The 230,686-nt window shown below is 55.4% G+C and carries 199 protein-coding genes and 3 tRNA genes (1 of these 202 only partly in view); 106 read left to right on the forward strand and 96 right to left on the reverse strand.

The window, feature by feature from the left end:
* Window positions 1–619: the final stretch of a sensor domain-containing diguanylate cyclase gene (locus ABLQ08_RS01585; protein WP_352938686.1), read on the forward strand. It extends 917 nt beyond the left edge of the window; 619 of the gene's 1,536 nt are visible here — the last part of the coding sequence; the start codon falls outside the window, past its left edge; the stop codon is at window positions 617–619.
* A gap of 72 nt (window positions 620–691) precedes the next feature.
* Here the strand turns inward: ABLQ08_RS01585 and gor are convergent, their stop codons facing one another.
* From gor to rpiA, 3 genes are all read right to left on the reverse strand, one after another.
* Window positions 692–2,068 carry a glutathione-disulfide reductase gene (gor, locus tag ABLQ08_RS01590; protein WP_352938688.1) on the reverse strand — a complete coding sequence of 459 codons (1,377 nt, stop codon included), beginning with the start codon at window positions 2,066–2,068 and terminating at the stop codon, window positions 692–694.
* 244 nt (window positions 2,069–2,312) lie between these two features.
* Complete coding sequence (locus ABLQ08_RS01595) at window positions 2,313–2,825, reverse strand: DUF2059 domain-containing protein (protein WP_352938690.1); 513 nt, start codon at window positions 2,823–2,825, stop codon at window positions 2,313–2,315.
* Between the two features lie 54 nt (window positions 2,826–2,879).
* On the reverse strand, window positions 2,880–3,572 hold the full coding sequence (gene rpiA / locus ABLQ08_RS01600; RefSeq protein WP_352938692.1) for a ribose-5-phosphate isomerase RpiA: 693 nt from the start codon (window positions 3,570–3,572) through the stop codon (window positions 2,880–2,882).
* A 352-nt stretch (window positions 3,573–3,924) separates the two neighbouring features.
* On the opposite strand from rpiA, the gene ABLQ08_RS01605 reads away from it, so the two are divergent.
* The 3 genes from ABLQ08_RS01605 to ABLQ08_RS01615 all read left to right on the forward strand — a co-directional run bounded on the left by ABLQ08_RS01605 (window position 3,925) and on the right by ABLQ08_RS01615 (window position 6,562).
* Window positions 3,925–5,574 carry a methyl-accepting chemotaxis protein gene (locus ABLQ08_RS01605; protein WP_352938693.1) on the forward strand — a complete coding sequence of 550 codons (1,650 nt, stop codon included), beginning with the start codon at window positions 3,925–3,927 and terminating at the stop codon, window positions 5,572–5,574.
* 144 nt (window positions 5,575–5,718) lie between these two features.
* The gene (gene gph / locus ABLQ08_RS01610; protein ID WP_352938695.1) at window positions 5,719–6,405 is read left to right on the forward strand and encodes a phosphoglycolate phosphatase; all 687 of its coding nucleotides are present in this window, start codon (window positions 5,719–5,721) and stop codon (window positions 6,403–6,405) included.
* An 82-nt stretch (window positions 6,406–6,487) separates the two neighbouring features.
* Window positions 6,488–6,562, forward strand: a tRNA-Val gene (locus ABLQ08_RS01615).
* Between the two features lie 147 nt (window positions 6,563–6,709).
* Here the strand turns inward: ABLQ08_RS01615 and ABLQ08_RS01620 are convergent.
* Together ABLQ08_RS01620 and ABLQ08_RS01625 are read right to left on the reverse strand one after the other, a co-directional pair.
* The gene (locus tag ABLQ08_RS01620; protein ID WP_352938697.1) at window positions 6,710–7,036 is read right to left on the reverse strand and encodes a GYD domain-containing protein; all 327 of its coding nucleotides are present in this window, start codon (window positions 7,034–7,036) and stop codon (window positions 6,710–6,712) included.
* A gap of 198 nt (window positions 7,037–7,234) precedes the next feature.
* On the reverse strand, window positions 7,235–8,161 hold the full coding sequence (locus ABLQ08_RS01625) for a heparin lyase I family protein (RefSeq protein ID WP_352938699.1): 927 nt from the start codon (window positions 8,159–8,161) through the stop codon (window positions 7,235–7,237).
* A gap of 297 nt (window positions 8,162–8,458) precedes the next feature.
* Here ABLQ08_RS01625 and ABLQ08_RS01630 point away from each other — a divergent pair, with 297 nt between their 5' ends.
* Window positions 8,459–10,312, forward strand: coding sequence for a tetratricopeptide repeat protein (locus ABLQ08_RS01630; protein ID WP_352938702.1), 1,854 nt, complete (start codon window positions 8,459–8,461; stop codon window positions 10,310–10,312).
* Window positions 10,313–10,353: 41 nt separating this feature from the next.
* Here ABLQ08_RS01630 and ABLQ08_RS01635 read toward each other — a convergent pair whose 3' ends face one another.
* The 5 genes from ABLQ08_RS01635 to ABLQ08_RS01655 form a co-directional block, all read right to left on the reverse strand.
* Window positions 10,354–11,232, reverse strand: coding sequence for a class I SAM-dependent methyltransferase (locus tag ABLQ08_RS01635; protein ID WP_352938703.1), 879 nt, complete (start codon window positions 11,230–11,232; stop codon window positions 10,354–10,356).
* A gap of 48 nt (window positions 11,233–11,280) precedes the next feature.
* Window positions 11,281–11,976, reverse strand: coding sequence for an acylneuraminate cytidylyltransferase family protein (locus ABLQ08_RS01640; protein WP_352938705.1), 696 nt, complete (start codon window positions 11,974–11,976; stop codon window positions 11,281–11,283).
* A 20-nt stretch (window positions 11,977–11,996) separates the two neighbouring features.
* Window positions 11,997–13,028 carry a GDP-mannose 4,6-dehydratase gene (locus ABLQ08_RS01645; RefSeq protein ID WP_352938708.1) on the reverse strand — a complete coding sequence of 344 codons (1,032 nt, stop codon included), beginning with the start codon at window positions 13,026–13,028 and terminating at the stop codon, window positions 11,997–11,999.
* Window positions 13,021–14,844, reverse strand: coding sequence for an N-acetylneuraminate synthase family protein (locus tag ABLQ08_RS01650; RefSeq protein WP_352938711.1), 1,824 nt, complete (start codon window positions 14,842–14,844; stop codon window positions 13,021–13,023). Before ABLQ08_RS01650 ends, ABLQ08_RS01645 begins: the two co-directional genes overlap by 8 nt.
* Before the next feature lie 260 nt (window positions 14,845–15,104).
* Window positions 15,105–15,917 carry a ferredoxin--NADP reductase gene (locus tag ABLQ08_RS01655; RefSeq protein ID WP_352938714.1) on the reverse strand — a complete coding sequence of 271 codons (813 nt, stop codon included), beginning with the start codon at window positions 15,915–15,917 and terminating at the stop codon, window positions 15,105–15,107.
* 628 nt (window positions 15,918–16,545) lie between these two features.
* Here ABLQ08_RS01655 and ABLQ08_RS01660 point away from each other — a divergent pair.
* Complete coding sequence (locus tag ABLQ08_RS01660) at window positions 16,546–17,580, forward strand: GlxA family transcriptional regulator (protein WP_352938715.1); 1,035 nt, start codon at window positions 16,546–16,548, stop codon at window positions 17,578–17,580.
* A gap of 51 nt (window positions 17,581–17,631) precedes the next feature.
* On the opposite strand, the gene ABLQ08_RS01665 is transcribed toward ABLQ08_RS01660, so the two are convergent.
* Window positions 17,632–18,393, reverse strand: a complete 762-nt coding sequence (locus ABLQ08_RS01665; protein ID WP_352940496.1) for a sulfite exporter TauE/SafE family protein — start codon at window positions 18,391–18,393, stop codon at window positions 17,632–17,634.
* A 246-nt stretch (window positions 18,394–18,639) separates the two neighbouring features.
* Between ABLQ08_RS01665 and ABLQ08_RS01670 the strand changes: the two genes are divergently transcribed.
* A complete protein-coding gene (locus ABLQ08_RS01670) occupies window positions 18,640–19,854 on the forward strand; it encodes a winged helix-turn-helix domain-containing protein (protein ID WP_352938717.1) in 1,215 nt (404 codons plus the stop codon).
* Between the two features lie 25 nt (window positions 19,855–19,879).
* Here ABLQ08_RS01670 and ABLQ08_RS01675 read toward each other — a convergent pair whose 3' ends face one another.
* Together ABLQ08_RS01675 and ABLQ08_RS01680 are read right to left on the reverse strand one after the other, a co-directional pair.
* Window positions 19,880–21,286 (reverse strand): nicotinate phosphoribosyltransferase, encoded by a 1,407-nt coding sequence (locus ABLQ08_RS01675; protein WP_352938719.1) that lies wholly within the window; start codon window positions 21,284–21,286, stop codon window positions 19,880–19,882.
* A gap of 57 nt (window positions 21,287–21,343) precedes the next feature.
* Entirely contained in the window at window positions 21,344–22,408 is a 1,065-nt protein-coding gene (locus tag ABLQ08_RS01680; protein ID WP_352938721.1) for a bifunctional nicotinamide-nucleotide adenylyltransferase/Nudix hydroxylase, read from the reverse strand.
* 292 nt (window positions 22,409–22,700) lie between these two features.
* Between ABLQ08_RS01680 and ABLQ08_RS01685 the strand changes: the two genes are divergently transcribed.
* Entirely contained in the window at window positions 22,701–23,426 is a 726-nt protein-coding gene (locus ABLQ08_RS01685) for a hypothetical protein (RefSeq protein WP_352938723.1), read from the forward strand.
* Window positions 23,427–23,494: 68 nt separating this feature from the next.
* On the opposite strand, the gene ABLQ08_RS01690 is transcribed toward ABLQ08_RS01685, so the two are convergent.
* Together ABLQ08_RS01690 and ABLQ08_RS01695 are read right to left on the reverse strand one after the other, a co-directional pair.
* A complete protein-coding gene (locus ABLQ08_RS01690) occupies window positions 23,495–24,496 on the reverse strand; it encodes an AraC family transcriptional regulator (RefSeq protein WP_352938726.1) in 1,002 nt (333 codons plus the stop codon).
* Window positions 24,497–25,345 carry an oxidoreductase gene (locus ABLQ08_RS01695; RefSeq protein WP_352938729.1) on the reverse strand — a complete coding sequence of 283 codons (849 nt, stop codon included), beginning with the start codon at window positions 25,343–25,345 and terminating at the stop codon, window positions 24,497–24,499.
* A gap of 258 nt (window positions 25,346–25,603) precedes the next feature.
* Between ABLQ08_RS01695 and ABLQ08_RS01700 the strand changes: the two genes are divergently transcribed.
* The gene (locus ABLQ08_RS01700) at window positions 25,604–25,807 is read left to right on the forward strand and encodes a YgaP-like transmembrane domain (RefSeq protein WP_352938732.1); all 204 of its coding nucleotides are present in this window, start codon (window positions 25,604–25,606) and stop codon (window positions 25,805–25,807) included.
* A gap of 281 nt (window positions 25,808–26,088) precedes the next feature.
* Here the strand turns inward: ABLQ08_RS01700 and tdh are convergent, their stop codons facing one another.
* Together tdh and ABLQ08_RS01710 are read right to left on the reverse strand one after the other, a co-directional pair.
* On the reverse strand, window positions 26,089–27,129 hold the full coding sequence (tdh, locus tag ABLQ08_RS01705) for an L-threonine 3-dehydrogenase (protein WP_352938735.1): 1,041 nt from the start codon (window positions 27,127–27,129) through the stop codon (window positions 26,089–26,091).
* A complete protein-coding gene (locus ABLQ08_RS01710) occupies window positions 27,129–28,313 on the reverse strand; it encodes a glycine C-acetyltransferase (RefSeq protein ID WP_352938738.1) in 1,185 nt (394 codons plus the stop codon). The genes tdh and ABLQ08_RS01710 overlap by 1 nt, the downstream gene beginning before the upstream one ends.
* A 707-nt stretch (window positions 28,314–29,020) precedes the next feature.
* Between ABLQ08_RS01710 and ABLQ08_RS01715 the strand changes: the two genes are divergently transcribed.
* Window positions 29,021–29,725 (forward strand): Crp/Fnr family transcriptional regulator, encoded by a 705-nt coding sequence (locus tag ABLQ08_RS01715; RefSeq protein WP_352938739.1) that lies wholly within the window; start codon window positions 29,021–29,023, stop codon window positions 29,723–29,725.
* A gap of 7 nt (window positions 29,726–29,732) precedes the next feature.
* Here ABLQ08_RS01715 and ABLQ08_RS01720 read toward each other — a convergent pair whose 3' ends face one another.
* Window positions 29,733–30,293, reverse strand: coding sequence for a helix-turn-helix domain-containing protein (locus ABLQ08_RS01720; RefSeq protein ID WP_352938741.1), 561 nt, complete (start codon window positions 30,291–30,293; stop codon window positions 29,733–29,735).
* Window positions 30,294–30,578: 285 nt separating this feature from the next.
* On the opposite strand from ABLQ08_RS01720, the gene ABLQ08_RS01725 reads away from it, so the two are divergent.
* Window positions 30,579–32,249, forward strand: a complete 1,671-nt coding sequence (locus tag ABLQ08_RS01725; protein WP_352938742.1) for a formate--tetrahydrofolate ligase — start codon at window positions 30,579–30,581, stop codon at window positions 32,247–32,249.
* Between the two features lie 76 nt (window positions 32,250–32,325).
* Here ABLQ08_RS01725 and ABLQ08_RS01730 read toward each other — a convergent pair whose 3' ends face one another.
* Window positions 32,326–34,656: a hypothetical protein gene (locus ABLQ08_RS01730; protein WP_352938745.1), complete on the reverse strand. Its 2,331-nt coding sequence runs from the start codon at window positions 34,654–34,656 to the stop codon at window positions 32,326–32,328.
* 284 nt (window positions 34,657–34,940) lie between these two features.
* Window positions 34,941–35,429: a hypothetical protein gene (locus tag ABLQ08_RS01735; RefSeq protein WP_352938747.1), complete on the reverse strand. Its 489-nt coding sequence runs from the start codon at window positions 35,427–35,429 to the stop codon at window positions 34,941–34,943.
* A 205-nt stretch (window positions 35,430–35,634) separates the two neighbouring features.
* Here ABLQ08_RS01735 and ABLQ08_RS01740 point away from each other — a divergent pair, with 205 nt between their 5' ends.
* From ABLQ08_RS01740 to ABLQ08_RS01765, 6 genes are all read left to right on the forward strand, one after another.
* Window positions 35,635–36,339, forward strand: a complete 705-nt coding sequence (locus ABLQ08_RS01740; protein ID WP_352938749.1) for a corrinoid protein — start codon at window positions 35,635–35,637, stop codon at window positions 36,337–36,339.
* 26 nt (window positions 36,340–36,365) lie between these two features.
* On the forward strand, window positions 36,366–37,007 hold the full coding sequence (locus tag ABLQ08_RS01745) for a DUF1638 domain-containing protein (protein WP_352938751.1): 642 nt from the start codon (window positions 36,366–36,368) through the stop codon (window positions 37,005–37,007).
* A gap of 131 nt (window positions 37,008–37,138) precedes the next feature.
* Window positions 37,139–37,441, forward strand: a complete 303-nt coding sequence (locus ABLQ08_RS01750; RefSeq protein WP_352938753.1) for a virulence factor — start codon at window positions 37,139–37,141, stop codon at window positions 37,439–37,441.
* Window positions 37,434–38,324, forward strand: a complete 891-nt coding sequence (locus ABLQ08_RS01755) for a methylenetetrahydrofolate reductase (RefSeq protein ID WP_352938755.1) — start codon at window positions 37,434–37,436, stop codon at window positions 38,322–38,324. Before ABLQ08_RS01750 ends, ABLQ08_RS01755 begins: the two co-directional genes overlap by 8 nt.
* Complete coding sequence (locus ABLQ08_RS01760) at window positions 38,325–39,281, forward strand: methyltetrahydrofolate cobalamin methyltransferase (RefSeq protein ID WP_352938758.1); 957 nt, start codon at window positions 38,325–38,327, stop codon at window positions 39,279–39,281.
* Window positions 39,282–39,407: 126 nt separating this feature from the next.
* Window positions 39,408–41,441: an ASKHA domain-containing protein gene (locus tag ABLQ08_RS01765; RefSeq protein WP_352938761.1), complete on the forward strand. Its 2,034-nt coding sequence runs from the start codon at window positions 39,408–39,410 to the stop codon at window positions 41,439–41,441.
* Between the two features lie 111 nt (window positions 41,442–41,552).
* On the opposite strand, the gene ABLQ08_RS01770 is transcribed toward ABLQ08_RS01765, so the two are convergent.
* Window positions 41,553–42,770: a Zn-dependent hydrolase gene (locus ABLQ08_RS01770; protein WP_352938763.1), complete on the reverse strand. Its 1,218-nt coding sequence runs from the start codon at window positions 42,768–42,770 to the stop codon at window positions 41,553–41,555.
* 18 nt (window positions 42,771–42,788) lie between these two features.
* Window positions 42,789–43,838, reverse strand: coding sequence for a diaminopropionate ammonia-lyase (locus ABLQ08_RS01775; protein WP_352938766.1), 1,050 nt, complete (start codon window positions 43,836–43,838; stop codon window positions 42,789–42,791).
* Between the two features lie 91 nt (window positions 43,839–43,929).
* Between ABLQ08_RS01775 and ABLQ08_RS01780 the strand changes: the two genes are divergently transcribed.
* Both ABLQ08_RS01780 and ABLQ08_RS01785 read left to right on the forward strand, forming a co-directional pair.
* Entirely contained in the window at window positions 43,930–44,400 is a 471-nt protein-coding gene (locus tag ABLQ08_RS01780; protein WP_352938768.1) for an Lrp/AsnC family transcriptional regulator, read from the forward strand.
* Window positions 44,401–44,568: 168 nt separating this feature from the next.
* Window positions 44,569–45,969, forward strand: coding sequence for an amidase family protein (locus tag ABLQ08_RS01785; RefSeq protein ID WP_352938771.1), 1,401 nt, complete (start codon window positions 44,569–44,571; stop codon window positions 45,967–45,969).
* A 191-nt stretch (window positions 45,970–46,160) separates the two neighbouring features.
* Here ABLQ08_RS01785 and ABLQ08_RS01790 read toward each other — a convergent pair whose 3' ends face one another.
* Genes ABLQ08_RS01790 through ABLQ08_RS01800 form a run of 3 tightly spaced genes read right to left on the reverse strand, consistent with a single transcriptional unit; the run spans window position 46,161 to window position 47,348 of the window.
* Window positions 46,161–46,562, reverse strand: a complete 402-nt coding sequence (locus ABLQ08_RS01790; RefSeq protein ID WP_352938775.1) for a GFA family protein — start codon at window positions 46,560–46,562, stop codon at window positions 46,161–46,163.
* Window positions 46,559–47,023, reverse strand: a complete 465-nt coding sequence (locus ABLQ08_RS01795; RefSeq protein ID WP_352938778.1) for an SRPBCC family protein — start codon at window positions 47,021–47,023, stop codon at window positions 46,559–46,561. Before ABLQ08_RS01795 ends, ABLQ08_RS01790 begins: the two co-directional genes overlap by 4 nt.
* On the reverse strand, window positions 47,016–47,348 hold the full coding sequence (locus tag ABLQ08_RS01800; RefSeq protein WP_352938781.1) for an ArsR/SmtB family transcription factor: 333 nt from the start codon (window positions 47,346–47,348) through the stop codon (window positions 47,016–47,018). Before ABLQ08_RS01800 ends, ABLQ08_RS01795 begins: the two co-directional genes overlap by 8 nt.
* 400 nt (window positions 47,349–47,748) lie before the next feature.
* Here ABLQ08_RS01800 and ABLQ08_RS01805 point away from each other — a divergent pair, with 400 nt between their 5' ends.
* Window positions 47,749–48,174 (forward strand): hypothetical protein, encoded by a 426-nt coding sequence (locus tag ABLQ08_RS01805; RefSeq protein WP_352938783.1) that lies wholly within the window; start codon window positions 47,749–47,751, stop codon window positions 48,172–48,174.
* Window positions 48,175–48,234: 60 nt separating this feature from the next.
* Here ABLQ08_RS01805 and ABLQ08_RS01810 read toward each other — a convergent pair whose 3' ends face one another.
* Window positions 48,235–48,981, reverse strand: a complete 747-nt coding sequence (locus ABLQ08_RS01810) for a DUF1194 domain-containing protein (RefSeq protein WP_352938786.1) — start codon at window positions 48,979–48,981, stop codon at window positions 48,235–48,237.
* A gap of 244 nt (window positions 48,982–49,225) precedes the next feature.
* Between ABLQ08_RS01810 and ABLQ08_RS01815 the strand changes: the two genes are divergently transcribed.
* Together ABLQ08_RS01815 and ABLQ08_RS01820 are read left to right on the forward strand one after the other, a co-directional pair.
* Window positions 49,226–50,047: an enoyl-CoA hydratase gene (locus ABLQ08_RS01815; protein WP_352938789.1), complete on the forward strand. Its 822-nt coding sequence runs from the start codon at window positions 49,226–49,228 to the stop codon at window positions 50,045–50,047.
* Window positions 50,048–50,100: 53 nt separating this feature from the next.
* Window positions 50,101–50,565: a hypothetical protein gene (locus ABLQ08_RS01820; protein ID WP_417714883.1), complete on the forward strand. Its 465-nt coding sequence runs from the start codon at window positions 50,101–50,103 to the stop codon at window positions 50,563–50,565.
* A gap of 67 nt (window positions 50,566–50,632) precedes the next feature.
* On the opposite strand, the gene ABLQ08_RS01825 is transcribed toward ABLQ08_RS01820, so the two are convergent.
* A complete protein-coding gene (locus ABLQ08_RS01825; RefSeq protein WP_352938791.1) occupies window positions 50,633–51,505 on the reverse strand; it encodes an AraC family transcriptional regulator in 873 nt (290 codons plus the stop codon).
* Between the two features lie 177 nt (window positions 51,506–51,682).
* Here ABLQ08_RS01825 and ABLQ08_RS01830 point away from each other — a divergent pair, with 177 nt between their 5' ends.
* From ABLQ08_RS01830 to ABLQ08_RS01840, 3 genes are all read left to right on the forward strand, one after another.
* On the forward strand, window positions 51,683–52,219 hold the full coding sequence (locus tag ABLQ08_RS01830; protein ID WP_352938794.1) for a CoA-binding protein: 537 nt from the start codon (window positions 51,683–51,685) through the stop codon (window positions 52,217–52,219).
* Between the two features lie 119 nt (window positions 52,220–52,338).
* Window positions 52,339–52,524, forward strand: a complete 186-nt coding sequence (locus tag ABLQ08_RS01835) for a hypothetical protein (protein WP_352938797.1) — start codon at window positions 52,339–52,341, stop codon at window positions 52,522–52,524.
* Window positions 52,525–52,818: 294 nt separating this feature from the next.
* On the forward strand, window positions 52,819–54,099 hold the full coding sequence (locus ABLQ08_RS01840; RefSeq protein ID WP_352938800.1) for an O-acetylhomoserine aminocarboxypropyltransferase: 1,281 nt from the start codon (window positions 52,819–52,821) through the stop codon (window positions 54,097–54,099).
* Window positions 54,100–54,152: 53 nt separating this feature from the next.
* Here the strand turns inward: ABLQ08_RS01840 and ABLQ08_RS01845 are convergent, their stop codons facing one another.
* A complete protein-coding gene (locus ABLQ08_RS01845) occupies window positions 54,153–55,253 on the reverse strand; it encodes a COX15/CtaA family protein (RefSeq protein ID WP_352938802.1) in 1,101 nt (366 codons plus the stop codon).
* Window positions 55,254–55,446: 193 nt separating this feature from the next.
* Here ABLQ08_RS01845 and ABLQ08_RS01850 point away from each other — a divergent pair, with 193 nt between their 5' ends.
* Window positions 55,447–55,662 carry a DUF2842 domain-containing protein gene (locus ABLQ08_RS01850; RefSeq protein WP_352938804.1) on the forward strand — a complete coding sequence of 72 codons (216 nt, stop codon included), beginning with the start codon at window positions 55,447–55,449 and terminating at the stop codon, window positions 55,660–55,662.
* Here ABLQ08_RS01850 and ABLQ08_RS01855 read toward each other — a convergent pair.
* Window positions 55,622–56,722, reverse strand: coding sequence for a polysaccharide deacetylase family protein (locus tag ABLQ08_RS01855; RefSeq protein ID WP_352938807.1), 1,101 nt, complete (start codon window positions 56,720–56,722; stop codon window positions 55,622–55,624). The genes ABLQ08_RS01850 and ABLQ08_RS01855 overlap by 41 nt on opposite strands.
* A 117-nt stretch (window positions 56,723–56,839) precedes the next feature.
* Here ABLQ08_RS01855 and ABLQ08_RS01860 point away from each other — a divergent pair, with 117 nt between their 5' ends.
* Entirely contained in the window at window positions 56,840–58,084 is a 1,245-nt protein-coding gene (locus ABLQ08_RS01860; protein ID WP_352938810.1) for a GNAT family N-acetyltransferase, read from the forward strand.
* A gap of 43 nt (window positions 58,085–58,127) precedes the next feature.
* Here ABLQ08_RS01860 and ABLQ08_RS01865 read toward each other — a convergent pair whose 3' ends face one another.
* The gene (locus tag ABLQ08_RS01865) at window positions 58,128–60,536 is read right to left on the reverse strand and encodes an exopolysaccharide transport family protein (protein ID WP_352938812.1); all 2,409 of its coding nucleotides are present in this window, start codon (window positions 60,534–60,536) and stop codon (window positions 58,128–58,130) included.
* Window positions 60,537–60,731: 195 nt separating this feature from the next.
* On the opposite strand from ABLQ08_RS01865, the gene ABLQ08_RS01870 reads away from it, so the two are divergent.
* The 13 genes from ABLQ08_RS01870 to ABLQ08_RS01930 all read left to right on the forward strand — a co-directional run bounded on the left by ABLQ08_RS01870 (window position 60,732) and on the right by ABLQ08_RS01930 (window position 74,371).
* Complete coding sequence (locus tag ABLQ08_RS01870) at window positions 60,732–61,289, forward strand: polysaccharide biosynthesis/export family protein (RefSeq protein WP_352938815.1); 558 nt, start codon at window positions 60,732–60,734, stop codon at window positions 61,287–61,289.
* Window positions 61,290–61,396: 107 nt separating this feature from the next.
* Window positions 61,397–62,626, forward strand: a complete 1,230-nt coding sequence (locus ABLQ08_RS01875) for a glycosyltransferase family 4 protein (protein WP_352938818.1) — start codon at window positions 61,397–61,399, stop codon at window positions 62,624–62,626.
* Complete coding sequence (locus ABLQ08_RS01880; protein ID WP_352938821.1) at window positions 62,626–64,233, forward strand: undecaprenyl-phosphate glucose phosphotransferase; 1,608 nt, start codon at window positions 62,626–62,628, stop codon at window positions 64,231–64,233. The genes ABLQ08_RS01875 and ABLQ08_RS01880 overlap by 1 nt, the downstream gene beginning before the upstream one ends.
* Before the next feature lie 5 nt (window positions 64,234–64,238).
* Complete coding sequence (locus tag ABLQ08_RS01885) at window positions 64,239–65,495, forward strand: O-antigen ligase family protein (RefSeq protein WP_352940498.1); 1,257 nt, start codon at window positions 64,239–64,241, stop codon at window positions 65,493–65,495.
* An 83-nt stretch (window positions 65,496–65,578) separates the two neighbouring features.
* Window positions 65,579–65,655 (forward strand) — tRNA-Pro (locus ABLQ08_RS01890).
* Between the two features lie 497 nt (window positions 65,656–66,152).
* On the forward strand, window positions 66,153–67,391 hold the full coding sequence (locus ABLQ08_RS01895) for an oligosaccharide flippase family protein (protein ID WP_352938824.1): 1,239 nt from the start codon (window positions 66,153–66,155) through the stop codon (window positions 67,389–67,391).
* A complete protein-coding gene (locus ABLQ08_RS01900; protein ID WP_352938827.1) occupies window positions 67,388–68,200 on the forward strand; it encodes a glycosyltransferase family 2 protein in 813 nt (270 codons plus the stop codon). Before ABLQ08_RS01895 ends, ABLQ08_RS01900 begins: the two co-directional genes overlap by 4 nt.
* 220 nt (window positions 68,201–68,420) lie before the next feature.
* Window positions 68,421–69,311: a DMT family transporter gene (locus ABLQ08_RS01905; protein ID WP_352938830.1), complete on the forward strand. Its 891-nt coding sequence runs from the start codon at window positions 68,421–68,423 to the stop codon at window positions 69,309–69,311.
* A 99-nt stretch (window positions 69,312–69,410) separates the two neighbouring features.
* Window positions 69,411–69,668, forward strand: coding sequence for a hypothetical protein (locus tag ABLQ08_RS01910; RefSeq protein WP_352938832.1), 258 nt, complete (start codon window positions 69,411–69,413; stop codon window positions 69,666–69,668).
* On the forward strand, window positions 69,652–69,801 hold the full coding sequence (locus ABLQ08_RS01915) for a hypothetical protein (RefSeq protein WP_352938835.1): 150 nt from the start codon (window positions 69,652–69,654) through the stop codon (window positions 69,799–69,801). The genes ABLQ08_RS01910 and ABLQ08_RS01915 overlap by 17 nt, the downstream gene beginning before the upstream one ends.
* Window positions 69,802–70,014: 213 nt before the next feature.
* Complete coding sequence (locus ABLQ08_RS01920) at window positions 70,015–70,527, forward strand: hypothetical protein (RefSeq protein WP_352938838.1); 513 nt, start codon at window positions 70,015–70,017, stop codon at window positions 70,525–70,527.
* 1,333 nt (window positions 70,528–71,860) lie between these two features.
* Window positions 71,861–73,096: a cytochrome P450 gene (locus ABLQ08_RS01925; RefSeq protein WP_352938841.1), complete on the forward strand. Its 1,236-nt coding sequence runs from the start codon at window positions 71,861–71,863 to the stop codon at window positions 73,094–73,096.
* 81 nt (window positions 73,097–73,177) lie between these two features.
* Complete coding sequence (locus ABLQ08_RS01930) at window positions 73,178–74,371, forward strand: glycerophosphodiester phosphodiesterase family protein (RefSeq protein WP_352938844.1); 1,194 nt, start codon at window positions 73,178–73,180, stop codon at window positions 74,369–74,371.
* Window positions 74,372–74,448: 77 nt separating this feature from the next.
* Here the strand turns inward: ABLQ08_RS01930 and ABLQ08_RS01935 are convergent, their stop codons facing one another.
* The 6 genes from ABLQ08_RS01935 to ABLQ08_RS01960 all read right to left on the reverse strand — a co-directional run bounded on the left by ABLQ08_RS01935 (window position 74,449) and on the right by ABLQ08_RS01960 (window position 78,929).
* A complete protein-coding gene (locus tag ABLQ08_RS01935; protein WP_352938847.1) occupies window positions 74,449–75,054 on the reverse strand; it encodes a MerR family transcriptional regulator in 606 nt (201 codons plus the stop codon).
* 9 nt (window positions 75,055–75,063) lie between these two features.
* Window positions 75,064–75,378 carry an integration host factor subunit alpha gene (locus ABLQ08_RS01940; RefSeq protein WP_023003819.1) on the reverse strand — a complete coding sequence of 105 codons (315 nt, stop codon included), beginning with the start codon at window positions 75,376–75,378 and terminating at the stop codon, window positions 75,064–75,066.
* 144 nt (window positions 75,379–75,522) lie between these two features.
* Complete coding sequence (locus tag ABLQ08_RS01945; protein WP_352938852.1) at window positions 75,523–76,500, reverse strand: beta-ketoacyl-ACP synthase III; 978 nt, start codon at window positions 76,498–76,500, stop codon at window positions 75,523–75,525.
* Entirely contained in the window at window positions 76,497–77,561 is a 1,065-nt protein-coding gene (gene plsX, locus ABLQ08_RS01950; protein WP_352938854.1) for a phosphate acyltransferase PlsX, read from the reverse strand. Before plsX ends, ABLQ08_RS01945 begins: the two co-directional genes overlap by 4 nt.
* Before the next feature lie 213 nt (window positions 77,562–77,774).
* Entirely contained in the window at window positions 77,775–78,347 is a 573-nt protein-coding gene (locus ABLQ08_RS01955) for a YceD family protein (RefSeq protein ID WP_352938857.1), read from the reverse strand.
* A 33-nt stretch (window positions 78,348–78,380) separates the two neighbouring features.
* The gene (locus ABLQ08_RS01960) at window positions 78,381–78,929 is read right to left on the reverse strand and encodes a ubiquinol-cytochrome C chaperone family protein (protein ID WP_352938860.1); all 549 of its coding nucleotides are present in this window, start codon (window positions 78,927–78,929) and stop codon (window positions 78,381–78,383) included.
* Between the two features lie 125 nt (window positions 78,930–79,054).
* On the opposite strand from ABLQ08_RS01960, the gene ABLQ08_RS01965 reads away from it, so the two are divergent.
* Both ABLQ08_RS01965 and ABLQ08_RS01970 read left to right on the forward strand, forming a co-directional pair.
* On the forward strand, window positions 79,055–79,492 hold the full coding sequence (locus tag ABLQ08_RS01965; protein ID WP_352938863.1) for an outer membrane protein assembly factor BamE: 438 nt from the start codon (window positions 79,055–79,057) through the stop codon (window positions 79,490–79,492).
* Window positions 79,493–79,588: 96 nt separating this feature from the next.
* Window positions 79,589–80,461 (forward strand): CPBP family intramembrane glutamic endopeptidase, encoded by an 873-nt coding sequence (locus tag ABLQ08_RS01970; RefSeq protein ID WP_352938866.1) that lies wholly within the window; start codon window positions 79,589–79,591, stop codon window positions 80,459–80,461.
* A 152-nt stretch (window positions 80,462–80,613) separates the two neighbouring features.
* On the opposite strand, the gene ABLQ08_RS01975 is transcribed toward ABLQ08_RS01970, so the two are convergent.
* From ABLQ08_RS01975 to ABLQ08_RS02050, 16 genes are all read right to left on the reverse strand, one after another.
* Window positions 80,614–82,752, reverse strand: a complete 2,139-nt coding sequence (locus tag ABLQ08_RS01975; protein ID WP_352938869.1) for a sodium-translocating pyrophosphatase — start codon at window positions 82,750–82,752, stop codon at window positions 80,614–80,616.
* A gap of 219 nt (window positions 82,753–82,971) precedes the next feature.
* Entirely contained in the window at window positions 82,972–84,195 is a 1,224-nt protein-coding gene (locus ABLQ08_RS01980) for an MFS transporter (RefSeq protein WP_352938872.1), read from the reverse strand.
* Window positions 84,196–84,315: 120 nt separating this feature from the next.
* On the reverse strand, window positions 84,316–85,314 hold the full coding sequence (gene thiL, locus ABLQ08_RS01985) for a thiamine-phosphate kinase (RefSeq protein ID WP_352938875.1): 999 nt from the start codon (window positions 85,312–85,314) through the stop codon (window positions 84,316–84,318).
* Between the two features lie 2 nt (window positions 85,315–85,316).
* Complete coding sequence (nusB, locus tag ABLQ08_RS01990) at window positions 85,317–85,838, reverse strand: transcription antitermination factor NusB (protein WP_352938878.1); 522 nt, start codon at window positions 85,836–85,838, stop codon at window positions 85,317–85,319.
* A 5-nt stretch (window positions 85,839–85,843) separates the two neighbouring features.
* The gene (gene ribH / locus ABLQ08_RS01995) at window positions 85,844–86,293 is read right to left on the reverse strand and encodes a 6,7-dimethyl-8-ribityllumazine synthase (RefSeq protein ID WP_352938880.1); all 450 of its coding nucleotides are present in this window, start codon (window positions 86,291–86,293) and stop codon (window positions 85,844–85,846) included.
* A gap of 157 nt (window positions 86,294–86,450) precedes the next feature.
* Window positions 86,451–87,062, reverse strand: a complete 612-nt coding sequence (locus ABLQ08_RS02000; protein ID WP_352938883.1) for a riboflavin synthase — start codon at window positions 87,060–87,062, stop codon at window positions 86,451–86,453.
* Between the two features lies 1 nt (window position 87,063).
* The gene (gene ribD / locus ABLQ08_RS02005) at window positions 87,064–88,188 is read right to left on the reverse strand and encodes a bifunctional diaminohydroxyphosphoribosylaminopyrimidine deaminase/5-amino-6-(5-phosphoribosylamino)uracil reductase RibD (RefSeq protein WP_352938886.1); all 1,125 of its coding nucleotides are present in this window, start codon (window positions 88,186–88,188) and stop codon (window positions 87,064–87,066) included.
* A gap of 19 nt (window positions 88,189–88,207) precedes the next feature.
* Window positions 88,208–88,684, reverse strand: a complete 477-nt coding sequence (gene nrdR, locus ABLQ08_RS02010) for a transcriptional regulator NrdR (protein WP_352938889.1) — start codon at window positions 88,682–88,684, stop codon at window positions 88,208–88,210.
* Window positions 88,685–88,713: 29 nt separating this feature from the next.
* Window positions 88,714–90,015 (reverse strand): serine hydroxymethyltransferase, encoded by a 1,302-nt coding sequence (gene glyA / locus ABLQ08_RS02015; RefSeq protein WP_417714894.1) that lies wholly within the window; start codon window positions 90,013–90,015, stop codon window positions 88,714–88,716.
* A gap of 495 nt (window positions 90,016–90,510) precedes the next feature.
* Window positions 90,511–90,738 carry a DUF6898 family protein gene (locus tag ABLQ08_RS02020; protein ID WP_352938895.1) on the reverse strand — a complete coding sequence of 76 codons (228 nt, stop codon included), beginning with the start codon at window positions 90,736–90,738 and terminating at the stop codon, window positions 90,511–90,513.
* 106 nt (window positions 90,739–90,844) lie between these two features.
* Window positions 90,845–92,152, reverse strand: coding sequence for a L,D-transpeptidase family protein (locus tag ABLQ08_RS02025; RefSeq protein WP_352938897.1), 1,308 nt, complete (start codon window positions 92,150–92,152; stop codon window positions 90,845–90,847).
* Between the two features lie 343 nt (window positions 92,153–92,495).
* A complete protein-coding gene (gene ldtR / locus ABLQ08_RS02030; protein ID WP_352938899.1) occupies window positions 92,496–93,011 on the reverse strand; it encodes a transcriptional regulator LdtR in 516 nt (171 codons plus the stop codon).
* A gap of 156 nt (window positions 93,012–93,167) precedes the next feature.
* Entirely contained in the window at window positions 93,168–94,058 is an 891-nt protein-coding gene (mmsB, locus tag ABLQ08_RS02035; RefSeq protein ID WP_352938901.1) for a 3-hydroxyisobutyrate dehydrogenase, read from the reverse strand.
* A 99-nt stretch (window positions 94,059–94,157) separates the two neighbouring features.
* A complete protein-coding gene (locus tag ABLQ08_RS02040) occupies window positions 94,158–94,577 on the reverse strand; it encodes a DUF6163 family protein (RefSeq protein WP_352938904.1) in 420 nt (139 codons plus the stop codon).
* Window positions 94,578–94,612: 35 nt separating this feature from the next.
* The gene (locus ABLQ08_RS02045) at window positions 94,613–95,647 is read right to left on the reverse strand and encodes an enoyl-CoA hydratase/isomerase family protein (protein WP_352938906.1); all 1,035 of its coding nucleotides are present in this window, start codon (window positions 95,645–95,647) and stop codon (window positions 94,613–94,615) included.
* Between the two features lie 55 nt (window positions 95,648–95,702).
* Entirely contained in the window at window positions 95,703–96,842 is a 1,140-nt protein-coding gene (locus tag ABLQ08_RS02050) for an isobutyryl-CoA dehydrogenase (RefSeq protein WP_352938908.1), read from the reverse strand.
* Between the two features lie 273 nt (window positions 96,843–97,115).
* Between ABLQ08_RS02050 and hemB the strand changes: the two genes are divergently transcribed.
* From hemB to ABLQ08_RS02070, 4 genes are all read left to right on the forward strand, one after another.
* Window positions 97,116–98,111, forward strand: coding sequence for a porphobilinogen synthase (gene hemB, locus ABLQ08_RS02055; protein ID WP_352940499.1), 996 nt, complete (start codon window positions 97,116–97,118; stop codon window positions 98,109–98,111).
* Between the two features lie 254 nt (window positions 98,112–98,365).
* Entirely contained in the window at window positions 98,366–98,878 is a 513-nt protein-coding gene (locus ABLQ08_RS02060) for an RDD family protein (RefSeq protein WP_352938911.1), read from the forward strand.
* 162 nt (window positions 98,879–99,040) lie between these two features.
* Window positions 99,041–100,876 (forward strand): SLC13 family permease, encoded by a 1,836-nt coding sequence (locus ABLQ08_RS02065; protein WP_352938913.1) that lies wholly within the window; start codon window positions 99,041–99,043, stop codon window positions 100,874–100,876.
* 33 nt (window positions 100,877–100,909) lie between these two features.
* A complete protein-coding gene (locus ABLQ08_RS02070; protein ID WP_352938915.1) occupies window positions 100,910–101,680 on the forward strand; it encodes an arginyltransferase in 771 nt (256 codons plus the stop codon).
* A gap of 137 nt (window positions 101,681–101,817) precedes the next feature.
* On the opposite strand, the gene ABLQ08_RS02075 is transcribed toward ABLQ08_RS02070, so the two are convergent.
* The gene (locus ABLQ08_RS02075) at window positions 101,818–102,483 is read right to left on the reverse strand and encodes a uracil-DNA glycosylase (protein ID WP_352938917.1); all 666 of its coding nucleotides are present in this window, start codon (window positions 102,481–102,483) and stop codon (window positions 101,818–101,820) included.
* 8 nt (window positions 102,484–102,491) lie between these two features.
* Window positions 102,492–103,085 (reverse strand): NYN domain-containing protein, encoded by a 594-nt coding sequence (locus ABLQ08_RS02080; RefSeq protein ID WP_352938919.1) that lies wholly within the window; start codon window positions 103,083–103,085, stop codon window positions 102,492–102,494.
* 382 nt (window positions 103,086–103,467) lie between these two features.
* Here ABLQ08_RS02080 and rpoZ point away from each other — a divergent pair, with 382 nt between their 5' ends.
* From rpoZ to recO, 9 genes are all read left to right on the forward strand, one after another.
* Window positions 103,468–103,869, forward strand: coding sequence for a DNA-directed RNA polymerase subunit omega (gene rpoZ, locus ABLQ08_RS02085; protein ID WP_352938921.1), 402 nt, complete (start codon window positions 103,468–103,470; stop codon window positions 103,867–103,869).
* A gap of 108 nt (window positions 103,870–103,977) precedes the next feature.
* The gene (locus ABLQ08_RS02090) at window positions 103,978–106,221 is read left to right on the forward strand and encodes a RelA/SpoT family protein (protein ID WP_352938923.1); all 2,244 of its coding nucleotides are present in this window, start codon (window positions 103,978–103,980) and stop codon (window positions 106,219–106,221) included.
* 33 nt (window positions 106,222–106,254) lie between these two features.
* Window positions 106,255–106,836: an orotate phosphoribosyltransferase gene (pyrE, locus tag ABLQ08_RS02095; RefSeq protein WP_352938924.1), complete on the forward strand. Its 582-nt coding sequence runs from the start codon at window positions 106,255–106,257 to the stop codon at window positions 106,834–106,836.
* Window positions 106,837–106,862: 26 nt separating this feature from the next.
* Window positions 106,863–107,465 (forward strand): DUF2062 domain-containing protein, encoded by a 603-nt coding sequence (locus ABLQ08_RS02100; protein WP_352938926.1) that lies wholly within the window; start codon window positions 106,863–106,865, stop codon window positions 107,463–107,465.
* 79 nt (window positions 107,466–107,544) lie between these two features.
* Window positions 107,545–107,976 (forward strand): holo-ACP synthase, encoded by a 432-nt coding sequence (acpS, locus tag ABLQ08_RS02105; RefSeq protein ID WP_352938928.1) that lies wholly within the window; start codon window positions 107,545–107,547, stop codon window positions 107,974–107,976.
* A gap of 117 nt (window positions 107,977–108,093) precedes the next feature.
* Complete coding sequence (lepB, locus tag ABLQ08_RS02110; protein ID WP_352938930.1) at window positions 108,094–108,846, forward strand: signal peptidase I; 753 nt, start codon at window positions 108,094–108,096, stop codon at window positions 108,844–108,846.
* A gap of 42 nt (window positions 108,847–108,888) precedes the next feature.
* A complete protein-coding gene (gene rnc / locus ABLQ08_RS02115; RefSeq protein ID WP_352938931.1) occupies window positions 108,889–109,596 on the forward strand; it encodes a ribonuclease III in 708 nt (235 codons plus the stop codon).
* A gap of 108 nt (window positions 109,597–109,704) precedes the next feature.
* Window positions 109,705–110,604 (forward strand): GTPase Era, encoded by a 900-nt coding sequence (gene era, locus ABLQ08_RS02120; RefSeq protein WP_352940500.1) that lies wholly within the window; start codon window positions 109,705–109,707, stop codon window positions 110,602–110,604.
* A 59-nt stretch (window positions 110,605–110,663) separates the two neighbouring features.
* Entirely contained in the window at window positions 110,664–111,419 is a 756-nt protein-coding gene (gene recO / locus ABLQ08_RS02125) for a DNA repair protein RecO (RefSeq protein WP_352938933.1), read from the forward strand.
* Between the two features lie 17 nt (window positions 111,420–111,436).
* Here recO and lepB (ABLQ08_RS02130) read toward each other — a convergent pair whose 3' ends face one another.
* Window positions 111,437–112,138 (reverse strand): signal peptidase I, encoded by a 702-nt coding sequence (gene lepB, locus ABLQ08_RS02130; RefSeq protein ID WP_352938936.1) that lies wholly within the window; start codon window positions 112,136–112,138, stop codon window positions 111,437–111,439.
* A 293-nt stretch (window positions 112,139–112,431) separates the two neighbouring features.
* On the opposite strand from lepB (ABLQ08_RS02130), the gene parC reads away from it, so the two are divergent.
* On the forward strand, window positions 112,432–114,684 hold the full coding sequence (gene parC, locus ABLQ08_RS02135) for a DNA topoisomerase IV subunit A (RefSeq protein WP_352938939.1): 2,253 nt from the start codon (window positions 112,432–112,434) through the stop codon (window positions 114,682–114,684).
* Here the strand turns inward: parC and ABLQ08_RS02140 are convergent.
* Window positions 114,681–115,601 (reverse strand): AraC family transcriptional regulator, encoded by a 921-nt coding sequence (locus ABLQ08_RS02140; protein WP_352938941.1) that lies wholly within the window; start codon window positions 115,599–115,601, stop codon window positions 114,681–114,683. The genes parC and ABLQ08_RS02140 overlap by 4 nt on opposite strands.
* Between ABLQ08_RS02140 and ABLQ08_RS02145 the strand changes: the two genes are divergently transcribed.
* From ABLQ08_RS02145 to ABLQ08_RS02155, 3 genes are all read left to right on the forward strand, one after another.
* Entirely contained in the window at window positions 115,600–116,007 is a 408-nt protein-coding gene (locus tag ABLQ08_RS02145) for a DUF2000 family protein (protein WP_352938942.1), read from the forward strand. The two genes, ABLQ08_RS02140 and ABLQ08_RS02145, sit on opposite strands and share 2 nt — an antisense overlap.
* Window positions 116,008–116,098: 91 nt before the next feature.
* Window positions 116,099–117,262, forward strand: coding sequence for an iron-containing alcohol dehydrogenase (locus tag ABLQ08_RS02150; protein WP_352938944.1), 1,164 nt, complete (start codon window positions 116,099–116,101; stop codon window positions 117,260–117,262).
* The gene (locus ABLQ08_RS02155) at window positions 117,259–117,717 is read left to right on the forward strand and encodes an acyl-CoA thioesterase (RefSeq protein WP_352938946.1); all 459 of its coding nucleotides are present in this window, start codon (window positions 117,259–117,261) and stop codon (window positions 117,715–117,717) included. Before ABLQ08_RS02150 ends, ABLQ08_RS02155 begins: the two co-directional genes overlap by 4 nt.
* Window positions 117,718–117,886: 169 nt before the next feature.
* Here the strand turns inward: ABLQ08_RS02155 and smpB are convergent, their stop codons facing one another.
* Both smpB and dapA read right to left on the reverse strand, forming a co-directional pair.
* Window positions 117,887–118,366, reverse strand: a complete 480-nt coding sequence (smpB, locus tag ABLQ08_RS02160; protein ID WP_352938948.1) for an SsrA-binding protein SmpB — start codon at window positions 118,364–118,366, stop codon at window positions 117,887–117,889.
* 14 nt (window positions 118,367–118,380) lie between these two features.
* A complete protein-coding gene (gene dapA, locus ABLQ08_RS02165) occupies window positions 118,381–119,259 on the reverse strand; it encodes a 4-hydroxy-tetrahydrodipicolinate synthase (protein ID WP_352938950.1) in 879 nt (292 codons plus the stop codon).
* Window positions 119,260–119,533: 274 nt separating this feature from the next.
* On the opposite strand from dapA, the gene ABLQ08_RS02170 reads away from it, so the two are divergent.
* Complete coding sequence (locus tag ABLQ08_RS02170; protein ID WP_352938952.1) at window positions 119,534–120,478, forward strand: alpha/beta fold hydrolase; 945 nt, start codon at window positions 119,534–119,536, stop codon at window positions 120,476–120,478.
* Window positions 120,479–120,615: 137 nt separating this feature from the next.
* Here the strand turns inward: ABLQ08_RS02170 and ABLQ08_RS02175 are convergent, their stop codons facing one another.
* The 11 genes from ABLQ08_RS02175 to phnC form a co-directional block, all read right to left on the reverse strand.
* Window positions 120,616–121,773 carry a porin gene (locus ABLQ08_RS02175; RefSeq protein WP_352938954.1) on the reverse strand — a complete coding sequence of 386 codons (1,158 nt, stop codon included), beginning with the start codon at window positions 121,771–121,773 and terminating at the stop codon, window positions 120,616–120,618.
* Between the two features lie 450 nt (window positions 121,774–122,223).
* Window positions 122,224–123,348, reverse strand: a complete 1,125-nt coding sequence (locus ABLQ08_RS02180; protein ID WP_352938957.1) for a porin — start codon at window positions 123,346–123,348, stop codon at window positions 122,224–122,226.
* Window positions 123,349–124,298: 950 nt separating this feature from the next.
* Window positions 124,299–125,459 (reverse strand): porin, encoded by a 1,161-nt coding sequence (locus ABLQ08_RS02185; RefSeq protein WP_352938960.1) that lies wholly within the window; start codon window positions 125,457–125,459, stop codon window positions 124,299–124,301.
* A gap of 657 nt (window positions 125,460–126,116) precedes the next feature.
* Window positions 126,117–128,216, reverse strand: coding sequence for a penicillin-binding protein 1C (gene pbpC, locus ABLQ08_RS02190; RefSeq protein ID WP_352938963.1), 2,100 nt, complete (start codon window positions 128,214–128,216; stop codon window positions 126,117–126,119).
* Between the two features lie 42 nt (window positions 128,217–128,258).
* Complete coding sequence (locus ABLQ08_RS02195; RefSeq protein ID WP_352938966.1) at window positions 128,259–133,805, reverse strand: alpha-2-macroglobulin family protein; 5,547 nt, start codon at window positions 133,803–133,805, stop codon at window positions 128,259–128,261.
* A 99-nt stretch (window positions 133,806–133,904) separates the two neighbouring features.
* The gene (parA, locus tag ABLQ08_RS02200) at window positions 133,905–134,546 is read right to left on the reverse strand and encodes a ParA family partition ATPase (protein WP_352938969.1); all 642 of its coding nucleotides are present in this window, start codon (window positions 134,544–134,546) and stop codon (window positions 133,905–133,907) included.
* Between the two features lie 165 nt (window positions 134,547–134,711).
* Window positions 134,712–135,911 carry a lytic murein transglycosylase gene (locus ABLQ08_RS02205; protein ID WP_352938972.1) on the reverse strand — a complete coding sequence of 400 codons (1,200 nt, stop codon included), beginning with the start codon at window positions 135,909–135,911 and terminating at the stop codon, window positions 134,712–134,714.
* 159 nt (window positions 135,912–136,070) lie between these two features.
* Entirely contained in the window at window positions 136,071–137,408 is a 1,338-nt protein-coding gene (phnE, locus tag ABLQ08_RS02210; protein ID WP_352938975.1) for a phosphonate ABC transporter, permease protein PhnE, read from the reverse strand.
* Window positions 137,409–137,419: 11 nt separating this feature from the next.
* Entirely contained in the window at window positions 137,420–138,268 is an 849-nt protein-coding gene (gene phnE / locus ABLQ08_RS02215; RefSeq protein WP_352938978.1) for a phosphonate ABC transporter, permease protein PhnE, read from the reverse strand.
* Between the two features lie 76 nt (window positions 138,269–138,344).
* Window positions 138,345–139,262 (reverse strand): phosphonate ABC transporter substrate-binding protein, encoded by a 918-nt coding sequence (gene phnD / locus ABLQ08_RS02220; protein ID WP_352938980.1) that lies wholly within the window; start codon window positions 139,260–139,262, stop codon window positions 138,345–138,347.
* Window positions 139,263–139,318: 56 nt separating this feature from the next.
* Window positions 139,319–140,152 (reverse strand): phosphonate ABC transporter ATP-binding protein, encoded by an 834-nt coding sequence (gene phnC / locus ABLQ08_RS02225; RefSeq protein ID WP_352938983.1) that lies wholly within the window; start codon window positions 140,150–140,152, stop codon window positions 139,319–139,321.
* A gap of 396 nt (window positions 140,153–140,548) precedes the next feature.
* Between phnC and ABLQ08_RS02230 the strand changes: the two genes are divergently transcribed.
* On the forward strand, window positions 140,549–141,175 hold the full coding sequence (locus tag ABLQ08_RS02230) for a DapH/DapD/GlmU-related protein (protein WP_352938986.1): 627 nt from the start codon (window positions 140,549–140,551) through the stop codon (window positions 141,173–141,175).
* A gap of 59 nt (window positions 141,176–141,234) precedes the next feature.
* Here ABLQ08_RS02230 and ABLQ08_RS02235 read toward each other — a convergent pair whose 3' ends face one another.
* Window positions 141,235–141,357 (reverse strand): hypothetical protein, encoded by a 123-nt coding sequence (locus ABLQ08_RS02235; protein WP_352938989.1) that lies wholly within the window; start codon window positions 141,355–141,357, stop codon window positions 141,235–141,237.
* Between the two features lie 108 nt (window positions 141,358–141,465).
* Between ABLQ08_RS02235 and ABLQ08_RS02240 the strand changes: the two genes are divergently transcribed.
* The 4 genes from ABLQ08_RS02240 (at window position 141,466) to ABLQ08_RS02255 (ending at window position 145,144) form a co-directional block, all read left to right on the forward strand.
* Window positions 141,466–143,241 (forward strand): SLC13 family permease, encoded by a 1,776-nt coding sequence (locus ABLQ08_RS02240; RefSeq protein ID WP_352938992.1) that lies wholly within the window; start codon window positions 141,466–141,468, stop codon window positions 143,239–143,241.
* Window positions 143,242–143,382: 141 nt separating this feature from the next.
* On the forward strand, window positions 143,383–143,949 hold the full coding sequence (locus ABLQ08_RS02245; protein ID WP_352938995.1) for a helix-turn-helix domain-containing protein: 567 nt from the start codon (window positions 143,383–143,385) through the stop codon (window positions 143,947–143,949).
* A gap of 66 nt (window positions 143,950–144,015) precedes the next feature.
* Window positions 144,016–144,648: an HD domain-containing protein gene (locus ABLQ08_RS02250; RefSeq protein ID WP_352938997.1), complete on the forward strand. Its 633-nt coding sequence runs from the start codon at window positions 144,016–144,018 to the stop codon at window positions 144,646–144,648.
* 130 nt (window positions 144,649–144,778) lie between these two features.
* Window positions 144,779–145,144, forward strand: coding sequence for an STAS/SEC14 domain-containing protein (locus ABLQ08_RS02255; RefSeq protein WP_352939000.1), 366 nt, complete (start codon window positions 144,779–144,781; stop codon window positions 145,142–145,144).
* A 15-nt stretch (window positions 145,145–145,159) separates the two neighbouring features.
* Here ABLQ08_RS02255 and ABLQ08_RS02260 read toward each other — a convergent pair whose 3' ends face one another.
* Both ABLQ08_RS02260 and ABLQ08_RS02265 read right to left on the reverse strand, forming a co-directional pair.
* Window positions 145,160–145,948 (reverse strand): class II glutamine amidotransferase, encoded by a 789-nt coding sequence (locus tag ABLQ08_RS02260; RefSeq protein ID WP_352939003.1) that lies wholly within the window; start codon window positions 145,946–145,948, stop codon window positions 145,160–145,162.
* Window positions 145,949–145,964: 16 nt separating this feature from the next.
* Window positions 145,965–147,434, reverse strand: a complete 1,470-nt coding sequence (locus tag ABLQ08_RS02265) for an aminotransferase class V-fold PLP-dependent enzyme (RefSeq protein WP_352939006.1) — start codon at window positions 147,432–147,434, stop codon at window positions 145,965–145,967.
* Between the two features lie 104 nt (window positions 147,435–147,538).
* Here ABLQ08_RS02265 and ABLQ08_RS02270 point away from each other — a divergent pair, with 104 nt between their 5' ends.
* A complete protein-coding gene (locus ABLQ08_RS02270; protein WP_352939009.1) occupies window positions 147,539–148,000 on the forward strand; it encodes an Lrp/AsnC family transcriptional regulator in 462 nt (153 codons plus the stop codon).
* Window positions 148,001–148,009: 9 nt separating this feature from the next.
* On the opposite strand, the gene ABLQ08_RS02275 is transcribed toward ABLQ08_RS02270, so the two are convergent.
* The 3 genes from ABLQ08_RS02275 to ABLQ08_RS02285 all read right to left on the reverse strand — a co-directional run bounded on the left by ABLQ08_RS02275 (window position 148,010) and on the right by ABLQ08_RS02285 (window position 152,896).
* A complete protein-coding gene (locus tag ABLQ08_RS02275) occupies window positions 148,010–150,706 on the reverse strand; it encodes an SH3 domain-containing protein (protein ID WP_352939012.1) in 2,697 nt (898 codons plus the stop codon).
* A 319-nt stretch (window positions 150,707–151,025) separates the two neighbouring features.
* Window positions 151,026–152,150: a Gfo/Idh/MocA family protein gene (locus ABLQ08_RS02280; RefSeq protein ID WP_352939015.1), complete on the reverse strand. Its 1,125-nt coding sequence runs from the start codon at window positions 152,148–152,150 to the stop codon at window positions 151,026–151,028.
* 35 nt (window positions 152,151–152,185) lie between these two features.
* Window positions 152,186–152,896 (reverse strand): GntR family transcriptional regulator, encoded by a 711-nt coding sequence (locus ABLQ08_RS02285; RefSeq protein WP_352939018.1) that lies wholly within the window; start codon window positions 152,894–152,896, stop codon window positions 152,186–152,188.
* A 128-nt stretch (window positions 152,897–153,024) separates the two neighbouring features.
* Between ABLQ08_RS02285 and ABLQ08_RS02290 the strand changes: the two genes are divergently transcribed.
* The 6 genes from ABLQ08_RS02290 to dctP are packed head-to-tail and all read left to right on the forward strand — an operon-like array spanning window position 153,025 to window position 158,812.
* Window positions 153,025–154,179 (forward strand): LLM class flavin-dependent oxidoreductase, encoded by a 1,155-nt coding sequence (locus ABLQ08_RS02290; RefSeq protein WP_352939021.1) that lies wholly within the window; start codon window positions 153,025–153,027, stop codon window positions 154,177–154,179.
* Window positions 154,179–155,069, forward strand: coding sequence for an aldo/keto reductase (locus ABLQ08_RS02295; RefSeq protein WP_352939024.1), 891 nt, complete (start codon window positions 154,179–154,181; stop codon window positions 155,067–155,069). Before ABLQ08_RS02290 ends, ABLQ08_RS02295 begins: the two co-directional genes overlap by 1 nt.
* Window positions 155,069–155,584, forward strand: coding sequence for a flavin reductase family protein (locus ABLQ08_RS02300; protein ID WP_352939027.1), 516 nt, complete (start codon window positions 155,069–155,071; stop codon window positions 155,582–155,584). Before ABLQ08_RS02295 ends, ABLQ08_RS02300 begins: the two co-directional genes overlap by 1 nt.
* Before the next feature lie 58 nt (window positions 155,585–155,642).
* Window positions 155,643–156,233 (forward strand): TRAP transporter small permease, encoded by a 591-nt coding sequence (locus ABLQ08_RS02305; RefSeq protein WP_352939030.1) that lies wholly within the window; start codon window positions 155,643–155,645, stop codon window positions 156,231–156,233.
* A complete protein-coding gene (locus ABLQ08_RS02310) occupies window positions 156,233–157,726 on the forward strand; it encodes a TRAP transporter large permease (RefSeq protein ID WP_352939033.1) in 1,494 nt (497 codons plus the stop codon). Before ABLQ08_RS02305 ends, ABLQ08_RS02310 begins: the two co-directional genes overlap by 1 nt.
* Window positions 157,727–157,753: 27 nt before the next feature.
* Window positions 157,754–158,812, forward strand: a complete 1,059-nt coding sequence (dctP, locus tag ABLQ08_RS02315) for a TRAP transporter substrate-binding protein DctP (RefSeq protein ID WP_352939036.1) — start codon at window positions 157,754–157,756, stop codon at window positions 158,810–158,812.
* Window positions 158,813–158,941: 129 nt separating this feature from the next.
* On the opposite strand, the gene ABLQ08_RS02320 is transcribed toward dctP, so the two are convergent.
* Window positions 158,942–159,424 (reverse strand): tetratricopeptide repeat protein, encoded by a 483-nt coding sequence (locus tag ABLQ08_RS02320; protein ID WP_352939039.1) that lies wholly within the window; start codon window positions 159,422–159,424, stop codon window positions 158,942–158,944.
* A gap of 69 nt (window positions 159,425–159,493) precedes the next feature.
* Between ABLQ08_RS02320 and ABLQ08_RS02325 the strand changes: the two genes are divergently transcribed.
* The 4 genes from ABLQ08_RS02325 (at window position 159,494) to ABLQ08_RS02340 (ending at window position 163,996) form a co-directional block, all read left to right on the forward strand.
* Window positions 159,494–160,744, forward strand: coding sequence for a cytochrome-c peroxidase (locus tag ABLQ08_RS02325; RefSeq protein WP_352939042.1), 1,251 nt, complete (start codon window positions 159,494–159,496; stop codon window positions 160,742–160,744).
* A gap of 20 nt (window positions 160,745–160,764) precedes the next feature.
* Window positions 160,765–161,760 carry a YeiH family protein gene (locus ABLQ08_RS02330; protein WP_352939045.1) on the forward strand — a complete coding sequence of 332 codons (996 nt, stop codon included), beginning with the start codon at window positions 160,765–160,767 and terminating at the stop codon, window positions 161,758–161,760.
* On the forward strand, window positions 161,761–162,318 hold the full coding sequence (locus ABLQ08_RS02335; protein WP_352939048.1) for a hypothetical protein: 558 nt from the start codon (window positions 161,761–161,763) through the stop codon (window positions 162,316–162,318). It begins immediately after the preceding gene.
* 157 nt (window positions 162,319–162,475) lie between these two features.
* Window positions 162,476–163,996 (forward strand): methionine--tRNA ligase, encoded by a 1,521-nt coding sequence (locus tag ABLQ08_RS02340; RefSeq protein ID WP_352939051.1) that lies wholly within the window; start codon window positions 162,476–162,478, stop codon window positions 163,994–163,996.
* Between the two features lie 163 nt (window positions 163,997–164,159).
* Here ABLQ08_RS02340 and ABLQ08_RS02345 read toward each other — a convergent pair whose 3' ends face one another.
* Entirely contained in the window at window positions 164,160–164,447 is a 288-nt protein-coding gene (locus tag ABLQ08_RS02345; protein ID WP_352939054.1) for a YciI family protein, read from the reverse strand.
* 41 nt (window positions 164,448–164,488) lie between these two features.
* On the reverse strand, window positions 164,489–165,073 hold the full coding sequence (locus tag ABLQ08_RS02350; RefSeq protein WP_352939056.1) for a TetR/AcrR family transcriptional regulator: 585 nt from the start codon (window positions 165,071–165,073) through the stop codon (window positions 164,489–164,491).
* 551 nt (window positions 165,074–165,624) lie between these two features.
* On the opposite strand from ABLQ08_RS02350, the gene egtB reads away from it, so the two are divergent.
* The gene (gene egtB, locus ABLQ08_RS02355) at window positions 165,625–166,890 is read left to right on the forward strand and encodes an ergothioneine biosynthesis protein EgtB (protein WP_352939059.1); all 1,266 of its coding nucleotides are present in this window, start codon (window positions 165,625–165,627) and stop codon (window positions 166,888–166,890) included.
* On the forward strand, window positions 166,887–167,834 hold the full coding sequence (gene egtD, locus ABLQ08_RS02360) for an L-histidine N(alpha)-methyltransferase (protein WP_352939062.1): 948 nt from the start codon (window positions 166,887–166,889) through the stop codon (window positions 167,832–167,834). Before egtB ends, egtD begins: the two co-directional genes overlap by 4 nt.
* A gap of 76 nt (window positions 167,835–167,910) precedes the next feature.
* On the opposite strand, the gene ABLQ08_RS02365 is transcribed toward egtD, so the two are convergent.
* Both ABLQ08_RS02365 and ABLQ08_RS02370 read right to left on the reverse strand, forming a co-directional pair.
* Complete coding sequence (locus ABLQ08_RS02365; protein ID WP_352939065.1) at window positions 167,911–168,537, reverse strand: LysE family translocator; 627 nt, start codon at window positions 168,535–168,537, stop codon at window positions 167,911–167,913.
* A 115-nt stretch (window positions 168,538–168,652) separates the two neighbouring features.
* A complete protein-coding gene (locus ABLQ08_RS02370) occupies window positions 168,653–171,052 on the reverse strand; it encodes a GcvT family protein (protein WP_352939068.1) in 2,400 nt (799 codons plus the stop codon).
* Window positions 171,053–171,144: 92 nt separating this feature from the next.
* Here ABLQ08_RS02370 and ABLQ08_RS02375 point away from each other — a divergent pair, with 92 nt between their 5' ends.
* The 4 genes from ABLQ08_RS02375 to ABLQ08_RS02390 all read left to right on the forward strand — a co-directional run bounded on the left by ABLQ08_RS02375 (window position 171,145) and on the right by ABLQ08_RS02390 (window position 176,170).
* The gene (locus ABLQ08_RS02375) at window positions 171,145–172,014 is read left to right on the forward strand and encodes a MurR/RpiR family transcriptional regulator (protein ID WP_352939071.1); all 870 of its coding nucleotides are present in this window, start codon (window positions 171,145–171,147) and stop codon (window positions 172,012–172,014) included.
* A 60-nt stretch (window positions 172,015–172,074) separates the two neighbouring features.
* Complete coding sequence (locus tag ABLQ08_RS02380; RefSeq protein ID WP_352940501.1) at window positions 172,075–173,034, forward strand: TAXI family TRAP transporter solute-binding subunit; 960 nt, start codon at window positions 172,075–172,077, stop codon at window positions 173,032–173,034.
* Between the two features lie 77 nt (window positions 173,035–173,111).
* On the forward strand, window positions 173,112–175,727 hold the full coding sequence (locus ABLQ08_RS02385) for a TRAP transporter permease (protein WP_352939074.1): 2,616 nt from the start codon (window positions 173,112–173,114) through the stop codon (window positions 175,725–175,727).
* Window positions 175,728–175,741: 14 nt separating this feature from the next.
* Window positions 175,742–176,170 (forward strand): universal stress protein, encoded by a 429-nt coding sequence (locus ABLQ08_RS02390; protein ID WP_352939077.1) that lies wholly within the window; start codon window positions 175,742–175,744, stop codon window positions 176,168–176,170.
* 20 nt (window positions 176,171–176,190) lie between these two features.
* Here the strand turns inward: ABLQ08_RS02390 and ABLQ08_RS02395 are convergent, their stop codons facing one another.
* The gene (locus tag ABLQ08_RS02395) at window positions 176,191–177,084 is read right to left on the reverse strand and encodes a LysR family transcriptional regulator (RefSeq protein WP_352939080.1); all 894 of its coding nucleotides are present in this window, start codon (window positions 177,082–177,084) and stop codon (window positions 176,191–176,193) included.
* Window positions 177,085–177,180: 96 nt separating this feature from the next.
* Here ABLQ08_RS02395 and ABLQ08_RS02400 point away from each other — a divergent pair, with 96 nt between their 5' ends.
* A complete protein-coding gene (locus tag ABLQ08_RS02400) occupies window positions 177,181–178,440 on the forward strand; it encodes a M24 family metallopeptidase (RefSeq protein WP_352939083.1) in 1,260 nt (419 codons plus the stop codon).
* A gap of 66 nt (window positions 178,441–178,506) precedes the next feature.
* Here the strand turns inward: ABLQ08_RS02400 and ABLQ08_RS02405 are convergent, their stop codons facing one another.
* Window positions 178,507–179,091 (reverse strand): hypothetical protein, encoded by a 585-nt coding sequence (locus tag ABLQ08_RS02405; RefSeq protein WP_417714895.1) that lies wholly within the window; start codon window positions 179,089–179,091, stop codon window positions 178,507–178,509.
* Window positions 179,092–179,169: 78 nt separating this feature from the next.
* A complete protein-coding gene (locus tag ABLQ08_RS02410) occupies window positions 179,170–180,570 on the reverse strand; it encodes a selenium-binding protein SBP56-related protein (protein WP_352939089.1) in 1,401 nt (466 codons plus the stop codon).
* Window positions 180,571–181,014: 444 nt separating this feature from the next.
* Here ABLQ08_RS02410 and yghU point away from each other — a divergent pair, with 444 nt between their 5' ends.
* The 5 genes from yghU to ABLQ08_RS02435 all read left to right on the forward strand — a co-directional run bounded on the left by yghU (window position 181,015) and on the right by ABLQ08_RS02435 (window position 187,687).
* Window positions 181,015–181,887, forward strand: coding sequence for a glutathione-dependent disulfide-bond oxidoreductase (gene yghU / locus ABLQ08_RS02415; RefSeq protein ID WP_352939092.1), 873 nt, complete (start codon window positions 181,015–181,017; stop codon window positions 181,885–181,887).
* 257 nt (window positions 181,888–182,144) lie between these two features.
* The gene (locus tag ABLQ08_RS02420; protein WP_352939095.1) at window positions 182,145–183,413 is read left to right on the forward strand and encodes an MFS transporter; all 1,269 of its coding nucleotides are present in this window, start codon (window positions 182,145–182,147) and stop codon (window positions 183,411–183,413) included.
* A 429-nt stretch (window positions 183,414–183,842) separates the two neighbouring features.
* Entirely contained in the window at window positions 183,843–185,426 is a 1,584-nt protein-coding gene (locus ABLQ08_RS02425) for a Re/Si-specific NAD(P)(+) transhydrogenase subunit alpha (RefSeq protein ID WP_352939098.1), read from the forward strand.
* A 13-nt stretch (window positions 185,427–185,439) separates the two neighbouring features.
* A complete protein-coding gene (locus tag ABLQ08_RS02430) occupies window positions 185,440–186,873 on the forward strand; it encodes an NAD(P)(+) transhydrogenase (Re/Si-specific) subunit beta (protein ID WP_352939101.1) in 1,434 nt (477 codons plus the stop codon).
* Window positions 186,874–187,033: 160 nt separating this feature from the next.
* Window positions 187,034–187,687 carry an NADPH-dependent FMN reductase gene (locus ABLQ08_RS02435; RefSeq protein WP_352939104.1) on the forward strand — a complete coding sequence of 218 codons (654 nt, stop codon included), beginning with the start codon at window positions 187,034–187,036 and terminating at the stop codon, window positions 187,685–187,687.
* Window positions 187,688–187,797: 110 nt separating this feature from the next.
* Here ABLQ08_RS02435 and ABLQ08_RS02440 read toward each other — a convergent pair whose 3' ends face one another.
* Both ABLQ08_RS02440 and ABLQ08_RS02445 read right to left on the reverse strand, forming a co-directional pair.
* Complete coding sequence (locus ABLQ08_RS02440; protein WP_352939107.1) at window positions 187,798–192,240, reverse strand: Ig-like domain-containing protein; 4,443 nt, start codon at window positions 192,238–192,240, stop codon at window positions 187,798–187,800.
* Between the two features lie 889 nt (window positions 192,241–193,129).
* Window positions 193,130–193,507, reverse strand: coding sequence for a VOC family protein (locus ABLQ08_RS02445; RefSeq protein ID WP_352939110.1), 378 nt, complete (start codon window positions 193,505–193,507; stop codon window positions 193,130–193,132).
* Window positions 193,508–194,016: 509 nt separating this feature from the next.
* Here ABLQ08_RS02445 and ABLQ08_RS02450 point away from each other — a divergent pair.
* The 11 genes from ABLQ08_RS02450 (at window position 194,017) to fumC (ending at window position 209,667) form a co-directional block, all read left to right on the forward strand.
* Window positions 194,017–194,448, forward strand: a complete 432-nt coding sequence (locus ABLQ08_RS02450; protein WP_352939113.1) for a hypothetical protein — start codon at window positions 194,017–194,019, stop codon at window positions 194,446–194,448.
* Entirely contained in the window at window positions 194,445–195,440 is a 996-nt protein-coding gene (locus ABLQ08_RS02455; RefSeq protein WP_352939115.1) for an ABC transporter substrate-binding protein, read from the forward strand. The genes ABLQ08_RS02450 and ABLQ08_RS02455 overlap by 4 nt, the downstream gene beginning before the upstream one ends.
* Window positions 195,441–195,512: 72 nt before the next feature.
* Window positions 195,513–196,349: an ABC transporter permease gene (locus tag ABLQ08_RS02460; RefSeq protein ID WP_352939118.1), complete on the forward strand. Its 837-nt coding sequence runs from the start codon at window positions 195,513–195,515 to the stop codon at window positions 196,347–196,349.
* Entirely contained in the window at window positions 196,346–197,095 is a 750-nt protein-coding gene (locus ABLQ08_RS02465; protein WP_352939121.1) for an ABC transporter ATP-binding protein, read from the forward strand. Before ABLQ08_RS02460 ends, ABLQ08_RS02465 begins: the two co-directional genes overlap by 4 nt.
* Window positions 197,092–198,402 (forward strand): NnrS family protein, encoded by a 1,311-nt coding sequence (locus ABLQ08_RS02470; protein ID WP_352939124.1) that lies wholly within the window; start codon window positions 197,092–197,094, stop codon window positions 198,400–198,402. Before ABLQ08_RS02465 ends, ABLQ08_RS02470 begins: the two co-directional genes overlap by 4 nt.
* 392 nt (window positions 198,403–198,794) lie before the next feature.
* The gene (locus tag ABLQ08_RS02475; protein WP_352939127.1) at window positions 198,795–204,299 is read left to right on the forward strand and encodes a glutamate synthase-related protein; all 5,505 of its coding nucleotides are present in this window, start codon (window positions 198,795–198,797) and stop codon (window positions 204,297–204,299) included.
* A 43-nt stretch (window positions 204,300–204,342) separates the two neighbouring features.
* Window positions 204,343–206,118 (forward strand): sulfite reductase subunit alpha, encoded by a 1,776-nt coding sequence (locus tag ABLQ08_RS02480; RefSeq protein ID WP_352939130.1) that lies wholly within the window; start codon window positions 204,343–204,345, stop codon window positions 206,116–206,118.
* Between the two features lie 41 nt (window positions 206,119–206,159).
* Window positions 206,160–207,200, forward strand: a complete 1,041-nt coding sequence (locus tag ABLQ08_RS02485) for a hypothetical protein (protein WP_352939133.1) — start codon at window positions 206,160–206,162, stop codon at window positions 207,198–207,200.
* 62 nt (window positions 207,201–207,262) lie between these two features.
* The gene (locus ABLQ08_RS02490) at window positions 207,263–207,787 is read left to right on the forward strand and encodes a hypothetical protein (RefSeq protein ID WP_352939136.1); all 525 of its coding nucleotides are present in this window, start codon (window positions 207,263–207,265) and stop codon (window positions 207,785–207,787) included.
* A 71-nt stretch (window positions 207,788–207,858) separates the two neighbouring features.
* Window positions 207,859–208,221, forward strand: coding sequence for a VOC family protein (locus tag ABLQ08_RS02495; RefSeq protein WP_352939139.1), 363 nt, complete (start codon window positions 207,859–207,861; stop codon window positions 208,219–208,221).
* 48 nt (window positions 208,222–208,269) lie between these two features.
* Window positions 208,270–209,667 carry a class II fumarate hydratase gene (fumC, locus tag ABLQ08_RS02500; RefSeq protein WP_352939142.1) on the forward strand — a complete coding sequence of 466 codons (1,398 nt, stop codon included), beginning with the start codon at window positions 208,270–208,272 and terminating at the stop codon, window positions 209,665–209,667.
* 51 nt (window positions 209,668–209,718) lie between these two features.
* On the opposite strand, the gene ABLQ08_RS02505 is transcribed toward fumC, so the two are convergent.
* The 4 genes from ABLQ08_RS02505 to ABLQ08_RS02520 all read right to left on the reverse strand — a co-directional run bounded on the left by ABLQ08_RS02505 (window position 209,719) and on the right by ABLQ08_RS02520 (window position 218,203).
* The gene (locus tag ABLQ08_RS02505; protein ID WP_352939144.1) at window positions 209,719–210,216 is read right to left on the reverse strand and encodes a ferritin; all 498 of its coding nucleotides are present in this window, start codon (window positions 210,214–210,216) and stop codon (window positions 209,719–209,721) included.
* Window positions 210,217–210,527: 311 nt separating this feature from the next.
* A complete protein-coding gene (locus ABLQ08_RS02510) occupies window positions 210,528–211,850 on the reverse strand; it encodes an HlyD family type I secretion periplasmic adaptor subunit (RefSeq protein WP_352939147.1) in 1,323 nt (440 codons plus the stop codon).
* A complete protein-coding gene (locus ABLQ08_RS02515; RefSeq protein ID WP_352939149.1) occupies window positions 211,847–213,628 on the reverse strand; it encodes a type I secretion system permease/ATPase in 1,782 nt (593 codons plus the stop codon). Before ABLQ08_RS02515 ends, ABLQ08_RS02510 begins: the two co-directional genes overlap by 4 nt.
* 75 nt (window positions 213,629–213,703) lie before the next feature.
* Entirely contained in the window at window positions 213,704–218,203 is a 4,500-nt protein-coding gene (locus ABLQ08_RS02520; protein ID WP_352939152.1) for a VCBS domain-containing protein, read from the reverse strand.
* Between the two features lie 436 nt (window positions 218,204–218,639).
* Here ABLQ08_RS02520 and ABLQ08_RS02525 point away from each other — a divergent pair, with 436 nt between their 5' ends.
* On the forward strand, window positions 218,640–219,743 hold the full coding sequence (locus ABLQ08_RS02525; RefSeq protein ID WP_352939155.1) for a helix-turn-helix transcriptional regulator: 1,104 nt from the start codon (window positions 218,640–218,642) through the stop codon (window positions 219,741–219,743).
* 467 nt (window positions 219,744–220,210) lie between these two features.
* Here the strand turns inward: ABLQ08_RS02525 and ABLQ08_RS02530 are convergent.
* Window positions 220,211–220,300, reverse strand: a tRNA-Ser gene (locus ABLQ08_RS02530).
* A 345-nt stretch (window positions 220,301–220,645) separates the two neighbouring features.
* Window positions 220,646–221,371, reverse strand: a complete 726-nt coding sequence (locus ABLQ08_RS02535) for an FkbM family methyltransferase (RefSeq protein WP_352939158.1) — start codon at window positions 221,369–221,371, stop codon at window positions 220,646–220,648.
* Between the two features lie 534 nt (window positions 221,372–221,905).
* Here ABLQ08_RS02535 and ABLQ08_RS02540 point away from each other — a divergent pair.
* Window positions 221,906–222,646 carry a DUF930 domain-containing protein gene (locus tag ABLQ08_RS02540; RefSeq protein ID WP_352939161.1) on the forward strand — a complete coding sequence of 247 codons (741 nt, stop codon included), beginning with the start codon at window positions 221,906–221,908 and terminating at the stop codon, window positions 222,644–222,646.
* Window positions 222,647–222,765: 119 nt separating this feature from the next.
* Here the strand turns inward: ABLQ08_RS02540 and ABLQ08_RS02545 are convergent, their stop codons facing one another.
* Entirely contained in the window at window positions 222,766–223,005 is a 240-nt protein-coding gene (locus tag ABLQ08_RS02545) for a hypothetical protein (RefSeq protein WP_417714896.1), read from the reverse strand.
* Between the two features lie 366 nt (window positions 223,006–223,371).
* Here ABLQ08_RS02545 and ABLQ08_RS02550 point away from each other — a divergent pair, with 366 nt between their 5' ends.
* The 4 genes from ABLQ08_RS02550 to ABLQ08_RS02565 all read left to right on the forward strand — a co-directional run bounded on the left by ABLQ08_RS02550 (window position 223,372) and on the right by ABLQ08_RS02565 (window position 226,019).
* The gene (locus tag ABLQ08_RS02550) at window positions 223,372–224,139 is read left to right on the forward strand and encodes an alpha/beta hydrolase (RefSeq protein ID WP_352939166.1); all 768 of its coding nucleotides are present in this window, start codon (window positions 223,372–223,374) and stop codon (window positions 224,137–224,139) included.
* Window positions 224,140–224,419: 280 nt separating this feature from the next.
* A complete protein-coding gene (locus ABLQ08_RS02555; protein ID WP_352939169.1) occupies window positions 224,420–224,842 on the forward strand; it encodes a DUF2147 domain-containing protein in 423 nt (140 codons plus the stop codon).
* Window positions 224,843–224,957: 115 nt separating this feature from the next.
* Complete coding sequence (locus tag ABLQ08_RS02560) at window positions 224,958–225,422, forward strand: DUF2147 domain-containing protein (RefSeq protein WP_352939172.1); 465 nt, start codon at window positions 224,958–224,960, stop codon at window positions 225,420–225,422.
* Between the two features lie 111 nt (window positions 225,423–225,533).
* Entirely contained in the window at window positions 225,534–226,019 is a 486-nt protein-coding gene (locus ABLQ08_RS02565; protein WP_352939175.1) for a hypothetical protein, read from the forward strand.
* 290 nt (window positions 226,020–226,309) lie between these two features.
* Here the strand turns inward: ABLQ08_RS02565 and ABLQ08_RS02570 are convergent, their stop codons facing one another.
* Window positions 226,310–227,023 (reverse strand): glutathione S-transferase family protein, encoded by a 714-nt coding sequence (locus ABLQ08_RS02570; protein WP_352939178.1) that lies wholly within the window; start codon window positions 227,021–227,023, stop codon window positions 226,310–226,312.
* A gap of 62 nt (window positions 227,024–227,085) precedes the next feature.
* Complete coding sequence (locus ABLQ08_RS02575) at window positions 227,086–227,562, reverse strand: GNAT family N-acetyltransferase (protein WP_352939181.1); 477 nt, start codon at window positions 227,560–227,562, stop codon at window positions 227,086–227,088.
* Window positions 227,563–227,732: 170 nt separating this feature from the next.
* On the opposite strand from ABLQ08_RS02575, the gene ABLQ08_RS02580 reads away from it, so the two are divergent.
* Window positions 227,733–228,254 carry a hypothetical protein gene (locus ABLQ08_RS02580; RefSeq protein ID WP_352939184.1) on the forward strand — a complete coding sequence of 174 codons (522 nt, stop codon included), beginning with the start codon at window positions 227,733–227,735 and terminating at the stop codon, window positions 228,252–228,254.
* Between the two features lie 21 nt (window positions 228,255–228,275).
* On the opposite strand, the gene ABLQ08_RS02585 is transcribed toward ABLQ08_RS02580, so the two are convergent.
* The gene (locus ABLQ08_RS02585; protein ID WP_352939186.1) at window positions 228,276–229,817 is read right to left on the reverse strand and encodes a glycosyltransferase family 39 protein; all 1,542 of its coding nucleotides are present in this window, start codon (window positions 229,815–229,817) and stop codon (window positions 228,276–228,278) included.
* 244 nt (window positions 229,818–230,061) lie between these two features.
* Window positions 230,062–230,682, reverse strand: coding sequence for a LysE family translocator (locus tag ABLQ08_RS02590; protein WP_352939189.1), 621 nt, complete (start codon window positions 230,680–230,682; stop codon window positions 230,062–230,064).
* Between the last annotated feature and the right edge of the window lie 4 nt (window positions 230,683–230,686).

Genomic DNA, 230,686 nt, shown 5'->3' on the forward strand with positions numbered 1-230,686 from the left:
TGGCCAGCTGACGACTTCACTTCAAATGAGCGAACGGCAGAACCGCTACCTGGCACTTCACGACAGCCTGTCAGGACTTTCAAACAGGCTTCATTTCAATCGGATGCTCGAAGCGTCGGTGAGGTCATTGCCTGCAAGACCCTTCGCAGTTCTGCATTGCGATCTGGACAACTTCAAACCGGTGAACGACACCTTTGGTCATGCTACAGGCGACCTCGTGATCAAGACGGTTGCCACCCGTCTGAAGGACGCTGTCGGCGATCAGGGCCTTGTCTGCCGTGTGGGCGGTGACGAGTTCATGGTGATTTACCAGGGGCCCATCAACAAGGCGCACCTGACCAGATTGAGTAGAATGTTGGTTGCCAGCGTCAGCGACCCGATTTTCGTCTCGGAAAAGGACAGCGTAAATGTGGGGTTGAGTGTCGGCGTTGCCCGGGCGCCAAGCGACGGCTCAAACGCTGAAACCCTTGTTGGACGGTCAGATCAGGCGCTCTACCAGTCCAAGGTCAAGGGACGCGGACAAGTGTCCTTCTACTCGGACATCAGAGAGCCTCAAACCGCTTCGCAGATGCTCATTCGATTGCATGAAACCTCTCCGCGCCAAGCACTCGGCACCTGAGATCAGTCAGGAAAAAGCCGCCAAATGCATTGTTGCACTCGGCGGCTCGTTTTATCCCCATTAAAACAGCGGTTATCCGCGCAGCTGTTCGGTCGGTTCGCGCATCGTTACGAGTTCCTCGGCCGCGGTCGGGTGAACGGCAATCGTCCTGTCAAAGTCGGCCTTGGTCGCTCCCATCTGCAGCGTCACGCCGAGTATCTGCGCCAGCTCGCCCGCATCAGGTCCGACAACATGCACACCAAGTACTTTTTGCGTGTCTGCGTCCACGATCATCTTCATGAGCATCTTCTCATCCCGTCCGGACAAGGTGTGCTTCATGGGTCTGAAAGTGGATTTGTAGATGTCGAGATTGGGGGTTCTTTCCAGCGCCTGCTCCTGTGTCAGGCCAACTGTCCCCATCTCCGGCTGAGAGAATACCGCGGTCGCAATCAGGCTGTGGTCGACAGTCCACGGCTTGTTTCCGAACACGGTATCGGCAAATGCATGACCTTCACGGATCGCAACCGGTGTCAGGTTTGCGCGGTTGGTCACGTCGCCGACAGCGTAGATGGAGTCCACGCTGGTTCTGGAATCGGCACTGACCTTGATCGCACCTGAGCCGTCCATTTCGACGCCGGCGTTTTCCAGCCCGAGATCCTTTGTGTGCGGATTTCTGCCAATTGCGAACATGATCTGGTCGACAGCGAGCGCTTTGCCGCCCTTTGTATGACCCACCAGCGCACCGTCGGCCGTTTTCTCGATCTCCGTAAAAGTATCGCCAAGAATGACCTTGATACCCTTTTTCTCCATTTCCTGGCGCACGGTCGTTCGCAGGTCCATATCGAACCCGCGCAGGATCTCCTCACCGCGATAAATTAGCGTGGTGTCCACACCAAGTCCGTTGAAGATGCCGGCAAACTCGACCGCGATGTAGCCACCACCGGCAACTACGACACTTTGCGGCAGTTCTTCCATATGGAAGGCTTCATTGGAAGTGATGACGTGCTCGATCCCGGGGATGGAAGCGTCTACATTCGGTGACGCTCCAACGGCCACCAGGATGTATTTGGCGGTAATGGTCTGTCCTGTCGACAAGAGGCGTACCGTGTGAGCATCCTCGATCACGGCACGGCTGTCGAATGCCTCGACATCGGTCCGCTCAAGGTTCCGACGATACAGACCTTCAAGGCGGGTGATTTCCTGATCTTTTGCCGCGACAAGCTTCTGCCAGTTGAAGTTACGCTCGCCTACCGACCAGCCGAAGCCTTCTGCATCTTCGAATTCTTCCGAGAACTTGGAGGCATAGACAAAGAGTTTCTTGGGCACGCAACCCCGAATAACACAAGTGCCGCCGTATCTGTATTCCTCGGCAATCCCGACGCGTGCGCCGTGTGTCGCCGCAATGCGCGCTGCACGGACACCACCGGAGCCACCGCCAATCACAAAAAGATCGTAGTCAAAGTCCGCCATTGTCGCCTCTATCTCTGCCTCGTATTTGTCCGATGGTGATGTGAACCAGCCCCGACATAAGCTGTCCGGGGTTTCATGCAAGCCCATCAGCAACAAGAATGTGGCTGGCAGTCCCGACAGGAAGCCGCCTTCGCAAATGAATTGGGCCGCTGACGCGGCCCCGAAGCCGGTGGTTTACCGGCCTCAAATGTTTGTGTTCAGTTCGTGTTCCCAAGCACTTGCCCGCCTGCGAAACCGATCTAACTCACTGAGCGTCGTTTTTCTTGGCAAGTTCTTCCTGAACCATCGTCACCATTTCGGTGGAGATCTTGTCCTGCCATTCGCGCGCTGCACCAACAGAGAACTGGGTGATTGCCGGAATGGTGCTGGTCAGTTTCTGGCCGAGCTCCGTGTTGTAGAAATCCGCGAGCTGATTCAGCTCGGCTTCCGAGAAGCTCTGCGCCCAGGTATTGTACACCAGGTTGTTCAGCTCTGAGCGGCGTGGCGCCAGCTTCAACGCGACGTCCTGAGTGATTTCAATGATTTCTTCAGCACGGGTCGGATCAGATTGAATGAAGGCGGTTCGGGTTTGCTCGGCAAGGATCGGAAGAATATCGTCGAAGGGCTCAAGCACTTTCGTTGCCACCGCAACCTTCTTTGCCGCAGCAAGGTGGCTTTCAGAAATGTCCTGTGCCATCGCGGCCGTCGTCAGGAAACCTGCGGTAATAATGGCTGCGCCCAATACAGCTGCCCGCTGGAACGTTTTGATAAGTTTCATTTTTCTACTCCTAGGCGGCTTCCATTGATGCCTGGAAAGCCAAATTCACACCACTTAGATGGGCAAAACGGTCTTTACCCCATCTGCGCCGGCCACGTAAGCTTTTGTTGCGATTTCGATGAAAAGGCCATGCTCGACAACACCCGGAATTGCGACCAGTCGCGACCCAAGCGTTTTGACGTCGGCAATCGCCTCCAGATGCGCGTCCAATATGTAATGGCCGCCATCGGTGACGAACGGCGCCTCGGCGCCACCTCTCAAGACCAGTTTTTGAGGGAGACTCAGCTCACTCAGGACGTCCAGGATCGCAAGCCTGGTTGCCTCCAGTCCGAATGGATTGACTTCGATTGGCAGTGGAAACCGTCCAAGCGTTGCCACTTCCTTACTGCCGTCGGCAATCACGATCATGCGCTCGGAGGCGCATGCGACAATCTTTTCGCGCAGGAGCGCACCGCCGCCGCCCTTGATGAGCGCGAGACTGGAATCCAGCTCGTCCGCTCCATCGATGGTCAGGTCAAGTTTCGGCAACTCGTCGAGTGTCGTCAGGCGAATTCCAAGTTCGGTGGCCAGTTCTCTTGTGCGCTCGGACGTCGGCACTCCGATCACATCGAGGCCATCCTTGACGCGATTAGCGAGTGCATGCACGAAAAACTCGGCCGTTGACCCCGTACCGATCCCAAGACGCATACCAGATGAGACATCGTCAGCGGCACGTTCTGCGGCTTCTTTTTTGAATTGATCGCTCATCGCTCATTCCTCCAGTCACCACCCGATCGGACAGATAGGACCGGTCATCTCGTTTCAGCAGCCGGGTGCTTAACATGGGCAGTGACCGCCGGTCCAGTGACATTCCTCATTCGCAGATGGAAACCCGAAACTCCCGCGGGTTTCAGGAATTCGTTAACCATCATTTTAGATTGCGGTTCGATAATTCTTGAAATTGCCCGAGTTTTGGAAAGCACAACGCCCGATGAACCTTTTTCGACTTAAATCTCGGCAAGAAAAAACATCAGCGACTGCCGCAACTATCTCTCCTGCCTCTGAGGAAGACATAACATCGTACCGGGAACCAGCGGACGTCTCCCCCTCGCAAGATCGCATGAGCTTTGTTCTGGACAGTCTTGAAGACGACCTTCAAGTTGCGGCAAGGACCATCAACCTTGCTGCTGAGAAGGTTCAGGATCGGCTCGATACCCAGCTGGAAAGGCTGGAGACAATCCGCAGTGACAGTCATTCTCTGGCAGATCAGGCTGCAATTGCGGATGAAAATGCCGCAGGTCTGGCAACGTCGATACAGGAGCTTTCCTCCTCAAGCAGTGAGATCGGCAAGCAGGTAGGCATTTCCAATGAATTGACCTTGGAGGCCCGCGACGTTGCCGATCAGGTCAACAATGGCGTCCTGGAACTCAAGAGCGCCATCGATGACATTGCCAATGTGGTCAGTTTGATATCGGATATCGCTAAACAGACAAACCTTCTGGCATTGAATGCAACGATTGAAGCAGCAAGAGCAGGCGAAGCGGGAAAGGGTTTCTCAGTCGTCGCGAGTGAAGTGAAAGCGCTTTCGGTCGAGACTCAGTCGGCAACCGAGCAGATCGTTGCCAATATCGACCGGCTCAACCAATCGGCAGAACAGAACCTCGGGTCCGTTGCCAAGATCATCGATGTCATCAGCAAGGTCAGGCCAGGCTTTGTCGCCGTTGAGGATGCTGTGCAGGCCCAGGTCGAAACGACCAACCGCATTGGTGATCAGGCCAATCAAACCGCCAGTTTCGTCCAACAAGTGGTTCAACGCGCACAAACCATCTCCGAATCTGCCATCGAGGCTGAAGAAGGCGGAACACTAGCACGTGAAACAGGGGCTGAGATGGGCTCCGCGACAAGGTCGCTCCAGGCGCGTTTCACCATGATGATACGGCAAACGGAGTTGGGTGACCGGCGTCAGCATGACCGTCTGCCGGTCAAGCTGACCGGATCCGCTTCCGTCGGGTCCGTTGCCACCCGCCTGGAAACGCATGACATTTCGGAAGGCGGACTGCTGTTCAAGCCGGAGAACGACAACGTTCTTGGACCAGGAAGAACAGCAACACTCGACTTGCAAGGTGTCGGCACTTGCGAAATCAAGGTCGTGGCGGTTTCCGGTTTCGGGTGTCACTGTTGTTTCGTCAATCCGGACAAAGGCTTCCGTAACGCACTTTTGAAAAAAATCTCGTCGATCCATTCCTCCTACGCTCAGGAAGTTGAACGCGTGCAGAAAGCTGCTGACCGGGTTTCTGCAGCCATGGAACGCTTGATCGTTGAAGAGCGGCTTTCTCAGGACGATCTGTTCGACACGGACTATCAGCCACTTCCAGGCACGAATCCACAACAGGTTTCGACCCGGGCACTGCAGGAATTGGAAAAGATACTGCCGAACATACAGGAAGACGTTCTTTCAAACTGTGAGGATCAGGGAATGGCCTTTTGCGCCACGGTCGACAGGAACGGCTACCTGCCTGTTCACAACCTGATCTATTCCAAACCACAGCGCCCCGATGACCCGGCATGGAACACGGCAAATTGCCGAAACAAGCGGATCTTCGACGATCGGGCCGGTCTCAGCGCAGCCTACAACACCCGTCCGTTTCTGATCCAGTCCTACGCTCGCGACATGGGTGGCGGGAACATCGTCTGGATGAAGGAAGTCGACGCACCGATCATCGTTCAAGGACGCCACTGGGGAGGACTACGAACGGCCTACAAACTCTAAAGTGTGTTTGCCGTCAAATTGAAACCATTTGCCTCTGCAAAACTTGAAGCTTCCCCTTTAAGTGTTTAGGCAGAGGCGCTCTGGGGTTTGCGAATATCCGGATTTCGTGAAAGAAGGCCGGGTTCACCTTTCCTGAATATGCCAATGGCTGAGGGTTTAATGTCGGTTCTCGTTTTTGATCTGGATGGCACGCTGGTGTCTTCAATGGAAGATCTGGTCGCCACACTCAACGTGGTGATGACTGAGGCTGGGTATTCGGCGATCCCTGAAGGGGACATCGCCCATATGGTCGGCATGGGCGCGAAGGTACTCATCCAGCGTGCCCTGGATTTCAATGGCATTGAGTGGACCGAGGAAACGGTAGCTCCGCTATTTGAGCATTTTCTGGAATATTATGCGGCCAATATCGCTGTGCACACCAAGCCCTTTGAAGGTGTTATCACCGCCCTGGAAATGTTCAGGAAAGAAGGCTGGAAACTCGCGGTCTGCACCAACAAGGCAGAACGTCTTACGTTGCCGCTGCTGGAAGAGCTGAACCTGACACGACACTTCGATTCAATTGTCGGCGGAGACACGTTTGCCGTTTCCAAACCACATGCCGAGCCTATCCATGGCGCCATTCAGCGTGCGGGTGGAACCGTTGCAGGCTCCATCATGATCGGTGACAGCGGTACGGATATCGACGCGGCCCGCAACGCCGGCATTCCGGTTATCGCCGTGGATTTCGGCTATACGCCTGTTCCCGTGAGCGAACTTGGTCCGGACAAGATCATCTCGCATTTCGACGAGCTGGCGGTCGCAATCAATGACCTCAACAAAGCCATTGCATGATTAGGACCAGACAAGGGGATAAATCTCCATCCCCCTTGTCAACCTTAATGCGATCTTCTAGATAGCCGCAATCCGATTTTTCGGGCGATTAGCTCAGCGGGAGAGCGTTCCGTTCACACCGGAAAGGTCACTGGTTCAATCCCAGTATCGCCCACCATTTTTCTCTTAATTCAATATCTTGATTCTTTTGAGCTAAGCTGATCCTTGGCGGAATGCTCAAATCTGAACTCCCAGGTTTGAAAGTCGCAAACGCATAATGCGTCAAGGCGGCTCGAAGTCCGCCTCGACACCCCTGGTGACGATCTTAGGGAGCCTTGAAGGAACTCGCGACTTCACCCGCTTTCCTTTGCATCGCGACAAATTCTTCGGAGGTGAAGGCCTGGACAGTCTTAAGGTTACAAACTGCGCCGCTTGCAGCAGTTGCCATTAAGCCTGCAATGAGGTCCGTGGTGTTTTCCGCCGTTACATGGACTGAAAAATCGGAATCACCCGTCGTCAGATGAAAGCTCTCCAGCCTGCCGCCGACAGCTTCGACAATGGCGCGAACGGCCGTTTCGCGGTCGCTGGGATTGGCAACCATCGCCTGCATGGCTGAAGCAGTATAATTTCCGGTAACGATATATCTTGGCATAAACAACCTCCCTGAGGGTGCTACAACATGAGCCACCCCAGGCGAGACAATGCCCGGCAAGTGGCCAGCATTTCCCCCGCGTAAACTGTACGCAAATTCTCGCTTTATTGCCACTTCTCATTGTGCAAAGACACACTGGGTCGGGTTTAACCGGATACGGAAGAAGCGCCCTCATCTTCGTTCGCCCCTGCCCCGGTGTCATTTGAACATCGGGTCTTGCAATCCGAGATCGGCAGCCGACTTCCCGCTGCGATAACCGGCGTGATAGGCCGTAAATGACGTTTCGAATTTCGTGGTCGTGTAGAGCCCGAACTTGAAGTAGTAACCTTTGATCGCGTCGTTCTTGTAACCGGTCGACCCTTTGTACTGAATGAAAGGCGTCCAACTGGCCGTGCAGTCGACGGGCTTCAGCGCATCGCATGTCCGCCGCCAGGCCTGGATCTCACCGCTTTCGTCCGGCGCCCAAGCGATCTTGTAGACGAACTCATGTAACAGCCCCGGATCCAGCTGAGGCGCCGTGTACAAGATCTCGCCGTTGTGCTCGTTGCCCAGCTTTTCGACAATCTGCCCGTTGAACAACTCCACGGCGAATTCCTTACCCCAAAGACGATGGGACAGCGGAGGGCGGTGAAATGGTTTTCCCGGTTGGTCCAACTCGTGCCACTGGGCCAGAACAAGCCGATGCGGCGTTTCTATCGGGAAGTCGTTCGGGATCAGAGTTGAGATCCGGTACCAGGCCTCCTCCCCGTTCTTTGCAATGCGAGTATCGGCCAGCTCGGCGCGCGTTCCTCCAAAAAGCTTCCTGTCGCTAGGTTTGATCGTAAACTGGAGTAGCCGTCCGAGATCCGGTTTGCCGTCAAAAGTGACGATCTTGCCCGAGTCACAATTCACCAGACGCTCAGTACTCATGTAGTCAGGAAAATCATCGGGTTTGCCATCACACTTGATGGACCGCTCTTCAATTGCCAAAACCTTTCCGTCGAGATCGAGTTCACCTGTGGTCTGCGCAACGGAGGAATTTGCCACAAACAAAACCAAGCAGGCGACAAGCCTGAACACAGACTTTCCCAAGCGCAGCCACACCGAGGCCGAGCCATCTGCAGCTTTTCCACTGCCGTGTCGCATTCACTTCCTCCCGATCCAACGCAATTCCTGACAAAACCTAGCAACCAGCACGGATAGGGACAATTCGCCTGGCTCCAGCCGGCCCACGCTTGCAAAAATCCTTTGGGCAAACATGTATTCAATCGCAGTTGGACCCAACACCGGATGCCGCTACTCGCCAGTTGCCATTGTTCCATCAAATTCACAAAGAAAATTCCGCAATCCCCAAGCGATTTGCCGAATGCTTCTGCATCAACTGTGAACTGAGCACCGTCCTGCTATTGTTTTCGACGTGATTCCTTGAAGATTGAGACACAGATGGCAACGCAAACCGTTCAAAATCCGGTCCGCGAGAAACTCTTAAAGGGTCTCGCCTACCAACAATCGGGAGAGATCGAAAAGGCACAGCGTTGCTACAAACAGGTTCTAAAGAAAGTCCCGAAAAATGCCGATGCATTGCATTTGCTCGGTGTCACCTACCGGCAGCAGGGATTTCCCAAGCGAGCTGTCGACTATATTCAAAGGGCAATTGCCTCAAATCCAAGCCAAGCCCCGTTTTATGCCAATCTTGCCCGAGCCATGATGGATATCGGCACCGATCCGGAGAGCATGCTTGCTGTCTGTAACAAGGCATTATCACTAAACCCGAAAGAGCGAGAAGCCCGCAACATGAAGGGTATCGCGTTGACAACGCTTAGTGAATACAAGGAAGCAGAACAGATATTCCAAGATCTCATCGTAGAATTTCCGGATTATCCGGACGCTTACCAGAATTTTGGCATTCTGCTGATGGAAGCTGGTCGGGCGGAACACGCGGTCAATTTCTACACAAAAGCGATCATGCTAAATCCAGGTAACGTCAACAATTACATTCAACGCGCCCGCTGCCGCCTGAAGCTGAAGGAGTTTGAGCCTTCCCAATATGAACTTACGGATGCGCTGGAACGGTTCCCAGGCAATAGTGATGTGATGCACGAAGCGGCAAGACTGCTTTTCAGCATGAATGAAACCTCCAAAAGCGTTGAATATGCGCGAAAAGCTCTGGACGCAGATTCCGGCAATTACCATAAGGCCATTACGCTGGGCGTGAGTCTGCTCATGCATGGCAGCCAGACAGAATCCTTGGATGCGCTTCAGAATGCAAGGAAACTGGCACCGGACGGCCACAAGACTGTCGAATGGAACCTTTCCCTTGCCTATCTCGCCAATGGCGACCTCAAAAATGGCTGGAGTTTGCACAAAGCACGTTTTGGAGATTCCGCTACTCAGGTCACCAATCGCAAGTTTGACCTCCCGGAATGGAGAGGTGAAGACATTTCGGACAAAACACTCCTAGTTTGGGCCGACCAGGGGCTTGGTGACGCCCTTAAAGCTGGAACCATGATGCCGGAACTGATGACAAAGGCGGGTAAGGTCATTGTCGAACTGTCTGACAAGGGAGCAAAGTTCTTTCAACACTCCTTTCCGGACGCAATATGCCGTCCAGCCATGATTGACAAGGAACTGAATGCGACTGCGTCAGACTTTGACCTCCATACCAATATCAGTGATTTGGTGGAATTCTTCCGCACCGATCTTGCTTCATTCGAGCGCGCACCTTGTCCCGTGTACACTTTTGAAAAGGACCGTGCCCGCGACTACCTGAAACGCCTTGAAGGGCACGTAGACAAGCCGGTGATCGGTTTCTCCTGGCGGTCAAGAAACCTCGCGGTCAACAGGGCGCGCTTTTACCTTTCAGCGCCCGGAATTGCGCCCGTTCTGGAGTCTCGCGATGCCATTTTCGTCAATCTTCAATACGCTGCGGTCGAAAAGGAACTAAACTTTTTCAGAGCAAGGTTCCCAGAAAAATTCAATCACTTTGAAGATGTGGATCTGTTCGATGACCTTCTCGGAGCCGCGGCGCTGACTGCATGCTGCGATTTTATTGTTTCTGCAAACACCAGCGTAGCCGACATGGCCGGCATCCTGAACGTTCCGTGCATCCGTTTTGGACAACAGGAGGCCGCTCTGCTGCTGGGCCAGAAAAATCCGCCATGGTATCCGTCCATGACCTACATGCACCCCTACGTCGACAGGCCGTGCTCGGATTTTGTGCCGGAAATCATTGCTGAACTTGACCGCCAAATGGAAAACTGGACCCCTGACAAAAGAAACGAACGTCTTGGTCTTTGATCTGGGTCACTCGCGCACATGTCTATGACGGAACGAAACTGTCAGGCAGGGTTCCGCGCAATCGCAACGAGCGTGTCCGTCGCATCGATACGATTGAGCGCCGCTTCATAAGCCTCACTTAGATCGGTTGTATCAATAGCTGCCAGAGCTGATTTATGCCCTCCAGGTTTCCCAGACGCAAGCCAGGTCAAATGATTGGACATGGGATAGCGTTGAACACCTTCAATAACGACGTTCTCAAATCCCGCAATATCCAGCAAGCGCTTCAGGCTTTCGCGCGTATGCAGCACGAGATGCTGGCTCCACAAGGTAAAACTCTTGAAGGCTTCGCTTTTCAATTCACCAAGCAAAAAATCGTTTGCATGAGGCACTTCAATGACAACCGTTCCGCCAGCTTTCAGAACGCGTCGCATCTCGCCCAGAGCCTGCAATGGTTCAGGCAAATGCTCCAGAACATGAAAACTGACTATGGTATCAAAGCTGCCATCTGCAAATTCTGACAGTGCCGAGCGGCAGGTTATTCCTTCTTCGTTTAGAGCTCTGACGTAATCTTTCTGAAGTTCGACACCGCAGCAAGACAGCGTCTCATCCTGAACCTTTCGCAGAAAGGCTCCATCGCCACAACCAAAGTCCAGGACCTGCCGACCACATACGAACGGACGATACGCAGACGACCTGCGTGTCGCATCGCGAACTATTTCGTAGTCTCTTGCTCCGGACGCAGCAAGATTGACAGTACGGTAATTGCCGTCTTCGTATATCTCGTCACCACCATAGAAGCCATCAATGTAAATGACGCCGGACAGTTGGTCCCTGAACACCGTTACATCATCTCTGTCACGGGTACCGGTGGCGAACACCTCCCTGCTATTTTCACTGGCGACACCAATCGCAGACAGGGTTTTGAAAATACTGGTCATTGCAACGGGCCTCGCTGAGACTGAACATTTTCTTCAGAGACTGTGGGATTATTCCGCTTCGCGTCCGACCGCGGCGGCAAATGCTTCCAATGTGAGCCAGTCACCTGGCGTATCCAGATCGACGGTTGTGGCACTTGGCAAAACTACGGGAACGCTTTTTCCAAAGAAACGCTGTCCCGAGCTGACAAAACCCTGTTTATCGAGTGCATATACCGCCCCTGTCTCCTGATATTGACGTGGACGGTCTTGCCGTCGTTGGCGTGGCCTGGAGGCGTCGTGGTTGACCCCAACTCCGGTACCATCGGGCTGAATTTCCCAAAGAAATGCATGAACCTCAACTACGGAAAATGCTGTGTCTGCTGACAACCGTCTCCGCTCCAGCACAACCTTGTCGATTTCATCCGCCGTCGTCATAGGTGAAGTGCACTGAAGAAACACGATCGTCTGAGCCGTTTTGCAGGCTTCATGAGACTTTATCGCGTGAAGCAAGGCGGTTTCCGAAGATGCGTTGTCTCCCGAGATGTCCTTCGGGCGTCTAATTCCAGCCGCGCCATATTTTTCTGCTGCTTCGAGGATTGTGTCATCGTCACTGGAAACCAGCACTTCCGAAACAGTTGATGCCGCAAGGGCAGCCCTGATAGAGTGAGCGACCAGCGGCACCCCAAGAAACGGTTTGATGTTTTTTCCCGGAATGCCCTTCGAACCGCCGCGAGCCGGGATAATGGCCACGGCGCGTTCGCTCATGTTTTCCTGCTGGTTCAAATTTATAGTCCCGTCGTGTTCACCGCAGCCTTTTTCAGGTCGTAGATCGCCATACGACGTGCAATCTCGGGAGCTAGTACTTCAGGCTTCCAGCCGAGCTTTTCCTGCGCCCGAGTGTTGTCACCACGAAGATAGACCACATCGGAAGCGCGGAAATAACGTGGATCAACAAATGCTATGAGTTTCCCCGTCTTGCGGTCATAGCATTTTTCCTCGATCCCCTCTCCTTCAGACTTCAGGTCGAAGCCAACTTCCTGCGCTGCCATAAAAAGAAAGTCGCGGACCGAAAATTCAGTATTGGTTGAAATCACGAAATCGTCCGGCTCGTCATGGTCCAGCATCTTGACCATCATGTCGGTGTATTCGGGCGCATACCCCCAGTCGCGAACACTGCTCATATTTCCAAGCGGCATGGCTTCAGCGTTCAGCAGTTTTATGCGGGCAAGCCAACTCGTAATTTTTCTCGTCACGAACTCATAGCCGCGTAACTCGGATTCGTGATTGAACAGGATGCCTGAGGTTGCGAACATGCCGTAGGCCTGACGATAATTCACGACAAGTGAATGTGCGGCAAGTTTTGACACCGCATAGGGACTCAGCGGATTAAATGGCGTCTTTTCCGTTTGCGGTTTCTCCAGCACATCTCCGTACATTTCGGATGTGGAGGCCTGGTACAACTTTGCGTCCAGCTTGAGCAGTCGCATTGCTTCCAGAATGTTCAGGACCCCCATGTAGTTCACATCGGAAGTGTAGTGCGGAAACTGAAAACTGTCTGCGACGAAACTCTGGGCCGCCAAATTGAAGATCAAATCCGGTCGTATCTCGTTCAAAACGTTCTGGACATTCGCAAATTCTGTTACTTCCAGGGTGCAGAATTTTACTTCATCCCGGATGCCAAGTTCCTTCAGCCTTCCCGTTTTGGAAGTACTTCCCCGCCGCATCGCTCCCCAGACTTCGTCGCCCCGCCTTAGCAGTGCACGCGCCAGAAACGCGCCATCCTGCCCGGAAATACCGGTGATCAACACCTTAGCCATGATTTTCTCCTAGTTGGCGGATGGCGTGGTCAAATCCATCTCCCTCAGAGAGATGGCCCTGCCAAACTTCCAGTACCTTGCGCCCCGGCAGGTCCAAAAATGCTGCCGGATCTCCCAAGTCGCCAAGGCCGAATTCAATACCTTCGCCGTCTATTCCCGTTGCATCGGCAATATGCAGATGCCTTGAGAGCGGCAGAAGCTGCTCATACCAATCAAGCCAGCGAGCCTTGGCGTAATTCGCAGACAGGATCAGATGCGAAAGATCCAGGCAAAGTTCCATTCCGATCTCGTTTACGATTTCGATGTCGTCGGCCCCGCAAAACATGTCCAGGACATCGGCACCGCCGAAGTACCAGGCAATTCGAGGTAACCACTGCGGGTAGATTGGAGCTCCCGCCTGCCGTCCCCACCGATCGAGATATTCTTGAAGCTGGAGGTAGGTTTGTCTCTTGCCCTCCGGCCGCAATCTGGAAAAACTACCCACTATGGGAACGCCAGCCCCTGTGCGCTCCGACAACCGCAAGGCAAGGTCCACACAAGTCTGAACGATCTGTCGACTGCCATCAGCTGTGTGGTCATCGTCCGACAGTGGATCGATCAGTGTCTTGCTATCAATGTAATCGGGAATATGAATGGAGTAACGTCGACCAAGATCCAGTTTTTCAAGCCCTTCATCCATTGATGATCGGAATGCTCTTACTTCCTGGTAGGACAGATGCAGTTCGTTGTTGAGGATGGGGAAACGAGCCTGAAGGATATTCGCGTCATGCAATCGGATGGGAATCGAAATCTGTTTCTCGTCGCAAAACGCAACAAGGTTTTCGGCCAACGGAAGCTTGTTTTCGGAAAAATGCAACTCGGTCAACGCGCTCCCCCTTGAGACAGGCCGCCTTACCGTGGTGAATCCGCGACGCCTGACATCCCCCCAGGTGAGGCCTTTTCTCGGGGCCTTGACCGCAGTATTTTCAACGGAAAGCGCTTCACCTGCCTCGATATCTCGCGTGGCATAGAGACATGAACCGAGGTTTTGCATATTGACGCGTTCACCCTGGTTCATTTCGCGCTGGCCATTGCCCTGAATGTCATTGCAGGCATTCAGCAGTCGGCACAGGCGAACGAATTCTTCCGGATCCGAACTTGAACTGTCGTCTATTCCCCTGCCTGACTTATCCATCGTCAGGTGACGTTCGATGACTGTCGCTCCGTTTGCGGCTGCGACCAGGCAGACTTCCCAGTCCTGATCGTGGCTTGAGTAACCAACGGGAGATCCTGACATTTCCTGCAAGGTCTGGATGAACTTCATCTGTTGATTGCCAAGCAGAACAGGATAATTCGAGATGCAATGCAGATAGGTGATATCTGCGACGTGCCTTGTTGCCTCGATCGCCGTGAAAATATCCTCTTCCGCATGCCCGCCGGTACTAAGGATCAACGGCTTTCCCAGCTTCGCCACCGAGGCAATCAGATCTTCATTCAACAGTTCGGCGGATGGAATCTTGAAAAAGTCGAATTCGTGAATTCGTTCGCCAAAGTCTGCAGCATCCTGAAACTTGAAAAAGCTCACGCCTGCGGCCATGCCGTTGCGCTTGATCAGCGCGGCGAGCTGCAACATTTTTTCCGGAGACAGATAGTTGTCATCGATTTCGCTGCTGAGGATCTCATCACCAATTTCATCGGTCGCCTGATAAAACCCTTCCTTGGCGCGATATTGAAACTTTACTCCCCAAGCACCAGCTTCGCCGGCAATACCGATCAGCTCTTCAGCTGTTTCTGATGATCCACGATGGTTGATGCCAAGTTCGGCAATAACTTTCATCTCAAGCAACCCAAGCAGAAACGCGCTCCATAGCGCGGATATCGGAATTTTCCGACCATGTCAGCTCAAACAGTATTTCAATCAAACAGCACTTGATATTGATCTGTCCGCTGCCGGTCAGGACTTCCACAGATAAGGTCGCGTTTGAGCATCTACCGGTTCTCTTTCACCGTGTCAGACTCAAAACCTCGGATGAGCTCGGAATCAAAAAAGGCCGGAAAATCCGGCCTCTGATTGATTCTATTTTCGCAGCATTCGACTCAGCCAACAAACGCCCGTTCGACGACAAACTCGGCCGGCTTGTTGTTGGCGCCTTCGTTCAGGCCGGCTTCTTCGAGAAGGGCCTTGGTGTCACGGATCATGTCCATGGAACCGCAGATCATGCCGCGGTCGACTGCCGGATCCAGTGGCGGGACGCCGAGGTCTTCAAACAGCTTGCCTGATTTGATGAGATCGGTGATCCGCCCCTGGCGCGGGAAGTCTTCGCGGGTCACGGAAGTGTAGTGAACCAGTTTGTCCTTCGCGAATTCGCCGATAAGCGGATCGTTGATCGTTTCCTGTACCAGGTCCTCGCCGTATTTCAGCTCGGCGACTTCACGGCAGGTGTGAGTCAGAATGACCTGATCGAACTTCTCGTAAGTGTCCGGATCCCGGATCAGGCTGGCAAAAGGTGCAATTCCCGTACCAGTGGAGAACATATAGACGCGCTTGCCAGGAACGAGCGCATCGTTCACCAGCGTGCCAGTCGGCTTTTTCTTCATCAGAACCGCGTCACCTGGCTGGATCTTCTGCAGGTGTGACGTCAGCGGTCCGTCCGGAACCTTGATGGAGAAGAATTCAAGTTCTTCGTCCCAGGCAGGGCTCGCAATTGAATAGGCTCTGTAAATCGGCTTGCCGTCGACCATCAGGCCGATCATGACAAATTCACCGGAGCGGAACCGAAAGCTGGTCGGGCGCGTCATGCGGAAGCGGAACAGGCGGTCCGTGTAATGCTGGACGGTTTTCACTTCTTCAACGAAAACGTTGGCCGGCGCAGCGGCTTCCAGATCGGCAGGTTTGGCAAGTACGTTCATTTGAATCGAAGTCCGTAGGTCATCGCACAGTTTGAGTTGTGCCTCATGTATCACCACTTCCGCCTTGACTTGAAGCAACTCAGAACCACGAAACCGTGATTTCGCAAAAAAATCATTCTAAAAATGGTCAAGTTTAAAGGGCGACAGCGGCAATCTGTACCCAAAGGGACTTCGGCGTCTATTGCCGATAGGTCGAATGCCGCCTGCCTCGACCGGCAACTCGTTATGTATCTAATGCTGGTTCAGGGAATGCCGGGGTAACGGGCCGCACGAATTTGACCTAAAATTCTCGATAGTCCTTGTGATCTCTCGTTCACCCGTCAAGCGCCTGCCACATTGCACTTCTCCGGTTACGCCAAAGCAAGCCGCACCACCCAATTCCATAGGCTGTTTCTTTTCCCCGGAATTTGTGAGAACTATTTGTGCACCGCAATAAAAGCAGCAACTTCCACTTGACCTGGCTCCCGACGCAGCGATGGAGGGTTGAACTTCAGCCCGTTTTCAATTGTGACATTTTCAAGAATTATCTTCGATCTAATTTTTTTTATTTGACAGATAAATACTGTTTGCAACAATTACTGCCAAATTAGAAAAACGCGTAATAAAACCTTCCAACGAGGCAAAGTAAATGTCCGGACGCGCGCACGAAGAAACAGGCCAATCCATAGCATTTGTATTGATGGATCGGTTTTCCATGAACGCATTTACCAGCGTCATTGAGCCGCTGAGGTTAGCAAATCGGCTTCTTGGCCGAGAGTATTACGTTTGGACAACTTACTCCCTTGACGGAAATTCAGTTGTTGCCAGCAACGGCTGCGAAGTTCTGGTGAATAAGTCTATTCGTGAACTGATAGACGCGGATGTAACACTTCTTTGTACTGGCATCGACGTCGAACGTCTGCCGCTGGATCCGGACCTCGGAAACAAGCTACGCCGTCTGAATGCGATGGGCCGCACCTTCGGCGCCATCTGTACCGGCGCTTATCTGCTGGCACGATACAATCTGCTTGATGGCCGCCGCTGCACTATCCATTGGGAAAACCTGCGTTCGCTGCGCGAGGAGTTCCCGGACGTTGAAGTCACGTCGGACATCTTTGCCATCGACCGGAACTGCATCACCTGCGCGGGTGGAATGGCATCGCTCGACATGATGCTGAGGCTCATTGCCATCCAGCATGGTGCCTATCTGGCCCATGAAGTCGCTGAAGTGGCGCTATACCAGAACATGCGCTCCGGCGAATCCGCACAGCGGCATGACATTGAGGCACGTACTGGCATTTCCAACGCCAAGATCCTCGATGCAATCAGAATCATGGATCTTCACATCGAAGACCCGCTCAGCTGCCAGCAGCTGGCCATGACGGTCAACCTGTCCCCCCGGCAGCTCGAGCGGTTGTTCCGCCGTCACTTCAATTGCACACCGGGCCAATACTATCTGCGTCTGCGTCTTGAAACCGCGCGCGACCTTCTGCGCCGCACCAGCCGGCCGGTGCTGGATGTAGCGCTTGCATGCGGGTTTGCCTCCACGTCGCACTTCACCAAGTGCTATCGAGAGCGCTTCCTGTGCACGCCGACGGAGGAACGTCAGTCGTACCAATGGGCTAACACCAAACCGACTTCGGGCGTTGGTACTGCAACCCCAATGCGGCTGGTGGCCAAATAACTTCAAAACATCAGAAATGATCCTGAAACGCCGCGAGTTATCGCGGCGTTTTTATTGGACCAATCGCCAAATTCCCAGGGGAATGAGATACAGACCCAGAGCCAGGATGGCCGCCAGGATCAAGCGGCGAAAGACTGCTTCCGAAACATTCTTGCGGATCGACTGACCGAACCAGACGCCGGACAGTGCCGGAACCAGAAGAAGCAGCGACGCGAGAGCCTCACGTCCGCCCATCAGGCCAAATCCGCCAAGAGACGCGCCCAGCGCAATCGTCGACAACAAGAACAGCAGACCCATGGCCTGAATGAGCTGATCTCTGGGCAGGCCGAGCGCCTGAAGGTACATGACGCCGGGCACACTATATGACCCTGTCAGTCCTGACATGACACCGTTGATCAGCCCGACGACAATTCCAATGGGCGTCACCATCTGCTCCGGAATGGAGAGTGACACGCCAATCAGCATCGGCGTTGCGTAGGCCACCATCAAGAACCCGAGAAGCAGGTCTGCGGCTCCCTCCGGCAACTGGGTCAGGATGAACGTGCCAAGGGCAAGCATCAGGACGGCGGCGGTCAGGAATGGCCAGAGGCGCTCAAGAAGTGCCTTCAGGTACCCACCCGAAAGAGCCTGCCAGAGATTCGTCAGAAAGGCGGGCCAAAGAATCAGAACCATTGCCTTTTCTACGCCAACAAAGACCGTCATCAGTCCCAGTCCGATTGTCGGCAGACCAAGCCCGACAAGGCCTTTAACAAACCCGGCAACCAGAAACACGAGAATTGAGATCATTATCAGGCCGGGCCCGACTGCCAACATGTCCGTCAAATCGTTGCCCTGCCCCTGGCTTGCCACTCCCGGCGTGAAAATGCGACCTGGTTGAGATCGCTATGGACGAGCGGCCTGAATACGCCTTTTTTCAAGTGCCGTAAAAGATTTTCCTTGGCGCGAAGCATTGCAAACGCCACTCACACATCTGCCCGACAAAACCCTGCCTTGCAGGATGTGGCAGTTGCGCTCCAATTCTCATTTTACGTGCGCGGCGAAGATGGTAACGTCCCGGTCATGACGAAATCTGCTCTGCCCAGGGTGTCGAACGCTCAGGCGCGACACCTTTTTCTGCAAAAACACGGACTTTGCGCAGCTCCTAAGGGAAGCGGCAAAGGTGAAGATCTGTCGGCTGTGATCGACCAGCTTGGTTTTGTCCAGGTGGACAGTATCAACACGGTTGCCCGCGCACATCATATGATTCTGGCAGCCAGACGCCCCGCCTATAAGGAAAAACACCTCAAGCATCACCTGGAGCGGGACCGCCTCCTGTTCGAGCATTGGACGCATGATGCCTCGGTCATTCCGACTGAGTTTTTCCCGCACTGGCAACTTCGCTTCAAACGGGACCGGGATCGGCTCATCGGTCGTTGGCGGGATTGGCGCCGAAACGGATTTGAGCAAAAGTTTGAGGACGTCCTCAAGCAGATCAGCGATCACGGCCCGGCAACCTCCGCAACCGTCGGAGAAGACGAAAAGCGCTCCAACGGCGGCTGGTGGGACTGGCATCCATCAAAGACTGCGCTGGAGTTTCTTTGGCGAACGGGAAAACTTTCTGTTTGCCGGCGTGAAGGCTTTCAAAAAGTCTACGACCTGACCGAGCGGGTCATTCCCGAGGCCCATCGGCACCAATCCCATGACGACGACGAGACCATTGATTGGGCCGCTCGTTCCGCGCTTGACCGATTGGGTTTTGCGACTTCGGGGGAAATTGCAGCTTTCTGGGACCTGATAACGCCGCAGGAAGCAAAGGACTGGTGTCAAAGAACACGCGCTGCCGGTGAAATCATTGAGGTCGAAATCGAGTGCGTCGGTGGAGATTTCCGCAAGGCTTTTCTCTATCCCGAAACGCTCAGCGCGCTGGATACGCAACCACGCCCACCTTCCAGGGTTCGAGTCCTGTCTCCGTTTGACCCGGCTCTACGTGACCGCAAACGTGCCGAAAGGCTGTTCGGTTTTTTCTACAGGATCGAGATATTTGTCCCCGAACCCAAACGGCGGTACGGCTACTACGTTTTTCCCGTGATGGAGGGAGACAGATTGATCGGCCGGATCGACATGAAGTCGCTCAGAAACGAAAGCCGTCTGCATGTCCGCGCCTTCTGGCCGGAAAAAGGCGTCAAACCGTCAAAAGGGCGTCTGGCGAAATTGCAGGCGGAACTCGACCGCATGGCCCGCTTTTCTGGATGTTCGGACGTCACCTTTGAAACAGACTGGTTGAGGACGGTCTGAAAGCAGACCGTCCCCACCCCGCGTCCTAACGGTGCAGCGTTTCCTGAAGATGCTTTGCAGCGCGCGCGCGCACCTCTTCGAGGCTCCAGTCAGCAAGCAGTTCGCCGTTTCGGTACACCACTTGAAGCTGATCCTGGCGAGGATCGATTTCATCCAGTCGCTTCGCGGCAAGGCGCCCGTTGTCCAGAATGACAGCCTGCTGGCCTGCCTTCGAGGTTTTGGCGGGATCGGTGGCAGGTTTCTTGTAAATATCCTGCCAGACGCCTTCCGAGGTTTTCATGGCGTTTGCCTTCATGGCAAATCCCATTGTATCCCGATTGACTTTTTGCAGCAGTCCCGCCCCCATGCCGAAGGCGATGTTGTCGAGAGACCACTCACGTTCGATCATTTGTTCGACCAGCTGACCGATTGCTGCCAGTGTCATGCCGTCTCCCTGAATGATCCGGATAGCCGGATTGAGCACCTTTGCGCCCTTGCTGTTTCGGCTGCCACCGTAATGATCCCAAAGTGTGGAAAGAACCCGCAGAGGTGTTGCGACCGGATCACCGGAATCAGGCCGGACGACAACGGTTGCGCCTGACTGCAAGACCTGTTCCTTCAGTTGTTTGCCCCAGAGGTTTTCGACCGCGTTGTCGAGGTCATAACTGTCGGAGACGACGGCCACGAGTTTTCCAACATTTGCGAACTGCGTAAGCATGTTTGAGAAGGCTTCCTGTTCCCGGTCCGATCCCCAACTTGTCATCGTGGAATGTTCAGCTGCTGGGATCGAGAACCCGGCCATGTCAGCGGAATAGAAGTCCATCGCGGCTTCCAGCGCCTCCATCGTGTCCGTTCCCGCGAAATTGACCAAATGCGCCAATCCGCCAAGTGCCGCACTTTCCGCAGAAGACACACCCCTTGCGCCGAAATCATGCAGTTTGAACGGCACCTGCGTGTCAGGATCATCGGAAGTCTCAAGCAGTCCCCGATAGATCACCTGCTTGCACTTGAAGGACAGGGTTGCAACCGTTGACGGATACCAGACAGCGCGAAGCAACGCCGTTTCCACCCAGGTTGTCAGCCAGGGCATGCGTTCATCCGTGTTTTTCACCTGAACCAGGGCGACACCACTCGGTGCCAGAGTTCCCTCTGGCAAAGCCTTGATCTCCAGCGGAAACAATCCGCCATGATCTTCAAGGATCTGGAACCATCCTTTCCTGTTGAACGGAACACCATGGGCAAGGCTGATCTTTTCCGCCTGTTCGATATCTCCAACGGTGATCGGTTTCAAAAGAACCTTCTTCAGATACGCCTGAAGACCGAAAAACAGTACGTCATCGGAAAAGGAGTTTTTCCGGGCCTCTACATAGGCGGACACCTTTCTGGCTTCGGGAGGATATTGTTTGAAATGCGACTGCTTGTAGCTGTCGGTCGCCAAAAGCGGATTTGTCATTGTGAACTCCTCACGTGACTGGATTGTGTTCCCGCAAGGCTCCCTCGCGGGCAGACGTCAAAGGTCCGCCATTACATCGATGATAGACCAGTGATCTTCGAATAACTGTTCAGGCTGCAAATCACCCAGCCGGTACCAGTTGGCGGTTCTTGCATCGTCTCCACCCGTAACCGAAAACAGTTCGCGCCGCTCCGGCAATCTGAACAGAAAGGCATGGGTGATGACGCGGCCACGCAATGACCGGCCCGGATTGTCGAATACACGGGTCTTTGCGCTGTCGATGAACGACCCGAGCATGGCGGGCGGAATCTCACCCCGATGGTCACTGATGGCTGTTTCTTCCTTCAGCTCGCGGATCGCCGCATCGCGGATGCTTTCCCGCGGATCCAGAAACCCTCCGGGCAAAGCCAGCAAACCCTTTCCGGGGGTCCGGCCTCGTTCGACCAGGAGTATGTGGCCGGACTGGATGACGACCGCATCAACGGTCACAAACGGTCCCTGCCCCCATTCCTTCGGGTAGGCTTCAAGATACTCGGCCTCGTCCAGGAGCCCGCGGAAGGTTTCTGTCAGAGTGAAGGCGTTCAGCCAATCGGCGACCGCTCCGGACAAGACAGAGCTCGAAATCACCGGAATGCGCTGAAACAGTTGTTTCCGCACATCGGCTGACGAGAATGTGCCGTATTGACTGGTCAACTGTACATTTCCCCATTCCGGGAAAAGCTTCAGATAATAGCTCGTATGGTCCTTGCCATATCCGGCAAGTGCAATCCTGATATCGTTCAAGCCGTGCAGGACCACCCCACCCTTGTTGAAATGTTCAAGAACGATTTCATTTACCGCGCGTTGCACTTCTGCGCACCAGGCCGTGTCGGAATACGGATGATCCGGAACAGGTTTCAGTATCAAACGACCGGTCGCAAGCTCGTGCTTGAAGACCTTGCCGAACATGTCGGCTCGCTCGGAATAGGTGAAGGGATTTCGCGGATCGCGCGCTTTCGCGGCTGATCCGATCAGAACGATCAATGTATCGACTTCTTCCAAAGCCGCGCGCACAACGGTTTCATGTCCGATGTGAAGCGGTTGAAAACGACCGATAAAGACGCCGTAGTCGTAACGAGACATTCGAGGCTCCCCCGAATTGTTGGAATGACAGCCGAACTCCTCGGCTGAAGAAGAAGCTAATACTCACTTTGAGCATTTTCAACCCATCGAGAGATAGGAGACGTTCTTTTGGTTAAGGCGTTCTCCTGCCAAACAGTGCAGCAACGACTGCTCATGCAGGTGATTTTGGGAATGGGCGCGGTATTGTGAATCCTGACAGGCGGCTTGAAAAATCGACTCAAACACCCCGCCGCAGTTAAAAAAATTCTAACCAATCCGGCGCATTCTGGAAGCTCGAGCAACGAGGCTGGCTATGCGTCCCACCGACAAGAACAAGGCTGTTTCCTGGCCCAAGCTCAGTGGACCGCATATCTGCGTTGGCGCTGGGCAGCAGGCGCTTGAGCTTGCCCGCAAGAGCCTGCTCAGTGCTGCGGATCTTCGAAACGGCAAACTGTGCAAGGCGGACATCTCCGCCGTGTTCGACTTTCTGTCTGAATCACCGGACCTGTTCGACATCTACCGCACGAATTACGAAGCGTGTGGCCGGATCCACAAGAAGCAGCCGTTTGTCGGTGCGAACAAGGACTTCTTCGCGATGTCGATCCTTCGGTTTCTGAGTTTCGACATTTTGCGAAAGGTGTTTGACGCACAGATCAAAAGGACAGACCGAAACTGGGAAATAGAATTCCTGCACGCGTTCGGGACCTATATCTGCCGCACGTCCTACGCCGGCTTCACAGAGGACCTGTCCAGCGCCTATCGGAAACTTGCCAAAACGAAAGGCAATTCCATCACCGCAATCACAATAGCCAATGACGGTTCAATTCAGGATATCGTCAAGAAGGCATGCAAGGGCTTTCCTTCGGAACATATCGATTTCGTGAATTTTTCGAATGCAGTCAACAAAAGACTGTCTGACAAGTACGACACTTATGGCCCTTCGCCGATAAAGGTTTCAGAACCGGTTGTGGAACAGTTCTTCGAGGCGCTCAGATGCCCGGCGAACCGCAATTACTTCCGCCAGATGATCCTTCACTGAGCAGACACAGGCCCTCGATCTCCCGTTGAATTTCGATCTCCGTCGAAATCAGCGCCGGCAAAATCCTCTTATGACGCCAACATGGCCTGTCGACTTGCCTCCGGCGTTGCACCGGTCCAGGAATGGAAAGCTCGAATGAAGGAGTTCGGATCGTCGTAGCCGAGCAGAAACGCGATTTCGGCATTCGAATAATGCGTCTTCCGCAAATAGATTTTGGCGATGTCCGCGCGGACCTGATTGAGGATTGTCTGGAAGCTTGTGTTTTCCTGCGCAAGTTTACGCTGCAGAGTGCGCGGGCTCATGGCCAGCCTGTCGGCAACATCACCTATTCCCGTCAGACCGCTCGCCATCATTTCCGCCAGACAGGTCCGGACGCGATCGCTCAATGTCGAATCTCTCTCCAGTTCCGCCAGTCTCTTTTTCAACACAGGCTCGAAGACCTGGAACATCGCGTTGTTGACCGAAAGGAACGGAATGTCCGAGTCCGCCTTGCTGAAGATGATCCTGTTCTCGTTGCCTGTGGCAACCGGAATACCGAAGAAGTTGCGATAGGCGGTAATCTCCTTGGGAGGACTTTTTGAAATCACCTTCACGGGATTGATGGTCTGTCTGGTTGCCGTACGCGCAAGGTTGACGATGAAAACCATCTCCATCAGCACAAAAGTCGTCGGCAATTCCCAATGCTTCGGCATCTTGAGGGTAAGTGCCATTCCTTCGTCCAGCTGATCCAGATCCATGGTCATCGGACAGATAATCGGCTTGTAGGCGCTCAGACGCTCGAGCGCGATCCTGAGATTCGGGCTGCAATAGGCCGCAAAGAGCGGCGGACTGAATGCGTCCGGTGTCAATGCCTTCCCCAGTGTCAAAGGGAACAGCGGGTCGCCAATGAGAACTTCCAGGCTGTGCCACAGGCGGAAATATGAGTCGGTATCGAGTTCCGGCGAAGTCTGGGAAAACAACCCCAGTGGCAATTCGGCATGGCGCAGCAGGTCTTCGGCATTTACGCCGATGGTTTCCATCAAGCCGGTCCAGGCAATGTCGATCGTGAATTTGGCCGCAGGCTGCCTCATCTATACCCCCTTCACCATCCGCCTGACCTGACTCATGATCAGACCGTCGAAAGCGCGGTCTGACAGCCAGCGGCGACAGAACAACAACATAGAGGCCATCTTGCCACCATGGTAGCGGGTCCTTGGTTTCGCCGATTTGAGAGCCTTGATTACCAGGTCGGAAATCACTTGCGGGTGAGACCCGACACCGTCTTCATAAGCACCAACAACTGCATCCGCACTTGCTCTTGCGATGGTTGCGTATGGCCCTGAGCCGGAGCGTTCAAGCATTGGGCCGCTCATAACGTCGCCAAACTCGGTCTGGATCAGACCCGGCTCGATGATGACAACATCAATGCCGAATTGCTCAACCTCGATCCGCAGGCAATCCGACCAGCCTTCAAGGGCATGTTTGGTGGCATGATACCAGGCTCCCATCGGCGAATAGATTTTGCCGCCAATTGAGCTGAAATTGATGATCTTGCCGAATTGATGAGACCTCATCGCCGGCAGGAGCAGTTGTGTCAGGTGCGCCAAGCCAAACAGGTTCACCTCGAACTGGTAGCGCGCGTCGTCAATACTGGTGTCTTCGATGGCGCCGAACATGCCGAACCCGGCATTGTTGACCAGAACACCAATACCGCTGCTCTCGTTCATGATCCTGTCAACAGCGGATCTGATATCCTCCTCGCGGGAAATATCCATCGCGATCAGTGTGGCGCCCGCTTGCTCCAGGTCACGCATTTTGTCCATGCGCCGGGCGGCAGCAAAGACCGTGTATCCCTCGTTTATCAGCCTGAAGGCGGTATCCTTGCCCATTCCGGAAGAAGCACCCGTAACCAGAGCTGTCTTGTGAAAACGGGAATTCATGTTTCTTGTCTCCAATCCACTCATATGGGTTGGAGAATAGGTAGCCAGCTGCTCAATCACGCTGGCAAATCACGACAATCTGGCGCAAATGACGCCAATCTCCTGCAATAGACGTCCCTCCCTCCCGCAACAGCCACCTTTTCATCTGGCGAAAATGCCGCAGGTCCGACGGTCACTTTCACCGGCAAGTGGACTGGATTTTTCGAGCGGATGAGTCATAGTTTCATTGTTTCGAAAATAACTAATAAAGGTGCAGACATGACTGTCGAACGAGCCATGCTTCTTGTTGTCGGTGCAGTGATCGTCGTCTCGGTACTGCTTGCGGTCTACGTCAATCTCAATTGGCTTTGGCTTACCGGACTTTTGGGAGCCCAACTCGTCCAGGCTTCGATTACCGGACTGTGCCCTGTCGTCATGATCCTGAAGAAACTGGGCCTGCCACAGAAATCCGGTTTTGCGTAACACCCGCCATTCTCAGACCCGGCACAACTCCTCAGAAGCGCACCGTTCCGGCGCGATTGTGAAGAGTTCGAGACCCATTCATTTGGTTGAAATGGTACGGATCAGTTCGTTCAGCTGCCACAGAGCGATCTGATCTCATCCATCCTGGACACCTTGTCTGCAACGGTCCGTTCGTCGGCCGCCGCGCGCAGTGCACGACAGCCTACGCGTCTCCTTACGGCACGTTGCCAGCAGGGCCGCCGTTTCAACCATATCAATGGGTCTCGATCAGAACGTGCCGGTCACGTCCAGCTGAGAACCACCTTGCCCGCTTCGCCGGACTTCATCGCGGCAAATCCGTCCTCGAACTCATCCACCGCAAAGCGATGAGTGATGACGTTGCGCACGTCCAGGCCATTTTGAAGCATGGCAATCATCTTGTACCAGGTTTCAAAGATTTCCCGGCCATAGACGCCCTTGATGGTGATCGCCTTGAATACGATGCGTGACCAGTCCACCGGCGATTTGCCGGGCGGTATCCCAAGAAGTGCGATCCGTCCGCCCATCACAAGATTTTCAACCATCTGATCGAGTGCGATCTGATTTCCGGACATTTCCAGCCCGACATCAAATCCTTCCTGCATACCCAGCTTTTGCTCGATACCTTTCAGGTCTTCCTTCGCGACATTGACCGGAACGACATCGACGACCTTCGTCGCAAGATCCAGACGCGCCTGGTTGATATCGGTGATGACCACGTTGCGCGCGCCAACATGACGGGCAACAGCAGCCGCCATGATTCCAATTGGACCGGCGCCGGTAATGAGGACATCTTCTCCGACGAGATCGAAGCTGAGCGCGGTGTGAACCGCATTGCCCAAAGGATCAAGAATTGCGCCGATTTCGTCGTCGATTTCATCGGGAAGAGGCACGACATTGAATGCCGGCAGGCGTAGATATTCGGCAAAAGCGCCCTGCTCATTGACACCGATGCCGCGCGTTTCCGGATCCAGATGAAATTTGCCCGCACGGGACTGGCGAGACTGTTTGCCGATCAAGTGCCCCTCGCCCGAGCATCGTTGTCCGATTTCAAACTCGGTAACATTCTTGCCGAGCTCAACGATCTCGCCTGCGAATTCATGTCCGGTGATCAGGGGAATCGGCACCGTTTTCGCAGCCCATTCGTCCCAGTTCCAGATGTGAATGTCCGTGCCGCAAATACCGGTCTTGTTGATCTTTACCAGAACGTCGTCCGGACCGATTTCAGGGACAGGCGCACGTGTCATCCAGAGCCCCTCTCTTGGCTCGGATTTGCACAGCGCCTTCATCTGATTGCTGACCATCACAAAACTCCCGTCGCCTTGCCGGCTTTCTCGAATGCCTCCAGCGCGCGATCCAGATCGCTTCTTGTCAGCGCAGCATTCATCTGCGTTCTGATACGCGCCTGCCCTCTTGGGACGACCGGAAAGAAGAAGCCGGATACATAGACACCTTCCTCGAACAATTGAGCGGCCATCGCCTGGGCCAGCTTGGCGTCACCGAGCATCACGGGAACAATCGGATGCTCTCCGGGCAAAAGCGTGAAGCCCAGACTCTCCAGACCGCTGCGCCAGTACTTCGTGTTTTCAAAAAGGTTTCGGCGCAACCCATCGCCTTCCTCAACCAGCCGGATCGCTTCAAGGCCGCTCATGACCACGGCCGGCGGCAGCGAATTGGAGAAGAGATAGGGCCGTGCCCGTTGGCGCAGCAGGTCGATGACTGGTTGCGGCCCTGCAATATAGCCGCCGATGCCACCGCCCAGTGCCTTGCCCAGTGTACCGGTCAGGATGTCGACATCAACACCGAAATGGGCCGGAGTGCCCTCGCCCTTCGGCCCCATGAAACCGGTCGCATGGCAATCGTCCACCATGACGATCGCATCGTATTTCTTCGCCAGTGCCGTGATCTCCGGCAGTTTGGCGAGATAGCCATCCATGGAGAACACGCCGTCGGTCGCGATCATGACATGGCGGCTTCCTGCCTCACGCGCCTCTTTCAGCTTGGCCTCCAGATCCGCCATGTCGGAATTGGCGTAGCGAAAGCGTTTGGCCTTGCAAAGTCGGATGCCGTCAATGATCGAGGCATGATTAAGCGCATCCGATATAATCGCGTCCTCGGGACCAAGGAGCGGTTCGAAAAGCCCACCATTTGCGTCAAAACAGGCAGCGAACAGGATAGAGTCGTCCTTGCCAAGAAACTTTGCGATACGCTGCTCGAGCTCCCTGTGAATGTCTTGTGTCCCGCAGATGAACCTCACGGAGGCCATTCCGTAGCCTTTCGGCTCCAGAGCGTTTCTGGCGGCTTCTATCAGGGCGGGGTGATCAGCCAGGCCGAGGTAATTGTTGGCGCACAAGTTGACGACTTCCCGCCCGCCGACCGTGATCAAACCGCCTTGCGGAGAAGTGATCAGACGCTCGCGTTTGTACAGCCCTTCGGCTTCGATTTCTTTCAACGTATTGGAAATGTGGGACAAAAAGGTCTCAGACACGTGATATTCTCCAGCAAAATGGAAATTTAGTCCACTATACTGGATTTTCATTCGCAATAAAAGAACACGCCTCCAACATTACGGATATTTAAATCCGAAACCGCAATGAACTTCCCAAATCTACCGATGATGAAGGCTTCCTGCACTCCGTGATCGACCAGTGCGGCGGCCCGGGAGAGCCGCTGCACTGGGGCCGCAGTCGCGCCAAGTCAAAAAAAATGCTCGGGCCGGATTGGAGTGGGGTCCAATCTCTGCCCGAGCAAGCGCCGGATCGGGCGACCGGCAACTTGAACTTTTTTATAGTGGCACCGCCGCACCGGGTTACCGTCACCGCACAGGAAGGGAGCCTGGTTGGATCAGTGACCCATCGATCAAGGTTGCAGCTCTTGTCTGCGCATCCGTTTCAGTTTCGACAAGGCCATTTCATGAGGTCGAAGCGCCCTCTGCAACGCCGAATTTGACTTGTGCGTCGCGACACTCACCACCGGGACCGATGACGATTTCTCTTCCGGATACGCTTGCAATCTCAACAAATCTCTGTGCCGCACCGGGCGACTGATCAAAATTCAATGCAACTAATGGAAACCTGAAAAAACAAAGAAATTTGCCGTTTGAAACTATCGATGTTTCAGCAGACACCTCTCTTGGAATACGTGTACACTCATGCATATTTACCTAAACGTTATCTGCAGACCACGATTGATCAAATGAGCACTGAACATCAAAAAAACTTTTCAAATACACACGATCAACTTGATATTTTCCGCCAGACCGGTTGGGCATCCGAGATCCGGCCGGACAAGCAGGAAGCGATTCTGTCTCTTGGCAAAGTCAGAAACTTCAAAGCAAGGTCAGCCGTTTACAGCGCGGGTGAACGTTCCGACGGTTTGTACGGTGTCCTGAACGGTGTGGTGGAACTGACGCATCCGAACGAGCTTGGCGAAATGGTCGCCTTTCATCAGGTCGAACCCGGATACTGGATCGGCGACCTTGCCCACTTGGCCAAGAAGGAAAGACTGATCACGATCAGTGCCGTAACCGACGCTGCCCTCCTTCATCTGGACGCTTCAGCGATCGACTTTCTGCTCAAGCAACATCCAACGCTCATAACCGATTTTTACCGGCTGACTTATCAGAATGTCCGGCTGGCCCTTCGCCTCATCAGCTCTCTGTCGGCGAGCCAGAACACAAGAGCAATTGTCATGCGGCTGCTCATACACGATGATGGTGGAGCGCCCTCTTCCTGGTTCGTCCTCAGTCAGAAGTCCCTGGCGGAAATGACAGGAATTTCCTACCCGACCGTGCGCCGTGTCATGCGTCCGTTTCTGGAGAACGGCTGGGTTGAAACCGCCCCCGGACGCATGCGGATAACCAACCGTTCCGCGCTGCTCGCAAGCTGTGAAAGTACCTGACGCCCGTTCAGTACTTAACGACCATCAGCACCGCCTTGGCAGAACCTTCGATTGCTTCAATACAGTGCGGCACATCAGCGGCGTACCTGGCGGTATCTCCCTTGCTGATGATGCCCTTCGCGACACCGGAGGTGACCTGCAGTCGCCCCTCTTCCGCAATCAGCTGCTCACGCGTTCCGCGTTCATGCGGTTTGCTCTCAAGCCGTCCCCCCTCGGCAAAGATCAGCTCATAGACTTCCAGACGTCCCGTGTCCTGCGGCGGCGACAGGATGCGGATCTTGCAACCATCTCCCGCGCGGTCCAGGGTCGGCGTCTGATGCTCATGCAGGATCTCCACCCTGTCTTCTGCGGTTTCTTCGCCCAGCAGCCCGGCAAAGTCGACATTAAGCGCTCGGGTCAGGTTCAACAGCGTTGCAACCGTTGGATTGGACTCGCCCCGTTCGATCTGACTGACCATGGACCGCGAGACGCCCGAAAGCTTTTCAACTGCTTCGAGTGAGAGACCTTGTGCTCGGCGTGCTTTCTTCAAGCGCTCGGGAAGTCGGGAAAGAATATCTGTATCTGTCATGACGGAACTAAAATCCGTTTGCTCGGATTTTGCAAATTTTCTTTTCGTCAGGTGACATTTCCGACAATTGTGAACCCTGCGATTTGAAAAGCATTTTTTTCACAAATTCACTAATCGGATCAGCCGGTTTCCTTTGATCACCCCGCCCGTCGCTTCCTAGGCGCATCCTGTCGCATTCGGAACACTTGTTGCACCGCCTTCTCAAATAGCGTTTCGCCAACGTCGAGACGGTGCAATCCCGCTGGTTTGACGCCCTATTTTTTGGAAACGCCCCGGAGAAAGCAAATGGCAAGCGATATTGAAATTGCTCGCGCAGCGAAGATGAAACCGATTCAGGAAATCGGTGCCAAACTGAACATTTCAGACGAATCTCTGCTGCCTTACGGCCGCACCAAAGCCAAGATCTCTGCCGACTTCATCGAAAGCCTCGACGGCAAGGAAAACGGCAAGCTGATCCTCGTAACCGCGATCAATCCGACGCCGGCCGGTGAAGGCAAGACCACCACCACGGTCGGCCTTGGTGACGGCCTCAACCGTATCGGCAAAAACGCGATGATCTGTCTGCGTGAGCCGTCCCTCGGCCCTTGCTTCGGCATGAAGGGCGGCGCAGCCGGTGGCGGCTACGCCCAGGTCGTTCCGATGGAAGACATCAACCTGCATTTCACAGGTGACTTCCACGCGATCACTTCGGCACACAACCTCCTGTCCGCGCTGATCGAGAATCACATCTACTGGGGCAACGAACTGGGCATCGACCAGCGCCGTGTTACCTGGCGCCGCGTGCTCGACATGAACGACCGCGCCCTGCGTTCGATTGTCTGCTCGCTCGGTGGCGTTGCCAACGGCTTCCCGCGTGAAGGCGGATTTGATATCACCGTTGCCTCCGAAATCATGGCAATTCTCTGCCTTGCCACCGACCTGGAAGACCTCCAGAAGCGCCTCGGTGACATCATCGTCGCCTATCGCCGCGACCGTTCGCCGATCCGCGCACGTGATCTGGAAGCAGACGGTGCAATGACCGTTCTCCTCAAGGAAGCGCTTCAGCCGAACCTCGTTCAGACCCTGGAAAACAACCCGGCCTTCATTCACGGCGGCCCGTTCGCCAACATCGCGCACGGCTGTAACTCGGTTGTCGCCACCCAGACCGCATTGAAGCTGTCGGACTATGTGGTCACCGAGGCCGGTTTCGGTGCCGACCTTGGCGCCGAAAAGTTCTTCGACATCAAATGCCGCAAAGCTGGTTTGTCCCCGGACGCTGTTGTCATCGTCGCCACCATCAAGGCGCTGAAAATGAACGGCGGAGTGGCGAAGGAAGACCTGGGCAACGAAAACGTCGAAGCAGTCGTGAGCGGCTGCTCCAACCTTGGCCGTCACATCGAAAACGTCAAGCAATTCGGCGTTCCCGCCGTTGTCGCGATCAACCACTTCACCGCCGACACTGAAGCTGAAGTGCAGGCTGTCAAGGACTACTGCGCCGAACTCGGTGTTGATGCGATCCTGGCAACGCACTGGGCCAACGGTTCTGCCGGGACCGAAGAACTGGCAAACCGCGTTGTTGAGCTGGCCGAAAGCGGTGCAGCGCAGTTCGCTCCGCTCTACGAAGACGGTCTGTCACTGTTCGAAAAGATCGAAACTGTTGCCAAGCGGATCTACCGCGCGGATGAGGTTCTCGCTGACAAGTCCGTCCGCGACCAGCTGAAGCGCTGGGAAGCCGATGGCTTTGGCGATCTTCCGGTCTGCATGGCCAAGACGCAGTACTCCTTCACCACCGACCCGCAGCTTCGCGGCGCACCGACAGGTCACAGCCTGCCGGTTCGTGAAGTACGCTTGTCGGCGGGCGCAGGATTCATCGTGGTGATCTGCGGAGAGATCATGACCATGCCGGGTCTGCCGCGCGTACCGTCCGCCAACCACATCAAGCTGGACGAAAACGGCCAGATCGAAGGTCTGTTCTAAGCTCTTTCGGACCAGAACAGCTAACTCGGGTGGGTCAATCGACCCGCCCTTTTTCGTGTATGAAACTGTTGACCGGTCAGCAAGCGTTCATGAGTGCCCGAAGCTGTTTCGTCAGACCGAGTGCCGAAAAACTCACGACGACATTCGTCCCGAAGTCGGTTTCATACTTTATCTCGAAGCCGTTCGCACGCATCATCCCGCTGATAAGGTTCGAGTAATTTCTGCTATAGTTGCCCACTCTCAAGCCGTCTTTCGACACCAACAAAGTCCGCCCAAAGGCTTCCTTGATCAGGTAACGTCGACCGTTGACGCGCATTTCGGCAATTGTGTCCGGCTTCCAGTTCCTCAGACGGACACTGATGTTAGCTGTATTTTGTTTCCAGTCTGATCTGCGCCTCAAGGCGACACCTGCTGGTGACGAGCTGCCTGTGAAACCATCCTCGTGAATGGAATAGGTGGATGTTTCACACAGCTCTTCGGTCCGGCTTTTCCAAAGACCCCAATCTTTTGAGGCAGGGCGTTCTTCCGAGTCATGGTAAAGCGTCTGCGGACGACGCGACCCCCGAACGACCTGCAGTGGAATTGTTCGCGCCTTTTCGAACAGCTCAGACGATACATAGCCGTCTGCGGTATATCCAAATCGGGCCTGAATCCGTTTCACGATCGCCGAAACAGGATTGTTTATCCCGTATTCCTGCAAACCCAGATCCCTGAAAAATCTAAGCACCGCAGATCGTCCCGAGATCTGAAAAAACGCCTCCTGTTGCTCGCTCGGCAACAGCGGCGCTTTGAGGCTCATCAACTTTACGGCTTGTTCGGACGTCAGGAACCCTGTTGGTACGAAACCATTTTGTTTCTGGTAGGCGCGGACAACGTCGATCAGATTAATCCGATACGAAAAATCCGTTATCATCTCCGGTGATTTTGCCAAGCCGAGATGAAACAGCGCCCGATAGATTTTTCGCTTCTCATCCAACGAATATCCGAGCTTCTGCCAGCTATTGCGCGCTGGAGACAAGTCTTTCGATGCGTTCGCTGCCAACAGACCACTTCTCTTCGTCCGGCGCTGTTCCTGCGGAGTGGGTTTACCGGGATCTGCCAACAGATCAGCAATCTGCTTTCGCGTCAGGTATCCGGTCGGGTTCGCGGCGACATAGGTTTGGTATTTTCGAATGTACCTGACCAGATCCGGGTGTGTGAGGTCGGTAGTGATGCCCTCGTTGACGAAAAAACCCCTGTTGTAAAGCGCTCGATAGATCAGCGTCAGTTCACGCGTTGAATAATCTTCATAGCGCCAGGCTTTTACCGGGTTCGTCCATTTTGCAATGGCTGACGAGGTCTCGAGGGAAGCAAATTTGATTTCATGTGCCAGAAGCCGGTCCACCTCAGATTTGGTGAGGTATCCGGTCGAAGGAAGCCCTGCCAACGACTGGAAACTACTTACCGCGCGTATCAAATTCTCGTTGAAGGTGAAGTCAATTATGGGAACCGCGCCTCTCACGTGTCCCAGATCAAACAATGCCGTGTAAAGTTTCTTCTTCGTTTCGTGAGAAATCTCGAGGGCTATCCATTTCTGCTTGGGTGTCAAGGGCTGCCATCCATGCAACACGCCGTCTGCCTGTCTGCTTGTCAGGTACCCCGTTTCTTCAGCACCAATGCTCGCCTGATAGCTGCGAACAGCTTTCTTGTTGTCGCTGTTCGAGAGACTGTTTGAAAGCCGGTCCCCCTTCAGAAACCCCTGCTTCTGCAGAATGTCGAAGATTTCCTGCTTGTCGGAATCGGAGTACCCGCCTGCGTACCATTCCCTCATGGGAAACAACATTCGGTCAGGCGTGCATTCCCGGTGTTCCCACAAGTAGGACTTTCCTGCATTGATCCGAAGTTGCCTGACTTGAACCTTCGTAAGGAAGCCGGTAGCAGACGCCCCGATCTTGTTCTGGAAAGCGGCTACGCCGGCAATAACGTTTTCATCTGATAGAAAGTCCGGAAATGCGGTTCGTCTGGTCGTGTGACCCAGCGAATAAAGGGCACGGTACAAAACCCGTTTAGCTTCACAACTCAAATTCAGGTTTTCAAAGGCTGTTTTAGCGTTGTCGCTTTCCTTGAGAACCTTCAGTCGAGGCCGTTCAGACACACTCTGAAGCGACTGGAATTGTTCCCTGGTCAAAAATCCAGTTGGTTTGGCTCCAATTGCCAGCTGAAAGTCCGTGACTGCCTGAATCGTGCTCTTTCGCAACATAAAGTCCGGCACTTCCAGGTCTTCACTCGCATATCCAAGTTCCTGCAAAGCGCGATACACTTCCAGTTTCCGTTCCAAGCCCAGCCTGTATCCGGAAAAGGCACGGCGCGCCTGCGCAACGTCTTCCCTCGCCACCCCGACAATGGCTTTTTGCTTTTCCGAGGGCATTGGGAAGGTCTCTTGCCCCGCGACTTGGCTGGCTAATACTGCTGACCCTGCCGACAGAAAGAACAGCAACAATAAAGGCTTCAACTTCATTCAGACACTCAAATTTATTCCAGACACCTCACCACAACTACCAATAGAACAAAAGAAGCGATTAACAAAAAAGACTCGCCGATGAAGTTTGCGAAGCACCTCCCGAGGTTTCGAAACGATCACCAGAAAGGATGTCACGAACCCTCTCATTGGACGAAACGTCCTATCCATGATCTTTTCCGGTCTCTTCCGGCTCACTGGGTTCTGACCCACCTGCGTTGCAAGCGAGGCTCGCCTGCAACGCAGGAAATGCTCGAGGCAGGCGCCTGCCGTTTTTCATTTCTGTAGGCGTTTGCTTCCTGTTCGGTGGTACACACCGGACGGGAAATGAGGGTGTAGCCCTTGTTGCGTAAACAACGCTGAAATTGCCTTGCCCTCAAAGGATCGTTCGGATCAAAGCTGACAGTCGTTGGCGGCGCGGCATAGCCGCGATACCCGTAGCAGGCCCAGCCCGCACAATAGCGCGGTCCAAAACCGCCTCCATAACCACCTACAATCCGCGTCTCATATGCTGGCGGAACGTCCTTGAGAGCCGCAACCTGACAGGCGTCAATCACCCCCTGCCGCTGTGCGAAAGTCGATCCGGTCTTGTGAACCACATCGACGCCGCCACCGAGTGACTGGCAGGCGCTCAAGACAAGCGCCAAACCCAAGCTTGCAGTGATTGCCGTCCGCCTTGCCATCTCAAGTTTCCATTTCTGGTACAAACCGATCTAAATACACCTGAATTTTTCATGCAATGAACGATTTCCGCTCCAACTCCCGCAAGCGTTACCTCCCTGTCGCGTAAACGACTGGCGGTGTCGCTTTGAAGATATCGGCAATTCCAGCTTGAGGCATAAGGTTTTTCACTAAGTTGAACTCTCTTTGCGCCTGTTGGAGCTGCCAATGTCCGATGAAGAAGATATCGATCTCGCCTCCCTCTCCGACGACGAACTTGTCGAGCAGATGCATGATGACCTCTATGACGGTCTTCAGGAAGAAATCGAAGATGCTGTCAACATCCTGCTGGAGCGCGGTTGGGCGCCTTACGATGTCCTGACCAAAGCTCTCGTGGAAGGCATGCGGATTGTCGGTGTCGACTTCCGTGATGGCATTCTGTTCGTGCCGGAAGTGCTGCTGTCCGCAAACGCCATGAAGTCTGGCATGAACATCCTGCGTCCACTGCTTGCAGAAACCGGCGCACCGAAAGTCGGCAAGATGGTGATCGGCACCGTCAAGGGCGACATTCACGACATCGGCAAGAACCTCGTTTCCATGATGATGGAAGGTGCGGGTTTCGAAGTGATCGACATCGGTATCAACAACCCTGTCGAAAACTACCTGGCCGCCCTGGAAGAGCATCAGCCCGAGATCCTCGGCATGTCGGCTCTTCTGACCACCACCATGCCTTACATGAAGGTCGTCATCGATGAGATGAAGGCAAAGGGAATTCGCGACGACTACATCGTGCTTGTCGGCGGCGCCCCGCTGAACGAGGAATTTGGTGAAGCCGTTGGGGCTGACGGATACTGCCGGGACGCTGCCGTCGCGGTTGAGATGGCGAAAGACCTGATTGCCCGCCGTCACAACCAGTTGGCCAGCAAAGGCTGAACCCAGAGTTGGAGGGGGCTGCCGACATGCAGACGGGCGAGCCTCTTTTTCCGATTGAAACGGAGGAGAACGCGAACGACAAAATCGGTCGCGTTCTTGTCATTGCCTGCGGAGCCCTGGCCAGGGAAATCGTCGCCCTTCGCGACCAGAACGGTCTTGATCACATCGACCTCACCTGCCTGCCTGCCAAGCTCCACAACACACCCGACAAGATCCCCGAAGAAGTCCGGCGCACGATCATGCTGCATCGGGATGTCTATTCTGACATCCTTGTTGCCTATGGCGATTGCGGAACGGGCGGTCTCCTGGACAAGGTTCTGGAGGAAACCGGAGCGAGACGAATTGAAGGGGCTCATTGCTACGCCTTTTTCACCGGTCTTGAAGAATTTGATAAACTGGAAGACGATCAGCTTGGAACATTCTATCTGACGGATTTCCTCGCCCGCCATTTTCAGACGATGGTCATTGAACCTCTCGGCCTCGACTGGCACCCGCATCTGCGGGACATGTATTTTGAACATTATACCCGGCTGCTCTATCTGGCGCAGACCGATGATCCGAAACTGGAAGAAGCGGCACGCGAGGCTGCGAAGCGGCTTGATCTGCCGTTTGAGATGCGGCGTACAGGATACGGAATGCTCGACCCGTTCCTGGATAGTCATTCCTAGATCGGCTCGAGAGATCACATGCCTCGAAATCGCCTTCGGACAGGTCGGAATTTCACGCGCCGATGCCGCTATCAGGCGACTTGAATTCGGGCTTATCCGGCAATCATGGTTTTCAAGAGGAGCGAGAAACCATGGCTCAAAAGATCATCGTGTACTGGCGGGATATTCCGGCACAGATCCTTGTAAAAAAGGGACGCAAGTCTGCACGCAGGGAAATGCCGCCCGTGTTCATGGAAGCAATTGACGCCTGTGCCATGAGGGTCGGGGCAAAGGATAGCGACGCCTATATGGCGGAGTGGCGCCGCGCCGATCCTGTGGAGGTTTCGGACGACCTGGAAACGGAAGCGGAAGCGGCACTGGAAGAACTTGTAGCCGCCTATCCGAAGGAAAGACTGAAAACCCTGCTCGCAAGTGGAGGCACGGAGAATGACTGAACAACGCCTGTTGGCGAATGGGCGGCTTGCCGCCTCTACCGAAATGTCGCCGAAGCAGGTGGTCGAAAAGACCGAACTGCTGGCCAATATTCCGGCTGGTACTCAGGTTTACGTGACGGATCTCGGAAACGCCTCCGAAGACATGATCGTCTCGGCAGCGCGTATTTTGAAAGACAAGAAACTCACGGCAGTGCCCCATATGGCGGCGCGCCGCTATCCTTCCATGGAAGCGTTTGAGCGCCGCATCACCCGCCTTGTTCAGGAAGCCGGCGTAACCGAAGTGCTCACAATTGCCGGTGAAGCGGAAAAGGCAGGCCCTCTCACCTCCTCCGTCGCATTGCTGGAAACCGGTCTCTTCGACAAGCTCGGCATTCACAAAATTGCCGTTGCCGGACACCCGGAAGGTGCCCCGGACATCAAGCCGGATGTGATCCAGGCCTTTCTTCAACGCAAGCATGAACTTGCCGCAGACAGTGATGCTGAGTTCCGGCTCGTCACACAGTTCGGGTTCGATCCACATCGGGTCAGCCTGTGGCTGGATGAACTGCGTGAATGGGGCAATCAGTTCCCTGTCCACATCGGCGTTGCGGGACCGGCCAAAATGACAACACTCCTGAAATACGCAGCCTTTGCCGGAGTTGAGAACTCGCTGAACTTCCTGAAAAAGCGTGGCGGTGCTGTCGTCTCCATGCTGTCCGGCTATGACCCGAACACAATGGTGGAGCCGCTGGAAACCCGTGTCACCAGCCAGCCGACCTCACAGCTTGAGCAGATCCACGTCTACCCGTTTGGCGGGATCCAAAAGACTGCGGACTGGCTGCACAGCCGTGGGAGCTGGTCCTTTCAAACCCAATCCTCAATGACCGCCAACGAGAGCGCATAAATGACCCGTACTGTCGTCGCATCCGCAACCAAGGAAATCGTAATCGGTTTTGATCAGCCGTTCTGCGTCATCGGTGAGCGGATCAACCCGACCGGCCGCAAGAAGCTGGCGGCCGAAATGGTCGAAGGAAACTTCGAAACCGTCAAGGCCGATGCAATCGCTCAGGTTGCAGCAGGCGCGACCATGCTCGACATCAACGCCGGTGTCACTGCCGTTAACCCGAACGAGACCGAACCGCCGCTCATGGTCAAAACTCTTGAGATTGTTCAAGAGCTTACGGATGTTCCTTTAGCAATCGATTCATCTGTTTCCGAAGCGATCAAGGCAGGTCTCGAGGTTGCCAAGGGCCGTCCTCTGGTCAACTCGGTGACGGGCGAAGAGGAAAAACTCGAGGCCATTCTGCCTCTGGTCAAGAAATACGACGTGCCTGTGGTCGCGATCTCCAATGACGAAACCGGCATTTCGGAAGATCCAGACGTACGATTTGCTGTTGCCAAGAAGATCGTCGAGCGCGCTGCCGATTACGGCATTCCCGCGCACGACATTGTCGTGGACCCGCTCGTCATGCCGATCGGTGCGATGGGCACCGCCGGTCAGCAGGTGTTCCAGCTCCTGCGCCGCCTGCGCGAGGAACTGAAGGTCAACACCACGTGTGGCCTTTCCAACATTTCCTTCGGCCTGCCACACCGCCACGGCATCAATGCCGGGTTCATTCCGATGGTGATCGGCGCCGGCATGACCTCGGCGATCATGAACCCTTGCCGGCCTCAGGAAATGGAAGCCGTACGGGCGGCCAATGTGCTCAATGGAACCGACCCGAACTGCCAGGAATGGATCATGACCTATCGTGACCATCAACCTGCAGCGACCGGGTCATCCGCCGCTCCGGCAGAAGGTGGGGTAGCCGCGGGTGGACGCCGCCGTGGTGGACGTGCTGCAAGAAGATCTGCAGGATAGGAAACTGAGGGAAAGTGCCGGGGCGTCCTCCCTGCCCGGGCATGAACTCTCAAACGCGATCCCCTCCCCGTTGGGGAGGGGTTTTGCGCTTCAGGAAGCGACACTTAAACCGAGCTACCGGACCAGATGACCGAAGAGACCAAACTCGCCAAAGTCGTTTTTCAGCCCAGCGGCAGAAGGGGCACTTTCGCGGTCGGAACACCGCTTCTGGACGCAGCCCGGTCACTCGGGGTCTATGTGGAATCCGTCTGTGGCGGGCGCGGGATTTGCGGACGCTGTCAGATCTCCGTATCGGAAGGCAATTTTGCCAAGGAGAACCTGACCAGCGCTGCGGAAAATCTGGAAGAAGCGACCGAAGCAGAAACGCGTTATGCCACTTTGCGCAAACTGCCCGCCGACCGGCGCCTTTCCTGCCAGGCCAAAATCCTGGGCGATCTGGTCGTGGACGTACCGACCGACGCGCAGACCAACCGGCAAGTCGTGCGCAAGCGGGCGGAAGCCAAACACATCAATCCGGACAGCGCGGTTTCACTCGTAACGATTGCGCTTCCCGAACCGGATATGGAAACTCCACGCGGTGACATTGATCGCCTGCGCGAGGCTCTGAACGAGGAGACCGGTCTCACGGGCCTTATGGTCGATCCCGTCCTGTTGCCACTGGTCCAGACGATTTTGCGCAAAGGCAAGTGGACGGTCACCGCTGCAATCTACAACGACGAACTTCAGCCACCAGTTCTCGTTGCCCTTTGGCCGGGTGAGAAGAAGGTGGCCTACGGTCTGGCCGTCGACATCGGCTCAACGACAATCGCCGCGCATCTCTGCAATCTCAGAAACGGTCGAACCGTCTCTTCCGCGGGAACGTCCAATCCTCAGATCCGCTTCGGTGAAGACCTGATGTCGCGGGTGTCCTATGTGCAGATGAACCCCTCGAAGCTGCCCGATCTCACCAAGGCCGTGCGCGACGCAATCAATGCCCTGATCGGGAAACTCGTTGCAGATGTCGGCGCCGAACGAAGTGACGTGCTCGACGCCACTTTCGTCGGCAACCCGGTGATGCATCATCTGTTTCTGGGGATCGATCCGATCGAACTGGGCGGTGCGCCATTCGCACTGGCAGCATCCGATGCGATGGTGCTGCATGCACGCGATCTCGATCTGGAACTCAATCCGGGCGCGCGCGTCTATATGTTGCCCTGCATCGCGGGGCATGTCGGAGCGGACGCGGCGGCCGCAACCCTCTCCGAGAGCCCTTACACGCACGAAGAGATCACGCTCCTGGTCGATGTCGGCACAAACGCGGAAATCGTCCTGGGCAACAAGAACCGGTTGCTGGCAGCGTCCTCGCCGACGGGACCTGCCTTTGAAGGCGCGGAGATTTCCTCCGGACAGCGCGCAGCACCGGGCGCAATCGAGCGCATCCGTATCGACAAGGACACGCTGGAACCCCGCTTCAAGGTGATCGGCGTCGATGAATGGTCGGACGAAGACGGGTTCGCCGAAAAGGTCGACAGCGTCGGCGTCACCGGAATCTGCGGCTCCGGTATCATCGAGGCCGTCGCAGAGATGTATCTTGCCGGTCTGATTACCGAAGATGGCGTCATTGATGGCTCGATGGCTGAACGGACATCGCGCGTAAAGTCTCAAGGAAGGACGTTCTCTTACCTGATCGCAGATGACGGCGTGGAAATCTCTATTCTCCAGACGGACATTCGCGCGATCCAGCTGGCCAAGGGTGCACTCTACGCCGGCGTCAAACTGCTTCAGGACAAGCTGGGCACCTATGAACTCGATCGCATCCGTCTTGCGGGTGCCTTCGGCAGCTACATCGATCCGAAATACGCGATGATCCTCGGTCTCCTCCCCGATTGCCCTCTCGATGGCGTTTCAGGTGTCGGCAATGCCGCTGGAACCGGAGCACGCATGGCACTCCTCAACAGGGGGTATCGGCGCGAAATCGAACAGACTGTCCGGGACATCGAAAAGATCGAAACCGCGCTGGAGCCGAAGTTCCAGGAGCATTTCGTCAATGCAATGGCGCTACCCAACAAGGTCGACCCGTTCCCGCACCTTCGTTCGGAAGTGGGACTGCCTGAGCCGAAACAGCTCGCAGATCAGGACAACTCCGGAAGCGAGCGGCGGCGAAGACGCCGCCGCGGTTGAAACGTGAGGAGGCTGCATTTTTGGTTTGCAGCTCAAATCCTCCTGGCTCGGATCTCTTCTCCTGTCACCAAGCCTTCTCAGCGCGATCTGAGAGTTGGAAGACGAATGGAGTTACCTTGCGACAATGCGCATTGCCGTATCGAGCAACACTTGCGCTCCGGCTATCAGAGAAGCGTCGTCCGTGTGCTCCAGTGGATTGTGGCTAATGCCCTTGCGGCTTGGAACGAAGATCATCGCGGTGGGGCAGATCCGCGCCATCATCTGCGCATCGTGACCGGCCCCGGATGTCATTCGACGGCAGGATAACTGACGTGCGGCTGCACATTCTTCGATGATGCCAACGATCTCCGGATCAAAAGTGACCGGCTCAAACCTCGCCAGTGTTTTTTTCTGCACACTTACTCCATCCTGCCTTTCAAGCTCGGAAAGGAATTCAGAAAGGGCAACTTCCCGTGCTTTCAGCGTCGCTTCGTCCGGGTCGCGCAGGTCGACCGTGAATTCCGCAAAATCAGGAATGACATTGATCGCATTCGGCCCGAGCCGGATTGTTCCAACCGTGGCAACACTGTCGGAGTTCTCGACCAGTTGCCGAAGGAAGGTGATGACCTTGGCTGCCGCCAAACCGGCATCCGTGCGCAAGTGAGTGGGAGTGGTCCCGGCATGGTTGGCCTCCCCCCGGATGGTGACCTTCTGCCAGGAGATACCCTGGAGGTTGACCACAGCTCCCATCAGCTGGTTTTCCGCTTCCAGCACCGGACCCTGCTCGATGTGCGCTTCAATAAAGGCCGAGGGCACGATGCTGCCGGGCTCCATGTCACCGGCATAACCGATACGTGCCAGCTCTTCGCCGAGAACGGTTTCGTCATTGCCGATCACGGCCAGCGCGGCGTCGGTATCCATGCCGCCTGCATAGACCAGAGACCCCATCATATCAGGGGCATAGCGCACACCTTCTTCATTCGTGAACGCACCAACCATCAACGGCCGATCAGGCTCAACACCTGCAGTGCGCATTGCCTCAATGACAGAAAGAGCTGACAACACGCCATAGCAACCATCGAATATTCCGGCATTGATTACGGTGTCGATGTGGCTGCCCATCATCAAAGGAGCTTTGTCACCCGGGACATTCCAGACACCGAAGACATTGCCTATCCTGTCCACATGCACTTCAAGTCCTGCTTCTTCCAGCCAGGTGACGAGTTGATCGCGTCCCGCCTTGTCAGCTTCCGAGGCGGCCAGACGCGACAAACGCCCCTCCTCCCGTCCTGTATTGCCGAGAACCTTCAGACGTGTAAGCAACTGCTCACTGTCAATGTTCACTGTCATTTTGTTTTCTCTCATCACTCAGGCGGGACCTTCGGAAATAATCACCAACGGTCGAAATTCTGCCCGGGGAGCGCCTTCCGGAAACTCCTTGCAAAGCGCGGCATATCCCGCTGCTCCTGACGGCGTCGTTGCCATACCCAGCCCCGTCACCGCTCGTGCGGCAGCTTCCCCCTCGTCTTCGGTCAATGTCACAAAGCGCACGCCGGAGCGTTCCAGCGTCTGCCAGGCAACGATAGAAGGCTCCTTGCAATCGAGACGCCCCATGTTGCTGTCCGGTCCGTCTGCCCGAACCGGCTTTCCTGCCTCATGGCTTGCAACCAGACACGGCGCAGCTTCCGGTTCGACGACAATCAGTTCCGGCTGCTCTGCCCAGTTCCTGCGGATCATGTGAGCCATCGCGGCGGCGAGTCCGCCAACACCTGCCTGAAGATAGACATGTGTCGGCCAGATGCCGGTGGTTTCGAAATTCGAGCGCAGTTCCTCGGCTATGACCGTGTAGCCTTCCATCACCAGTTTCGGAATATCCGTATAGCCTGGCCAGGTTCCGTCAGCGAGCAGGGTCGCCCCGGTGCGATCTGCATCGGCAATTGCTTCAGCAACGCTATCGTCATAGGTTTCCCCCGCCCGGACGACCTCGGCCCCACGTTCTGCAAGGCGTTCATCGAAGCTTTGCGGCACCGTTTTGGCGAGAAAGATCCGCGCCCTGGCACCGAGTGCCTGCGCTCCCGCAGCAACACCAAGGCCATGATTGCCGGCACTGGCACAGACAAAGGTCTGCCCTGAGGCGAAGGCGCGCAGATCCGCATCCTTCAATCGGGAGGCCTCGATTTCCTCACCCGTTTCGGCCGTCCAGCCCTGCATGATCAGACGGGCAACAGCGTAAGGTCCGCCAAGTGCCTTGAAGGCACCAAGTCCCATGCGGGAAGTTTCGTCTTTCAGCCAGATTGTCTGGCCATCGGGACCGGAAACCTCCCGCAGAGGTGAGGTTTGATAGGCCTCCTGTCCTCGAAAATATTCGATGGCACGATGGAAGTCCGGCTGGAAAGTCAAATCGTCTGTCGTTTTCATGTCCCGAGCATAGCAAATATGGATGAGGCATTTTTTCGTGATATGCTCGAATGGCGATTACTTTTCTCCGAATGAGCCAACTACTTGAAAAATGACAGCGCAAATTGACAATGCGGATCGATTGATCCTCGACCTGGTCCAGGACAATAGCCGTATCGGGCTGGATGTTCTTGCCGAAGAATGCAGCCTCTCCGTTCCATCCGTTCAACGCCGTTTGAAACGATTGCGCGATACAGGTGTGATCAGCAAGGAGATTGCGCTTGTCGATCCCGCGTCTCTTGGCTATGGCATGACTTTCATTGTCATGGTTGAACTTGAACGCGAGACGCTGCATCAGCTTGACGCCTTTCGCAAACGCGCGCAGTCGGAACCCCAGGTACAGCAGTGCTATTACGTTACCGGCGAAGCGGACTTCACCCTGATATGCACAGCCCGCGACATGCAGGACTTCGAACAGCTGACTCACCGTCTCTTTTTCAATGACGGCAATGTACGCCGGTTCCGAACTTCCGTCGTGATGGACCGCTCGAAGGTCGGACTGAATGTTCCTTGCGAAAAGTGAAGCGAAAACCTCGGCCAGTCAGCGCATTGCAAACAGGCTGACGCCGTCCTCCGGCCGAAGAGCAGCCGATAATCCAGATCTCTCCTTTCCGGATATGACGCTTCTCTCGACTTTCCTGGAAAGCGATGCGAACTTTCAATCAAAGGTGAATTCGATGGGGCAATACTGATGAAGCAGATCTGGAAAATGACCGCGAGCGAAATAGCCGACGCTGTGCGCTCGAAGAAACTGTCCGCGACCGAAGTGACCAGAGCCCATCTGGACCGCCTGGATGAGGTCAATCCGAAGATAAACGCGGTGGTACAGGAATTTCCTGAAGAGGCACTGCAAGCAGCACAGCAGGTTGATAATGCCATTTCACAAGGTGAAGACCCTGGGGTCCTTTGCGGAGTGCCGGTAACGGTCAAGGTCAATGTCGACCAGAAGGGTCACGCCTCCACCAATGGTGTTCGCCTGCTGAAAGATCTGGTTGCACTGGACGACAGTCCTGTCGTTTCCAACATTCGTAAAGCCGGAGGCGTGATTGTCGGGCGCACGAACACGCCCGCATTCTCGCTACGTTGGTTCACCAACAATAGTTTGCACGGGCAAACGCTGAACCCGCGAAACAGGAACATAACACCAGGTGGGTCTTCCGGCGGCGCCGCAGCGGCCGTGGCGGCGGGCATTTGTGCAATGGGTCACGGTACAGACATCGCGGGATCCATCCGGTATCCTGCCTATGCCTGTGGACTGCATGGTTTGCGTCCGACCTTCGGCAGGGTTCCGGCCTATAACGCAAGCGCACCTGATCGATATATCGGTGCGCAGCTGATGGCTGTTTCCGGGCCGATTGCCAGAAGCATCCCCGATCTGGAACTCTCTCTTGCAGCCATGACCGCAACGGACATGCGGGATCCATGGTATCGGGCGGCCCCAATGGACAACGCAGACATTCCAAAACGGGCGGCACTCACCCTCGCTCCGGACGGAATGGAAGTCGCCCCCGAAGTGCACGCAGCTTTGATCGAAGCATCTGAAAAACTGAAATCCGCCGGCTGGACCGTCGAAGAAGTCGACTGCCCTCCCTTGCGTGCCGCCGCGGAAGTCAACGCACGCCTTTGGATGGCAGAAACCCAGTTCGGACAAGGGGACATGATTGAGCGTGAAGCCGATCCAGACTCCCAATTTGTCTTCGAGCAAATGTCCAGCGACACGGGAGTTGTCGGACTTGAAAGCCTGATGAGTGCGTTGCAGGAGCGGATTGGATTGATCAGACAGTGGGAGATGTTCCTGCAGGACTATCCACTTTTTGTCTGCCCGGTGTCCGGCGTATTGCCATTCGAACAACAACTGGATGTCAGTTCGAAAGAAGCTTTTGCGAAGGTTTTCGAAGCACAACTGACGCAGAGAGCATTGCCGGTAATTGGCGTCCCTTCGCTATCGGTCGCAACAGGCGAAGTGAATAACCGCCCCGTGGGCGTTCAACTGGTTGCTTCCAGATTTCGCGAAGACATTCTTTTGTCCGCAGGCCGGGACATAGAAAGGGCATGTGAACCAGTTTCAGTTGCTGAACCGACTTGGAGCTGAAGAATTTCGGTCAGAATTCCCGATGCGATGGTTTCAATGAGGAGCAATCAAGCCCTGCTCACGCCTGACAGTCATCATAGTGGCATCATAGCAATTACAGACTGCACCCGTTTGGTCCTTAAGTCCCTCTTGGACATTGCTTCCTGCCTTCTGTCATTCGACAAGGGAATGGTTGCTCGCGCAGCGAGGTTTCAACGCGGAGCCGGCTCCAGGTCCTTGCGAGGCGGATCCCAGGGTTGCGCGCATTCTTCGAATACGCTGAAAGTCGGATGGAACACCCCGGGATCGTCGAGTGTCGCAGCGTGAATGTAAATCCGTTCAGGGAACCGTTTGGTTCGACTGGTCATCGGCGAACCACAGTTCGGGCAGAACCCCGAGAATGTCTCGACGCCCGCGTCGCTTCCTGCCTGGAATTCCCGAATATCCCCCTGAATTTCCAACATGGACACCGGCAAGGCAAAGGCAGAAGAATGCCCTGTTCCGGTGGACCGCTGGCACTTGCGGCAGTGGCAGTTGAAGGAGAACTCAATCTCGCCGGTGGCTTCATATCGAACGGCACCACAGGCGCAACCGCCAGAAATTTTTTCAGTCATGCTTCCAGGCTCCCCAACCATTCATTGAAACGTTCGATTCCACTGCCCCAGCCGTAAGACAGCGCGTCGGCTGCATCTCGACTTGGCAGCCGTTCGTGCAGAATGCCGATCCGGACACCATTGGCCTCTTCCGTGAATGTCACGGTGACCAGAGTTTCGCGCCCGTTCGTCAGATGCTTGTCTTCTTCACTTTCCCACGTGAAGACCAGTCTCTCCGGCCGACAAATTTCCACATACCGCCCGCCATGGTGTGACGGCTGCCCCACCTCTGGGACCATCCGAAACAGCCAGCGTCCCCCGGAAACAAGATCGAGCTCAAGGACTTCCGCCCTGAAGCCTGGTGGCCCAAACCAGCTGGCAATGGCGTCAGAGTTCGTCCAACCGGCAAATGCCGTCTCACGGTCCGTGGCGAACCACATGCTTTCGCGGACGACGTAGCCGCCGTCAGGAACTTCACTCATTACGCGCACCATCGTTACCACCTTCGACAAACGCACCGAAGGACAAGAGTTTTTGCCTCCAGAACGCACGATGCCTGTCAACCCATTCAAGAGCCGGATCCAGTCCTGCCTGAACTAACTCGCAGTGGTGCTCCCGTCCCTTGACGGTACGTCTGATCAACTGAGCTTCCTCCAGGACTTTGAGGTGTTGAGAAATCGCGCCCGGTGTCATGTCATGATGAGCCCCCAGTTCCTTGACAGTTCTGCTGCCGCGAAGCAGCTCGTCCAGCATTTGCCGACGAACCGGGTTGGCAAGAGCCGTGAAAGTGGAGTTCAGATCGAGCATTATTTAGAAATTCCTATATTATTTAGTTTTTTCTAAACCAATATACCCAAACCTGTCAACGTTTGGACCCGACGCGGGAGTGACGGTGTCGTGTCCCCTCTGCCGGAGAATAGAATTTCGTCACCAGACCTGATTGAGCACTGGTCGTTGCCAAAGCATCGCGATACCCATGGAATGCCTGATGCAGGACGTTCATTACCGGCTATTTCCACCGGACCGCTTGATATTCGGAAGTCGGCCGATAAGTTTTAGTTGCAGATCTGGCACCGGCAACGTGTCGGTGATCCTGACATCCCAAACTCGGGGGAAAGTAGAAATGACGATCTGCAGAAGAATGTTTGCGGCGCTTGCTTTTGGCACCTGTTCAGTTTTGTCGGTTGTTTGGCCTGGGTATCCTGCAGTGGCCGCACCCGAAACATGCGCTGATTTCACGCTCACGAGAAACAACGACTCCCGAACGGTGAAGTTCGTCGATCACGGACCAGAAGGTGTCAGCGTAGGTGATCAGCGCATCGGTTACTTAAGATTGCAGGACGAGACCGGCAAAGACGTTGGCGAACTGCGCTGGATCGCAACTGTGGTTGAAGTTGACGAAAAGACCGGTGAAACCAAGACGTCTTCAATGAACTTCATCACATTGCCCGGTGGCGTGATCCACTCGGTGCGTCCGGCAGAGTCGACATTGGCCGCAGCTTCGTCCGAAACTGAACGCAACACAACGGGAGACCACATTGTTATCGGAGGCAGCGGTATCTTTGCCAAGGCATCCGGATCAATGTCTCGCATCGGGAACGAAACTCACGAATTCAAGGTTAGTTGCGATTGAATTGCCTTGAAGAGCGTTTCGTCCAGATTGTTTCGGGAGCATGTCGTTTCCTCCAGCCACCTACGGATCCCAAAAGTACTGGTCCCGCATGCGGCGCCAGATCTTTTCGCCGACCATACAGTCATAAGGTTCTTCGAAAGTGATTTGTGCCGGGATGATCCGGGGCTGGACTGGTGGTGGTCTCCCGCCGATTTCCAGGATCAGTTTGCGCCGCACCGCATCGGGGAATTGTTCCCAATCGGTGACCGGAATAACGAAACTTGTCGGGCCTCCGATCACGCAACGCCGGTAATAAACATCCAGATCCGGAATGTTGAACTGAAACCCAACGCCACCTCTGGTCATCAGGGGAAGCCCATTGATGACGATGCCGCTTTCAACTGCGGCGTCCCGCGCCGATGTGACAGGTGCGCCATGGTTGTTCGGACCGTCACCTGAAATATCGATCACATGGCGTCCGGCGTCGTAGGGAACGTCCGCCAGCAGGGAAGCTGCTCGCTGGATCGCACCGGAAATCGAAGTCCGGCGCTGTCCATAGGAACTGTCTTCCAGAACCTTTTCGGAAAAAGTATCTGCGTCGGACTGGGTTTCGATGAGCGACCAGTCAACGATCAGGCGCGCGTGCGTGTCGTTCGCCCACTCGAACATCATCAATGCGATGCGCCCATGGGCTCCGAGATTGATCGCCTGGACGACTTCCGGACTGGAGATCGCAGCAGCATAACCTTTGCGCTGGATCTGAAGTTCTTCCGGTGACATGGAGCGTGACACGTCAACCGCCAGAACAAGTGCAACGTCCACCTTCATTTCTGCGGCCAAGGTTGACGCCGGCGCCAGCGCCGCGAGCACTGTGAAAATCAGACACCGAAGATGAATGAGCCTCCACATGGCAAAAGGATAGCTGAAATCTGCAATTGCGCCAGCAAAGCGCGCAAAGCGGCAGATAAACGATCTGTGAGCAACACATTCAGCAACAACATTCTGCGGCCTTTCGCATCCCCCACGTCATCAGCTATAACAGCGCCAAACCCGACAATTCAGGAAATGGCCCATGTCAGAAACCGCCGCCAACGATGATGCACAGAAACCCCTGCTCGCAACTCTCCTGCATGAGGGTGTCTACCGGATCGTGATGCAACGCCCGGACCGCATGAACGCGCTCTCGACCGAGATGATGACGGCTCTTTCCAGAGAACTAAGCAGGGCCGCAGAGGATCCGAATATCCGGGTTGTGCTTCTGGGTGCCGAAGGCAAGGTTTTCTGCGCCGGACACGATCTGAAGGAACTGACCTCGGCACGCGCCGAAGACGACGGCGGCAAGGCAACTTATGAACGGATCATGAGGCAGTGCTCAGACCTGATGCAGCAGATCGTCCGGCTGCCGAAACCGGTTATCGCCGTGGTTACGGGTGTTGCGACGGCCGCGGGATGCCAGCTAGTGGCCTCGTGCGATCTCGCGATTGCCACCGACACGGCGACGTTCTGTACGCCTGGTGTCAATATCGGTCTTTTCTGCTCCACGCCCATGGTGGCCCTGTCTCGAAACGTTGCGCCGAAACAGGCGATGGAGATGCTTTTGACGGGTGAAAGCATCGATGCATCGACCGCCAAGGAATTCGGCCTCATTAACCGCATCGTTCCTCGCGACTACCTGGAACAGGTGGTGCAGAAATATGCCGAGAGCATAGCCTCCAAATCGGCCAAGACACTCAAGATCGGCAAGGAAGCCTTCTATCGCCAATTGGAAATGCCCCTATCCGAAGCCTATGACTTCGCGGCCCAGACGATGGTAGAGAACATGATGGCAAAAGACGCGGAAGAAGGCATTTCGGCCTTCCTGCAAAAGCGCAAGCCGGAATGGACCGACAGCTGAGGCTGAGCGCCAGTTGAACCAGTCAGGACCGTCTTGAAACCTTGGAGGGGGAATTGACGCAAGCAGGTTATTCGGGCCGCCCATTGTCGGCAAAACTCGGCTTGAAGCCCGGCATGACCTGCTGGCGTCATGAAATGCCTGAGGAAATCGTCGCTCTGCTCGACAAGCAGGAACCGGGACAGCAGCTTCAGCCCTCCCCGATTGCCGGACTGAGTTTTGCTCATGTCTTCACCAGGGAGCGCGAAGAACTCTCCGCACTGCTGGAAAAGCTCCGCGGCCTGCTGGCTGCGGACGGAATGATCTGGGTTTCCTGGCCGAAGAAATCCAGCAAGGTTCCCACAACCGTAACGGAAGACGTGGTTCGGGAAGTATGTCTGCCGATGGGGCTGGTGGACGTGAAGGTTTGCGCCGTGGATGCCGTCTGGTCGGGATTGAAACTGGTGATCCGCAAGGAACTGAGGAAAGAGCACGAGAGCCGTCTCAATCTGCTCACCCCTGCGGACCAAAGAGATCCCTAACCCGTTGTTACCAGGTGCAACGATGCGGCGGGCAATCCTGTCGAGATAATGCCTCGTTCTGGCAGAACTACTGCAAAGGCAGGAAAATCTCAGCTTCCGCCTCGTGCTCCGGAACGTCCGGAAAAAAGGTCAAACGTTTGACGAACAAAGGAAAGTCACGCAATTCGTGACCGCTCTCCGGCAACCAGTCCCTGTAGAGCGAACGGATCTTGCCTTCGGCAAAGTCCAGGGACCCTTGGTGGCGCAGAACAGCGCATAGACCGCCCGGGATGGTCTTCGTCATTACACCTGAAGCGTTTTGCGACATCGGGGCAGTAACTTCACAGCAAAAATCGAAGCGGAACTCCGCGGGAGCCGTTGTCTTGGGATCATCATAAAGAATGTTGAAGGTGGCACTTCTTGCAGGCGAAAGTCCCAGCTCTCTGCGCCAGGCGATAAACTTCTGGGCAGAGGCCGTCAGTCCTGCCTGCGGTCCCTTGTGCTCCAGGGCGGCAACGAGGGTTTCGGGAAATTCGATAATCCGAACGTTGTCGGGAGCAATTTTGTCTTCAGGCATGAAACTTCCTTTCAGCTCGATGAGCGGATCATAGGTTTGATGCCAGAGGGTCCAGTCCGCAGCTATGCGAAATTCTGAAGGTCTCTGCCCGAAAATGCGTTTGAATGCCCGGGAGAAACTTTCAAGATTTTCATACCCCGCATCGAAGGCAATGTCCGTGATGGAAAGGTTCCGGCGGAATGCAAGCTGCTGGCCGGCTCGTTTCAACCGGAGCAATCGACTGTAGTCCGAAACGCTTACGCCCACGAATGCAGAGAACTGACGTTGAAAATGAAACATTGAACAAGAGGCTGACGAGGCAAGTTCTGCCATGTCCAACGGATCCTCCAAAGTCACCTCGATCCGCTCGAGAACCTTTGCGAAGCGCTGCCGCAACCTGCTCATTCACTGTCACCTTTCATGATGAAATCCGTCTGGCAACTCCTGTCTAGGCAAGTCTCGCATCCTTCGCCTGACCGTTTGTGCTCTTTTTCCTTTCCGACCGATTTGGCCAAAGGAAGCACTTGCGGCCGGGGCCCGTTTCGCCTTGGATAGCGCAGCAAGGGCAAGGAATTTCAAAGCATGAATCACGACACCTATTCCGATACTTACATCAAAGGCATACTGGACGAGGTAAAAACAGTCGCCATGATCGGCGCCAGCGCCAACAATGTGCGCCCGTCCTATTTCGTGCTGAAATATCTTCTTTCCAAAGGTTATGAAGTCTGGCCTATCAACCCCGGTCAGACCGGCAAGGAAATTCTGGGACAGACTGTCTATGCGTCGCTGGACGATCTGCCAGATGTACCTGACATGATCGACATTTTCCGCAATTCGGACGCGGCCGGAAAAATCGTCGATGAAGTGATCGCAAGCGGTAAACTGCCCAAGGTCATCTGGATGCAATTGACGGTCAGGCATGATGCAGCTGCAAAACGTGCTGAAGAGGCCGGCATCAAGATGGTTATGGATCGCTGCCCCAAGATCGAATATGGACGGCTGTCCGGCGAAATCGGCTGGGCCGGTGTCAATTCCAGGACGCTCTCCTCCAAACGCCCTGCCCTCAAGACCGGTTTTCAGCACCGTGGCCTGACCAAAAGCCCTGCAAACAGCGATTGAAATGTGTTGAGAGATTTTGTTACTTCACACCAGCTTCACACAATGCTCTCCTGCTAGTTCGTTAACCGAGTGTTAAGCGACTGTGTACCCGTCCGGTTGAAAGTAGTGCAGAGAGTAAAATGACCCAGGACCCGACCCTGTTTACCGCGTTCGAGTGGGTGTTGCTGGCGATGGCTGTATTGATTTGCCTGGTTCTGTTCGCGGTGGTTCACCGTGCAGAACCGGGATCACCATTTTCAGAGCGGGACGAAAACTGGTATCCGGACGACACCACCGCAAAGCACCGGACACCCGAAAAGCAATAGACTTTCGGCAACCGGCTCCCTCTTGAAGCGCGGCCAAATCCGAACGTACCTCGGATCCGGCGAAGCGAGCCTGTTTGGCCGGTCCTTGAAGGGCATCCGGGTAGCGCTGTTTGCACCAAGTGGTACTGTGCTGGATGCATTGCTCATGTCTTCCAGGATCCGAAACAGAGAACTTCGACCTAACCCTCTGACATCAAAAATTTTTCTCCCCATTGCCAAATCAGGAAAATCCTGCTTTGACCTCCCCAGTCCCATCGGCCAAACTGGCCGCCATTCCAAAAGGGAGGTTCTTTTATGAGCGAAAACATTCCGGGCTTTTCCACCCTTGCAATTCATGCAGGCGCATCACCTGACCCCTCAACGGGCGCAAGGGCTACGCCGATTTATCAGACCACGTCATTTGTCTTTGACGATGTCGACCATGCCGCCTCCCTTTTCGGCCTGCAGGCTTTCGGCAACATCTACACCCGTATCACCAACCCGACGACCGCAGTGCTTGAAGAGCGCGTTGCTGCGCTTGAAGGCGGCACGGCCGCGCTGGCGACCGCTTCGGGTCACTCGGCCCAGCTGTTGTGCTTCCATACGCTGATGCAGCCCGGCGACAATATCGTCGCGGCCAACAAGCTCTATGGCGGCTCGATCAACCAGCTCAATCATTCTTTCAAGAGCTTCGGCTGGGGTGTGAAATGGGCTGACCCGTCAGATATCAACTCCTTTGAAGCGGCAATCGACGACAAGACCCGCGCAATCTTCATCGAAAGCCTGGCCAATCCGGGCGGCATCGTGATGGATATCGAAGCCATCGCAACACTGGCAAAGGCCAAGGGCATTCCGCTTGTCGTCGACAACACCATGGCAACGCCATATCTGTGCCGTCCGATCGAGCATGGCGCCGATATCGTGCTGCATTCGCTGACCAAGTTCATGGGCGGTCACGGCAATTCCATGGGCGGCATTATCGTTGATGGCGGCAGCTTCGACTGGTCTTCCAGCGGCAACTACCCTCTCTTGTCCGAACCGCGTCCTGAATACCAGGGCATCGTACTGCACGAAACCTTCGGCAATTTCGCCTTCGCGATTGCCTGCCGCGTTCTGGGTCTGCGCGATCTCGGTCCGGCAATTTCACCGTTCAACGCCTTCATGATCCTGACCGGAACGGAAACCCTGCCCCTTCGTATGCAGCGGCATTCCGACAACGCCAAGAAAGTTGCGCTGCACCTTTCCGGGCACGACAAGGTCAAGTGGGTTTCCTACGCGGCTCTGCCGGAAGACAAGCATCACTCACTTCAGCAGAAATACATGCCCAAGGGCGCAGGCGCAGTCTTCACTTTCGGTGTTGAAGGCGGCTACGATGCCGGTGTCGATCTTGTTTCCAAGGTACAACTGTTCTCGCACCTGGCGAATATTGGAGACACAAGAAGCCTGATTATCCACCCGGCCTCAACCACGCACCGCCAGCTCTCTGACGAACAGAAGATCGCTGCAGGCGCAGGACCGGATGTTGTGCGGATTTCCGTCGGCATCGAGGATGTCGAAGACATCATCGCCGACCTCGACCAGGCGCTCGCCGGTTAAGGCAAACTTTCAGAGAAAGACAGAAGCCCGCCGTTGGCGGGCTTTTTTGTTGCTTATCCTCTGATCGGATAAGCCCCTTTCAAAACCGCGAGGTGATCCACCGAAGCAGCCAGAACGACAACGGCGAATCCCTGGTGCACGAGTGCGACCGACAACGGCACATGCCAGACCAGCGTGAGAATTCCGAAGATCGCCTGAAGCAGTACAAATGCCCCGACATGGGCACCGGCACGGCGAAGCTCCTTCCGCCGACTGACCTTGAACGTCGCCATCATGAGCAAGAGGGCGATAACCACAAGCACATAAGCAGTCATGCGGTGTTGAAACTGTACGGTGAGCACGTTCTCGAAGAAATTCAGCCAGGCCGGTGTCATCACGAGCAAGCCACTTGGAACGAACTGTCCGTCCATCAGTGGCCATGTATTGAACGTGAGACCTGCGTTGAGGCCGGCAACGAGACCTCCCAGAAAGATCTGAACAAAGACGAGAGCAAGCAGCAGGACACTCAGACCCGTGAGCTTCTCTTGCTCTGCCGGCAGCGGTTCCGTCAGCGGTGTCAATCTCCGTGCTATCCAGAACAGGTACGCAAAAATTATCAGCGCAAGTGTCAGGTGCGTCGCAAGCCGATACTGACTGACATCGACCCGATCGACCAGTCCGGATGCAACCATCCACCAGCCGACAAAGCCCTGCAGCCCACCAAGCGCCAGACCGATCAGCAATTTGGGTTTGAGCCAGGGTTCGATCCGTCCTGCAGCCCAGAAGGCAACCATGGGAACGAAAAACGCGACACCGATGAACCGGCCAAGCAGCCTGTGCCCCCATTCCCACCAGAAGATGAACTTGAACTCATCGAGGCTCATGCCCTTGTTGATCAGCTGGTATTCGGGAATCTGCCGGTACTTTTCCAGTTCCTCTTCCCATTGCGCTTCACTTAACGGCGGAATGACACCGTGGATGGGCTTCCATTCGGTGATCGACAGACCGGATTCCGTCAGTCGAGTCGCACCACCAACGACAACCATTGCCAGGATCAGGGCACACACAAAATAGAGCCACCAGCGGATCAGGGTTCGGCTACGCCTGATCTTCTCCAGCCTGGCCGGCAGAATCGGGTTCTGCGTTCCTTTTGCAATGTCTGCGGATGCTGTCATGGACCGGTACCGGAATTCACGCTTCTTGGATTTGACCTTTGGCTTGGGGAGATATAGGTGCAGGGACAATACGGCAAGCGATGAAAAGAAGCTGGTTCGGAAAAAGTGAAATTGAACCTCCAACCGCGGGTATAAGCGGCCAGCCATTTCGAATTCTGCTTTCGCTCACATACAGTCAATGGACATCAACTGAATGGTTCCCTCTTTCCGCAAATTTATCGGCATGATCGCATTGGTGGTCTTCGTGATTGTCTATGCTTTCACCGCCATGGTGATCGGTGACATGACATTGCAGCAGTCCTCCACAATCGTGCGGCTCATCTACTTTGCGATTGCTGGATTGATCTGGGTAATTCCGGCTGGAGCCATCATTTGGTGGATGGAAAAAGGCGGGAAAAACCGGACCTGACACCGAAGCCGGATGCGGCCCAGCGGGCGACCCGATACAAAGCGAATGGTGCGCCGGTCAGATACTGGTCGACCACGGCCGGATCCTGAAATCGACCGTTCAGGGAGACACGTGGAAGCATCATCGGATCCCGCGCGTTGGCCGATTGCAGAACGCCGGGCAGCGTCGTGACCGACGATGCGAATCCGATGTCCCGCAAAATTTCCGCATCACGCATGCTGACGGCATGAGATTTTCCATAGGGATAAGCGAAGTGCTTCGGTCGGCGATCAAGCTCTTCTTCCAACCGCTTCAGGCCCTGTGTCACATCTGCCCGTGCTGCTGAAGCCTCCAATCTTGCCATGGCAAAGTGATCGTGCGTATGCGCTCCAACCGTCACCAACGGGTCGCCGGCCAACTGCCTCAGCTCGTCCCAATTCATCACGAACTCATCTGCAAGCGCCTTTAGATCAATGCCGTATTTTTCCGAGAGCGCACGAACGATCTGCCGTTGGTCCAACTCGCCGATTTCCAAGGTCAGGTAATCGACAATCTTCTCGAAACAGGCGATCTTCTCCGCAGTCGATTTGCTGCTGATACCGTCTGAAGTTCCGGACCTGGTGAAGATGACTTCGTCGTTTCCCGCAATAAGCTTCTCCAGCGCCACCCACCAGAGCTCACTCGTGCGATCCACCAGACCGGTTGAAACGAACACAGTGAAAGGCGCTCCGAGTTCTTTCAGGATCGGATAGGCGACTTCAAGATTGTCCCTGTAACCATCGTCGAACGTCAGCACTGCATAACGGTGGTGACCGTAGCCGGATTTGAGCAGATCGACCGCTTCGTCCAGTGCGATGATTTCGTAGCCGTTGGCCCTGATCCGCTCAACCGCCAGACGTAGAAACTCCGGTGTGATTTCAAGATGGCGGTTGGGCTGGAACGCGTCCACCCTGGCCGGGCGAACATGATGCATCATGAAGATAGCCCCGCAGCCCTGGGTAATCGGCGCCATCAACCGACCCAGTCCCGTTCCCTTCAGAACGCTGAATGCTCGTGTGACCGCCTTTTGCCGAATGCCCATATGGCTGAACGCCTACTCTTTAAGAAAGTACCAGTAACGCACGGTTTCTTTAATAATTGCTGCTAAATCTATCGAGACTTGTTCCGATCTGCCAGCGCCTCCCCGGGTCTATTCGCAATGATCATCGAAAATGGTTTACCTGACGTTCACACCACGGTTCAGCCTGTAGACGATCAGGTGGAAGGCTCTGCCGCTTGCATTCGGTCAGACGTTCTTGAAGTCTCGGTTCTCCCTTCCTTCGAAGAAGCAACATTTGACTGGCAGCAACTGGAACGTGTAGGGCGCAGTATTCCCTATCAGTCTTTTGGATGGCTTAAGGCCTGGCAGGATACTCTGGGTGAAACCGCCGGAATTGAAGCCCTCGTGGCGGTCGGCAGGATAAATGGCAATCCGGTTGTGCTCTTGCCGCTCGGTCTGCAGCACGTTTCAGGAACAAAATCACTTTCGTTTCTCGGGCATCAGAACGGCAACCAGAACACAGGACTTTGGGATCCGTCATTTTACAACATAGTCACGCCAAAGCAGATCCGTCAGTTCCTGTTGGACATTTGCCGAAAGTCCGGAGCTGACCTGATCAGTTTGCAGAACATTCCTGAGACTTGGAACGGTCGCCAACACCCGCTTGTGTCTGCAAGCTCGACGCCCAGCCCCAGTCCGGTCTTCGCACAGGCTCTGCCGGAGGATTTTGAAGAATTCTTCAAGCAGACACACAACAAGTCCGCACGCAAGAACCTGTTGCGCAAGCAGCGTCATCTCCAGGCAGCGGAGCGCTACAAGGTTACGAAGGCGCAGACCAAGGCGGAAATCGAACGCGGTCTGCTGGCGTTTTTGGAACAACGAGCCAAACGCTCCGAGGCAGCCGGAATTCCAAATGCGTTTTCCAACGCACCGGCACGCGAGTTTCTTTCCCGTCTTCTGGGACTTGGTCTCGATGCCTCCGACAAAGACACACATATGATGGATCTCTGGTTTCTCGAAGCCGGTGGTGCAATTCGGTCCACTTATCTGTGTCTGGAAAATGACAGAACCCTGTTCGCCTATAGCAACAGTGTCGCCCATGACGAGATGCTGCCAAACAGCCCCGGGCTCGTACTTATCAAGGAAATTGTCAGCTACGCTTGCTCTTCGCCCACGCTACGTGAACTGGATCTGGGACTCGGCGAGGAACGCTACAAGACCGTCTGGACAGCAGCGGTTCCGCTCGCGGACTGTTCGCTAGCGTGCACTTGGAAAGGCCGTGCAAAGATGCGCATAGATACTGCGCTGATAAGAACGAAATCAGTCATCCGAAACTCAAAGACGCTTTGGCCACTCGTCCGCCGGCTGCGGAAATGGAAAGCCGGCCTCGGCAATTCGGCGTGAGAGTTGGCCGGCCTCACGATTTTCAATCACAGTCAAATGAAACCTAGGCTGCGTGGCCATCGTCGCTGCGCCGCGGACCAGGTCCGTCGTCACCTGCGATCACCACCTCAACCTTTGCTCCGGTGTTGTGGGCAAGCAAGTTTGCAGCACTTTGAAGTTCGTGGCTGTGGTCCGGTGCACTTGCAGCGATCAGAACTCTGTCGGCAAAGCTGAGCATACGTGCACTTGCAAGCGATCCATCTATCGCCCCGAGGTCGACAACGATGGTATCGTAAGTTGACTTGATCGCATCAAGGGCAAGTTTGAACCGCTCGCCATCCGCCAGGTCGTCGGTGACGGCGACACGCCCGGCTTCGATGATATGCGCCTTGGAGTCTGCATCCCGGTAAACCACCTTTGCAAAAGGAGCCTGTCCGGACACCACGTCGGAAAATCCTTCCGCCGCCTTGCTGTTTGATTGTTCAGGAAAAACCTCCATGATCAAGGCCGACTTGCCTGCGTTCGCGGCCTTCCTCGCCAAATCGAACGTTAGCTCATGGGACAAGGTCTCATCGTCCACACTCAAAACGACAATTCGGCCTCTGGCTTCGATATCTTGCGCATATGTCGTTACGGATTCAGCATAGGATGTTTCTGCAGTCGCCTCTTGAGGCAGATCTTCAGCAACTGTTTCCGGTTCATCGCCGCCTTCCTGGCCGCGCAAGTCTCCTATCCAGTCCGGTGCAAAGTCCTGATCGTAACGAGGTGTCCCATCCAGCCCGTCAGAATCGCGAGCAGCTGGAATCGCAACCGTGTCTTCTTCGGAAACGTTGTCACTTTCAAGCAAATCCTGCCGTCTTGAGCCTTCCTCCGAGAAATCGGGCTCCATACGGTAGCTGGTGACCCGACGATTGTAGCCATTCTCCCAGCCAAGCACATCTTTCTGGTCGAGTGATCCGGCTGCAATCTGGTGTCCGAAACCGGCCGCAGCGTAGGAACTGTCGCCATCAGCCGTTGCCTGATTTGCACGTGTCCCTGACTGTGGGGCTGCAAATTGTCCTTCATCGATCCGGGTCAGAGCATTCCCGCTCAGGAACTCGCGCATTAGCACAAACGCACATCCCAAAAGGAACGTGACAAGCGCCGCAATGATCGTGCTGGAAATGATTTTGGGCGAAAAGGGTTCCACCGGCACCGAAGCGCGGGAGATGATCCGGGCATCGGCAGGCAGAACTTGCGCACGTAGCCTGGAATCTGCTTCCTGATAACTCAGAAGCAGTTGATCCAATTGTGCGGCTTTAGCATTGGCTTCCCTTTCCAGCTCGCTCAAACGAGCCTGATCGGCATTAGACTTTGCTGCCGCAGTTTTAAGCTGCTCGAGACGCCTTTCCAGAGCCAATGCCTGCTGGTTGGCGACTTTCGCGTCGTTTTCCAGCCCCTGAAGTATCTTCCTGGCTTCTGTTCTGATCTGCCGGTCATAGTCACCGAGCTGCGACTGGAGTGCTTTCAGCTGAGGGTGGCTCGGCAGTAGCGTTATGGAGAGTTCGGCAATGTTCGACTGGATTTCGACCTGCCGCTCGCGAAGCCGCTGTATCAGAGTCGAGTTGAGAACATCGCTGGCTGTTTCCAGCGAACCGCCGGTTTCAAGCAACTCCCTGATGAGATCAGCCTTTGCCTGAGCTTCAGCCTTTGTCGCCTGAGCTGCAGAATAGTCGCTGCTGGTCTCCGCCAGCTGCTGCTGGTTCAGCGGAATGTTGTCTGCGCCGATGAGCAGATCCGCCCTTGCACGAAAATCCGCGACTGCCTGCCGGGCAGCCTGCACTTCCTTGCGCAGTTCCTGGATCTGAGGTTCCAGCACGGCAGAGGCTTGTTCAGTCGTCTGGCGTTTTGCGCTCGACTGTACGGCCAGGTATTCATCTACGATGGTATTTGCCACTTCAGCTGCCAGAACCGGATGTTCCGCAGTGTAGTCGACTGCAATAACGCGAGATCCCTCAAGACGGTAAATGTCCAGGTTCTTGTAGAAATGTTTGAGGACTCGTTCTTCCGCACTGTTGTCAGGTTTGTTCTCACCCAACCCGATGAGTGACAGGAGACTGCCAACCAGAGAGCCGCCCCCCTCGGCATCAAACTCCGGAATTGAAGCCAGATCGAGTTTCTTGGCCACACGGCGCGCAAGATCTGCAGACATCAGCAACTGGACCTGGCTGGCGACCCCCTCGGAATCGAGAAGCGCCCGCTCCTCCTCAACACCACGGGTTGCCCCCGGGAACTTGTTGTCCGTACTCTCAATCAGGACGCGCGCCTCTGCCCTGTATTTCGGCGCCACGAATTGAAGTCCGAGAAAGACACCAATTGCCACGATCAGGGTGAGTGGCAGCAGCCATCCAAGGGACCGCCCGATTGCACGCAAAAGACCTCCAAGGTCCAGCGCCATGTCTTCATCAGTATGTGTCTGCCGCTCAGCATTCATTGTTCGAAACTCCAGTTCCGGCAAACTATGTCGAATTAGGGTAAGCGATCGGTTAAATTGCCTCCAAACGTGACGCCGCGTCCGTTAATCATTGCACACGCGGAATTGAAACCGCCCAATCCGTATCGGTTGCGCTCTTCACCCTCAATTAACCATAACACGCGATGCTGTCTGCGAATTGTAGGAGAGTCGTAGATGCGAACGAGAGTGCTTGTTGTCCTGGGTCTTTGCCTGGGCGTTGCAGCATGCAGCGGGTACAGACAACCGCCGACAGCATTTCATGAAACGCTAACGCAGCCATATCGCCTGGACTCCAGCGACAGGCTGCGGATCATCGTCTTTGGCCAGGACGATCTTTCCAACACCTATGTTGTTGATCAGGCAGGTTATATTTCATTTCCGCTGATTGGCAGCGTTGCCGCTCGCGGTAAGACCCAGCAAGGTCTGGCTTCCGAAATTTCAGCCAAGTTGAAGCAAGGTTACATTCGCGATCCCGACGTGTCGGTTGAAGTGGATACCTACCGTCCGATCTTCATCATGGGTGAAGTGCAAAATGCAGGCCAATATAATTACGTTGCCGGAATGACCGTACAAAATGCCATAGCAACAGCAGGCGGCTTCAGCTCGAGAGCCCAACAATCGAACGTGGATATCACCCGCCAGCTCAATGGTGAAATTCTAAACGGCCGTGTGCCCATTTCGGACCCGATTCGTCCCGGCGACACGATTTACGTCCGGGAACGCTACTTCTAGGCATCCGCGAAGTTAACTGCGGACTCATCTCCCTTTGTTAGTGTGTAGTTTCAATGCTTCACTGGTTCGACCAAGAAACCGGGGGGCGGTAACAGGGAAACTGCACCATGACTACGACTCCCATGCGGATCGTGCATTGTGTCCGCTCGCCTATCGGCGGGATATTCCGTCATATCCGGGACCTGGCCACAAACCAGGCGGAAGCGGGACATGATGTTGGATTAATTTGCGACAGCAGCACGGGCAGTGCGTTCGACAACGAGCTCGTGGCAGATCTCGAACCGAAGCTCGCGCTCGGCGTAACACGCGTTCCCATGCAGCGGCAGCTCACGTTCAAGGACTTGTCCGCAACCCTCGCTCTCTATCGTCATGTTCGAGACCTGAAACCCCACATCCTTCACGGACACGGGGCCAAAGGAGGTGCATACGCGCGTCTCATCGGCAGCGTTCTGAACCTGACGGGTCAAAAGGTTTCCAGGGTCTACTGCCCTCACGGGGGAAGCCTGCACTATGACCCCAACCGACTTGAAGGTCGCATCTATCACACTCTGGAAGGTATTCTCGGGCGCCTGACCGATGGCTTGATATTCGTCTCAGACTACGAAGCGGCCGCCTACGAAAGCAAGGTTGGGCACCCGAAGGCGCTGACGCGGATCGTCTATAACGGTCTCACGCAAGAAGAGTTCTCGCCGGTTCCAGCCAATGAAGACGCAGCTGACTTCCTCTATATAGGCATGCTACGCGATCTTAAGGGGCCGGACCTGTTCATCGAGGCGCTTTACAACATTCGGCTGAAGAACGGCATCGCACCGACCGCGCACATCGTCGGAGAAGGCCCGGACGAAGCGCGCTACCGCAACATGGTCAAGAAACTTGATATGGAAAACGCCATCACGTTTCATGGCGCCCTTCCCGCCCGCGAGGCATTCAAGCTGGCCAGAAACGTGGTGGTTCCGTCTCGCGCAGAGGCCATGCCTTATATCATCCTCGAGACAGTTGCCGCCCAGCGCCCACTCATTGCCACCCGTGTTGGAGGTGTTCCGGAGATCTTCGGTCGCTACGCCAATCGGCTGGTGGAACCCGGGCATATCGGCAAGCTTACGCTCGCCATGGAAGCGGCCCTGGAGACGCCTGCCAAAATGGAGCAGCAAGCCGAAGAGCTTCGCGGCTGTCTGGCAGAGACATTTTCAGTTGACCTCATGTCAGATCGCATCACCACCCTTTACCAGGAACTAAGGGGAATTGCGCCAGCTGACGCTTCGGCTCAGGTCGCTGCAGGCAGCGACCTGGCAACGTCACGTGCACAGTCCATCTTTGCCAGGTCGAGTAACCGATAATGAGCAATCCTGCACTCAAGCCGACCGAACCATTTGGTCCGAAATCATCCTCTGATGAGGTTTCCGGCGTTCGGCAGAAACTGGAAAAGCAGTTCAGGCAAACGATTCAAGGCGCAACGGGTCAACCGGTTGTCGAAACGTTGGTTCCCGGAAAGAACGGACTTTCCGCAGGCGCTCTGGAAATCGCGCGCAATCTTGGTGGTAAAGGTATTTCCGCGACAGTTCTGGCCGGCTTCGTTAGATTGGCAGATATTTTGGTAATCGCAAGCACCGCGCTTATTGCAGCAGTTACCGGTCCGGAAACTACCGCACTTTCGCTGGCGCAGATTTTTACCACCGCCGCTGCGATCCTGTTTACTCTCGCGTTCTTTCAAGCCGCTGATGTCTATCAGGTCTCGGTAATGAGACGAGGTCTCTCCCAACTAGGCCGGGCGGCGGCAGGTTGGACCCTGGTCTTCGCCATCTTAGTAGTGCTGCGATCTACAACTGACATCGCCGCTGGCTTGTCAGACAGTTGGATCGGTCCGTGGTACGCTCTAGGCCTGTCTGGCCTTTGCATGGTTCGACTGGTTGTCTATTGGCTCGTTCGACGTTGGATGAAATCCGGTAGTCTCGAAAGGCGTGCGATCATCGTAGGTGGCGGAACAGCCGCAGCAGAGCTGATCCACGACCTTGAAGCCCAACCGGACAACGACATTCGTATCTGCGGTATATTTGACGACCGTTCCAACGACCGTTCGCCTCCAGTTGTGGCCGGGTACCCCAAACTGGGTAACATCAATGCCCTTGTAGAGTTCGCTCGCCTCGCGCGTATCGACATGCTGATCGTCAACATTCCGTTGCGCGCGGAAAAACGGGTCCTGGAACTCCTCAAGAAACTCTGGGTGCTGCCGGTGGACATCCGCCTCTCCGCTCACACCGACAAGGTTCGTTTCCGGGACCGCGGAGCCTCTTTCATCGGGACGGTTCCGTTCGTCAACGTGATTGAAAAACCAATCGCGGACTGGGATATGGTTGCCAAGCGGATCTTCGACCTCGTCTTTGCAACGATCGCAATCGTGACTTTGTTTCCGGTCATGGTTGCAACAGCGATCGCAATCAAGCTCGACAGCAAAGGGCCCGTTCTGTTCAGGCAGAAACGCTACGGCTTCAACAACGAAGTCATTGAGATCCTGAAATTTCGTTCCATGTACACGGAAATGGCGGACCCGGACGCGAAAAAGGTCGTGACCAAAGGTGACCCACGCGTGACCAAGGTAGGACGGTTCATCCGGAAATCTTCCATCGATGAACTGCCTCAGTTGTTCAACGTGCTTACCGGCAGACTTTCGCTGGTTGGGCCACGCCCGCATGCCGTAAACGCACATACCGATAACAAGACCTGGGACGATGTCGTCGACGGCTATTTCGCGCGCCACAAAGTGAAGCCCGGCGTTACCGGCTGGGCCCAGATCAACGGTTGGCGGGGTGAAGTAGATACACCGGAGAAAATTCAGAACCGCGTTGAGTGCGACGTCTATTACATCGAGAATTGGTCGATCTTGTTCGACCTCAAGATTCTTTTCATGACGCCGTTCCGGTTGTTTCACACGGAGAACGCCTATTGACCGTTATGAGCGAACCATATGGTGGCACAATACTGTCGCGCCGGCCAAACGTTCTCTCAGTCAAAAGCCTGGGCAATGGCGCCCTTTGGCTTGCGGCCTTTCTTTCCGGTTTTGTCATCGAAGAACCCGCGCCCTACGAACTTTACATGGCGCTTCTCGCAGTCGTCTGGTTTGCGTGCGGGCTGAAACTCCGGCCGGAGTTCGGTCCCCTGATCATCTGCATGATCCTCTACGTTGCAGGGGGACTGGCATCCATCCCCCTTGCACAGAAGTTCGGCGATGCCGTCATGTACATTGCGGTCTCCGGCTTTCTTGCAATGACGGCTATTTTCTACGCGGCCATTCTGGCTGACGATCCAAACCGGTTCCGGATCATTCAGAGCGGATACACGATCAGCGCAGTACTGGTATCTGCGATCGGGGTTGCCGCCTATTTCGGCCTTATCCCGGCATCCGAGTATTTCATGCGGTATGGACGTGCACGCGGAACGTTTCAGGATCCGAATGTATTCGGCCCATTCCTGGTCCTGCCGACCCTGCTGCTAATACAAATATTCTTCAAGAACTCGGTCCTTAAGAATCTGCATGTTCTGATACCGCTCGCCATTTTGCTGCTTGGCGTTTTCCTGAGTTTTTCCCGCGGGGCCTGGGGTGTGCTGTGCGCTTCGATCCTCATCATTTACTTCCTGGCGCTTGTGACGGAGCGAAATCCGAGAAGCCGCGGTCGACTTGTCCTGCTCGGCGCCGGAGGCATCCTCGCCGCTGCCGCGATGTTGACCATTGCCCTCTCTTTCGACGCCGTGTCGGACATGTTTGTTCAACGGGCCAAGCTGGTGCAGGATTATGACGGTGCGCGCCTTGGGCGCTTCGCACGCTATTCTCTGGGCTTCCAGATGGTCATGGAATATCCACTCGGCCTCGGTCCGCTGGAATTCAACAAGTACTTTCCCGAAGACGAGCACAACGTCTATCTGAAAGGATTTACGACTTATGGCTGGCTGGGCGGCATTGTCTATCTGGTGCTGGTGGTCTGGACAATCTGCGCTCTGTTTCCCCTGCTCTTCAAAAAACGCCCCTGGACGGCCTTCACACACTGTGTCTTTGCGGTTTTCATTGCGCATCTGATCCTTTCAGTGATTATCGATACCGATCACTGGCGGCACATGTATCTGCTTTACGGTCTTGCCTGGGGACTGATCGCAACCGACAAAATCGAGCGCAAACGTCGAGCCCGATCAATTTCAGGACAATCGGTTTACTGACCGGAAAAGCCTGGGCAAACTATTAGCCTCAACGCAACAAGCCGCTTGCGCTTGGAAAGCGAACAAGCTAGGTAGGGTTCGTTCGGGCAGTAGCGCAGCCTGGTAGCGCACTTCACTGGGGGTGAAGGGGTCGTCGGTTCAAATCCGGCCTGCCCGACCAAGATAATCTTGGTCCGTTTCGAACGCTCCGACTATCTTCTCTGGAAATCACTGCGAAACCTTCCTGTGCAACTGCGTCGGATCGAGCGACCGTGACTGCTCACAGGCAGGTACGACATTGTCGACCGGTCTGAGACTTGGTGGGCGAACGTTTGAAGCGGGCTGCAATCTCCGCTCCCTCCAACGCCCAGAGGCGCATCCACAAAGCCTCTTGTTCGAGCTCTGCGCGAACGGCATTTTCACAAGTATTCATTGCAAATCATTAGTTGCACAGCGACATTTCTCCATCTGCACAAATTGAAAAAGTGATATCTGGAACGAATAGCTCCTTCCTTTGGTTATGCTTTTTCAATTTTCTTTTGTTTAAGTGCAACAAACTAATCAAGATGTGCTTCTGAGGTCACCAAAGTCCCGATCGTGTCGCAAATCGCATTAAATACGCTCAGCCCCCTGATCCGAAAGATTTCACCGTTTCTGAAACTGGGATCCGCATCGGCAATGGCTGCTTTGCTGGCGTTTCTTGTTCAAACGCTGCTGGCGAGGCAGATGAGCGCGGCCGACTATGGACGATTTTCGGCCGGTCTCAGCCTGGTCACCATCATGGCGCCCATGGCCTGTTTCGGGATCGGCAGCTTTTGGCTCAGGGTTTTTGGCCAGGAAGGCTGGGGCGCCTACCGATGGATCCGCAATTCACTGGTCTATGTCCTGATCTCTGCACTTCTTGTGATGATCGCACTTGCGGGCTGGGCGCATTGGGGGCCTCACGACGCCAGGACCGAAATGGTCATTCTTGCACTTTCAGTGTTTGTCCTGAGCCAGATTCTGATGGAGCTCGTCGGCGTCGTCTTTCAGCTGGAAGAAAACTACAACTACTTCTCGTTCTGGCAGTTTTCTCCGCATCTGGCCCGGTTGAGCCTCCTGGTCATATTTCTGTTTTTCCCACTGTTCGATGCGTATCTTCTGTCGGCGCTGACAGCCTATTTCGTCGTGTCGGTCATTGTCGTTCTTGTCGGCATTGCGATCCTGAACGCACGTTTATCCGGAAAACTGCTGCTCAAGGGACACGGTCCGATGCCCGAAATCGGCTCCGCCAGCGAGCGTGCTGGCCTCGGAGAGGTGGTGCGGTCCTCGCTTCCCTTCGGCATCGCTGGATTTTTCTATCTGGTCTACGTCCAGATGAATACCGTGCTGGTCAAGTATTGGGGCAATGACGAACAGGCTGCCTATTACAATGTCGCATTCCTGGTGATCACAGCCTTCCTTCTGCTGCCAAACATGGCATTCGAAAAAATTCTGATCCCCAAGATGCACCGCTGGTACTACCAGGACCGGCCGCTGCTGCATTCGGTTCTCAAGAAAAGTGCGCTTTTGTTCGCAGGCCTCGGCTTTCTCAGCGTCGCAGTGATCTGGTTTACCGCGGACTTTATCGCCGCATTCTTTTTTCACGAGTCTCCCGAAAGACTCGCAGAAACGCTCCAGATTGTGAAATGGACCATTCCGCTGCGTTCGCTAAGCCTGTGCTTCGGCGCTGTCCTGTTTATTGGAGGTCACATCAACCTTCGGCTTAAGATGCTGTCCGCGGTCATTTTGGTGAATGTTGCCTTCTGCTATGTCCTGATTCCGAAAAGCGGAGCATCAGGTGCGGCTCTTTCGATGATCCTTGCAGATCTGTGCATGTGCCTGCTCTTTTTCGGAGCAATGCTGCGAGCTTTGAGAACGCGGGAGGGTGCAACGTGAGCAAAGCCCCTCAAACTGTGCCGGTCAGCGTTATTATTCCCTGCTACAATTCCGAGCGAACCATCCGGAATGCCCTTCTATCGGTGGTTCAGCAAAGTCAACGTCCGCTTGAAATCATTTGCGTTGACGATTGCAGCAAAGACAGGACCATAGACGTCATTCGCGTCTTTGCGGAAGAGTTCAGCGAACAGTCAATCAGAATCGAACGCATGCCAGGCAACGACGGACCGGGCAGCGCGCGAAATCTTGGCTGGGACATGGCCAAGGGAGACTACGTCGCGTTCCTTGATTCGGACGACTTCTGGCATCCGCAAAAGCTTGAGTTCCAGCTCGCGGTCATGCGCGAACACGGTTGTTTCGGTTCGTCGCATCGCCGAACCCCCGACCTTCCCGGACTGTTTGACGAAACACAGGCAAAGGCACAGGAAATTTCGATCAGCACCGGAGAGCTGCTGTTCAGAAACCGCATTGTGACGTCTGCCGTCATGTTGAAGAACCAACCCGGCTTCCGGTTCCGATCCGGCATGCGGTACTGCGAGGACCTTCAACTCTGGTTCGAAATTCTGTTTGCCGGAAACAGTTTTGTGTATCTGGACCTGCCATTGAGCAGCCTGTCCGGCCCCGAAGAAGCCCCGAACAGTTTGAGTTCCGCCGTCGTCAAGATGGAGAAAAGCAAACAGGGCATTTTTAGGGAACTACGCCGGAAACGGCGGATTTCAGTCCCGCAACTCTTCGCGGCAAGCGGTTTCTCTCTCATGAAGTTTGTTTTCAGACGTATGCAGGGGGCGCTGTCAATCAAGGCGTATTGACGCTGCCCAAGCCGAATTTGCTATCGGTTCCCCTCAGCAACAATACCGGCATGAATAGCGCCTGCAGACAGGTCACACGTTGTGCGCAAGCGTGAAAACCGGACCTGCCTGCCCACGGCTTCATGCGGAATGTCTGGTTATCCCGAGTTCGGGCGCTCAATGAGATGTTGACGATCCGCTCAAATTGACTTCATCTGCCCTCATGCAACCCAGTCACAATATGGCTGCTGCGGGTTTCGCCCTGGCGGCTTCTGCCATCCTGAGCTTTATTGATAATTTCGTAGCTGCTGTCGGTCAGGAGGCGGGCCTTTGGCAGTTTCACGTCTTCCGTACCCTCTTTGCAGTCCCCATTTTCCTGCTGATCGCGGTGGTGTCGCGGACACGTTTGCGACCGCAGAATCTGAAGACCCTGGCGGTACGCAGTCTCATCGTATCGGCGGGATTGCTGATCTATTTTGCAGCGCTGGGAACCCTGCCGGTTGCACAGGCCGGAGCGGGATTGTTCAGCGCGCCGCTCTGGGTTGCGCTTCTATCTATCGTTCTGTTTGGTCTGAAACTCGGTGCTGTACGTTGGGTGGCTGTGTTTGCTGGGTTCGCAGGCGCTCTCATGCTCTTGCAACCTGATCCCGCCACCCTTTCCTATCTTTCTCTGATGCCACTTGCCGCCGGTCTTTTCTACGGCTTGGGCATGATGCTGACCGGTATCTGGTGCAACCGGGAAAGTCCACTTGTCCTCGCCCTCGGCGTTTTCCTGACAATCGGGATTGTGAGCGCAACGATGTTGACGATCACAACCAACTGGCCCGGAGAAACTTTCCTTTCCCGTCCCTATGTTGATCCGACACCACGCTTTTTGTGGCTCACCCTCTTTCAGGCCGTCGGAGCCATTATCGCCGTGACGCTGATTGCGCAGGCCTATAGGGTTGGTGCCCCGGCAGTGGTGGCTGTTTTCGAGTATTCCTTCCTGATTTTCGCCAGCCTCTGGTCCATCCTGCTTTGGGACATTCAGACGAACAGGCTTGCGATCGCCGGGATAGTGGTCATCCTGACCGCAGGTTGTCTGATGGCCTTTTCAGGCAAAAAAGCGAAAGAGGCACCGTCTTCAGCGTGAGAATGTTGCCGTACTTGTCGCTAGCCGCTGCCCGACATCCGGATTGGTGGACCCGACTTTCTCCTGATCTCTAAGGAAAATCTTAACCCGGACATGTTTGTGAGTGCGATTGTTGCATTTCGATTGCCCGATGTTCGCGTACGTGAACATCAGCTCTTCAATACAGCCATGCTCGGCAAACCTGGAAAACAATTGTTAGTTTTTCCGATGGTTTTGATTGCAGTACCCTTAACCTCGGGTAACTTGGGCAAATGGGAGAAACTGGAATGGGGACTTTTTCTCGCCCATGGAAGAGATGATCAACGAGTTGATAGAAAACTGCCGAAGGATGGAGGCGGGTTTGCAGAATTCCATTAGCGACGATGAGTTGCTGATTGACCTCCGCAAGCACCTTGATGCGATACTGGGTTCAGCCGACGAGGCTCTCCCGATGGAGGTCTATACATTTGTGGTCATGCGAGCTTTCCGGGTGTTGAAAGAAGGCAATTAGAAACATGGACGTTCAAGCCTTTTTAAGCAAAGAAGCAGACACTTACGCCGACTTGTTCCAGGGGGGCTTCGTCATAAGAGGTTTCGTCAGAACTGTGATAGAAAGTTATGATGGAAAATCCGATTGGCGGGACTTTACCCCGAACGAACGGAACGAGATCATATTGAACTGTCACCGAATGATTGAGCTCCTGGTGGAGGCGGAAAGAGACTGATGCACATCAAGCGCATTGATCCGGCGAACATGAAAGGTTTGGCGGGCCAATATATCCAGGAGCTTGATACCTTCCTGCGGCATACCGATGGTGTGTTCAGGCCGAACATTCCGGTGTTCGACCGTCTCGTTTTCACGTCTTCAACAGCCAGCGGCGACCATATCCCGCAAATTGGCTATGTCGGAAATCGCAGTTACATCAAGGAAGTGATGGAAGGCCAGTACGGCGGTGACTTCGCTTCTGCAATCCGCAATCAGGACCCGAAATTCGATACCGTTGTTGCCGGAGGTTTTGCACGGGCAGCCCAGGGAGACAGGGTTTTCGAACTTGTCGAGTTGGAGGTTACTCCTCCTGGTGCTCTGTCCAACGTGCCCGTCAGCTATTATCGCCTGATTGACCGCTTGTGGCTTGGGACACCGAACCCTGTTCTTGTGAATCTGACTCTGCCAACGTCGGCGCAGTTTCATGAGCATCAATTTTTGCTAGATAAAGCACATCTCTGGCCCAATTGAACAGGAAGACATCGTCCTGCTTCCGGTCAATTGGCGGCTTGTGCCATTTCGTTGCGTAGGGATAGGTGTGCAGCGCTCCATAAACTTCGCCCAACGCTTTCCTGACCCTTGCGGCACGTGCCAACCCGACGCATGCCGTTGCTGTCTTCCAGGTCGCCAGTCCAAGATAAAGGTTCATTCTTGAAATCAAAGCCAGGCGCTCCAAGGACTGACGCACAGACCCCTGACCGGGCACATTCAGCGCGTCCCCCGAATAGATGATCTGACCCTGTATTTCCTGCATGGGAGGGCAGGCCCACTGGCGGTCGATCGGATGTTCCGGACCGTAAATCCTTGTCAATTGCGCGCGATGGAACTCAAGATAACTCAGGGCACCGGTGTCGAAGAGCTGGCTGCAATAGAATGAAACCGGCTCCCCCTTCGCCATCGCGACATGACAGAATCCGTTATGGCCGTTGAAATCGAAAAACCGCCCCTGAAAGAACGGCGTAACCTCCTTGCCGAAAGCTTCGAGTGCGGGCGTCACTTCATTGAAATCGCGCAGAACCCGAACAGTGCATCCGAGATCATAAAGCTTCGAACGACATGCAGAATATGCATTAAACAGGATTGAAACGTCCTCAGGTCCCAAGAAATCCCCCATTGGCCCAGGTCATTCGTTCGTGAAGCTGTGCGACCGAGAAAGGCATAACTTGCTTCACCCACAACACTTCTGAATCTGAACACAATCAGATGAGTGCTCTCTTCCGGCTGGTAGACAAATTCAAGTCATGGTGAAGTGGGTAACCCTATGAAGACCGCCTGGACGCGATGCCGATATTAACGCATCAACAGCAACGCCCTACGACTGGAATAGTAGCCAGTTTAAACATCTTTTCCTAGAAATATTGATGAATTTGACAATCAATGAAATCAAAAGAGCAAACTATTCAACTACTAATTCTGTCATATTTTAATGAATTCATTGCCGTGTTCGTTGTGACGCTCAACACTATGAAGCAACTTATACAAATGGTTGCGAATTCAAGCTCCGCACATCAAATAGTGGTCACCTTGAGGACAATGCCTGGTCACTCCCCGGAATATGAAACCATTGAATTCTCAACCTCTACAGCTGAAGCGTGATGTAGCTCAACGAACTGCCATCTGCAGCTGTCAAATTGAAAGGCCTTGAAGTACTCAGTGTTCTCGGCTGCGAAGCCACGATGTGGAATTATCGGAAAAAAATGCCGACAACACCCGGTTTGCAGTGCTTTCCCCTTGCGCTGGAAGCTAAAAACCTCTGACCTTGCCAAACCAGTATTCTCATCGCGATAACCAAAAAGAAACATTCATGAGCCTGCCGAACGACCTTTCCTTTGAACCTCTTTCCGATGCTTTTGCGCAAGACCCACATCCCTACTACGCAGCACTTCGCGCCAAAGAGGGGTTGACCTATTTCAAGGACTTCGACGTTTGGCTCGCGGCGCGTTTCGATGATGTTTCCGAAGTCGTGATGCACGAAAAGATGGTTCGCTCCATGGAGTACATCGCAAATGAAGAAGAGATTGCGGAGCAAAAGCGTGCCGGCAACTGGCACGACATGCCCCATCATTCGCGTTTCGTACAGTTTTCACTGCTGGACAGCGACGGTGAAATTCATGACCGGCTGCGCAAGCAGGTCTTCAAACTGTTCACACCAGTGATGGTCAACAAGTTGCGCGAAAGCATCCAGACCTATGTCGACACTCTCGTCGACGGACTTGCTGACCGGAAGGAGGTCGATTTCATCGATGACCTGGCAGCGCATGTTCCCGGGCATATCATCGGCCGCATTCTTGGAGTTCCTGACGAGGACTGCCCGCAACTCAGGATCTGGTCGGAAAACATTGTTCAGTTCTTCGACATAGACCGCTCGGACGAGCGCAAGGAACTGGCCGAGCGAAATACGACCGAGTTCTATCACTATCTCCTGGAGCTCAAGGCGAAGAGAGAGACAGCCCCGAAAGACGACCTATTATCGTTGATGATCGAGGCTGAGCGACAGGGACACATGAACCATGACGAATTCTTCTCGACCGCCATGCTGATCCTGATGGCAGGACACGGATCGACCATCGACGTTCTGGGCAGCGGCATGCACGCGCTGCTCAAGTTTCCAGACCAGATGCAGCGCCTGCGAGACAATCAAGGACTAATGAAGACCGCGGTACAGGAAATGTTCCGGTACGAATCTCCGCTGCCCTTCTTTCATCGGTATTGTACCGAAGATGTTGAAATCTGCGGTCAGACATTTTCACGAGGAACCAAGTTCGGTGTCCTTTATGGCTCAGCCAACCGGGATTCGAAGCAGTTTCCCAACGCCGACATGTTCGATGTCGGACGTTCGCCTAATTGGCATATCGCTTTCGGTCGGGGCGCCCATTTCTGCCTTGGCAACCACCTTGCCCGCCTCGATATGGATATTATCTTCTCAACGCTGCTTAATCGCTTCGAGACAATAGAGCTTGCGGAAAAGAGCCCGGTTTACAAGCGCGGCCTGTCGGTCAGGGGACCGGAGGCCCTGAAGATTGCCTGGAAGCGCAAGTAAAATACAACCGCCCTTGCTCTAAACCTCCTGTCCGCTATCTAATTTCGCCTCGCCTCGTTTTTCCTCACCTGGGAACCAATCATGCGCATTGCCTCTCTTGCCCTGCTCGGGCTGACAGTCTCCACAGCAAGCTTCGCCACGGAAATCGAACTAGGGCCCCGTCCCGCCTATCTCGTTGGCCAGATGTCAGACAGCGCGCTGAAGGACAAACTTGCAGCGTGTATCGGCCAACCGACCAAACGCACGAACTTTTCCATTTCCCACCGGGGCGCTCCGCTGCAGTTTCCTGAACATACGGAAGAAGGCTATCGCGCTGGTGCTCTCATGGGTGCCGGAATTCTGGAGTGCGACGTGACGTTCACCAAGGACAAGGAGCTGGTTTGCCGGCATTCGCAGAATGATCTGCACACAACCACCAACATTCTGGCAACGGATCTAGCGGCACAGTGCACATCCGCCTTCACCCCTGCCGAAGGCGATACTCCGGCATCAGCAGAATGCCGGACATCAGACCTCACCCTGACCGAATTCAAGTCTTTGCGCGGGAAGATGGATAGCGCCAACAAGGCGGCCGCGAGCGTCAAGGCCTATATGAACGGCACTGCTCCCTGGCGCACGGAGCTTTATGGTGGAACCGGTACATTGATGACGCACAAGGAATCCATTGCGCTCTTTAAGGATCTCGGAGTGAAGTTCACACCGGAACTGAAAGCCCCGAAGATTGACATGCCCTATGAAGGATTCTCGCAGGCTGACTACGCTCAGAAGCTCATCGATGACTACAAGGAAGCGGGTGTTTCGCCCAGCGATGTTTTCCCGCAGTCCTTCAATCTGAATGACGTTCTCTACTGGATCGAGAATGAACCTGAATTCGGCAAGCAGGCCGTCTATCTCGATGGCCGGAGAAACATCGACCCGATGGATCCTTCAACATTCTCACCTTCGATGAACGAGTTGAAGGAAATGGGTGTCAACTTCATCGCCCCACCACTCTGGGTGCTCCTGGCCGTGCAAGACGGCAAGATCGTGCCTTCCGCTTATGCCAAGGCGGCCAAGGAAGCGGATCTCGACATTATTACCTGGACACTGGAACGCTCCGGACCACTCGCTGCCGGCGGTGGTTGGTATTACCAGACTGTCGGACCGGTGATTGATGGCGATGGCAAAATGCTGGAAGTGGTCGATGTGCTTGCGCAGGATGTCGGTGTGAAGGGAATTTTCTCAGACTGGCCCGCGACAACAAGTTTCTACGCTTCCTGCATGGACCTGAACTGACAGCTTTCAAGTTCAATACAAACGAAAACGTCGCCCTTCGTCGGGCGGCGTTGTTCAATTCAGGGTTCCGAAACTTGTCAGCGTGCCTGGTCCAATGTCCGCTTGCATTCCAGTAACTCAAACAACGTTGCCTGCAAACGTCTGATGTCTTCCTTGGAAACCGGAGAATGCGATGGCGTTCCTGATACAGTACCGGGTTTTTCGCCCCTAAGTCTGCTCAGGATATTGAGACCGCCAGAAGAACTGTTTGCAGATGCCTCAGGTACATCATCGGCCAGTACACCGCTCGGCAGCGGTTCCTGCTGACCGTTCTGGGCAGGTTCCAATGCTGGAACAGGGTCCGGTGCTGGTTCCGATGTTACTACAGGCTCGGCATGCCCTGCAGACTGCAGGGGCGAAGCATCTTCCCGCCAGATCTGCATGACGAACCGCGGCCCCTGCTCCTTCAGGATCCGCTGAACACCTTTGATGGTATAGCCTTCACCGTATAGTAGGTGGCGAATGCCCTTCAGAAGCTCCACATCATCGGGACGATAATAACGCCGGCCGCCACCCCTCTTCAGCGGCTTGATCTGGGAAAACCGCGTTTCCCAGAACCGCAGCACATGCTGAGGCAAGTCGAGGTCTTCAGCGACTTCGCTGATGGTTCGAAAGGCGTCCGGGCTTTTGTCCTGCGAGCTCATCCGGTCTTGTTATTTGCTGGCCTGTCCTGTGAGCGCATCGTTAATCCGTTGCTTCAACACATTGGACGGCTTGAACACCATCACGCGGCGCGGTGAAATCGGTACTTCCTCGCCGGTCTTCGGATTTCGTCCGATACGCTCTCCCTTGGAGCGGACCACAAACGACCCGAAGCTCGATAATTTTACCGATTCTCCGGTCACAAGACAGTCAGAAATTTCAGAAAGTACTCGTTCGACCAATTCTGATGACTCGGTCCGCGACAAGCCTACTTTTTGATAAACGGCTTCACACAGATCCGCACGGGTAATAGTCCGATTGCCCATAACCCCTCCACAACGACGCCAGCGATCTGGCTGATTTTGCAAGAGAACTCCAATGCAAGACCCTACGGTACGGCCTCACGGCGGGTCGGTCAACCGGTACTCGGCATCTAGATAAGATTTGTGGGCTAATTGCCGTAGCGGCCTTCACCAACGCAGCAGAACTGATCCCCAGGTAAATCCACCGCCCATCGCTTCGAGCATCACCAGGTCGTTCTTCTTGACCCGCCCGTCCCGGACAGCCGTATCAAGTGCCAGCGGAATGGATGCCGCAGAAGTGTTGCCGTGCCACTGCACAGTGGTCACAACCTTCTCCGGAGCGATTCCCAGTTTCTTTGCGCTTGCGTCAATAATACGCTTGTTTGCCTGATGCGGAATGAACCAGTTGAGGTCGTCAGATGTCAGTCCGGTCGCCTTGTAGGCGTCCTCGATCACATCTGTGATCATGCCGACCGCGTGTTTGAAGACCTCACGGCCTTCCATGCGCAAATGACCGACCGTCTGGGTGGCCGAAGGTCCGCCATCGACGAAGAGCTTTTCCTTGTGGCGGCCGTCAGAGCGCAAATGCGAGGTCAGGATGCCGTTGTCGTCATTGGTGCCCTCGCCTTCCGAGGCTTCCAGAACAACAGCGCCCGCTCCGTCACCGAACAAAACGCAGGTGGTGCGATCTTCCCAGTCCAGAATCCTGGAAAATGTTTCGGCGCCAATCACCAGGCAGCGTTTGGAAATACCGGAGCGAATATAGGCGTCAGCGGTGGTCAGGGCATAAACGAAGCCGGAACAGACCGCATGAACGTCGAAGGCACAGCCGTGCGTGATGCCGAGCTTTGCCTGCACGGTGACAGCGGACGCCGGAAAAGTATTGTCCGGAGTTGCCGTTGCCAGAATAATCGTATCGATTTCGGAGGCGTCACGACCGGCGCTCTCAAGAGCCCGCTTTGCAGCTTCCAGCGCCAAATCGGACGTCACCTGCCCTTCGGCTGCGATGTGCCGCTGCTGAATGCCTGTGCGCTGAACGATCCATTCGTCAGACGTGTCGACCATCTTTGCAAGATCGTCGTTGGTCAGAATTCTCTCCGGCAGGTAGCTTCCGCTGCCGGTCACAGTTGAACGGATTACGCTCACAAATCACCTTCCGATGTCGGCGCGGCTTCGGCGAAGCGGCCACGATGGTAATGCACAAGATCCTGGGCGATCTTGTGTGTCAGTTCGTTTTTAACCATGTCATAGGCCAAATCAATCGCAGAGGCATAGCCTTCCGCGTCGGTTCCCCCATGGCTTTTGATCACAATGCCGTTCAGTCCCAGGAACACACCGCCATTGACCTTGCGCGGATCCATTTTCTCGCGCAGCAGATCGAAGGCTCCTTTGGCAAATAGATACCCGATCTTGGACATAAAGGTGCGATTCATCGCGGAGCGCAAGTAACTGCCAATCTGCTTGGCGGTCCCTTCTGCGGTCTTCAACGCGATATTGCCTGCGAACCCTTCTGTCACGACGACGTCCACGGTGCCTTTTCCGATATCGTCGCCTTCGACAAAACCGGCATATTCCAGCGAGCGCAGCGGCGTTTCCCGCAAGAGCCGACCTGCGGTGCGCACCTCTTCCAGCCCCTTGACCTCTTCGACACCGATATTCAGCAAGCCGACGCTTGGCCGCTGTACGCCCAGAAGCGCACGCGCCATCGCACCGCCCAGAATGGCAAAGTCTATCAGCTGCTGGGCATCCGCCCCGATTGTCGCCCCGACATCCAGAACAACGGATTCGCCGCGTGTTGTCGGCCAGATCGCCGCGATCGCAGGGCGTTCGATATTCGCCATGGTACGCAAGCAGAACTTGGACATCGCCATCAAGGCGCCGGTATTGCCCGCAGAAACCGCAACGGAGGCTTCACCTGTCTTTACCGCCTCGATGGAGCGCCACATGCTCGAACGCCACCGTCCCTGACGCAGAGCCTGACTGGGTTTGGTGTCCATTGCGATTGAAACTTCGCAATGGTGCAGGGTCGAAGCGTCGCGAACACGCGGATACTGCTCCAGGAGCGGACGCAGAACTTCTTCGTTGCCGTAAAGAAGGAAACGTATCTCCGGATGACGGACCAGTGCAATCTCAGCGCCGGGGATGACAACTTCCGCCCCGTGATCACCGCCCATTGCATCCAAAGAAATCGGGATTGTTTTCGCCATTTAAAAGGTCTTTTGACGTTTCGCTACCTAGAACAACACCGAATGGTGCACCCACACTTTTCCCGCCGTTGCAGCGGGGCCCAGAACGGGCGCGAACATAACGGTTTTGGACGGAGTGACAACCGTTTTCCTATCAGTTGGCAGATGGAACGTTGAAAACTCGCCCGAAAGATACTTTTCGTCCACTCAAATTGAATTAGACGAACATTTATTTCAGTCGCCGTTTTTGTTTTTCAAGGCTTGCAATGCAGCAAAGGGCGACGGCTTTTCCTCCGGTTCTTCTTCAACTTCGTCTTCCAGGTCGGAATTACCTTCAAATTCCACTCCTGGCTTGCGGGGAAACGGATCCAGGGAAAGCGCAAGTTCTTCGCAAATGACAGCCCCCAGGTCCAACACCCCATCGAGAATGACGTCCGGTGGGTCGAGCGATTCCAGGTCGATCTCGATCTCGCCGTCTTCATTCAGATCTTTGACCTTGCGCGGTTTGCTGGAATGAGGCTCAAAGGTCCTGTCGACGTCCAGTCTGATGTTGCTTTCGAAAGCTTCCAAAGACACGATACAAGTCTGCTGAATGGTCGCGGTTATCGGCCCGACAACCCGAACACCGGCCTTGCGATAGGGTTTCAAGGTGAACTCGGCCTTCAGCGCGCTGATGCCATCCAGGTCATAAGTGGCGGCAATTGCCTTCAAACCCGCCGCATCCGGCTCCACGACGATCTTCTCGTCCTTGTCAATCACGCGCGTGGCGTTGACCGTGAACGAATAAGGGAAACTCTCAGTTGCCATTGTCTTCTTTCTTCTGTTTTTGCTCGGCGGGTTTTAAACGGCGATTGCCTTGAAGTCGTCCGGGGTCGGCCAGACAAGTTTTCCGGTCATAAGGTCTTCGGCAGATTGTTTGGTCAGTAGCTTTGCTGCCGCGAGCATATAGTGCGCAAGACGCGTCTGTGCGACCGGCTCGGGAGAATCCGGATAGATGTTTCGGCCGATCGCTGCAGCAAGTTCGTCGACATCATCATTGTCGATCGCCGGAATATAAACATCCGCGCGGCCGTAAAACGCTTCGCCCATGACTTTCACTTTCTTGGGGACGCGCGTGTCGCTGACGCCCATTTCCCTGAGCGACGCATCCATATCCTGAAAAAACAGGTCGAATACATTTTGCGTGAATTCAGCGACTTCTTTTCCCTCGCTTCGCATACGCCGGAAATAGAGAACGGCATGTGCAACGATAAGATCGAAACGGCCGTCGATCGTGTCAGGCACAAGAAAGTCCGTGTAAAACACCGGTTGCCGTGCTTGAGCCACGATTTCACAATAAACCTTGTGCTCGGCATCACGGGACCGGCGGCGGAACAGACCGAAAATCATGACCGTCTCCTTAGGGACGAGAAGTAACTCAGGTGTTGCCTTGTGCCCTATCCCACGATACTGACTTTGCCAAGCAACGAAATTCAAAAGCTGCCAGAACAATCTGGCGAAACGGGACTTCTTAAATGAACTTCAAGGCAAGCGCCCTGATCATTCCGCTTCTGGCCACGTTACCGCTCGGCGGCTGTTTCACCACCACTTACACGCATGGGCACGTCGTCACCAACGATATGCTCAGCCAGGTTCAGGTTGGTTCCAGCCGTGAACAGGTTGAACTGGTTCTGGGTTCTCCATCGACGACGTCCAGTCTTAACGGTGACGCCTATTACTACATCTCGCAAAAGACAGCGACGACAGCCTTCCTGGCTCCGGACATCGTTGAACAACGGGTTGTTGCCGTTTATTTCGACCAGGACGGCTTCGTTCAGGACCTCGGCAACTACACTCTCGAAGATGGCAAGATCGTCGACATCGTCACACGCAAGACCCGGACAGGCGGTGCCGACTATGGCTTCCTGACCCAGATCCTGCGCGGGGCGACAAACCCGAGCCTCGGCCTCTAGCAGCCTTTTCTCCAATCAGAAAGCTCCGGATGATCCAGCCGGAGCTTGCTCTTTGGATCAGAGGCCGTGCCGACACCCCTCACCGGTCGGTACCGCATGTTATTCACTTCGTCGGCGTTTGCGGCTCTTGCGCTCTCTATTGTCCTGGCTCTGACGCTCAGGTCCCGAAGAGTTCCGCTGGCAATCTTTGCTCTTGCCTGTGCCTTTGCTCTCGTCGCCGGGCTTCTTCATTTTTCAGCAATCGCCTCACTCCTGCTGACAGGCGCCGTCACCTTTCTTGTTTTCACCAAATCGCCAAACCGGCCATTGCATCTGGTTTCCTCTGCCCTGCTTCTTGTTGCCGGGCATCTAGTCATGACCCATGCCCTACCGGGCTTTGACAACCTGAAAGTCGTCTCGGGTGTCCAAGTCAGCCCGGGCGGCATTCCCTATTCGATGTATCTGAATTTCGACAAGGCAGCGCTTGGCTTTTTTCTTGTGCTCTTTGCAGTCAAACCGCTCCAATCGCGCTCAGAGTGGAACGTTTGCATCAAGGCTGCAGCGACGAACTTCGTACCAGCTGCAGGTTTGCTGATCTTGCTTGCCCTTATCGCAGGACTCGTGACTTTCGATCCCAAGGTTCCTCCGTTCCTGCCGATCTGGGTCTTTTCCAACCTGTTGATTACCTGCGTCGCAGATGAAGCGTTTTTCCGTCGTTTCGTGTTGGCGGAGCTACGAGAATATGTCGGCCTGGGACGGACTAGAGGCGCGATCGCACTGATCCTTTCTTCCCTGTTTTTCGCCTACTACCATCTGAATGGCGGTCCGCTCTTTGCAGGTTTTTCGTTTGTCGCCGGACTGTGTTATGGCGCAGCCTATTTGAGATCCAACAGGCTTGAAGCGTCGATCCTCGTCCACTTTCTCGTCAACCTGACCCATATCCTGTTTTTCACATATCCGTTCCTTGCACCATCGATTGGGCTCGACTGAGGAAGGCTGGAGAGAACGGAGATATCTTCGGATCGTTCAGGTACGCGCACAATGGAGCGACCTCAAGGAACGACGTCGGTCATTCATTCGTTGCTGAGAACAAAAAAATGACGGCCCCGAAACGGGGCCGCCAGCAATCGGATTGAATCCTGTCAGTGCGCCAGGATCGCCAATAGAAGCAACGCCACAATGTTGGTGATCTTGATCATCGGATTCACCGCAGGGCCTGCAGTGTCCTTGTAAGGATCGCCAACGGTATCACCGGTCACCGAAGCCTTGTGAGCTTCGCCGCCCTTTTGATGGGTCACGCCGTCCTTGTCGGTAAAACCGTCTTCAAAGGATTTCTTCGCATTGTCCCACGCACCGCCGCCGGCTGTCATGGAGATCGCCACGAACAACCCGGTCACGATCACACCGAGCAACATTGCACCGAGAGCCGCAAAGGCATCGGCAGGTGTTGCGACCGCGCGGACCACAAAGAACACCACGATGGGTGACAGAACAGGCAGCAGAGACGGAATGACCATTTCCTTGATGGCTGCTTTCGTCAGCATGTCGACCGCTCTACCGTAGTCCGGTTTTTCCGTGCCTTGCATGATGCCAGGCTTTTCCTTGAACTGGCGCCGGACCTCCTCAACGACGGACCCAGCTGCTCGTCCCACTGCGGTCATGGAAATGCCGCCGAAGAGATACGGTAGCAGCCCGCCGAACAGAAGGCCCGCGACCACATAGGGATTGGAAAGCGAGAACAACGTGTTCACGTCAATGCCCGCGAAGATCGACCCCTCTGCAGCCGTACTGGAGAAGTGTTTCAGATCCTCCGTATAGGCAGCAAACAGAACAAGGGCACCAAGTCCGGCGGAACCAATTGCATAGCCCTTGGTAACCGCCTTGGTGGTGTTGCCAACAGCATCAAGTGCGTCGGTCGTCGAGCGGACTTCCGCCGGCAGATCCGCCATTTCGGCAATACCGCCTGCATTGTCGGTGACCGGTCCGAAAGCATCAAGCGCAACAACCATCCCGGCCAGCGCAAGCATGGTGGTGACCGCGATCGCAATGCCGAACAGGCCGGCGAAGCTGTAGGTTACGAGAATGCCTGCGATGATTATGATCGCCGGAAGAGCCGTCGCCTCCAGCGAAACCGCAAGACCCTGGATGACATTCGTGCCGTGACCCGTCACGGACGCCTGCGCGATCGACCTGACCGGTCGATAGTCCGTACCGGTGTAGTACTCGGTCACCCAGATGATCAGCCCGGTCACGATCAGGCCGACAAGACCGCAGATGAACAGGTCGAAACCGCTGAACGTCGTCCCACCTGAGGTGGTGTATTCCGTTCCGGCGCCGAGCCATCCGAAGACGATGACAGCCAGTGCCACAGCTGAAAGAACCGCGGTTGCGATGAAACCCTTGTAAAGCGCGCCCATAATCGAGTTGTTTTCGCCCAGCTTGACGAAGAACGTTCCGATGATGGATGTCACGACGCAGCTCGCACCGATCAGAAGCGGCAGCATCATGAGTTCATGGGCCTGTGCGCCGGTGAAGAAGATCGACGACAGAACCATGGTTGCCACCACGGTCACCGCGTAGGTCTCGAACAGATCGGCAGCCATGCCGGCACAATCACCAACATTATCGCCGACATTGTCGGCGATTGTTGCCGGATTGCGCGGGTCGTCTTCCGGAATTCCGGCTTCGACCTTGCCGACAAGATCGCCGCCAACATCAGCGCCCTTTGTGAAGATGCCTCCGCCAAGACGGGCGAAGATGGAGATCAAGGACGCCCCGAAGCCGAGCGCAACAAGTGCGTCGATCACGGTCCGATCAGTCGGCTCATATCCCATCATTCCTGTCAGGATGGAGAAATAGACGGCAACGCCAAGCAACGCGAGCCCGGCAACCAAAAGGCCGGTGACGGCACCGGCCTTGAAAGCGATTTCCAGTCCTGCCCCGAGGCTTTGGCTCGCGGCTTGTGCCGTGCGCACATTGGCGCGGACGGAAACCATCATCCCGATATAGCCGGCCGCTCCGGAAAGGACGGCCCCGATTGCAAATCCGATTGCGGCCGGACCGGAAAGCAAAATCCACGCAAGAACAAAAACTACAGCCCCAACAATCGCAATAGTCGTATACTGACGGTTGAGATAAGCGCTGGCCCCTTCCTGGATCGCCCCGGCGATCTCCTGCATGCGGGCGTTGCCCGCGTCCGCCGCCATGACGGACTGAATTGCCCAGGCGCCATAGGCGATGGACAAGAGGCCACAAACAATGATGACAACAAGTTCGATCATGCTTCCTCCGAAAATTACGGCGGGCTGAGTTTCTTGTAGTTTTACCCCCCAAAAGAGCACGTCACGGCAATTCCGCAGCGTGAAGCAAGCACACGATAGCAGCAAATCAGAGCAGCTCGTCAAGCTCTCACATTGTTTAATTTAACAGTTCCGTTGCGGCATCATTTGATGCAGCGCAGTAAATTTGCTGCACCGACGAACGGGATTCGCATATTCACTTTAAGCAGTTGTAACTGCTTTCCTTTCAGCCAGAACGAGCCAGACCAGCAGCGCAAGACAAAGAATTACGAACGGGAAAACAAGAACGTTGACGGTGCCCCAGCCAAAAACGTTCAAGAGTGCTCCCGATGAAAATGACGCAGCAGCCACGAATCCGAACACGAGGAAGTCGTTGACTGCCTGCACCAGGTTCCGTTCTTCCGGTCGATAGGTGTCCGTCAACATGGCGGTTGCGCCGATAAACCCAAAGTTCCAGCCAAGACCAAGCAACACAAGCGCGGTCCAGAAGTGAGCAAGTTCGATGCCCATCAAGGCCACGATCGAGCACGCTGCAAGCAGGGCAAGTCCGATGGAAACGATTCGTTCCTTGCCGAAGCGGGCTATCAGATTTCCGGTAAAGAAACTCGGTCCGAACATGGCCAGGACATGCCACTGAATTCCGAGTGCCGCATCCGTTTCACTCAGGCCGCAGGCGATCATCGCCAGGGGCGTTGCCGTCATGACAAGACTCATCAGGGCATAGGAGCAGATACCGCAGGCCGCCGCGACAATGAACCGCGGCTGGGACATGATCTGACGAAGTGGCCGACCACCGGCTTTTGCGTGGCTGAGTCGTGGAGGCTTGGGAATCTTGATGAACAGCAGGAGGCAGAAGGAGATCAAGGCCAATCCGGCCTGGGCCAGGTACGTTCCGGCAAACAGGATCGGTTCAAACAGATCTTTCGTGGCGATCACTGTCTGCGGTCCGACAATTCCGGCGAGAATTCCTCCTGCAAGAACCCAGGATATGGCTTTCGGCTTGAACGCATCGCTCGCTGTGTCGGCGGCCGCAAACCGATATTGCTGAACGAAGGCCCCGGCAAAACCTCCTAGGCAGCATGCAAGAGCAAACAGCAGAAACTGGTCCTGGAACACCGCGAAGGACGCCAGCAGTCCGGAGCACATGCCCAGCAACGCTGCTCCTGCAAAACCGGTCCTTCTACCGAATCGCCGCATGATCATACCTGCCGGGATCGTTCCGAAAGCCGTTCCCAGAACCATGGCTGAGACCGGAAGCGTGGCCAGCGACTTGTCTTGCTCCAGCATCATGTAACCGACAAGAGGTCCCGTAGCGATCACGATGGATGCCGAGGCTCCGCCAAGCGCCTGGGCAAAAGCAAGCAGGAGGGCATTTCGTCTTGCCAGACGGTCGTCAACAAGGACATCTGCGGGAACTGCAGTCATGGGCGTGTCTCATATTCGGCAGGTAAAACGTCCGGTCGGAAATTCCGGTTCCGGTTAAACGGTCGGCCACATTCTTAAACCCGACCCCCGCTGGAAGCTCAAGCCCTACTTGCAGAAGTTTCAAAAATGCCGGAAGCCGTCTTCCAGTTTCAAGTCGACAGGGCTGCCGTTCCTGTACAAATGAACCTGTCCGGTCCCTTCCCTGACAACGCCGATTTCAACCACCGGGCAGCCGGCGCTCGCAGCCAGTTTGAGGAAACCGGTCTCCGATTCAACCGGAACAGATGCCAGGATTTCGTAGTCATCACCACCGTTGATGCACTTGGCAAAAACGTCCGGCGCAGTCGCCTTGAGTTTTTGCATGGCCTCAGACAGGGGCACCTTCTCCTGTTCGATGATGATGTCGACACAGGATGCGCCTGCCATGTGGCGGCAATCGGCGATCAGCCCATCGGAGATATCCATTGCGGCACTGGCGGATGCCGAGATTGCATCGGCAAGCCGTGTTCGCGGTCTCGGCAAAAGATAACGATCAAGAACGTGCTTCTCGTCGGCCCGGGAAAACCCGTGCATGGCAGCAAAACCGGTATCCAGTCTGGCCTTGAGACCGGCGGCGGCATCTCCGATTGTTCCCGAAACGAAGATCTTGTCTCCGGGCCTGGCACCGGAGCGGCGTACCGCACCGCCAACCTTGACCTCTCCAATGGCCGTGATGGACACCTGAAGCCCATTTCCCGAACGGATCGTGTCGCCGCCAAGCAGCTGGATATCAAAGGCGGATTGGTCCGCCGCGAGTCCGTCGCAGAAGCGGCCAAGCCACTCGCTCGTCCAGTCGGAAGGCAAGGCAAGGCCCAAAAGATAGCCTCTCGGTCTTGCTCCCTTGGCCGCAAGATCGGACAGGTTCACCCGAAGCGCCTTGGCGGCAATCGCTTCAGGCGCATCGTCTGCAAAAAAATGGACGTTGGCGGCCAAAACGTCCTTGGTCAGGACAAGATCAAGACCATCCCCAGGCGTCAGAACCGCAGCATCATCCGTCAGCCCGAGGCTGCCGGGGTCCCTCGCCAGAGGGGCGAAATACGTCCTGATGAGCTCAAACTCGCCGGGGCGGTCCGTTCCCATGGTCAGGAAGCGCCGTCCGGTTTCTTGTCGCCAAGCTCCGTGTCGCGTAGCTCATGCGCCAGCCGGTCGAGCACACCGTTCACCAGCCCAGGCTCGTCATCTTCAAAGAATGCCTTTGCGACATCGATATATTCGGAAATGATGACCTTGGCCGGAACGTCCCTGCGACGCAGAAGTTCGTAGGCGCCGGAACGCAGGATTGCCCTGAGAAGGCTGTCGATCCGCTTGAGCGGCCAATCCTCTGTCAGCGCAGTGTGAATGTACGGATCGAGGAATTTCTGGTCCTCGACAACTCCCGCCAGGATCTGCTTGAACCACTGCTCGTCGGCATCGCGATATTGCGCGCCGTCGATCTCCTTGCCGAGCCGGAATGCGGTAAACTCGCTGACAACGCTTGTCAGCGGTGCGTCTCCCACATCCATCTGATAAAGAGCCTGCACGGCGGCGAGGCGCGCCACACCACGTTTGTTTGCAGGGCGCACAGTTTTGGCAGCCGGTTTATCCGGGTCGGCCTTTCCGGTCATTTTTCTTATACTCCAAGCCGTTGGCGCAGCGCGATCATGTCAAGAGCTGCCTGAGCTGCTGCTCCGCCCTTGTTTTTGTCGTCCGCTTTCGCCCGGGCCCATGCCTGTTCATCGTTTTCTACAGTCAGAATACCATTTCCGACCGCCAGATCCGCATCAACAATCAGATCCATAATCACACGGTTGGATTCATTGGCAACAATATCGTAATGCGTGGTTTCCCCACGGATCACAACACCGAGCAGAACGAACCCGTCATAAAAGACCCCCTCTCCTTCCATGGCGGTCATGGCCATGGAAAGTGCCGCAGGAATTTCCAGAACGCCGGGAACGGCGATCCGGTCATAGGTCGCTCCGGCAGCGTCGAGCGTCTTGGTCGCACCTTCGGCAAGAGCGTCAGCCAGGTCGTCGTAGAAGCGGGCTTCGATGATCAGCAGTTTCGGTGCAGCGCTCATGGGTCTTCAATCCTATTAAAGGCCGCGACAGGAACCATGTCTGTCTCGGTTTGTCCAGTCTCATTCGTACAGGACCACAAGGACCCGGCGACAATATCGCCACCTGGTGGATGCGATCCGCGATGATAGCTCTTTTCGAAGGTGTTGGGACCGTCCCCTACCCGGTCTTGGAGAATTCCGCAAGACGCGCGGCATAGCGGGCCATCATATCCACTTCCAGATTGATCTTGTCACCAACCTGACGCTCGGACCATGTGGTGACTTCCAGCGTGTGCGGGATGAGGAAAACCGAGAACAACAGCCCATCCACCTCATTTACCGTCAAAGAGGTGCCATCGAGCGCAACCGACCCTTTCCTGGCGATAAAGGGCGCGGTTTCTTCCGTGGCCTCAAACTGGAAATACACAGAATCCGGATGGTCTTCCCGCTTGGTGACGGTTGCCAGGCCGTCGACATGTCCAAGCACCAGATGGCCACCAAGTTCGGCTCCCATGGTCAGGGAACGTTCCAGGTTGATCTGCTGGCCGTCTCTCCAATCGGAAACTGTCGTCAGCGCAAGCGTTTCGGCGGCCGATTCCACTTCGAACCAGTTCCCGTTGCTGCCGTTTGCCTTGGCCGTCACGGTATGACAGACGCCGGCACAGGCAATCGAAGCGCCGATATCGAACGTGTCTGTGTCATAGGCGGTGCGAATCCTCGTCCGTTTTCCGGCCGGTATGTCATCAATGGAGAGGATTTCGCCGAGGTCGGTCACAATACCGGTAAACATGTCAGGCTCCACGCCGTCTGAGATAGATAAAGCTGTCGGGGCCGAACTTGCCCGCGTCAACCCGTTCGAATTTGGGGTCTTGCAGCACATCTGCAAGGTCATAGTCATGCAGCGCCGGTATTCCGTCTTCGCCGATCACAATGTCACCGGTAACGACGCACATGTCATCGACCAGATCCGCAGTCAGGAAAGACGACGCCATGCGCGCACCGCCTTCCATCATGACACGTGTTATGCCCCTGGTTGCCAGTGCGCTGAGGATAACCGACGGCTTTATGCTGCATTCGTCAGCCGGAACGCGGATGACCTTCACGCCAGCAGCCGCCAGAACCTCCAGCTTTTCGGAATCGGCATCATTGCCGCAAACGAGCCAGACGGGAACGTCGACGCATGTACGCACCAACTTCGATTCCAGCGGAAGACGAGCACAACGGTCGATGATGACGCGGACCGGAGACCGTTCGCTCAACCCCGGCAAACGGCAGGTCAGTTGAGGATCATCGGCCAACGCCGTCCCGGTACCCACAAGAATAGCGTCATGTTCGGAGCGAAACCCATGCACCTTCTGCATGGAGAGTGGTCCGGAGATCTTCACCTGTCCCTCGCCTTCGCGGCCGATGAAACCGTCTTTCGATACGGCAAGCTTCAGGAACACGTGCGGTCGCTGCCTCAACTGCCGAAGCATGAAACCGTGATAGAGGACCCGCATTTCCTTCTCACGCACACCAATGGAAACCTCGATGCCAGCGTCCTCAAGCATCTTCACTCCGCGACCCGCGACCCGCGGGTTTGGATCCAGCATGCCGACGACGACCCGTTTGACGCCTGCCTCAGTAAGCGCAAGCGCACACGGAGGCGTGCGGCCATAGTGGGAACAGGGCTCCAGGGTCACATAGCATGTCGCCCCTTTGGCCTTTTCTCCTGCTTCACGAAGGGCATTGACCTCAGCGTGAGCCATGCCCGGACGAGACGTCACCCCTCGCCCCACGAGAACAGCACCATTGCCCACGTCGTTGACGATCAGGGCCGCTACGGATGGATTTGGCCACACGCGCCCGAGGCCGCGCCGGGCCAGACGTTCGGCAGCCGCCATGAAACGCTTATCAAGATCGGAATTCACTGACATAAAGGCTCAATCGCAAAAATCAATTGTCTTCAATCGGCTGACCGTCGGCGTCGCTCAGCTCATCAAGGAGCGCCTCGAAATCCTTGGCCTCCCTGAAATTCTTGTAGACTGAGGCAAAGCGGACATAGGCAACATCGTCTATGCCCTTCAGACCTTCCATGACGTGATTGCCAATAGTTTCCGCGGTGATCTCGCTTTCGCCGGAACTTTCCAGCTGGCGCACGATGCCGCTGACCATTCGCTCGATGCGATCTGGATCAACGGGGCGCTTGCGAACGGCAATTTGAACCGAGCGCATCAGTTTTTCGCGATCGAAGGGAACCCTGCGGCCCGCGCGCTTCAGAACCATCAGCTCGCGCAGCTGGACACGCTCGAAAGTCGTAAACCGGCCGCCGCAGGTATTGCAGATCCTGCGACGGCGAATGGCGGTGTTGTCCTCGGTGGGGCGGGAATCCTTAACCTGTGTTTCCTCACCACCGCAAAACGGACATCTCATTTCTCAAAGCTCCTGATCGAGCCGGTGCGTTATCCCCCGTAGATCGGGAACCGGCCTGTCAGTGCTTCTACCTTGGCTTTGACTGCGGCTTCAACCGCTGCATTGCCCTCTTCACTGTTTGCGGCCTTCAAACCATCCAACACTTCCGTGATCAACTGGCCGACTTCGCGGAATTCGGCGATGCCGAAACCACGGGTGGTGGCGGCCGGAGTGCCCAGGCGAATACCCGATGTCACAAAAGGTTTTTCCGGATCAAACGGAATACCGTTCTTGTTACAGGTGATGTTTGCGCGGCCGAGGGCTTTCTCAGCGGATTTGCCGGTTGCGTTTTTCGGACGAAGATCAACCAGCATCAGGTGGTTGTCGGTTCCGCCGGAAACAATATCGAGGCCCTGTTCCTTCAACGTTTCAGCCAGCGCCTTGGCGTTTTCCGTTACTGCACGGGCATAAGCCTTGAACTCGGGCTGCAGCGCTTCCTTGAAGGCCACTGCCTTTGCCGCGATTACGTGCATCAGCGGACCGCCCTGAAGTCCGGGGAAGACAGCAGAGTTGATCTTCTTGGCAATCGCCTCGTCATTGGACAGGATCAGGCCACCGCGCGGACCACGCAAAGACTTGTGTGTCGTGCTGGTAACGACATGCGCATGCGGTACCGGCGACGGATGCACGCCGCCTGCAACAAGACCGGCGATATGAGCCATGTCGACCATCAGATATGCGCCGATGCTGTCGGCAATCTCACGGAAACGCTTCCAGTCCCATATACGGGAGTAAGCGGTCCCACCTGCCAGAATCAGTTTCGGTTTGTGTTCGTTGGCGAGACGCTCGACCTCATCCATGTCGAGAAGATGATCTTCCTTGCGCACACCATAGGACACGACATTGAACCACTTTCCGGACATGTTGACCGGCGAACCGTGGGTCAGGTGACCGCCGGAGTTCAGATCAAGTCCCATGAAGGTATCGCCTGGCTGCAGCAGAGCCAGGAACACGGCCTGGTTCATCTGACTGCCCGAATTCGGCTGAACGTTTGCGAACTGGCAACCGAAGAGTTCCTTGGCGCGTTCGATCGCCAGCGTTTCGGCGACATCGGCAAACTCACAACCGCCGTAGTAGCGCTTGCCCGGATAACCCTCGGCGTATTTGTTGGTGAAGATTGACCCCTGGGCTTCAAGCACTGCACGGGAAACAATGTTCTCCGAAGCGATCAGCTCGATTTCGTGCCGTTGACGGCCCAATTCGTTCTCGATGGTGCCAAATATCTCCGCATCGACCTCTGCAAGGCTGCGGGTAAAGAAACCAGACTGCTGGGACTGACTGGGACTTTCCATCAAAGACATCGCATTATCCTTGTATTCTCATGAAAGGGTTTGAGGCATCTCGCGCAGTCTCGAGCCTGGTCGCCATGCCGATTTGAGCGAGGGAGTAACACACAGATTTCGAAGAACCAAGGTCTATACCGACGTGCCGATACGTGTATGCGACAACTTTGTTCTATACTTACTCTATGACTGGATCAGCGCATCAAAAGAAATTCCACCAATTTTCCAAGCAGCGAAAATATTTTCGACACCCTGCATGCGCAGAAATCAAACTCAGTCTTAGGCTATCCTTAAAACCGGATTATTTTTCCTCATAATAATACGGGAGAAAATTTTATTTCAACACAATAACAACTAACTACTTAGTATCTGACCTTATCTATTTTGAACCGTTCAGCCTCGTCCATGGGCTCTCGAAGCGCAGAATCGGTTGGTTTGGCAGTGGCTGATGATCGTGGCAAGACTGGCAAGTCAAGCTGTCGTCTGTTGCCCGTAAAAAACGCCTCAATACAAATTCGTATCAATCCGTGAGGACGCTTCCGACGCCTCCTGCTCCAGACGACGCTGCAGTTTTCGCACAGCAATCCGCTTCAGGTCTTCCTGAGCTACCGAGGCCGGTCCGAATGTCGAGACTTCGATTCCCGTCGCGGCGTCGATGGCCGTCACCTTGACCTGTTGCCCAATCGGTCTGAATTCGAGATAGATTTCTCCGTGCCGCGGCTCGCGACTCATTGCAGACCTCCCAACTGGTTCGAGCTTGCTAAAAGACACGAAACGCCGACCTTAGCAAGGCCGGCGTCTCATTAGGTTCATCGGTACCAGGGAAAGTGCGAACCGGTCAGAGCCGCGCCTGGGTTCCCGTCCCGTGAATGTCATCACGATTATAGATGTCTTCCCTGAAATGGACGACACCATCGGCATTGGCCCAAGCGGTGACATAAGTCATGTAGAGGGGGATGGACTTTTTCAGCTTCACATCTTCGCGTTCGCCAGTGCGAATGACTGAATCAACCTTGGTCCTGTCCCAGTCCGGCGTGGTCGACTGCAAGAGCCAGGTCACAAGTTCACGCACGTTCTGTACGCGGACGCATCCGGAGGAATGAAAGCGGTACCCCTCCCCAAACAGGGTCTTTGACGGCGTGTCGTGCAGATAGACCTGATGTTTGTTGTGGAAGTTGATACGAACCGAACCGAGCGAGTTTTCCACGCCCGGATCCTGGGTAAAGCGATATTGGGTCGCTTCATCCGTGTTCCAGTCGATCTGCTGCCACGACATTTCATTGCCGCTCCAGTCAAAGATCCTGATTTTGTTCTTGGCAAGGTACTGAGGATCTTCCTTCATCTTCGGGATCAAATCCTTGCGGATGATGGAAACCGGGACAGTCCAGTACGGATTAAAGTTCAGTTCGTAGATCTTGCTGTTCAAAATCGGCGTTTGCCGGTCGACCTTGCCGACAACGGCGGTATGCCGGGATCTGACCCTGCCGTTTTCCACGGCCTCGATCTCGGCCGCCGGAACGTTGACCATCACATAACGGTCGCCGAGAAAGCCGGACATGGACCGCATGCGCACCATGTTGGTTTCAAGCTGACGCAGCCGAACATCCGCCGGAACATTGAGAGCAGTAACGGTGCCCTCGCCCATGACACCATCCGGGATCAGGCCATGCCGGAGTTGAAACCGGCGCAAAGCCGCATCCACATATGAGTCGAACGTATCCGACAGGCCAGCGTGCTGTTCCAGATCACCAGACGCAATCAGGCGGCGACGCAATTCAACGACGCGCGGATCTTTTGCACCAATTCGAAGGGCCTTGCCGCCGCCGGTCACTGTTCCCCAACCACCGGCCTGAACGATGCGCTGGTACCGGTCAATCGCAACGGCGATATAATCAGCTGTTTCTGGTGACAACGTTGGCGCAGAGGACTTCACCTCGGTGATGTTTTCCGTCGCGATGTCGAAATTGTCCGCCCATTCGACGTTCTGGCGGTTTTGCTGCAGAGATTGCAGGGCTGTTTGAGCTGTTGCCGGGCCGCTTTCAAATAGAAATGCTGAAATTCCCAACGCACACACGCTTTTCAGCGTTTTTCCAGTAACCCAATTCAGGTTCAGTCTTTTCCCGAACGGTCCGGATAAAAGGTTCATTGCCGACCCCATGTGCTGCGCTTCGCGCGTTAAAATTCTCGTTTTACTTGTGGTGTGGTCACTCAAAATTACCGCACCAGTTGTTCCAGTTCCCATTCGTAACGGAAGGGAGTTAATAAATCGCTTGATTTCTTAACCAACATGTCGCCTGGAGTTGCGCACAAAGCCATTCCAATGTGACCACAAGATGTCAGCAGCTGGTCGCTGAAAAATACTCCACATCTGCCTCGTCCCTGTTTCAAGCAATTTGGAAAAAACAGAAAGGCAATTTTGCGTGAAGACGCAAAAAAGAAAGCACCGCCCACTGGGCGGTGCCTTGTCATCCGGATGTACCGCGAAATCTTTAAAGGCGGTAAAGAATCTGGTCGGTCCAGAAGCGCTCGAGACGGCGCAGGGACTTGTTGAGTGCAACAAAGTCCTCAGGACCGATTTCACCGACCTGTTCAACAGACAGGATGTGACGCTCGTAAAGATCGTTGACGATCTTTGCCACTTCCTGGCCCTTGTCCGTCAGGCTCACACGAACGGACCGGCGGTCCATACGGGAACGTTGATGGTGAATATAGCCGGTTTCAACCAGTTTCTTCAGATTGTAGGAAACGTTCGAACCGAGGTAGTAGCCACGGGTCCGCAATTCACCTGCGGTCAGCTCGGAATCCCCGATGTTGAACAGCAGCAATGCCTGCACGCTGTTGACATCGGAGCGTCCCATCCGATCGAACTCATCCTTAATAACGTCAAGAAGACGACGGTGCAGCCGCTCTACGAGCGTAAGAGCTTCGAGGTAGAGTGGCTTGATGTCCACTTCTTCCCCTTCGCTTGGTGCTACAGCGTCGACTGCCCTACTTGCGGTGATCATTTGATTGCGCCTCTTATAGTACCTGTCGTTCGACGGATATTTTCCCGCCTTGATACGCAATCTACCCGAGTGTTTCTAAAAACCACTTAAGAGATACGCTGAATAATCGGTAAACTTTTTAAGGGCGTTTTATTGACGCTATTTAGTATTTGTTCATCATGATCCGCGCAGGAACTTGATAATTCCCGAGAAATCCTGCCCCTCACCTCCGGAGTTACAGAAAAGCGAGTAAAGCGCGGCGGCTTCTGCGCCCAGCGGTGTCGCGGCACCGGAAGAATGAGCAGCCTCCTGCGCCAGTTTCAGGTCCTTGAGCATCATCGCTGCGGCAAATCCGGGCTCGTAGTCTCGATTGGCAGGAGAAGACGGCAGCGGTCCGGGAACCGGGCAATAGGATGTCAGCGACCAGCACTGCCCCGACGCAGTGGAAGAAATATCATACAACTTCTGCGCGTCCAGGCCCAGTTTTTCGGCGAGCACGAACGCCTCCGAAACACCGATCATGGAAATGCCGAGGATCATGTTGTTACAGATCTTGGCGGCCTGCCCCGTTCCGGCACCTCCCGCATGAACAATCGTTTTGCCCATGATGTCGAGGAACGGTTTGGCCGCGGCGTAAGCTTCGTCCGCCCCCCCTACCATGAAAGTGAGCGTTCCGCCGGCAGCCCCCGCAACACCGCCTGAAACAGGCGCGTCGACCATCTGCATGCCCTCCTCGGCTGCAGCGGCACTGACGACCCGAGCACTGTCGACGTCGATTGTGGAGGAATCGATCAGAAGCGTTCCCGGCTTGGCGTTTTCAAGAATACCGCCCTCCCCCTGATAGATCTGACGGACATGTTTGCCGGCCGGCAACATCGTCACGATGACATCCGCCGCTGCAGCCAGCTCGGCAACGCTGGAGGCCTTTTCACCGCCTGCCCCGGTATGAGCGGCTACTGCCGCATCGGACAAATCGAACCCCATGACCCTGTGACCGGCCTTGACCAGGTTGATGGCCATCGGCCCACCCATATTGCCAAGTCCGATGAACCCAACAGTGCTCGTCATGATTACCTCCCGAGTGGAAATTGGTGTTGATCCTGAATCTGTTAAACGTGTCAGTTGAAGCGCCGCCGAAATGGCTTCAGAAACTGATTCAAACCGGCCTTAAGTTGAATTGGCCCGGTTTTCCTTCTCCATCAGATACGCCAACACGGCATAAATCGCGATTGTCAGAAGGTAGAACGAAATCTCGTATGGCCTGCGGCCATAAAGATCCGAAAACGCGGTGTGCATGACGATCTGGCAAAAGCAGCGGAAGAGCCACATCACCGTGCCCCATGAGACCGTCAGCCAAAGGCCGGTGGCGGCGACCAGATCCAGGACAGCGAAAAAGACGATCGCTCCCTGCATCGATATCGGCATGTCCCAGAACCACAATCCGCGCCATTCGACGATACCGACAATGCGTGCCCAGTAGATAACACCCCCACCAATCAGGATGATCGCAATCCCGCGCAAGTACCAGGTAAGCACGGTGCTCCACGGTGGTCGTGCGTCAATGAGATCCTGAAAGCTGGTGATCATGGTCGGTCCGGTTTCGCGTTCGATTCGATGGAGACCTATAAAGGTAGATCTCCATCAGCAGGCTCTTCGAAATACGACGCCAGATCCGCGCTGTCTACTTGACCAAACTGAGAAGGGACCCAATTCGGTGTGTGATCCTTGTCGACCAGCACCGCGCGAATGCCTTCAAAGAAGTCATCACCTTGAAGAATTCTGGAAACAATCCGGTATTCCAGCTTCATGCATTCATTGAAGGTCAGGCCTCTGCCCCGCTTCATCTGCTCAAAGGCGATGAGAACACTGGTGGGTGATTTTTGGCGAACAGTCTGTGCCGTCTTTTGAGCGAACTCGTTCGGTGAAGCTTCAAGACGCTCAAGGATCTCAAGCACGGAACCGGCTGCGAACGCATTATCGATCACGTCTTTGTTCTGCGCCAGCAGACCTTCATCCGGTTCGACCACGTACGAGGCGATAGCCGTATCGATGTCGTCAGCTGTTTCGAGCGCCCGCTCCAGGTCAGCCAGATCAGCAGAAGCAACCGCATGAGTCAGAACTCCGGTAGCAAGCGCGTCCCCCTGCTTCAGCCGTCCGGCACTCAGAGCGCAGTAGACCCCGCTGTGCCACGGCATGCGTGGCAGAAAGAAGGTTCCTCCGACGTCAGGGAAAAAGCCGATCCCTGTCTCTGGCATGGAGAACAGGGTCTTCTCTGTTCCGACCCGATGGCTGCCATGCACGGAGACGCCGACACCGCCGCCCATGACGATTCCGTCAATCAGGGCAATATACGGTTTGGGATAAGCCTTGATCTGGGCGTTCAGCGTATATTCTTCCCGGAAGAAGGTGCTGAGCCCGGCCAGCTTGCCTTCCATTCTCGCATCGTAGATGCTTCGAATATCACCGCCCGCACAAAACGCTTTTTCGCCCGCCCCGGTGATCACGACATGTGCAACGGCCGGATCTTCGGCCCATACCGACAGCTGTCGTTCCAACTCCTTCACCATTGCGTGGCTCAATGCGTTTAGCGCCTTGGGCCGGTTCAACGTCACAAATCCGGCCTTGCCGCGTAGTTCAAAAAGAATTTCGTCGCTCACTCGAGGCGCCTCGCAAAAGAAGAGTCGTTTCAATGGGTAGTCGGGCGGGCTTCACTCAGTCCTTCAACAACTGACGGGCAATAATCAAGCGCATGATTTCATTTGTGCCTTCGAGGATCTGGTGCACACGCACATCTCGGAAGAAACGCTCGATCGGATAGTCCCGGAGATAGCCGTAACCACCGTGAAGCTGCAATGCTTCGTTGACGACCTTGAAACCGGTATCCGTTGCAAGCCGTTTGGCCATGGCGGCCAGTTTTGTTGCATCCGGCGATTTCGCATCGACGGCACTCGCTGCCTTGTGAAGGAGCAACCTGGCGGCTTCCAGTTCCGTCGCCATATCGGCAATGCGGAACTGCAGGGCCTGGAATTCGGCAATGGGTTTTCCGAACTGCTTGCGATCCTGCACATAGGAAAGAGCATGCTCGAGACAGGCCTGAGCCGCACCAACAGAGCACGCGCCAATATTGAGGCGCCCACCGTCCAATGCAGACATTGCTATCTTGAACCCCTGCCCCTCTTCACCGACGAGGTTGGCCTTGGGAACGCGGCAATCCTGGAAATTCACCTGTGCCGTCGGCTGACTTTTCCAGCCGAGTTTGACCTCGTTGGCACCGAAGCTGAGACCGGGCATTCCTTTTTCCACGAGCAGACAGGAAACCCCCGACGGCCCTTCGCCACCGGTGCGAACCATGACGGCATAAAGATCGCTGACACCACCGCCAGAAATAAACGCTTTGGAACCATTCAGGATGTAATGATCGCCATCGTCTTTTGCGGTAGTGCGCAAACTTGCGGCATCAGACCCGGAACCGGGTTCGGTCAGGCAGTAACTGGTCAACAGCTCCATGGTGCACAGTTTGCTCAGATACCTCTGGCGCAAATCTTCGGACGCAAATTTGTCGATGATCCAGGCGACCATGTTGTGAATGGAGATATAGGCCGCCGTGGACGTGCAACCTTTTGACAGCTCTTCAAAAATCAGAGTGGCATCCAGCCGCGTCAACGCCGAGCCGCCGACATCCTCTCTGACATAGATCCCACCAAAACCGAGTTCGGCAGCCTTGCGCAGGGTCGGGATCGGAAAGATGCTCTCTTCGTCCCATTCCTTGGCGTTCGGAGCCAGTTCATCACGCGAAAAGCTTGCTGCCATGTCCTTGAAGGCGCGCTGATCTTCATTCAGTGAAAAGTCCACAATCGTCCTCCCGTTTGCGCCGACTCGTCGGTTTCTCGTCGCGCAAGTCTGCTTTCAGCCGTTGCGGCAGCACTAAAACATATTTGACGCAAACGTCAAACAATCTCTTTTTTGTTTTTAATTTCAGTTATTTTACAGAATGTTGGAATGCGTCAATCTGCGTGATAGATTGGCGCCCCGCTTCTGTGCGAATGCAAATCTCACATCATTCATATCGAACAGGCCCGTTCCATGCCGTCCAAATCAAAGCTTCCGCAAATCACTTCAGACCATATGGACACATTGCTGGCCGGCACTCGAATGCGCCGCAATCGTCAGACGGATTGGTCACGGCGCCTTGTTCGTGAAAACACACTGACAACCAACGACCTGATCTGGCCGATCTTTCTGGTGGATGGCAATTCCGTTCGCGAGCCTGTTCCATCGATGCCGGAAGTGTTCCGCCTGTCCGTTGACGAAGCCGTGCGAGAAGCCGCTCGGGCCGCCGAACTCGGCATTCCAGCTCTTGCGCTCTTCCCCTACACGGACCCAGGTTTGCGCGATGAAACCGGCACCGAGGCTCTGAACTCGGAGAACCTGACCTGCCGCGCGCTGAGGGCGATCAAGGCGGAAGGCTTGAATGTCGGTCTGATGACTGATGTGGCACTGGATCCTTACACCAGCCACGGCCATGACGGTCTGATGGACGGCGACACCATTCTCAATGACGAAACAGTCGATCAGCTATGTCGCCAGGCTCTGGTTCAGGCTGAGGCCGGGTCAGACGTGATTGCGCCGTCGGACATGATGGACGGACGCATTGGGGCAATTCGCCAGGCTCTCGACAGCCAGGGTTTCCGCGGAACCCAGATCATGGCTTACTCCGCGAAATACGCCTCCGCATTCTACGGCCCGTTCCGTGATGCGGTCGGATCCTCCGGCACGCTCAAAGGCGACAAGCGCACCTATCAGATGGACCCCGCCAACACGGACGAGGCCCTGCGTGAAGCCGAACTCGACATTACCGAGGGTGCCGACATGATCATGGTGAAGCCCGGCATGCCTTACCTCGATATCGTTCGCCGCCTGAAGGACGAGTTCCAGGTGCCGACCTATGCCTATCAGGTGTCGGGCGAATACGCGATGATCAAGGCTGCCAGCGCAAATGGTTGGCTGGATGGCGAAAAGGCCATGCTGGAAAGCCTCCTGGCCTTCAAACGCGCCGGCGCGGATGGAATCCTGACCTATTTCGCACCCAAGGTCGCCGAAATGCTGGCCAGCGGCAAGTAGTCAACGCCACCTTCGGCGAACCCGAACAAATCACGTTTCAAGGGTGCAACTCCCACCGTACGGATTAACGCTGTGGCGGTTCCCTCTGACTGTTTCCGCTCTGCTCCTGCACGTTGAGACAGTCAATAATGGCGCCGGCGAAATCACTTCCTGTGTTGAAAGCGAGAGGGCGAACACGCGATTCCGCAACCGGGATTTGCGAAAAAGCCTCATCGTCACCACATGAGGTTCATCACAATTTCAGGAGCCGGACCATGTCAGCAGAAACAACCTCGGACTACGCACGCGAGGACGTTTTCGATTCCGTGCGCAATCCCGAGCTGTTTGAGGGCGTGCGCAGCAGGCGGGTTTTCGCCTTTTTTATCGACGTGATTGTTATCGCGTTGCTGACGTTCGGCGCCGGTATCCTGGTGTTCTTTCTCGGGATTTTCACGCTCGGTCTCGGCTTTCTGCTTTATGCGATCCTTCCGACTGCCGTCGCGCTCCTCTATGTCGCCTTCACCCTTGGGGGACCACAAGCGTCTACTCTCGGTATGCGCGCAATGGGACTGGAAATGCGGCTTTGGTACGGTGCAAAACCTTACCCCCTGCTTGCAGCGGTGCATGCGATACTGTTCTGGTTCTCCGTATCGCTGCTGACGCCGCTGATTCTGCTCGTGTCGCTGTTCTCCGACCGCAAGCGTCTTCTACATGACATCGTTCTGGGTGTGGTGGTGATCAACTCCACCTATCACAGGCAGTATGTCGAAGGGCACGGTCAGGTGTAATTCCCTGACCACCTGTTCAAAAAAGGAATGATTGCAGCACGTTAGTTTTGACGCACTGCACGATATCAACGGCAAACTGGTCTTAAAGCCCTTCCATTCCCGGGATTGCCTGTTTTAAAGTGCACTTTCGTATGATTGGCCACGGTGGCTTTGGGCAGGTGAATGCACTCAATTGATATTGCAATGGCACTCACCTTTGTTGTGATTGCGTCGACTGTCGTCCTCTACGCCCTAGAGCGATATTCGATTGAAGCTGTCGCACTTGGGTCGGTATCCGCATTCATCGTCATATTTTCGATTTTTCCGGTTACGACCGCTGATGGAACATCCGTGACGACGGCTGATTTCCTTGCCGGTTTCGCCAACCCTGCCCTGATCACCGTCATTTGCCTGCTGATAATCGGCCAGGGCCTGTTTCAGACCGACGCTCTGGAGGGGCCGGCCAAGACGATCGTCAGGATGACCCGCGGCCGCTCTCAGCGTGCAGCCATTCCCATCCTTATTGCGGTCGCCGTACTCAGCGCCTTTTTGAACAACACTCCGGTCGTTGTGATGTTTCTGCCCATTCTGACAGCCGTCGCCGCGACGGTTGGACAGGCCCCGGCCCGCGTATTGATGCCACTTTCCTTCATCGCGATTCTGGGTGGCATGACGACCCTGATCGGTTCATCGACCAACCTTCTTGTCGCCAACTACGCGGCACAGAGCTCGGATCTGAAGCTTTCGTTTTTCAGTTTCACGCCAATCGGGTTGATCATTGCGAGCGTCGGTGCGGTTTATGTATTCTTCGTCATGCCGCACCTGATGAAGAACCGCAAAACCATGGCGGAAGAGTTCCAGGCGACATCCGGCAAACAGTTCATCGCGCAGATTGAAATCACCTACGGCCATCCATTGGTCGGGGTAGAAGCAGTGTCCGGCATGTTCCCCAAGCTCAAGGACATGACGGTACGACTGGTTCAGCGCGGTCAGAAACCTATTCTCCCGCCTTTTGAGAACGTCGTTCTTTCGCCCGGCGACACGGTGATCGTGGCGGCAACGCGCACTGCCCTTGCAAACGCCCTCGCGCGGCGTCAGCCGCTGATGGAAGCTGAATCCGACACCAATACTCCTGGGCGGGAAAACCAGGCGACACAGCCCGGCTCCCTAAGTCTTGCCGAAGTAGTCGTTGCCCCGGCATCGCGCCTCATGGGGCGGACGCTGCCGCAATCCGGTTTCTATACCGAAACCGGCTGCCTGGTGATGGGAATTCAACGGCGCAGTCGAATGCCGCGCATGGCAATGAACGATATTCGTCTGGAGGCCGGCGACGTATTGCTCGTGGCGGGCAACGAGGACGAAATCGCGCGTCTGCGCGGAAACCGGGATGTATTGCTGCTTGACTGGTCCACGACCGAAGTTCCGCGAAAACGATATGCTCCCAGGGCTCTAGCGATCTTCGCCTGTGTGGTCGCACTGGCAGCTTCTGGTCTTGTCCCGATCGTGTCAGCCGCGGTCGCCGGAACATTCGCGATGATCGCCTCGGGATGCCTCAATGTTCGCCAGGCGATGCGCGCTATCGACAGCCGGATCTTCATGCTCGTGGGTGCCTCTCTTGCGGGTGCTGTTGCACTTGAAGCGACCGGAGGGGCAACAGCGATTGCCTCTGCGCTGGTTTTCATGCTGAAGGGCGCTTCACCGCCGGTGATCCTGTCGGCCCTCTTCTTTATCGTGATGATCCTGACCAATTTCCTCTCAAACAATGCGGCAGCGGTTCTGTTCACGCCGATTGCGATCAACCTGGCCAATCAAATCGGGCAAAATCCGGAAGCTTTTGTCGTCTGTCTGATCATTGCGGCAAATACGTCTTTCGCAACCCCGGTCGGATACCAGACCAACCTGATCGTCATGGGACCGGGTCACTATCGTTTTATCGACTTCATGCGGGCTGGCGCGCCGCTCGCGCTTATTTTATGGTTGACCTTCTCGGTAGTGGCCCCATGGTATTACAGTTTGTAGGACAAGTTTTGAGGGATCGCGGGACATAATAAGGTGACACGGCACCCAACAGATCATCCGCAGTTCTATCTCACGGCGCCAGCGCCCTGCCCCTATCTGGATGGAAAACAAGAACGCAAGGTTTTTACGCATCTTGTCGGGCACGGGGCGCCCGCGCTGAACGAGGTACTCACGCAAGGTGGTTTCAGACGAAGCCAGAACATTGCATATCGCCCGGCCTGCGAGCAGTGCCAGGCCTGCGTGTCCGTGCGCGTCAGGGTTGACGACTTCAAGTGGAGCAAATCATTCAAACGTGTCTGGAAAGCCGGGGCCGAGATTGTCGGTGCACGTCTTCCTGCCAGTCCTTCGGCGGAACAATACGACCTGTTTCGCGAATATCTGGAAGCCCGGCATGAAAACGGCGGCATGACGGAAATGAGCGTGCTCGACTATGCGATGATGGTCGAAGACACGCATGTCGAAACTCTGTTGGTTGAATACCGCCGCCGAGGGCCCGACAGCTACCTGACCGGCACAGGAGAAGGTCCGCTTCTGGGCGTTGCGCTCAGTGATCAGCTCTCTGATGGCCTGTCGATGGTGTACTCGTTCTACGATCCGTCCTATTCGGAAACCGCGCTCGGTACCTATATGATCCTCGATCACATCGAACGCGCGCGCAAACTGAGACTGCCTTACGTCTACCTTGGCTACTGGGTCGAGGGTTCCGCCAAAATGGCTTACAAGGCGCGCTTCAAGCCGCAGGAGCACCTTGGACCGAACGGCTGGGTTGTGGCGGAAGCGGACACATCGGTCAAAGACGTTTGACAGCCCTTCTCAGGGCAGATCGCTCAGCAAGTGTCGTAGATTTCGCGATCGACGCACTTCTCTTCAAACCGCGATCAAATGTGATCAACGCCCGAAACGGCCTTCTTCCTCAGGTTTGAGTGACAACCCGCTGAAGCTCACTCCTGGGGAATGTGTTTCCTGATCTTCTCGAAGACCGATCTGAACATGTTTTCGGTGAGACGCCCGGTATTGGTGTTGTAACGAGAGCAATGATAGCTGTCGAAAAGGGCCAGGTCGTACCCCGGCAAATCGTGTTCTGCGCAATGGGCGAAGGGAAATTCGGCGCGCCGTAGTTCAAGCGCGCTCAAGAATGTCTCATGCGCGATCCTTCCCAAGGCGAGGACCGCTCGAATGGAAGGATTTGCGGCAAGGGTCGACAGGAGGTACGGACGACAGGTCTTGATTTCCGGCCCAGTCGGTTTGTTCTGGGGCGGCAGACACCGGACCGCGTTGGTGATCATTGCATCCTTGAGCGTCAGCCCGTCGTCCGGACGTGCCAGATAGGTGCCTTCGGCAAAGCCGAAGTCGAGCATTGTCTCGTAGAGGAGATCACCGGCATAGTCGCCGGTGAATGGCCGGCCAGTGCAATTCGCCCCCTTCATGCCAGGCGCCAACCCAACGATGAGCAGTCTCGGCGTTTCTGAAGTAAAGGACGGTACGGGCGCATTGTGCCAATCGGGATAAGCAGCCTTCAGCTCTTCGCGAAGGGCGACAAGCCGTGGACAGGCCGGGCAATCCGATGGCGGATCGACCGGTCCCAAATCTCCCTCAAGAACGGACATGGCGCGCCTTAGTAGTCGTCGTCCTCATCATCTTCGTCCATGTTCGCCGGCATTTGCGGACGCACGGGACGTTCGGAAGGATCACGACCGATCTTGTTGGCGAGGCTGGCAAGGTCGATGAAATGGTCTGCCTGACGACGCAGGTCGTCTGCAATCATCGGAGGCTGGGTTTTCAGTGTGGAAACGACGGAGACCTTACGTCCCTTGCGCTGAAGCGCTTCAACCAGCGAACGGAAATCGCCGTCACCGGAAAACAGGACCACGTGATCAACGGATTCAACAAGTTCCATCGCATCGACAGCAAGCTCGATATCCATGTTGCCTTTGACTTTCCGACGGCCGGCGCTGTCCACGAATTCCTTGACCGGTTTCGTGATCACCTTGTAGCCGTTGTAATCAAGCCAATCGATCAATGGACGGATCGACGAATATTCCTGATCTTCGATCAACGCGGTGTAATAATAGGCGCGCAATAAGTAGGCCTGACCCTGAAACTCTTTCAGCAGGCGCTTGTAATCGATGTCGAAGCCGATTGCTTTGGCAGTCGAATATAAGTTCGCTCCATCAATAAACAAAGCAACCTTTTCCCGAGCGTCAAACATCTTATTTGAAACCTTTCCGAGTTAAATGCGCTGTACTTAGAATCATATTGACGAATCCGGTTTCCCGCACCCGAATCCGGCAATTCTGCCTGTCGGACGGCGCATCATTTGCTGTGAAGTCATTGTAGCATTACGCCGCTTCATTCAGCTTATTGTTTTGTTATTCCCTTAGGCTCTGTTGATTCTTGTAGAGCCGTAATAGTGGCGTACACTATAATATTGGGCTATCGCAATGCAAAAGCGAGAGCCCTTCCCAAAAAATTCCGGTAAAAATCCAGCCTTAAGCCACACTCTCCTCTCAATTCTGACAAGGGGTTGCTTTTTCCAAACGTCAACACTATACGCTGTTTCTTCAAGTTCCTTAAGCCTATGGAGACGTCGAATGGCGCGCGTGACCGTCGAGGACTGCATCGACAAGGTCGAAAACCGGTTTGAGCTGGTGCTGCTTGCTGCGCATCGCGCTCGCATGATCTCAAGCGGCTCGCCGCTGACAATCGACCGCGACAACGACAAAAACCCTGTCGTCGCCCTGCGTGAGATCGCCGAGCAGACCGTCAGCCCGGAAGATATGAAAGAAGACCTGATCCACTCACTGCAGAAGTTTGTGGAGGTTGACGAACCCGAAGCGGAAGCCGTTCCGGTTGTTCCGACATCCGGTCAACGTCAGGTTACTCAAGTCAATGCTGTAGATGACAGCGCTGTTGAATTCGACCGTATGTCCGAAGAAGATCTTCTGCGCGGTCTGGAAGGTCTGGTTCCGCCGGAGCGGACGGACGACGTCTGATAGCGCTTTTCAAGTTCGTCTGAAGCGCGGCTCCAAGGATCCAGCGCTTCAGGCGATTTTTCTTTGTCCTGCTGATGTCTCAGCCGGTTGCCAGGGTCGGTTGCGGCCATGATGCGTCAATACGAACTCGTTGAACGAGTCACACGCTACAATCCGGAAGCTGACGAGGCCTTGCTCAACAAGGCTTATGTCTATGCCATGCAAAAGCATGGCTCTCAGATGCGTGCATCCGGCGACCCGTATTTCTCCCATCCACTCGAAGTTGCGGCGATCCTGACGGATCTGCGCCTGGATGATGCGACCATTGCGGTTGCCCTGCTCCACGACACCATCGAGGACACGGATGCGACCCGTGCAGAAATCGACTCTCTCTTTGGAGAGGAGATCGGCAAGCTCGTCGAGGGCCTGACCAAGATCAAGCGTCTCGACCTGGTATCGCGCAAGGCCAAGCAGGCTGAAAACTTCCGCAAGCTTCTTCTCGCGATCGCCGATGACGTTCGTGTCCTGCTGGTGAAACTGGCGGACCGTCTTCACAACATGCGCACGCTGCATCATATGCCAGTGCACAAGCGCGGTCGCATTGCAGAAGAAACCATGGAAATCTATGCGCCGCTTGCCGGCCGCATGGGGATGCATGACATGCGTGAAGAACTGGAGGACATCTCCTTCCATGTTCTCAACCCGGAAGCCTATGAAACAATCACCGACAGGCTTGCGGACCTTCGCGAAAAGAACCGGGACCTGATTGCCGATATTGAATCCACGCTGACCGAGCGTTTGAGTGAACGGGGCATGGCGGCTCTGGTCAAGGGGCGCGAAAAGAGACCCTATTCGATTTTCCGCAAGATGCAGCGCAAGGCGATCGGTTTCGAACAGCTGTCGGACATCTACGGTTTCCGTGTCACCGTCGGCACGGAAGAAGCGTGCTATCGGGTTCTTGGCGTGATCCATACGACCTGGCCGACTGTACCGGGACGCTTCAAGGACTACATCTCGACGCCGAAGCAGAACGACTACAAGTCGATCCATACGACAATTGTCGGACCGTCCAGGCAAAGGGTGGAATTGCAGATCCGGACCATCTCCATGGATCGGGTTGCTGAATATGGCATTGCGGCGCATGCGCTCTACAAGGACGGTGAATTTGGTGGACGAAATATTGCCCGCCACACCGACGACTGCCGCGCATTCGAATGGCTTCGCCGGACAACCGAACTCCTTGCCCAAGGGGACACTCCGGAAGAATTCCTGGAAAATACGAAGCTGGAGCTGTTCCACGACCAGGTTTTCTGCTTTTCGCCGAAGGGCCGCCTCATAGCCCTGCCCCGCGGCGCAACACCGATCGATTTCGCTTATGCGGTTCACACCGGCATCGGCAATACCTGTGTGGGCTGCAAGATCAACGGCAAGATCATGCCACTCGTCACCGAGCTTCACAATGGTGACGAAGTGGAGATCATTCGTTCTCCTGCGCAAACGCCACCGCCCGCCTGGGAAGCGATCGCCGTGACGGGCAAGGCTCGGGCTGCCATTCGCCGGGCAACACGTGAATCGGTTCGCAAGCAATATGGTGCTCTTGGCGAGCACATCCTGAAGCGCGCATTCGCACGTGCAGACAAGGCGTATTCGGAAGACCTGCTGGAAGCCGTTCTGGAAGAACATCACCAGTCAACGGTCGCTGACCTTCTGGCCGCAGTCGGCCGCGGTGATTTGAGCGCGCAGGTGGTGCTCAAGTCCGCGCACCCTGACTATCAGGATGAGCGCGTTGCCATATCTGGCCCTCCAGTGGAAGAAGGCTGGTTCGGCTTGAAACAAGGGCATGGTTTGAAATTCCGAATTCCGCCTGGCGAACTCGACGACGACAAGCACGCGGATGATGCGGACGGCAGCGAAGAAGGCCCCGCGCTCCCCATCCGCGGTCTTTCCGGCGATATTCCGGTTACGTTTGCACCCGATGGCGGCGCTGTTCCGGGGGATCGTATTGTTGGCATCTTGATCCCGTCAGAAGGACTGACCATCTATCCGATACAATCACCGGCTTTGAAAGAGTTCGATGATCAGACGGAGCGATGGGTAGACGTACGCTGGGATATTGACGTCAACAACCCGGAACGTTTCCCCGCGCGGCTTGACATTTCCGCTGCCAACGAACCCGGCTCACTCGCCACGATTGCACAAGTTATAGGCGAAAACAGCGGAAACATTGACAATGTGAAAATGGTGACAAGAGCCCCCGACTTCCACCAAATGACAATTGACCTGGAAGTGTGGGATCTGAAACACCTGAACCGGATAATCAACCAATTACGTTCGAAACCGAATGTTTCCAGCGTCAGCCGAGTGAATGGCTAAGAACGCACCGCAAATCAAAAGGGAACCAGTTCCATGAACCGTGATGAAGTATTGGCCTTGTTCCGCGAAGCCGGCGCAATCCTGGAAGGTCACTTCATTCTGACCTCAGGCCTGCGCAGCCCGGTCTTTTTGCAAAAAGCCCGCGTGTTCATGTACCCGGACAAGACGGAAAAACTCTGCAAGGCCCTGGCCGACAAGATCAGGGCTGCGGGCCTGGGGCGGATCGACTATATCATTTCTCCGGCCCTCGGCGGTCTGATTCCAGGCTATGAAACAGCTCGGCACCTTGAAGTTCCTGCCATGTGGGTTGAACGAGAGGATGGCGAGTTCCGTCTGCGCCGTTTCGAGTTGCCTGAAGGTGCCAGGGTAATCGTTGTTGAAGATATCGTCACAACCGGTCTCTCAAGCCGCGAAACAGTAACCTCGTTGAAAGCTCTTGGTGCTGAAGTGCTCGCTGTTGCCTGCCTGATCGATCGTTCCGGGGGGGAAGCCGATGCTTCGGTTCCGGTCATCGCTCTGGCGGATTACAAAGTGCCCGCGTATGCACCTGATGACCTGCCGCCTGAACTGGCAGCTCTGCCGGCCGTCAAGCCGGGCAGCCGCGGATTGAGCTGAACGAGAACGGAGCAAGTACCTGCCCAATGCTGTTTCGCCGAAGAAATAGGCCATCGCGCATCGAACGCTTCCGCGTTGCCGTTTGGCCGCGAAACAGCTGGTCCCGGTCAACGCGGTATTTCGGCAAACGTGTTCTGCGGTTGACCGCAACACCTCATGCAATCGCAATTGGATTTGCTGCCGGTGCGTTTGCGTCCTGCACGCCGTTGGTCGGCTTCCACTTTCTCACCGCCTTCGCGGTTGCCTACATTGTCCGGGGAAATCTCATCGCTTCCGCGTTGGGGACTTCGATTGGAAATCCGCTGACGTTTCCCTTCATCTGGGCGTTCACCTTCAAGATCGGTCAATGGATTCTGCACGGTCGCGCACCTAAAACCGATCCGCATCAAGTCCATCAGCAATTCCAGCAGGGATTGTTCGAGAAATCGCTGGATTCGCTCTGGCCCATGCTCAAACCAATGTTCATCGGAGCAGTTCCTCTGGGCCTTGTGGTTGGTACAGTGTCCTACGTGATCGTTTATAAAAGTGTAGAGGTCTATCAACGCCGAAGACGGCAGACAATCGCCACAAGGAACGAGCGCATATTCCAGTCTTCCAGGTCAACCGCTGAAGAAGACAGCAACGCTTGAAAACGGGAACCGACCGGTCCATCTGGAACGGTGAAGTCTCAGCCCCGAAAAACGGGCGCCAGAACATGAAAGCAGAACCATGATCCTCGGCATTGGCAGCGATCTGATCGACATCCGCCGGATCGAGAAGACGCTCGACCGGTTCGGCGAGCGTTTTACAAATCGGGTGTTTACCGAAGTCGAACGAACAAAGTCGGACAAGCGTGCAGAAAGAGCGGCATCCTATGCGAAACGGTTTGCAGCCAAGGAAGCCTGTTCGAAGGCACTCGGCAGCGGAATTCGCATGGGGGTCGCCTGGCGGGAAATGGGTGTCGTGAACCTGCCTTCCGGTAAACCGACGATTGCCCTGACCGGTGGCGCCGCAGAACGGCTCGATGCGATGACACCCGATGGTTTCAGAACGGCGATCGATCTCACGATCACCGACGACTTCCCGTTGGCACAGGCATTTGTAGTCATTTCCGCCTGGCCGATGGACTGGCCTTTGCCCTCATCAACAGCTTCTGACTGATCGCAAGCGAGTGTCCGGCGCGACCTGCATTGCTTCCATTGGCCCGAACGGCTAAAAGTCCCGCTGACAAGCGGCTTTGCCCTCCGATTTTCCGGACAACATGTTTTAAGGGATAAAATGAGCGTGACAGAAAACAAAAAGGAAAAGGACAGCGGTTTTTATGAAACCGTGAAGGTCGTTGTCCAGGCGCTTCTGCTCGCCCTTGTGGTGCGGACCTTTCTGTTTCAGCCCTTTAATATTCCGTCCGGATCAATGAAGGATACATTGTTGATCGGCGACTACCTGTTCGTCTCCAAATACAGCTACGGCTATTCCCGATATTCCTTCCCTCTTGGTTTGATGCCGTTTTCGGGCAGAATCTGGGGAACCGAGCCCACGCGTGGCGACGTTGCCGTCTTCAAGCTTCCGACGGATACATCCATCGACTACATCAAGCGCGTCATCGGATTGCCGGGTGACACGATTCAGGTAATCGACGGCGTTGTTCACATCAACGGTGAACCGGTAAAGCGTGAACGCATCGATGACTATATCGAGCAATCGCCTTCCGGTGTCGTTCGTCGTGTGCCTCGTTATCGCGAGACCTTGCCCAATGGTGTTTCCTACGACACGCTGGACCTGACGCCGAATGGTCAACTGGACAACACCCGCGAATACAAGGTGCCTGAGGGCCATTATTTCATGATGGGCGACAACAGGGACAACTCGATCGACAGTCGTGTGCTCAGCCGTGTCGGCTATGTACCGTTCGAAAACTTCATGGGCCGCGCCGAAATCCTCTTCTTCTCCATCAAGGACGGAACTCCGGCCTACCAGATATGGACCTGGCCGTGGAGCGTCCGCTGGAACAGAATTGGCCGCACTCTTTAGGGTGCGGTCCCGCAATTTATGCGCGAGACCAAAGCTGGCTGTATGACCAACAAGCAAAAACAAAGCCCCATCTCAGCTCTGAAATCGGCCCTTCAATATGACTTCAAGGATCTGGAGCTGTTACGGGTTGCGCTGACCCATGCAAGCGCCCTGGCTCCTTCCGAGACTGTCGCAGGCAGCTATCAGCGACTGGAGTTTCTTGGAGACCGCGTCCTCGGACTGGCGATCGCCTCGATGCTCCACACACACTTTCCGAAAGCCGATGAGGGGGAACTCGCGCGCCGGTTCAACCACATGGTCAAGCGGGAAACTTGCGCCGAAATCGCCCAGGAACTCGGCGTCGGAGACGCAATGCGTATCGGCCTGGCCGAAGCGCAAACAGGTGGCCGCAAGAAGACAGCCCTGCTTGCCGATATCTGTGAAGCCCTGATCGCTGCGATCTACCTTGATGGCGGCTTTGAAGCCGCACAAGCCTTTATCAAGCGCCTTTGGGAACCACGTATGCTATCGTGGACCGGTCCCTTGAGAGACGCCAAGACCACGCTGCAGGAGTGGGCGCAATCGAAAAGTCTGCCGACGCCCCGCTATGAGGTGACAGGTCGCGACGGGCCGGACCATGCCCCGAATTTTACCGTATCGGTCATTGTTCAGGGCCTGACACCCGGAGAAGGCAAAGGTGGCTCCAAGAGAATAGCCGAACAAAACGCCGCCGAAGCGGTGCTGCGCCGGGAAGGCGTCTGGAAGGAATAAGAAAACTTGAGCGACGAAAACGACACAGACGGCCCGATGGAAGAAGACGAAGGCTTTGTGGCACCGACCGGCCGATTTGATATTCCTCTGCCCGAGCCACTCGCAGAAATGCCCAAGGACACCAAGGCGGGCTTCATCGCGCTGATCGGAGCTCCAAATGCCGGAAAGTCGACGCTGATAAATCAGCTGGTGGGCGCCAAGGTCTCCATTGTGACCCACAAGGTTCAGACGACACGCTCGATCATTCGCGGGGTGGCCATGCATGGGCCGGCGCAGCTGGTCTTCATTGATACGCCTGGTATCTTCAAACCAAAGCGCCGCCTGGACCGCGCCATGGTCGATACCGCCTGGGGCGGCGCTCGTGATGCGGACTTGATCGCACTATTGATCGATGCCCGCAAAGGCATTGACGATGAAGTCGAGAATATCCTCAAGCGTCTTTCCAGCCAGTCAGCTCCAAAGGTCCTGATCCTGAACAAGACCGACGTTGCAAAGCGGGAAAAGCTTCTGGAGCTTGCCAAAAAGGCCAACGAATATCTGGAATTCGAAGAGACATTCATGATCTCGGCGCTGACCGGGGACGGGACACAGGCCATTCTCGATCACTTTGCATCCAAGGTTCCCGAAGGCCCGTGGCTCTATCCGGATGATCAACCTTCAGATCTTCCCTTGCGCATACTTGCAGCAGAAATTACCCGCGAAAAACTGTTTGAGCGTCTGCATCAGGAGCTCCCCTACATTTCAACCGTCGAGACGGAGCAGTGGGAAACCAAGAAGGACGGCTCTGCGCGCATCGAACAGACGATCTACGTTGAACGGGACAGTCAGAAGAGCATTGTTCTGGGCAAACGCGGACAAACCATCAAGGCAATCTCCAAAGCTGCGCGAGAAGAACTTTCCGAGATCATTGAGGCACCTGTCCACCTGTTCCTGTTCGTGAAGGTTCGCGAAAATTGGGCAGATGACCCGGAACGCTATCGTGAGATGGGACTGGAATTCCCGAAGTAATTGGCCTTTCGAACAGAATCCGCCAATATGCCTGCTAGAACTAACGCAGGAAACAGCAGTTGGAATGGAGCGGACGTGGTGTGGTCCTGACCACACGCAAGCACGGCGAAAACGATGTCATTCTGGAGACCATGACGCTCGATCATGGCCGGCATCTCGGTCTTGTGCGCGGAGGTCGCTCCAAGCGCCATCGTCCGGTCCTTCAACCCGGCAATGAGCTGGATCTGAGGTGGAAAGCGAGACTGTCCGATCACCTGGGGCAGTTTCAGATCGAGCCGCAGACACTGCGCGCCGGTGATCTGATGACCAGCGCCATAGGCCTGACAAGCCTGCAGCACCTGGCCTTTCTTCTAAGGCTCCTGCCTGAGCGCCACCCTTATCCACGCCTCTTCAATGCGCTGTCGGTCTTGCTCAATCATCTGGAAGAGGCCGATGCTGCTGGTGCGCTCTTGATCCGGTTCGAACTTGAATTGCTTCAAGACCTTGGGACAGGACTTGACCTGACGTCCTGCGCGGCGACCGGGGCAAAGGATGAGCTGGCCTATGTATCACCGAGGTCCGCCCGGGCAGTCAGCCGCGAAGCCGGACTTCCCTATCACGACAAACTGCTGCCTCTCCCCTCCTTCCTGCTTGAAGGCCAGCGGCAGGCGGGTAGTGAGCTGACTTGGCTCGACATCACGCAGGGTTTTGAACTGACGAGTTTTTTTCTAGGCCGTCATCTTCAGGAGCACGGCGGCAAGGACAGCGGAACCCGAGAGCAACTGCTCAACGCGCTGGAAAAACGATATCGCGACGAGTTTCCCTGGAATTTCTGAACGCGAATGTTCAACGCTTAGCTATCTGGCTTCAACGTTCGCCAGGTGAGGCTTCCAGTTTCCCCGGAATAGAAAATTTTCGTGGCGATACCCGTAATGTTTGCCAAAGGAACAAACCCGATGCGCGACAGGACCCGGCTATCGATGGAATTGTCGCGATTATCTCCCAGAACAAAATAGTGCCCCTGCGGCACACTGTATTCGCGCGTGTTGTCCAGCGAACCGCGAGATGTCAGGTCCAACGTTTCGTAAGAAACACCATTGGGCAACGTCTCCCGAAAACGGGGAATGCGACGAGCACCGGTTGAGGAGCCTTGCTCAATAAAGTCATCAATGCGTTCTCGCTCCGTCGGCTCTCCATTGATGTGCAAGACACCATCAAACATCTGGATTGTGTCCCCAGGCAGCCCGACAACTCGTTTTACATAGTCGACCGAATTGTCGCTCGGAAGCTTAAAAACCAGGACATCGCCGCGCTCAATGCGAAGCAGTCGCTTTTGATCCGGATAGAAGTAGTCGACCAAACCGGCAAGTGGATCCGCAATGGCTTCATGCGCATAAAAGCGGTCTTCGATCATCAGTGTCGGCTTCATGCTTCCTGAAGGAACACTGTAGGCTTTCAGCCTGCTTGCATAGGTGTCCAGGTAGTCGTGGCCTGTATCAAAGGTCGACGTCACCAAAAGCAACAAGAAGGGTAGCCCAATGGAAAACAACTTCATTTTGGAATTCTTATTCCCGCATCAGATCCAAGTGGTATTCGATTGGCACGTTACGGGCACCCTGACAATAGAAGCCATGTTTTTTGCCCGCCATACGCGTAGCTGCGACTGTGTTTTCCGCCTGTTCTGACCGTGCCTTGTTTTCGTTGCTTGAGACACGGCTGAACAAGTCTTTCCATGTTCTCAGCCAGCGATGACGAAACAGCATCGAAATCCGTTGAAAATCCGCCATTTTTGCCCCAACTCAGCAGAAGCGAATTGCACTGAATTCCGGAACCGGCTAGCAAGCACTTATGGGAAAAGAAGTGACACCGCCGCCAAGCGGCATTGAGGGTATCAACCTCAAGGATGCTCTTGAAGAGCGTTATCTGGCTTACGCCTTGTCAACCATCATGCACCGGGCCCTGCCCGATGTTCGCGATGGCCTGAAACCCGTTCACAGGCGGCTTCTTTATGCGATGCGCCTGTTGAAACTTGATCCGGGTGCGGGCTTCAAGAAATGCGCTCGTGTGGTCGGTGACGTAATCGGTAAGTATCACCCGCATGGTGATCAGGCGGTTTACGACGCTCTTGTCCGCCTCGCTCAGGACTTTGCGCAGCGCTATCCGCTGATCGACGGTCAGGGCAACTTCGGCAACGTCGACGGAGATAACGCGGCGGCCATGCGTTACACTGAAGCGCGCATGACCGACACGGCCAAGCGTCTGCTGGACGGTCTTGACGAGAACGCCGTCGATTTTCGCGAAACTTATGACGGTGAAGACAAGGAACCGATTGTTCTTCCCGGCGGCTTTCCCAACCTTCTCGGCAATGGTTCTTCCGGTATTGCTGTTGGCATGGCAACGTCCATTCCACCGCATAATGCCCACGAGCTCTGCCTCGCCTGCCAGCATCTGATCAAGAACCCGAAGGCCGAAGTCGACGAACTTCTGGAGTTCATCAAGGGACCGGATTTCCCAACCGGTGGTCTGCTGGTTTCCGATCAGGGCTCCATTCGCGAAGCCTATGCGACCGGGCGCGGAAGTTTTCGCGTTCGTGCACGCTGGGAGGTTGAGGACCTGGGGCGTGGGCAATGGGCCATTGTCGTCACCGAGATCCCCTATCAGGTGCAAAAATCGCGCCTGATCGAAAAAATTGCCGAACTGCTGACCGCCCGTAAACTGCCTCTGCTCGACGATGTTCGCGATGAGTCTGCGGAAGACATCCGCATCGTTCTCGTGCCTCGTTCACGCAACGTGGACGCCAAACTTTTGATGGAGTCCCTGTTCAAGCTGACGGACCTGGAAAACCGGTTCTCCTTGAACATGAACGTGCTTTCCATGGGCAAGGTGCCCATGGTCATGGGCGTGAAGCAGGTCCTGCGCGAATGGCTGGATCATCGGAAGGAAGTCCTGATCCGCAGATCCGAGTACCGGCTGGGTCAGATCAATCACCGGCTCGAAGTTCTGGAAGGCTACCTGGTTGCCTACCTGAACCTCGATGAAGTGATCCGCATCATTCGCGAAGAAGATGATGCCAAGGCCGAACTGATCCGGACATTCGAGCTGACGGACGTTCAGGCGGAAGCCATTCTCAACATGCGCTTGCGGTCTTTGCGCAAGCTTGAAGAGTTTGAAATCCGCAAGGAACACACGAAGCTCACAGAAGAAAAAGACGATCTGACAAAACTGCTCGGCTCCGACGCTCGTCAGTGGACCAAGATTTCCAAGGAAATCGGTGAGATCGCAAAGGTCTACGGGCCTGAGACGGAAATCGGCAAGAGGCGCACGGACAAGTCTGAAGCTCCGGAAGCCGATCTGGTTGATATCCAGCAGGCGATGATCGAGAAAGAGCCGATCACCGTCATTATCTCTGAAAAGGGCTGGATCAGGGCTCTAAAGGGACACCAGTCGGATCTCACGAACCTGTCCTTCAAGCAGGGGGACCAACTCAAACTGTCGTTCCATGCCGAAACGACAGACAAGATCCTCATCTTCTCCACGGGCGGCAAATTCTTCACCCTTGGCGCGGACCGCCTCCCCGGCGGACGCGGTCACGGAGAGCCGATCCGCCTCATGGTGGAAATGGACGAAGCACAGGACGTGGTCAACGCCTTCGTTTACAAGCCCGGTCGCTCTCTGCTTCTTTCAAGCAATGAGGCCCGTGGATTTGTTGTCAACGAGGACGATGTCATTGCCAACACGCGCAAGGGCAAACAGGTTCTCAACCTGACCACCCCGGCAGAGGCAACGATCTGTGTTGAAGCCACCGGTGACCATGTCGCCATTATCGGCGAAAACCGGAAACTGCTTGTCTTCCCGCTCGTTCAAATCCCGCAAATGGGACGCGGACGCGGTGTTCGTCTGCAACGTTACCGAGATGGCAACATTTCCGACATTCGCGTCTTCAAGGGAGACGAAGGCCTGACCTGGACCAATAGTTCCGGCCGCAGTTTCACCCGCTCCCTGGAAGAACTCGCTGATTGGCGCGGTGAACGCGGACAGGCCGGACGTCTGCCGCCGACCGGTTTCCCGCGCTCGAACAAGTTCGGCACAAACAAGCTTTAGTTCGGGACTCGCTCTGTCCTGGCAGCGCTCAGACGCTGCCAGTGACCGGGCGTCATGCCGAACGCCCGCTTGAAATGCCTGTGCATGTGGCTTTGATCTGCAAATCCGCTTTCAGCGGCCGCATCAACAAGCGACGTTCCCTTCGCCAGAAGACGCTTCACACCTTCAAGCCTGCGCATGATAAGGTAACGATGCGGACTGGTTCCAAAGGCCTTCTTGAACTGCCGTGACAGTGTGAAGCGATCCAAATCGGCCAAACCTTCAAGCTCGCTTATCTTAATCTGTTCGTCGCTGCATTCTCTGAGATAGTCACTGCAAAGCTTAAGCACCGGCCAGTTCAAGGCTGTGCCCCTCGACATTCGATCCCCTGAATGTCGGCTCAGACAGGTTGCAAGTTCGGCCAGGAGACTGCAACGCTTCAATTCTCCGATGGGTTGATCGATATCTTCAAGCGCCTCTGACAGGCTTACCCGGAAGCGTGGATCAGACAACACGGGCGCATCGACAAAAGGCAGGCACTGGCCATTCGATTGAAGAAGCGCTTGTGCGACGTATTCCGGCGGTATGTAGATCATTCGATATTTCAGACCGACTTCGGTTCCTGCTCCACCGTCATGAAGCTCGTCGGGGTGAATCACGATCAACTGCCCGGGCATCGATGCACGCGCTTCGCCGCGATAGTTGAAAGCTTGTACGCCGCTGATGGTTAGTCCGATCGCATAGGTGTCATGCCTGTGAAGATCAAATCCGTTGCCTTGGAACCTGGCTTCAATCCGCTCGATTCCATCTTCTGCCGGCGCCACTCGAATGGCATCGTGATTTGCCCCGCACAAACGTTCAAGACCGGGGTCACCCGAGAGATCTAGTGTCTTTCTGACTTTCGTTTCTTGAATTCCCTGAATGGAGTTTCCGGTCATGTTCGAAACCAAGTTCGTTATCGTTGTGCGCGAGGACCTTGCAGTGTGGCAAAAGTTGAATGTCACTGCATTTCTGGCAACCGGTGTTGCCGCAGCAAAGCCCGAAATCATCGGCGACAATTATCGCGACGCAGACAACAATGTCTATCATTCCATGAGCGTGCAACCGATCATCGTACTTGGCTGCAATGCGCAAACGCTTCGGAAAATCCATACCAGGTCGCTCGAAAGAGACGTGCAGACAAGTCTCTATATCGAGGAAATGTTCGAAACCGGCCACGACCATGCAAACCGAGAGGTATTCGGCAGGTTCGCCCCTGTAGAGGCGAATGTCGTTGGCCTGGCCTTGCATGCCGACAAGAAAGTCGCCGACAAAATCACCAAGGGCGCACGAATGCACCCGTAACGGATAACTCTTTCAAAAATGGTCTGGTTCTCCCCTCGACGGAACGCTTGCAAGTGTGCACTGTGGGACTTTGAACAGGATGGGGAGCCAAATGATCGGGGCGTTTTCTTTCAATACAAGCCAACGCATTGTCTTTGAGGCAGGCTCTGCGTCAAAGATAGATGACCATGCCGCGTTCTGCCTTGGGCCCCGTCCATTCTTGGTAACAGATCCAGGAATTGTCTCCCTCGGACTTCAACAACCATGCGAGAAAGCGCTCAGCGATGCGGGGTACTCGATCGGACGGTATTCCGACGTTGTCGCAGATCCGCCACGAGAGTTGGTGGACCGCGCTATCCAGCAGGCAGTCGCCCACAACGCTTCTTCCATCATAGGCATTGGCGGGGGATCGTCGCTGGACGTGGCCAAGCTGGTGGCACTCGTAGCGTGCAGCGGTGAAAATCTGGATGGCGCCTGGGGGATCAACAACGCTCTTGGCCCAAGGTTGCCGCTTGTCCTGATCCCGACAACCGCAGGCACCGGTTCCGAGGTCACACCGATCTCCATCATCACGGTTGATGAAGAGGAAAAACGAGGTGTTGTTTCACCGCTCCTGTTGCCGGATCTTGCCATACTCGATCCGTTGCTGACGCTTGGTCTTCCAGCTCACGTCACAGCAGCCACGGGCATTGACGCAATGGTCCATGCTATCGAGGCTTACGCATCAAAATCTGCAAACAACAATCCGGTCTCCAGAACGCTTGCTGTCGAGGCTCTTCGTCTGCTTGGAGCAAACATCGAAACCGCTGTCTTTTCACCGCGAAACGAAGAAGCCCGGGGAGCGATGTTGCTCGGTTCAATGCTGGCAGGGATGGCTTTTGCCAACTCGCCCGTGGCAGCCGTTCACGCGCTTGCCTATCCCATCGGCGGTTCTTTTCATGTTCCCCATGGACTGTCCAATGCACTGGTTCTCCCGCACGTTCTTGAATTCAATAACGCTGTAGCTGCAGATACTTACGCCGAGATTGCTCCCGCGGTGTTCCCGGATCTCGTCGGTATTTCCGACACACAAGTGCGAGCGGAAACGTTTGCCCGGCGGCTGGCGGAGTTGTCTGAAAAACTCGGTCTTCAGACACGTCTAAGGGACCTTGGCATCAGCGAAGCAGATCTCCCCAAATTGGCAAGCGACGCCATGAAGCAAACACGGCTTCTGATAAACAATCCTCGAGATCTGAGTGAGAAAGACGTTTATGAAATCTACAGAGCCGCTCTATGAGTTCAACCAGTTTTTCACAGTCCGAACGGCCCATTCCGCTTCAGCGAACCGACTTTAAAGCCTTCCAGGATATCCCCACCCGGTGGATGGATGTGGATATCTACGGACATGTGAATAACGTCCAGTACCTGAGTTTCTTCGATACAGCGGTGAATGGCTGGTATGTTGCACAGGGTCTTCTTGATCCGGTGAAGAGTTCCGAGATCTTTCTCGTCGTGGAAACCGGATGCCATTACTTTGCGGAGTTGAAGTTTCCCTCCATTGTTTCCGCAGGCCTCAAAATAGAAAAACTTGGTACGAGCTCTGTTGTCTTCCGCGTCGGTTTGTTTGCCGGCGAAAGCAGCGAGACTGCAGCGCATGGCCGTTTTGTACACGTCTACGTGGATAGAACATCTCGCCGACCGATCCCAATTCCGGATACCAAACGGCTCGTCTTGAATAGATTGACGGCTTAGGAAAATTGCTTTCCCAGCTAATTGTGCTCGGCGGAAAACCACAAGTGCTCCACTGGTTTCCCAGTTGATTTCCAAAGCAGTTCACACACAGCTAATTCACAGCTTATACGCAACCTTTCAACAGGTAGCGCACAAACTGCAGTCTTGATCGGCAATAGGAAAGCAAAAACTAGCCTAAATTCTTCATCAGGCGCGACTTTTCGCGCTGCCAGTCGCGCTTCTTCTCAGTTTCACGCTTGTCATGCAGCTTCTTACCACGTGCCAACGCAATCTCGAGTTTGGCCCTGCCCTGTTCATTGAAATAGAGCTTGAGCGGGACAATTGTCTTGCCCTCCTTCTGGACCGCTCCGGCCAGTTTGCCGATTTCGCGCTTGTGCAGAAGAAGCTTCCTGGGCCGGCGAGGCTCATGATTGAAGCGGTTGGCTTGTAGATATTCCGGAATATACACATTGTAGATCCAGATCTCCCCGCCATATTCAGCAGCGTAGGACTCGCCAATATTCGCCTTGCCATTTCGCAGGGATTTAACTTCCGTGCCTTTCAGCTCGATCCCTGCTTCCAGCGTGTCTTCAATCTCAAAATTGAAGCGGGCTTTCCGGTTGTCTGAAATGATCGTCCGGCCCGGAACGCCCCCTTTTTTCGGTGCCATTTTCTTCTCTCGGCTTAGTTGAGCAACCCGGCATGGGTCATGGCATCGCGGATTTCTGCCTGGGTGTCCTCTGAAATCGGGACGAGCGGCAAACGAAGTTCTTCCTCGATCTTGCCAAGCAGCGAAAGGGCATACTTGGCGCCGGTCGGGCTAGGTTCCAGGAACAGTGCGCGATGAAGCGGTGCCAGACGGTCCTGATATTCCAATGCCTTCGCAAAATCTCCAGAAAGCGTGGCAGCCTGGAATTCCGCACACAAGCGCGGCGCAACGTTTGCCGTCACGGAAATGCACCCAACACCACCATGTGCGTTGAATGCCAGCGCGGAAATGTCTTCACCTGACAGCTGGATGAAGTCCGGACCGCACAAATGACGCTGACGGCTCACCTTCGCCATGTCGGCCGTTGCATCCTTTACACCCTTGATGTTTTCGCAGGACTGAAACAGGTCAGCCATGGTTTCCGGCGTCATGTCGATAATCGACCGGCCCGGAATATTGTAGATGAAGACCGGCAATCCGACCGCGTCGTTGACCGCCTTGAAGTGGGCCTTCAATCCAGGCTGGTTCGGCTTGTTGTAATAGGGAGTGACAACAAGCAACGCATCAGCGCCTGCCTTTTCCGCGTGCTGGGCAAAGTCAATTGCTTCTACTGTGTTGTTGGAGCCGGCTCCGGCAATTACCGGAACACGGCCGGCAGCAGCTTCCACGCAAAGCTCGATGACACGCTTGTGCTCATCATGGCTCAGTGTCGGGCTCTCACCGGTGGTGCCGACCGGCACCAACCCGCTTGAACCTTCTGCAATTTGCCATTCCACAAAGTCCTGAAACCGTTTCTCATCGAGCGCCCCGTCCTTAAACGGTGTAATCAGCGCTGGAATGGAGCCTTTGAACATCTCGGTTTCCTCTTGGATCAATCTTGTGGGTTTGAGTGTTGGAGCGTTAGCGGTTTTGCTGGTGGCGCAACATACTCATCTGCCGGAAAAGGAGCAATGGTTCCAACGCCATTCAGCCCTTTCTTTGTGACTTTTCTTGTGCCGATTGCGCTCTTTTGGCGACACTCGCCTCAACAGGACTTCTGCTCGGCCCGCTTTATGACTGGAAGAAGGCAACCGGCATAACTATTCTTTGGAAAGACGTCTTTTGGATGGAAGCAAAAAGGAGCTAGTGATGCCACCTGCGCCGCAAGAAGCGCTGACCGGTTCTGAAGCCAGTAATTTACCTGAAGATTTCAAGTTCAATTGGAAAAGCCCTGACGGACTGACACTCGCAGGCAGAATTTGGCCTCCGAAGGTTGCAGTCCCGGAAGGGAACTCAAGACCAATCCCTGTACTCTGCTTACCGGGACTCTCAAGAAATACCCGTGATTTCAATGACATCGCGAGATATCTTCAAACACGTGGACACAAAGTCATCGCCCTTGATTATCGCGGGCGAGGAGAAAGCGACTGGGATCCGGATTGGCGGAACTATGCCCTTCCGATAGAGGAAAAAGACATCGATACGGCCATCGAGCAACTTGATCTCGAACGCTTTGCCCTTCTCGGGACCTCACGAGGAGGCCTGCATGCCTTGATCATGGCAAGTAAATATTCTGCAGAACGTATGGCTGCAGTCATTTTCAATGATGTCGGACCCCATATTGAGATGCGGGCAATCCACCGGATTGCCGCGACACTCGGACGGTCCATGTCCAACAAGTCCCTGGAAGATGTCTCGGCTAACCTTGAACGAACGCTCGGACATCAGTTTCCAGCCTTTAAGCATAATCATTGGATGAAACTTGCTGGCCAACTTGCCTCGGAGCGCGAGGGAATGTTCGTCATGGATTATGACCCTGCATTGGCACATCAGCTGGCGAGCCTTGATGACGCCACTCCCCTACCCGACCTTTGGCACTTATATGATCGCGTCGAAGACCGGCCGGTTCTGATAATTCACGGCGAACAATCAGACTTGCTCAGCCCGGAAACATGCCAGCGCATGGTGAACACCCACCCGAATGCAAGCCTGAAAACCATTGCAGGGCAAGGTCACGCCCCGGTTTTGTGGGAACCGGAAACCCACGAAGCCATTGCAAGATTCCTGAAGAAAATTGAAGTTGCCACCTTTTAGCCGGAGGTGCCTGGCTGAGGCAGTGAGCTAACCAATGTCACAACCTCTTCGGCCTGTCTGACGACATTGAATTCTCTGCATAAAAAAAAACCCGGCGTTTCCGCCGGGTTTTCCGTCATGCCTCTGTTGAGGAATGATTAGAAAGTGCGCTGCATACGAACACCGAAGAGAAGTTCGTCGCGGTCTGCGAAACCATCAGGGGAAACGTTAGCGTAACCAACGTCAGCACCCATGACAAAACCGGAGACCGGTTCCCACTGTACCGAACCGTCGATTGCCCAACGGTTGAAGTCTACGTTTGTACCACCCTGGTCAACGTCCATGTAGGAACCGTCAAGTGCGAGACCGATCGTGGACGTTGCCTGGAAGTATGCACCAGCAGACAGGGAGTAACCGGAAGAAGTGTCGTCGGTGCCTGGGCCGTAATCGGAGACAGAGATGCCTCCTTCTGTGCTGCCTGCGCCGATGTAGGACAGAGCGCCGTCAGCATAGAAGCCCTGGAAGAAAATGTTGGAACCGGAGTTCGCAAACGGCAAGTTGAAGACAGCACCACCGCCGATTGCCCAACCTAGATTGTCTTCGCCGGAAGTCGGATTGTTGTTTGCAACATCCGGATAGACTTGGTGCAGAGCACCGGACAGCTGTGCGGAACCCCAACCCTGAGAAATGCCGAGAGCTGCAACGACGTCCGGAGCACGTGTGCCGCCGTAAGTACCAACTTCACGGGAAGAACGATCTTCCAGAGCGATGGTTGCGGACAGGCCGTTGCCGAATGCAGCGGTGTAAGCAATCTGGTTCAGAGTGGTATCGGACCAGTCACGGGAGACAACACCCATAAAGGTCTGACCGGTGAAGATGTCGAAGTTCGAACCAAGACGACCAGCGGTCAAACCGCCCCACTGAATGTAGGCGTTGTCGAGGTTGAAGGAAGAGTTGTCACCGTTCGTTGAAGAACCGTACATCGCAACATATGCGCGAAGGGTACCGAATTCGGTAGCCGTGCGAGCGTCGAGGTACAGGTAACCACGTGCCAGCCAGTCATATCCGTCGTCGTCACGGTTACGCCATGGGCTGGTGTTGTTGTCGAGAACGTTGTTGACGACAACCTGAGTACGAACACGACCACCTACACGCAGGCAGGTTTCGGTGCCCGGGATGTAGTAGAAGCGTGCGCCATATGCGTCACAAACACGAACGTAGTCGACCGGCTCCGGAGCAACCGGAAGGTCGGCTGCCTGGGCGGTGGTGGCTGTAGCAACTGCTGCAGCGCCGAGCATCAAGCTCTTGAGTTTCATATCTGACCTCCAATCAGTCATATCAATTGGTACTAAAACAGAAGCACCATTGTCCCCGCGAAGTAATTCTGTGTTTGCTTCCGATCGAAGGTTGGACGTCCGAGGCATGCAAACCAGTGCGGCCCGAAGCCGCTCGCAAGATGACCATACGCATCCGATTTCCCGGTTCAACACAGAATGCGCCCATCCACTGCCGTAAGGGCCGTTTTCAAAATCCGGTGTTGCGCGAATGTCACAAAATCGGGTCAGAAATTTAGATTTCGTTAGGATTTTCAAGCCGAATTCGGCAAATTGAGTGCGCTATTCACAAGCACGAACGCGAAACTTCCCCTCACAATTCGATCTCGTTTCCGAGAATCAGAAACGGGGACGGCCCGGCAGATTGGAGCCTGCCGGGCCGTTAAGACTGACTGAAGTTCAGATAAATACAGTCAGGTTCTAATCAGATGATTAGAAAGTGCGCTGCATACGAACACCGAAGAGGAGTTCGTCAGTGTCGGTGGAACCGTTGTCGGTGTTGGAGTAACCCATGTCAGCACCGATTGCGAAGCCGGAGACCGGCTCCCACTGTACGGAACCGTCGATTGCATAACGGTTCACGTCAGTGCCAGCGTTGTCGATGCTTGCATAAGAACCATCGAGAGCCAGACCGACAGTGGAAGTCGCCTGGATGTAGGCACCAGCGGACAGGGAGTAACCGGAGTTGGTACCGCCAGTTCCGTCGTAGTCGCTAACGCCAGCAGCGTTACCGATGTAGGACAGAGCGCCGTCAGCATAGAAGCCCTGGAAGAAGATGTTGGAACCGGAGTTCGCAAGCGGCAGGTTGAAGACGACACCACCGCCGACTGCCCAGCCGAGGTTGTCTTCACCAGCAGTTGCACGGTTGTTTGCAACATCCGGGTATACCTGATGCAGAGCACCGGACAGCTGTGCGGATCCCCAACCCTGAGAAATGCCGAGAGCTGCAACGACGTCCGGAGCACGTGTGCCGCCGTAAGCGCCAGATTCACGGGAAGAACGATCTTCCAGAGCGACGGTTGCGGACAGGCCGTTGCCGAATGCAGCGGTGTAAGCAATCTGGTTCAGAGTTGAATCGGACCAGTCACGAGTGACAACACCCATGAATGCCTGACCGGTGAAGATGTCGAAGTTCGAACCAAGACGACCAGCGGTCAAACCGCCCCACTGAATGTAGGCGTTGTCAAGGTTGAAGGAAGAGTTGTCGCCGTTCGTGGAAGAACCGTACATGGAGACGTAAGCGCGCAGAGTACCAAATTCGGTTGCTGTACGAGCGTCGAGGTACAGGTAACCACGAGCCAGCCAGGAGTAACCATCGGCATCGCGGTCGCCCCAGTTGCCGTCGTCCAGAACGTTGTTGACAACAACCTGGGTACGAACACGGCCACCTACGCGCAGGCAGGTTTCGGTGCCCGGGATGTAGTAGAAGCGTGCGCCGTAAGCGTCACATACACGAACGTAGTCGACCGGCTCCGGAGCAACCGGAAGGTCGGCTGCCTGGGCGGTGGTGGCTGTAGCAACTGCTGCAGCGCCGAGCATCAAGCTCTTGAGTTTCATATCTGACCTCCAAAAGTCAATTTCTGTTGGAACCTGAAACACGTGCCAAATGCCCGTGCGGCTCCGTCCCCGCGATTGTCTAGAAAAACGATTCAGAAGTTGCACTGCCGATATCATTTCTACTGGCGATTACTCGCCGTCGCGCCACTTAAAAACCAAACACCCGAGAAAGCAGCAAGCATAATTCGACCAAAACGATCACCACTGAAGTCTTGTGTGTTTTTTCTACAACACACCGCAATGCAGAATATGAAACTTACCCTTGGTCAGAGAAGATATACATTTCCAATACTCAAAAAACATTTTTCAATGAAATATAGATTAGATACCTCTCATATTATAACTTAAGAACAGCATCATTTAGTCAATGCACCGCAATAAACGCTACGTTTCAGCACCCGTAAACCTCTGGAAGTGCATTAAACACTAGGGCATACACGCAAAAATTATCGATTTTTCAAAATTTCAATCGCAATATTCGAGTACTTTTCAACTCGCACAACGAAAGCGATTAACTTCCGTTAGGGCACAATTGATTTCATCGGCCATGTGCAAAATTTGAGAGAACTACACGCGGTCATTGCGAATTCTGCCGCAACAACTCTGAAACTTGCAAATTGCCGGCATAAAGATTCGTTTTGAGCGCAATCAGAGCAAAGCTCACAGGACACAGGGCACTCAATTGGCCGACAGGCAGATAGTTGCAAGTTCCGGATCAGAGTAAGACTTCGCAGCTCGCGGCCATCGAAAGACTTTCGCTGCACGCTCTATCTGATCAGAGTAAACCGTTTCCTTGCCCTGGCTTAGCCATTCCATACCTACGGCGTCTTCAAAGTCGCAGTGGATTGGAACCGGCGCTCCGGCAAAGGGACGGCCCGGCAGATTGGAGCCTGCCGGGCCGCATGACTGACTGGAGTTCAGAGTTTCACAGTCAGGTTCTAATCAGATGATTAGAAAGTGCGCTGCAGACGAACACCGAAGAGAAGTTCGTCGAGGTCACCAAGGCCTTCAACGTCGGTGTTAGCATAGCCCATGTCAGCACCCATGACGAAACCGGAGACCGGCTCCCACTGTACAGAACCGTCGATTGCGTAACGATCAATATCAGTACCGTCAGCATCTACGTTAAGATAGGAACCGTCGAGAGCTAGACCGATGGTGGAAGTCGCCTGGATGTAAGCACCTGCGGACAGGGAGTAACCAGACTGCAGGTTGCCGGAAGCCAAATTGTAGTCGTAAACGCTAAACTCAACTCCGTTGATTTCAACTCCGGACGCACCGATGTAAGACATCGCGCCATCGGCGTAGAAGCCCTGGAAGAAGATGTTGGAACCGGAGTTGGCGAACGGCAGGTTGAATTCAACGCCAGCGCCGATTGCCCAACCGAGTTCATCTTCTCCACCCGTCGGATTGTTGTTAGCAACATTCGGGTAAACTTGGTGCAGAGCACCGGAGATCTGAGCAGAACCCCACCCCTGGGAGATGCCGAGAGCTGCAACGAGGTCCGGAGCACGAGTGCCGCCATAAACATCAGAGGTAGATTCGCGTGAAGAGCGATCTTCCAGAGCGATGGTTGCGGACAGGCCGTTGCCGAATGCAGCGGTGTAAGCAATCTGGTTCAGAGTGGTGTCGGACCAGTTACGAGTGACAACACCCATGAAGGTCTGACCGGTGAAGATGTCGAAGTTCGAACCAAGACGACCAGCGGTCAAACCGCCCCACTGGATGTAGGCGTTGTCGAGGTTGAAGGAAGAGTTGTCGCCGTTCGTGGAAGAACCGTACATGGAGACGTAGGAGCGCAGGGTACCGAATTCGGTAGCCGTGCGAGCGTCGAGGTACAGGTAACCACGTGCCAGCCAGGAGTAACCATCGGAGTCACGGTCGCCCCAGTTGCCGTCGTCCAGAACGTTGTTGACAACAACCTGGGTACGAACACGACCACCTACGCGCAGGCAGGTTTCGGTGCCCGGGATGTAGTAGAAGCGTGCGCCGTAAGCGTCACATACACGAACGTAGTCGACCGGCTCCGGAGCAACCGGAAGGTCGGCTGCCTGGGCGGTGGTGGCTGTAGCAACTGCTGCAGCGCCGAGCATCAAGCTCTTGAGTTTCATATCTGACCTCCAAAAGTCAATTTCTGTTGGAACCTGAAACACGTGCCAAATGCCCGTGCGGCTCCGTCCCCGCGATTGTCAATGAGATGTTCCAAGAGCCCTCTCGAAGAACATTTCGTCAGCGATCACTCGCTAGTCGCAGGTTGTAAAAATCAGAATCGCTTCGTGACCACAACCCCGTTTCACCACCAGAAAGTGCAGTTCAAAACCAGTGTGTTATTCCTGCAACAATTTGATTTATCTCAATTTTATTTCTTACGTAGCGTTAGTTTTGCGTCAAATTTCAACTAAACGCTGCGTCATGCCACAACCGTAAATGAATAAATTTCGCGCTCTTTTAGGTTGATTTCACTTTTTCTAAAATATATCAACTTTTCCCAAAAACTATTTTTTGACTCACAGGTAAAATTTTAGAGTTTACTCAAATAAATACACAACTTTTCCGACCAATATTAGATGAAACAACATATATTCTGCAGTGCGGAAAACCTTCTTCTGAAACTGACCAATCTGACGCCATTGACAAGATTGAGTTCTGGTCTCGATCCTGTTGGTCGAAATTCCTCCCGGACACCACGGGATTTCGAATCGGCAATCGATCTCTGGCGCTGTCCAGTACGATCGAAAACGGAATCACGTGAGCTGTTTGACAGACTGTTACCGAAGCTGAACCGTGAGGCGGGCAGACTGCCCTCTAGCGTCCAGAACAGTGATATTTGCGAATCCGGGGCTTTCCGGTTTCCAGGCAAGCTGCGTCTCAAAACCGGACGCATGTAGCGGAGTGCCATTGACAAGAAAGGCATATGGCCGCTTGCCACCGCTGACTTTTACAATCAGGGGTAATGACGCGTTTTCCGAATCTTGTGGCCTGCTCAGACCAAGGTCCAATTCTGCACCATCAGGTGGAAACGTTATCCGAAGATTGCTGGCCACAGTAAGCGCACTGGGCCGCCCCTGAATCCGCGCGAATTGTAACGCCGCGGGCACGGCGGCATTCGATTGAAGCATCAAGCTCTCGGAAGCCTTCGGCAAGGGAACACGCGACGGCCCCAGTTTTTGAAACACATCGAGCAACACGGGCACGGCCGCACTCGACCCGGTTTCGCCGGGAACGGGAGAACCATCGGGTCGGCCTAACCAGACTGCGACGACATATCGACCGTCGTATCCGACGGCCCAGGCATCCCGATAGCCGTAGGCGGTGCCGGTTTTATAAGCTAGCCTCGTTTTCATCTCGGCCTGGTACTGCGGCAGTTCCGACAAGATGTCGCCAACGAGCCAGGCTGCCTTTCCAGAAAGAACGCTCCCGGATTTGGGCATCGGTTCCACCGATCCGCAAGCTTTCCGGCAAACACTTAAAGACACCGGCTTCCCGCCACGGGCCAACGCAGCATATGCCTGGGTCAGGTCTTTGAGGGAAAGTCCCACACCCCCGAGTCCAATAGCAAGGCCAGGCTTTGTCCCTCCCATCATCTCAGGTCGAATTCCTGCCCGTTTCAGCCGCGAAATCAATCTGGCGGGCCCGACGGCCTCAAGCAGCTGGACAGCGGGTGTATTCAGGGAAAGCTGCAAGGCTTCGCGCAACGTCACCGTGCCTTGATATGCCTGGTCGAAATTTGTCGGTTGGTATCCCCCGATATTGGTTGGCTGGTCGACAATCAGACTTTCGGGAACTCCAACGCCCTCTTCAAACGCCAGTCCGTAGATAAAAGGCTTCAACGTTGAACCGGGAGAGCGAATGGCACGGGTCATATCGACATGCCCTACCCTGCTGGTATCCAGAAGATCGGGAGCCCCAATGCTGACAAGCACATTTCCTCTTTGATGATCGGCAACCATGATCGCCATTGAAACCGGAGCTGGATAGGTCCCAATTTTCTGACGCGCCATTTTCTCGAGTGCGACCTGAAGCTTCCGATCGATTGTGAGGCGATGCACATTCCTCTCTGGAGAACCAAAGCGTGCGTGCCTGCTCTCGTGCGCGGCATAAAGGGGCATTGCGTAACGCTTCGTTCGAACAGGTTCGGCGGCGGCTGAAGCTGCCTCTTCCTTTGACAGGACACCGGCGGCAACGGCTCTATCAAGAACTCTGTTGCGCGCCCGGACGGCATTGTCCGAATATCTGTCAGGGCGCCTGGTCTCCGGGCTCTGGGGCAGCGCAACCAGCAACGCCGTCTCCGCCGGGGTTAGTCTGGTCGGTTCCTTGCCGAACCAAGTCAGACTTGCGGCACGAATTCCTTCTATGTTGCCGCCAAATGGCGCCCTCAGTGCATAAATTTGAAGAATTTCTTCCTTCGAATAGACCGTTTCCAATTGAGCGGCTTTCAGAAATTGCTCGTATTTCCGGCTGAGGGTTTTGGTTGGGGTTTCATCGAGTAGGCGCGCAACCTGCATGGTCAAGGTCGAGCCCCCCGATACCAGCCGTCCGTGCCTGATGCTTTGCAAGACCGAACGAAGCAGCGCACGAACATCAATCCCGTTGTGTTCAAAAAAGCGCTTGTCCTCAAAGGCCAGCAACATTTTCAGGTAAAGCGGGTCAACGGATTTCAGCTCGACCGGAAGACGCCACTTGTCGTCCTGACTTGCAAAGGCGCGAAGCAGCTCGTCGTTCCTGTCCAGAACCACCGTGGACAAGGACAAGTCGGCAATCTGGGGCGGAGAAGGCAGTGACTTGAAATCACTGTGAACCTTGACTGCCCCCCAAAGGGACAAAAGCAAAACTCCAGCGACAGCAGCAGAAGTCCACCACCGTATCATTCGGCGCCCCTTTTGCGGTCTCATGGTCATGACCCTTGGGCCCTATCTCGTCGCTCCCAGCACAACGAACCGGCTGGTATCGGTGATCGCGCGTCTGTCCGGGCGATACATATCCTCAACGGACGCAGGTGGGTGGGTGAATTCCCCAGGAGTGGCGGCACGAGCCAGATAGGCAAAGGTCAATTGCTGACCGCCTTGACGTGTTTGATCGACCGCAACTTCAAACCTGTCCGAGTAGAACGCGGAATGTTCAGGCTGATCGACAATAGACAGGAACGAAAGTCCACCAAGGTCCCCGGACCGCACAAGTCGCGGATTGTCAATCACCAGTCCGGCCGGCAAACGATCAACGACCATCAGGCGACCGGGCCGGTCGGTCAACGCGCGAACCGTGACCACGACCGCCAGCCGGGTGTTCACCGGAACTGCCGACGGGTCAACGGGATTGCCATCCAGGTCATAGACCGTGCGCTCGATGGAATAATCCTTGCCACCGGCTGGTTCAGGGCGGATTGGTTGTCCGGAGACAGAGACGAGAAGGTCAGTCGCTCCGGATCCGTTGTTTTTGACATCGGTGGCAGCTGCCGCGATTTCTCCACCCTTCAGTGACCAGGCCAATCTGCCGGGAGTCTCAACCCCGTCAACGGAGATATTCGCTTCTTCAGCGGTCTCATTCAGCGCCTGTGCGGCCAGAAGAAGCCACGCCATATCCTGGGTAGACCGGTTGGTGGTCTTGTTTTGTGCTGATTTCAGCAGGTCAACCGCTTCATTCTTCAGCTTGTCACCCATTGATGTGGAAACGACATAATCGGCTACTCCCGCACTGTCACGCAGCACGGAACCAAAGTCATCACGGTAGGTCTTTGTTTTTTCTTGAGGAAGGGCCGTCAACGCTGCCCTGAACCCAGTCGCCGCGCGTTCCTGCTCTCCATAAAGGGCGAGCCCGGCTGCGATCTGAGCCTTTGCCAATGGCGTTGCAAAGCTTTGAAGCTTGGCGTCAAAGTAGTAACGCAGGTCTCCCATGGACGCCCGACCATTTCGGGCAAGCACATAGAGGCCATAGGCCACCCCTTCCCCGCCGTCCTGGAAGTCCGAAGCATAGGCAAGCCTGTTTTCCAGATTGTCCAGCGCGGTCGTGAATGCGAGGTCGGGAACCCTGTAGCCCTTCTCTCGGGCGCGGGTCAGAAAATCCGTGACATAGGCGTCAAGCCAGGTATCGCCGTCGCCGTAACTGTTCCAGAGCCCGAAATCGCCAGATGAAGACTGATTGGCCAGAACCGCGGCTATTGCCTTGACGACCCTTTCGCGAATGGCATCGTCTGTTCCCAAACCTGCCGCCTCGGCAACATCACTCAAGTAAAGAAGCGGCAGGGCGCGGCTCGTGGTTTGCTCGGTGCAGCCGTAAGGATAGCGATCCAACGCAGACAGCAATCCAGCAACGTCGATATTTGCCGCACCACCTGCTGTCAGCGTGACATTCACCGTCTCGGCCCGCAGTCCGTCAAACGCATCGGCTGAAAGGGTAAGGCTGTCGCCGGAGGCCAGCTGGAAGGAAGAACGACGAACCACATCGGGCTGTGTGTTCCTGATCTCCAGGCCAAACCGCTTCACGTAGACTTCGCCTTCAGGGCCGGTTACGGACGCAATGACTTCGCCTGGAATCGGGCTGCTTCCTGCCTTCACCGGAACCAGGGACAAGACTTTCTTGCCCTTTTCGATTTCCAATTCCCGGACTTGTCGGGCATTCCCGTCACTCAGAGAAAGTCCTTCGGATACTGAAACATCAAGCTGATATCGACCGGCAGCGCCATCGACATTGTCTATTTCAATGGCAACACGCGAGCTGTCACCCGGCGCGAGGAATAAAGGAGCGCTGGCTGTCATCACGACCGGCGAACGTACCTCGACTTCCTGATCCGCATGACCGACCCCCTCTTCCGTCCAGGCCACCGCCATGAGTTTGAGTGCTCCGTTAAACGCCGGAACATCAAAGGAAACAGTCGCTTCTCCATTCACGCCAACTTCCACAAGTCCGGAAAACAGAGCCACAGGTTCTTCGTCAGGCGGGGGAGCATTCAGGCGCATCCCCATGGCATCACCACCAGAACGCACCCGGCCCAGAGTGCCCGCCATCCGGTCAATCAATTGACCATAAAGATCCCGGACATCAGTCCCGAGCCGACGCTGGCCAAAATACCATTTGTCCGGGTTCGGGGTTTCAAAGCCGGTCAGATTGAGAATCCCGACATCAACGGCGGCCAGCGTGAAATAAGCCTTTGCACCTGATTCAAGATTTCCAATCCGAACCGGAACATCCAGGGTCGTTTCCGGCAGGATACGGTCCGGTGCATCCATTTCGACATCGAGCACCCGGTCTCCCGGCTCAACCTGCAACCAGGACAAACCGATTGAACGCGACGGCATGCGCTTCTGGTTCAGATCCATAGGCCGGTAAAGGCTTGCCGTGATGTACGCGCCCGCGCCCCAATCATCGCTGACAGGGATGTCCACTTCCGTTTCCTCGCCTGAAACTTCCACGGTGCGGGTTGCCAGAAGACCGCCGGAAATCACGTTCACAACCGCAATTCCCGACATCTGAGGCTTCAAGCGCAGCTTGGCGGTCTCCCCCGCCCGATAGCTAGACTTATCCAGTCCTACGTCAAGATAATCAGGCGTTTCCGATGTCGCATCGGCTGTGTACCATCCAGCGTTGAAGGTTAGATTTGTGGCCGTCTGCAGGTTTCCGCTGCCCAGAACCTCCAGCCGATATTCACCCCACTCGACCGGAAGGGACAATCTGGCAGGCTCGGCAGCCTTGATGTCAACTTCTCCATTGGCAACGCGCCGGGACGTGGTGATCGGTTCAAACGACCAGCGCCCGTCCAGCCGGTACCACTGATATCGACGGTCGATCTTGGAAAGAGTCCAGGTCAGACCGGTGGCGTCTTGTTGTTTTCCGTCAGTACCAACAACGATCACGGAAAATCCCGCGGGACCGCCCTCATCCACGCCGCCGTCAAATTCCGGTTTGATCCCTATGCGAGGACCATCCAGAGCAACAGGCAGATCCAGGTCGCGCTCAACGTACCGACCACCTGCTTCGACAAGGCGTGCGATAAGCTCCCCGTCATACAATCCTGTTGTTTCCGGTAGCTCAGGCAGAGAGGCCTCGAATGAAAGTTTGCCTTCGCTATCGGTTTTCAGGCCGGATGGAAGAGCCTCTCGTTGTGAATAGGCCTGCTGATCTTCGAGACCGAACTGATAACCCGGATAGGTCGCAAGCGTGCGAACCGGCCGTACAATGAGATCCCCCTCCAATGTCTGTCCGCTGGCCGGAGATCCATAAAGAAATTTTGCGTCCAGGGAGATCGGTGTTGGCGTGGACCTGCTGAAAGCAGACGCATTGGTCTGGAGTTCAAAGTCGACCCGTTCCGGCTGATAATCTTCAACCAGGAACGTGTTTTGCGCCAAAGCACGACCTTTCGGGTCTGCATACACACTCCATGACCAGATACCCTGTTGAGCCGAACCGCTGAGCGTCATGTCGCGCAAGTGGCCACCAAGCCCAGCGTCGTCCACCGTAAACCGGGCATGTTCGACACCATCGGGGCGAACGAAGACAAATGTCAACGGAAGCCCTTCTTGCGCATTTGCCTTCGAATTTCGAAGCAAAGCCTGCGCATGAACGGTTTCACCGGCCTTGTAGATACCCCGGTCTGTCCAGGCAAAAACATCTAGTGGACCCGGGGACGGTCTGCCCTCCACACCCCGATCGGAGAGATCGAAGGCGGGCTTGCGCAGGTCCAGGAAGGAATAGTCTCCTTCCCCGGTTTCGGCGACCAATACCCCGGGAGCCAAACCGCCGCGGCCTCGTGTCAGGCCCACCGGAAATTCGGCAAATCCTTCCGCATTGCTGGTTGCGTCCCCAAGGATCTCGTTGTTTACGGCCAGCAATCGTACCGAAACGCCTTCAAGCGCCTTTGCCGTTGAAAGCGAACGAATGTTGGCGGCAATGCCGTTGTCTCCGCTCAAAGCGGTAAGGCCAAGATCCGAAACCAGAAACCACTGCGTCGCCAGGCTGCCGCCCCATCTGGTGTCGTTGTCGAGCTTCGACCGGGCCGTCATGGCATAAACGCCCGGCTGCAGACCGATACCAATGTCGGTGAGAGGAATTGCAGTCGTAATGTCCAGATTCAGCCGGTTTTCAGTCTCCACAATTCCGGTCCAGACTTTCTCGCCGAGCTCCTCCTCGATCTGGTCGGCATTATAGGTATCGAGCTGTCGCAAGAACCTGTTGTCTCTCAGAACATCCGCGACCGACCGCGTGCCGACGCGATAGATTGATGTTTCGACTTCCGAAGTGTTGACCGAAACAATCGGAATTGTCGGATTTCCACCAGAGGGCAGAACATACGATCTGCTCAGGAAGTGAACGGACGGTGACCGGTCTTTGACGTAGATTGAAAGATCGGCTGATTTCTCAAGTTTTTCACCGTCTGCGGCAGGTAATCCGCTTCTGGCGGTTACCTCGTATCGCGCCCCATGCTCAAGGCCGTCTGCGCAAATCTGATTGCCTTCAGTCTCGATAGCAACTTTGCCTGCTCCCTTCACGGATACATAAGGGCTCAGATCTTCGCCAAGAGGCAGCTTCTGAGAAAAGACAAGACAAATTCTCGGAGACAAACTGTCGGAGTCGACCTGATGATCGACGATGCGAAACCCGTGTTGTGCCACCAGCTCTTCGTACCGGCGCTGCACATTCGCATCGCTTTCCAGCGCCAATGACGCGCGCAGTGCCTTGATTGCCGACTTGTATTCGCTGCGCCGTTCCAGAGCCCGCCCCAGAAGATCCAGAGAGAAGGCCTGCTCCTGCGGATTGACGGCACGCAAATAGGCGTTGATCGAGGCAGACAGAGCATTCTTCTGTTTGTTGATCCTCTCCTGCCAATCATCCGGGCTTTGAAGCAGCAAGGCAGTGGTCAACTGGATCCATGCTTCAAAATCCCCTGGCTCCAATGCGACCAACTGAAGAAAGTCGGCTTCCGCAAGAGCACCGTTCCTGCTGTTGAGTGCGGACAAACCGTTGCGCCGCAACTGTTCGGTAGTCTGGCCGTTTGTGCGAACGGAATTGGCAATGCCCTGAGAGTAGGTCTCAGCGCTTTCCAAAAACTGCTTCGACAGGAAAGTCAGTTCAGCCCGTCGATCAGTGCTGAGGTCTGCACGCGGTTGCTTCACTTCGACAACGCGGCCTGCAATCGCACCCGCGAAACTCTGGAGTTCGCCGAAGTCCGTTTTCAGGAAGCACCATCCCGCTGATGTATTGAATGTAAACGCGCGGCACTGATTGTCCTGCAAACAGGCCCACTTGCAGCCTTCCAGGTCAACGTCCTTGACGGTCCTGTAGTCACTGCCGAAGAAGTCCGCGTCATCGATCGTCACGATGCGCTTTTCCTGGGCTTGTCCGTCAGTGGCCTGCGTGGCAGCGCCGCCTGCAATCAGAAAGGTCAGCAGAACGGTTTTGAAAATGGTTCCGGCTTTCTGATCCGTCTTGTTGTCAACTCGATTAATAAAACGCGTAAAAGGAATCATGGCCTGTCCTCCGGGGCCGAGAATTTTCTCTATCAAGGCACCTGAAGGTGACAAGGACAAGGCAAAATTGATGTCGGGAAGAACTCTACTGACGTTCCATCACCCAACCCGGCTGACGAGTTCGCTGATCAAAACGTCAATTTCCTGAGCAGCTTTGCTGGTCGGAGCTTCCTCGGTTACCGCAATTCCCTTACCCATCGCGGCCGCATAGACGGTTCTGTTGCCCAGTCGCGCGTCCAGCGTGTCATAGCCCGATGCGGCGATTGCGTCAGCCATCTCTCCTGTCAGTGAGGCACGTGGTGGAACACGGTTGAGCACCAGGATAGCCGGTGTGCTTTCACGTACGGCAAGATCGATCGTTTGAGATGTCGCCCAAAGATCCACCGGTGTCGGCTGCACCGGTACGATGACGAAATCGGCAGCATCGATGGCAGGTCTGGCATCTGTATCGGTTTTCGGCGGCGTATCGACAACGACATAGCCGTGGGATCTGGCCAGAGACCTTGCCTCACGGCGAGCCCCCCAGCCGGAGGCCGTGCGAAACTCCAGACCAGTGCCCTCCTCTCCAAGTTTGTCTTCCCGGGCTTCATACCAGGTTCCGAGCGACCCTTGCGGATCGACATCGAGAATTGCGACCGGCTCGCCTGATTTTTTCGCGAGCGCCACCGCCAGGTGCGCCGCCAGGGTTGTTTTGCCAGAACCACCTTTTTGCTGCGCAACAGTCAAGATCCGACCGGACATGCAATAACCTCCAGAAAGTCCGCGACAGAATGCGTCGCCGGGTGCTGCAATGCAACAAATCTTTCCCGCACAGCCAAATTAACGATGTGTAATCTCAAGAAGACAGAAAGCAAAGGCTGCTGCCAGCCCCTACGCAACCTTGCTTAACTTGTTGTCTTTAAAACGCTATCTTCCACCCAACGCGTAGTAGACATTCCAAGAGGGTCTGCCCGTCACAGGCATGCCGTGTTTGGCTTCAGCCTTGCGGATTCCTGCCCGCGTAGCAGGTCCGACCTTCCCATCCGGCGCACCGACATCAAACCCGTTCTTGTTGAGGAGCTTTTGAAGCTCCAGACGCTGAGCGCGCGAAAGACCCGGATTGTCTGTCGGCCAGGGGGTCTGGATGGGATCGCCGCCGGAAACCAGTTCGGACAACAAGGCAATCGCCAGACCATAGGAGGTGGAAGCGTTGTACGACCGCAGAGCGCGGAAATTACGGGTGACCAGAAAAGCCGGACCGTTTGCTCCTGCCGGCCGGATCAATGCCGCCTCAAGTTTTCCCGACAGTTTGCCACCGCCGACCTTGGTCAGGCCACGTTTGCCCCATGTGCCAAGGGATGCATATTTCTTTCGTCCGGAGGGCCCGGAATAGCCTTTGGGCGCCTTGACTTCAAAGCCCCAGGGCCGGCTGTCTCGCCATCCCGCGTTTTTGAGGAAGTTCGCAGTTGAAGCCAACGCATCCGGCACAGAATTGACAAGGTCCTTCCGGCCATCCCCATCAAAGTCGACCGCAAGGCTGTTATATGTACTTGGCATGAACTGGGTCTGGCCGAATGCTCCCGCCCAGGATCCGCGAAAATCATCAGCTGGAACATCCCCTCGCGAAGCAATCTGCAACGTCTTTATCAGTTCGCCACGGAAGTACTTCTGCCTTTTCTTTCCTGCACATACGAGATTGGCGAGCGCGTGGGGCGTGTAGAAGTCACCACGGAACTGACCATAGTCACTTTCGATGCCCCAGACAGCCAGAACGACATGACGGTTAACGCCATAGCGCTTTTCGATCGCGGTCAAAGTGCGCTTATGCTTCTTCAGGTTCTTTTCACCATCCTTGATGCGTTCAGCATCCACGAGAAAAGCCATGTAATCCCAGATTTCCGTCTTGTATTCAGGCTGTGTCGTTGAAAATCGGATCACCTTCTCGTCGAAAGCAGCTCCGGAAAGCATGCGTTCGGCGACCTCCGGCTTCACTCCGGCGGAAATCGCCTGTTTTTTCAATGACGCAACACAGCTTTCAATCGCCAGGGCGGATCCGCCTGTGGTGGCCAATCCAAGTCCGGTCCAAACGGCCAGTTTCACCAGTCCGGTCCAAACGTTTCGCTGCATCAGCCCCTCCATCAGCCTTGAATCACTTTTCAAACGCTGACACGCTCACGCGACGGAAATGCGGCAAAAATTCGGTCAGTTGCTTTTTCAGAGAATTCTCAAGGAAAAACCCGGCTCACGTCGTGAACCGGGCCCTCGCGTCACATCGGTTGAAGGAAGTTACTTTCCTTCAATCAACTTACGCCGCAACCAACTGGACGTCTGGTCCATGATGATCACCACAACAATGGTCAGGATGATGATGTAGCTGGTGTTCTCCCAATCACGTGACGTCTTCATCGTTTCCACCAGCATCAAGCCAATACCGCCCGCTCCCAGGGCGCCGATCACGGTTGCAGAGCGGGTGTTGGACTCCAGGTAGTAAAGCACCTGCGAGACGAATACCGGCAGGATTTGAGGAATGACGCCGAACCGGTATCTCTGCAGCTGGTTTGCTCCGGTCGCCCGAACACCTTCAACCTGCTTGTTGTCGATGTTTTCGAGCGCTTCGGAAAACAGTTTGCCCAGAGAGCCCGTGTCAGTGAATGCAATAGCCAGCGCTCCTGTCAGCGGTCCAAGTCCAAAGGCGCGAATGAAGATCAAAGACCAGATCAACATGTCGATGCCACGCAGGAAATCAAACAGGCGCCGGGTGCCAAACCGGAGGATCTTGGAGGGTGTAAAGTTTCGCGCGGCCAGGAACGCCAATGGCAAACCAAAGAATGCTGCGGTCAGCGTTCCCAGCACCGCCATCATGATGGTCTCGAAAAGTGCCGTGAAAATTTCACCGTGCTGCCAATCCGGGTTCCCCAGAAAATCGTGCATGATCAAAGACATGTTCGATTGGCTTGGATCAACACGCTTGTCAGACAGCGCCAGGGCCCAGAGCTGACTGAATGACAAACCGTGTAGTTCGGAATTGAAGGGGAACCAGAAGTTTTCCCAACCGGCGAAGTAGTTGTGAACTTCGATTTTGGTCCGTGTCACCTGAACGCGCCGGTCCAACGTCGGTCTCGCGTTGAACTTCTTGGGATCATCTTTCAGCCAGTCCGGAACCGGTCCGGGGGGAAGTTCTGTTTCAACACCGCTGTTGGTGGCCGTTACCTTGATCGTGCCGTAGTCGGGGACCGTGAATTCCATCACCTTTCCGGTGATCGTGACTTCATATCCCTGGCCCAGATCGACAATTGCGTCGGTTCCGTCAACCTCGACCCATTCCGGCAACTCCTCTTGCGCGTAGGTCGCCCGGCGCTCTCCTTCGATTGCCACTTCCATGATGTCGCGGCGAAGTAGTTTGGTGACGTGAATCTTATAGGCGACGGAGTCGGTCGCAAGGATGGCCGCTCTTTCCGGTTGAGCCTTGGAGAGAAGCTGAGGAACCCCAAAGGCAAACCAGGTGTAGGTCAGATAGAGCAGGACCGCTGCCGGGACGCCAATCGTCATCCAGGCGCGGCGGCGAACGTTTTCAAAGACCGTGTTACGGTCGAAGGCAGGTTCATTGAGCGTGTCGACAGCCATTTCGAAATTCCTCAATGAGCCCGTCCGGCGCCGACAAGTTTGCCGCGCAGATAAGAAGACAATTGGTCAATCAGCATGATAGTGACGAACAGCAACACGAAAATCGCCGCTGTTTCGTCCCCCGCCCCCTGGCCCCAGCCAATCGTGCGGCGCAGCTCCTGACCAATACCGCCGGCGCCTACAAACCCGAGAATGGCCGAGGCGCGCACGTTGATCTCAAGACGCAGCAGGAAGTAGCTGAGATAGTTCGGCGCGACTTGCGGCATGACCGCGTAGCGGATGCGTTGCAGCCAGTTGGCACCGCAAGCTGACAGCCCCTCAATCGGCTTGCGATCGATATTCTCATTCACTTCGGAAAAGAGTTTGCCCAGCGCACCGGCGGTATGAAAGGCCACCGCGATCATGGCCGGCACCGGGCTAGACCCAAGTACAAAGATCAGAAACAGGGCAATGATCAGCTCTGGAAATGCACGCATGATGTCCATCATGCGCCGGACCACCGGAATGAGCGGACCCCAGCTGTCAACGTTGCGAGTTGAGGCCATGGCCAGCACCACGGCCATCGCACCACCCAGCAGTGTGGCGACCGCCGCAATGTTCAGCGTTTCCAGCATCGCCGGCACGAATTGCAGGACAAGACCGAAAAAGGCGGGTCCGGCCTCCCAGGCCTCGGCGACGATTTCGCCCGGGTAGTCGAAGAACTTGGACAGGCCCTGCAAGAAGCCGCCGGAATTCATTTCGTTCGATTTGGAATATCCGGAGACGAGAACCGCAACGACCAGCAGCAATCCCATCAGGGAGTAAAGCTGGCGGCGTTTGCGTAAGGAGAGGATTTCCTGCTCCAGTGCGGCAACAGCCATTACCAATGTCCTTTGACGGAGGTCATTTGAAAGCGCGGGCCGAAATCCGGCCCGCGCGGAGGTTCAAAGGAACCGATTAGTTCTTGTTCTTCGCCTTGCGGGCTTCAACAATGTTGACATAGGCATCATGTGTGATCGGCATGAAGCCTTTGGTTTCACCGGCAGCAACACCGTAAGCACACTCAGGGTCCATGGAGTTCAAGGATGCCATCAGAGCCGTCATCTTGATCTTGACGTCTTCCGGCAACTTCTTGGACAGAACGATCGGACCTTCCGGGATCACCGGAGAGCGCCAGATTTCGCGCAGCTCGGTCATGTCGACGAGACCTGCATCGGAAGCCTTGCGCAGGGCACCGGAATTGTAACCGTCTTCCCACTCACCAAGACCGTCAGCCCAGGTCACGCCGCCGTCGATGTCGCCGTTGGATACAGCAACGATGGTCTGCTCATGACCACCGGTAAAGACAACATCACCGAAATACTCACCCGGCTTCATGGAATAGCCTTCCTGCGGGATGGCAATGGACGGGATCAGGTAACCGGAAGTGGAGTTCGGGTCACCGAAGCCGAATACCTTGCCCTTCATGTCTTCCAGAGAGTTGATCTCGTTGTCGACACGGGCAAAACCGATGGAGTAGTAGCCATAGCCGCCATCGACGTTCACCTTTACCAGAACCGGATCAACGGCTTCCGGATCGGTCAGGTAAACTTTTGCGTAGCTGGATGCACCAAGCCAGGCCATGTCAAGGTTGCCACCAAGCAGACCTTCGATAACGCCGTTATAGTCGGCCGGAGCGAAGAGCTTGACCGGAACACCGAGCAGGTCGGCGGTTTTCTGTTCCAGGCACTCGTAGGCGCGCAGACGGTCAGAAGCGTTTTCACCGCCCAGAATACCAATGCGGAACTCGGTGATTTCTGAAGCACCGGCGATCGAAGCGTTCAGAGCGATCGTGCTGACGGCAGCAAGCGCAGCAACTTTGGAAACGAATTTCATTTGGGACACTCCCCGAGAGTCTGAATCTGATGACGTTTAAAGGGTGCACGAGCGGCTCAAACCGCTGCTGCCGCCGGGGTCATCGCACCGGCGGATTCTTGAGAACCGGTCTGGCCGGTGTCGATGGCAGTGGAAGTGGCTGCCTCGTTGAAACTTTCGTCGGCACCGTAGATTTCACGGGCGGCCGCTGTGGTCAGCTCTTCGGGCTTTCCGTCAAAAACAAGAAAGCCGTCGCGCATGCCAATGACACGGTCACAATAGGCACGCGCCGTGTCGAGCGTGTGCAGATTGCAGATAACCACCTTGTTGTCGCGCTCGTGGATTTCCCGCAGCGCGTCCATGACGATCTTGGCGTTCATCGGATCAAGGGACGCGATCGGCTCATCCGCCAGTATCATGTACGGGTCCTGCATCAGCGCGCGGGCAATCGCGACCCGCTGCTGCTGGCCGCCGGAAAGTTCTTCTGCGCGCTTGGCCGCTTCCTGAACGATTCCCAGGCGATCAAGTGCAACGAGCGCATCGTTGACATCGCCGGCGCTGAAGATGTTGAAGAGGCTTTTCATAGTGCCGTGGCCGTTGAGGCGACCAAGCATGACGTTGGTAACCACATCGAGGCGCGGAACGAGATTGAACTGCTGAAACACCATGGCGCAGTCGCGCTGCCAGCGGCGCATCATTCCGCCCTTGAGGCCGAGGATGTCCTGCCCCTTGAACAGAATCTGACCGGAAGTTGCCGGTGTCAGCCGGTTGATCATGCGCAAAAGTGTTGATTTGCCTGCCCCGGATCGGCCGATAATCCCGACCATCTGCGGCTTGTCGATGTTGAAACCGACCTTGTTGACCGCAGTCCTTGTCCCGAAGGTTTTTGTGACGTCCTGAAACTGAATCACCCGCCAGCCCTGTCCGTGTTTGTTCGAAGTGCTGGGCGACAAGAGCCATCGGACGATTACAGTCAGATGACAGGTTTTTGTATGGAAGATCAAAGATTTATGACGGTTCCATGAAGGTCCCGATCAGCACTCACGCCGCTTTGATCTGAATTTCAAGAATTGCCATTTTGATTCAAAGCCTTCGAACACTGGGCACTACCCAAAGCCGTAACGCAGTACTGTGGCAGTAGTGCTTTGGAGGATGGTGTATTTTCGGTCGATTTTTTTCCGTCTTTCTACAATCACACAGCTACAAGAACTGGATACAGTCATAATACCGTCACCAAACCGTCACCGGCCTTCACTCGGCACCCGTTAAACACGGCCGCGATCACTTTCCTTCCCGATGGAGCCTCCATGTCCTCTCCTGTCCAAAAGCATTGCCTTACCGAAGCACCGAATATTCATCCGGAAGCAAATGTCCAGAACTGTGAGTTGGGTGTCTGGACCGAAGTCGGAGCACGCACGGAAATGCGTGAAAGCCAGATGGGCGACTATTCATACGTCGTGCAGGAAGGCGATGTCGTCTGGTCAACAATCGGCAAGTTCTGTTCGATTGCCCGACGGGTGCGGATCAATCCGGGCAACCACGCCACCTGGCGGGCATCCCAGCATCATTTCACCTATAGAGCGGCTGCCTACGGCCTGGGCGACGACGATACCGGCTTCTTTCAATGGCGAAAGGACGATTGGGTCACCATCGGCCATGATGTCTGGATCGGTCACAACGTTACAGTTCTGGCCGGGGTCACGATCGGCACCGGTGCCATCGTCGCCGCGGGAGCGGTCGTCTCGAAAGATGTCGCTCCCTACACGGTTGTTGGTGGTGTTGCCGCCAAGCCGATAAAGCGGCGTTTTACGGAAAAGCAGGAAGAGGCGTTGATGGACATCTCCTGGTGGGATTGGTCCCATGAGCAACTGAAGGCGCGTCTTCCGGATTTTCGGCAATTGCCAATTGATGCTTTTATCGAAAAATACCGCTGATCAGTCCGTCAGGCTGTCACGCGACCTTTTCCGGCTCCGTGGTTTGCTCGTTTCTCTGGTCACAAGGGACCTTTCAGCCCATCCAGGAAGGTGCCGAGTGACGTCGCATTTCCGTAGCGCCACCGGTTCGGCAACCAGCGGATAGGACAGATCCCAATGGTGACGTGATCAGGCGCAGCCATGAATGGACAGGTCCCACGAAGAGGAGAAGACGGGAATTGCAACTTGTGGCCGGTTCTGCAAATCTCGTTGCAGACAGCACAGGTCAACGCCCAACGGAAATCGGAAATATGACTTTTGAGCAGATTTTCGTCTTTGTATTGATTGGCGTCGTCTTCATCAGTTTTTTCAAGGAATTCTATCCGCCGGAAGTCATTGCACTTTCAGCCTCTGCCGCCCTTCTTGCAACCGGCATCATTCAGACACGGGACTTCCTGAGCGTTTTCAGTTCCAGTGCCCCTATCACCATCGCGATGATGTTCATCATTTCCGCTGCCCTGGAGCGAACGGGCGTGCTGGCGTATCTGGGTGATCTGTTGCAGAAGCAGGCCAAAGGTTCTTTCCTGCGAGCCATACTGATCATGATGATCGGTACTATGCTTGCCTCTGCGTTCATGAACAACACGCCCGTCGTCATCCTGATGACACCCGTCATGATATCGATTGCCGCAGGCCTCGGGCTGTCGCCCTCGCGTTTCCTGATCCCCTTGTCATTTTCAGCGATTTTCGGCGGCACACTGACGCTTGTCGGAACCTCCACCAACATTTTGATGAGTGACGTCGCGACCGATAGTGGCCTGGCACCGGTATCCATGTTCGAAATGACCCTTCCGGGGTTGATCCTCGCGGCCGTCGGCATGGTCTACATGGTTATCGCAAGCAGATTTCTGTTGCCGGACCGTACCTCCCTTGCCAATCTTCTCGCCCAGGAAGGCAAGCGGGCGTTCGTCTCCAGGCTCGTGGTTCCGCCCCGATCCCGCTACATCGGGAAACCGAGTTCGTCATTGCCCTTCGACCCGGGAAGCGTCACCATTCTGGATGTGGTGCGGAATGGTCTGTCCATGCGCAGGCAATTGGACCGCATTACCCTGCAGGCAGGCGACCGCATCGTGATCCAGTCCGATACAGGCGAAATCCTGGGACTGAAGGACAATCGGCAGGTCGCGTTCAGAGAGCTGGAAGACACCAGTCTGGAGCCGGTGACGGACGATTCGACCTTGCTGCTTGAAGCCGGTGTCGGACCCCGGTCGACCCTCATTGGCCGCCCTTTGGGCGACCTTGGAATAAGAAGAAAATACGGGGTCTATGTCCTTGCCGTTCATCGGAAGGACGAGAACATCACGTCCAGAACCGACAGTATCCAATTGCAGCTCGGCGATACGGTTTTGCTCGAGGGACCGGCAGAAGGTATCGAGCGCCTCCTGAAAGATGGAAAAATCATCAACCTTTCCCAGCCTTCCGAACCGGCGATGCGCAGGCGCAGGGCTCCGATCTCGGTCGCAGTCATCTTGAGCGTGATCGGTTTGGCCGCCCTGAACGTGATGCCCATCGCCGGACTTTCCGTCATCGGGGCGGTGGTGGTGATGCTTACCAAATGCATCGACCCGAAGGACGCCGTCGAGGCGATCGACTGGCGCATTCTGCTGCTGATTTTCGGTCTTCTGGGGCTCAGTCAGGGTATGGAGACGACCGGTGCAGCCGAAATCGTTGTCGAAACCGCCGTAAGGCTTGTCGAAGGTGTCGGTCCATTGGCTGTTCTGGCGGCGGTCTATGTTCTGACCAGCGTGTTGACAGAAATGGTGAGCAACAATGCGGTTGCCGTTCTCGTCGGTCCGATCGTCATTGACCTGGCACTGGAACTGGGCTTCGACGCCCGTCCCTTTATAATTGCCGTGATGTTTGCGGCTTCGGCCAGTTTTGCAACCCCGATCGGATATCAGACCAACACTTTCGTCTACGGGGCTGGCGGGTACAAGTTCAGGGACTTTCTGGTCATCGGTCTGCCGCTCAATTTCATTTTCGCGGCGATGGCGACACTTGTGATTCCACTGTTTTTTCCCTTCTAACCTTGCTCCCGGATCGACTTCGCAATCCGGACACATCCGGTTCCATCGGGGACTTCGGGCAGGTAGTCCTGGCAGGATCTCCACAGTCGCAACACACCTTGACGACTCCCCCTTTGTGAATTTTGTCGCTACAATTGCGCCATGCCGACAGAAACCGCAGTCCTTGAAACCAGTCTGGGCCCTTCCCTACGCAGATGGCGCGTGCTGAATCGCATCAAGCAGGAAACCCTTGCCCGCGATCTGGGTGTTTCCCAGAGCCGGATTTCCCGTTGGGAAAGCGGTGATGCGCAGCCAAATGGAGCGGACCGGCTCAAGATCACGCAGCTCTTGCGCGCGCGACCGGAAACCGCCGCGGACAGGGCGCTGCTTGACCTTGTCACCCAGGCCTCTATGCCCGTGCACCTTGTCTGCGACCTGACCCACAGACTGTTGGCGGCCTCTCCCGCAAGAACCGTCAACTGGCGTATTCCGACTTCGGAACTGATGGATCGCCCGCTGTGGCGTTTTGCTTCTGAGAGCATCCGAACCGTTGAGCATCAGTTGTCTGAGCACGGATGGTTCGAACCGCTTGGACCGGACGTTGTCTATGAGACGGAGCGGGCGGAATTCGCCGAATTGACGATTCCGCAAAGCCGAATTCGCATCTCTCGCCTTCCCCTCTCCGATGGACGGTTTGCGCGGCTGGTTCGGGATGAACCGGCGGCGTAATTCCGGCTCCCGCATAAAATATTCATGCCATCGCAGCACCGGTGGATGCCCGCTAAACTGGACGGCATGACTAAAACAGACACAGCTTCCGTCGCCCTGGAAGCAGACGACATGAGATTGTCCGGTCTCCTGGGGTTTCTCCAGGCAGCCGAACAGCTGAAGGACACGCTTCGCTCAGGTTCAACCCGGAACGGCCGGAGAGAAAGTACGGCCGAACACAGTTGGCGGCTGGCACTCATGATCCTTGTATTCGAAAAGGAACTTGGCGAGGTCGATATCCTGAGGCTTCTGAAGCTCAGCCTGATCCACGACCTCGGCGAAGCCATTTCCGGAGACATTCCCGCCCCTGAGCAGAACCCGGGAGATGATCGACAGGAGCGCGAAAGGCACGATTTCCAGGTGCTTTGCAGCTCTCTTCCCTCCGACATGGCACAGGACCTGCTTTCGCTCTGGGATGAATATACGCAGGCGCAAACGCTCGAAGCCCGCCTTGCAAAGGCGTTCGACAAGCTGGAAACCATGCTTCAGCATCAACTGATGCCGCCACGCAGCGTCATTTTCCACGACTTCAATCTGTCCTATGGCCGATCGCACACCGACGGGTTTCCGCTCACCCGTCAGATCCGTGCCCGTGTGGATGCCCGTACCAGGGAAATCATCGCGGAGCTCGAAAGCGAGCAAACCAGCCACGCATGCTGAGTGTTTGCGGCCCTTAAACACGCGAACAACCCGCAACTTGAGAAACCCGACTTGATCAACCTTGAATTGACGAACTAACCTTCTTCCAGTCAAGCAAAGGCAGTTTGCCGCTGAATTTGGAGGAACCAACATGTTCGTGATCCTGCCCCGCAGCCAAGGCCCGGTACTGGGTGTCGAGATTTCCGGCAAGATTGACATCGACCAGGAAAGGAACCTGATCGACCAGGCCGAACAGCTGATCAAGGAGCACGACAAGATAAGCGTTCTTGTCGTGCTGGGCGATCACGTCGGCATATCCCTGGAAGCTGTCGCGGCGGACATAAAGTGGATCCTCACGCACATGGCGCATCTGAACAAGATTGCCATCGTAACGGACAGCAAGATGCTGGCAGCCCTGATTGCTGTAGATGCGACTTTTGCGAAAGTGGTCGGAATTCAGGAAAAGCACTTCGACAAGGACGAGATCGAAACAGCCTGGCACTGGATCGAGAGTTGAGAACCGGACTTACGCTCAGGCGTCGACCAGCTTTTCATCGCTCAGAAATGTGACCTGATTCACCTTGCCATCGCGAACCTCGATCATGTCACCTCTGGGAACTTCCATCCAGCAGTTGCGTGCTTCATCGAGTGGCTCGGAGACCACCATCACTCCGTCATCGAATTGCCGATAGTAGAGCGTCGGCGGAAATTTGTCGGAGGCATAGCGAGCTGCATAAAGCGTTTTGCCGTCCGACCATGCAGAAGCAAAGCGCATATGGGGCGTTGTTCCGGAATTTCGGGAAAGCACCTCGGCTTCGTGCACCGCCCGGGTCATCGCGGCACGCGGATTTTGCTTCAGCCCGTAGGCAAGCGCGATGAGGAACAGGCACTCGCTGTCGGTGCCGCCAGACCGTTCCCGGTAAAGATCGTCCGGGATCATGTTGTCCAGGCGGCGGCGCACCTTGCCATAACCGCCGACCTGCCCGTTGTGCATGAATGTCCATTGGTCGAAGGTGAAGGGATGACAATTGTCCCGCGTTGTTGCTGTTCCGGTCGACGCACGAACATGCGCAAGAAAGTGCCCGGAGCGAACGTGTCGCGCAATCTGCAGAAGGTTTGGATCAGACCATGCGGGACGGACATCCTTGTATAGACACGGCGTCTCGCGATCGCCGTACCACGCCACTCCGAAGCCGTCGGCATTAACCGCTGTCTTGCAGGAAAGCGCGTTGCGGCTCTGATCGATCAGCGAATGCGCAGGATCGCAGATTACCTCTTCGAGATATTTCGGAGCTCCGCTCCAGGCAGCCCAACGGCACATTGTCTTTCACGATCCTTCAAGCTGCGTTCTGGATGGCTTTGAAACGCGCTGTGCTTTCATCACAGGCGTAGTGATCCGCAAGGGGATACGGCGCGCGCGCAAGCTCATCCACGGCTTTGACAATCTTATCCGCTTTTTCTTCTGTCATCAGCACGGAAAAATTGAGCCGTGTCCAACCCGGTTTCTTGAGTTCTTCGCCCGACAGAATGCGTTGGCGCATCGCCTCCGACTGCTCCTGTCCGATATCCAGCAACCGATGCGCATAAGGACCGGCACAGGCACAGCCGCCTCGGGTCTGTATGCCGTATTCATCGGAAAGCATACGCGTGACCAACTGCTGATGAATGTATCCTCCGCGTTCCAGGTCGCGAACACGGAACGAGAACACCGGCAAAACATGACGCGCGCCGGGATTGCCCATGATTTCAATCGCCGGATTTTCCCGCCAGACCGCCAGGGCTTTCGCCCGCCAGGCAGAGTTGCGTTCGTCCATGGTTTTCTGGCCGATCGCTTCTTTCACCATGAACGCCAATGCAGCACGAATGTCCCCGACAACATTGGGAGTTCCCGCCTCTTCCCGGCAGGCGATATCCGAGGTGTAGTCATGTCCCCAAGGTGACACGAACCGCACAGTGCCACCGCCCGGGAACACAGGTGTGTCCATCCGGACTGCCGCCTTGCGGACAATCATCACTCCTGAAGCGGCAGGACCACCGACAAATTTGTGCGGCGAGACGACCACTGCATCTTTCTCAGCGTCCGTACCTTCGTTCATTTCAATGGGCAGATAAGGACCTGAGCCGGCGCAGTCCCAAACGCTCAAGGCGCCGAAGCGCTTCAGGAGACGCGTAACCGCCCGGTCATCCGTTACGATGCCGGTGACGTTGGACATCATGGAAAAAGCACCCACGATCAAGCGGTCCTGCCCGGCCTTTTCAAGCACGGTTTCCAGCTCCTGCAGATCCGGTCCACCCTCGCCTGCCTCTCCTATCTCGATCACTTCTGCGCCGCTTTCGCGCCAGGGCAGAATATCGGAGTGGTGTTCGTAGGGGCCGATGACGACGAGAGGATTCTCTCCCTTCTCCACCGCTGTCGAGACACCCAGGAGATGCACAAGCCTGTTCAAACCGGCTGTCGCGCCTGACCCGCAAAAGACGGTCGCATAGGCTGCCTTATCGGCGCCGCAGATCCTGGCGATTTCAAACCGCGCCGCCTCACGCATCCGTGTCATGGCGCTTCCGCAATAGGACGCCTCCGTATGGCTGTTGGCATAGACGGGCAATACCTCTTCCAGCACGAACTCCTCGATCTGTCGCAGTGCCCTGCCTGAAGCGACGTAGTCGGCATAGATCAGCTCACGCTCCCCAAATGGGCCGGAGATGGTTTTGCCCTCACCGATCAGACCTTCCCGCAACCGGGCAATCAAATCGGGGTCTTTCAGCATAGTGCGAAATTGATCTAGCGCGGTGCCGGTTTGTTGGGTCATTTCTTGCTCCGAATCCAATTATTCAGATCATACGACCCTTCACAGTGAGGCTTCCTCACATAGTTTGATTGTCAAAGACGCAATATTGTGTCATTTGATCGTAAATGGACGAAAAATTCGATCATATTGACCGCGCCCTTCTTCGTGCATTGCAGAGGGATGCCAGATTGTCGCAGCGGGACCTGGCAGAAATAGTTGGCCTGTCACAGAACGCATGCTGGCGCCGACTCAAGAACCTTTACGAGAGCGGTCTCATCGAAGGCCACACGGTGCGGCTGGATCCGGCACGGCTCGGGCTCAATCTCACAGTCTTCGTCATGATTCGCACGCGGCATCATTCCAAAGACTGGCTGGAGACCTTTCGGGGTGAGGTATCGGCGATCCCGAACGTCATTGATTTCTACCGGATTGCGGGCGACTACGACTATATGCTGAAGGTCGTGGCCGAAGACATGAATGCCTTCGACCGGGTCTATCAACGTCTGATCGAGAAGGTCGATCTCGATACCGTCACGTCCTACATGACCATGGAGGCGATCGCGGATGCCCGCGATCTACCGATTTAGCCAGCCCGTCTAGCGACGGCGATGACCGCCACCTCTACGCTGACCACCGCCGCCGCCACGATTCGGGCGGGCCTGTTGCGGACGCGTCTGCTGGGGACGATTGCGTTGAACGTTCCGCTGGCGGTTCACCTGTTGATTGCCCGCATTCCTGGCCCTGCGATCCTTGTTGAGGTGGGCCGGAGCCTGTTTTCTCTGAGCAGGACGTGTCGACGGCTGCTTGGCAGGCCTTTGAGCCGGGCGTTGAACATTCGGCTGCTGGGCCGGGCGCTGAACGTTCGGCCGTTGTCCGGCAGGAAGGTTCGTCGGACGATCACCGCTCGGCCGGTTCACATTGGGTCTCTGACCTGCCGGAAGGTTTGCCGGACGCTGAACGTTCGGACGGTCTCCGGCATTGGGACGGTTCTGGATGCGATCACCCGCCGGACGGTTGGCAATCGCCGAGCCGACACCGGCGCCGATTGCCCCCGCGGCTGCTCCTGCCCCGATATCACCGAGGCGATCCTGAATGTTCTCCCGGGAGGGTGCTGCAACATCGCCCCAGCGACCGCCTTCGAACTTCTGCCAGTTCTCGCCATCTCGGCGGTAGACAGACCCGTCTCGCCCTGCGAACACGTCGCCGCGCCGGTCAAGGCTGCCGACGCGTCCAAGGTCTCCGCTTTGCTTCCAGCGATTGACCGCTCCTTGCTGGAGATCGCGCGTACGAGACCATTGAGGCCCGGAAACAACTGCACCACCCCACGAGCCGTAAATGCCGCGGGCTCCACCTGCGACGATCCGGTTGCCGGTCCGCGGATTGTAGGCGGTTATGAAACCGGCACTGCCACGCGGCCCGCTGATGGCTGCCCCGCGAATGTAACCGCCGGTGCGCGGGTTGTAGATACCGCCGGCGGCAATGCCCCGGCGCGGACCATAGGCGTAACCATACCGCCCATAGACACCCCGGACCGGATTGTAGAAGGCGCCGATGCCGTAGGTGACCGGCCGCGGGAAATAGATCGGCCGCAAGCCCGGACGATACCACGGCCGGTAGTACCAGCCGGTGCCGTAGACAAAGACCCCCCAGGCCAGGAAACCTGTCAGGTAACCCATTGTGTAGCCGTACCAGACTGCATTTGGCTCGGTTTCGTACACACGTACGTAGGTGACGTTATAGACCGGTGAGGACGGCGGGATGGTATAGATTTCATCAGGGACGGCAGTTGCCACGACAAAGGGTCCGTCCGGACTGTCACTCACAAACCAAACGCCATTCTGCAGAACGTAGTATTTCGCACCAACCTGAATGACCTGCTCGTTGGTATTGACCGCGTAGGACATCGAAGTGCCTTCGATCGGCTCGAATTCAGGGTCGCCCGCATAGGCGACATCCGCACTCACCGACCCGACTTCCACGCGAGCAGTTGTTGGAATGCTGGCCTTCAGTCTTGCCTGGGATGCCTCGGAAGTGCCCGGAATTGAAGAGCGCACCGAATAATACGGAGCACTCTCGGGAATATTGAGGAAGTCCGATGGCATGTCCGGCGTCGTGAACTCCCATGGTCCATCCAGAGAAGCTGACTTGAACCAGCGACCGGAAACCAGAATGTACCAGGTCTTGGTCGTCGTCAGGAAGAAGACATCACTTTCGGTGTTGGACGCCCATTCCAGGTTTGTTCCTTCCACCGGCTCCAGCTTGGGCTCACCTTCAAAAACAATCATTTCCGCAGGCTTGTCCGAATAGACGACCTTCGGAGCCTTGTTGTCCGGGAAAGGTTCGGGCGGAATGGCCTCGCGCGTTTCTTTCCAGTTGTCGTCATCAGGCAGAGCCTTGATGAGTTCAGGCAAATCCGTGACCGGCTCCCAGCCCGAAGAGACATCTTTTGTCTTCAGCCAGGATTTCTCGTCGCGGAGGTAGAATTCCTCCGTTTCGTCGATCTTCAGAATGTCCCAGTTCGTGTTGACGATGAAGCTCAGGCCCTGATCTCCCTTGACCGGAGCCAGGACGGGAGCACCTTCGGTCTGCACCAGAATAGCTGGTTCGGTGGAGATGAAAATCGGCGGAGCTTCTGCGTTGAGCCCCTTCACGTCATCCATGCGCTGATATTCTGCCAATCCGGCCGTAATCCGGTCCTCTTTCACGGTGACCGTGCCGGTCGGCATGATTTTGCCTACCTGAAGCGTGAGATCGGTCAGGGAAGCGCGATCCAGCGCGGAGAAATCAAGCTGAGTGACCTGGATCTTGTTGACATCCACCAGGCCTTTTTCCGGGTCGGCGACAGTTTCACCCGTGACGCCGATGACGCCGAACACGGGATTGGCATCCTTGTCCTTGACGTACTCAGCTGCAACAAGTGCCTTTAAGGTCTTGAAATTGTCCCACTCGGTAAACTGGGGCTGATACAGGATCAGGGTCGCACCGCCGTCAGTCTCGTAAGACCTGGGCCAGCCGGTGCTTTCTTCAGCTTCAGCCAATTGGAGGTAGTTGCCGCTGACAAAACCGTTCTGGCCATTGTAGCTGACCGTACACCAAGCTCCGTTGTCGTCGCAATTTTCCAGTTCCACCGATGTACCGCTCGGAATGGTTCCCAGGGAACCGTAACCCGTACCCGGCCCCTGCCGGAAGTTCACGTTTGCTGTTGTTACCGCGGGCGCCGCCAGGACACCATTTACGAGAACGGTTTGGAAAATAAGTGCTGAAGATAAAAGAACTGAAATAGGCTTGCGCATCAGGCCCTCCCAAAAGTGGAACATGCCGTTTCCGGGTCACACGTGAATGAAGGCAGTTGCCGGTAACTGGTGAAGCAACCCGGTCAGTATCAAATGATCCTGCACCTCACTCGAACGAAATGTCCAGAGCGCCGTAACAGATTGATTTGACATTTTCTATCGGCTCGCCACCTCAAAAGTGACGCAACGCCAGTTTGACAGCGGTTCGCAGCAGTCTCCGAAGAAACCGGGGGAGAAATGTTTCGAAAAAATCAGACAATAAAAAACCGACGTGACTTTTGTCACGCCGGCAGGAGCCTCGGAGGAAACACCGCTAATTTTAGCAAGCTACCGAGGAAAGCTTCGAGGTGATCATGGATACGGCCTGACCGGTGCGCGCGGATTGCTGGGCGGCAAGACCCATTTCCACGGCAAGTCGCCCGTCATCCAAAGTCACGTCCGGCATCTCTTTTACACCACGAACGACGGCAACAAAGCCCTCATGCTGATAAAATGTGGAGCCGTTGTGGTCTCCGGCGTCAAGTATGGCCGGATCGACAGGAATGTCGATCCGTCGCGAGCCTTTCGGGTGACGCGGGGAAACGACCAGATGAGGCACTGGCGGCGCGCCCAGATCTTCGGGCCAGAATCGGTTGGGGCCCGGCACAAAAGCCTCAATCTTTCCTTCCGGACCTACGGCGACGACTTCTTCCTGATAGCGGGAGCCTTCGGCAAACATGCACAATTCCAGCATGGCACGGGCGCCGTTCTCGAAATCCACGATCACGTAGCCATTGTCGAGAACATCCGGCTGTTCGCCGTCATAGGTCTCAGTCTTGTAGTTGGCGTCCTGACCACCTGATGCCATCACTCGTACAGGTTCGCTTTCCATGATCAGACGCATGAGGTCGAAAAAGTGGCAGCATTTTTCGACAAATGTGCCCCCGGAATAGCGATTGAAGCGATTCCAGGCGCCAACCTTATCGAGGAACGGGTATCTGTGTTCGCGAATCGTCAGCATCTTGATTCCACCCGTTGCCTGTTTTGCCTGCTCGATGAAGGCCGTGACCGGCGGCATGTAACGGTATTCCATCGCCACCCAGACAGGTGCAGGATAAGCTGACCTGAAAGTTTCCAGTTCGGCCAAGTCCTTGGTGTCGGTGAACAGCGGCTTTTCAACGAGCAGCGGCATGGGTCGCTTTTGCCGGATTTCCTCCATCTGCTGCACATGGCAGTGATTGGGACTCGCGATCAGGATGCAATCGATCGCCTCGACATCCAGAAGCTCGGTGACAGAGCCCACAAATTTCGCGCCTGGTGCAAGTTCAGCCGCTCTTGCCGCCATTCCCTTATCCGGCTCGAAAATCACCGTCACTTCCGTGTCAGGCAACAGAGCGATGTTGCGCAGATGCTCCTGGCCCATCATTCCGCAGCCGATAACACCGTACCTTACCCTTGCAGGCATATAGTCCTCCTTATGGGGTGGGTCTTTTACCCCCCTTATTTCAATCGCTGTACGTAATGCGCCTTGTCGGTGTCGAACCAGGTCCGCGAATATTCCACCGGCCTGGGCCGGTCGGCCCAACTGAACCGCTCGATGTAACCGGTGATCGTTCCCGGCGCTTTGGAAAAACTGTCCGGAGCCCAGTCGGGCACCTCCTTGATCGTCACCCGGTCTTCCGCCCTGACGATCCAGAAACCCAGCTGCTTCTGATAGAACCGGTAAAGGGAATCAGACAGAAGCTCCTGCTTCACCACTCCGGAATCGCCGTCGAGCCAGATTTCCTCGACCGCGATCATGACGTCATTGAGATACCTGAGACGCCGGATACGGGTCCCTTCGCCGCTCGTACCGAAGGGCGGCAGGTCGTCAAGTTTCACCATGCGTGTGACGTCCAGAATGTCGGCACGCGGCAAACCGCCACCGGAGAGCAACTCCAGGCGAAACATGGCGTAGACGCTTTCATTGGTCCCACCCTGACGTATGTAGTTTCCCGACCCCTGGATGCGCTCGAGTAAGCCTTTTTCCGTAAGGTCCGCCAAAGCCTTGCGCAGCGTTCCGATCGAGATGCCCAGCTCTTCCGCCATCTCCCTTTCAGGCGGCAAACGCTCTCCGTCAATGAGCCGTCCAGCGGCGATATCCCTAATCAAAAGCTCGCTTATCTGCACATAAAGCGGCAAGGCGCTGGAGGTTTGAGAAGCCGATTGCATGGCGTACCGGTTGTCTTTCTTCAAAAATTGATACACTATTGATTTACATCAAATCGGGTGATAAGCAAGAAGAAATCGAAGGCAAAGTGAAGCCATTCGAAAATAAATGAAACCCAGGGAGGCATTTCATGACCATTGTCCCAGTGACTTCGCCGGATCTTGATGCAGCGGAAGTTTCCTGGTTCGCCGCGCTTTGCTCCGACGACTATCAGTTTCTGGGGGTTCCCGAAGGCCACCTGCGCTCCTCGTGGGACCACTGTTCTTCGATCGTGAAGACTGCGGAGGCTCAAGGCTTTCGCAACATCCTGTGTCCCTCATCCTACCAGGTCGGCCAGGACACGCTCTCATTCGTCGCCGGCTGTGCCCCGATCACCGAAAAGATCAACTTGCTGGCGGCCGTTCGCTGCGGCGAGATGCAGCCGATCATGTTGGCGCGCACCATCGCGACGCTTGATCACATGCTTGAGGGCCGCCTGACGGTAAACATCATTTCCTCCGACTTTCCGGGCGAGCAGGCTGACAGCGGCTACCGCTACCAGCGCTCGCGTGAAGTGGTTGAAATCCTGAAGCAGGCCTGGACACAGGATGAGATCAATTACGAGGGCGAGATCTACAACTTCAAGAACCTCACCACTGATCCCGCGCGCCCATATCAGACCGGTGGACCGCTGCTCTATTTCGGCGGTTACTCCCCGGCAGCACTTGAGCTTTGCGGACAGCACTGCGACGTCTATCTGATGTGGCCGGAAAAGGTCGAGGAGCTGGAAGGCCGCATGAAGGCCGTCCATGCTGTTGCGGAAAAATACGACCGCACGCTGGACTATGGCCTGCGCGTCCACATGATCGTGCGCGATACCGAAAAGGAAGCGCAGGAATATGCGGACTACATCGTCTCCAAACTGGATGACGACCAGGGGACCGCAATTCGTGAACGGGCTCTCGACGCCAGGTCCCTTGGTGTCAGCCACCAATCCAAGAACCGCGAGATCGCCGACGAGTACGGTTACATCGAACCGAACCTCTGGACTGGTGTTGGCCGGGCGCGATCCGGCTGCGGTGCTGCGCTTGTCGGGTCGACCGATCAGGTCATGTCCAAGATCGAGGCCTATCAGAAGATGGGCATCCGGGCCTTCATTTTCTCCGGTTATCCGCATGAGGAAGAAGCAAGGCACTTTGGCGCACGCGTGTTGCCAAACCTGAAGACCTGCTCCCTACCGCATGCTTATGGCCGCGTACCGGCCGCAACACCCGCAACCCCGCTTGGCAATGGAGTTCGCCGCTAATGCAGCGCGTCAGACTTTCCGATACTCTGGAGTTTTCCCGCCTGATCTATGGCATGTGGCGGCTCGGCGACGACACCGACACTTCCCCTTCTTACGTGGAGCAGAAAATCCAGACCTGCCTTGAGCAGGGCATCACGACGTTCGACCAAGCCGATATCTATGGCGGATATGCAGCCGAAGCCGTGCTCGGCGGCGCGTTGAAGGCCAATCCGTCACTTCGCGACCGGATGGAAATCGTCACCAAATGCGACATCGTTGCGCCAGTGGGTCGCTATGCCGATGCAAAGGTGAAGTATTACGACACGTCGAGGGCCTACATTGAAAAGGCGGTCGACCTGTCCCTTGCCGATATGGGGATCGAAAACATCGACCTGTTGTTGATCCATCGCCCGGATCCTCTCATGGACCACCATGAAACAGGTGCCGTCCTTGATGATCTTGTCAAATCCGGCAAGGTGAAGAATGTCGGTGTATCGAATTTCCGTCCCTGGGACTGGGAACTGCTTCAGTCTGCGATGAACAACAGACTGGTGACGAACCAGATCGAGATCAGTCTGAAGGAGATTTCGCCCTTCACCAACGGCGATCTGGCTTTCCACCAACGGATCGGAACCAAGCTGATGGCCTGGTCTCCACTTGGCGGAGGCTCGTTGATATCCGAAGGGGGCAAACTGGGCGGCGTCATGGACGAGATTGGCGGATCATTCGGTGTTGACCGGTCTGCGGTCGCCGTAGCCTTTCTTCTTGCTCACCCGGCAAATCTGCTGCCGGTTCTCGGCACCAACAATCTGGGGCGGATCGCGAAGATCTCCGACGCTCTTAAAGTCTCTCTGGATCGCGAAACCTGGTACCGGCTCTATGAATCCGCCCTTGGGAACGAGGTGCCTTGATGACCATGCAAAATGCCAATCATCCACTGACCTTTTCTCCGGCTTCGGACAACACCCGGCTCTTGCGGGATGCCTTTGGCCGCTTTGCCACCGGAGTGACCGTGGTCACCACCGATTCAGCAGACGGTCCCGTCGGAATAACCGCGAACAGCTTTTCGTCTGTTTCCCTGGATCCGCCGTTGGTCCTGTGGATGCCGGACAAGGGTTCGCGCCGGTTCCGGTATTTCGAGGATGCCGAGCACTACGCCATTCACGTGCTCAGCCACCATCAGGCTGAGGTGTGCAACGGATTTGTGCGGAACGCCCATGCTTTCGATCAACTGCCACACACGGTTGACCACAATGGAGTTCCACTGATCGAGAATTGCTTGGCCCGTTTCGAGTGCAAACGTTTCGCCGCCTATGAGGGAGGCGACCACCTGATCGTGCTTGGGCAGGTCACGCAAGCCGAGATGCGTACGGGAGACGCGCTCACTTTTTTTGCAGGAAAGCTCGGGCAGATCGCCCCGAAGTAAAGACGGAAAACGGAGCGAAGGGGCGCTCCGTTGCGAAGGAAACTTGGGAGGGGCCTGTATGGGCATTTTGCTGGCGGTCTTGTCACCGCTCGCCTTCATCAATTCGCAGCTTTTGCGCATTGGCCGTGCGATTGGAATCGTAGCCGTCGCCTTGATGGTTGTCGCAATCCTGATTCAGGTCGTATTCCGCTATGTCCTGAACAATGCCCTTCCGTGGCCAGACGAAGCCGCGCGCTTCTGCATGCTCTGGATGACCGGCCTGATGGCACCCACAGCCTTTCGCCGTGGCGGCTTCGTCGCCATCGACATGCTCGGCCAGGCGCTTCCTCGCGTTCTGGGCAGCCTGCTCTCCCTATTCCTCCTCGTGGTATCTCTGGCCGTGCTCGTCATCGCGGTTCAGATCGGATACGCGGAGGTGACCGGTTTCGGCGGCAAATTTGCAACCGCATCTCTCTATGTCCCCGGCAACTTCTCGCTGACCGAATGGATCCGTGTTCCGCGAAGCTGGATGATGATGTCGGTCTTTGTCGGCGTGATCCTGCTCACGCTGGTGAATATCGAACTGATCCTGCGAAACCTCGTTTCAACGTTTGGCGGTACCGAGCGCCTGCCAGCGCTTCCGGATGTAGACATGGCGGGAGCTGACTGATGCTGATCTGGTTTCTTCCCGTCTTTCTCGTTTTCCTGATGATCGGACTGCCGGTGTTTTTCGGCCTTCTGGCCGCACCTGGTCTTCTTTTGTGGCTGAACGGACAGGAACGTGACATCACGCTGCTTTACCGCAACGTCTACAATGGCATGGACAGCTTTCCTCTGATGGCGATTCCGTTCTTCATGCTTGCGGGTGAGCTAATGAACAAAGGCGGCATTACGTTGCGCCTTGTCGAATTCAGCCAAGCGCTGATGGGACATCTGCGCGGCGGGCTCGCCCATGTGAACATCCTGTCCTCAATGCTGTTTGCGGGGTTGTCCGGATCTGCTGTCGCCGACACTTCCGCACTCGGTTCCATGCTGATCCCGGCGATGGAAAAGCAAGGCTATACCCGCCGGTTTGCGGCCGCTGTCACGGCCGCCAGCTCTGTCATCGGACCGATCATCCCGCCCTCCGGCATCATGATCATCTATGCCTATGTCATGGGCGAAAGCGTTGCAGCGCTGTTTCTGGCCGGCATCGTTCCCGGTGTCATGGTCGGTGTTGGCCTGATGCTCATGGTCCGGGTCATGGCGGACAAATACGACCTGCCCAAAGCCCAGCGGATCGTCAATCCGGGCCAGACAATGGCACCGGTCGAGTTCTGGTTCTCGTTTGTCGTTCTGAGGATCAACCTTGCAGGGCTTGGAACCGTTCTTGCCACGCTTGCTGCAAATGCCCTGGGGTTTTCCGCATTCTCGACAACGGTCACACTGCTTCTGTTCCTCGTCATGATGGTGCTTTCGCACTTCTTGCTGCTGAGCCTGCGGGGCGCGGTCTCCGGTGATTTCCGCATTGTATGCAAGAAGGCCGTCGCGCCTCTACAGACACCGATCATCATTCTCGGCGGGATCCTGCTGGGCGTCTTCACACCGACCGAGGCTGCGGCGGTTGCTGTCGCCTATGCGCTCATCATCGGCTTCTTCGTGCTTCATTCACTCAAGCCGAACGAGATTCCGGGCGTTCTGAACCGCGCGGGCATTACGTCAGCCGTGGTCTTGCTGCTGGTCGGCGCGGCGATGGCGTTCAAGACGGTCGTCAGCCTGAGCCATGCTCCGGAAATCATGGCCGAGTTCGTTCTGACACTGTCTGAAAACCCGTTGATCCTTTTGTTCCTGATCAACCTGCTTCTGTTTGTGGTCGGTATGTTTTTGGATGCAGGTCCGGCAATCATCATTCTGGGCCCGATCCTTGGACCGATCTTCACCTCCATGGGTGTCGACCCGATCCACTTTGCCATCATCATGAGTGTGAATCTGACCATCGGACTGGCAACCCCGCCGATGGGACTGGTTCTGTTCGTCGCCGCTTCGGTTTCCAAGGAACGTGTGGAAACCATTGCCAAGGCAATTCTGCCGTTCCTGGCGGTGGAGATCGCGGTGATCTTCCTGATTACCTACATCCCGGCACTTTCAATGACGATCCCGCGCTGGACCGGATTTGCCAATTGATTCTGAGCTTTCAATGGGAGGTACCTAATGCTCAAGACTGCACTGAAAACGCTTACCGTCGCGGCGATGCTCGCCGGATCGGCGATGAGTGCTGTTGCCGCGGACTATACGTTGCGTGCAACCGCCAACTCCAACGAAAACGACGAGGACTATGACGGCCTTGTCGTGTTCAAGAACTTCGTAGAAGCCGCTTCAAACGGTGCGATCGAGGTTGAACTCTTCATCGGAACCCAGCTTTGCTCCAACGGTGCGGAATGTCTTCAGGGCGTTGCCGGCGGGGCGATCGACATCTACATTTCCACATCCGGTGGCGCGTCCGGCATCTTCCCGTATGTGCAGGTTCTCGACCTGCCCTACATGATGTCCGATGACCGGATCGCAGAACATGTTCTGTCAGGCGATTTCGTCCGCACCATGCGCACCATGGCGCTTGAAGATTCCGACAACTCCATCCGCCTGATGACCATCGGCAATACCGGTGGCTGGCGGAACTTTGCCAACACCAAGCGCCGGATCGCGAACCCGTCCGATATGGAAGGCCTGAAGATCCGCACCGTCGTTGCCGACCTGCCGCAGGAACTGGTCAAGTCCCTCGGCGCCTCCCCGACCCCGATCCCGTGGCCGGAGCTGTTCACCTCCTTCCAGACCGGCGTTGTCGAAGGGTCCAAGAACGGCATCACCGACATCATGGGCATGAAGTTCCCGGATGCCGGTCTGCAATACGTCACCCTTGACGGTCATGCCTACATGGGTGCGCTGTGGTGGATGAACAACGAGAAGTTCCTGTCCATGCCGGAAGAGCTGCGCCGGGTTGTCGTTGATGGTTTCTACGCCCTGCAACAGGCCACCTTCGCATCTCCGAAGCGTAAGTCCATCCAGGCCTACGAGGACTTCGTTGCCGGCGGTGGTGACCTTTATGTTCCGACCCCGGAACAGAAAGCTGCCTTCAAGGAAGCAGCAGCACCGGTCTATGACTGGTTCAAGGAAAACGTGAACCGCGGTGGCGAAATTTTCGGTGCGCTGGAAGAAGCCGTTGCCGAGGCGGAAACTTCCGTCAACGGCAGCCGCAGTGCTGACCTGAACTGACGGGATTTTCAAACAAGAGAGCTCGGCCAGGGCCGAGCTCTCAATCATTCTCACTTGTTTTCTGTTCTTATTTGTTCAACGCTCACGATCCGTAGCCTTGAACCAATCAGAACCCAGTCGTCCGCCAGATCATCTGAACGGATACATCCAGACCTTGTAGTCATCGACCAGCACATGCGCCTTCTCAATCTCTTCCTTGGTCATTTTCTTGACGACCTCCTCCAGAGAGATCGCAGCATCCGGGTCGCCGCCGATGGCCGACAGCGTGTACCACATATAGGCGCGCACAAGATCGGGGGCCGGCATGCCACGACCGACTTCGTAGTACCACCCGACACCGGACTGGGCGCCCGGGTGCCCCTTCATGGCGCTGCGCAAATACCATTCGAACGCGCGCAGATCGTCTCGCTCAACACCAAGGCCCATGGCGTACATCACACCAATCAGTTCTTCGGCGTCGGCGTTGCCGGAACGCGCCGCGGGCCAAAGCTCCTTCATCGCTTCATCGAACTTGCCGGCTTCCATCATGTCGCGCGCCTCTTCGATCTCGGAAAAAGCGGGCGTGCTCAAAAGTGTGAAACCAAGCACAGCGGCGGTCAGCATCTTCTTCATAGGCTTTGGTCGTTTCCTTTTTTTGTCGCCCTCTCCACATCCGCTTTTTCTGCAGATCTGCCTGCGCCGTTGACGCAGGACGACTTTATCGCGTTCGACCGGAAACAGGCGGCGCTCGGTCAGTTCCTTTTTTACGACAGGATCCTGTCCGGTAACAGGAATATTGCGTGCGCAACCTGCCATCATCCAACGCTTGGCACCGGCGATCGCCTTTCACTGGGAATTGGTGAGGGTGGAGAAGGCCTGGGCCTGGAAAGAACCGCTCTTGTTGACAATAACCGGATTAAGAAAAGGATTCCGAGAAACGCTCCAGGTCTTTGGAACTTAGGCGCAAAAGAGCTTCACACGCTGTTTCACGACGGCCGCCTATCCATCGCAGACACTTATGAAAACGGCTTCAACTCACCTGCAGAGGAATGGTTGCCGGACGGCCTGAATTCGCTCCTGGCGGCCCAGGCTATCTTCCCGCTTGTGGCCCAGTTCGAGATGGCTGGCAATCCGAAGGAAAACGAGATTGCAGGAGCCGTCCATGACCGGATTGACGCCTCCTGGCCTATCCTGGCAAAGCGGGTTCGCGTGATCCCGGAATATGGCGAACTGTTCGTCGAGGCTTTCGATCACATCGACACGCCTGAGCAGGTGACGATCGCGGAAATCGCGAATGCCCTGGCAGCCTTTCAGGCGTCGGAATGGATGAGCTTCGACAGTCCGTTCGACCGTTTCCTTGCGGGTGACAACTCCGCACTTTCAACTGACCAGAAGCGCGGCCTGGATCTCTTTTACGGAAAGGCAGCGTGTTCCGGCTGCCATTCCGGAAGCCTGCTCAGCGACCAGAAATTCCATGCCCTCGGCCTGCCGCCATTCGGTCCCGGGCGCACCCGGCGCTTCGACCCGATGGTGCGCGATGTCGGCCGGATGGGCGAAAGCGACCGGCTGGAAGACGCTTACCGGTTCCGCACCCCGATGCTGCGCAACGTCGAACTGACGGCTCCTTACGGCCACAACGGTGCTTACCCGACGCTGGAAGGCATCGTGCGCCATCACCTTGACCCTGACACCATGCTTCAAAGCTGGGGTCCGCAATTGGCCGCCCTGCCCCCAGCTCCCTGGCTGGAAGCCATTGACTTTGTGGTCTGGAAGGACAAACGTGAAATCGCACGGCAAGTCCTTTCCAGGGACATTACCCCTATCGATCTATCTGACAAGGAAATCTCGGATCTGGTGGCCTTTCTGAAGGCGCTCACCGGCACATCTTCGGTTGCCGCCCCACCTTTCGGCATCCCGGACAAGGTTCCCAGCGGACTGCCGGTCGACCGATGACCAGAACTTAAGGAAGCAATATGGTTGAACCATTGAAAGACCGGGCAAATCAGCTGTTTCCCGGAATGGCGATTGCCGGGCTTGTCGCCATCTCCGCACAGTTCCTGAACGAGCACTACGGCGCCCCGGCCATGCTTATGGCGATCCTGCTCGGCATGCCGCTCAATTTCCTGTCGGAGGAACAGCGCACTGCCGACGGCATCGCCTTTTCCGCCCGAACGTTGCTGCGCGTCGGTGTTGCTCTGCTCGGAGTGCGTATCAGCGTGGAAATGGTTCAGGCACTCGGCTTGCCATTCCTGCTTCTAGTCATTGTCGGCGTCCTGGCGACTATCGGGTTCTCGCTTCTGGTCGGTGGCCTTTTCGGCCGCGACAGGCTGTTTTCATTTCTTTCTGGCGGCGCGGTCGCGATTTGCGGGGCATCCGCCGCCATGGCGATCGGGTCGATCCTGCCCAAGCGGGATCATGCGGAGCGTGATCTTGCGTTCACGGTCATCACGGTGACAGTTCTCTCCACGCTGGCGATGATCGTCTACCCGATCCTGACCAGCAATCTGGGTCTGTCAATCGACGAGACGGGCGTTTTTCTGGGTGGCACGATCCACGATGTCGCTCAAGTGGTCGGCGCCGGATTTTCGATTTCGGAGGAAACCGGCGATCTTTCCACCCTGGTAAAGCTGATCCGTGTCACTATGCTGGCGCCCATCGTCCTGATCGCTGCCCTGATCCTGCGCAAGGGAACGGAACCAGGCGCTGCCCGCCCACCGATCATGCCGGCCTTCGTGGTGGCCTTCCTTATTCTGGCAGCTTTCAATTCCTTCGGCCTGATACCCGAAATGATCAAGGACATGGCCGGTCAGGTGTCGCGATGGGCCCTTCTGGCCGCCATTGCAGCAGTCGGCATGAAAACGTCGATCCCCAAACTTCTGGAAGTCGGCGGCCCGGCTATCTGGATGGTGGTGACGCAGACGGTGTTTCTGGCGCTGTTCGTTCTGGCTGGGATTTGGCTGGTTGGGTAAATGAGCCATCTGAACCTGGCCAGGCTATTGCCCGGGAAACTGGGGCGCAGGGCGACCCTCGGTCTTATTGAGTATGAACTGGAATCCCAGCGCCGCTACATTCGCCGGTCTGTTGTTGCGATAATTGATCCCTTTGATCACGCTGGAATGATCAGGTCCCGCCTGTTCGGAAGCAAGCGGCTTTTTCCGGCCTATGTCGAATTTCTGGACAAGCGGATCGAGAAATTCATGACCGCGGACGAAGTCTTAAACGTGGTTGGCATCCCGGACAGACATCAGGACCTGCTGGAGCCGATGTTGGAGAAATACAAAAAATCGCAAGGCGTTCTTACAACCTGTGCAAACTTCTGGTTCAAGGACGCAACCATCGACGTTGCCCCGCCGGGTTCTGATGGGGATCCAATGGACTACGAACTCGATGAGATCGATGATGTTGCGTTCCTCAACTGGCTCAACCGTGAGGAGACCGTGCGTGCCAAACAGGATCTCGAAAACGTCCACGCAGAATTTGACGATGCAGCAGCGGAATTCGCCGCTACAATTCGAAATCTGATCTGAAGCGGACCTTCCAAGCTGGCCTTTTCGCGACGCTGGGGCTTTTCTTGGCGAAGCGAGTGTGAAATATAGCTTGAACTTCATTGTCGGCGGATCAGCAGAGCTGAATCGGTAAGTCATTACAGACTTATTTCCGCTCCAAAATTTCGAAAGCGTTTGGATGAAAAGCTACATCACGACCCCGATCTACTACGTCAACGGTTCTCCGCATATCGGTCACGCTTTTACGTCCGTCATGGCCGATATCCTGAAGCGTAACCGTGAGGCTCTCGGATATGAGCTGATGCTGTCCACCGGCGTGGACGAGCATGGCCAGAAGAACCAGGAAGCCGCAGCAGATCTTGATATGTCGGTCGAGGAGTTCCTCGACATGCGCGGCAAGGAGTTCCGTGATGTGTTTGACCGCCTCGGGATCGCCTATGACTATTTCGTGCGCACCAGCCGCGAGGGTCACAAGACGGCGGTTGCCGGAATGGAGCAGTCGATCTTCGACAAGGGTCTGATCGTCAAGAAGCAGTATACCGGCACCTACTGCAAGGGCTGCGAAGAGTTCAAGAAAGAGTCCGACCTCACCGAGGAAGGCCAGTGCCCGCTGCATCCGACCATGAAGGTGGAGCAAACGGACGAGACGAACTACTTCCTGAAGATGGAACCCTACCGGGAGAAGCTGCTGCAGCACATTGCCGACAATCCGGACTTTGTTCAGCCGGAAGCGTTCCGCAACGAACTGAAGCAGATGCTGGCAGAGCCCCTGGAAGATCTTTGCATCTCGCGACCGAAGACCCGCGTGACCCTCGGCGTCGATCTTCCGTTCGATCCGGAATTCGTCACCTATGTCTGGTTTGACGCCCTCGCCAACTACCTGACCAACATTGATTGGCCTCAGGAAGGCTACGAGGCCTGGTGGGCCGAGTGTGAGCACCTGATCGGCAAGGACATTCTGAAGCCGCATGGCGTCTATTGGCCGATCATGCTGATGGCGGCCGGCCTGCCGTTGCCGAAGAAGCTTTCGGTGCACAGTCACTGGGTCGGTGCCGGCGGCGTGAAGATGTCGAAATCCATCGGCAATGTGGTCGATCCGATCGAAGTCATCGAGAAGCTTGGAGTTGATGCCCTGCGCTGGTACCTCGCCCGCAACATGCGCGCCGACAGCGACAGCCAGATCTCCGTTGACCTGATCACGCAGAGCTATAACAGCGAGCTGGGCAACAAGATCGGCAACCTGCTGTCACGAGCGGCCAAGTTCTCAAAGGCCCGGTTCGACGGCACTGTACCTGCTCCAGGCGCGCTTTCGGCTGAAGACGAGGCGATCCGCAAGTCCGTGCTTGAGGCAACGTCCGCCATGGGCGACTGGATCAATCTTGCCGACATTCCGGCTCGCATGCAGTCGATCATCACAGTTGCCGACGAGATGAACAACTATTTCGCCGAGCAGGCTCCCTGGGATCTCATCAAGAACGAAGAGACCAGGGAACGCTGCGAGACGGTGATCTATGTCACCCTCGACTGCCTGCGCGTCGTCATGGAAGCCCTGACGCAGGTCATTCCAACTTCTGCGGAAAAAGCACTCAGGATGCTGAACGCACCTGAAATCGCGCGCCCATGGAGACCGGAGCTGGACAAACTCCAGGGAAATGGCGAACTGGGTGAGATCGAAACACTGTTCCCCCGCGTTCAGTAAGTTTCGAACATATTTTGCAATCAAAAGCGCCCCGAACCGGGGCGCTTTTCTTGTTTTAGACGCTTGTCGCCCCATCGAACGCAACGCCTTGCATAGCAAAGAGACGTTTTGATCGGAAAGGCATCACAGAAATTGTCACCGGTCGCTTCCCTCCCCCTGCTACTCAAGCCGCCAGGAATTCAAGCCTGTCATCGAGCCTCGCAGGAGTGATCTCCAGGATTTCGGCAGTTACCACATTTTCAACTACAAACGGATCTTTCGCGACGAAGTCTTCAAGCTCCTCGCGAGAGGTGTTGTGGGCAAAAACGCCGCCGCCCATGTTTGGTTGAAGGCTGCCCACCATCAGAAACAGACCACTCTCAAAGCCTTTTTGGATCCAGCTCTTGTGCCCTTCCATCAACTCACTTGCACGGGTCTTGTTTTCAGAAAACTTCAATGTGACAACAAACATCTATTCCTCCAGTCGAGTTGGAAAACTGCGTTTCATTGATTTCAGTGATTTGTGGCTCCAGCGTTCGCAACATCGACCAGCCACTGAACAATCTGGTCCACTTCCCGTTTGACGAATTCTTCGTTCTTGAAGGCCTGTGCCAAGGTCGCAACGCCCTGGCTCCAGCTCAAAACGTGCAGAGCATGCCTGGGTGCTTCTGACTCACAGCCAAGTTCTTCGAACTGGCGGGTCAGCCAATCCCGGAACAAAGCCATTATCTCGTTGGCCTTGTCCTTTGATGCATGGTCAAGCTTGGTGAGTTCGGTTGTGAGCGTGCCGACAGGACAACCATAGGCCATGATCTTTGCCTGATTGACGATCACGATCTTTATGAAGCACTCGATGCGCTTTATCGGGTCATCTGATGTCTCATCCCACTTTCCAAGAAGGTTTTCCCGGTCCGCCAGTCGCTTGTCGATGACCGCGTCGAGAATCTCGTCCTTGGTCCTGAAATGGTAGTAGAAATTGCCGCGCGAAATATTCACTGCGGCAGCGATGTCCGCAAAGGACGTCTGGGAAAATCCCCGACTGTAGAACAACTCGTCGGCCGCATCGACGATCTGCTGGCGTTTGCTTGCTGCCCGCATGCCTCATTGCTCCCTTTTTCTTGCCAACTGGAACATGCCCACCAGCCAGGACAATTGACCCAAATCATAAATAGGACGATTGTCCTAATTGGTCAATGACAGAAACGGAACAACGCTCAGGTTTGGATTTCGTCGCTTGAAACCGCCCCCTCGATAACAATTGGCTTGTGCACAAACGATCCACCGGTGTCCTCACGCCAATGTGAACCAACGCCACCCACAATCCTGACAGGTAGTTGTCAGGAAGGATTTTCTAGGTTCGCAGCCAGCTGCGCGGGCTGTCGTGCTCTCGAAAAGCTCCCATTAGCTCGTTGCAAAACAAGGGATTGAAGACTTTTCATCACCTGAGGACTTAGAATGCTGGAAAATGAAATTTTGTTTTGTTTAATCAACAATCCAGAACAGCTAGCCAAGGTGGCGCATTCCTGCACCACCGCGGTGCAATTCCCTCCATTGGAATCCCTCCATCCCCGCTTACGTTCTAGCCGCCTGGCGGCAGTCACAGGACCGGTTGGAGGCATGGCATCCGGTATCTTGGTGGAGGGAATTCTATGATCTATCCAGATGGGCAAGCAGAGCCTGCTCCAGCTTCATCGGCAGCGAGCCTGTTCAATTCAGTAAGGACACGGACAGAGCGCCTTGTCGCCCCACTGAACGACGAGGATATGGGCCTTCAGTCGATGGAAGACGCAAGTCCTCCAAAATGGCACCTGGCACACACAACCTGGTTTTTCGAAGAATTCATTTTGAAGCCTTCGCTACCCGGGTATCGACCGAAGGACGAACGCTTTGCCGTTCTGTTCAACTCCTATTACGTCCAGGCCGGGCCGCGCCACACGCGCTCCAAGAGAGGATTGCTTTCACGTCCGACCGTGTCGGAGGTTCGCAGCTATCGTTCTCATGTCGAAGAGGCAATGCGGGACGGCCTGTCGCGTGACGCATTTGCCCTGGAGCGTGACCAGCTGGAGGCCTTGATCACGCTTGGATGCCACCATGAGATGCAGCACCAGGAATTGCTGGTAACCGATCTTCTTCATGCGTTTTCGTATAACCCCCTCCTGCCTGCCTTCTTTGAACCAAGACCCGTCGACATTCCGTTGAAACCAGAGACAAGCTGGACCCGTTGCGACGGTGGACTTTTGAAAATCGGTCATGGTGGCGACGGCTTTGCCTATGACTGCGAGGGACCGAGGCACAGGGTATGGCTGGATCCCTATCGATTGTGCGACCAGCTCGTTACCAATGGAGAGTGGATCGCCTTCATGGAAGATGGCGGCTACGACACCCAGACACTCTGGCTGATGGAAGGCTGGGCGGTCCGGGAACAGAACGACTGGGATTCGCCACTCTACTGGTGGAAACAGGATGGCATCTGGTGGACCTATACGTTGCAAGGGCCGCGTCCGGTCGATCTGTCCGCACCCGTTGTTCATGTCAGCTATTATGAAGCGGACGCCTTCGCCCGCTGGAGCGGACACCGCCTGCCGACCGAAGCTGAATGGGAAGCGGCAGCGGAACCCACGGATATTGAGGGCAACTTCCTGGAAAGCGGTCACTACATGCCGTTCGGCCGCAGATCCGGCTTGTGGGGCGATGTCTGGCAATGGACGAGCAGCGCGTTTTCTCCCTATCCCGGCTTCACGCCGCCGGAAGGGGCAATTGGCGAATACAACGGCAAATTCATGGTGAACCAGATGGTGCTGCGTGGAGGCTCCTGCGCAACGCCTGAGCTTCAGATGCGTTCTTCCTATCGAACATTCTTTTATCCGCACCAGCGCTGGCAGATGCTGGGCCTAAGACTGGCAGCTGACCTATGACCAAACACATGTCTCCCGTCGCTCAAGACGACACATTCCGCTCCGACATCCTGAACGGCCTGAAAGAACCGCAGAAGGTCATCAGCAGCAAATGGCTTTACGACGATGTCGGGTCGCATCTGTTTGAAGCGATCACCGAGCTTGACGCCTATTATCCGACTCGTACCGAACTCTCCATTCTGGAGAAACATGTAAAGCAATACGCAAGGTTGCCAGGTGCGCGCGGTGCGATGGTGGAACTCGGAAGCGGATCCAGCCGCAAGACGAACCTGCTGCTCGATGCCTTTTCCGATCTGTCGGTCTATATGCCCATCGACATCTCGGCCAATCATCTGAAGGACGCGGCAGAACGCGTTCGGCGGGCCTATCCGTCCCTCGCCGTTATTCCAGTGGCGGCCGATTTCACCCAACGGCTCGGCAAGCTCCCGCTTCTACCGGAACTGCCGGTTCTGGTCTTCTTTCCCGGGTCCACCATCGGCAACTTTGAAAGAGACGAAGCCGCATCTCTCCTGAAAAACATCCGTTCCGCCATGCCGCAGGCCACCATGATCGTTGGCGTCGACAGGCCGAAGCAGAAGGATGTACTTGTCGAGGCCTATGACGACCCGGCCGGTGTAACGGCGGCGTTCAATCAAAACCTGCTCCAGAGGATCAACAGACAGCTCGGCGCAAACTTCGACCTATCCGGGTTTGCACATCAGGCGGTCTGGAACTCGGATGAAAGCCGTATCGAGATGCATCTGGAAAGCCTGCTGGAACAGACGGTAGCCGTCGACGGCATGGACTTCTCGTTTCGGGAAGGCGAGACGATCCATACGGAGAACTCGCACAAATACAGCGAGAAGGCCTTTACCGAAATCGCCAATCAGGGAGGCTGGCGGGTGCTGGACCAGGACAGCGACGCCAACGGCTGGTTCTCGGTTTTTACGCTACAGGCGATTTAGGTACATACACTCTTCTTGCGTTTCCCCGCCGCGCGCTTTTGCTGCCGATCGGGGAAGCGCAAGAATTTGCATCAGGTCAGCGGTCGGCAATCGCCAGCCGGACAGCCAGCCCGACAAACACCGTTCCGGCGAGGCGATTGAGCCAGACCTGGGCACGACGGGAGCGCCGCAGGAAACCACCCAGAACGCCGCCACCGAGCGCAATTGCGGCAAAGACCAGAATCGTCGCAACGATGAAAACCAGGCCGAAAATCAGGATCTGCAATGGTACGGAACCTCTGGCTGGGTCGGCGAACTGCGGCAGGAAGGCGAGGAAGAAAATGGCAATTTTCGGATTGGTCACATTCATGACTATGCCGCGCCGGTAAAGCGCAAAAGTTGACAGGGAAGGACCATTCCCTGTCGGCAGATCCGAGCTGCCGGCCCGGAAAGCCTGGAACGCCAGATAAAGCAGGTAACCCGCTCCAACGATTTTCAATACCGTGAAAGCCAGCTCCGACGTTTCGAATATCGCAGCAACACCGAGCGCAACAGCAGCCGTGTGTACGATCAGGCCAGTACAGAGCCCAAATGTGACAACAAGACCCGCAATCCGCCCATAAAGCGCCGATTGGGTCAGGACGAAGATATTGTCAGGCCCCGGCGCGAACCCCAAAGCAACTGCGGCGAGAAAAAAGACTGACAGGACTTCAAACGGAATCACGGCACGCTCCCAGGTTACAGAGAACTCGTTTGAACAACGTGCCGCAAAAGGTCAAGGCTGGCATTAATGCGGAGCGCCGAAACATGGTCCGCGCCCCGCGTTGCCGACTTGCCGATCAGGAAGGGCGCATCCGGTTTCCATCGGGATCGAACAACGGTCCGTTGGTGACGACCGCATTGAAGATCTCACCTGCGATATCAATCTGCACCGTCGTACCCGTTTCAACCGGACGCTCCACATGTGCGAGCGCGATCGGTTTGCCGACCCGATATCCAAAGGCGCAAGTCGAGGTCTGGCCCAGGATTTCTCCATCCAGCAGAACCGGCTCATGGCCGAGTGGAACCGCGGCTTCGTCCTCAAGGGTGAGAGAAAGAACCCTGGAAACCGCTCCGGCAGCCTTGCGTTCTGCGATTGCCTCGGCGCCGATGAAGCCGCCCTGTTTGCGCGTCATCGCGTCCAGGCCGGTCTCCACCGGCGTCAGATCGCTGTCCAGCTCGTGCCCCATGGCGCAGAACCCCTTTTCGACGCGCATGGAGGTCTGGGCATAAAGACCGGCAGGCTTCGCCCCGGCAGCTGTCAGGGCAGCATAAATCGCGGGAGCGTTCTCCGCCCGGCAAGTTATCTCCCATCCCGCTTCACCGACATAGGAAAGCCGTGCGGCCCGCACATGGTGTCCGGCAATATGTGCTTCCCCGTGCTTGAAGTATCCGATGTCATTCAGTTCAGGAGCCCCGACGTCTGCAGCAATCCTTGGACTTTCCGGCCCCATGAGCCCGAGCACTGCATATGTTTCTGTGCTGTCGGTCAGGGAAACGTCAAACCCGTCCGAGTGACGGCGGAACCAGGTCAGATCACGCTTGATCGCATTCGTTCCTACAAAGAGACGATAGTGGGTTTCGGAAATTCGTTGAACAGTGATGTCGCTTTCGAAGGTTCCGCGCTCGTTCAGGACAGCTGTGTAAATGACCGAGCCCGGCTTGCGGGCAACGTAACCGGCGCATGTCTTGAGAAGAAATGCTTCGGCATCGGGGCCTTCGACTTCGATCTTGCCGAACGGAGACGCGTCGAAGATGGCTGCGCTCTCATGAGCTGCCCGAACCTCAGTCTTGACGTTTTCGAACCAGTCAGGCCGGCCGAATTTCAGAACCGGCTCCTGTTCCTTGCCGAAATAAAGCGGCCGCTCCCAGCCGTAGACCTGACCGAAATGGGCCTTGGCGGAACGATATTCGGCGTCCAGCGGCAGCCTGCGAAGATCGCGCGCGGTCTTGAATTGCTTGCCCGGATAGGCGATGTCGTAGTGCGTTCCAAGCACTTCCGGAGCACGGGCCATCAGGTGCTCAACCGAATTGTAGATCGGCGCGAAGCGTTTGGCATCGGCTTCGGAAAGGTCGTAAGCGGGCGCCCCGTGAATGATCGTGTGTGCGAGGTTCATGCCCGCGCCACCACCAGCGGCCACACCAACGGAGTTCATGCCACACCCCAGGAAAAGACCCCTGGTTTCGGCAGTTTCGCCAAGCATGAACGTTCCATCCGGCGTAAAGCTTTCCGGGCCGTTCAGCAGCATCTTCACTTCTGCGGTTTCGAGCGCGGGCAACCTGTGCAGCGCGTTCATCATCATGGGCTCAAAATGATCCCAGTCCTCCGGCAGCAAGCCGAATTCGAAGCTTTCGGTCAGCACGCCGGGCGCAATCGGTTTGCCCATCGGCTCGAAGCAGCCGACCAGCAGGCCGCCACTGTCGTCGCGGATGTAAAGATGATTGTCGTGATCGCTGAGCGTCGGGGTATTGCCGACAATGCCGTCGACCGGTTTGGTGAGCAGGTAAAAATGCTCGCAGGCGAGAAGCGGAACTTCCGCCCCTGCCATCGCTCCGGCCTCCCGGGACCAGAGCCCGGTACAAAGGGCGATGGCATCACACATGACCGTGCCCTGCGTGGTCTCAACGCCCTTGACCTTGCCGTTTTCGGTCAGGATCGCGGTTACGCCGGTCTTCTCGAAGAGCTTTGCACCGAGCGACCTGGCCCCTTTCACGAGCGCGGCACAGACGTCGGACGGGCTGACACGGCCATCGTCCGGAGACCAGACGGCACCCAGAACATCATCCGCATTCATCAGCGGCCAGCGTTCCTTTGCCTCTTCTGCGCTGATGGAATGGGCCGGAATGCCATACGCTTTCGCCAGCGCTTCCTGCCGCTTGATGTGGGTTAGCCGGTCCTCGTTTGTGGCAATGGACAGCGACCCCTTCTGGATCCACCCGGCTGCCTGCCCGGTTTCCTTCTCCAGCTGGCTGTAAAGCTCAACAGAGTATTGGATCATCCGAGTCAGATTGCGGGAATGGCGCAGTGCGCGCACCTGCGCCGCAGAGTGCCATGTGGTTCCGGAAGTAAGCTGGTTGCGCTCCAGAAGGATGGCGTCGGTTACCCCCATCTTGGCAAGATGATAAAGGGTAGAACAGCCCATGATTCCGCCGCCTATGACGACGACAGGAGCATGTGAGGGAAGAGCATTTGATGACATCAGGTTGTTTCCACGTCAGCGACAAGATTTTTCGGAAAGAAACATTTGTTTCAGAAATTGACAAGATAAAAAACAAATGAAACAGTAAACAAATGGAAACCAATTCGCCGCCCCAAATCCGGACAGCGATCTCGGCCAACTACGCCGAGCTGAGCGATACATTGCGTGTTGCCGCCGACTATATTGCTGAAAACAAGATAGAAATCGCAACCAGGAGCCTGAGGTCCGTGGCCTCGGCAAGTGGTGTCTCTCCGGCAAGTTACACCCGCCTTGCCCGTGCAATCGGGTATGCCGACTACGAAGCTCTGAGAGAACAGGCACGCCTGGAACTCAGCCAGCGCGGACAGGACAGCTTTCAGGACAAGGCTCGGCGCCTGCAGTCGGATGCAGACCAGCCGCTGCTTCCGCGGCAGGTCTCGGCTTGCATCAACAATATCAACGCACTGGTCGCGGACATTGATCCGGCGACCCTTGATGCCGTTGTCGAGCGGTTGGCGGTTTCTCGCAAGATTGTCCTGATAGGCGCCCTCGCCTCGGCTGGCTTCACCGACTATTTCGCCTATCTGGCGAAGTGGTTTGACGACCGCTGGGTCGTTGCCGGTCGTAACGGTGCAACGCTTGGCAGCACCCTTGCTGGATTGAACTCGGAAGACACCGTTCTCATCATTTCCAAGCACCCGTACGCGCATCGCTCTGTCCGCGCTGCGAAGGTCGCTGCAGGAAGTGGTGCAAAAGTCATAGTCCTGACGGACAGCCACGCTTTCCCGGGATTGCAATACGCCGACTTTCACTTCATACAACGCACTGAAAGTCCACACTTTTTCTCATCTTACGCAGCCACGCTGGTGCTCATTGAAACGATAACGGGCATGCTGGTTGCGCGAGCCGGATCCGAAGCGGAAGCCAGGATCCAAGAAGTCGACAAGCACAATCGCTTGCTCGACGAGTTTGAAAATGTCTAGGGTGGGAGGCACCACACTAGATTTATAAATTTAACAAGAGGGAAGCCTAGTCTCATGATGATGAAATTGAACCTTGCCGGCGCCGTTTTGGCGACCAGCATCGCTTTCACTGGAGCAGCATCTGCAGAACAATTCATTACCATCGGCACCGGTGGTGTGACTGGCGTTTACTATCCGACCGGCGGTGCAATCTGCCGTCTGGTCAACAAGGGCCGCAAGGACCACGGCATTCGCTGCTCGGTCGAATCCACCGGCGGCTCCGTCTACAACACCCGTACCATCCGTCAGGGTGAACTCGATTTCGGTGTTGTTCAGTCCGACGTACAGGCCGCCGGCCTGAACGGCACCGGCGCATTCACCGATGATGGCGCCTACCCGGAACTGCGTGCACTTTTCTCCGTGCACCCGGAGCCGATGCACGTCATGGCTCGCGCTGATGCCGGCGTCAACAGCCCGGCAGACCTGAAAGGCAAGAAAGTCAACATCGGCAACCCAGGTTCGGGTACCCGCGTTCTTGCAGAAACCCTGATGAAGTACACCGGCCTTACTCCGGACGACTTCGCTCTCGCAGCTGAGCTGAAATCCTCCGAGCAGGCTGCTGCTCTGTGTGACGGCAAGCTGGATGCGGCAATCTGGGCAGCTGGTCTTCCGAACGGCTCTTCGCAGGAAGCAACGTCTACCTGTGAAATCAAGATGGTTCCGCTTTCCGGTGAAGCCATCGACAACCTGCTGGCTGAAAACACCGCCTATGCAGCAGCAACCATCCCTGGTGGCATGTACCCGGGCAACCCGGACGACATTCCGTCCTGGGGTCCGAAAGCAACCTTCGTGACGTCTGCTGACGTTTCCGATGAAGTCGCCTATGCCGTTGTTTCCGCAGTTTTCGAAAACTTCGACGACTTCAAGAAACTGCACCCTGCCTTCTCTCGCCTGAAGCAGGAAGAAATGATCAAGGACGGTTTGACCGCCGACCTGCATCCGGGTGCTGTGAAGTACTACAAGGAAAAAGGCTGGATGTAATCCGGACCATTTAATGCTGCAGCCCGGTTCTCCGGGCTGCAGTTCTATTGATTGTTTAAACGTTTGGGCGGGGCAGCATGACCGACAAGTCGGTAGAAACAGAGAATAATGACCTCGAGGATATAGTCGCCGAGGCAGATACCGGAGCCCGCGCACCCAAGGATGCCTTTTCACGCAACGTCCTTTGGTATGTGCCGCTTTTCTGGTCCGTCTATCAGCTCTGGATAGCTTCTCCGCTTCCGTACATTCTGGGTGTCGGCGTTCTTAACGACACGCAGACGCGCGCAATCCACCTCGGATTTGCCGTGCTTCTGGCTTTCCTGGCCTTCCCCGCCTTCAAGAACAGCCCTCGTCACTACATTCCCAAGCTGACATGGCTGGTCGCAATCGCCGCCGCGGTGAGCTGTTCCTACTTATGGTGGGACTATCGCGGCGTTGCCGACCGCACAGGCGTTCCCAACACGATGGACCTCATTATGGCAGGCGTCGGCCTGGTGCTTCTGCTCGAAGCAGCCAGACGTTCGCTCGGTGTTCCGCTGATGGCGGTTTCCATCTTCTTCATGTCCTACGTCTTCTTCGGATCCTGGGACGGCTTGCCGGACGTCGTTCGCTGGAAAGGCGCTTCGTTCGAAAAAGCCATGAGCCACCTGATGCTGACCACCGAGGGTGTTTACGGTGTGGCGCTCGGTGTGTCTTCCGGCTTCGTGTTCCTGTTCGTTCTGTTCGGCGCCCTGCTAAACCAGGCTGGTGCCGGCAACTACTTCCTGCAGCTTGCCTTCGCGGCACTCGGACACCTGCGCGGCGGTCCAGCGAAGGCAGCGGTTATCGCTTCGGCTGCAACAGGCCTGATTTCAGGTTCCTCAATCGCCAATGTGGTGACCACCGGTACCTTCACCATTCCGCTGATGAAAAAGGTCGGTTTCTCGCCAACCAAGGCAGGCGCGATTGAAGTGTCGTCGTCCATCAACGGCGTGCTGACCCCACCAGTGATGGGGGCCGTGGCCTTCCTGATGACCGAATATGTCGGCATCTCATATGTGGAAGTGGTCAAGACAGCCATTATTCCGGCCGCGATTTCCTATATCGCCCTCGTCTACATCGTGCATCTGGAAGCCCTGAAAAGCGGCATGAAGGGCACGTCAACCATGAACAATGTCACGTTCCTGCTGGGCGCGATCTTCATCATCGCCATCTGCATCATCATCGGTGGCGGCACATTGTTCCTGCTCGGCGTCATCGTCGACACTTTCGAGAGCGCCTTTGGAGCCGCATCGACGCCCATACTCATAGTCCTGCTTGGCATCGCCTACATTGCAGCGGTCTGGTACGCGTCAAAGGGACCGGATCTGAAGACCGATCTTGATACCATGCAGCACCTTCCGCCGGTCGGCGTCATCTTCAAGACCGGCGTGCACTACCTGCTGCCGATCCTGCTCCTGATGTACCTTCTGATGATCGAACGGAAGTCTCCGGGTCTGTCGGCCTTCTGGTCCGCGATCTTCATGCTGATCATCCTGATGACGCAGAATTCGCTGAAGGCCTTCTTCCGCGGAGAAGGTGAAGTCGCACGGCACATCAAGGAAGGCTGGGATGACCTTTCCGAAGGCCTTGTCGTCGGTGCCCGCAACATGATCGGCCTCGCGGCTGCAATGGGTGTTGCCGGTATCATCGTCGGTTCGGTAACACTGACCGGCATCGGCCAGGTGATGGCCGAGTTCGTCGAATTTCTGTCCGGCGGCAACCTGCTGGCGATGCTGTTCTTCGTTGCCCTGATTTCGATCATTCTCGGAATGGGTCTGCCGACCACCGCGAACTACATCGTCGTGTCTTCGCTGATGGCCGGTGTTGTCGTTGAGCTTGGCGCTCAGGCGGGCCTGATCGTGCCGCTGGTGGCAGTCCACATGTTCGTCTTCTATTTCGGTATCATGGCGGATGTGACCCCACCTGTCGGACTTGCGAGTTTCGCGGCAGCCGCGATCTCGAAAGGCGACCCCTTGAAGACAGGCTTTCAGGCCTTCTTCTATTCGATCCGCACAGCCCTGCTGCCGTTCCTGTTCATCTTCAACACCGACCTGTTGCTGATCGATGTCGGTCCGGTTCAGGCGATCTTCGTCTTCATAGTCGCCCTGATCGCCATGCTGCTGTTTGCGGCGGGCACGATGAACTACTTCCTTGTGAAGTCGCGGCTCTGGGAAAGTGCCGTTCTGCTATTGGTCGCCTTTACGCTGTTCCGACCCGGCTTCTTCCTGAACATGGTTTATCCGGAATTCGAAACCAGGCCGGCAGAACAGGTCTACCAGATGGCGCAGGAGGCTCCCGACAACGCCAACCTGCAGGTCCGTCTGACAGGTGAAAACCTGGAAGGCAATGCAGTGGACGCCAAGTATCTGCTGCCTCTCGGGCCCAAGGGTCCTGACGGCGAAGCCCGTCTGATGGACAGCGCCGGACTTGCCTTCCGAAACGAAGACGGCAACCTTTTCGTCGACGACCTTGCATTCGGTGGCTCGGCAGAAAACCTCGGCATCGATTTCGACTGGGAGCTGAAGGAACTCGAAGTGCCAGCCGAACGGCCGCGCAAGGAGCTGTTCTACATCCCTGCCCTTCTGCTTCTCGGCATCATTGTTCTCCTGCAGCGGCGGCGTCTTTATGCCACTCCGTCGGAAACTTCGGATCCGGCATCGGCAACGGCGTAACGGGAGACAAAAAGATGAAGAAAAATGTTCTTGCGGCTGTCGACCTGACACATCTGGAAGACCAGAAGCATATTCTGGAAGAGGCCAAGCGGTTCGTGGACCTGGATGGTGGCACACTCAACGTGATGACGGTAATGCCGCCGCTAGGCGGCGGTTGGGTGTCTACCTGGTTCAAGGACGATGCCGAGGAAAACATGCTGAAGGAAGCCGACAAGGCGCTTCATGCATTTGTCACAAACACCCTCGGCGCGGAAACCAAGGCACGCCACATTGTCGGGCACGGCACCGTTTATGAGGAAATTCTGGAAATGGCGGACCGCCTGTCGATCGATCTCATCGTGATGGGGGCACACCGGCCGGAACTGCGGGATTACCTGTTGGGCCCAAACGCGGCCCGTGTTGCCCGCCACTCCAAATGCTCGGTCTATATCGTGCGTGAATAACGCGGCAGACACGATCACTTTCAGGCTGGTGCGCCGCCCGTCAAAGCATGTTTCAACCGCTCGGCTTCCCGGCTGAGCGGTTTTTCATTGGGCCATGCAAGATAGTATCCATAGCCGGTTGCCAGGGTTCCCGTTTCCAGTGGCACCAGTTGACCGGATGCAATCTCTTCCTTGAGCAGCGGCAAGGCTCCGAGCGCGAGTCCCTGTCCTTTCACGGCCCTGCCGATGGTCTGGTTGTAACTCGCACAGCGGATTCTTGGACACCTCAGAAAACCGGTCTCGCCGGTTCGTTCCACCCAACCCGTCCAGTCGATCCAGTTCGGCGCAATTCGGGAATAATCGAGCAGTGGTGGTCTTGGCTTCCGCGCCATGTTTCGCGCCGACGCAATCACATCGGGTCTCCCGACAGGGACCGTTATTTCCTGAAACAGCAATTCGGACCTGAAGCCTGGAAATCGGCCGTCGCCATGTACCAGGACGAGATCATGGTCTGCGCGAAGCAGATCGCCCAGTTCATCGCTTGTTATCAGATTGAATGGGCACGCCTCTTCCGAAAGCGCAAATTCCCTCAGTTTCGGCTGCAGCCAAAAGGCTGCGAGAGCCGACACCGATGCTATTCTAACAATCGGATGGTCCGGAACCTTGAGCGCACGCAGAGCCTGATCAAGATAGTCGAGCGTCATTCCTGTCTTCTCATAGAGGCTGCGCCCGGCATCCGTCGGCACCAGCTTGCGTCCGGATCGCTCGAACAGGTCGATGCCCAGCCAGTCTTCCAGCTGCCGGATACGTTTGCTGACCGCGGCCTGCGTGACCAGAAGTTCATCCGCGGCTTCCGTGAAGTTCAGGTGCCGCATGGCTGCTTCGAAAAACACAAGCGTGTCCAGCGGCGGCAATGTCTTGCGATAGCCTTGCATAACGAGAAGTTATCAATAATCCGGAGTTTTAGTAGACTTTTCTACCTTCCTTTTCCGCTTGATATTACTGCCTGGAAGATCGGGGAGATATGCACCATGACCGAGCTGGACTGGCACGCAGAGCGCAGTGACCTTGAGGGCCTTGCCCAGCTGGACAGAATGCCGGAGAGCGAAAACATTGATGCTGTGGCGGTTCGCACCTATCGCCAATCCCGGGTCCGCGAGAAAATGGCGGAGTTCGGTGTCGATGTGCTCATCCTTTCCGACCCGGTCAACATCCGTTACGCCACCGGCACACGAAACATGCAGGTCTTTTCCATGCGCAACGCCCCGTCGCGCTACCTGCTGATGACGCAGAACCGTTCCATTCTCTTCGAGTTCACAGGTTGCCTCCATCTTGGCGAAGGTTTTGAGACGGTCGATGAAGTCCGGCCCGCATCAACCGCCAGCTTTGTCGCCGCCGGACCTGAGATCGCTGACCGTGAAAGCAAGTGGGCCGCAGAGATGGCAGCAACAATCCGGGAACTGACCGGCGAGAAAAACGCCACCGTTGGCCTTGAACGGCTGAATGCCGGAACGGCGATCGCCCTTAAGGATGCAGGTCTTCGCATCGTCGATGCCCAACAGTCAATTGAAATGGCCAGAGCCATCAAGTCGCCGGAAGAAATGAAATGCGTCATTGCCTCCTTGCGCGCCACCGAGATCGGAGTTGCGAAGCTGCGGGAGGCAATCCGGCCAGGAATGAGCGAAGCCGAGCTGTGGTCGGTGCTGCACAAATCCATCATTGAACAGAATGGAGACTACGTCGAAACACGCCTGCTGAGCGCAGGCGAGCGAACCAATCCCTGGTTTCAGGAAACCTCCGGCAGCCTTATCGGCGAAAACGAGCTGATCGCGCTCGATACGGATGTCGTCGGCTGTCACGGATACTATGCGGATTTTTCACGAACCTTTCATTCGGGGCCCGGCGCGCCCTCCGACGAGCAAAGCGACCTCTACAAGATTGCCTATGAGCAGGTTCACTACAACATGAGCATCCTGCACCCCGGTCTCACCTTTCGCGATTACGCCGACAAGGCATGGAACATTCCGGAGAAATACTATGCCAACCGGTACTATCTTTCCGCACACGGCTGCGGCATGACCGGTGAGTATCCCTATCTCTACCACCATGGCGACTTTCCTGACGCGGGGTATGACGGTGTCATCGAACCGGGCATGACCCTCTGCGTGGAAAGCTATATCGGCGAAGAAGGCGGCAAGGAAGGTGTGAAGCTGGAACAGCAGGTCCTGATTACGGAAACCGGGATCGAAATCCTGTCGCAGTTCCCCTTCGAAGCCGAGTTGCTGCGCTAGCAAACCTGCTGTCCCACAGTCAGAGAGGTCATTTACGCGCCGTGGAACGCTTTTGTCTCGAAACAATCAACCGGCATGTGACAGCCAAAGCGCAAAGACCCCTACGAGGATTAGACTGACAGCCCAGACCTTATCCAGATTGAACCATGCCTTCTGCAGGAAGCGCAGCCCCAGCCAGTAGTAAACCCCGAATGCAAGGACACTGCCCGCAGCGGCCATGGCCAATGTGTGGACCGTGGCCACAAGCAAGGCCATTCGAACGTCCGCTGCCATGAGCGACCCCGCAGCCTGGTGCCCCGGGCTGCTAAGCGTTGCGCAAATCCCCAAGAAAATCGGGACCAGCATCAAGCCCGCGCCATGCGCAAAGGCCACAAGAAACGACCATGCTCCAAGCTTGGTGGGCGAAATTCTTGCCAGGAACCTTGGATGCCGTTTGGATACCAGCAGATAAACACCCATACCGATCACCAGGATGGCGGCAAAAATCCTGATCTCCCGTTCCAGACTGACAAGGGCGATCATCGCTGAAAACGGTAGCAGAATGACCAGCATGGCTGCCAGGTGCCCCGCCGCCAGCGATACCAGGGCACGGGGCAGCGCCAAAGTGCGCTGCTCCATCAGAGCCGCAGATACAGCGAGCGGCCACCCCATGCCGGGATTGAGACCATGATAAAGTCCGGATCCTATGACGGCCCACCAAAGGGCCGCCAGGCTGAAGTTTTCCAATGGTCAGACCGACGGATAGCAGAAACTGTCAGTGGAACAATCGCCACCTTCCAGCCGGATCTGATGTGAGCGATACCCCGTGGGGAATTCCACCCAGAAGTCCTTGTCGAGCGCAAGGCCACCATCGGGCTCTGCCTTTGCCATGACCATCGCGGCGCCTCGATCGCCCGGATAGAACTGATCATCCCAGGTCGAATACAGGGAATTGGTCCAGTACACCCGTTTTCCGTCCCGGCTGATTTCGACCATCTGCGGACCGTATCCAAACTCCTTGCCGTTGGGATGCCTGGTTTTCCTGACGATGCCGCCGATCTCGACCTTGCCGGTCAGTGTTGGCTTCAGCGGATCGGACACATCATACTGATGCATTTCGCCCGTGCCCCAGCAGGAGACATAAAGGAACTTGTCATCCAGGCTCAGATCGATGTCTGTCACCAAAGGCGGCACGGCGGAAAATCCCTTCAACATTTCAGGCAGATCGTCCGGATCCGCCGGCTGCGGGTCGATCGTGATGGTCTTCATGGCCTCGAATGTGCCATCGTCCTTGCGCCACCAGGTGAAGATCGAACCCTGAAGGTTGGTCGTATCGACCACAACACCGCAGAAGCCGTGTTGCTTGGCAGGATCGTGCGCAGGCCGTATCTCCAATGCCATCTGGTGGTTTTCACCCAGATCTATGGTCTGGACATTCTTGCGCGCCCGCAGATCCCAGAAATGGAGCTTGTGTCCGTACTTGTTGGACAGGAGGTCTTCCGGTACGAGCCCGTTTTCGAATTGTGGCGGCACGGCCCATTCGGACGAGATCATGTAGTCTCGAGGCAGATTCCACCAGAAATCATAGTGCTTGTCCTGAATGCCTCGATCCATCTCGTAGCGACCCATGATTTCGAAGGTCTGGCAGTCCATTACAAAAATGCCCGGAGGACCGTCGGTCCCGTCCTTTCCACCACCACCCAGCGTGGAGACATAAATACCCTCCGGACCGCAGTGGATCGTATGAGGACGGGAATAGCCCGTTTTTTCAAACACTTCCTCAGGCTCGATAATCTTGTGAATCGCCGCCTTCAGCGGATCTTTCACATCCACAACGTAAATACGGGAAGACCGGATACCCGGGATGATCAGATAGCGACGTTCGAGAAAAGCATGGCCTGTCAGGGGCGACAGAGCCGATGAACATGCGTTCCAGCCAAAATGGTGAAACTCGTCTCCCTTGTTCGGCATCATGACGGTATGCACGATCTTGCCGTAGTCCGCACTTTCAGCATCAACATTCACCACGGCCAACCCGTCCGGCTGGCTGAAGTCCGGACTGAGCAAGAGGGTAAAAGCCAGTTTCTCGACCGGTGCGGCCATCGCCAATCGCGCGGTGGGGTAAAAACTCGGATCAGGTCTCAGATTCATGACGTCCTCCATAACTTTCGACAATTATCAGGACGGGGGCTGGCTGATTTTCTGGTTTTTGTGTCGCTCCCTCGAAAAGCCTCCGGAAACGAACTCGAATGTCGCGTGGGTAAGGTCAGGCCATGTGGGTATGGTCGCCGAGCGTGTCGTCAGAGGCCTTCATGTTCAAAGGATGCCCGATTGTTTGCGTATGGTCGAGGATAAAAGAATTGAGAAATCGGCAGGCATTGTCCGATTTACCGAGTATTTCGGTGATCTGCGGACAATTCTGAGTCCGCTAATTCTGTCTTTCATCCAACAAAAATGCAAAACGATCTGGCTTGGGCACTAGGCAAAGCCAAACCAGCTTCCTATTTAATCGTAACATTGCGATGATTTCCCGCTCCATACTCGGCAAATCCCGCAACCCGTTACCTATCTGTCCTGTTCTGGAGAAGCTTCCACATGAGCGACACCTCATCCTATACCCCGCCGAAAGTCTGGACCTGGGAACAACCGAGCGGCGGCCAGTTCGCCAATATCAATCGCCCGGTATCCGGCTCCACGCATGAGAAGGACCTGCCGGTCGGAAAACACCCGCTGCAGCTCTACTCGCTGGCCACGCCGAACGGGGTCAAGGTCACAGTGATGCTGGAAGAACTCCTGGCACTCGGATACGAAGGCGCTGAGTACAATGCGTGGCTCATCCGCATCAACGAAGGTGACCAGTTCTCCAGCGGCTTTGTCGGAGCCAATCCGAACTCGAAGATTCCCGCGCTGGTCGACCGCAGTACGGAACCGCCCACCCGGGTGTTCGAATCCGGTTCGATCCTCCTATATCTGGCAGAAAAATTCGGCGAATTCCTGCCGAAAGAACCGGCTGCACGGACGGAAGCGCTGAACTGGCTCTTCTGGCAAATGGGCTCGGCGCCGTATCTCGGTGGCGGATTTGGTCACTTTTATGCGTATGCGCCTGAAAAATTCCAGTATCCGATCGATCGTTTCGCCATGGAAACCAAGCGCCAATTGCACGTTCTTGAAGAAACGCTGGCCGACCGCCCGTATATCGCGGGTAACGACTACACGATTGCCGACATGGCCATATTCCCCTGGTATGGCGGCCTCGTCCTCGGGCGCCTTTATGATGCCGCAGAGTTCCTCTCGGTTGACGAATACAAGAATGTCAAAGCCTGGGCTGAAAAGATCGATGCCCGCCCTGCGGTCGAACGCGGCCGCAAGGTCAACAAGGTCTGGGGTGAAGAAGAAGACCAGGTTGAAGAGCGCCACGACGCCGAGGATCTGGAGCCCAAACAGGCTGTCGGAACCGCCGCGGAGTAACGATTTCCCGTTGAAGGCGCACGGCTAACGTGCGTCTTCATATCTTGTGCGCCACATTATGCCTCCCAGCTGCTGCATGTTCATGCGGCCAAGCTCATTGCCGATCCGACTACCGGCAGAGAGTTCCGGTTGTTTCCCGCTATCAGTCCGGACCTTGTGCAACACAACCGTTCAAGCGGACACAAAATACCGTCCCTTGCATCAATTCACGATCCCTATGTAAAGTTGACCTTTGGCAACAGGGGGCTGTGTGCAAAATGGCTGGCAGGTTTCGTTGGACTGTCGTGTTCCTGTTGTTTGCGGTCACGATCATCAATTACATCGACCGCTCCTCCATCGCCTTTGCCGCTCACCTGATACAATCCGAGTTCGACCTCAGCTCAACCAGATTGGGTCTGGTCATGGGCGCTTTCGGCATCGGCTACATTATCAGTACCCTGTTCGGCGGCATTGGTGTTGACCGGTTCGGATCGAAAGTCGTTCTCGCATCGACGTTGGCTCTCTGGTCATTTGCAATCGGGTGGACCGGAGCAGCGACGGGATTTGTCATGCTGTACACCGCCCGGACTGTTCTGGGTCTGGCGGAAGGTCCCAGCTTTCCGATCATGGAAGCCACAATCACCAAATGGCTTCCACCGGAAGAACGCGCGACAGCCTTGAGCGGAGCCCTTGTCGCGGTTCCCGTTGCATTGGCAATCGGCTCGCCGCTTGTGTCGATCTTGATCAGCGCGTTCGGCTGGCGTGTGATGTTCTTCACGCTTTGCATTCTTGGTCTGGTCTGGCTTCCGTTCTGGCTGATTTTCTTTTCCAACACACCTTCGAAATCAAAGAGGATCAGCGAGCAGGAACAAGCCTTCATCGAAGCAAAGCAAAAACGGGCCGGAGAACATTTCGAACGCCACGTCCCCTCCAGTGCCGAATGGCGGCAACTGCTGACCAACCCGACATTGCTGGCGAATTACTGGGCCTACTTCGTATTTGGCTATTTCATCTTCTTCTTCATGAGCTGGATGCCGGAGTTTCTGCGCAAGTCCTATGACCTCAAACTGTCGCAGGTTGGTTATTTCGCCTTTCTCCCCTGGGCGCTGGCTGCGGTTCTGCTGCTTTTTTTCGGGCCGTGGTCCGACAGGATCCTTCGCCGGACAAACAGCCTGCGAAAAGCACGCAGCTTCCAGATCGCCGGTACGCAACTGTTTGCAGCAATTGCCATTCTGCCCGCATCCATGATCGACAACCTTTACGTGGCAATGGCGTCCATAACTCTTGCTGTCGGCTCGTCACTCGCAGCCAACGCGGCCTATTATGCGGTCATCACCGACCTCGCTCCCCGGAGCGCAGGCACCGCCATGGGCATCATGACCATCTGGTTTGCAGCCGCCGGTTTCCTGGCACCCGTGATAACCGGATATGCGCTTGATTTGACGGGTTCATTCCAACCGGCTTTCTGGTTGCTGTCACTTCTTGCCGCTTCGTCCGTCATTGGTGTTTTCCTTTTTCATCACCCGGACAGACACAAGCAACAGTAGAGGCCGCCTCCGGCATCAGCGAAAAAAATCGGGTACAAATTCAAAGATTTTCGTTCTAAACGCTGAATTAAATCTCAGGACGACACTTGACTATGATCAAGGAAAAAATACCAATCTTCTGAGCAGCGAACGAAACAGAATACTAAAACTACCTCGCTTTTGAGTATTCATGCGTTACATTTCACGCTTGGAAAGACTCCACCTCCCCTCATACGCGTTCTTTTAAATTTTTAAATCATGGGACTTTTTGTCCTTGGCCAGAAAATACGCCCGAATGCGGCACAAATACACCTTGCCATCAGTAATTTTTTCGTCTCTATAGTCGCAGCACGTTTGCAAGGTCCGGGCGGAGGGGGTTATTGCAGCCATCCGATCGTGCGGGCTCTCCTATCTTTAGGCCAATTCCTGGTCACCATCTTGGAGCGACATATGCCACAAGCCCTTAAGATCGGCACACCTAAGGAGACCTTCCCAGGGGAAGCCCGCGTGGCCATGACCCCTGAGTCGGCAAAACAACTGCAGAAGCTCGGCTACAGCTGCATGATTCAGAGCGGCGCCGGAAAAGCTGCAGGTTTCTCGGACGAAGCATATCAGGAAGCCGGTGTTGAGATCGTCAAGACCGCCCCGACGCTTTGGAAGAATGCCGATATCGTCACCAAGGTCCGCCAGCCCAACGACAAGGAAATGGGCTACCTGACCAAGGGCAAGACCCTGATTTCCTTCTTCAACCCCGGCGGCAACGAAAAGGGCCTGGAAGAAGCGAAGGAAAAAGGCGCCAACGTCATTGCCATGGAAATGGTGCCGCGTATTTCGCGCGCGCAGAAAATGGATGCGCTCAGCTCCATGGCCAACATTGCCGGTTATCGCGCCGTCATTGAGGCGGGCAACAATTTCGGCCGCTTTTTCACCGGTCAGATCACCGCAGCCGGCAAGGTACCCCCGGCAAAGGTCCTGGTGGTTGGTGCCGGTGTTGCGGGACTTGCTGCCATCGGCACCTCAACCTCGCTCGGCGCAGTCACTTACGCGTTCGACGTTCGCCCGGAAGTGGCTGAACAGGTCGAATCCATGGGTGCCGAATTCGTCTACCTGGACTTCAAGGAAGAACAGCAGGACGGAGCCGCAACCGGCGGATATGCCAGCGTCTCTTCACCTGAATTCCGCGAAGCGCAATTGGCGAAGTTCCGCGAACTCGCACCGGAAATGGACATCGTCATCACGACGGCTCTGATCCCGAACCGCCCTGCCCCGAAGCTGTGGCTCGAGGACATGGTCAAGTCCATGAAGCCTGGCTCGGTGATCGTTGACCTTGCGGCTGAGCGCGGCGGCAACGTTGAAGGCACGGTCGCGGACGAAAAGGTCGTCACCGACAACGGCGTGACCATTATCGGCTACACCGATTTCCCGTCCCGGATGGCGGCCCAATCCTCCACCCTCTACGCCACGAACATCCGTCACATGATGGCCGACCTGACACCTGAAAAGGATGGTCAGATCAACCACAACATGGAAGACGATGTCATCCGTGGCTCGACGGTCACCTACGAAGGTGAGATCACCTTCCCGCCGCCACCACCGAAGGTGCAGGCAATCGCGGCCCAGAAAAAGCCTGAAGTCAAGGAACTGACGCCGGAAGAAAAGCGCGCCAAGGAAGCGGAAGAGTTCAAGAAGGCGACCAAGAATCAGGTCTCCCTTCTGGCCATCGGCACCATTCTGATGCTGATTGTCGGCGCCGTGGCACCAGCCAGCTTCATGCAGCATTTTATCGTGTTCGTTCTGGCGGTTTTCGTCGGCTTCCAGGTGATCTGGAACGTCAGCCACTCGCTTCACACACCCTTGATGGCGGTGACCAACGCCATTTCGTCGATCATCATTCTCGGCGCCCTGATGCAGGTCGGTTCCGGGTCCTTCCTGGTGATCCTGCTTGCAGGACTTTCAATTTTCATGGCCGGGATCAACATCTTCGGCGGTTTCCTAGTCACCCGGCGCATGCTCGCCATGTTCCAGAAATCCTAAAGGAGGCCGAGCGATGGAATTCGGTTTCACGACTGCCGTCTATGTTGTTGCGGCTGTTTTGTTCATCCTCTCCCTTGGCGGCCTTTCAGGTCAGGAAAGCGCAAAACGTGCCGTCTGGTACGGCATTGTCGGCATGGGCCTTGCGGTTGCGGCCACTCTGATCGGCCCTGGTTCCGGCCTTTGGGTTTTGTCCGTTGTCCTGATCGCAGGCGGAGGCCTTATCGGTTTCTACGTCGCACAGCGCGTACAGATGACCGAAATGCCACAGCTTGTTGCAGCAATGCACTCTCTGGTCGGTCTGGCCGCCGTGTTTGTCGGCTTCAACGCCTATATCGAACTCGTGCGTGTCAACGGCATGAGTGAAGAAGAGCGCCATGCCCTGGAAGGTTTTGCGGCTATCCTCGCGCATAAGAGCCCGCTGGAACAGTCAATCCTCAGGGTCGAGGTTTTCCTTGGCGTTTTCATCGGTGCAGTAACCTTCACGGGATCGGTCATCGCCTTCCTGAAACTCGCTGGCAAGGTAACCTCCAAAGCGGAAAAACTGCCTGGCGGCCACATGCTGAATGCCGGTGCTGCGATCCTCAGTTTCATCCTGCTGATCATGTTCCTGAACGGTGCCGGCATCTGGACGCTCATCCTGATGACACTGCTGGCGTTCTTCATCGGTTACCACCTGATCATGGGCATCGGCGGCGCCGATATGCCGGTCGTGGTGTCGATGCTGAACTCCTACTCGGGCTGGGCCGCGGCCGCCATCGGCTTCTCGCTCGGCAACGATCTTCTGATCGTCGTCGGTGCGCTCGTCGGTTCTTCCGGTGCGATCCTGTCCTACATCATGTGTAAGGCCATGAACCGGTCCTTCATCTCCGTTATCCTGGGTGGCTTCGGCAACACAACGGGTCCGGCGATGGAAGTCAACGGCGAACAGGTTGCCATCGACGCTGATGGTGTTGTGGCAGCTCTTGAAGATGCAGACAGTGTCATCATCGTTCCGGGCTACGGCATGGCAGTGGCACAGGCGCAGCAGTCCGTCAGCGAACTGACCAAGCGCCTGCGTTCCCAGGGCAAGAACGTCCGCTTTGCGATCCACCCGGTCGCAGGCCGCCTGCCCGGTCACATGAACGTTCTTCTGGCGGAAGCGAAAGTCCCCTATGACATCGTTCTGGAAATGGACGAGATCAATGAGGACTTCCCTGAGACAGATGTTGCAATCGTCATCGGCTCCAACGACATCGTCAACCCTGCAGCTCAGGAAGATCCAAACTCGCCAATCGCCGGCATGCCGGTTCTGGAAGTCTGGAAGTCCAAACAGGTCTTTGTTTCCAAACGCGGTCAGGGCACCGGCTATTCCGGCATCGAGAACCCGCTGTTCTACAAGGAAAACACGCGCATGTTCTACGGCGATGCCAAGGCCAGCCTGGACAAGCTGCTGACCCAGATCAACTGATCGGGCCAATCACCAAAGTCATAAGGCCATCCCGGGAAACCGGGGTGGCTTTTTTGTTGCCTTACCTGTTGAGCGCCTTGGAGAGTTACGGAATGTTTGCAACGCCAATCGTGTATGAGCAGTCTACACCCTCTCCCGCAAGAACATGGAAGGCCAAGAAATGCGGTTTCTGATCTTTGTCGGCTCGGAAAGAGACAGCACCCCTCCGCGTCCGGCGCGATTGGGACTGCGCGTCGCAAAGGCCTGTGAACAGCGCCTGGCCCACAATGGGGTGGATTTTACGACGATAGATCCGCTGCAGATCGAGCTGCCAAGTCCTTTCAAACCGCACTTTTCCTATGCGCGCGGGCGCGCTCCTGAGCAACTTGATGAACTCGCTGACAAGATTTCCCACGCGGACGGCTATGTGATGATCAGCCCGGAGTACAATCACTCCATGTCACCCGCGCTCGCGCATCTGCTCAATCATTTTGGCAGCTCGCTGTTTTCCTATAAGCCAAGCGCCATTGTTACCTACTCGGCGGGTCAATGGGGCGGAGCCAGGGCAGCGGTCAATATGAGAACCTACCTGTCTGAACTCGGCTGCCTGCCGGTCTCCGCCATGATCCACGTCCCCAAGGCTCAGGACGTATTTATCGAAAACGGCAGCTATGCGGATGGAAACGACCAGACACATTGGAACACCTATCTGGACCGTACGATCAAGCAGCTCATCTGGTGGGGGACAGCTGCCAAGGAACAACGACAGACCGGTTCAGCCGAAACTCCCGAGGCCTTCACGAAAACTCCATCGCAGCGAAACGCTCCAGGCTAGAGTTTTCTCAGCCGGATCAACTGGATCAGGCAAAAAGAAAGGCGCGGAGAAAGGACCATTCCGTCCTTCATCCGCGCCTCGGAAAGCCTCGTGCTGCGAGGCTCCCACCGTTAGAAGATCAGCTGTGCTTCATCCAGGATGATGCCGTTGCTGGAGGTGATGACCACCTCGTCCACCTGATCAAAGATGCTGTCATTTGCCGAATAGTCGTTCTCCCGGCGGCCCCAGGACGTGAAGCTTTCCGAGCCGACAAGCTGACCGTCGTTGTAGCCTTCGACCGTGATCGTCGACCACCAGCCGGAACCCGGTGTCAGGACGGCCCCTTCGAAGTCAAAGTCGCCGCCGTCGGCAAGCGAGAACGAGATGCTCTGACCAACGCTTCTACCTGCAAGGCTCCCGTCAGAAACACCGGTCGACTGGTTGGTGGCAATCGTGTTTTCAAACACAACACCGCTTTCCGTGATGAATGGCTGACCGTTGGTGCCACCTTCAAATCCGATGACATGAAGCGCCGGCTCCACGGGGTCGGTCGGATCTGTCGGATCTGTCGGGTCGGTCGGCGCAGTGCCTGCTCCGTTGATGGTGATGGTGGCGACCGCCGTGTCGGTTCCGCCTTTGCCGTCGGAAACCTGGTACTCGAAAGTGTCCGTCGCCGTTTCCCCGTCCAGGAGATCGTCAAAAGCACCGTTCGGGTCGTAAACGAAGTTGCCATCGGCATCGAAGGACACGCGCGCACCTGAAGTCAACTGAACCTCCGAGCTGCTGTCGCCTTCAATGGATACAACAGTCAGTGCATCGCCATCACCGTCCGTGTCGTTCTGCAGCAGGTTACCTGAGACCTGGTCGCCTTCGTTGGTCTCAAAGGCATCATCAAGGGCGTTCGGAGCCGTGTTCACATCAGGCTGAACTTCCGTATTGGTGACGAGTTCGATGTTGTCGATGTAGAAGTCGCGGTTTGCGGTGACAACAATCTCGTCGACACCATCAAATCCTTCGCCGAGTTCTATCTCATAGACCCCGTTACGGCGTCTAATAGTGGCGTTCACCACATCGACAAGTTCACCGTCGTCGTAAGCGGCAATTTCCATCTGTACACGGCCACGAGGCGAGCGCAGCAGCAAGCTGTCGAGATTGAAATCACCATCGGTGGCGGTGATTGTGAAGCCGTTGGAAAGACCCGCCTTGGAACCGTCGACCTGGCTGGTGCTGACCACCTCGACACCTGAGAACTCCAATCCGGCTTCGCCCGTGTACTGACCGTTGGGCAGTCCTTCGAAGTCGATGGTTACATTTGTATCGGGCTGGGGATCAGGATCCGGAGCCGGAGGCGTTACGCCGTCAATATCGATGGTGACTGTCGCCTCGTCGAATCCGCCCTCACCATCAGAGATCCGGTAGGTGAAGCTGTCCTCGTCCGACTGTCCGTCGTTCAACCCGTCAAAGGCACCGTTCGGGTCGTAGTCAAATGTTCCGTTGGCGTTGACCGTCAACAGCGCTCCAGATGGCAGGGTGATCTGCTGACCAACGGCGACATTGGAACCGTTCACTTCAACGATCGTCAGCGGATCGTTGTCGGCGTCATTGTCATTGGTAAGCAGGTTGCCGGACACAGTGCCGTCTTCATCGACATTGTAGCTGTCATTGGTCGCAACCGGAGCGGCATTGCCTGAGACGCCGTCGATGTCGATCGTGACGGTCGCCTCGTCGAAGCCACCTTCGCCGTCAGAGATCCGGTACGTAAAGCTGTCTTCGTCCGACTGACCGTCATTGAGACCGTTAAACGCTCCATTCGGATCGTAATCAAATGTCCCGTTGGCATTGACCGTCAGCAGGGCACCGGAGGAAAGTGTGATCTGCTGGCCCACCGCAACGCTGGATCCGTTCACCTGAACAACCGTCAGCGGATCATTATTGGCGTCATTGTCGTTGGTCAGCAAGTTGCCGGAGACAGTGCCATCTTCATCGACACTATAAGTGTCATTGGTCGCAACCGGCGCCGTGTTGTCGGTTGCACCGTTGATATCGATCGTGACCGTCGCCTCGTCGAAACCACCCTCGCCATCGGAGATCCGATAGGTGAAGCTGTCCTGATCAGTCTGGCCGTTGTTCAGGCCATCGAAAGCACCATTCGGATCGTAATCAAATGTCCCGTTGGCATTGACCGTCAGCAGGGCACCGGAGGAAAGCGTGATCTGCTGACCCACCGCAACGCTGGAACCATTCACCTGAACAACGGTCAGCGGATCATTATTGGCATCGCTGTCGTTGGTCAGCAAGTTGCCGGAAACCGTACCGTCTTCCGAAACGCTGTAGCTGTCATTGCTCGCCACCGGAGCAACGTTGTCCGTAACACCATCGATATCGATCGTGACGGTGGCGTCATCGAAACCACCTTCACCATCGGAAACCCGGTAGGTGAAGCTGTCCTCATCAGACTGGCCGTTGTTCAGGTCATCGAAGGCACCGTACGGATCGTAATCAAACGTTCCGTTGGCGTTGACCGTCAACAGAGCACCGGAGGAAAGCGTAATCTGCTGGCCGACCGCAACGCTGGAGCCGTTCACCTGAACAACAGTCAGCGGATCGTTGTTGGCATCACTGTCGTTGGTCAACAGGTTACCGGAAACCGTACCATCTTCGGAAACGCTGTAGCTGTCATTGCTCGCCACCGGAGCGGTGTTTCCGGACAGGCTGTCGACAACATCCTGATAGCTGACGGTCTGGTCGCCGAAGCCAAGCCACTCAACCGTGCTCGACACGAGGTCAACCGTCGCGTTGATGACCTGAAGGAAGCTGCCGCTGACCGCGAAACTGTAGTCAGCAAAGTCGCCTGCAAAAATCACCGTATCGGTACCGGAACCACCGTTGTAGGTGTCGTCACCAGCACTGTCGTGGAAGGTGTCATTACCGCCATTGCCGGTCAGAACGTTGTCGGCGATGTTGCCATAGAAGACCTCGGCCCCCGCGCCGCCGATAGCATTTTCGATGATCGTCCCTTCGGCAATTGTCAGATTGCCTATGCGGCCGCCGATGCTTGAAATCGAGGGAGCCGTAGCCGACCGGTCAGACGGTGCCAGATTGATCACCGTGTTGTTGTTGTAACCGGACAGATCCAGCGTGTCGTTGCCGCTGCCATCCACGATCGTGTAGGCGGTCTGATCGGCATAGGTTGCAAACTTCGCCCAGATATCACTGACGCTGGAAGAAATGTTGGTGTTGAAGCCGTAGATCGTATCGCCGGCAAATGCGTTGGAGACACCGTATCCCTGACTGCCGTAGAGATCGTCCAACGCCATCCAGTCGACGGACATCGGTGTCTGCAGGAACTCGTAATCCGCATTGATCGTCGAGTTTTCCGACTGGCTGAAATAGGACATCATCGATGCCTGCCAGCTGTCATTCTCGAAAGTCGCGCTGCCCGGATAGGAAGCAGAACCGTTATAGTTGCCCTGGTGCCCCAGGCCGAGTGCATGACCGATTTCATGAAGGATCGTCTGCAGCGTATAGTCGTCATACGACGAGGTTCCACCCGACCAGGAGCTGGCGACGTTGATGTAGGTCGCGCCCAGCGTGCCACTGGAATAGTAGTTGAAATTCGCGTAGGCGCCGGAGGCATTGTCGCTGAAGAAGAAGTCTACGACATCGGCATTGGTCGATGTGGTTTCAACAAACTGGATACCAAGCGTTGCGGAATAAAGCTTGAAGGCTTCGCGGACGAGATCTGCACGTGCGGCGGACAGGCCGTTTCCGTCCGAGGAGAAGCCGGACACGTTGAAATAAAGTACGCCGTTGTTCGCCCGGGTTCCCGAAGACCCCATATTGTGCGCCAGGGTCCCGCTGGAGGTGTTGATACCCCGGTCGTCCCAGTAGCCGCTGGTCAGGTAGTCTGCCATGTCCCCCAATTGCGCCGGTGCTGAAACCGTTACGCTGCCGGTGGGTGCGCTGCCTGTTACATTGCCTTCGGCACCTTCGTCCCTGCCACCGCATCCCGGGCAAGAGCAGCTGAAGTGGTGGAGGATATCGTCTGAATCACCTGTCTTGTCTGGCCAGTCAAACCTTCCAGGAACCCAACCTTCGCCATCATCGGCAACAAATCGGCCAGATCCTTCAGTGTCCCCGTCCGGCCAGAAAACCGGGAAGGCAGCCGGTCCAGAAGTTCCAAAGCCGTCGTTGGCGTCCCCACCCCAATCGGGGGTCACTCTCTCCAGCGCCTCTTCAAACATGGCGTCGATTTCGTCCGCTGCCTCGAACAACATATCGAGGATGGACTTCGGACTGCTTGCAGGCCCATCGGTATCATTGACCTGAAGAGAACTGGTTTCGAATTCGTCACGAGACACAGAAGTTTCAGCGCCCAGCTCGTCTTCTACACCACCGTCGTTTCCGTCTGTTGGAAGAAGGAAGTCAATCCAGGGGCTGTCGCCGAGACTATCCAGAAACTTTGCGGAAACGGACCGTTCCGAATTCCAGCTGCGCGCAAATTCGCCAAGGCGCACCTGGATATCGGTCAAAATCTCTGAAATTCGACCTCTGTCAAAAACGTCTTCACCCACAGGAATTACATCCGGTGAACGAAGTATAGCCTGGCCAGATACAGTGCTAATGAAATCTGTCGGACGCATTGAGACCCTCACATCTTGATGCGCAAAGCTCCTCACAAGCCTGCGCATCCCCCATTTCGCGGACGCCACCCAAAACCGCCGGGACTATGTGATGCGATTTTCCCTACAGTCAATTCCAGTAATAAATTGCATTAAACTTTATTCACAAAATAAAAATCTCCGTTGGATTGCCTCAAAATGATCACATTAGATCACAGATTCGACAATTTACTTCTTTAAAATCAACTATTACCAATTTCAACTTAAACACGAAAACACAACACTCGGATGCGTCCACCCAAGGCATCAAAATTATTTCTGCATGACGAACAAATGCCCTTGCGTAAGCATAACACGACAGCGCAACTTTTGATCCTCAAGACTGAAGAATTAAATCACGAAAAACACGCATCACATTGTATTTCAAGGTGATTATCAGGCGTCATCAAAATTATTCCTCAACATTTGAATCAGTAATCGTTACCCAAACTCGAGAATTTATCCTCGTAACATTTTACAATTGCTTTCACTTGCTCACCCACCCGCCCGACAACGGCGGTCACTACAACCTGCTCGCGGATCTCCTCCCCTTGAAACCGTTATGGCCTCGCGGGATTGACATTTGACCGGTCGCTGCATCTGGAGCATCTCAATTGCCAGCCCGATGTCGAGAGTATTCCCAAAGCGCAAGACACAAAAGTAATAGGCTGCTCAATTCACGTTCATTACGGAAAGAACAATGCTCGCTAAACTTCGCTCTATTTGAAGGAAGGTTCTGTCAGTTTGGGTTTCAGCTGCTATGAATGCCGAACAGGAAACGTTCCCTGCCCGGCATCCAAAGTCAGACCACCTCGCCTACATCGATGCGGTTTCCATCCGGGTCGGCGAAAACGAACGCCTTGAGGCCATAATCATGAACCTTCAGTCGCTTGATGATCCGCAAGCCGTTGTCTTCACAAGCCCGGTAGGTCTCTTCAGCATCTGACACCATCATGTGTGCAACATTGAACGGTGGAGCCTTGTATCCCCTCTGCAGGCTCAAGTGCAGTTCGGCTTCGTCTTTCTTCAAGATCATGAAACCGACCGGATCGCCATTTTCGAAAGTCTTTTCAAACCCGAAAATCGACTTGTAGAGCTCATAGGATCTTTGAATATCGGCAACGCCCAATATGGCGGCGACGCGTCCAAGATGTATCGAGGACTTGTTTTGTGCAGACATGGCTATGCCCCTCTGGTCTGGAATGCGAGCTGCTGGAGGATCGGTCGGTGTCAGGTCAACAAGACAGAAATTCGCTGTTCAGGGCGGTGCCTGTCATCACCGGTACACCGTGGCAGATGTGCGCGCAATGAATTCTTTTTGGAAACAAGGAAGTACGGCCGAACTATTTTCGCCCCCAAATGCCTCACCTGCGATTTGGATTTTCCTTCCAATAAACCTCAATTCCTGTCGCTAATTCCGCTCAACTTGATGAAAGTCAATTCGAGGAATTTCACAACCGATATAAACTTGAGTTATTAACTCCAGTTAAAGTCGCCAACGCGGTGATGCCAGCGACTCAAGCGCTCAGTCCTTAATCCAACAAGCGCCTGAACAGTCAGCCAACCCAAGCAAACGCGTTGCGACTTTAACTGTCCCCGGCCGAATTCCTGGCCCAGATCGACAGCCAGCTTTGTGCGAGCCAGCAATCACCCCGCAATTGAAGCGGAACATCCCGAAAGGAGACCGGTATGAAATCGGTTCTGGCTGCAATTTTTGCGCTCGCGCTGCCTGCACAGGCTTTTGCCGACACCACTTTTATCGACATCGGTAAATTGCCTTCCAAGCAAGTCTACGGAACAGCGCTTGTGACGCCTTTGGCGGTTTCTCCATCCGGGCAACCTGCCATCGTCGTCCTGGACGTGGAGAGCGGCAAGGTCGTCCCACCCCATGCGACGAAAAGCGGACTTCGTCTGCTGACCGTCCTTTCTGGTGACATGTCGTGGGGCGATGGCGGCGAAGTGGATGAAAAGAAGGAAACCGTCTATCCGCCCGGAAGCTTCCTGACAGTGCCGGCCGGCAAGGATCACTGGCTGGCAGCACGTTCCGGCCCAATTCGCATTCAACTAGTTGTTCTTGAAGAAGAAAAACCCGTCCCGGGAATAGTGGAGCAGATGAAATGACCAAATTGACCGATATGAACCGGCGCAGCGCACTTTCTCTGCTCGCCGCAGGCGCCGCATCCTCCCTTTTGCCCTCCCCCGCTTCGGCAGGAAATTTGGAGAAACTTGCCCTCTTCGGCCCACCAGCCGGACCATCCGTAACCCTTGCGTATGCGGTTGCGAGTGGAGTATTTGACCCAATAGCCAATGATGCCAGCTTCAAGGCCTGGAGAAACCCCGATGAATTGCGTGCCGGCTTGACCTCCGGCAACATCGGAATTTCTGTCGTTCCGGTTCAAGCGGCTGCCAACCTTTACAATCGGGGTTTTCCCATTCGTCTCGCTAATGTCATGACGAATGGCCTGCTCTACATCATCAGCGAAAAAGCCGGTATCAAGACGATCAAGGATCTCAGGGGTCACAGTATTGCCGTTCCGTTCCGCGGCGATACTCCTGAAATCATTTTTGGGCAGCTGCTTGCCTTCAATGATCTCAACGCGGAACAGGATCTGCAAATAACCTATGCCGGATCTCCGATTGAAGCGATGCAGCTGTTGCTCGCCGGCAAGGTCGATGCTGCTTTGACGGCTGAACCGTCGACAACCGCTGGCGTTCTGCGCGGTCGAAAGGCCGGCAAGAAAGTCTCCCGAGTAATCGACATACAAAAGGCGTGGGGCGAGATGACAGGTGCCGCACCTGTCATACCTCAAGCCGGTCTGGCAGTGACGCAAGCTTTCCTGGACACAAATGCGGACACTCTTTCGACCATTCAAACCACGCTGGAAACCGTGACATCCGAAGTCATTGAAGATCCAGGCAAAGCCGCAGGAGCTGCGACCAAGGCCTTGGGTCTTCCCGCTCCCTTGCTGGCGGCCTCCATCCCGCACTGCAACCTCGTCGCCCGTCCTGCCACTGATGCGCGCGCAGATATTGAGCGCATGCTGACGGCAATGGCAGGGCCGGACATGGCCCGCATCGGCGGAAAGCTTCCGGATGAGAAGTTCTATCTGTGACGACTTGGAGTAAAGACCTGGAAGCGGACAAGCGATCCGGTTCCAGACTCTCGAATATGAGTGTTTGAAAACATGCCTCAGCCATCGCCAGACGGTATCAAGGATCACGTGCTCAGCAGGGCTGGCCGGGTACTGGAATTTGTCTGGTCTGGTTGGGCGGGACTCGCCGGTCTTTGTCTTCTGGCAGCCGCCTGGCAGGCGGGGCATGAAGCCTACGGACAGTTCATTTTGTCCTCTCCCCTCCAGACACTTGAGGAAATCGGATCACTGGTGCGAAATCCCGAGGCCTGGAAGGTTACCTTGCTAACTCTGCAGCGCGCCGTCACTGGCTTTGCGCTTGTCGCGATCGGCGGCGGTGCACTGGGACTTCTTGCAGGATACTCACCGGCAGTGATGCGCCTCGCATCGCCACTCATCACAGTCGTCCTTGGCGTACCTCCGATCGCTTGGATCGTTCTTGCGATGATCTGGTTCGGAGGAACGGATGCGACGGTTCGAACCGTCATCGTCATTGCCGCATTGCCCGTGGTTTTTCTTGGCACCGCGCGCGGAATTTCCACCCGCGACAGAGGCCTGGACAAGATGGCACAGGCATTCGGCGCCGGTCCTGTCAGACGTTTTTTAACCGTCGGCCTGCGCCAGACGACGACAACGCTTTTCCCGGCGCTTGCCCTCGCTCTCGGCACCTCCTTCAAGGTTGCCGTCATGGCCGAATTGCTGGCCAGCGCGGGTGGCATCGGCGGTGCGCTTGCCGATGCCCGCACAAACCTGGATATCACCAAGGCTCTTGCCTGGGTTGTCGTTTCGGTCGGACTTCTGATTGTCGTCGAATATGCGCTTATTCATCCGGTAAAGGGTGAAGTTGATCGCTGGCGCAGAGCCGCTCAGCCGTGGGGCGTCAAAAGATGACCGCATTGAAGCTGAACAACATCGGACACGCCTATCTGGGACGGACAGTTCTGGACAAGATCAACCTGGAAATCGGACAGGGAGAAATCGTCGCTCTGGTAGGTCCCTCCGGATGCGGAAAATCCACGCTCGCGCATATTGCGGCGGGACTGATCGATGCGCGGTCTGGACAGGTTCAACGCGGTTATCACAGGCAGGGAATGATCTTTCAGGAACCTTCCCTGCTTCCGTGGGCGACTGCTTCGGACAACATTGCCTTTTCCTTGAAACTAGCGGGTGTCCCTCGCTCGCAGAGGTTTAAACGCGTTATTGAAACCGCAACGCGCGTTGCTCTTCTGCCTGAAGACCTGAAGAAATTTCCAGTCGAACTGTCTGGAGGCATGAAGCAAAGGGTGGCGATCGCCAGGGCCTTGGCGATAGAGCCGGACTTCCTCTACTTTGACGAACCTTTCACCGCTCTCGACGTGGCCCTGCGCCGCCGTATGCAGGATCTGATCATCGAAACTTGCGCTGGAGGTCAGCTCTCAGGGCTGTTTATCACCCATGACCTCCAGGAGGCCGTCAGGATTGCCGATCGGATCGCGGTCCTGGACAGTCGCGGAAACAGTGTACTCGGTATCCGTCAAGGTCCTGGCCGCCCGGCAGACCGTAATGACATTTCAGTATTCGAGTGGGTCCAGAAGGCACTTCAGCAGGACATGCTGTTCAGGCACATCCATGACGTCGACGAAAGGCAAATCGCATGAGTTGCGGTCCCGTAGGTCACGGCACTGTCATGGAATTGAAACCGGGCTGGTGGAACGTTCTTTCAACCGAAGGCTTCCGCCTGTTCTTTCCGCTTTCCGCGATTTATGTGGTTCTGTGGCCCCTGCTCTGGGTACTGATGTTCGACTTCGACCTGCCAATGGCGCGGGAGGTGCCGCCACAGCTCTGGCATGCACATGAAATGCTTGTCGGCGCATTCGGTGCTGCGCTTATCGGCTTTCTGACGACAGCAGCACCGGAATGGACCGACACCCCTCCATTGCATGGCCGGAAGCTCTGGGGACTTGCGGGCCTATGGGCAACGGGACGCATAGTCGGCCTGTTCGGTTGGGACAGCTTGGGGCCAATCGGCGCGTTTGCGGATTTCAGCTGGCAAGTCCTGCTGCTTTGTTACCTCTTCCAGCTTTCATGGCGACAGCGAACGGATCGATTGATCGCGTTCATCGGCTGGCTGGCAATCCTTCTGGGCTGCGTCTCGGCAACTCAAATGGGCTTCCTCACCGGCGACATAGTCCTCGCGACCAAATCGATCCATCTAGCAGGTTTCGCCTATCTGGGACTGCTTGGACTTGCGCTCGGACGCATCACAGTTCCGGTCACAAACCTCATCCTGGACCCAAGTGAGAAAACATCACCATTCCGGCCACATCCTGGCCGGCTCAACCTGGCGCCGGGGCTGGTTCTTGTTGCCATAGCCGGGGACATATTCGGCCTTAGTCCCGCGGTGTCCGGTTTTCTGCTGATCGCAGCTGGAGCTGCCTTCATGGACCGCATCGCGGAGGCCTTTATCGGGCGCGCTGTTTTCCGGTCGGAGATTCTCATGCTGGCCGGAGCCTCCGCATTTGCAGGCATCGGACTTGTTCTTACCGGCTGCTATCGACTTGGCGCACCCTGGGCAGAAACGACCGGACTTCATGCCGCATTTCTGGGAGGCCTTGGTCTCGGGGTCTATGCAGTTTTCTGCATTGCCGGAAAACTGCACACGGGCAACGCCCTTGGACAATCCCTGACCGTCCGGCTTGGCGCTGTGGCACTTGTCTTTTCCATGTTCGCTCGCATTACCCCGGACTTCGGATTTGAGCTGCCCGGTCCGTTTCATGGAATTGCCGTATCACTCTGGTCTCTGGCATTCCTTGCATGGATCATTGACTTCTGGCCTTCTCTGAGCCGCCTCGGAAACCAGGCAGTGTTACCTACAGTCTCACCGACCAACAAAGATCGCGAGCCGGCTTCCGAAGCTTCACATGAACCCGATAGCCGCTCGCTTCGAACTGTCAGAAGTAAATAGCAGCCAACGAAATTCGTTTGATCGACCGCCTGAAAGGTAAGCGCGTGAGATGTGGCCTAAGCCTTGAAAGGCTATGAAAACCAACGCGTTTGAAGGAAACCGCCGCAGCTGCGAAGGTACTGATGCACTGCGGCATTTTTCACCAGGTTCAACGTCAATTTAAACTTGAAAATTTTACTCAGGTTTAATACTCAATACACACTTCAATCAGCCAGCTTTGCACTCTGCATAAAAGCCAGCGGCCTCAATCCCGAAAATCTGCATCTCAGTTGCTATCGGTGCGCTCATCCGCTCCGGCGCGATTGCTCGCGCGAATTTTCACGAGATCGGGAGACAGGCAGAAAACCACAAATCAGCAGAATGTGTCAGGCGAAACAAGGAGGCGCATATAGGTGGATTATAGGGAATTCGGACTTTACGACCCGGGTGTAGAAAAAAGCAGCTGTGGAGTTGGCTTCATTACCCGGAAAGACGGGTGCCAGACCCATGACGTCCTGCGCATGGGTCACGAGGCCCTTTGCGCCGTTCCGCATCGCGGCGGAATGTCGTCTGAAGGTGTTGGCGATGGCGCCGGTGTTTCGATTGATTTGTCCGCTTCCTATTTCCGTCACCTTACTGGTCGCGAAGACCTGAAGCCGGGGGAATTCGGGGTTGGTAACTTCTTCTTGCCGACGGACGCCCGGCAACATGAAGCCGCTGCCATTCTTATCGATAACCTCCTGGAAGAACATGGTTTCGAAACGATCCTGAAACGCGATGTCCCGGTCGACAATTCGGCCCTGCGGCCCAAAGCCGTCAGACATCAGCTGGCGATCTGCCAATGGGTCTTTGTTGCGTCTTCTGAGAAGAGTGAACCGTCGATTTGCGACAAGAAAGTCCACGACGCTCTGCTCGCAATCGAGGCTGAGGCTTATACGCGTTCCGAGCTTGAGGGACTTTATCCACTCTCCTTGAGTGCACGCACTCAGGTGCTCAAAGGCCGCCTGAATTCCTATGAACTGATCCCGTATTTCAAGGATCTGCGGGAGCTGCAACACAAGGTTCACACGCTTTATTTCCATACGCGCTTTTCCACCAATACGGATCCGCATCCCAGCATGGCGCAGCCGTTCCGCTTCATGGCGCATAATGGCGAATTGAACACCGACAAGAAAAACAGGCTCTCCGAAGCGGCAGTCGCCAGAGCCAAGAACGCCAATATCATTCGCCCAAAGGGTCAGTCGGACAGCTGCCGCCTGGACCAGACCTTGCAAAGCAGAGTACTGGAAGACGACCTGGACTTGGTGACGGCTGTAGTTTCCATGATGCCGCCGGCTTGGGAAAACGACACTTCGATGTCCGAAGACGTTCGAGCCATGCTGGAATACTTCTCGCTCTATGAGGAGAAAAACGACGGCCCGGCCGCACTCATCTTCGGAGATGGCACCATTGTCGGTGCTCGTTTGGACCGTCTCGGACTAAGGCCGCTCAGGACCACGGAAACAAACGAGTATCTGACGGTAATGTCCGAAGCTGGGCAGATTTCCTTTCCTGCCGAGGAGATCATCCATCGCGGCCGTATCGAGGCTGGCGGCATGCTCTATTACGATCACACGCAACGGCGAAGCTGGAGTACGAAAGCCGCGCTAGACAAGCTCGCAGCACAAAAAGACTACCGGAAATTGCTTCAGAAAGCCCGGCTTCGTCTTTCTGACCATCGTGGACCGGCAACAAAAACTCCGGGCAGGCTCGTTCCTTACGAAGGTGACCTGGAGCTTGCTCAGCGTTTTGTCGCTTATTCGCACAACCAGGAAAGTTTCAAGTTCCTGATGGATCCGATGCTGGCGACAGGTGCGGAGAAGATTTCCGCGATGGGCTACGGCGCTGCCATCAATGCCCTTTCCGACCAGGAAGGCGGTGTTGCCAAGTATTTCTCCCAGCGCTTTGCCCAGGTGACCAATCCTCCGCTCGATTCCATTCGCGAAGCAGATGGCATGACCTTGCGTGTTGCGTTGGGAAGCAAACCGAGATTTTCCAAGTCAGGCACGCAGCAGATCGTTGTCGACAGCCCGATCCTGTCGCGGACGGACATGAAGTGGTTGCGCGAACAGACGAGCACACCGGTGCTGATCGTCGACACGCTTTACGCTCCTATCGCAGGCGACGAAGTCGCGAACGCCAATGCCTTGGGAGCGGAAATCGACCGCATCTGTAACCAAACAGTCGAACAGGCTGCAGAACATGGCGGCATAATCATCCTGAGTGACCGGCAGGTCTCTTCAACGAGAGCAGCTTTGCCGATGGCGCTTGTGGTCTCTGCGGTCAATCAGAGCTTGATTGAGGAAGGTCTGCGTCTCAGAGCCTCCGTCATTGTCGAAAGCGGACAGATTTCCTCAGCCCACCACGTCGCCGTTGCCCTCGGTTTCGGCGCATCGGCGGTTTATCCCCTGGCTGTTCAGCTCAGGGCGGAAGAAACATTTCCGGTCGACGCGGAAGAAGCATTCAAGCGTTTCGCAAAAGCAGCGGAAAAGTCGCTGCTGAAGACCATGGGCAAGGTCGGGCTTTGCACGGCCGAGAGCTATATCTGTGGCGAGTTCTTCGAACCGGATTTCCTCGACACCGACGATCCCGTACTGAAGCGCTATTTTCCGAATGTGAAAACACCGGTCGGTGGTGTCGACTTCAAGACGATTGCGACCGCCGTCCTCGACTGGCACCAGCGGGCGCTTTCCGTTGCAAGCGAAAAGGACATTCCTCTTCTTGGCCTATTCAAGGAGCGCGCCGAAGGTGCAGGACATTCCTTCGGTACAACTGCAGTGCGCGGCTTTGTCGACATGACAGAAGAAAGCATTCAGCTCAGCGCCAATCCGGATGCCGGCGAATATGACGATCATCTCCGGTTGCTGCCGGTGGATCGACTTGAAGATGCTTTTGGACTGGATGAGAAGGCTTACACCTACACGAACTTTGACAAGCTGACGCCGGCAATGATCGATATGTTCTCGATCACACCGGGCTACCGTGCCTTCGCACGCATGATGTCTGAGGAGCGTAGCCAGCGCCCTGCTGCTTTGAGGGATGTTCTGGAGTTTCCGGCGGACATTTCCTATGCCGCCTCGGCAGCTGATTTCGAACGCGAATTCAAACGGTTTTCAATTGAAGGCAACGCGTCCTTCTATTTCCGCGGGCTCAAGTGCGAGCAGGAAGACGAAACAACGTTCAGGCTGACCTTGTCGGGGCCAGGCGGCAATCAACTGGCCCGGCGGTCCGAGCTTGCCGAAGCTTTGGTCCGGCATTTCAAGACCTCGATCGAAGGGCATTGGCTGGAAGACAGTTTCGTAAAGGTCCGTGCAAAGGGATTGGCAGCGGAGTTTCTCGCTCGCGTTCGGCCGGCTCCTCAAGCAACCGACCTCAACAAGGTTCAGCCAGCAAGCCAAATCACGCCACTGCTCGCGAGCGGTGCGATGAGCCACGGCGCCCTTGTTGCTTCGGCTCATGAGGCGGTCGCACACGGCACGAACATGGCAGGAGGCATGTCGAACTCCGGCGAAGGCGGTGAGCATATCTCCCGCTATGGCACGATCCGGTCTTCCAAGATCAAACAGTTCGCGTCCGGTCGCTTCGGTGTATGGGCAGGATATCTTGCCGACCCGTCACTCGAAGAAATCGAGATCAAGATCGGTCAGGGCGCCAAGCCCGGCGAAGGTGGCCAACTTCCCTCACCCAAAGTGACCGTGGAAATCGCCGCTGCCCGTGGCGGAACCCCAGGTGTCGAGCTTGTTTCACCGCCACCCCATCACGATACCTATTCGATCGAAGATCTCGCCCAGCTGATCCACGATGCCAAGGCCGCCCGCGTCCGCGTCATCGTGAAGCTCGTGTCGTCGGAAGGTATCGGCACGATCGCAGTCGGCGTGGCAAAGGCCGGGGCCGATGTGATCAACGTTGCCGGCAACACTGGCGGAACCGGCGCAGCAGCGGTTACCAGCCTCAAATATACGGGACGTTCGGCCGAGATCGGCATTGCGGAAGTGCATCAGGCCCTTTGCGCAAACGGTATCCGCCAAAAGGTGGTGCTGCGCTGCTCAGGTGCACATCAAACGGCAACCGACGTTGTCAAATCCGCCCTGCTCGGGGCCGATTCCTTCGAGTTCGGCACCACGGCCCTGATGATGCTGAAATGCGTCATGGCCAAGAACTGCAACGTCAAATGTCCGGCCGGTCTCACCACCAATCCGGAAGTCTTTGACGGGGACCCAAGGGCACTAGCGCAATACCTTCTAAACATTGCACATGAGACGCGGGAGGTTCTGGCGGGACTGGGGATGAAGTCACTGACCGAAGCCCGCGGACGATCCGACCTGCTGCATCTCATCAACCATTCTTCGCAGGTGGGTCAGCTGGACCTGCGGGCGATGTTGAGTTTCGCTGAAGAGGTCAAAGTCGATAATCCCGTTTACCTGGAAAAGGACTTTGAGCACGACGACCGGTTTATCGAAACCGCTTGCCGGAAGCTGTTCGAGAACTGCGAAAGCAAGGTCACCCTTCGCCCCAATTCCCGGCTGAACAATTGCAACAAGACCGTCGCAGGTCAGCTTGCAATCGATATCGAACGCCTGCTGAACCATCAGCTTGACGACAAGGTTGCTCGAAAGACCTCGTCGGTCCTTCAAGATCATCGCGGCCGCCGGTACTTTGACGCAGAAACGGTCAATGTCGAAACCGTTGGCTCTGCCGGACAATCCTTCGGTGCGTTCTGCAACGATGGCATGCGTCTTGAGCACGAAGGGACGTGCAACGACGGTGTCGGCAAAGGGGCGTGCGGTGGCACAATCGTGGTCCGTTCTCCCGGCGGTGGATCTGAGGAAACCGGTGGCAATGTCCTGATCGGTAACTTTGCTCTTTTCGGTGCCACGGGTGGCAGAACCTTCGTCGAGGGTCAGGCAGGAGATCGCTTTGCGGTCCGCAATTCCGGCGCGACTGCGGTCGTTGAAGGTGTCGGCGATTTCTGCTGCGAATACATGACCAACGGAGCAGTGCTGAACATCGGTAGCTTCGGCAAGGGCTTCGCCAACGGCATGAGCGGCGGCTTTGCCTACCAATATGACCCTTCAGGTGAACTTGATGGCAAAGCCAGTCACGACTCCGTGCTCCTGAACCCCATGGAAGACGGGTCAACGCTTGGTGAAATGCATGGAGATGTCATTCGACATTTGCTGACGCTGCATGTCGAGGCGACGGGATCTTGTAAGGCTGCCTGGCTTCTTCAAAACTGGAACAGCGAGAAACAGCACTTCATCTATGCAATGCCGACGTCGCTTCTGGCCTACCAGGACAGCGATGCCATTCTGGCTGCGCGCTCAAGGAAGGAGCTCATTGAAGAACTCTGTTCGGCTCTCGTCGCCCATCAGTTGCGCAAATTCAAAACCGCGCTGAAGGCTGGCACACCGATCCTGGACGGGACCGCCCCGGGATATGGTCAGACGGACACTGAGGAAATGTATGTTCTCCTCAACAACTATCTCGTCATGTCCACTGCACAGACCGTCGCGTTCGGACGGGTCAATGGAAACCCGAAGATCTCGGATACCGAGGTTGAAAAGGCTGCAAGAAACCTTCTTCTGACCGAGGATTTCTCACTCCTGAAGAAACTCCAGGGATATGCCCGCAATGCCGTTTCGGAATACGGCGATGAAGAACTGGCCGTCCTGATCGCCGACAAGCGCCTCGGTGATTACAAACAGGCACTTGCCAGCCGGAACGTGCTGTCGATGGACAGTCCTGGAACCTATGGCTGGATCATCCATCAGAACGCAAAGAACCGTGAAAAAGTCGGCCGGCTGCCGAGTTTCGAGGAGTTGTTTGCCAAGCACAGCATATCCGACCTGATGTCATTCACGGCAGCACACACAGCCTGACCCCGCAATATCCGTTCGCAAAGTTTCTAAGAGCTCTCAGTCCATGCAAATTCCATTCATACCCAAGGATGCTCCCTTCAGCGAGGAACAGAAATCCTGGTTGTCCGGGTTTCTAGCCGGTCTGCATTCAAGGTTGTCAATCCAGGGCGCGCCAGCCGACGCAGCAGGTTCTGCTGAAACAACAGCAAAAGCCCCGGTGGTGAACATCCTGTTTGGAACACAAACCGGAAATGCAGAAGGCGTTGCCCTGGACGCAGCAGTCGCCGCAAAATCTAGCGGCATGGTCCCCGTGGTCCAGGCGCTTGATGACATCACGCTTGAAGCCTTTGCGGCAATGACCAGCGTTGTGATCATCGTCTCGACCTATGGCGAAGGAGAGATGCCGGACAACGCACAGCTGTTCTGGGAAGCGCTGTCTTCGGATACGGCACCAAGGCTTGAAAGCATGACTTTCGGCGTTCTGGCCCTTGGTGACACCGGGTATGACGACTTTTGCCAGGCCGGCAAGCTGATCGACATGAGACTTGAACAACTCGGAGCACAGCGCCTTGTGACGCGGATCGATTGCGATGTCGACTTTGAAGATCCGGCTGCTTCCTGGATGGAAGCAACCTTGCCGAAGATTGCAAGGGAACTGAATGCCGGACAGCCGTCTACACCGGCAAACGAAACCGGGGCTCAGATTGAGGCTCCCGCCAAATCCAAATGGTCACGAAAATCCCCCTACCCGTCTTCGCTTATCGTCAATCGCCTTCTTTCGGGCGATACCTCGGCAAAGGAAATACGGCACTACGAATTTGCGCTTAGTGACAGTGGCCTCACCTATGCTGCCGGTGATGCTCTTGGCGTCATGCCGGTGAACGACCCTGCGCTGGTGCAGGCGGTGCTGGAGCGACTGAACTCATCCTTCGAAGCGGCAGTTGACGGTGTCAACGGCGCGTTCGGTGAAGCGCTCCAGCACCGGTTTGAAATCTCCGCACCATCCAAAGATCTGATTGCGGAAATTGAAAAACGGGCAGCAAATCAGGAACTCAGCCACGTTCTTCATCATGGTGACAAGGAAGCCCTGGAAGCCTGGCTCTGGGGCAAGGATATTCTCGACCTTCTGCGACTTCTTCCGGAGGGCGATGTTTCTGCGACGGATTTTGCCGCGCTGCTGAAACCATTGCAGCACCGCGCCTACTCCATCTCATCCAGCCCGCTGGCAGCACCGGAACACATTCACCTGACCGTTGCCAGCGTAAGGTATCGGACCCATGGCCGGGATCACGGCGGTGTCTGTTCGACCTTCCTTGCCGACCGGATCGAGGCAAATGGTAAGGCGGGAATATTCGTATCGCCGAACAAGTCGTTCCGCCTGCCTGAAGACCAAAGCCGACCCGTCATCATGGTCGGCCCCGGCACTGGGATCGCTCCGTTCAGGGCATTCCTGCAGGAACGCCGGGCCGGTGGTGCAAGCGGCGCCAACTGGTTGTTTTTCGGTGACCAGCACAAGGCCAGTGACTTCATTTACGAGGACGAACTGAGCGAGCTGAGCGCTCAGGGCGTACTCAATCGTCTGGATCTCGCCTTTTCCAGAGATCAGGACCAGAAGATCTATGTCCAGCATCGCATGCAGGAAAACGGCAAGGACCTGTTCGCATGGCTCGAGGATGGCGCCTACTTTTACGTCTGCGGCGATGCTACCCGCATGGCAAAGGACGTGGATCGCGCACTGCATGACGTAATTGCCGAATTCGGCGGACTGTCGGCAGACGAGGCCAACGCTTACGTCAGCAATCTCAAGCGTGAAAAGCGTTACCTCAGAGACGTCTACTAGATCCGGTTTGCTTCAGAGTGACAATTGGAGAGCCCAGTTTCGTGAGTAAGACCGTGCAAGACAATCAAGCAGGCCCAAGACTGATCGTCAGCAACCCGGCTTTGGGCTCAGGGCACTCGTACAGCAGAAGGCGTAACGACCTGACGAATCTCGTCGTCTCTTCATCGCACCGGGCACGAGCGCTCGATGAACCTGTCGATCTACTCTTCAGCTGGCTGCCTGGATTCGAAAAGGTGATCGCGTCGACTGCCAATGGCTGTGCGGTCATGAGTGAAATCGGCATTTATCAAAAGCCGATGTCGGTCGGTGATGATCTGTCGTTTGATAATGAAGGTATCGCGATCCGTCTGCTGCCCGCCGCCGTCGAGACTTTGGTCGCCCTTGACGCAGACAAGACCAATCACGTCCCCCCAACGCTTCAAATGTTCGATGCAAGCGGGACTACGACGCACACCTGCTACATCGCTTCAATCTCCGACCAACTTGCCTTTGATGTGTTGATGTATGGCACCCGGGAGCGGGAACTAACCCAGTGTCTCCCAAACCCGGTCCTGTCGTTCCTTTCGGAAGCCCTGTGCCCGGCCGGGTCGCTTCCAAGCCAAAGTTTCCAGGACCTCGGTACCTGCGCCAATCTCGATGCCTGCCTGTTGAATGGTGGCGTATCCAGACGCCAACGTCTGGTGACCTTGCCTGAAGACGAAGCCTGGCAGATTGACAGGCAGGTCGTCCTTCACCTGCTTCGATACTTGTCCGACATCCGTCAGCCTTTCTCTCTCGGGGTTTCGAACACGTCCTGCCTGCAACTGAAGCGGGGCCGCCTGGACAGCATCACACAACGTGGCGAGCTGATCGAATTGACCTGCGGTGCCTGTCGGACGTTTTTCGATCCGGCGGCAATCAGTGAGTATTGGGTTGTGCGCTCCAGGCAGAGCCTCTCGCTGGAGTGCTACACGAAATTGGGTACATGCGCGCTCACTTTCGTTCAGGACAGAGCAGCCGACAGCTGCTTCAACCGGTCATGGATGGAGATCCTCACTTCCCTGCCGAGGGCTCACGGCACTCAACCAAGACAGTCTCTTTGACAGGCCGATAACCAATTTATTTGAGCAATTTGCCTGAAAATCTCTCGAGGAGCCGAGAAGAAATGACATCCCAAGCATTTGAAAGGGCGTTCCGAACGCGAATGAAAAATCCCTACGCTGCGGAACGCTTGTTCGTTTTTGGAATTCGCTGTGTCCTGAACGGCTACGACAACGAGCACCTTGATCAATGGCGCGAAGTCTGGGACGGGTACAGGACATATTTTGGCGCCGGCAACAGTCGCGCCGTTCTGGATGCGCTTTGGAAATTTGCCGCTACGTACCGGCGCTATGCTGTGAGCCCCACCGGGTTTCATAGCCTCGACTGTCACTGCATGGCCGAGGACGAATATCTTTCGATGGCTCTTATCTCATCGCTTCAGCACCACGATGAGAGTTGCTCAGCCAGATGTATTCTTGAAATCGCGAGACCCTCCGGCAGAACCGAACTCAAACAGCACGCATGGCAACTCGCCGCCGAATACCTGAGCCTTGGACAAAGGTTTTTCCCGGTGTCTCTCGCCGATGTCGAAGCAACGCTTCAAACCTCGGCCGCCATGCGAGACGCCAAAGACTCAACCCTTCACTGACCCATTAGATCGCCATGTCCGTCATGAGACCAAATACAAAAATTCTTCAAAAAATCAGGCGCAAACCTGCCATGAGTGCTCACGAAACTGACAGTCGTCATCATGCTATTCCAGTATTGTTTTCATCCGATCTGAGATCCTCGTCGGTATTCTACAGCGATGGACTTGGCTTTGCTGTCTACAAGGAAACCGACGGTCTCAGAATACGTCGCTCGGAGCTGGAACTGAAGGTCACACATACCCGCGACACTGCCCCTCTGGCCAACCTCAGCGTGGTGTTCCGGGTTCAAAAAATCCGTAAACTACACAGCGAGTATGCCGACCGCGATCTGCCAAATCTTGGTCAACTTAAGCTTGGTGTTTGTGGCAAACTGCAATTTTCCCTTTCCGACCCGGACGGGAACAGTCTTTACTTCGTGGAAGAGGCCGCCTGACGCGCCCCCTCATTCATCACCCTGGACCATCCTTCTGGAGAGCAAACCATGTCTCAGTCAGTTCGTTCGGAATCCGACAGCTTCGGTGCACTCGACATCCCCGCAGACAAATACTACGGAGCACAGACCGCCCGATCGCTCATGAATTTCCCAATTGGCGGGGAGACAATGCCGCGACCGCTGGTGCATGCACTCGGCGTGATCAAACAGGCTGCGGCGCGGGTCAACAAAGAAGAAGGGAAACTCTCGCCGGATATTTCCGACGCCATCGAACAGGCCGCCTCGGAAGTTGCCGCCGGCAAGTTTGACGATAATTTCCCGCTTGTGGTCTGGCAGACTGGTTCCGGCACCCAAACGAACATGAATTCGAACGAGGTCATAGCAAACCGGGCTATTGAAATTCTCGGTGGTGAGCTCGGTTCCAAGACCCCGGTCCACCCGAACGATCATTGCAACATGAGCCAGTCGTCGAACGACACGTTCCCGACCGCCATGCACATTTCCGCGGCACGCGAAATTCAACAAACTCTCGTGCCCGCACTGACCCACCTTCAGAATGCACTTACATCGAAGTCAGAGGAATGGGCTGACATCGTCAAGATCGGCCGGACACATACGCAAGATGCAACACCACTGACGCTCGGCCAGGAATTCAGCGGTTACGCCGCACAAGTCAAAATGGGCATTCATCGCGTCTCCGAAGCGCTCGACGGCCTTCTGGAACTGGCTCAGGGCGGCACTGCAGTCGGCACGGGTCTCAACACGAAAAAGGGATTTGCCGAGAAGTTTGCCGCAGAAGTCGCCGGCATCACGGGGATGCCCTTCCGGACCGCCCCGAACAAATTCGAGGCACTCGCCGCGCACGACGCCTATGTTTATGCGCATGGGGCTCTGAATACCGTTGCGACGTCTTTGTTCAAGATCGCCAATGACATTCGCCTGCTTGGCTCCGGGCCACGCTCTGGCCTGGGTGAACTCTCATTGCCTGAAAACGAACCCGGCTCTTCCATCATGCCTGGCAAAGTCAACCCGACCCAATGCGAGGCACTGACCATGGTCTGCACGCAGGTCTTCGGCAATCACACGACGATTACCGTTGCCGGCAGCCAGGGGCACTTCGAGCTAAATGTCTACAAGCCGGTGATGGCCTATGCGATGCTGCAGTCGATCAAGTTGCTGGCAGACGCTTCCGTCAGTTTTACGGACCGGTGCGTCATGGGCATTGTCGCCAACAAAGCCCATATTACCGACCTCATGGAGCGTTCCCTGATGCTCGTTACCGCGCTGGCGCCGGAGATTGGATATGACAAGGCAACCGAGATCGCGAAAACGGCGCACAAGAACGGAACTTCCCTGCGTCAGGAGGCCCTCAATCTCGGTTATGTTACCGAAGAGGAATTCACTTCTCTCGTCCGACCTGAGAAGATGATCGGCCCGAGCGACTGATTGTGACTGGAAGGTCCGCGCGCCATCAGAAAGGCGCGCGGGCTTGCCTGGTTAGTTCGCTATCCCTTTGCCGAGTTCACCATCGAGCACAAGCATGTGCCAGCGGTTCCCTTCTGCGGCCTTTACCTTTTCAAGAATGCTGCGGAACAGATCTTCTTCTTCAATCTGTTCTTCAAGAAACCAGTGAAGCATGTTCTGCGTGGAATATTCCTTTTCCTCGTGGGCCAGCTCAAAAAGTGCGTTGATTTGAGCGGTCACCTCCTTTTCCTTCGCCAGCGCGGTTTCAAGCGCGGTTGTCGGAGAGGCAAAGTCCAGTTGCGGCTTGTCGATACCTTTCAGCTCGACCCGGGAATCCCGCTTCACGATGAAGTCGTAGATCCGCATTCCATGCTCGATTTCTTCCTTCGAATGCCCCCGGAACCAGGCGGCAAAACCGGGTAGCTCGATGGAATCGAAATAGGCTGCCATGGAGAGATAGGTATAGGATGCGTTCAGTTCCGAATTGATCTGCCGGTTGAGCGCAGAGGCGACGGTTTCGTTCATTTTCATGACAATCCCTTTCATGTACGGGTTGCCGAAAATTTACCGTTCAGCTCAATGGGTGGACTTGAGAAAAATCAACAATATCGAATTTTTCTCATTTATTACAACATGTTAGGAACGCTTCTCATTCTCACTTTCAAGCATGGAGAAAAGCAACCAGAGAGTTCTTCAATCTGCACTCAGCGACATTTCAATGAGCTTGTGTGTAGACCAAACCGGGATGAACTTCGGTCCCTCTCTCCATTCGGAGTGGCTGGTGGGCGCAAACAACACCGGATTGATGCCCATCAGCACCACGCGCTTCCCACCAGCAGACCTCAAGCGCTTTCTTCGCGGAACGCCCGATTGAACGATTTCAGGATCGGATCGAACAGATATCGCAACGGCGTATGCGTGCCGGTTTGAATAAACACTTCGGCCGGCATGCCGGGAACGAGTTCCACTCCCTCACCGATAGAAGATATTGCCTCTGGCTCAACTCGAACCCTCACGTTGTAATATCGCTCACCGGTCTGGTCATCTGTTTCAGCGTCCGCGCCGATATGGAAAATTTCTCCATGAAGAGGCTTGAGGTGACGCGCCATGAAGGACGTCAATTGCACTCTGGCCGCCATCCCAATCTCAACATTGTCGATATCGGTCGGCTGTAGTCGTGTATCCAGAATCAGTTCTTCCTTGTCTGGCACGATTGTAACGATTGGCTCTCCGGGCCGCACGACAGCCCCAATGGTCTTGTAGTGGACCTTGAGAACTCTGCCTTCGATCGGTGATGGAATGTCAGTGCGGCTGAGGATGTCGTTCGTCGCGGTTAACGATTCCTCCGCCAACGCGATTTCGGAGTTGATCTCAGAGAGCTCCCTGGCAACGGCCTGCATCTCTTCGCTGACCATGGTCAGTTCAGCAATTCGGATTTCTTCGATCTTCTGCCGTGCCCTGGCAATGGTGGAAGCGATTGCGTTTCTCTCGGACCACAGTTCCGCACGTTTACGTTCAAGTGCGAATAGCTCCGGCTGGCGTGCCAATCCCTTCTTTACCAGTTTTCGCTTGTTGACGAGTTCCTTCTCAAGGAAGTGTATCTGCTCGTCCATACCGGCAATTTGTGCTTCCAGGCTGGAGATTTCCGCTTCTACCTGCTTTTGCTGGACGGAATAGGTGGAGCGCTGGTTCTCCATCAATTTCTTCCTGATGTCGAACTTAACAACCTCATTGGAAACAAACTGCTGAAAACTGGTGTCATTTTCCATGGTCGGGGACGATTGCACGATAAAACTGTCTGCTCCCCGCTCCTGTGCCATGAGACGATCTCGCGTCACGAGAAAACGCTGCAACTTGCGAAATGTCGACAGATAGTTGGCCTTCGCGAGCGCCTTGTCGAGAACGATAAGAACGTCTCCCTGGCGAACTAGGTCACCTTCCTTGACGTTCAGACCGCGCACGATACCGCCTTCCAAATGCTGGATGACTCTCTGACTTCCGTCCGGGGAAACGTTTCCTGAAGCAATCGCTGCCGAGGACAGTTCGGAAAATGACGCCCAGATCCCGGTTCCGATGAAGCAAACCGCAACGATCACACCGCCCAGCTTCCAGTGACCGGAGAGTGACGAGCGAAGGCTTTTGGCGGGGTCTACATTGTTACTCATGCCTCACCTCCTGTTGCCTGACCGCTATTGGCCGCAGCTACCAGCTTCTTCTTTTCGGCTTTCATGTTGCTGATTTTCTGAAGGAAGTCGTTTACAGGACGAATTGCGCCCTTCATGTATTCTTCCCCGGTCTCAACCTTCTGAACAGTTCCTTCGCCAATCGTGACGATGAGATCCATCTTTGAAAGTGCGGACGGGCGGTGGCTGATGATGATGACTGTCGAGCCTTGCTCCCTCAGTTTGACCAGGCAGTTCTGAAGTGCGGCTTCCCCTTCGGTGTCCAGATTGGCATTGGGTTCGTCCAGCACGACCAGACGGGGGGAACCATAGATAGCCCTTGCAAGCCCCACTCGTTGTGCCTGCCCGCCGGAAAGGGCATGTCCGCCAGGGCCAATCAGGGTTTCGTACCCTTTGGGCAAGTTGTTGATCAACTCATGACACCCCGCCAGTTGGGCCGCCTCGATGACTTTGGCGTCATCAACTTCGCCCATGCGAGCAATGTTGTCCTTGATCGTGCCATGGAGAAGTTCAACAGACTGAGCCAGATATCCGACGCTCTGCCCCAACTGTCCTGCATCCCAGTTGCGCATGGCGACACCATCCATTCGGACCGAACCGGCTGTCGGTTCCATGGCACCGATCATCAACTTGCAGAGCGTACTCTTGCCGGAGCCGGACGGACCGACAACCGCGTTAAGTGTTCCAGGCTTCAAGTCCAGAGTGACGCTACGCAGGACTGGTTTTTCCTGACTTGGAAGAACAAGGCTCACAGCCTTGAGATCCAGTCGGCCCGTTGCATCAGGCTGTTTGATGCGCTCCATCTGGTGAGGGGCATTCATGAAAATTTTGGTAAGACGCTTGTGCGCCTGAATTGCGCTGACAATGCCACGCCACGCACCGATAGCCTGTTCAGCCGGAGCAAGTGCACGTCCCATGATGATCGAGGCCGCGATCATTCCACCCGGGGTCATTTCACCTTGCGTAGCGAAAAAGGCGCCAAGGCCGAGCACGGAAATCTGCGCTGAAAATCGGATGAACTTACTGATCGCACCGGTTTTTGCCGAAAATGTTGCAACGCCGTGGGAAGCTTCCGCAACCACTTCGTTGTCCTGCTTGAAGCGAGCCAGGACTCCGGGCAGCATCCCCATACTGAAGACGCTGTCGGCATGCTGGGTCGCAATATCGACAGTTCGCTGAGCTCGCACCCGTGCGCTTGAAGACCCGGCCATTCGTCGACGAGTAACATGGTCGTTCACACCCGCAAGGATCACCAGAAGAATACCTGCCGTCAATGCGACCAGACCAAGCGCCGGATGGATGAGGACGATTGCCAGAATGAATAACGGCACCCATGGTCCATCAAAGAATGGCAACACACTGGGACTGCCAACAAATTGCCGGATCGTTGCCAGATCGTTGATGGCGTGAGCGTGAGACGTTCCGGTAGCACGCGCGGTCTGAACGATTGCATGCAGGAGATCGGCATGAACGGTTTCGTCCCACCATTTGGCAATATTGGCGAGAATGGAACCGCGGATGGCATCGAGCACGGCGATGACCGCCAGGAAAAAGATCACAATCATCGTCAGGAAAACGAGGGTTTCCAAGTGCCCGCTTTGCATGACCCTGTCGAATATCTGTTGCATGTAGATCGGCGAAACAAGTGTGCCGAGATTGACAAAAATCGAAAAGAAACCAACGGCAAAAAAGCCATTCCAAGAGGAGCGGTAAACCTTCAGCGCCGGATAGACGCGCTCCGCTGTCTTGCGCAGGAGCATATGAACTCTCCAGGGAAAATGTAAAAGGAAATACGAGAGAGGGCGGTTTCCGCCCTCTCTCTTTGTCGCATACGATTAGCTGATCAACGGTCCTTCGCCATCGTCGGCGAAGTTCGGAACCAACATCTCCGGCATATCGCCAGGTTCGCCATCGGTCGTCCAGTCGTCGCTGCCGAAGGTGTTTGTGACGTCCGGTGTGACATTGAGCGTGATATCGAAATCAGCTTCGTCAGTCGCACCATGGACATCTTCCACAGTTGCCGTTCCGGTGAGCGATCCTGTCTGGCCTTCATCCAGAGCCTGGGCCATGACCCGCTCCAGGTTCCGGGTGAATGCAACAGTACCTTCCTCTTCATTGATGTTGAGAAGCCCGGCCGTTTCGAGATCGGCGATATCGAGCGAGACTGTCTGCCCACCAAGCGAGAAGCTGAGTGTACCGTCGATCTCTTTGATCTGAAGCGTTTCGGTCTCACCATCGTCGACGTCCTGAGCATTCAGGTAGTCTGCGCTCAACAGGTCCAGAGTGCTCTGGGCCGGTCCATCATTGGCGACGACGTTGAAGGTACCGTCGGTGACATCCTGAACAGTCGGAGCATCATTGCTGCCGGTGATCTTGATCGTCACATCAACGGTATCGGTTCCGCCGAAATTGTCGGCAACCGTGACGGTGTAGGTTTCGAGTACCTCATCATCTTTGTTGAGTGCCTGGACACGAGGATCGTCGTCATCGATCACGTATGACCATTTGCCACTCTCCGGATCGATGATGAATTTACCCAAGGCATTTTCGACTTCCGAAGCTGTGAACGTCATGCCATCCCTGACATCAACGTCACTCGCTAGAATGATGCCCCCTGCTTCATCGGTTCCTTCTTCATCGACGCCCTTTTCAGTGACGTCACCAGAAAGAATGGAATCGACTTCATCGATGACCGGGTAATCGTTCGTACCGGTAATGAGGATCTTGACGTCTCGAGTGTCTGTCTCACCCTCATCATCAGTCACCGTGACCGTGTAGATTGCTTCGACCTGTTCTCCCTGAGCAAGGAAGTCAAGCGCGGTTGCGGCAATCGCGAATGTCCAGGTGGCAGAACCGTTGTTGGTGTTGCCGCCATTCGCATCGGTCTTAAAGGCAGTCGTAAATGCGGCCTTCTGATCCTCTGTAAGAACGAAGCCGTCACCAACTGGCTCGACCGACGTGAACTCCGAAGTCACCACTGGGCGGTCTGTCAGATCCAGATCGGTGAAGGAAATGGTTCCGGTATCTTCCAACATAGCCGGATCATTTGCTTCTTCCACTGCACCAGCAAAATCGTCACCGGTGATTACCGGACCGTCATTGGTACCAGTGACCGTAATGGTGATTTTCGTGGTGTCAGTGCCTTCCGGGAACCAGGCGCGATCGCTTACTTTGACATCAAATGTCAGCGTGAGTTTTTCACCTGCCGCTAGCCAGTCAAGGTCAGCGGAACCGTCATAGTTGTAGACAAATTCGACCTTGTGATCGTCACTCTTCGGAACCTCGAAGACGTTGTCCTGAGGATTGGTGCCACCAAAATCAAAGTTCGAGCTGGACAGCAATCCGGACAGATCAACACCCGGCAGGTCACCTTCCGAATAGCTCGGTGTGCCATCGCCTTCAATCGAGATATAGAGCTTGTCGCCGAGGTCAGGATCATCGACGTAAATGCTGCCTTTCAGCTCTTCGATGGCCTGTGGGTTGGCGTTGTCTTCTTCGGTGATATCCCAGCTCAGATCGCTCTGGTCGACCAGAATTTCCGGCTGGTCGTTGGTACCGATGATCTTTACTGTTACCGGTTGGTCGACAAAGGACGACGGATCGTTCTTGTCCGTAACCCGAAGGGTATAGTCGATGGTCAGGACGTCGCCTTCGGACAGGAAGTCCAGAGCCTGATCTTCGACAACATACTTGTAGTGTACGCGGCCTACATCAGGATCGAAGTCAAACACCCACCAGTCAGCTGCGGAGACCTTGGCGAAGACATCGCCAGGCATCGGGATTTCCGCATCTTCGTCAGATTTGAGGGTAACGTCCGGATCACCATGCACATCGACCTTGAAGTTGTGCTTGTTGACTTCGGTGTCCGGGTCAACAATTTCAAAGACACCTCCACGAACGTGTTTACCGGTGCTTCCCTCTGTATCGACGCTTTCTAGAATCGGCAGCCAGTTCGAATTGATGTCCCAAGTCACCGTCGGAGCATCGTTGGTACCGGTAATTGTGATGGTCACATCTTTGGCAGCAGTACCACCGTTACCGTCATCCATCGTGATGGTGAAGACAGCCTCGACCTGTTCGCCTTCAGCCAGGAAGTCAAGCTTCTCCTCAGCAATGTCGTAGGTCCAGTTGACCGTTCCATTGTTGGTATTGCCAGCAGCGGCTTCGATGCTGAAAGCAGCTCCAATTGCAGCCTTTTGGGCAGCTGTAAGTGAAACACCATCGACACCTGAAACAGACTTTACGCTGTCGCTTGCTGTTGGAGTGTCATTGAGATCCAGATCCGTGAAGGAAATGGAACCGGTGTCGCTCAAGGTAGAAGGATCGCCTTCAATGATTTCCCCGGTCATGTCGCCACCGGTGATAACAGGACCATCGTTGGTACCCGTGATCGTGATGGTGATTGTCGTGGTGTCAGTGCCTTCAGGGAACCAATTACGATCGCTGACTTTCACGTCGAAGGTCAGAGTGAGAGTCTCACCAACAGCAAGCCAATCCAGGTTCGCAGATCCGTTGTATCCGTATGTGAAGTCAACGTTCTGACTGTCACCTTTGGGAATCGTGAAGACGTTTTCTATCGGGTTTGCGCCGAAGTCGAAATTCGTGCTCGCAAGCAAGTCAGACAGGTCGACGTCCGGGAGTTCACCTTCAGAATAGGTTGGCGAACCATTGCCCTCAATCGAAATGTAGAGCAGGTCACCGAGATCGGGATCGTCGACAACAATGGTGCCTTCGAGTTCACCGATCACCTGAGGATTGGCATTTTCAACTTCGTTAACGTTCCAGCTCAATGTGCTTTGATCGACGAGGATTTCCGGCTGGTCATTGGTACCAATGATCTTGACGGTAACCGGTTGGTCGACAAATGAGCTTGGGTCGTTCTTGTCTTCAACACGCAGAACATAGTCGATGGTCAGGATTTCGCCTTCGGACAGGAAGTCGAGAGCCTGATCTTCTACCTGATACTTGTAGCCGACACGGCCCACATCCGGCTCGAAGTCAAAGACCCACCAGTCAGCGGCAGAGACCTTCGCGAGGACTTCGCCCGGCATCGGGATTTCAGCGTTCTCATCAGAGCGCAGGGTTACGTCCGGTTCGCCGTGAATGCCGACTTTGAAGTTGTCCTTGTTGACGACTGTATCCGGATCGACAATTTCGAATACACCACCACGAACATGTTTTCCGGTGCTGCCTTCCGTGTCGACGCTTTCAAGAATCGGGACCCAGTTCGAATTCAGGTCCCAGGTGATCATGGGTGCGTCATTAACACCGGTGACCTCGATCTTGATCTCGGCCTTATCACCACCGGCGACCTGGTAGACGAAAGTGTCGGTACCTTTTTCGTTTGCCACAAGTTTGTCGGTTTCAGAGGTGTAGAAGTACTGTGCTTCCCCTGTCTCCGCATTCACACGCAGAACACCGAATTCGCCGTTTACTTCGAAGTTGCCAAATGCATCGACTTCAGTGTCCAGCTGAACTTCGGTACCGTCGGAAAGCTGAAGAGCCAAACCGGTGATAACAGGAGCGTCCGGCGCCCCAAACGTATCGTCGTTACCGAGAATGTTGAACGAGCTTGCCAGATCGTAGTCGTCGTTGCCGGCTGTTTCAGTAACAGCAACTTCATCATCATGAGCGACGAGCGCACCATCGGTAATATTGAAGAGCTCTACACCGCCGTCTTCACTGGGATCTGCGAATTGCACCAGTTCGATGTTGTAAAGCTTCGTGGTCGCACCGTCTTTCGAGATGCTGACAGAACCATCATCGTTGGTGACAACATCATAGTCTTCGGCCTTGCCGACGAACTGCGCAACGTCCGAGGAACCGCCACGGCCGTCGATGATGTCACCGCCACCGTTGCCGAAGAAAATGTTGTTGAGACCGTTACCCATCAGGATATCGGAATTCACGGTACCGATGGCGTTTTCGATCGAAGACAGCAGATCGATGTCGCCACCCTTGCTGAGCGCGATACCTGCTGCAAGGTCTATGAAAACGCCGTTTTCGGTGCTGTTGAGATAGGAGTAGTCGATCGTGTCGACATCGTTGCTACCAAGCAGAAGGTCAATGCTGCCATAACCAACCAGCGTATCATTGCCGGCGCGAGCCAGCACAATGTCCAGACCTGCACTGCCTTCAAGCGGAACATCGTCATTTTTGGTGCCGTGAACAAAGTTGATGCTTGACACATCCGGCGAAGGATCATTGCCTTCGGCCTCGACGTAATTGCCAAGGATTGTTGCGCCATCGAGCGACGCCTCATTCTGCCCCTTGATCGCGGCCACCTGGGCCCGAATGGAGTCAAAAAACTCCTCAAGATTAATATTATTACCCATTGATCTAAATTCCTCACACTAAAATCCAAGGCCGCCGGTTTCGACAACCTGCGGTCAATGTTCGGCCACACAACCTGTGTCCAAAAAATGCGGAGACACCCTAGGGGGATTGTCTACAATTGGTACATTCCCCAAATGGGGGGCAGTTTTCACAATCGAAAAATTTACCAAGTAGATTTTGGAGATACTCGAATTTCCAATTCAAAAACAACAAACTAAAAATATCTATTTCAATCAGATAGTTCCGAATTAGTTAACGTCACTGTATCAGCAATGTATCCAGCAAGTTAACCATGCGTTAACATTTCTGGTTGCATCTCGGCTTTTAACCGGCAATTGTAGGCCTCGCGCTCTCATGTTTTTTTTCAGTGAGGGAGGCATTTTGAATTTTTGACACTTTAAGTTTCTTCTCAAAGTTTTTGTCTGGGCAGGAAATATGAAATCTGATTTGGACGCTTTTTGCAGTGAAGTTTATGACGGCGTCGATGACCCGCAGATGTTTGAAAAGTCGATACAGACAGCCACGCGAATGCTCGGTGTCGCCCGCGCTCATCTTTTTCTGCTTGGTGGGGAGAATGGTGAGAACGATCTGAATTTCACCGCAAATTTCGACCCTGATTTCCTTCAGGAATACCACACTGAGTACATCAACATCGACTACAGAATCGAAAGCATTCGAAACAAAAGAGTAAATTCAGTTCTTTTGGAACAAGATATCAACGATGAAAATCAATTAAGATCAAACCCGTTGCACAACGAATTATTCCCTAAGCACAAGGTTTACGCCCTTATGGGAAGTAATATCAGTGTCAACGGCAGCCTGGGCTGGTTCGGAGTGTCTTCATTGCGAAAGGGTATGTCCTTCACGCAAGACCAACAGACGTTGTTTGAAAGAATTATTCCTCATGCTCGCAGAGCACTGCACTTAAGGCAGCTTCGACAAGAGGCTCGTGCACAAATGCAGGCGTTTCAGTCCGCGAACGATTCAATGACCCATGGTCTGATTCTAACGTCGGGCGACAACATCGAGTATGCCAACAAGCGGGCAAAGGATATCCTCGCCGCCGGTTTCTTGTACATGCGAAAGGCAGAATTGACATGTGCCGACCCTGAAGAGCGTCAAAAGCTGCAATTGGCGGTCCGCAGGGCCAACTCCGGCAGAGCGCCCCTGGTGCGGCTTGCAGACAAGCGCACAGGAGACATCTACGCTGTACAGATGTTCAACCCGCTCCCTCGCTTCATTGACGGGAAACTGGAATCTGCCCGGAACATGACCTACAAGATCGTTCCGTTGCGCGGCCCCGAGCCTCCCACGGAGCAAACCATTGAAAGGATGAAACAGTTCTTCCAGCTTTCAGAAAGTGAAACGCGGGTAATCTCTGCTTCCCTGTCGATGACATCGCTGGCTCAATTTTCCAGCGCGAGGAACATTCAGGAAGATACAGCACGCAAACAGTTGAAATCGGCTATGCGCAAGATAGGCGTGCAATCTCAGAAGCAACTTTTTCAGCTGCACGAACAGTTCAAGATTTTTCTATAACGTCCGGACGGTCGATACGAAGCGAGGTGTTGTTTCAACCCGAGCGAAGCGCCGAGTTGCAGTTTCACTCAAGATCACATGACAATCCGGTTTGCTCTCCCCACAATTGAACAAAAGTCGCCTCAATCACAATGCCTACCGCCAAATTACAACGGCAATCGCGCAACTTGCTTGTTGGCGTTCGCTTGAGTGCTGAACCCATAGGAATGCCTTCCAGGGCAATCCGTCAAACAGGGTGACTTTGGACCGCAAGCACGTCCTGCGTTCCGCGCGTGACCGCAGGACGGAAACGGCTCTCAATTTGCAGATAACACGCCAGGACAGGCTTAACTCGATAGCGATGGGATCTCTTATTCGAGACGGGATGCGGGAATATCGACGAAATCACATCGCGCATCAAAGTTCATGCGGCGATTTGGACTTCTCTTTAGAAAACCGACAGAAATACAATGATTTTCAGACAAAAATGGCGGAGAGGAAGGGATTCGAACCCTCGAGACCCTTCCGGGCCTACTCCCTTAGCAGGGGAGCGCCTTCGACCACTCGGCCACCTCTCCGGCAAACGTCGTGTACGAATAAAAGCATCGGAATTCAAGGCGTTTTTTCGCCCCAGGTGATTTTTCCACTGCGGCGCTTTAACAGCTTCGTGCGGCAAAATGCGGAGAACGAACAGACAATTGCCGAGATTTTCCTGCAAAACCTCAACATTTTTCCTTAGTCGTTCCTCCCCCGCAGCTTCCACCCTATTTGCCGAAAGGTCCGTTCGCCAAAAGGCGTTTTGCTGGCTGACTGATGGCGTGAACAACAAGAAGCCGGAAGCGGTCGCAGGGTGTTTCAAATCACGAGTTGTCGCCTTAGCTACCAGAACAAACACCTGATCGGCGAGACCAGGAACCAAGCAGCTATTGCCTCTTCACATACATATGACATTGCCCCTGCTCTTCATTCAGCAAGAACCCCTTGTCGGCCAGTTTCGATACCATCCGTGCAACTTCATCGGCCCCAACAACATGAGGATGAACTTCGACAACAATCTTGTCGACTGTGGACAGATCCGACTGTCCCAGCAGCTCAACCTCGGCGCCTTCAACGTCCATCACAAGGACATTCGGCAAAAACTCTGCAAGAACGTCCGCCATGCTGTCGCATTCGATCAGTTGCCTTTGATCCAGGTTTCGGTCGATCAGGCTGGACGAGATAACATTGTCTGAAATAAAGAATTCGATTTGCCCCGCGTTCAACGCAATCGCCTTGTTCCTCAATTGAGGCGTCAGGTTATTCAAAGCAAAGTTCTGCCGGATTATGTCCTGGGTTCTCTTGTTCGGCTCGTATGACAGAAGATTGTCGACCCCGACTATTCGCGCGCAAGTCAAGCTGACCAGTCCGATTCCCGCACCAATCTCGAGAACCCGGTCTCCCTCCTTCAGGTATTTCTCAACAAGGATTCTTTCGTCTTGTTCATATGAATCATCATACAAGTATTTTACGATATCTTTTGGAACGATAGTTCTGTCTGAGATTAATCTAATTCCCCCTACCGTCACACGTTTCTTTTTCATGAGATGAAAAACACGTCTCCTGAATTTGAAGAACTTTTCTCTCAGCTTTTTTGTCAGTTCACTTTGCATAATGCATAAGACCTATCTGCACTCGACTTGTCAGGAGGAAGCGAAGCGTTATTCATTGGGGTGACGAAATACATCAATTCCAGCGATTACCGCAACGGGGCAATCTCGATGCCCCATCCTTCAGAGTCAGCTCGACAGGCTGTTCGCCGCCAATCCCCACCTCCGGCTGGTTCCCTTGCGGTCCGCACATGTAAAAACATGAAAATGCTCCGGGATCGCGCTTCTTCTCATCAACAGCAGTCTTTGTTTCAGTAGCCGCAATCGTTTGTTGAAGTATCCAAAAGTCTGGCTGATCAGCTCAACAGCATCCGACTCTCCAGCTGTAAAAGGCTCGCACCGGACTCAGCGCCTCCAGGAGGGAATTTGAGATCTTTCGGCAGCTCAATTTCGCTCTGATTAACGGCTTACCAGGGCAAACCTCTTCGCGATCCCACTGCCCTTTCACTGCTTCAGGCCACAAAACCGACACAGTATGGCGGTCTCAATCGAACCCAAGGTTGTGCACGAAACAAATCAGCTTCCGGGGAACGATAGGTGGAGATTTCGAGCACTTCAGCTTTAAACCGTCTCATTGCAAACCGGTTCCCGTGGATTTGCGCTCTCTGGCTTCATGCCGCAGTACTTGTCGTAAGCGTCAACCTCGTTGCTCCCAAACTTGAAACCGCTCGCCCTCCAAGCGCAATTGCCGTGGAGTTCTTTACTCAAGTCCCGGGTTACCTGCCGGCAACCGAGCTGCAGAGGGGTACAAATCAAAGCGAGGCTTCTTCCGTCACCGGTACTCCCCTTGCTCTTTTTTCAACTTCTGAAAGTTCGGATGGCAAAGCAACCGCTCAACGACAAGCAGAGCGACGCGACATTCCTGATATCGACGCAGCGCAACAGCCAAAAATGTGGGTTTCAGCAACGACGTTCCATGCGAACGATGTCTTGTCGGACCCTCGTTCGAACCAGGCACGCACTGCGCTCCGGACGCTGATCTCGCATGACAGGAAAGAACAAATTTGTGCCCTGGAAGCAATGGAACAGTTGAGACGAACGCAACAGGGTTTCCGCCCGACAAGGCTGGCACCACACGCCTTTCGCAATTCCAATCAGAAGAAGAACGCGATCTTCGTACCCGCAGGCGCTGTCCGCAGCAACCGGGTCTGGTACGAGATCACCTATAGATGCCAACTTGATGTAAGCGGCACAAAAATCGAACGTTTCGAGTTCGCCCTGGGCTCGGAAATTGACCGTTCGCTTTGGGATGAGCACGGTCTGGCGCCCATTCATTGAACGGCTAGCGACAATGAAAATCGGTTTGGAAAAATGGGGACGCGGCAGAAACTTATTGCTGCCGCGTCAAACACAGATTGCAGGTTCAGGTGCCGTTTGGCCGGCAGCCTTCGGCGCAATCAATGCATCGACAGCCATTCACGAGCGGAGCGCTGTGCTTCCGCGATCTGGGCCGGGCTCATCTCACCGGAAATTTCCTTACGGTAGCGAACCGCTTCGCTATTGCCTTTGAGCGCGGCAATGTTGAACCACTTGTGCGCGGTCACCAGATCCGTGTCACCATGACGGCCACACGCACTGTCCAGTCCCATCTGAAACAGAATGTCGGCGGTTACCGGCTTTTCTCCAATGATGGCCATGTCGGCCGAGTGCATTTCAAAACGAGCCATGTTGCTCCCCTTTCATCCTCTGTAAGACTTCCCTAGAAACGCAAGCTTTCGCGTGGCTTTCCCTGTCGTTTCTTGAGGTCTACTTCATCAGGAGCAGTTAAATGGCCAGTTAAAATACAAGTTTAACGCAATGCGAATAAAAATTTAAATAAGTCTGAATTTTACTTAAAGGTAATCATAGCAATTCGAATTTCCCTTTTATTTCAATGGTATTCGCTGAAAAATTGACGAACCCGATAAAGACTCTGTTCACCAAGCGCACAGTTTGAGGCACTATTTCCTTCTCTCGATGTTTCCCGACCGCTTCACACAGCTTGAGCATAAGGAGAGTGATTGATGTCAAAACGGCCAGTTGTTTTTCTTCATGGCACCAATGCCGGACCGTGGACCATGGAGACATTCAGTGGTTTTTTTCAAAGCCGCGGTTTTGACTGCCATACTCCCACTTACCGCCATCACGAGCTTCCGGATTCAGAAGAACGAACTCAGGCGCTCATCGGAACCAGCATAAAAGACTACGTCGATGACATTGCGGGGTTCATCAAAGGCCTTGATCAGCAGCCCCTTGTGATTGGACACTCCCTCGGTGGACTGGTTGCGCAGTTGCTGTCCAGCCGTGGCCTGATCCATGCTGGTGTACTCATCAACAGCAGCATCATCAACGGGACCTCCCCCACAACTGATATGGAACGGGCACTTGGAAAACTCTTCATGTCGGCCGGCCGGTTCTGGGAAATGACGCCGGGACAGGATTTCGAACTTCTGGCCGCCTATGGCCTCAATACAATGCCTGAGAAGCAGCAACATGAAATCTGCGACCGGCTGAGCACCGAGTCCGGAGCTGTCCTGTTCGAGCTGTTCTTCTGGATGTACGACGTCAATCAAACCACAAAGGTCGATTTTTCCAAGGCTAAGGCCCCTCTCCTGTTCCTGTCCGGCTCCGAAGACAAGGTTGTTCCACCTTCTACGTCCAAAACGATGGCGGAGCGATATGGAGACCTTGCGGACTTTGCCGAAATCCCCGGGCGTTGTCATTACATGCAACTGGAAGAAGGCTGGGAGCAGATAGCACAGCAAAGCCTGGACTGGATCGAACAACTGTAGGCAATTCGAAGCCAAAATCCAGAATGCGGTTCCACAAAGTGATCCTCACGAGAAGCGCCTGAAACATCAATTGTGACCACTGACAGGAAGCAGCGACACAGCGGCATTTCCGTTCCGGGTGGACCGGGCCGGTCCTTTCATCCGCACACCCAACTTCCAGTACGCGCATCCCGTTTCAGAAAAAATCCGGGAACTTCCCTTGGGTGACGGGTTTTCAGTCTCGGCTCCGAACTATAGATTACGTTTCCGTAAACGGAAACCATACCGTTCGGGAGGAAAAATGCTGAAATCGATCGCTGCGCCAGTACTGGTTGCCGTAGGCTTGCTGGCCAGCTCACTTACACCCACATTTGCAACCGATGCCATTGGGGATTGGGTTCGCCCCAACGGGGCATCCAAGATAAGGATCAGTTCCTGCGGCGCCGCTCTGTGCGGCAAACTGATCTGGCTCAAATCTCCACGTAATGACACTCAAAACCCGGATACCTCAAAACGTAGCCGGCCTCTGGTCGGCGTGCAAATTGTCCAATCCATGAAGCCGACCGGAAAGACCGGCCAATGGAAAGGCAAGGTCTACAATGCAGAAGATGGCAAAACCTACACGGGCTATATTGAATTGACTTCCGCTAACAAGTTGAAACTGGAGGGCTGTGTCATGGGTGGATTGATCTGCAAAGGCGAAACCTGGTCACGCGTGAAATAGGCAACGGCTCTTATTTCCGTAAAATCAGATCGGATTGATCCGGTCACAGCCCCGTCGCATTTGCTGGTCATGACTTGTGGCGCAACCGTTTCCAGCTAATCGATGGGGTTTACTCTTGTTTTTTTCCACTTCTTCATTCCATCTGAAGCAGTTGAGAACGACCGGACTTCTGCTCCCGATCTTGATGCTAACAGTCCTTACCAACGCTCAAGCCGCACCGGACATTACCGGAAACTGGCGCACTCCTGACGGTGCCATCGTTCAGGTCTCCCAATGCGGCTCCGCACCTTGCGGCAAGATCATCAAGTTTACTCCTCCGCCAGGGAAATCCATGGCAACCACGGTTGACGCCAACAACAAGGATGCTTCCAAACGCAGTCGCAAGATCCTGGGACTGAAAGTGCTGTGGCGGATGAAGCCTGATGGCAATGCCTGGTCGGGGCGTGTCTATGACCCGAGACGCGGTTTCAGCGCAAATGCAACCGTGCGCAAGAAGGGCGGCACCAAGCTTGAAATCCAGGGCTGTGTGCGCGTGGTCTTCAATGTGTGCGAAAAGGAAATCTGGCAAAAGGCCAACTAGAGGCTTCCGCGCCATTCTCACCGACAGGCCCTACTCGCTATAAGCGTCGATTGACGCCCACTCCCGCTATGCGTCTAGTGATCCTGATCGACCGAACAGCGGGAGGAGATCATGACCAGGAAATTTGTCGCGCTGGCGGAAGGAGACAGCTGGTTCAATCTACCTGATTTTCCGATCAGCCTACCCATCGCCGGAGGTGCTGATACCGATCTGGTCAGGGAATTGCAGAAACGTGGCCACCGGATCGATGGCATCGCTCACTTCGGCGACACATTGACGGCCATTGCGGATGCGCAGGATTTCGTAACGGCGCTGCAGAAAACCCACTATGCCGCATTCCTTCTTTGCGGAAGCGGCAACGATTTGCTGGGTAGCGGCGACTTGTGGAAGCACCTGCACATATACCACTTTGGCTGGAGCGCCAAGGAACACATCAAGAAGAGCTTCTACATCGAAGTCGCACAGATGGCGTTACTCTTTCAGGAAATCATCGAACTGGCCCTGGAGAATTCCAGAACAAGAAGCTACGGATCATCAGCCATGGCTATGACTACACGCTCCCTCAAAAAGGCGGCTTCTGGCTGGGTGAATCGATGAAGCGCCAGGGTATTGCGAAAAAGAAACTTCAGAAAAAGATCGTCAGAGTCATGATCGATGAGCTCCACGCAATGCTCGACCGCTTGAGCAATCAGTACAAGAAACACTTTTCGTACGCCAAATTTCGCGAAACTGTCGGGAAACGCTGGCACGATGAATTGCACCCGCGCAAATCTGCATTCAAAGACTTGGCGAAAAAGCTGGAATCTCAAGTCGAAACGGTCGTCTAGCGACGACCAGTTCCGTATCCATGTTGCAGAAAGTCCCGATGTGAGACGTTCAGCACGTTCTTACCTGGCTTTCTGCCCGAACAGAACGCTCTGCGCTTCCTTGTCATCTTCAATCACGAGCTTTTTTTGCTGCTCGGCTCCGACCGCAAGACCCCGCTGGACGGCGCTGCGCGCTTCCAGCCGTTCCCGCCAGGCCTTGACGTTGGGAAATTCGGCCAGATCAATGCCTTGTCGCTGCCAGCGCTGCGCCCAGCCGAATATGGCAATATCGGCGATTGTATATTCTCCGGCCGCCACATACTCCCGGCCTTCAAGTCGCCGATTGAGGACACCGTAAAGCCTGTGCGTCTCGTTGAAATAACGGTCCTTGGCATAGGGAACTTCTTCGGGCGCATAATGCCGGAAATGGTGGTTCTGGCCAAGCATCGGTCCGAAGCCACCCATCTGCCACATCAACCACTCTTCCGTTTCGACACGCCTTCGCTCGTCCTGCGGATAGAACTTGCCGAACTTGCGGCCGAGGTACTGAAGGATCGCGCCGGATTCAAACACCGATATCGGCTCACCATCCGGGCCTTCCGGGTCAACAATGGCGGGCATGCGGTTGTTCGGAGCAATTGCCAGAAAATCCGGCTCGAACTGCTCTCCCTTGCCGATATTGACCAGTTTCACCTCAAAGGGAACTCCAAGCTCTTCAAGCATGATGGAAGCCTTCCAACCGTTCGGCGTCGGCCAGAAATAGAGTTCAATCGGCTTGTTCTGGGAAACTGGCATGAAATTCCTGCTCCTGATCCGTCTTGCTTCGCAATCAATGGTCTTCCGGTGTGAACCAATCCTCAGACCAGCATCTTCTTGTAACCGAGATGGCTTTGGACGTAGCCAAGCTGCAGGTAAAAATGATGCGAGCCTTCCCGTTCCCTGTTCGACGTCAGCTGCACCATACAGGCGTCCATCTTTCTGGCGATCTCTTCAGCATGGTTCATCATCAGCCGCCCTATGCCCGCACCGCGCTGATCGGCACGTACATGCACGCTTTCAACTTCAACCCGCGGCCTGCCCTTGAAAGCAATGCCCCTTAGGAAATGGATCTGGTACGTTCCCACGACTTCATCGTTCTCATTCAAGGCAGCGTAGATGTCCGCTTCAGGAGCGTTCGTGAGTGCCTCGAACGCAGGTGCGTATTCCTGCCAGCTCGTAAATTCCTTGTTTCGGCGGACGCTTGCAGCCCCGGCGTTGATGATTTCAACGATTTCACGGAGGTGGCTGGCCTGCGCTTCCTCAATACGGATCTTCGATGTTTCCTGATGGGCCAAAGTCGGCTTCCTGTTTTCCGGTCAAATGAAGGCTGGCCTGGAAAGTCATAACGGCTTGCATGTTTCAATTACAGTTTTAATCGGATTGGAACCGCTACCTGCACTCTCATTTAAACAGCGCCTCTTAGTGTTTTTCCTGGTTTGTCGAGCAGAAAGGCAGGACCGGAAACATGGGTGATTTGGGTGGTTGGGCGATGGCAATCGCCAGCGGGCTGACAGGCGGGGCGGTCGTGTTCGGGCTCTCCGTTGCAGCGAAATCGAAGGCTCCTCGACAAGGGCGTATTTGCCTGTTGACCTATGGCACGCCCGTCAAGGTTCTGACGATTGCCATGGTCCCGCTGACACTCTTTGTCGTTTACGCCATGCTGAACGCCTCATCGGACCAGATGCTGATGGCGTTTCTTGTTGCTTGCGGTTTCATTGCCGGAACGGCTTTTCTGGTCTATCAGGTCTTTTTTGTCCGTTTCGGCTATGATCGGAACTCCGTCTACTTTGACAGCCCCTTTTGCAGAAACAAATGTGTTGCCTGGGAAAACCTGGAAAACGTCGGCTTCTCCCTGCTCGTTCAGGCGCATTACATCGAGGTCGCAGGCATCGGCCGGATCTGGTGCTCCAGCTTTCTCAACGGCCATGACGAGTTCGGTCTGTTTCTGGAGTCCAAAACAAGAACTCTGATCGGATCAGGTTCCTGACCCTGCAGACAGGCAAATTCGTCAGTGACACAACGGGTCGGCACGGTCCAGTTCCGCCACTCCCCACCAGGTTGTCCGCCACCCAAGCTCCTTCCACAGATGTGGCCAGGCTCCGGAAAGATAGGTCGCAGCGACCGGCTCTGTCGCTTCGCCAAAGGTGACCCTGGAATAACGTTCGTTCGCCGGGGTATTCGGTTCCCGATCTCCCTCTTCCCAGATGAAGAAGCACTTGTCCCTGGGGTCTGATTTTGCCGGAATGGCCTTGGTCACTATGCGAGCCTGCGGAAACAGGACACGCAGGTTTCCCCCTGTATAGCCATTGTCGGCGATCAAAGTTGCGGAGGAGGCTCCAAGGTCCTGGAGAGGTTGCGTCAGGTCGGCATAGGGCTTCATGTGCCTGCACTTGCCGCCGCACCAGAATTTGTCCGGAGCGAACATGCCGGGAACCCTGGCGACAAACGCGGTGGCAATCACGGCAAGAATAACCGCTGCGAGCCAGCGCCACTGCTTGTGAAACTCAAACCGCTCCAGATCCGCAAAAAGAAAGATCGGCAACAGGAGCATCAGCGGATGCATGTGCCGTTCCTTGACGTAGGTTGCACCGGTTGCGGCAATCATCAACGCAGTCAGAACAACCATGGCCAAAACGGTGCGTCCACACAGCCGCGCAACATCGTTCACAGCCGGTATAGCGGGCGACACGCGCCCCAGATAGCGGGGCCAGAACAGCAACAACAGAACAGGCAGAAGAGGAACGGAAAAGCCAAGCAACCCAAAGGCAAGTTTGCCCAACCCTTCACCGGCCCGCATCACATGAGAGGTTTGTGCCGTGACACCCATCGTCTGAGAAACGGAAGACAGGAGCTTGAGGCCTTCACTCAAGATCCAATAGGCATAGGGGCTGTAGACCAAGACTGCCGCGATCGGTACCAGCAGGACACCGATCAAGCGGATCTTTTTCCGCCAGACAGGATCGCTTACGGCCGCTATCAGGAGCGCCAAAGCGAAGATCGGATAGGAATGCTTGCCCAACAGGCCTGCACCTGCAACCGCACCGAAAGCGAGGTAAAAACCGAGGCGTCCGGTCTCAAGCGCCTTTATGAAGAAGAAGGCACTTGCGGCACAGGCTGTGGTCAGGACAACTGTGTGTGTGACCCCTTCATGAAGGTTCCAACCGAACTGGTAATAAAGCGAATAGGAAAAGGCGCAAAGCGCCGCCAATCGCGGATCTGAAATTGCCTTGCGGGCAATCAGAAAAAGGAACAGCGCCGCAATCGAAATCAGTCCGTATTTGACCGAAAGGGCCGCCCAGATTGTCGGTCCGAAGACCTGTTGCGCCGACCAGAGCAACCACTCATAGAGCGGAGGTTGCCGCAACATGTAGCCAGGTTGCAGAGTTTGCACGAGCACATTTTCGAACATGTCGTCGGTGCCCAGAACCGGCGTATTGAGTGCACGAAGCAGAAGGTGGGAAAGCCCCCACAGCGCGACAATCGCCCAGACACCGAACGGTGTAGCATAAATTGGTGTTTCTGACGGGCGGGATGTTGTTGCTGCTGTCATTCGGCTCAAGCGTGCTGTTCTGTCTGTTCTGCGTTTAGCCTATCCCGATGGAAAAGCCCAGCGCGCTGCATGGCGTTTCGCTTTCTGCGGATTCGCGACAATGGCGATGAAAAGTACTTGATACACGGCGGTGCTTTTGGGCGGATTTCAAGAAATTGAGCACGGTACTTCATCGACACCAGGTTTCATCTTGCAATCCGTGCCGTGCGCTAAATCTTGAAGTGCGAAAGGGCTCGAAATCCGTTCAGCTGCGATAGGTGGCCAGCTTGTAGGCTGCGAAGGAGAAAAAGACACCAAGACCGGCCTCAATCCAGCGCCGGCTTTGACGGTAAAACTCCACGACCGGTTGCGTGGAAAAGGTGATGGCATAGACGAGATGCCCCAGAACCGACATTAGCGTGCAGCTGATAACAAGCGAGAGGCCCACCCACAAGGGTGCATCGGGTCCCAGGCCAACGCCGACAATCGCAATCCAGTGAAGGGCGGCCTTCGGATTGGTCAGCTGAATGGTCAGCCCTTGCAGAAGTAACTTGTTGCCCTTGGCGGAGCGCGCCGCCACCTTTCCGTTTGGTGTTGCTGCGGAGCGAAAAGCCTTGTAGGCGAGCCAGATGAGATAGAGCGCTCCCAATATCTTCAGGAGCGTTATTGCATGCGCGTAGGCAGCGATGAGCGCGGTAAGACCGGCAACGGTCAGCGACGCCCAGATACCGGAACCGATACCGACTCCGAGCGCGAGCTCAACGCCGGACTTGCGCCCCCGTTCCATGGAAGTGCCGATGATGGCAAGAATATTCGGCCCGATACTTATGAACCCGACGGCGAAAATACCAAGAGCCAGAAGAAGGCTCGCAAGATCCGCGTTCATATCA

The sequence above is a fragment of the Roseibium sp. SCP14 genome (assembly GCF_040329475.1).
Classification (GTDB): domain Bacteria; phylum Pseudomonadota; class Alphaproteobacteria; order Rhizobiales; family Stappiaceae; genus Roseibium.

Coding starts and splice junctions, on each gene's coding strand:
- gor (WP_352938688.1), bottom strand. CDS start 2,068: ATGGCGGACTTTGACTACGATCTTTTTGTGATTGGCGGTGGCTCCGGT.
- ABLQ08_RS01595 (WP_352938690.1), bottom strand. CDS start 2,825: ATGAAACTTATCAAAACGTTCCAGCGGGCAGCTGTATTGGGCGCAGCC.
- rpiA (WP_352938692.1), bottom strand. CDS start 3,572: ATGAGCGATCAATTCAAAAAAGAAGCCGCAGAACGTGCCGCTGACGAT.
- ABLQ08_RS01605 (WP_352938693.1), top strand. CDS start 3,925: ATGAGCTTTGTTCTGGACAGTCTTGAAGACGACCTTCAAGTTGCGGCA.
- gph (WP_352938695.1), top strand. CDS start 5,719: ATGGCTGAGGGTTTAATGTCGGTTCTCGTTTTTGATCTGGATGGCACG.
- ABLQ08_RS01620 (WP_352938697.1), bottom strand. CDS start 7,036: ATGCCAAGATATATCGTTACCGGAAATTATACTGCTTCAGCCATGCAG.
- ABLQ08_RS01625 (WP_352938699.1), bottom strand. CDS start 8,161: ATGCGACACGGCAGTGGAAAAGCTGCAGATGGCTCGGCCTCGGTGTGG.
- ABLQ08_RS01630 (WP_352938702.1), top strand. CDS start 8,459: ATGGCAACGCAAACCGTTCAAAATCCGGTCCGCGAGAAACTCTTAAAG.
- ABLQ08_RS01635 (WP_352938703.1), bottom strand. CDS start 11,232: ATGACCAGTATTTTCAAAACCCTGTCTGCGATTGGTGTCGCCAGTGAA.
- ABLQ08_RS01640 (WP_352938705.1), bottom strand. CDS start 11,976: ATGAGCGAACGCGCCGTGGCCATTATCCCGGCTCGCGGCGGTTCGAAG.
- ABLQ08_RS01645 (WP_352938708.1), bottom strand. CDS start 13,028: ATGGCTAAGGTGTTGATCACCGGTATTTCCGGGCAGGATGGCGCGTTT.
- ABLQ08_RS01650 (WP_352938711.1), bottom strand. CDS start 14,844: ATGAAAGTTATTGCCGAACTTGGCATCAACCATCGTGGATCATCAGAA.
- ABLQ08_RS01655 (WP_352938714.1), bottom strand. CDS start 15,917: ATGAACGTACTTGCCAAACCTGCCGATCTGGAAGCCGCTGCGCCGGCC.
- ABLQ08_RS01660 (WP_352938715.1), top strand. CDS start 16,546: ATGTCCGGACGCGCGCACGAAGAAACAGGCCAATCCATAGCATTTGTA.
- ABLQ08_RS01665 (WP_352940496.1), bottom strand. CDS start 18,393: ATGTTGGCAGTCGGGCCCGGCCTGATAATGATCTCAATTCTCGTGTTT.
- ABLQ08_RS01670 (WP_352938717.1), top strand. CDS start 18,640: ATGACGAAATCTGCTCTGCCCAGGGTGTCGAACGCTCAGGCGCGACAC.
- ABLQ08_RS01675 (WP_352938719.1), bottom strand. CDS start 21,286: ATGACAAATCCGCTTTTGGCGACCGACAGCTACAAGCAGTCGCATTTC.
- ABLQ08_RS01680 (WP_352938721.1), bottom strand. CDS start 22,408: ATGTCTCGTTACGACTACGGCGTCTTTATCGGTCGTTTTCAACCGCTT.
- ABLQ08_RS01685 (WP_352938723.1), top strand. CDS start 22,701: ATGCGTCCCACCGACAAGAACAAGGCTGTTTCCTGGCCCAAGCTCAGT.
- ABLQ08_RS01690 (WP_352938726.1), bottom strand. CDS start 24,496: ATGAGGCAGCCTGCGGCCAAATTCACGATCGACATTGCCTGGACCGGC.
- ABLQ08_RS01695 (WP_352938729.1), bottom strand. CDS start 25,345: ATGAATTCCCGTTTTCACAAGACAGCTCTGGTTACGGGTGCTTCTTCC.
- ABLQ08_RS01700 (WP_352938732.1), top strand. CDS start 25,604: ATGACTGTCGAACGAGCCATGCTTCTTGTTGTCGGTGCAGTGATCGTC.
- tdh (WP_352938735.1), bottom strand. CDS start 27,129: ATGGTCAGCAATCAGATGAAGGCGCTGTGCAAATCCGAGCCAAGAGAG.
- ABLQ08_RS01715 (WP_352938739.1), top strand. CDS start 29,021: ATGAGCACTGAACATCAAAAAAACTTTTCAAATACACACGATCAACTT.
- ABLQ08_RS01720 (WP_352938741.1), bottom strand. CDS start 30,293: ATGACAGATACAGATATTCTTTCCCGACTTCCCGAGCGCTTGAAGAAA.
- ABLQ08_RS01725 (WP_352938742.1), top strand. CDS start 30,579: ATGGCAAGCGATATTGAAATTGCTCGCGCAGCGAAGATGAAACCGATT.
- ABLQ08_RS01730 (WP_352938745.1), bottom strand. CDS start 34,656: ATGCCCTCGGAAAAGCAAAAAGCCATTGTCGGGGTGGCGAGGGAAGAC.
- ABLQ08_RS01735 (WP_352938747.1), bottom strand. CDS start 35,429: ATGGCAAGGCGGACGGCAATCACTGCAAGCTTGGGTTTGGCGCTTGTC.
- ABLQ08_RS01740 (WP_352938749.1), top strand. CDS start 35,635: ATGTCCGATGAAGAAGATATCGATCTCGCCTCCCTCTCCGACGACGAA.
- ABLQ08_RS01745 (WP_352938751.1), top strand. CDS start 36,366: ATGCAGACGGGCGAGCCTCTTTTTCCGATTGAAACGGAGGAGAACGCG.
- ABLQ08_RS01750 (WP_352938753.1), top strand. CDS start 37,139: ATGGCTCAAAAGATCATCGTGTACTGGCGGGATATTCCGGCACAGATC.
- ABLQ08_RS01755 (WP_352938755.1), top strand. CDS start 37,434: ATGACTGAACAACGCCTGTTGGCGAATGGGCGGCTTGCCGCCTCTACC.
- ABLQ08_RS01760 (WP_352938758.1), top strand. CDS start 38,325: ATGACCCGTACTGTCGTCGCATCCGCAACCAAGGAAATCGTAATCGGT.
- ABLQ08_RS01765 (WP_352938761.1), top strand. CDS start 39,408: ATGACCGAAGAGACCAAACTCGCCAAAGTCGTTTTTCAGCCCAGCGGC.
- ABLQ08_RS01770 (WP_352938763.1), bottom strand. CDS start 42,770: ATGACAGTGAACATTGACAGTGAGCAGTTGCTTACACGTCTGAAGGTT.
- ABLQ08_RS01775 (WP_352938766.1), bottom strand. CDS start 43,838: ATGAAAACGACAGACGATTTGACTTTCCAGCCGGACTTCCATCGTGCC.
- ABLQ08_RS01780 (WP_352938768.1), top strand. CDS start 43,930: ATGACAGCGCAAATTGACAATGCGGATCGATTGATCCTCGACCTGGTC.
- ABLQ08_RS01785 (WP_352938771.1), top strand. CDS start 44,569: ATGAAGCAGATCTGGAAAATGACCGCGAGCGAAATAGCCGACGCTGTG.
- ABLQ08_RS01790 (WP_352938775.1), bottom strand. CDS start 46,562: ATGACTGAAAAAATTTCTGGCGGTTGCGCCTGTGGTGCCGTTCGATAT.
- ABLQ08_RS01795 (WP_352938778.1), bottom strand. CDS start 47,023: ATGAGTGAAGTTCCTGACGGCGGCTACGTCGTCCGCGAAAGCATGTGG.
- ABLQ08_RS01800 (WP_352938781.1), bottom strand. CDS start 47,348: ATGCTCGATCTGAACTCCACTTTCACGGCTCTTGCCAACCCGGTTCGT.
- ABLQ08_RS01810 (WP_352938786.1), bottom strand. CDS start 48,981: ATGAAGGTGGACGTTGCACTTGTTCTGGCGGTTGACGTGTCACGCTCC.
- ABLQ08_RS01815 (WP_352938789.1), top strand. CDS start 49,226: ATGTCAGAAACCGCCGCCAACGATGATGCACAGAAACCCCTGCTCGCA.
- ABLQ08_RS01825 (WP_352938791.1), bottom strand. CDS start 51,505: ATGAGCAGGTTGCGGCAGCGCTTCGCAAAGGTTCTCGAGCGGATCGAG.
- ABLQ08_RS01830 (WP_352938794.1), top strand. CDS start 51,683: ATGAATCACGACACCTATTCCGATACTTACATCAAAGGCATACTGGAC.
- ABLQ08_RS01835 (WP_352938797.1), top strand. CDS start 52,339: ATGACCCAGGACCCGACCCTGTTTACCGCGTTCGAGTGGGTGTTGCTG.
- ABLQ08_RS01840 (WP_352938800.1), top strand. CDS start 52,819: ATGAGCGAAAACATTCCGGGCTTTTCCACCCTTGCAATTCATGCAGGC.
- ABLQ08_RS01845 (WP_352938802.1), bottom strand. CDS start 55,253: ATGACAGCATCCGCAGACATTGCAAAAGGAACGCAGAACCCGATTCTG.
- ABLQ08_RS01850 (WP_352938804.1), top strand. CDS start 55,447: ATGGTTCCCTCTTTCCGCAAATTTATCGGCATGATCGCATTGGTGGTC.
- ABLQ08_RS01855 (WP_352938807.1), bottom strand. CDS start 56,722: ATGGGCATTCGGCAAAAGGCGGTCACACGAGCATTCAGCGTTCTGAAG.
- ABLQ08_RS01860 (WP_352938810.1), top strand. CDS start 56,840: ATGATCATCGAAAATGGTTTACCTGACGTTCACACCACGGTTCAGCCT.
- ABLQ08_RS01865 (WP_352938812.1), bottom strand. CDS start 60,536: ATGAATGCTGAGCGGCAGACACATACTGATGAAGACATGGCGCTGGAC.
- ABLQ08_RS01870 (WP_352938815.1), top strand. CDS start 60,732: ATGCGAACGAGAGTGCTTGTTGTCCTGGGTCTTTGCCTGGGCGTTGCA.
- ABLQ08_RS01875 (WP_352938818.1), top strand. CDS start 61,397: ATGACTACGACTCCCATGCGGATCGTGCATTGTGTCCGCTCGCCTATC.
- ABLQ08_RS01880 (WP_352938821.1), top strand. CDS start 62,626: ATGAGCAATCCTGCACTCAAGCCGACCGAACCATTTGGTCCGAAATCA.
- ABLQ08_RS01885 (WP_352940498.1), top strand. CDS start 64,239: ATGAGCGAACCATATGGTGGCACAATACTGTCGCGCCGGCCAAACGTT.
- ABLQ08_RS01895 (WP_352938824.1), top strand. CDS start 66,153: ATGGCTGCTTTGCTGGCGTTTCTTGTTCAAACGCTGCTGGCGAGGCAG.
- ABLQ08_RS01905 (WP_352938830.1), top strand. CDS start 68,421: ATGGCTGCTGCGGGTTTCGCCCTGGCGGCTTCTGCCATCCTGAGCTTT.
- ABLQ08_RS01920 (WP_352938838.1), top strand. CDS start 70,015: ATGCACATCAAGCGCATTGATCCGGCGAACATGAAAGGTTTGGCGGGC.
- ABLQ08_RS01925 (WP_352938841.1), top strand. CDS start 71,861: ATGAGCCTGCCGAACGACCTTTCCTTTGAACCTCTTTCCGATGCTTTT.
- ABLQ08_RS01930 (WP_352938844.1), top strand. CDS start 73,178: ATGCGCATTGCCTCTCTTGCCCTGCTCGGGCTGACAGTCTCCACAGCA.
- ABLQ08_RS01935 (WP_352938847.1), bottom strand. CDS start 75,054: ATGAGCTCGCAGGACAAAAGCCCGGACGCCTTTCGAACCATCAGCGAA.
- ABLQ08_RS01940 (WP_023003819.1), bottom strand. CDS start 75,378: ATGGGCAATCGGACTATTACCCGTGCGGATCTGTGTGAAGCCGTTTAT.
- plsX (WP_352938854.1), bottom strand. CDS start 77,561: ATGGCGAAAACAATCCCGATTTCTTTGGATGCAATGGGCGGTGATCAC.
- ABLQ08_RS01955 (WP_352938857.1), bottom strand. CDS start 78,347: ATGGCAACTGAGAGTTTCCCTTATTCGTTCACGGTCAACGCCACGCGC.
- ABLQ08_RS01960 (WP_352938860.1), bottom strand. CDS start 78,929: ATGATTTTCGGTCTGTTCCGCCGCCGGTCCCGTGATGCCGAGCACAAG.
- ABLQ08_RS01965 (WP_352938863.1), top strand. CDS start 79,055: ATGAACTTCAAGGCAAGCGCCCTGATCATTCCGCTTCTGGCCACGTTA.
- ABLQ08_RS01970 (WP_352938866.1), top strand. CDS start 79,589: ATGTTATTCACTTCGTCGGCGTTTGCGGCTCTTGCGCTCTCTATTGTC.
- ABLQ08_RS01975 (WP_352938869.1), bottom strand. CDS start 82,752: ATGATCGAACTTGTTGTCATCATTGTTTGTGGCCTCTTGTCCATCGCC.
- ABLQ08_RS01980 (WP_352938872.1), bottom strand. CDS start 84,195: ATGACTGCAGTTCCCGCAGATGTCCTTGTTGACGACCGTCTGGCAAGA.
- thiL (WP_352938875.1), bottom strand. CDS start 85,314: ATGGGAACGGACCGCCCCGGCGAGTTTGAGCTCATCAGGACGTATTTC.
- nusB (WP_352938878.1), bottom strand. CDS start 85,838: ATGACCGGAAAGGCCGACCCGGATAAACCGGCTGCCAAAACTGTGCGC.
- ribH (WP_352938880.1), bottom strand. CDS start 86,293: ATGAGCGCTGCACCGAAACTGCTGATCATCGAAGCCCGCTTCTACGAC.
- ABLQ08_RS02000 (WP_352938883.1), bottom strand. CDS start 87,062: ATGTTTACCGGTATTGTGACCGACCTCGGCGAAATCCTCTCCATTGAT.
- ribD (WP_352938886.1), bottom strand. CDS start 88,188: ATGTCAGTGAATTCCGATCTTGATAAGCGTTTCATGGCGGCTGCCGAA.
- nrdR (WP_352938889.1), bottom strand. CDS start 88,684: ATGAGATGTCCGTTTTGCGGTGGTGAGGAAACACAGGTTAAGGATTCC.
- glyA (WP_417714894.1), bottom strand. CDS start 90,015: ATGGAAAGTCCCAGTCAGTCCCAGCAGTCTGGTTTCTTTACCCGCAGC.
- ABLQ08_RS02020 (WP_352938895.1), bottom strand. CDS start 90,738: ATGAGTCGCGAGCCGCGGCACGGAGAAATCTATCTCGAATTCAGACCG.
- ABLQ08_RS02025 (WP_352938897.1), bottom strand. CDS start 92,152: ATGAACCTTTTATCCGGACCGTTCGGGAAAAGACTGAACCTGAATTGG.
- ldtR (WP_352938899.1), bottom strand. CDS start 93,011: ATGATCACCGCAAGTAGGGCAGTCGACGCTGTAGCACCAAGCGAAGGG.
- mmsB (WP_352938901.1), bottom strand. CDS start 94,058: ATGACGAGCACTGTTGGGTTCATCGGACTTGGCAATATGGGTGGGCCG.
- ABLQ08_RS02040 (WP_352938904.1), bottom strand. CDS start 94,577: ATGATCACCAGCTTTCAGGATCTCATTGACGCACGACCACCGTGGAGC.
- hemB (WP_352940499.1), top strand. CDS start 97,116: ATGGACACATTGCTGGCCGGCACTCGAATGCGCCGCAATCGTCAGACG.
- ABLQ08_RS02060 (WP_352938911.1), top strand. CDS start 98,366: ATGTCAGCAGAAACAACCTCGGACTACGCACGCGAGGACGTTTTCGAT.
- ABLQ08_RS02065 (WP_352938913.1), top strand. CDS start 99,041: ATGCACTCAATTGATATTGCAATGGCACTCACCTTTGTTGTGATTGCG.
- ABLQ08_RS02075 (WP_352938917.1), bottom strand. CDS start 102,483: ATGTCCGTTCTTGAGGGAGATTTGGGACCGGTCGATCCGCCATCGGAT.
- ABLQ08_RS02080 (WP_352938919.1), bottom strand. CDS start 103,085: ATGTTTGACGCTCGGGAAAAGGTTGCTTTGTTTATTGATGGAGCGAAC.
- rpoZ (WP_352938921.1), top strand. CDS start 103,468: ATGGCGCGCGTGACCGTCGAGGACTGCATCGACAAGGTCGAAAACCGG.
- ABLQ08_RS02090 (WP_352938923.1), top strand. CDS start 103,978: ATGATGCGTCAATACGAACTCGTTGAACGAGTCACACGCTACAATCCG.
- pyrE (WP_352938924.1), top strand. CDS start 106,255: ATGAACCGTGATGAAGTATTGGCCTTGTTCCGCGAAGCCGGCGCAATC.
- ABLQ08_RS02100 (WP_352938926.1), top strand. CDS start 106,863: ATGCTGTTTCGCCGAAGAAATAGGCCATCGCGCATCGAACGCTTCCGC.
- acpS (WP_352938928.1), top strand. CDS start 107,545: ATGATCCTCGGCATTGGCAGCGATCTGATCGACATCCGCCGGATCGAG.
- lepB (WP_352938930.1), top strand. CDS start 108,094: ATGAGCGTGACAGAAAACAAAAAGGAAAAGGACAGCGGTTTTTATGAA.
- rnc (WP_352938931.1), top strand. CDS start 108,889: ATGACCAACAAGCAAAAACAAAGCCCCATCTCAGCTCTGAAATCGGCC.
- era (WP_352940500.1), top strand. CDS start 109,705: ATGCCCAAGGACACCAAGGCGGGCTTCATCGCGCTGATCGGAGCTCCA.
- lepB (WP_352938936.1), bottom strand. CDS start 112,138: ATGAAGTTGTTTTCCATTGGGCTACCCTTCTTGTTGCTTTTGGTGACG.
- parC (WP_352938939.1), top strand. CDS start 112,432: ATGGGAAAAGAAGTGACACCGCCGCCAAGCGGCATTGAGGGTATCAAC.
- ABLQ08_RS02145 (WP_352938942.1), top strand. CDS start 115,600: ATGTTCGAAACCAAGTTCGTTATCGTTGTGCGCGAGGACCTTGCAGTG.
- ABLQ08_RS02140 (WP_352938941.1), bottom strand. CDS start 115,601: ATGACCGGAAACTCCATTCAGGGAATTCAAGAAACGAAAGTCAGAAAG.
- ABLQ08_RS02150 (WP_352938944.1), top strand. CDS start 116,099: ATGATCGGGGCGTTTTCTTTCAATACAAGCCAACGCATTGTCTTTGAG.
- ABLQ08_RS02155 (WP_352938946.1), top strand. CDS start 117,259: ATGAGTTCAACCAGTTTTTCACAGTCCGAACGGCCCATTCCGCTTCAG.
- smpB (WP_352938948.1), bottom strand. CDS start 118,366: ATGGCACCGAAAAAAGGGGGCGTTCCGGGCCGGACGATCATTTCAGAC.
- dapA (WP_352938950.1), bottom strand. CDS start 119,259: ATGTTCAAAGGCTCCATTCCAGCGCTGATTACACCGTTTAAGGACGGG.
- ABLQ08_RS02170 (WP_352938952.1), top strand. CDS start 119,534: ATGCCACCTGCGCCGCAAGAAGCGCTGACCGGTTCTGAAGCCAGTAAT.
- ABLQ08_RS02175 (WP_352938954.1), bottom strand. CDS start 121,773: ATGAAACTCAAGAGCTTGATGCTCGGCGCTGCAGCAGTTGCTACAGCC.
- ABLQ08_RS02180 (WP_352938957.1), bottom strand. CDS start 123,348: ATGAAACTCAAGAGCTTGATGCTCGGCGCTGCAGCAGTTGCTACAGCC.
- ABLQ08_RS02185 (WP_352938960.1), bottom strand. CDS start 125,459: ATGAAACTCAAGAGCTTGATGCTCGGCGCTGCAGCAGTTGCTACAGCC.
- pbpC (WP_352938963.1), bottom strand. CDS start 128,216: ATGATACGGTGGTGGACTTCTGCTGCTGTCGCTGGAGTTTTGCTTTTG.
- ABLQ08_RS02195 (WP_352938966.1), bottom strand. CDS start 133,805: ATGATTCCTTTTACGCGTTTTATTAATCGAGTTGACAACAAGACGGAT.
- parA (WP_352938969.1), bottom strand. CDS start 134,546: ATGTCCGGTCGGATCTTGACTGTTGCGCAGCAAAAAGGTGGTTCTGGC.
- ABLQ08_RS02205 (WP_352938972.1), bottom strand. CDS start 135,911: ATGCAGCGAAACGTTTGGACCGGACTGGTGAAACTGGCCGTTTGGACC.
- phnE (WP_352938975.1), bottom strand. CDS start 137,408: ATGGCTGTCGACACGCTCAATGAACCTGCCTTCGACCGTAACACGGTC.
- phnE (WP_352938978.1), bottom strand. CDS start 138,268: ATGGCTGTTGCCGCACTGGAGCAGGAAATCCTCTCCTTACGCAAACGC.
- phnD (WP_352938980.1), bottom strand. CDS start 139,262: ATGAAATTCGTTTCCAAAGTTGCTGCGCTTGCTGCCGTCAGCACGATC.
- ABLQ08_RS02230 (WP_352938986.1), top strand. CDS start 140,549: ATGTCCTCTCCTGTCCAAAAGCATTGCCTTACCGAAGCACCGAATATT.
- ABLQ08_RS02235 (WP_352938989.1), bottom strand. CDS start 141,357: ATGGCTGCGCCTGATCACGTCACCATTGGGATCTGTCCTATCCGCTGG.
- ABLQ08_RS02240 (WP_352938992.1), top strand. CDS start 141,466: ATGACTTTTGAGCAGATTTTCGTCTTTGTATTGATTGGCGTCGTCTTC.
- ABLQ08_RS02245 (WP_352938995.1), top strand. CDS start 143,383: ATGCCGACAGAAACCGCAGTCCTTGAAACCAGTCTGGGCCCTTCCCTA.
- ABLQ08_RS02250 (WP_352938997.1), top strand. CDS start 144,016: ATGACTAAAACAGACACAGCTTCCGTCGCCCTGGAAGCAGACGACATG.
- ABLQ08_RS02255 (WP_352939000.1), top strand. CDS start 144,779: ATGTTCGTGATCCTGCCCCGCAGCCAAGGCCCGGTACTGGGTGTCGAG.
- ABLQ08_RS02260 (WP_352939003.1), bottom strand. CDS start 145,948: ATGTGCCGTTGGGCTGCCTGGAGCGGAGCTCCGAAATATCTCGAAGAG.
- ABLQ08_RS02265 (WP_352939006.1), bottom strand. CDS start 147,434: ATGACCCAACAAACCGGCACCGCGCTAGATCAATTTCGCACTATGCTG.
- ABLQ08_RS02270 (WP_352939009.1), top strand. CDS start 147,539: ATGGACGAAAAATTCGATCATATTGACCGCGCCCTTCTTCGTGCATTG.
- ABLQ08_RS02275 (WP_352939012.1), bottom strand. CDS start 150,706: ATGCGCAAGCCTATTTCAGTTCTTTTATCTTCAGCACTTATTTTCCAA.
- ABLQ08_RS02280 (WP_352939015.1), bottom strand. CDS start 152,150: ATGCCTGCAAGGGTAAGGTACGGTGTTATCGGCTGCGGAATGATGGGC.
- ABLQ08_RS02285 (WP_352939018.1), bottom strand. CDS start 152,896: ATGCAATCGGCTTCTCAAACCTCCAGCGCCTTGCCGCTTTATGTGCAG.
- ABLQ08_RS02290 (WP_352939021.1), top strand. CDS start 153,025: ATGACCATTGTCCCAGTGACTTCGCCGGATCTTGATGCAGCGGAAGTT.
- ABLQ08_RS02295 (WP_352939024.1), top strand. CDS start 154,179: ATGCAGCGCGTCAGACTTTCCGATACTCTGGAGTTTTCCCGCCTGATC.
- ABLQ08_RS02300 (WP_352939027.1), top strand. CDS start 155,069: ATGACCATGCAAAATGCCAATCATCCACTGACCTTTTCTCCGGCTTCG.
- ABLQ08_RS02305 (WP_352939030.1), top strand. CDS start 155,643: ATGGGCATTTTGCTGGCGGTCTTGTCACCGCTCGCCTTCATCAATTCG.
- ABLQ08_RS02310 (WP_352939033.1), top strand. CDS start 156,233: ATGCTGATCTGGTTTCTTCCCGTCTTTCTCGTTTTCCTGATGATCGGA.
- dctP (WP_352939036.1), top strand. CDS start 157,754: ATGCTCAAGACTGCACTGAAAACGCTTACCGTCGCGGCGATGCTCGCC.
- ABLQ08_RS02320 (WP_352939039.1), bottom strand. CDS start 159,424: ATGAAGAAGATGCTGACCGCCGCTGTGCTTGGTTTCACACTTTTGAGC.
- ABLQ08_RS02330 (WP_352939045.1), top strand. CDS start 160,765: ATGGTTGAACCATTGAAAGACCGGGCAAATCAGCTGTTTCCCGGAATG.
- ABLQ08_RS02335 (WP_352939048.1), top strand. CDS start 161,761: ATGAGCCATCTGAACCTGGCCAGGCTATTGCCCGGGAAACTGGGGCGC.
- ABLQ08_RS02340 (WP_352939051.1), top strand. CDS start 162,476: ATGAAAAGCTACATCACGACCCCGATCTACTACGTCAACGGTTCTCCG.
- ABLQ08_RS02345 (WP_352939054.1), bottom strand. CDS start 164,447: ATGTTTGTTGTCACATTGAAGTTTTCTGAAAACAAGACCCGTGCAAGT.
- ABLQ08_RS02350 (WP_352939056.1), bottom strand. CDS start 165,073: ATGCGGGCAGCAAGCAAACGCCAGCAGATCGTCGATGCGGCCGACGAG.
- egtB (WP_352939059.1), top strand. CDS start 165,625: ATGATCTATCCAGATGGGCAAGCAGAGCCTGCTCCAGCTTCATCGGCA.
- egtD (WP_352939062.1), top strand. CDS start 166,887: ATGACCAAACACATGTCTCCCGTCGCTCAAGACGACACATTCCGCTCC.
- ABLQ08_RS02370 (WP_352939068.1), bottom strand. CDS start 171,052: ATGTCATCAAATGCTCTTCCCTCACATGCTCCTGTCGTCGTCATAGGC.
- ABLQ08_RS02375 (WP_352939071.1), top strand. CDS start 171,145: ATGGAAACCAATTCGCCGCCCCAAATCCGGACAGCGATCTCGGCCAAC.
- ABLQ08_RS02380 (WP_352940501.1), top strand. CDS start 172,075: ATGAAATTGAACCTTGCCGGCGCCGTTTTGGCGACCAGCATCGCTTTC.
- ABLQ08_RS02385 (WP_352939074.1), top strand. CDS start 173,112: ATGACCGACAAGTCGGTAGAAACAGAGAATAATGACCTCGAGGATATA.
- ABLQ08_RS02390 (WP_352939077.1), top strand. CDS start 175,742: ATGAAGAAAAATGTTCTTGCGGCTGTCGACCTGACACATCTGGAAGAC.
- ABLQ08_RS02395 (WP_352939080.1), bottom strand. CDS start 177,084: ATGCAAGGCTATCGCAAGACATTGCCGCCGCTGGACACGCTTGTGTTT.
- ABLQ08_RS02400 (WP_352939083.1), top strand. CDS start 177,181: ATGACCGAGCTGGACTGGCACGCAGAGCGCAGTGACCTTGAGGGCCTT.
- ABLQ08_RS02405 (WP_417714895.1), bottom strand. CDS start 179,091: ATGGGGTGGCCGCTCGCTGTATCTGCGGCTCTGATGGAGCAGCGCACT.
- ABLQ08_RS02410 (WP_352939089.1), bottom strand. CDS start 180,570: ATGAATCTGAGACCTGATCCGAGTTTTTACCCCACCGCGCGATTGGCG.
- yghU (WP_352939092.1), top strand. CDS start 181,015: ATGAGCGACACCTCATCCTATACCCCGCCGAAAGTCTGGACCTGGGAA.
- ABLQ08_RS02420 (WP_352939095.1), top strand. CDS start 182,145: ATGGCTGGCAGGTTTCGTTGGACTGTCGTGTTCCTGTTGTTTGCGGTC.
- ABLQ08_RS02425 (WP_352939098.1), top strand. CDS start 183,843: ATGCCACAAGCCCTTAAGATCGGCACACCTAAGGAGACCTTCCCAGGG.
- ABLQ08_RS02430 (WP_352939101.1), top strand. CDS start 185,440: ATGGAATTCGGTTTCACGACTGCCGTCTATGTTGTTGCGGCTGTTTTG.
- ABLQ08_RS02435 (WP_352939104.1), top strand. CDS start 187,034: ATGCGGTTTCTGATCTTTGTCGGCTCGGAAAGAGACAGCACCCCTCCG.
- ABLQ08_RS02445 (WP_352939110.1), bottom strand. CDS start 193,507: ATGTCTGCACAAAACAAGTCCTCGATACATCTTGGACGCGTCGCCGCC.
- ABLQ08_RS02450 (WP_352939113.1), top strand. CDS start 194,017: ATGAAATCGGTTCTGGCTGCAATTTTTGCGCTCGCGCTGCCTGCACAG.
- ABLQ08_RS02455 (WP_352939115.1), top strand. CDS start 194,445: ATGACCAAATTGACCGATATGAACCGGCGCAGCGCACTTTCTCTGCTC.
- ABLQ08_RS02460 (WP_352939118.1), top strand. CDS start 195,513: ATGCCTCAGCCATCGCCAGACGGTATCAAGGATCACGTGCTCAGCAGG.
- ABLQ08_RS02465 (WP_352939121.1), top strand. CDS start 196,346: ATGACCGCATTGAAGCTGAACAACATCGGACACGCCTATCTGGGACGG.
- ABLQ08_RS02470 (WP_352939124.1), top strand. CDS start 197,092: ATGAGTTGCGGTCCCGTAGGTCACGGCACTGTCATGGAATTGAAACCG.
- ABLQ08_RS02480 (WP_352939130.1), top strand. CDS start 204,343: ATGCAAATTCCATTCATACCCAAGGATGCTCCCTTCAGCGAGGAACAG.
- ABLQ08_RS02490 (WP_352939136.1), top strand. CDS start 207,263: ATGACATCCCAAGCATTTGAAAGGGCGTTCCGAACGCGAATGAAAAAT.
- ABLQ08_RS02495 (WP_352939139.1), top strand. CDS start 207,859: ATGAGTGCTCACGAAACTGACAGTCGTCATCATGCTATTCCAGTATTG.
- fumC (WP_352939142.1), top strand. CDS start 208,270: ATGTCTCAGTCAGTTCGTTCGGAATCCGACAGCTTCGGTGCACTCGAC.
- ABLQ08_RS02505 (WP_352939144.1), bottom strand. CDS start 210,216: ATGAAAATGAACGAAACCGTCGCCTCTGCGCTCAACCGGCAGATCAAT.
- ABLQ08_RS02510 (WP_352939147.1), bottom strand. CDS start 211,850: ATGAGTAACAATGTAGACCCCGCCAAAAGCCTTCGCTCGTCACTCTCC.
- ABLQ08_RS02515 (WP_352939149.1), bottom strand. CDS start 213,628: ATGCTCCTGCGCAAGACAGCGGAGCGCGTCTATCCGGCGCTGAAGGTT.
- ABLQ08_RS02520 (WP_352939152.1), bottom strand. CDS start 218,203: ATGGGTAATAATATTAATCTTGAGGAGTTTTTTGACTCCATTCGGGCC.
- ABLQ08_RS02525 (WP_352939155.1), top strand. CDS start 218,640: ATGAAATCTGATTTGGACGCTTTTTGCAGTGAAGTTTATGACGGCGTC.
- ABLQ08_RS02535 (WP_352939158.1), bottom strand. CDS start 221,371: ATGCAAAGTGAACTGACAAAAAAGCTGAGAGAAAAGTTCTTCAAATTC.
- ABLQ08_RS02545 (WP_417714896.1), bottom strand. CDS start 223,005: ATGGCCATCATTGGAGAAAAGCCGGTAACCGCCGACATTCTGTTTCAG.
- ABLQ08_RS02550 (WP_352939166.1), top strand. CDS start 223,372: ATGTCAAAACGGCCAGTTGTTTTTCTTCATGGCACCAATGCCGGACCG.
- ABLQ08_RS02555 (WP_352939169.1), top strand. CDS start 224,420: ATGCTGAAATCGATCGCTGCGCCAGTACTGGTTGCCGTAGGCTTGCTG.
- ABLQ08_RS02565 (WP_352939175.1), top strand. CDS start 225,534: ATGACCAGGAAATTTGTCGCGCTGGCGGAAGGAGACAGCTGGTTCAAT.
- ABLQ08_RS02570 (WP_352939178.1), bottom strand. CDS start 227,023: ATGCCAGTTTCCCAGAACAAGCCGATTGAACTCTATTTCTGGCCGACG.
- ABLQ08_RS02580 (WP_352939184.1), top strand. CDS start 227,733: ATGGGTGATTTGGGTGGTTGGGCGATGGCAATCGCCAGCGGGCTGACA.
- ABLQ08_RS02585 (WP_352939186.1), bottom strand. CDS start 229,817: ATGACAGCAGCAACAACATCCCGCCCGTCAGAAACACCAATTTATGCT.
- ABLQ08_RS02590 (WP_352939189.1), bottom strand. CDS start 230,682: ATGAACGCGGATCTTGCGAGCCTTCTTCTGGCTCTTGGTATTTTCGCC.